Below are 230,686 nucleotides of genomic sequence, written 5' to 3' on the forward strand. Positions count from 1 at the left end.
CACCGCGGCCTGGCGGCACTGCCTGGGCTCCACCTCCGCCTCCCCGTACGCGGCACCGGCGCGGGCCGACGACCTGTCGGGCCTGCCAGCCGCATCCATCGCCACCGCGGAGTTCTGTCCGAACCGCGACGAAGACATCGTCTACGCACTGCGCCTGCTCCAGGCGGGCGTGTCGGTCGAACTGCACCAGTGGCCAGGCACTTTCCACGGATAGCAGGCGATCCTGTCCGCCGAGGTGTCACAGCGGCAGATCGCCGAACTCGGCGCAGTGCTGCGCCGCGCCCTCGCCGAGTGAGCCGTCGATGCCGAAGTGCACATGGCCTTCAACGTGGAGGCCGACGCCAACGTCCACGCCGGCTACGGACCGGGCCGGGGCTCCTGAGCAGGCCGCTGTCGTGCGGCGGAATCTACTGAGGTCACGGCGGTGCCGGTGACACCCCGGGGTACGAGATCCGGGGCGAGGTCACCGACGACGGCCGCGCCGCCGGCATCGCGGTGACCAGCATCCCGCCCGACGGGGCAGCGACGAAGCATCTCCAGCCTGTCGTGGGCCGGACCTTCCGTCGCTGAACCGCACCGCTCGGCGGCCGTCCGACGGGGGCTGGAGCGGAGCCAGAAGCGTACGACAGCGACGGCCACGGCGCGCCGGGGCGAAGCGGGCGGGCCTGCCACCGTTGCTGCTACGGCGTTGGCGGTGAGTCTCCTGGTGACGGGGTTCGCCTCTTGCAGAAGTTCCCCGGAGCGAGTGCTTCTGGGGTGCTCCTGTCAGTACCTTCCTGCTCGGGCCAGGCCGCTCTCCGCCTGGGCGGCCAGTGCGACAACGAGATCGGCTGCGGGTGGCAGATCGTTGACGAGGTCGACGCCCTCACCGGCCCATACCGGCAGCGGCGGCACATTGGCCCGATAGGCATGTCGGACCTGTGGGTCCTCGGCGAGTTTCGCCTCCCTTCCCCGCCAGCGGTCGAGGTAGGGATGGCCGAGGGTGCGAGCCGTGTACTTCGACGTCGACCAACGGGCTCCCCTGGCGATGTCGAGGACGCTGCTGCGTTCCGCGTCCTGCCCGCGGACGATCGCCTCGGCGGTCGCGGGAATCGACCAGGGACTCGGCCGTGGCCTGGAAACGGGTACCGATGAGCGCGCCGGCGGCCCCCCAGCACCAGGGCAGCGGCCGCGCCGCGGCCATCGGCGATCCCCTCGGCCGCCGGCACCGGCACCGGTGCCGCCAGGTCCGCCACCACCGACACGAACGGCAAGGTGGCCCTGCCGCGCCGGGCCCCGTGTCCGCCGCTCTCCGTCCCTTGCGCAACGATGACGTCGGCACCCAGATCCACTGCCATCCGGGCCTCCTCCAGATTGGTGACCTGAACGATCAACGCCGCACCGGCTGCGCGGATTCGCTCGGCGAACGGGCTCGAATCCCCGAAGGGGAGCATCACGGCCCGCGGGCCGTAGTCCAGCGCCTGCTCGATCGCGCCGATACTGGCCGCCCAGCTCAGGAACCCAACACCCCACGGTCTTCCGCTCCCAGCCACGATGGGCAACTCACGGGCCGGCCAGTCCCGTTCCCCGTTCCCGCCACCCAGCAATCCCAGTCCGCCCCGCAGGAGACGACCGCGGCCAGCGCTCCGCCCGCCGACCCTCCCATGGGCGCCCATGCGATCGGGTGCTCCACACCGAACAACTCCGTGAACGCTGTCGACCATGCCATGCCCGCCGTCATCGCCCCTCCCTGCGTTCTGGAGCACCGGCCAGGACACTGGCCCGTGCCGGAGAACTTTCGTGTCCCGAAGGGGCTCGTCCCATGTCTCGGATCAACCTCTCCGAACCGGCAGTGGTCTCAGCCGGCCTGATCCGCCGACCTGGTCGAATTGCGGATTGCCGGCAGGACGACATCTCGTTCCACTGTGGCCTGCTGCGTCAGTCGGATCAGGCCGCGGTTCGACCGGCCGCCGAAGCGAAGCCGAGCCACGTGTGCCGGTTGCCCGCCCAACACCAGCCCACCTTCGGCGCATCACGGTTGTCTCGGCCGTCTCGCCCGGTCCCGTTGCTGATCCACAACGCTGGGGTTCGCGCGTCGAGCGTGCCGTTGGCCTTCCGCAAGCGGGAGCCGATGGTCATGAAGCAGCGGCCCCGTTCAAGTGCCGCCGGCTGCTGGATCACCCAGTGGATGCCCTCGATCAGGAGCAATGGAGTGCGGCCCCCTTCGACGATGGCGGGCAGTGCCTCGTGAGGGCTCCAGTTCGCCATGTGATCGCCTCGGTCGAGGCCCTCCACCACATAGATTGGCTCGTCGGGTACGTTCACGGTCTCGATGCGCGAGAACTGATCGATATCGGGCATGTCCACCACGACGAACCCCTGCTTCCCCTGGTGCCGGAGCAGAGGCGCGAGGGCCGACGCCGGAACCCGGTCCGGGCGGACCACAAGAAGGCCGGCACGGGCCCCGGTCTCTGCGGCCATGGAGCGCAGCTCGGCAGGCCGGAAGCCACCAAGTTCATGCACTCCGAGCTCGATCAATCGCTCCGCCTGGTCGGTGATTGAGGGAAGAGTGTGCAATTCGGCTGGCATGCGACTCCACGGAACGTCTGAACAGAACAAGTTGAACGTGCCCGCCTACAACGCGGCGGACGCCGGAATCGTTCCTCATCCCCATAGCCAATGCCCGACAGCGGACGACGGACGTCGCCGCGACCCGCAGACCCGCAGACCCGCAGACCCGTCGGCCCGCGTGAAAGTAGTGGAAGTATGAGCCCATGTGGTCGCGACCGCCGTTCGGGGACGAGTTACGGGCAGAGCTGGGCTCCCCCAGGCACTCTCGGCGGCTGAGCAGTAGCCCGCGCTCACGTGTGTGGCGCGTGGACCTGGCCGGGGCGCCGGCAGTGGTGAAGCAGATCGTCGACGGTCCCGATGCCGAGGAGCGGTTTGCCCGCGAGGTGACCGCACTGCGCCTCGCCGCACGGGCTGAGCCGCCCGTGGTGCCCGCTCTGCTGGGCACCGATCCCGGCGAGCTGGTGCTGGTCCTGGAGCATCTGGACCACCAACGCCTGTCCAGCGACTGGATCGTCGGCTACGCGGCGGCACTGGCCCGGCTGCATGCCGCTGCCCGCCCGCAGGACATCGGAATGCTTCCCCGCTGGCTGGGTCCGGACAGCGCCGACGTCGAATCCTTCCTCCGGCTGGCCGAGGCTCTTGAGGTAGCCGTCGCTCCTGGCGTGTCCGGCGAGCACGACGGCCTCGTGCACCGGCTCGGCCAGGCATCGGGGCACGCCCTTCTCCACGGGGATCCGTGTCCCGGCAATGACCTGCCCACCTCCAGCGGGATCAGGTTCATCGACTTCGAACAGGCATCTCTGGGCAGCGGACTGGTGGAGCTCGCCTACCTGCGCATCGGCTTCCCGACGTGCTGGTGCGTCACTGCGGCATCCGCTCGGCTGCTGGACCGGGCGGAGACCGCCTACCGCACGGCATGGCGCACCGCAACCAGTACCGAACTCCACGGCGACCTCGCCGACGCGTGCGCAGGCCGGCTGCTACGAGGCGACGCGCTGGTCGAGAGGGCTCACCGCGGAACCACTGACCACCTGGCCCGGATCCCGGACCGGGACTGGACATGGGGCACCGCGACCGCCCGGCAACGGCTCGTCCACCGGCTCGGTGTCGTCGGCCGGATGACTGCCGACCGCCCCGACCTGAACGGCCTGAGCAGGCTCAGCACGGACATGCGCCGACGAATGCTCGATCGCTGGCCCACGCTCCCACCAGTCCCGGCAAAGCGTCCATAGACACCTGCTGATGTCTCGGGTCGCGCGTACGCTCGGACCACAACTCCTGGCCATTCCCGCTGCCTTCGCCCGGTCGACCGGTTCACGGCGCGCGGTCACGGCGGCCCAGGTCGGTTGGGTACTGGGACCTAGGACATTGGTCCAGTTCCTTGCCCGATGTACTTCAGTGGGAGTGCTGGTCGAATGGGCGCATGGGTGCTCTTGCGAATCTGCCGGGACCGGACGTCCGCATGCGACTGGCCACGGAGAAGAATGTCTGGCTGTGCACCGTGCGGCCGGATGGCTCGACTCATGTGACGCCCGTCTGGTTCGTCTACGAGGCCGCCAAGTGGTGGATCGGTGTGGATCACAGCTCGGTCAAGGTCAGGAATATCCAGGCCGATCCGCGCGTCTCCCTGGCCTTGGAGGACGGTCGGCTCCCGGTCGTCGCCGAAGGAAACGCGTCACTGATCCTCGACCGGTTCCCCACTGAGATCGTGACTGCGTTCGAGGAGAAATACGGGTGGGACGTATCTGCCCCTGCTCGCCCAGGAGGCATGCGCGTGCTGCTGGAAGTGCGCGTACGTCGCTGGTTGCTGGCCGGCGCAGCTCAGTGACCGCGATAGAGACTGCCTCAAATCCCCTGCGTTCATAGCAGCGCTGCTGACATCACAACCCGCTGGGCAGGTACGGGACCGGCCGGGAGCCTGGCCGGCTGAGCAGGTGAAGCGCGGTTCTGTTCCTGTCCGGATCATGCGGCCTTGGCGGGGTTGGTGTCTTCCCTACTGGCCGGCATCGGCCCATGCCGGGCGAACGGCGATGCTCCGGGGGAAACGGCTTCGCGTTGAAGCAACGGCTCGATCCGTGCCCGTTGGGCATCAGTCAACGACACACCCAGACCAACGATCAGATCTTTCGCGAGAAGCGGCCTCGGCAATGTTCGTTCGATCATGCGCTTGTGATGGGACGTTCATGATGTCGCCCAGGTCGTGGCATCTGCGGCGCCACCACGGCCAGGCACACGGCGCGTGAGGGTCAGGCAGGGTGCGTGCCAGGAATTCGGCATCGGCCTCTCTGACGACCGACGCGATCTCCCGGGCTGCTCGTCTGTCGAGAGCGCCTATTGCTCGCTCTATCAGGAGGCGGTCGTCCCAGATGTCATAGCCAGGCAGGTGCGGCTTGGGCAGGTAGAGCGGCCATCCGGGACGGCGCACGAACGCTCGCCAGCACTGGACGGCGTCTTCGAGCTCCCGGACGGGAAGGCCCCGTTCGGCTTCGAAACGAGACGCCTGACGACGCGTGTGGGCTGAAAGCCGTGAAGGCCGACGCCGGTAGTCCCGAAGATGGGACCGGCAGATGGCATCCAGACGTAGAGCAGCCGCCGTCTTTCGGGGCATGACTCTTCTTTCGCAAATAGTGACCTCGATGAGGAACTCTACTGTGCGAGCTCGCGGCAGGGCTGGGACGGGCCGCGGGCCCGTTGCCGGATCCCCGACGGTGAGCGTCACCGGCCGAAGTGGCAGCTTGCGCTGGAGATGCTCGACGAACCGGCAGCGGTCGGGCTCCGGCCCGCAGTGCTGGTCGCGGACGCCGGTTACGGCGCGAACGCCGGCTTCCGGCACGAAGACCCACCCTGGGACTGGGCCTCCTCCAACACCTGTGAGCCACCTGGACCGGCACCTGCCCCACCTGCCGACAACCCACCCCATGGCAGCCCTACGACACCCTCTGACAGAGCCCTACTGGTTGAGTTGATCCGCGCGGGCCCCGTATCGGACCCTAGCGTCGGGCCAGCGCCAGCACGCTCAGACCGAACATCAGGACACCAAGAGGGAGATGGACCGACGGAACGTGAGCGATGCCGAGCACGACTTGAACCGAGGCGAGTACGAGGAAACCTGACGCGTGCCAGACAGGCCGGGGCGAGCCGCCGCCCGGCTTCCATGCCAGCACCGCCGCGAGCACATACAGCATCGACGCCCCGTACATCACACGGGCTCCGACACTGTGCAGCGTCTCTCCGAAGGACGAGGTCAGCAGCAGTCCGGCGGAGACCGCCTGAAGGAAGATCGTCAGGGTCTGCAGGGCAATCGCGACCTGCAAGAACGAAGAGCCGCGCTGTACGCTCGCCGTCGCCGTCTCCTGAGTGGCCATGTCGCAGTCCCCTTTTCCGCCCTCGGGCAGTAGATCGATAAGGTCTCACCAGCCCGACGAAGCGGGCGTGCGAAAGGTAAGGCGAGGGGGCGACCGGAAGCATGGGGACTGTCGGGACCAGCACGGATGAGATATTCGGTGAGCGACGCCAACTGATCAATGTCGCTTACCGGTTGCTCGGTTCGGTGACCGAGGCCGAGGACGCCGTGCAGGATGCCTACGCACGCTGGTACGGGCTGCCGCGAGGCCGGCAGGAGGAGATCCTGTCCCCCGGCGCCTGGCTGACGACAGTGACCAGCCGCATCTGCCTGGACCTGCTCGGCTCGGCGCGGACCCGCCGTGAACGCTATGTCGGCGCGTGGTTGCCCGAGCCGCTGCCCGACCGCGCCGAGTGGGACCACGCGGGCGGCGCCGACCCCACCGGCCCTGCAGACCCCGCCGACCAGATCGTCCTGGACGAGTCGGTGGCCATGGCCTTCCTCGTCGTCCTGGAGTCGATGACGCCCGCCGAGCGGGTGGCGTTCATCCTGCACGACGTCTTCCGGTACCCGTTCGTCGAGATCGCCGACGTTCTCGGCCGGACGCCTGCGGCCTGCAAGCAGTTGGCGGCCTCCGCCCGGCGGCGGGTGAGCGTCGCGCCCGCTCCAGTGGCGGCGACCGGCCAGACCGACGTGGTGAGGCACGTCAAAGAGGCATGGGAGACCAAGGACATCGAAACTCTCATCGGTCTCCTCAACCCGGCCGCAGTGATGACCGCCGACGGCGGCGGCATGGTCGGCACCGTTCTGCGCCCGGTCGAGGGCGGCACGCGTATCGCCCAGTACATGGTCGCCATTGCCGACAAGGCTCCCGGGCTCGAACTCCTGGAGCGGTCGGTCAACGGTATGCCGGGCCTGGTGGCCCGGCATACCGGCGTCGTCATGACCGTGGCCTCGTTCGATGTCTCCGACGGGCGCGTCACCCGGATCTGGGTGGTCCGCAATCCGGAGAAACTACGGCCGTGGGCGCGGGAGGGTTAGCCGTCCCTCGCTCGGTAGAGCGTGCAGCCGCCGCCAGCAGATGAGAGCGTATCCGGGCGGTGACGGGGTCTGCCGCGCTTGCCCTGCACCGGCGGTACGGCGCGCGGCAGTGGGATCAACTGGGCGGTGTGGCGGCGAGCGGGATGCCGGTGGCGTGAGTGATCAGGGTGGAGGCGGTTGCAGTGACGCTGGGCACGGGCCGGGCCGTCACGAACTTGGTGACGGCCTCGACGACGATCTGCCCGTTCGCGGAGAAGCAGGGTTCCGTGAGGAGGCGCCGGCCTTCCTGTCGGAGTGCCCGGTTCGGCCGGCCGCGCGGGGACGGTACCGGCCCCGGCCGGTGGGAACCAGGTGCCGATGCTCGCAGAGCCCGTCGCGAGGGCTACGGTGCCTGCGCGGCAACCGGCCCACCGTCGGCACGTGTGGGGACAGTTCGCCGTCACAGGCGGCGTGCCGCAACAACCGCTGAACTGGTGGGAGTTGTAAGTACTTCGGTGGCTTCCAGGGCTGGATGAGTGAGGTAGAACAAGCGGAGCTCATCCACTTCGCCGCCGAATCGAGGCGGCCAATGAGGCGAAGGAGTGAAGTCGTCCAGGATGAGAAGGCCACCGGGAGCGAGCTGATCGACGACTCCCTGGGGGTCGTCACGCTTGCCTCCGCCGTCGCAGAAGAAGACGTCGAACGGGGCATGCTGCTCAAGCAGCCGCCAGTCCCCAGTGAGAACGCTGACGCGCTTGTCGTCCGCGAAGACACCGGCCGCTCGACGGGCCAGCTCCTCGTCACGCTCCACAGTGACCAGGCGTGCACCGGCGCCAAGGCCGCTGTGCAGCCACGCGGTGCCCACTCCCGAGCCGGTGCCGCTCTCCGCGATGGTTCCCTGGGGTTTCGCAGCGGCGGCCAGTCCGAGCAGTCTGCCCACCTCAGGGATACAACTCTTCTTGAATCCCGCCTCGGAGGCGACACGCTCCGCGGCCACCACACGAGGCGGAACAGCACGTTCTACCATGATCACACCCCTCCTTCATCGTGGACATGAAGCTACCCGCCAACAGAGGCGTCCGTACGGAGTTTCGCCCGTCCGGACCCGGCAGAGTTGCCCGGTCAGAGTGTTGGGCCGTATCCGCGAGGTCCCGTCCGAGGTGTTGGCTTGGGAAGCTCTCCGGGTTGCCGCGGCGATTGGTTGCGTGACCCGAGGCCCTCAAGTGTACGGACCGCCGAAGGCATGGATGATCACTGAGGTCAGCGGGGCAGCCCCAGCTCACCCGCACGTAGCCCGGCCTGGAAGCGGGAGCCCGCCTCGAGCTTGGTCATCAGCTCGGCCACGCGTCGTCGGTAGGTACGCAGCGAGACACCCAGCCGTTTGGCCGCCGACTGGTCGGTGAGTCCCGAACCGAGGGCTTTGAGGATCACGCGGCCGTCGGCATCGAGATGGGGGACGTCGCTGCGCAGATAGGTATCAAGATCGGATGACTCGTCCCAGATTGCTCCGAACAGCGAATGGACCCCGTCGATCAGGATCTGCGACGTCGTCACGGTGTACTCACGCCCGGTGGGAGTCTCCCGGCCGGCGAGGATCATCACCCGCCGGTCGATGAGGATGGTCTCGTGCGGCAGCGGTGAGCTGCTGATCCGTACGAGAGCCCCCTCCTTCTGTACCAGCCGCAGGTGCGCGCGGGCCTCCTCCTCGGCGAGCGCCACCGGGCTGAGCAGCTTTCGAGCAGCGAAGCCCGGGGATTCCGTGGCACGCATCCGGCTCTGGACGGCCGCTCTGGCCTCCGGTTGTGACCAGGTCTTGAGGTCCCTGGCGGCACACAGGAACTCGCTGTGCGCGGACTCGAAGAGATGACCGGCACGCGCGATCAGTTCTGCGTCCCCTTGGACTGAAAACACGGGTTCGTTCCGCATCCCTCCAGTCTGGCAGCAAGCTGCCGCGAGCTCGCCGACCTCTATGGCGGCGGGCACCATGAGCCTCATGACGATCAAGACCTTCTCCCTCGGCGGAGACCTGACCATCAACCGGCTCGGCTTCGGCGCAATGCGCCTGGCGATGGGGACCTTCGACGGTCCGCCGCGAGCCCCGGAGAGCGGCATCGCGGTACTCCGGCGCACCGTGGAGCTGGGTGTGAACCACATCGACACCGCCGGCTTCTACGGCAGAGGAGAGGTGCGGGCCAATGAGCTGATCCGTACGGCGTTGACCCCCTACCGTGACGACCTGGTCGTCGCGACGAAGGTCGGGCCGCTGCTCGGGCCCGATGGTGTGCCGAGCGAGCAGGCGACGCCTGATCAGCTGCGCGGCCTGGTCGAGTCGGATCTTCGCTCCCTCGGGCTGGACCGACTCGACCTGGTCTATCTGCGAGTGGGCGGGATGACCGGGCCGGGTGGCGAGTCGATCGCCGAACGGTTCGCGGTATTGGCCGAGCTCCGGGAGGAGGGGCTGATCCGGCACCTGGGTGTCAGTAATGTCGACGCCGTCCAGTTTGCCGAGGCCCGGACGATCGCACCCGTCGCGGCGGTGCAGAACCAGCACGCCGGTGACATGGGGCTGCTCGCGGAATGCGCGGAAGCGGGCATCGCGTACGTGCCGTACTTCCCGCTCGGCGGTGGCGGAAACCCACTCGACACCGAACGGCTCGGCAAGGTCGCAGTACGCCTGGGCGCGACCACGGCGCAGGTGCAGATCGCCTCGCTGCTGGCGATGTCTCCGTCGGTGCTGGCTATTCCGGGCACCGGTTCACTCGACCACTTGGAGGAGAACCTCGGAGCCGGCGATCTGACTCTCAGTGACGAGGACCTGTTCGAGCTCCGAGGCTGACCGCTCGACTCCGGAAGTCGGCTCGGCAGCCGCCTCACCGATCGCCGACTGGCCGATCGTCCTCGACACGTCCGACTCGCGCCGTCTTCCCCGGTGTCCGGGCAAGTAGACGTACGGCCGTGATCCGGACGTGATCAGCGCCTCGTAATCTCCATGGCCAGGGGATTCACGGGATGAGCGGTCAAGGCGGGGGCAGCACATGACATACCGGCGCGCGGCGATTCCGGCACTGGTGGGAGGGCTGCTCCTCACGGCGCTCCTGTGGTGGGCGGGGGCGAGTACGCAGGCACTTCACCTGCCGGGTACCACCGGTGTGATCGGCGGCCGGGCCGCCGCCGAGCTCGAACATTGGCTCACCCCTTGGTCGTACGACCCTCCGGCCTCGGTTGGGTTCGGGGCCGAGGTGCCCAGCGGGATCGGGGACACGGCCGGTAACGGCAGCACCCGCTACCTCGCGCTGTACACAACCGCGCTGCAGATCCGGTTCGCCGCGGTCTTCGCCTTCTTCGTGCCCGTGGCGCTGCTCCTGATCCGCAGGCTGCCACCGGTGCACGGCAGGATGCCGGCCGCGTTGCTCGCGGTGTGGGCCTGGGGTCTGGTGGCCGGGACCCTGGCGGTGACCGTCTCCGCGCCGTGGCTCATCGCCTCGCAGGGACACGGCAGTTACCGCTTCCTGCCCCAGCTGGCGAGCGTGATCTCCTCCGGACGACAGGCCCTGGTGGCTACCGCACTGGTCGCGGCAGTGGGGACGGTACTCGTCGCGCGGGTCACCGCCAAGGGATCCGGCCCACTGCCGCAGGAGGCCGTCCCGGCGCGCGCCGCCCGCCTGGCCGCAACCGCCGGGACCGCGGTGATCGCACTGTCCCTGGTGGTCCTCTCGTACCAGGAGGTCGCCGCCGCCCTCCAGACGGTCTCCCCCGGCAACGGGCTGTTCGCCGAACCGGGTGATCTCCTGCGCCAGTGGCTGCTGCTCGGCGCCTGGTCGAGCCCGGCGGGCACGCCGCTCGGCGACTGGCTCCTGTACCGGGCCGCCGACGTGCTGCTGCTCGCCGTGGTGTGGTGGGCACTACGGTGGCTGCCCGGACTGCTCACCCGGACCACCGTCCCGGCGATGGCGGCGGGCGCGGTCTGCGCCACCGTCCTCGGGCTGCTGGCGAGCCAGGTGCTGCGGGTGGCTACGGACGGTGTGGGCCTGCGCTGGGGGCTGCTGCAACTGTCCGCCGGCATCGGTGGCGGCGTCCCGGCCGCCCTGACCTGTGGGTTGGTGGCGGGAGTCGTGGCTGCCGTGACACTGCGGGTGGCCATGGACCATACCGAAACGGTCGACGCCACGGCCGCCGACCCGAGTTCCGCCCGACCCTAGGCAGCGTCTTCAGACGATCTCGGATGGTGGATCACGGGGTCGTGATACGTCGACATGAACTGTCCGATACCGAGTGGGAGTTCGTCCGGCCGCTGCTGCCTGAGTCGTTGCGGGGACGAAAGCGGCTGGACGACCGCAGGGTTTCGATCGGGATCGTGTGGAAGTTCCGGACCGGGACGTCCTGGCGGGACGTGCCCGAGCGTCACGGTCGGTGGGCCACGCTCCACACCGACAACTCCTAGTGGCTCCTCAGCGGCGGGCCGAGGGCTTGTGCACGGAGCATGGTTGGCAAGAGGTCTGCTCGGTACGGACGGCGGACGGCGGCAGGTCGCGTCTTCCGAGGATTCGGGCCGAACGCATCGCGGGCGTCCACGCGCTGGTCGAGGACCGGACGGATCGGCGGCTCTCCCTCACACCGGCCCCTGTCCAGCATGTGTCGCACCGACGCCTGGACTGTGGCACTGCCGGGCTGTGCTTCGTCGAGCCCGCGTACGTGGGTGCCCCCGATCGTCCCCCTCCTCTCTGGGGACGGCATCAGCGCCTGGAGCAACTCCGTCGGACACACCACCTTCATGAGTGTGTCGCGCCCGAAAGGGTCGGCCGCTCCTCCTGCCGTGGCGCTCATTGTCTTGGACAGTGCAACTGGCGGTCAGCAGACCGGTTGCTCCCATGCCGTCGGCAGTTCGTCGTGGTCTGCTGTGGGGGATCGGCTTTCCGGTCCTGCCGGGCCGGACTCTCGTTCCATGCAGAGTGGTCAGACCTGGCCTGGTCGCCCGTCTCACCAACCTCAACCGCTTTGGCCTCCACGGACGGACAAGCCAGTGCCCTGCTCCTACCCTCTGACGGCACTCGTCGGGGCCCGCTCGGGGCCCGGCGGATCAGGACGTCGGTTGGGTAGAGGGGATGGGCGGAAGCCATACGGGGGTGCCGTCGCGGAAGCTGTGCCCGATGGGGACGATCTCGGCACCGTCGTCGAGGGCCGAAACGCAGACGCCGAGGTAGTCCTCCCCTTCACCCGCCGCCCCCAGGTGCGTCGCGCACGCGGGACAGGACCACCGCTCCAGCGTGGGCCAGGGCCGAAACGAGGCGGGGGTGCCGGGACCGGTCCAGGTGAAGGCGGTCCGGCGGAAGCCGACCCAGGTCATGAACGCGCCGCCGGACAGGCGGGTGCAGTGGGGGCAGGAGCACAGGTGGGGGTCGTAGGGCTCTCCCGTCGCTTCGAAACGGAGTTGTCCGCACAGGCAGCCGCCGGTGAACACCTCTGATGTGGAGTCGTGGGTCATGGGAGGTTTCCTCGCTGTCGGGGTGGTGGCCGCGCGTCGCCGGGTCGCAAGAGGGCGGGTGGGGCTGCGCAGTGGGTGGCAGCCTGGCACGCCGGCCGGGCGGCGGGGCTGTGGCCGTGTGGAATCGGGCCATTGCCGCCACCGTGACTCCGCGCGGCGTGCGCCGTCGCCGCGCAGTTGCCGCACGGGGCGGCCAGGGTTTCAGGTTGGCCGGAATCCCTCGGAAGGGACGGCCGAACGAGCGACCATCCCTCGAACGAGGGCGTTTCAAGGGCCCCGCCCCGCAACGCATGGGATCGGCCCCGAAATTCGCACAGGCGTCCCGCGTTGCCCCCACTGTCACCCGTTACGGCGAGCCAGAAGTGCCGTTTCTAGAGCATCCGTGCCATTCGATGACCTGCTGGAGGACTCGATGAATCCTGTACCCACCCCCGCACATCAGCTCCTCGGAATCGAACGACGGCGGGCCGTCCCGGCTTTTCCAGCCCCTGGGGCACGGCAGGTCGGTGCCTTCTCCCGCCGTTCAGCTGGGTCGGACACGAGGTGGAGGGCATGAGCGAGGAGTCCGTCGACCAGACACCGGCCGACATCGGGGTCTCGGAATCCGAACGTCTCCTGTTCGGCGGAGAGCTGGCCTACGACATCGGCTGGAGCCGGCATCAGGGGGCGTGGCTCGCCCTCGATCTGTGGGCGATGGCCCGTACGCTGCCGAAGCTGGTCGCCATCGCCGTCCGGGCGCACCAGGCTGACGCGCGGGCGCTGCGCACGGTGTGGTTGGCCGAGTTGGGCCGGGGTATCGCTCAGGCTGTTGGTCTGGTTGCTGTCAACGCGGTCCTGGGGCACCTGCTGGCCGGCGGTCCGACGGTGGAGCGGCTGGAGCGGGCCGTGCCGGCCCTGACCGCTGTTGCCCTCACGGGGGTGATCGGTTCGTTGCTGCGGTCGGCATCGACGTCGGCGACCGGTGGCCTGGAGCCGAGGGTGCAGCGGGTGGCGACCGAACGGTATCTGTCGCTCGTGGCCCGGGTGGAGCTGTCCGCGATCGAGGACGACGAGTTCCACCGGTTGCTGGACTCTGCCGGTTACGGGGCTGACTCGGCGCGGCGGATGGTGAAGTACTGCACGGCGGTCCTCAGTTCGTTGATCTCCTTGGTCGCTGCGGCGGGTGTGCTGACGGTTCTGCACCCGGTGCTATTGCCGTTGCTGGTAGCAATGACGCTGCCGAGCGCGTGGAGTTCGCTGACGATCGCGAAGATGCGGTACGTCTCCTTTCATCAGTTCGTTCAGCATGCCCGAGCCGGGCAGTTACTGGGGCGGCTGCTGATCGATCAGCAGGCGGCCGCCGAGGTGCGGGTCCACGATGTCGGCCCGTTCCTGCTGACCCACTTCCGGGGCATGGCGCAGACCAGTGAGCGTGAGCAGACTCGTCTGGCCCGCGAGTCCGCACGCAAGGGGCTGATCGCCGACGGCGCCACAGGTCTGGCGACGGTCTTCACCTATGGGGCGCTGGGTGTCCTGCTGTGGACCGGGAGGATGGACCTCTCGGTGGCCGGTACTGCGGTCCTCGCGATCCGTACCGGCTCGGCAAGTCTCGACCAGTTGGTGCTGCAGGTCACGGACCTGCACCAAGAAGCCCTGTTCGTCGCCGACTTCGAGAAGCTGTGTGTGGAGGCCACCGACCGGGCCATCCCCACAACCGGGCTCGACCTGCCGGAGCGGGTGCAGGACATCCGCTTCGAGAAGGTCACCTTCACCTACCCCGGCAGTACCGCCCCGGAGCCGTCTCTGCGCGACGTCGACATCACCATTCCGGCAGGGAAGACGGTCGCACTGGTGGGGAGCAACGGCAGCGGCAAGTCGACGCTCGTGAAGCTGCTGTGCGGCCTCTACCAGCCGGAGCCGGGAAGCGGACGCGTCGTATGGGGCGACGTCGACACTGCCGATGCCAACCGGTCCCAGATCTTCGGGCGGGTCGCCATGGTGGCCCAGGACTTCTACAGGTGGCCGTTCACCGCGCGGGTGAATATCGGCATCGGCCGCTCCTCCGGCCCGATGGACGACACCGCTATCGAATCTGCTGCCGCCTATGCGGGCGCCGATGAGGTCCTGGCCAAGCTGCCGCGAGGTCTGTCCACGCTCCTGGCCCGCGGCTACCGGGGCGGGCACCAGATCTCCGGCGGACAGTGGCAGCGTATGGGGATCGCGCGGGCGCGGCTGCGCGCCGCCGAGGTACTGATCGTCGACGAGCCCACCAGTGCGCTGGACGCGGTCGCTGAGCAGCGAGTCTTCGACCAGATCCGCAATCTGGCCGGTCAGGGCCAGACGGTCATTCTGATCACACACCGGCTGCACTCGGTACGCCACGCCGACCTGATCTACGTACTTCACCAGGGCCGAGTCGCCGAATCCGGGACGTTCGACGAGCTCATGGACCCGGAGACCGGCACGGGAGCGTTCCGGGACGCGTATCTGCTGCAGTCCCGCGCCTACCACCCCACTGTCCCCGCACAGCGCAGCGGGGCGAAGGACAACAAGGCTGCCGGGGAGGGTGTGTGAGACCGCATCGCCCTGACGCTCAGCGTCCCGGCCCCGGCTCCGCCCACGCCGGTCCCGTCGTTCCTCGCCGTCCCAGGACGCGGTCGGCATCCCACGATCGGTGCCACTCCGCTTCCGCGGTGTTCCCGCCCGCGCTCACCGCCGGGAGCGCTTGCCGGTACGGCCGCCTGTCGCCCTGTACCGCTCCCGTTCCGCGGGCTGCGGAGCCTGTCCGAAGCTCCACCCAACTCCCTGCGCCTGGGCGGTAATACCTTGAGCACGTCCCTGTCCTCTCAGCACACGAGCACTGCCGTCCTGATCGACAACGGCCGGGGCGAATACCTCCTGCACCTGAGGGACGCACACAAACCGATCTGCGACCCGGGCACCTGGTCCCTGGTCGGCGGCGGGACCGAACCCGGCGAGACCCCGGACGAAGCGATCGCCCGCGAGATCCTCGAAGAGACGGGGCTCCTCCTCTGCGACATCACCCCCTACACGTCTGCGAAGGCCCACGGCCCGAACGTCACCGAGGGGAACATCCAGGTCTACACGGCCCGCTGGGACGGCGTCGCCCACGATCTTCCCGTCACCGAAGGGATCACGCTCGCCTGGTTCGACGTCGCCACCATGGAGCAGCTGTCGATGTGCCCGTGGGCTCACGAGGTGATCAGGACCCACCACGCCGAGCACCCCGCTCCGCCACTGTCCGGGCCACGGGACGACGCCGGTCAGGACGGGGCGGGAGCGGTGAAGAACGTGATCGGCGCGCACCTGTTACTGGAGCGCGACGGCCGTACTCTCCTCGGTCTGCGTCACCCGAGTGTGAAATTCGCTGGCGGGGAGTGGCATGCCCTGGCCGGTCAGGTGGAAAGGGAGAGCGTTCGCGCGTGCCTGGTCAGGGAGGCGTATGAGGAAGCCGGGATCGTCATCAAGCCCGCAGCCCTCACCCTGGTGCACACCGTGCACCTGCTCGACGGTCACGAGAACGCCGAACCCCGGATTCAGCTGTTCTTCCGGGCAAGCCGGTGGTCCGGAGAGCCGGAGGTCCGCGAGCCCGATACGTGCACGGCCTGGCAGTGGTGGCCGCTGGACGGCCTGCCGGACCCGATGGTCCGCTGCACCCGTGCCGCGATCGACGGCATCCGCGCCGGCACCGCGTACACCGAGCTCGGCTGGGCGCCCGCAGTGCCTGCCACCGACGGCAGCTGAACCGCGGTGAAAGCCGAATCCGGCATGGCCGGCTCAGTGGCCGAAGGCCAGCTCGCCAACGCAACATCGGCGCGTCTGGCGCTGGTCGAACACCTGCAAGCCGATGGGGTGTTGACCGAACCACGCCTGCGGGACGCACTGTCGCGCCTGGACCGCGGCGTGCTGATGCCACGGGCGTACGTACGGCGTAGCGAGCAGGGCAGCGAGCCGGTGGTGTGGGAGCTGCTGGACGGAGCACACCCCAAGGACCGGTCCGAGTGGCAGGAGCTGGTGCACTCGGGCGAGTCGGTCCTGATCCAGCGTGACGGCGAGCTGCCGGAGGGGCAGGTCCGCGGCGGCGTGAGCGGGGGGCCGGATGACGGCGATGTCGACGTTCACCCCGTACACCGTGGAAGTCCTGCAGAGGATGCGGATCGCGGCCGGACACAAGTACCTGGACCTCGGAACCGGGCCGGGTGTCTCGCTCGCGCTCGCCGCTGGACTCACCGGGCCCGGCCGGGCGGTCGGTGTCGAACGGGACGAGCACATGGCCGCGTTCGTACAGAAGAATCTCGACCTGGTCGGCGTCGGCGCGAAGGTGGTGGCCGGCGACGCGCTCGACGGGCACGCGCCGCGGGCGCCGTACGACCGGATCCATTCCGGGATCGGTGTGCCGTGCCTGCCGTCGGCGTGGGTGGACCGGCTCGCTCCCGGCGGGCGGCTGGTGACCACGTTGGCGACGCGAACGCCGAGCTGGCCGGGCAGTGCCCGGTGACGCGCACGACGGGAGGGCGCGTCGAGGCTGTCCTGGAAGGCGGGCCTCACGGCCACCGGCCCCGGCGCCCTGAACTGGGTACTGCCGCCGCTCACCGCTGTACCCGGGCAGGCCGCCCCTTCCCCTACCGAACAAGGAGAGTCGTGAACCTGTTCGACTCGGCGGCGCCCGACTACGCCCGCTACCGACCCGGGATCCCGGACGAGGCCATTCAGCTCCTCGCCCGGACCCTGGAGGGCATCGACCGGCCGACGCTGCTCGATCCGGGCTCGGGCACCGGCCAGGTATCCGTCGGTCTGCTTCCCGCCCTTGCGCAGATCGGCCGCGTGGACCTCGTCGACCGGGACGAGGACATGCTCCGCACAGCTTCCGAGCTGCTCCGGCCACTGCTCGGACAGTCAGCTGCCGCCTACCATGCCTTCGCCTCCGAGGAGTTCACCGCCCCGTTCGCCGGCTACAGGGCTGATCTGGTCACCTGCTCCCGGGCTTTCCACTGGATGGACCGTCAAGCTGCCCTGGCGATGGCCGACCGCGTCACCACCCCCGGGGCGACGGTCGCGGTCATGGGTGACGGAAGCCTCTGGACATACGAGGCGAAATGGACCTTGGCCCTGAAAGGGCTCATCCAGTCCTACCTCGGCACTGTGCGGAGGGCAGGTACGACCGGCGTGTACGCGAACTCCTCGAACGAGGCCGCCGCACCCGGGCCCGGCTCCGTGCCACGGGCCGCCTGTGAACACCACACCCAGCGCACTCGACCAGTTGAGGAGCAGCACCATGGGGTACGTCGTCCGCGAGGAATGGCACAAGCACTACGCCGACGGGAAGAACTTCCGGCAGCTGGGTGAGGCCGAGCGGGCGCTGCTCGCCGAACACACCCCTGTGCCGGACGGCGGCGGGCGCGCGCTCGACGTGGGCTGCGGGACCGGCGGGCTGGCTGTCCACCTCTCCTGCCTCGGATATCTCGTGGATGCCGTCGACTTCGCCGACAGTGCGATCGAGCGGGCCCGGACCGAGCACGCCGACGTGGAGGGAGTGCGCTGGTTGCGGCTGGACATCGAGCGCGAGGACCTGGTGGAGCTGCACCAGGACGGCTACGACCTGATCACCCTGCGCCTGGCGTACCCGTTCCTGCGTGATCGCAGCCGTGCCCTGCACTCGCTCGGTGGGCGGCTGCGCCCCGGCGGCGCGCTCGTCGTCATCACGCCCACCGCCGAGCACACCCCGAAGGAGCGGCGGGACATCGCTCTCGACGAAGGCGAGGTCTCTCTGCTCACCGCGGGCTGGAGGCAGGCCGAGCTGCTGGAAGCGGACGGGCTCGCCGTCCTCGTCCTGCGCGGACCCAGGAACGTCGGCACAACTGCGGTCGAAAAGCGGCCGCCCACGGCCAGGCCCTGACCGGTGCCCTCGCGGTCGTCACCGATGAGGCCGGCCGGGTCCTGCTCGGCCGGTCCACCCGGGGGCACCCTGAGTCGCCGGTCTGGCCATCGGAACGCCTGGCCCGGGATCCTGGGGGCGGCCCGAGTCCAGTGGGCCCGTCGGTGACGACCTCGACGCTGCGGAAGGCGCTGGCGCGGGCCTCAGCGGCTCACCTGTCCGGTCCGGTCGAGCGGATCTTTCCGCATTTGCTTCGGCACGCCTGTGCCACACACCGCTACGAGGCAGGGATGTCACTGTGGGAGGTGCAGAAGTTGCTTGGCCATGACTGGACGACGACCACGGTTCGGTACATTTTGTCTGCTCAGAGCGATCCGGAGATGGCGAGCCAGCGTTCGTCGGCTCGGGCAGCACAGCGGTTGCGCGTGGATGCGGGGGGTCTGTCGTGAAGTGGAACCTGCGGTGGGCGGCGGCCAACCGAGGCATCTGGAGGCCCAGCGAGCTGATGCCCGTGTTCGAGGAAGTGGGGTTCACTCCGTCGCTGTCGAAGGTCTCCGCGCTCTGGTCGGGCACACCGGTGACGGTGCGGCTGGAGGATCTCGACCTGATCTGCGCCGCGCTGCAGTGCACGGTCGCGGATCTGCTGGTCGCCGAGCCCGTGTCCCGGAAGACTCCGGCAGCCCAAGACGAGGAACTGGCGAAGGCCGCAGGAGAGCTGCCGCGGCCGGTGCCACGCCGGCCGAGTGGAGGGGGGCGGCCGAGGTCGCTCCCGCCGAACTGAGGTGGCCCGACCACGCATACGCGTTCCCTCGCTGGGGCAGTGCGCGGGGTGTCTCGGCTGGGGACCGCGAGCGCAATCGCCGTTCTGTTCGCCGTGCCACCAGTGGCGCTCCAAGCGTTACCACCCGGCGGCCGAGTGCAGCCGCTGCAAGCGGCTGTGGCGGGTCAACAAGGAAGGCTTCTGCCGCGCATGCGTCGTGGTGATCACCGAGTACGACGTGGCCTGGTACTACGAGCCCGCCCAGGCCGCACGCCACCCGGTGTGGACCCAGCTCGCGTTCTGCCTGCCGGCATCCATCCGGCGGCCCGCGGCGCCCACCGACTACACTCCGACGGCCGCTACCAGACACCTGGCTGGGCACGCGCCCAGCGTCCTGCCGCCATCATGGACGACGGCCGGATCTGCCCGCCGGCAGTACGCGGACAGATGGCCATGTTTCCCGCGCCCTACCGACTGCTGGAGCACCACGCCGTCTTGCTCCGCAGTCGGTTCCAGGGCGATCTGGAACGACTGAGACCGCTGGTCAACGAAGTACAGACCGAGCACCGCCTGAGCCGCACCTGGCGCGTCAGTGCCATGGACGCCTTGATCCTTGCGCTGGCGGCCCGCGACGCCGCAGGCCAAGACCTGGTCGACGCGGCCATCCTTGACGCCCTGCCTCGCCAGCCCTCCGGAGTCTCTGCGGTCCTGAACAAGGCCGGGTTTGCTGGCCCCTGATCTCGACCATGGGGTGGCCGTGCTGCCGCACGCCCAGCGGGCCCGCTCCCAACCTCAGCCACGAAGCTGCGATCACTGTCTTTCGTGGGGCCGAAATCAAGTGTGTGACGCCTGTAGGTCATGGCGTCACACATACGCTGACCAGCTGGGATGTTGCGGACGGTGTGGCGCCGGGCCGCTTCCTCTGCAGAATGGTCGATGCCGCGACTGCACGAGCCTTCGCTTGCCGCTGGGACCCGACACCGAGGCCAGCACCTGGCGACAACTGCGGTTCGCCGGGCCGTCCCTCCCGGCGGGCGTCAGCGCACGTCGCCCCGAAGGCCACCGAGCAGATCGACCGGTACTCGGCCCACCGGTCGTGCAACACGCGGGCCAGCTGACGGTCTTCGAGACGGAGCGGGACTGGCGCCCGCTGGTCAGCGCACTGCTGCCATCCTCGCCGCCTTCGGCGATGGCCCTCCTGGCGGACTTCGCCCGACACGCCACCGAGCACCGTTGGAGCCAGCCGTCCCACGAGTCCACAGCTCGGGTTCTGCGGATGGCCGCCATCTGGTTGGGCGCCGACACCACCTTCCGTGAGGATGACCTGCGGGCGCTGAACCGCGCGTGCCACAGCGCTGGTCGCATCAACGGGCTGGTTGCCTTCCTGAGCCAACGCGGACAGCTCCTGCCCGCGACTCCGCGCCGAAACCGCAACGAGGCATTCGTCCAGCGCACCATCGCCGCCTTTCCACCCCGGATCGGCGACGAACTCGGGACCTGGGTAAGGGCCTTGCGCGGATCCACCCGCTCCCACCACCTCGCCACCGACTACGGCTCCATACGCCGCTACCTCGTCTACCTGGCCACGCCGCTGGCCGGCTGGACCAGCAGCTACACCACCTTGCGCCAAGTGACCGCCGCCGACGTCACCAGCGCTGTCGCCGCGGTCAAAGGCTCGCGCGCCCACGAACGCGCAGTGGCCCTCCGGTCCCTCTTCCGCGCCCTGAAGCACGCCAAGCTCGTCTTCGTCGACCCCACCCGCGGCCTGCATGTCACCCGTCGCGAACTGCTGCCCTCCACCCTGGTCCGCGACCGGCTCGCCGGGCTCCTGGATGTCAGCACCGGTCCCGCCAACCGCCTGGTCCTGGCCCTGGCTGCCCTCCACGCAACCAACGGCACCGACCTGCGTAACCTCACCCTCTCCGACGTTCTGCTCACCCGCCGGCAACTCCTGATCCGTCGCCCCCACGGCCGCCATATCGTCCACCTCGACGACACCACAGCCGCTCTACTGCACGCATGGCTCCGCTGCCGACACCGGCGCTGGCCACGCACTGTCGACCCCCACCTCCTCATCACCCAGCAGACTGCCAGTACCACCGATCCTGTCTGCACCGACTACATCTACAAGCGCTTCACCCCCGCCGGTGTGACTCTGCGTGCTGTTCGCGCCGACAGAATCCTGGACGAAGCCCGCGAGACCGAAGACCCCGTCCACCTCGTCCGTGTCTTCGGAATCTCCGTCACCACGGCCATGAAATACATCCACACGGCCCACCCCCACCGTGGCGGCCCCATCCCTCGATGATGGGCACCGAGGAAAGTGGTGCTGACGCACCGACGGAACGGGCGGCATCGTGATCCACGATGCCGCCCGTTCCGTGTTGTCAATCGTCGTGGCGGCCGGGCGGCTCCGGGCGGCGGTCCGCGGGCAGAAGACAGCCCAGGCACAAACGGCCCGAACCTCTACATCCGCTTCGGCCCCGAGCCCCGCAGCGGCGAGCCATCCGCCCTGGCATGGGGAGAACCGGTACTGTCCATCTGACTCCAGGCCGGGAAGATCGCTGGACACAGCGTGGCGAGCAGATACACACCGCCAACCGCCAGCAGCGTGGAGGGCAGGCCGACCGAATCCACGAGGAAACCCGCAGCCAGTCCGCCAAGCGGAGTGACCAGCTGGACCGAGGCCGTTGTCGCGCTCAGCACGCGGCTGCGCAGGTCCTCCGGGACCGTCTCATACCTCACGGTGGCCATGATCGGGTTGAGTACACCGAAAGCGAGACCCTCAACTGCCATGATCACGGCCAGCGGGGTGAAAGTGTCGGTGAAAGCGGCCACCACGAAGCGCGGCAGGCCCCCGATGAGAAAGGCGATCGTGAACACGGGCCACCGCCGAAAGCGGCTGCCCACCGCCCCATAGACCAGCGCCCCCGTGAGAGCGCAAACCCCGAACGCCGCGTTCAGCAGACCGAGATCGGCGGCACCGTCAAGCTCCTCACGGGCATGCACGGGCAGGAGCACGGCGCTCCATCCCTGGTCGAGCCCCCTGGTGACCAGAGTCATCAGGCACAGGCCCAGCAGCAACGGAGTGGCCGCCACGAAGCGATACCCTTCCGCGAGTTCACGACAGTAGGCACGCAGCGTCGCCGGCTCGGCCCGCCGTTGGGCCCGCGCCTCTGGCAGGCCGCGCACCCCGAACGCGAACAGTGGCGCGGCCACGGCGAAGGTCGCGGCATCCACCAACAGGACGTTCTCGGCTCCGAGTACGGCGATCAGCACGCCTCCGAGAGCGGATGCCGTCAGTGCCGCACAACGTGCCGCACCGTCGTACAACCCGGCGGCCCTGGTCAGCGGCATTCCGGCGCGTCCGGCGAGCGTGGGCAACAGCACGCCGCGAGCGGTTTCACCCGGGGCACGGAACAGCCCTGTCATCGCCATCAGCACGCACAGCATCCAGAACTGCAGGATGCCGGCGAACCGCAGAAGCGGGATCGCCGCAACGGCGACCCCGCAGGCAAGATCCGAGGCGACACTCACCCGCCGTCGCCCCATCCGGTCGATGACCGGACCGGCGACGAGCGCAGCGAGCACGGCGGGCAGCAGTGTGCAGAACGTCACGATCCCGGCCGTGGCGGCACTGCCCGTGCTCTGCAGCACGAACCACGGCACGCCCATGTACGTGAGGCAATTCCCCGCGATCGAAACCAGGTTGGCAGCAAGAACCGTTGCCAGAGGACGGCGATCAACCGTCAAGAAGTCTTCGGACACTACGGTGGTCTCCCATAAGGGGAAGCGCCCACCGCGAACGAAGCAGGTCAGCCGGTGGGCGAAGCGAAGTGGTCAACGTCTGGCGCGCACAGCGAGGCGCACCGCGATGCGGTGTTCACAAGCAGCGCCTCCAACACTTCGCCGGGATGACCACCCGGCACCTCCCCGCATTGTGACCTCGGGCACCGGCCCTCCGCAACGACGATCCGTTCGACGGGCGGCTCGCACAGGGCGTCGTCCGAGATGCGCAGATGAAGGCAGAACCTGCTGACCACCTGGATCCGGGACGACGCCGGCCTTGAGCGTTCCCGGTCTCGGGGAACATCCACCGATGGGTCACACCATGCAGGCGGGGAACGATCAGCGCGCGCGTGGGAACTGCCACGGAAACCGTCGGAGCCCCGATGACGGGCGGGTCGGCCATAAACTCGTCCGTCCAGAGCGTCTTGTCGCCCACCAAGGCGCAGGTTCCCGCGACTCAGCGGTCAGAAATCAGCGAACCGGCCTACTTCGCCGGGCGGCAAGACTTCCGGTTCGGAGGACTTCGCCTCGGCAGTGATACGGGAGCTCGCGGAGGAAACCGGCCTGACCGCCTCTGTCTGCGACGCGTATGTGGTGGCGATGCTCGCCGACGACAGCCACGGCATGCCCCGCCTGACGGCAGCTTTTCGGATCACCGCCTGGTCCGGCACCCTCACCAATCGTGAGACGTCGCTTTTCGAGCGGTGAGAGTGGCACGACCCCCACGGCCTCGCCCACGCCGGGAACATCTTCACACCATCCGCGCAGACGCTCGACGCCATCTGGCCGGGAGTCATCCCCGGCCTGCCGCCCGCCCATACCTATCCCCTCGCCGTTGCGCAGCCGCCCGTACTCGGCGAGCCCGCCGAAGCTGTCCGGCGGCGGCAGGCGATGGCCGCGGCTGTCGTCGCCGACGGCTGGGCACCCTCCGAGAAGGTTCAGGATGCGCTGCGCACGGTGCCCCGGCACCGATACGCGTCGGAGAGGGACCTCAAGACGGCGTACGACGACCTGGCCGTCGTCACCCGCCTCGACGGCACGGGCAAGCCGACGAGTTCGGTGAGTGCGGCCTGGCTCCAGACCGGCGTGATCGAAAACCTCCAGCTGGAGGTCGGCGCGGTCGTGCACGAGGCCGGGTCCGGCGGCTACAACGCCGCGCTCGCCCACGTCGTCGGCCCCAACGGACGGGTCGTCACCGGAGACATCGACCCGTACATCGTGCACCGCACCCACAGGCTCACCACGGAGGCCGGCAGCGGAGACGTGACCGCCTTCCACGGCGACGCCGTTTTGGGTGTGCCAGCCCGCCTCGTCCCCCGGGGCGGGTTCGACGCAACCATGATCACCTATAACGCATGGGACGTCGCGCCGGCCTGGCGCGAGCAGCTCGCCGAGGGCGGACCCCTGGTCCTGCCGCTCGAGATCGGCGGCTATACCCGGGCCATCACGTTCCGGCGCGCCGGGGATGTCCTGCACGCGGAGAGGTTCACGCATTGCGGGTGCATCCGCGCTCAGGGCGAGCACGCACGGACCATCCCGGTCGTCGACCTCCTCGGCAGTGAGCTGCGGCTCCGGTTCGAGGACGGCGACCCCGCCCCCACAGAGGGGTTGGAGGAGGCCCTGCGCGGACCGCGTCACGAAATCGCCACCGGGGTGAAGATGGGCAGCGGCTTCTACTTCGGCTCGCTCCAGCTCTACGCGGCCACGCCCCTGCCCGGCTTCTGCCGCCTGTCCGCCCACCGGGAGAAGGGCACCGGCGTCACCCTGATCGCGAACGGCGACGCCCCGGCGATCCTCGGCAACGCCGCACTGGCCTACCTCGTCCACGTCCAGACCCGGCACGGCGACAGCCCTGCCGACAGGGAATGGGAGTGGGCTGTCCATGCCTTCGGAGAGCAACGGCCGTGGCTTGCCCAGCAGTTGGCGGCCACGGTGCGGGCCTGGGACCGTGACGTACGCGACAGCAACAACCCGGACCTGACCGTGTAACCGGCCGGGACGCCCGATCGCCTGCTGCCCGCCGGGGACATAGTGGACAGACCGTTGCCACGCATGGTGTTCCAGTGGCCAGGCCGAGACGTGCTTCTCCGGGCGCCCGTTGAGCACGGCGGGACACCCGCCACGACCGTGGAGGGCATGTGATCATCTGGCTCAACGGCCTCTTCGGCGGCGGCAAGAGGACCCTCGCCGCCAACCTGCGCGAGGCGATACCCGGCATGGTCATCGCCGACCCGGAGGCCGTCGGCGATGTTCCGCGGACCGCACTCGCCGGTCACGCTCTTCGCCCGCGGGACTACCAGGAACTGCCGCTCAGGCGGACCCTGACCACCGGGCCGGTCACCGCCCTGGCCCGGCATACCGGTGTGCCCGTCACCGCGCCCATGACCGCCCTCAACCCCGCGTCCGCGACCGAGATGTTCACCCCGCTGCGCCAGAACGGCACCCTTCTCCACCACCTCGTCCTGCACACCGCCCCGCCGGTCCTGCGGGAGCGCATCGAGTCCGGCTGGGAGTACCCCGGGGATGTCAGGCGCAGCGAGGCGGTGCGTGCTCACCGCCGTCGGCATGCTGCCGGCCACCACGAAGCTGCCGCCGCCTGGCTCCATGCGGACGGGCACGTGATCGACACCACCCTGTACACCCCTGACCAGACCCTGCAGGCGGCCCTTGTCTTCCTGCACACCACCGGCTGACCCCACCCCCCATCCCCCTGAAAGCCGACGACCACCATGACCAGCACCGTCACCACCCGGCCCGTACAGCTGGGTACCCGGTCCAGCCGCATGGCCATGGAGCAGACCGGGCGTTCCGCCGAGCTCTTCCGCAGCCGCTGTCCCGAGACCGATCTGGACATCGTCACGATGCACATCCGAGGGCGACCGGCACCGCGGCCCGCTCAGCCAGATCGGCGGGAAGGGCGCCTTCACCCGGTCCGCCGACGCCCGCCTTCTCGACGGCCGGGTCGAGGCGACCATCTCCTGTGCCAAGGACCTGCCCGGCCCGCACGACCGGGCCCCGGGCATCACCGTTGGTGCGGTCCTGCCCCGCGAGAAAGCCCGCGATGTCCTCGTCCTCCCCGCCGGGCACCCGCCGGCCACGCTCGCCGATCTGCCGCGTCATGCTGGCCGCGCTGCGCGCCCGTCCGGCCGGCCCGACCGCCCACCTCGAAGGCGGCAGGCATGTCGGGGCGGTGCCACCACTGGACCTGTACGAGGTACACACACGGCCCCGGGACGGACGCGAGTGGCCCTGGCATCCTGACCGCGTCCCCGACCAGCTCTCGGTCCCCCAAGCCTGGGGCAGTTCTTCGCGCTCCGTATGTCTCATGAGACATCGGGTTCCTTGCCGTCCTCAAGCGTGAGGCGGGCTCTCCGGTACTGAGTACTTCGTCGACCGATGCGTGCACTCAGACGTCAGTATTGCCCGTCACACGGGAACGCGGAAGATCACCGATGGCGACCACGAGCACACGCTCGCCCTGCCGCTGGCCGAGCGCCGCAGGGCGGCGCTCGCCCCCCGGCGAGGAGCTGAAGAGGCCAAGGGGCTCCGACAGAACCATGCCGGGCACGGCAGCTCGTTGCGGTGCTACAAAACAGCGATGGTGAAATTGCCGTTCACGGGGTGACCATCCTTCAGCGTGACGACGGTGATGGCGTCCCGGCGGTTATCGCACGCCAGGGTGGGCTTCCCAATGGTTGAGACGCTGGTGGTACTGGGCCCGCCGTTGGCGAGGATCAGCGCGTTGGAGAGGTTGATGTCGGCGCTCGGGTTGACGATGACGCAGTACAAGCCCTGAGAGACCTGGTGGCTGTCGGTTACGTTCTTCTGCCTCTCCAGAGCACCGTTGAAGTTGACCTCGGCGGCGGCCCTGGCGTTCGGGGCGATGATCTCGGCCGGCGCGGCGACGGCCTGTGGGATGAACACGGCAGACAGAGCAGCAGTTCCTGCAAGAACAGCGGCGGTTCGACGCATGAGCTCACTCCTGGGATTGTTCTACAGCGCTGACGCGCTCTACGAAGATGATTATTCGTCAGCGCACTAACCAGCACATTGGCACAGGAAATCGTTTACATATTCGCGAGATCACTCGATCGATCTTGTGCCTACGGGGGTTCCGGCTGTGGGCGCCCGTCGGGGCACAGGAAGCTCTAGGAAACAGCGACTTCCTCGATGCCAAGAGGCCTCCCTCTTTCGCCCTGCTGGAGGGCACCGCGCCCTCCAGCCGGGATCACCCCATCACCGAGCCCGGGACTGCGGCTCCGGCCCTGCGAGATAGAGGTCGCGGAACTCATCGAACTGAGCGTCAGTGACGCTGCCGAGGGCCTCTGAGCCGGATGGGCGTGACAGTGGTTGAGACGTCCTTGTTGAGCTGCTGCCGGAGGAATTCGTTGTCGTGGTAGAGGGCGGCGATTGCGGTGTGGGCGGCCTTGAGTTTGTTCTCCAGGAGCGTGCATTCCTGGGTCTTCTTGGTCAGGCGCTTTTGAGGTCGGCGATGGTCGCGTCGCGCTTGGCCTCGCCGGGAGTGGCTTTGCCGTGGGCGGCGATGTATGCGTCCCATTCGGCCAGGATGGCGTGTGCGCGGTTCATGGTCGCGCGGCTGACCTGGGCTTCTTTGTAGAGGTTCTCTTTCGTGAGGCGTCCGTCGGTCCGTTGCGGGCTGCCTTCGAAGAGGCGGGTCATCGCTGCCCGCAGGGCGGCGGCGGTTTTGGGGCTGACCTGGTCTTCTGCGCTGCCGGTGGGGCGGGTCACTGAGGCTCGGTGCCGTCGGGTCTGTCAAAGGAACGGTGTAACTCAGGTTGTTGGAGTTACTGACGGGCTGCGGAGAGGCGGCCGTCGAAGGTGATGTCGAAGGCGTTGAGTGCGGTCTTCCAGCGCATGGTCCAGCGGGCCTGGCCCTTGCCGGTGGGGTCCAGGGACATGATCGCCATGTAGACGCACTTCAACGCGGCCTGCTCGTTGGGGAAGTGGCCGCGGGCCTTGACCGCCCGGCGGATCCTGGCGTTCACGGACTCGATCGCGTTCGTCGTGCACACGATGCGGCGGATCTCGGTGTCGAAGCGGAGGAACGGGGTGAACTCTTCCCACGCGTTCTCCCAGAGCCGCACGATCGCCGGATACTTCCGGCCCCAGGCGTCGGCGAACTCGGCGAACCGCTCGAGGGCGGCCTCCTCAGTCGCCGCGGTGTAGACGGGCTTGAGGAGTTTGGCGATCTTGTCCCAGTCCTGGCGGGCGGCATAGCGGAAGGAGTTCCGCAGCAGGTGGACCACACAGGTCTGCACGACCGTGCGGGGCCAGACGTTCTCAACGGCGTCGGGCAGGCCCTTGAGCCCGTCGCAGACGAGCATGAGGACGTCGTTCACGCCGCGGTTCTTGATCTCGGTGAGGATGTGCATCCAGTGTTTGGCGCCCTCGCCGCCGTCGCCGGCCCACAGGCCGAGGATGTCCCGCCGGCCTTCGGTCGTGACCGCCAGGGCCACGTAAATGGGCCGGTTGGCGACCGCGCCGTCGCGGATCTTCACGTGGATGGCGTCGATGAAGATCACGGGATAGACGGCGTCGAGGGGCCGGTTCTGCCACTCTGCCATGCTCTCGAGGACCTTGTCGGTGATCGTGGAGATCGTCTGGCGCGATACGTCGGCGCCATAGACCTCGGCCAGGTGGGCCTGAACCTCACCGGTCGTCAGGCCCTTGGCCGCGAGCGAGATGACCATCTCGTCCACGCCGGACAGACGCTTCTGCCGCTTCTTGACAATCTTCGGCTCGAAGCTGCCTTCCCGGTCTCGGGGCACGACTATCTCGACCGGGCCGACATCGGTCAGCACGGTCTTGGCCCGGGTGCCGTTGCGTGAGTTACCGCCGTTCTTCCCGGCCGGATCATGCTTGTCATAGCCGAGGTGGTCGGTGATCTCGCCCTCGAGAGCGGACTCCAGGAGCCGCTTGGTCAGCTGCTGGAGCAGCCCGCCCTCGCCGGTCAGCTGAAGGCCCTCGGCCTGAGCCCGTCCCACCAATTCATCGATCAGCCGGTCGTCCACAGACTTCGCCGGCACCGTCTCAGACGGCTCGACGGACTCGGCCTCGGTCACGTTATTGCTGGTCATCGATGCATCTTCCATGATCGGGAGTTACACCGAACGTTTTACAGTCCCACGGTAGGGGCGAGCACAGGATGTCCTCCCGGGGCGGTGCGACAACGAGATCGGCCGACGTCTGCACCTGCAGCCAGTCGCCGGTGAATCCGCGGAACGCTACCGCTCCCCGGGATACGAGTGCTGCCAGTGCGCGAGTATGACTGATCGACTCCGAACCTGCCCCCATCAGGGACTGGACCTGAGAGGCGATCAGGTGGGAATCGACGACTTCTTGGCTTGGCTTCCTGCTTCGTCGTGCTGTGCCAGGACGTGTCCTGGTCGGATTTGCGCTCCACAGGCTGCGACCACCGTGCCATCGTCGTTCCCACGTTCGTCGCGGCATCGTGGTCCCGGTCCGGTAGCTGTCAAGTCAAATGAGACGTTCGTGGTGCTATGAACCTTGTGGTTCGGGTTCCATGCGTTTGGCGGGGTCGTTGATCCAGACCTGGCCGGGTATCTCGGGTGGCCTCGGTCGTCGGGCGAAGCGTTCGGGGTGGCGTTCGTATGCCTCGGCGAGAGCGGCGGCCCGCTGGTCACGGACCTCCTTGGCGGTGCCGAAGTGGACGGAGGCGGGGGTGTGCAGGCCGATCCCGGAGTGCCTGTGGTCGTGGTTGTAGTAGGTGATGAATGCGTCCATCCACTCCCGGGCATGGGCCAGCGAATCGAACCGTTCCGGGTAGTCGGCGGTGTACTTCGTGGTCCTGAACTGGCTTTCCGAGTACGGATTGTCGTTGCTGACCCTGGGGCGCGAGTGACTCCTGGTGATGCCGAGGTCGATCAGCAGTTGGGAGACCTTCTTGCTGGTCATCGAGGTGCCGCGGTCCGCGTGCACCGTCTCGGGGACAACGCCGTTGCGCTCGATCGTCTCGCGGATCAACTCCTCGGCCCGCTCGGCCGTTTCGGCCCGTTCGACGGTGTGGCCGACGATATAGCGGCTGAAGATGTCGATGATGACGTAGGCGTGGTACCAGATGCCTTTGTCCGGGCCCGGCAGCTTGGTGATGTCCCAGGTGAAAACCTGCGACGGGCCGGTCGCCACCAGCTCGGGGATGGTCCTGGCGGGATGGGTGGCCTGGCGGCGGCGTTCGCCGTTCTGCCCGGCGGCGGACAGGATCCGGTACATCGTCCGCTCCGAGCACCAGTAGTTTCCGGCGTCGAGTTCGCGCGCCCAGACCTGCGCGGGCGGCAGGTCGGCGTACTCCGGCCGGTTCAACAGCCCCAGGATTTCGGCCCGCTCGGCCCGCGAGAGGGCCGAGGCGGGCGCGGGTCTCGGGGACGGCGCGGGCTTCGGCTTGGGGTTGATGCGGCGGTAGTGGGTGGCGCGCGAGCGTCCGGTCAGCCGACAGGCCGCCGTGGTCCCCAACTGCCCCTGGACGCCGGCGAACGCCTCATCCACCACCGGTGCGACGGCATGCTTCAGTCCGCGCTCTCGGAGAGCAGTTCCAAGAGCGCGTTGGCTTTTCCCATGACCTCCAGCGCGGCGTCCCGGCGGGCCACGTCCTTCTCCAGCCGTGCGACCTTCTTGCGCAGCCTTTCCAGTTCGGCCTGCTCAGCGGCCTTCTTTGGTCGCACCGCCGAGGTCCGCCGGTCAGCCAGGGCGTCCAGCGCGCCGGCTTCCCGAGCCTGGCGCCACTCGACTACGTGCGAGTGGTACAGCCGCTCACGCCGCAAGATGGCGCCCTTCTCGCCGGAAGGGGCGGCGTCGTACTCGGCAACGATCCGCAGTTTGTACTCCGCGGAAAACGTCCGCCGCTTCGGCTTCGGCGCCGGATCGTCACCGGAGGCGGGTATCGGGGTAGTGCTGGCCATGCTGAGGGGTCTCCTGTCTCGCCCATCCAGACTAACCCGATATACCGGGCGTCTCAGTCGAGACTGTCAGAGAGGGGTCGTGCACCGCGCTTGCAGGCGGCACACAACCTTTCCCGGATGCGCCGAGGGCTTGGGGACGGTCCTGGGCCCGCACTCCGAGCAGACCTGGCTGGTCGGTTCGAACCGGCCCGACGCACTGCTGGCCGTCCCGTGCGGCAAGGCACCGGGGCCCGGATGTGACATCTTGGGATTCTCCTCACGCGTTCCCGCGATGAAGGCGGAACTACCGGTGTACCGTCAGGGTTAGCTGTCATGGTTCCGAAGTACTGGTCGCCCGTGAACGTTCCCACGGGCGTTTCTGCTGTTCAACGTCTCTGAGGACCAAGGCGATCACCTCCGGTCCCCGCACGGTGCGGGAGCCGACTACCAGTCCCCTTGGAGGGCAAAATGGCCAGCGGAACCGTCAAGTGGTTCAACTCGGAAAAGGGCTTCGGCTTCATCGAGCAGGACGGCGGCGGCCCCGACGTCTTCGCTCACTACTCCAACATTGCCAGCTCCGGCTTCCGTGAGCTCCAGGAAGGCCAGAAGGTGAACTTCGACGTCACCCAGGGCCAGAAGGGCCCGCAGGCGGAGAACATCACCCCGGCCTGAGCAGCTTGCACCTGCACGGCACCCGCCCCGCGACGATCGCTGGGCGGGTTTCGTGCGTTCTGGAGCCTGCCCCTGCCAGAGCACCTGCCGCCGGCAGCGGCGCCCATGCTCGCGCGAGCAAGAGAGGCTCGCTGATCCAGCAGTTGGCGGGCCGCCCGCCGCCGCAGGCGACCGCTGGCTTCCCGGGGCTTGCGAAGCCGCCCGCCCCAGACAGCTGTCCCCCGAAGAGGAAGTGGGCGGCAGCAGATCCCCGCCGAGTGCGGTGACGATGCGGATGTTGTCGGTGAGGATGTCACCGGGGGCGACGAGTCCTCCCTCAAGGAGTTGCATGAGCTGGGCGGCGAGGCTGTCACCAAAATCCGCGGGCCGGTCCGAGGCACTGGCCGGCTGGAACATGTGCGGTGCGATGACCTGCGGAGGGCGGCTCAGGCGGTCGGGCCGAGCAAGGAACGGCAGGTCGTGTCCGGCATTCAGTAAAGGCAGAGGACTCAGTGCCTACCGCAGCCGATCACTGACCTCTGCTGCCGCAGCGGCCGTCGCTGCTCAAGGAGCACTGCCCGCTCCTTGGGGTGGAGATCCTTCTCAGCATGCGGAGGGTACAGGATCGCATCACCGTATAGGGGCTCAGGGCTTGCTTGCAGGGTGGGCGTTCGAGCCGATCGTCCCCGACGGACCTCCAGCGACACACACGAGAGACACACCCATTGAGGGAGAGGCTCTGGCTTCTCCGCACCTCGTGGCGGCTGTGGTCGGCGAAGCTCCTATATGACGACGACGGCCTTGCGCCCTCGGCCGTTCTTGCAGCGGGCATGGTGTGACGAGCGGCTTTGGGCGCCGCACCATACAGACGGACAAGGCTGCCGCGTCGCCTGCGTGATGGCCTCGGAAAACACCCGGGCGTGCCGTACGCGGTCGCGTACTCGCCCGTCACCGGTTCCGGTCCCGAGGGCCTGTAGCCCGCTCACACGCTCTGTGCGAGGCCGGGAGCACCGGTTCTGTCACGCCGGCGTCGCGTACTGCGGTGGCGGTGACCTCGGCTGCCCAGATGGTCGCTTCGACGGACAGGACCTGGTGCGGACGGGCCGCGACCCCGGCGCCCGACCCGTCGAAGGTGCCCCTGCGAAGGTGTCCCGTCGTCAGCAGGCAACCAGCTACCGGCTGCCGGCTACCGAAGGCGGTTCGCTCGGACAATGCGCTTGCACGGACTTCGGACAGACGCCTAGCCTCACGTTCATCGGCGTGTAGCTCAGTAGCAGAGCACCGGGCTCTGGACCCGGAGGGCGCAGGGGCGGAACCTGCCACGTCGGCTTATGAGCGAAGACGCTGAGCAGCAGCATTCCGCAGGGTCCAGAGACTCGACAACGTACCCCCAGGCCATGCAGGCCCAGGCCTTCCTGACCCGGCTGACCCATGGTGTAGCCGACACCCGGGGCCGCGCCGCGAGCCGCGTCGACCGTTGGCAGGCCGTGCTCGCCGGTATGGCCGACGGCCGCCTGACCATCGGCTCACGCACCCCGGTGGCTGGGCTGCCCGCCTGGGTGACCCCGGAAGTCGTACGAGGCGGGTTCGCCACCTCCGCGGCGAGCGCCGAGGGCCCGCTCCAACCGTATGAGCTCGAGGCCGCGTCCCTGGCAGGAGTGCCCGTCGAGCGTCGGGCACTGTTCGCGTACTGCCTCACCGAACCCGGCCTGGCACGGCTGTACGCGCTGCTCGACAGTGGACGTTACGAGATCGTCGTGCCCGAGGAAGCCGCGCTGCTGATCGTGGCGTGGCTGGTGCGGTCCGGGGACGTGACCGGTGCGCTGGAGCTTGTCGAGATCCTGGAACCGTGGGCCGATCGGCTGCGTTTCATGCCTCGGCCGTCCGTCCTGCCGGCGCCGGACGTTCAGGCGGTCCACCGACGCACGGTCGGCGACGTCGGCGCGTCCCTGTCCGCCCGACGGCCGCACTCCGCGGTGGAGACCCAGCGCGAGGCGCTCACCGTCTGGCAGCCCTTCGGCGACGAACTGCTGGCCCACTGGCTGGAAACAGCCGGGACCGGCCGCGTGCTGGACCGCGTGCTGGACGAGACCTGGCGGGAGCGCGGCGAGATGCTCCTGCGGCGCTACCGGGAGCTCGCGGCGACCCACCCGCGCTGCACCAAGCACCGCGACCCGAAGGAGAACCTGGGCATCCTGCGCGGCGCCCTGGAGGAAGCCGTCGCAGGTCGGCCGCTGGACGCGCGCCGGCTCGGGCTGCTGCGCCACGCGGTGGAGTCCATGGTTCGACGGCGTGGCCGTCCCGGCTCCGGACAGCACCGCGAGTTGCGCGCCCGCCAGGCGGCACAGGCGGCTCAGCCCTCGCACCACGCGCTCGCCCAACTCGTTCTGCGCCGACTGTCCGGACTCCCGCAGCAGACCGGCGCGGCCGATGTGTCACCACTGATCGCGGACGTCTCGGTCCGCGAGGCCACGGAGACCGGGCTGCCCGCGGGGGCGGTGATCCCAGTAGCGGTGCGACGCGTCGTGGAAGCCGCGCTGAGCGCTCCGATCGGTACGCTCGTGGAACGCGGTGTGGTGCCCTCGGCCGAGGTCCTGGCCGAACTGGTGCCGCAGCTGGTCGCGTCAACCGGTTCGCAGGCGTATCAGGACCTGGCGCTGCGCACCCTGATGGCCGCGAACTACCGGGCGTTCCGCAACCGCCGTTCGCTGCTCCTGCTCAACCTCGCCCGGCAGGTACGGATCGAGGAGCTGCCCTGGGTACGTGCAGTGGCCCAGTACCGCGTCGACGATCAGGGGCAGGAGGCTGCGCGCACCGCGCTGCGTCAACTCGGCGAACTGGCCGTGCAGGCCTTCCCCGGCACACTCCTGCCCAACCCTCTGGTGCGCGAACTCAGCGTGCTCGCTCGGCAGGCCGAGGCAGGCGCACCGTTCGTCGAGGAGCTGGCCTCGGACATCTTCATGGGCACCTTCACACCGAAGTTTCTTGCTGCGGCGAGGGTCGCCGCCGAATTGCTGGGTGGCACGCTGTACGAGCGCTACTACGGCATCGACTACGCGGCGGTCCGCAACCTCGCGATCACCGAGGCGAGCGACTCGCTGCGCCGTACCCATCGGGCGCGCACCTCGCCCGGATTCGCGAAGCTGTGCGCAGCGCGGGCCGGCGATTCGGGCCCCCGGAGCTGGTCCGTGGCAGCCAACGGCAAGGTCATCGAGCAGGCCCAGATCCTCACCACACACAACCTGGCCACCCTGGCCGGCCGAATCGGCATCAGTCCCGAGCCCGGTTGGGGAGACCTGGCTCGGCGCTGCTTCACCACCGTGTGCCTGCTGACTGCCCGGATACACGGCAACCCGCGACCGCTGTCCACGATCAAGGACGGGGCATACGCATGGCGCCAGATGGTGTTCCACCTGTCGCTCTGCGGTCCTGCGGAACAGTCCCTGGTGATCGCCCGACTGGACGAGGAGATGGCCCGCTATCCAGGTCATGTGGCGGCTCGGCTCGCGCCTGCACTGACCGGCCTGCGCCAGGCCGCAGCCGGGGGCTCGCCGGACTCGGGCGGGGGGCGCTGTTTCCTGGGCTGGACCACTGGGGCCCACTGGCTTCGCCCGGATCCCCGTGCCTGACCTTGTCGTCTCTACCGGGGCCGAGGAGATCGCCCCGGCCGATGTCTCCATGAGGTGCCCCTGCGGGGACGCAGCTCCTCGGGCTCGAACCGGCCGGGGAGGACGAGCAGCCGGTGCGGCATACACAGGACGGTGACGGGGCCGCCGTCCCCCACGGTGTCGTGGCAGGTCTCCCTCAGTCGTTGAGCAGGCGCCATGCGGTAGGGGCGATTCTGGCGCGTAACAGTCCGGCGGGATCGGCGAGTTCGATGCCAAGGGTCTTGCCGATCTGTTCGAGTCGGCGGGCGACGCTGCTGTGCTGCAGATGGAGAAGGCCGGCGGCTCGGCGCTGGGAGCCGGTCGTGCAGTAGGCGTCCAGGGTCTCCAGATCGTCATGGTTGCCGGTCACGCGGGTGATCGCGGCCACATCGGTGTTGTCGCGCGAGGTGTCCGGAGGTATCTCGGCGAGAAGCGCCAGCGCGCCCTGGTCGTCGTAGCGGATGACGGGTTCGCGTGGGGTGGTGAAGCGGAGGGCGGTGCGGGCTTGGCGCCATGATCGGCCGGGGCTTTCGGCGGCGCCGATGCCCGCACGTACGTCTGCGGGAAACCCGGCCGGGTCGATGGCGGCGGCCAGGATGACGCCCAAGTCGGCGAGCGGTGCCGCCTTCACCGGGCGGGCCGGGCAGACCAGGCCGCCGATCCGGTCGAGCGGGAGCTGCGAGCGTACGGCGATGACGTGGACCGGCAGGTCGGCGGCGAAGCCCAGGAGCCGTAGCACCCGCGCTCTGGCCGCCTCGTCGCTGTCGGAGCTGACCACCAGTTCGACGAGGGCGGGGGCGGCCATGGTGGTGTGGGCCGGGCCGTACCGCTCGACGGCCGCCGCGGCGGCGATGGCGAGCCGGTCCAGCAGCACGTCGTCGAGCGGGTTCGGCGAGCCGGGGCGTTCGAGCCAAACCCGCGCCTGGCTCCACCAGTTCAAACGACTCCATATCCGCTTCGAGATACGCACCACGAATGACCAGAGGCTTGGCCGGGCTGATCGCCGCACCGGCCGACGGCCCGGCGGGCGCGGGTTGAAGGTCGCCACCCGCCAGGGCGAGCCATGGATCACCGTGCCGACGCCTCCCCCGGTACGGGGCGAGGACGGTTCACTTGCCGCTGTCTTCGGCGAGGGTGTGTGCGACGAGGGCATTTGCGTGGCCGTGACCGAGGCCGTGCTCGGTCTTGAGCCACGAGACGAGCTCCATGTGTTTGGTCAGGGAAGAGGACCTGATGAGGTCCTTCCACTCCGTGATCGGACGGCCGTACTTCTTCTCGATCGAAGGGAAATAGCTGGCAGGGCCCTTTGCCGGTTCAGTCATGTCGCAGTGTCCCATCTCTCCATGCTCAGTGATCTTGGATTGTCGCTTCGTTCTCGCCCGTCCTGCAAGCCACAGGGGCTCTGCCTACTGCTGAGCCGTCGGCGCGGCGGCGAGAAGCCTGGCCGACACTGCGGTGAGCCAGAGGAGTCCGAGTCCCGCTCCGGCCGTAAAGGCCAGGACGGCGACAGAGGAGCTTGCGAAGCCCACGAGAACTCCCACCGGCACGAGGCGGCAGGCGATGGCCCAGCCGCGCTGACGCTGGGCGGCGAAGAGCCTGGCCAGCACGAAGGACGCGGCACACAGCGCAAGGAAACCCACCATCCCGCTGAGCATGTGGACGGCGCCGTGCGCACTCATCGAGGCGCCCGATCTCTCCGGGGTACCGGCCGGAAACCCGGCGCCGGCGTCGGCGGTGAAAACCCCCGCAAGAAGGAACGAGGCACCGAACACGCCTACCAACCGCGAGGCCCAGACCCCACCGGGGACATCGCGCAGTGCCTGCCGTATCCCGATCGCACCGGCGATGGCCAGCACCCCGGTGAGCAGGAAGCTGGTCACCTGGATCCAGCCAAGGCCACCGAGGCTGAGCTGGCTGATGGCGTTGCGGGTGAAGTCGAAGCCCTCACGGGCGAAGCCCTGAATCAGGCCCGCACCCAGGAACAGCGGGCCCGCCGCGATACCGCCGGCCAGCAGGACCCGCGTCGCCCGCCAGGTCGAGATCGTGGAGCTGGCAGTGATCGGGGCGTTGTTCGTCTGGGCCATGGAAGTCCTCCTCGGTCGCGAATACCACACAGAACTAGACGGTTCAGTACTGTTGGGAACTGGACGGTACAGTACTCATGGATGAACTGGACTGTCCAGTACTGTCATGTCAGGGAGACGGCATGGAAGCGAACGAGCAGGGCCGATCGGCACGCAAGCGCCAGGCGATCATGGAGGCCGCGACCACGGTTTTCATGGAGAAGGGCTACTCCGGCACGAGCATGGACGACATCGCGAAGCTGGCGGCCGTGTCCAAGCAGACCGTCTACAAGCACTTCTCCGACAAGGAGAAGCTGTTCGCAGAGATCGTCCTGGCCACCACCGACCGCATCGACGGCGTGATCGACCTGGTGGCCGACATCCCGTCCGACGCCGATACGCTCGACGAGAACCTGACCCGCCTCGCCCGGCAGTTCCTCACCACCCTCACGCAGGCTCAGGTGCTTCAGCTGCGGCGCCTGGTCATCGCCAACGCGGATGCCTTCCCCGAGCTCGGCGCGGCCTGGTACGAGCAGGGCTTCGAGCGAGTACTGGTCACCCTGGCAGCCACGTTCCAGCGCCTCACCGAGGACGGACTGCTCCGGATCGACGAACCGCTCCTGGCCGCCAATCACTTCTCCGGTCTACTGCTGTGGATCCCGGTGAACAAGGCAATGTTCCACGGCGGCCCCCAGCACACCCAAGCCGAACTCGACCGCTACGCCACCGCCGGCGTCCGCGCCTTCCTCGCCGCCTACCGCTGACCGCCTGCGCTCCCGATGCACGCTTCGCCCGGACGCCTCCTGAAGAGGCAACGCATGCCATGGCCCGAGCGCATAGCTCTGCGCGACGGCGTACGGCCTTCCTGCCGCGCGGCCGGGTCGGCGAGGGCTGGGCGCGTGGCCAGGGCCGCGCGCCCGCCGCGTCGGCCGTGAAAATCCCTGTCCGATTGTCGGAGCACGGTGATAGACAGTCAGCGTGCAAAAGACTATGGAATTTCCCGTTCTGCTGCGGCTGATCGACGAACGGTCGGTCGCGTTCCGGGCCGCGGTCGCCTCCGCGCCCAGCCTCGACGTGCAGGTGCCGACCTGCCCCGAGTGGAAGCTGTTGGATCTGGTGCGGCACCTGGGCGGGGTGCACCGTTTCTGGGCCGCCACCGTCGCCGCAGGGCCTGCCGACGCTCCCCCGGCCGAGAGGTCCGGGCAGGTAGCCCTCGCTGCGCCCCGGGAGCGCGAGGCCCTGCTGGCCTGGTCGGCCGAGTCCACGGAGCTGCTGCTGAGCGCACTGCGCGAGTCCGGCCCGGATCGGGGCTGCTGGACGTGGTGGGGTGGGTCGCAGTCGCCGCAGACCAGCGGTGCCGTCGCCCGGCACCAGGTCCAGGAGGCCACGGTGCACACCTACGACGCCCAGATCACCGTGGGCGACCCGCAGCCGCTGCCGGAAGAGGCGGCACTCGACGGTGTCGACGAGTTCCTGTCCACCTGCTGCGCGGGGCCGTACGCCTGGCCGCACGAGCCCGCTGTCGTCGACTACCACGCCACCGAGGGCCATTCCTGGCGCCTCGCGCTCGCCGCCGACGGCGTGCGGGCCACTCGTCTTCCCATGACCGGAGCGATGCCCGCCACCGCTGCCGGCGAGGCCCCGGACGCGGCCGACGCCTCCGCCCGGGGCACGGCCGGTGAGCTGGTCCTGGCCCTGTACAGCCGCATTCCGGTGGACTCCCTGAAGCTCGACGGCGGCCGACGTCTCTTCGACCTGCTCCTGGCCTGGGACCCGGATGAGTAGGACCTGACGGCGCGCCACCTCATGCTTCCGAGGGCCCGATCCGCGGGACGCGGATCTTCTCCGGCACTGGCGTGAACTGGGTGCAGTCCGCCCGCTGTTCTGGTGCGGCGACGTGGGAGGGCGGGCGCCCCTGTCAGTCCCCGCTCAGGTGGAGCTTGGTGGTGAACGCTCCGTGCGATCGGCCAAGGCCCTCGCCTCCTGCACCGCCTCCATCAAGCGGGCGACGCGGCACTGCGCAGCGTTTCGCCCTGGTGATCCGCCGCACGATCGATCCGGACGCCGGGCTGAACGCCGTTCCGGGGCCTGTCGGCCATCTGTCGGGGGCTGTGAGTTCGATGTCGGCGGCTTGTCGGCTGGGGCTGGCACCTTTCCGGAAGCGGCCGCCGGAGATCACTGGGCGGTCCCGACCTCGAGGAGCCCCCATGCGCACCCCCGTCACGATCATCGGCGCCGGACTCGGCGGACTTACCCTGGCCCGCGTCCTGCACGTCCATGGAATCCCGATCACGGTCTACGAGGCCGAGTCCTCCCCGACGGCGCGCACGCAGGGCGGGATGCTAGACATCCACGACTACAACGGGCAGCTCGCCCTCAAGGCGACCGGCCTGATGGACGAGTTCCACGCCATCGTCATCGAAGGCCGCCAGGCGATGCGGCTCGTCGAGCAAGACGGGACCGTCCTGCACGAGATGGCCGACGACGGCACGGGCGGACGCCCCGAGGTACAGCGCGGGGAGCTGCGACGGATCCTGCTCGACTCTCTCCCGGCCGACACCGTCCGGTGGGGGCACAAGGTCAGCGGCGCCCGTGCCCTCGGCGAGGGCCGTCATGAGGTGACGTTCGCCGACGGCGGCACCGTCGTCACGCGGCTGCTGGTCGGCGCGGACGGTGCGTGGTCGCGGGTCCGGCCACTGCTCTCCGACGCCACACCCGAGTACGTCGGCACGTCGTTCGTCGAGACCTACCTATTCGACGCCGACACCCGGCACACCGGCACCGCGAAGACGGTTGGCGGTGGGTCGATGATCGCGCCCTCGCCGGGCAAGGAGATCTTCGCTCACCGGGAAAGCGGTGACACCCTGCACGCCTACGTGGCATTGTCCAGGCCGCGGGACTGGTTTGCCGCCATCGATTTCACCGATGCCTCCGCCACGGCCGCGCGGATCGCGAGGGAGTTCGACGGCTGGGCGCCGGAGCTCACCGCGCTGATCACGGACGCCGATACCGCGCCTGTTCTGCGCCCTCACTACGCTTTGCCGGCCGAGCACCGGTGGGCCCGGGTGCCGGGGGTGACCCTGCTCGGCGACGCCGCTCACCTCGCAGCGCCGAACGGCGAAGGCGCCAACCTGGCCATGCTCGACGGCGCCGAACTCGGCCGTGCCCTCGCCGCGTCCCCCGAAGACATCGAAGCCGCGCTCGCCGAACACGAGCAGGCGATGTTCGCCCGGAGTACCGAGGCCGTCACTTTTGAAGGCACCGAGGTGGTCCAGGGAATCGACTCCGAAGACAACACACCCCGGGCCATGCTCAAGATGATCACCGAGCAGGCTCAATAAGCCGCTTGAGCCGAGATTCACCGAGCAGCCCGGCCTGATCGCCCGGACAATTCCTACGTCCACGGTGTGCGGATGACAGTGCCGTTGCTTCGATGCCCACCGGCACTTCGGCCAGCTCGTACGGCTCCGGCTCGGGGCCGTCGATGTTGAACGCGGCCCGTCCCGGCCACGGCTGCCCGACGACGTGCTTCCAACCTGCCGCTGCATCAAGCGAGTTTGAGTGATGTACGGAGCGATAGAGGTGCAAACAGACGCGTTCCCGACCACCATCATCACTGCACGGCTGCACGAAGATGGCCGTCGGTACCGAATTCACTCGCGCTCGCATGACTCTTCTGATGTGGTGATCGGCACGGGTACTTCGGAGCGTGAGGATGCGGCTGTGGTGGGTAACGAATGCATCTTCTGCACGATAGGGCGCGGTGCGGCGGATGCCAGCATTGTCCATGAGGACGATTCGGTGATCGCGTTCATGGATCTCCGGCCCGTCAACCCGGGCCACTTGCTGGTCGTTCCCAAGACTCACGCGGTGGGGTTGGAGGACCTTCAGGAGGACGACGGCGTCCAGGTCTGGAAAGTGGCACACCGACTCGGGCGGGCACTGCGCCGATCAGGCCTGCGGTGCGAGGGCGTCAACCTGCTCCTCGCGGATGGTGAAGCGGCATTCCAGGAAGTTTTCCATGTGCACCTCCATGTCATCCCTCGCTTCGCAGGCGATCCATTTCGTATAGGTGCCGACTGGCGCGTTCATGAACGGGAGCAGCTCGACGAGACGTCTGCTGCTGTCCGCAGCGGTCTCGCCGCCCTGGACGCCTCGCAACGTTGACGCCCGATCGGCGGCGGAACTCAGCGATCGTCGGTTGTCAGTCGCAGGAGTGGCTTCGAAGTCGGACGGCCCACAATTGCCCTGGCCGGGTCCGCAATCGAAGGAGACCCGGCCCGGGGTAGCGCCCCGCCGTGGATCGACAAGGCCGACCGCCTCGGTCTTCCAGTCGTCGCTCACCAATCCCTGGCGGCGATCAGCTCCTCCGTATCGGCGTGCGAGAATCCGTAGACCGACGCCACAAACCAGAAGTCCTCGGCTATCTCCTCCCGTGCAACCGTCTCGATCTCGCTCCCTGCCGCCTCGAACTCGGCCTCCAGCAGGTTGAACTCCTCCGTCGCCGCCTCCGTGAGTACGTACAGGGCCGGCAGATCCGCAGGCCGCACTGCCTCGATCCGCTCGCACAGCCTCAGCAGGATCGCCCTGCCCTTGTCGACGACGTGATCCGGAAAGTATTCGTCCGCGTAGAGCTGTTGCAGAAAAGCGTACTCAGTCACCTGCTGGTTCGTGATCGGCATGGCGCCTCCATCTCCCTCGAAGAACCGACGTGCCGATCATGCACCACGCCACTGACAAGCCCGGCTCAAGACTCGAGACCGGCAGGGCCTGGCGGGACTGTTCCAGCAGAGCGACAGCTGTGTGCCGATCCGGCTCGGAAGTGGGCTTCTCCCCCTCCTCGTACGGGGCCACGCGCACCGCCACTGTCGCGATGCCCGGATCCGGGATCCCGGATCCCATGCGAATTTCGGCCAGAAGGGCGGCCGGAGCAGCCTCCGCAGTCCCGCCCCCGGTGTGCACATACAGGTCCTCGCCCGGCAGCGCGCCGGTCTCCTTGAAACCTGCCGCCTGTCGGCGAAATGCATCTCGCCCTCGGCGCAGTCGGCGGCCCGTCACATCAGGCGAGGGTGGCGAAGGCAGGGGGATGCAGAGTGCCCTCGGCGGTCTCGACCACCTGTGCGGCGCCGAGCAACAGGTCCTCGCGGTGGTGTCGGGCGACGAGTTGTACCGCGCAGGGCAGGCCGTCCGGGCCCACGCCGGCGGGGACACTGATTGCGGGGTGCCCGGTGTCGTTGAAGACGGAGGTGTAGGAAATCGGCAGCGTCCGCTCACGCACAGCTGTTGCCACGTCCGGCCCCTCCGCGAGCCATGCCGTTGTGGGCACGGTGGGCATGAGCAGCAGGTCGAACCGGTCGAAGAGTTCGGCCGTCCAGCGGTCGAGCAGGGAACGGTGCGCCCAGTAGGCGGCGAATTCGGCCGGTGCGATGTTGCGGCCGCCGTCGAGAAGGTCGGCGAACCATGGTTCGAAATCGGCGCGTCGGGTGGTGAAGTCGTCGAGGACACCGAGGAGCCGGTTGTGGGCCAGGACTTTCTGGCGCAGTTGAAACGGCGCGGGAAAGTCCGCGGCTCCGGGCAGAGCCGCGTCGTCATCCCGTACATCGTGGCCCTGGGCGCGCAGGATGTCCGCTGTCCGTTCGAGGGCACGCAGCATCTCTGGCCGGGGTGCGGCCACGCCGAGTGTGCGCAGGACTGCCACGCGCAGGGCGGATGCTGCCCGGGGTCTTCGACAGCCGGGGCAGGGGTGCGACCATGGGGAGTTCGCCGAAGTCCGGGTCTTCGACGGTGACGAGTGTGCCCCGCTCCCGGTAGTGCGGATCGGCGGCGATGCTCATCAGCGGCGAGGCAGGAACGTCCGCCTCGCTGAGCAGCTTGGTCAGATCGTCCGCAGTGCGGGTGGCGGCCCAGTCGGCAATCATCGTGTACAGGACATGGGCGTTCTCGGCCCGGACCGCGCGGGTGGCGTACTCGGGGGCGTCGGCCAGCTCCGGTGTTCCCATGAGGATGGCCAGGCGGCGGAAGAGTGCGTCGGTGCCCGCGTGAATCGAGACCCGGCGCCCGTCGGACGTGGTGAAGTCGCTGGCGGGAACGATCTGCGGGTTGTGGTTGCCCATTCGCTCACGAATTCGGCCGGTTGTCGCGTACGAGGTGAGCGCGTCCTCCGAGGCGCGGAAGCCCGCCTCGTACAGCGCGAGGTCGATGACCTGACCGCCGCCCCCCGCCGTGTCGCGGTGGTACAGCGCCGTGACCACGGAGAAGGCGCCGAGATAGGCGGCCATGTAGTCGATCGTGGAATAGCCGCTGCGGACCGGGGACCGGTCGGCGTCACCGGTCACGTACGTCAGGCCGGCGAAGGCACTCGCGATCCGGTCGAAGGAGCCCCGGTCGCGGTAGGGGCCGGTCAGCCCGTATCCCGTCACGTACGCCAGCACGGTGTCTGGGGCGAGTGCGCGCAGCGCGTCCGGGTCCAGTCCCCATGAACGCAGGGTGGGCGGGCGGTAGTTGGTGATCACGACGTCGAAGTGCGGGACCAGTCTGCGGTCCTGTCCACGTCCGGTGCGCAGGTCCAGGGTCACCGACTTCTTGTTGCGCGCCTCCTGGGCCCAGTACGGGGATCGCGCTCCGGCCTTCGCACCGCGGGTGAAGTCGCCGCGCCCGGGTTCTTCGCCCTTGACCACCTCGGCGCCGAAGTCGCCCAGGAAAGTGGCCGTGACCGGCGCGGCGAGGACGGTGGACAGGTCGAGGACGCGTATGCCCGCCAGAGGAAGTGCCTGAGGGAGTGTCGCCATGGATGCCCCTTCACATCTAATTCACGTTCCGTTATTAACGAAACGTTGTTAGCGGGACCATGAGCTGGTCACTGGAGCGTGGCAAGGGGCTGCGACGAGAAAAGCCATCCAGGGACGGACGAGGAGCAGGGCATGAGCGAGACCGGCAGGACGCGGCGGCGACGGCGCACCCGCGAGGAGACCGAGGCGGACTTGCTGGCGGCCGCGCGCCGACTCCTCCAGCGCGACGGCGTGCTCGCCGGGGTCAACCTCCGGGAGATCGCCACCGAGGCCGGGGTCAACCACGGGCAGATCTATCAGTACTTCGGCACCCGGCAGGCCCTTCTGCGCGCCGCCGCCGCCGACCTGGTACAATGTCAGGCCGCTGACCAGGACAGTCATTGGGAGCTGCCGTTCGCCGAGCGACGGCAGGCCATGTTCCGTCATCGTTTGGGGGAACCCGAACTGGTAAAGCTCGAAGCGCTGTTGGCGCTCGACGGCGATGGCGACTTCTCCCCGCTGCCACGGTTCACGCAGACGCGCCAGAGTCTGGAACGGGACAGGGACGAGGGCTCACTGCCCGAGGACGCCGACGCGGTGGCCGACCATGTGATGACGGCCGCCGCGCAGATGGGTTACATCATCTTCCGCGAGGCGTACGCCCGCGACACCGGAGTCCCCTTGGAAGAACTCGACGAGCGGGCAGCCCGCGCGTTTGCGCGCATGGTGGCCGGGCTCACCACCCCGCCACCGAGGCAGGGGCCGCCGGAATGACACCTTCATGCCGTACACAGGGCTCCACGTTGCCCGCGTCATCACACCCACGGGCCCCGGCAGCCCCTCCCCTTCCAGCACCCTGGTGACCGGCGTGCCCAGCTGGTTGCAGCACGTTTGGATGACCCGCACACCTCCCCTGGTTGCGGGCCCCGCCGACCGGCATACACAGCAGGTCGTACGGCGGGGCGGCACGAGATCCATGCACTGCGGGCGCGTGATGCGCATGCCGACCCCGGTCGGCGGGAACCGCACACCGGTGATCGCCCAGCCCGTGCAGGCGACAAGGACACCCTCAGGAGGATGGCGTCGCGGTGACGGCCACCACTCGACCCACCAGGGCTGGTGAGCCCTTCACCCACTGGTCGTTCGGGCTGCGGAGCAGGCAATGACGGCCGGCTCTGGGTCGCGAGCGACGAGGCGCGAGGACGACATCCCTCGGGCGAGAACGTACGGCTCAGCCACCCCAGTCCCGATGACAGCCGTGCGGCATCGTTCTTGACGCTCACCCATCGGATCGAGAGCAGGTCATCGCGCAACCCCGGGGGCCGGCCTGGCAGCCGTCCCCGGCCGGCTGCGGCGCCGGCCCTAACGCTGTTCGGCGACGTGCTCGCTCAAAAAGACACCTGCGTGGGCGGCAGCCTCTTCCTTCGTTGCGTAGTACGCGGTGCTGTCGGCCTCATCGCATGTTCCATCAGCTCCCCGTCCGGCCCATCGCCAGCCACCCGATGACGGATCCCGGAACAATTCGGCGCTGCCGCCGCACAGTTCGATCCGACTCGGCTCCGCTTCCGCAGGGGCTGACCTGTCGATGGCATCGGGCCATTTCTTGCGAGCACCCTGTCGAGTGATGCCCCAGGCAGCACCCAACTGCTCATAGCTCGCGCCATAGGACCCGGCAGTCTTTGCTGCGATTGCCGTCAACCGCTTGACCTCCGCGTCCACCACCTTCCAGGTGCCGAGGATCGACAGAGTCACGTCGATGGGTTCGGCATCCCACATGCGTTCTTCGGGAAGTCCGGTCACCCGGGCACGCATGGCCGAGGCGAGTGGGTTGAGGGCATCGAGGAGAGCCTTGTCGAGAACTGTCTGTTCCGCGGTAGTGATCTCAGGCAGCGTCATGCGACAACCATAGTTACCACGCGCGGGATACGCAACTAAAGTTACCGACGTGACGGGGGGTCCGCTTCGCCGCCAGGCCCTGGGCCCCTCACCGTGCCCACAACACCGGCAGTGCCCCACGGATCCGCGATGGTCTCCGTGGAGCGGATGGTCCGCTACGTTCGCCGGAGCGCCAGAGCACCGGAGCGCCATCGCCAGAGGCTTGAGCACTGCCCCCTCCTCCGCACTGGCCCACCGGGCCCCGCCCGATTTCCCCCGAACACGGGCGCGGAACAGCGGCTCCTTCAACGATGGTCAGGATCATCAGCGGGGCCGCGCCCGCAACGACGTCAGGACCGGAGTGGCTCCGGCTTGTGGGCCAAGAGGCCGGCGATCGCTCTCTTACCCTCTTCGGCGGGCTCCTGCACCAGCCGCGTGGTCACCACGAGCCCGGCCCGGTCCAGTAGTTCGGCGATCCGGTCAGCCGGCAGCAGGTAGGAGTCGAAGAACGCGGGATGGTCGCCGTAGGCATTCTTCACATGCCGATGCTCGCCGTGTCCCACCCGCCCGACGATCATCAGATGCCCACCGGGCGCCAAGGTGCGCTGGAATTCGGCGAACACGACCGGGAGCAGCTCCGGCGGCGTGTGGTGGATGGAGTAATAGGCCAGGATGCCGCCGAGCTCGTTGTCATCGATGTCCAGCGCGGTCATCGAGCCCACCGTGAATCGCAGGTCCGGGTGTGCTTCGCGTGCCAGGCCGATCATCTTCGGCGACACGTCGATCCCGAATGCCGACACCCCCAGTCCGGCGAGATACGCCGTCACTTTGCCGGGGCCGCAGCCCAGGTCCGCGACGCCCCCTCGGTCGGCGGTCCGCACGAGTTCGGCGAACGCGGCCAGCATCGCACGCGATATCGGATCGAGATCATCGGGAGCAGGCACATACTCCGCGTAGTCGGCGGCGACGGTGTCGTACGACTCCCGGACCGCGGCAAGGTAGGAGGGTTCAGTCACGCAGTCAATCTAAACCCGAGCACTGACAGTGCCCGAGAGGCGACTGCCCGGACTCCCGGTCCGGTTCCGGTCGCGGGAAGACGGGGTGCGATGTCCACTACGGAACGGCCGTTGCCACCTCGTAGAACCCTTCGGCCAGCCAACGATCGATCTTCTCGCTCGTCTCGGATTGTGCGCCTGCTGCTCGCATGGCCCGTACCAGACGAGCGAAGGCGGTCCGGTCCCACTGTCGGCCACGCAGTTGGAGGAGGAAGCTGCCCTCCTCGGCGTTGAACTCTCGCCGCAGCGTTTCGATCGTCTCGTCCATGAGATCAGATCACGACATTCGAAACCAGTCTTCGGGGACAATGGTGCCTCCGACTGTGAACGCGGCGAGGACGATTGTCACGGAGAGCCAGGGCCGCGACCGGCTTCCCGTTCCTGTCCGTCACCCGCGCTGGTGCTTGCTCTCCGGGGGCTCGATGGACTATCCAGCCCGTCTTGGGTGTGGGCATCGCGTACGGCCATGTAGGCACGGGGCCGCACGCCGGTGATCACGACGTCGAGCAGGTGATCGGCTTGCCTCTCCCCGTCCCGCACCCGCTCGGTGGCAACCGCGATCCCGTTGGCCAGGTTGAGGAGGTCCGAGATCGTGATGTCGTGCCGGGCCGCACCCGCCTGCTGCGCCCGGTACAAGAGCTCGCCTCCCGCCGCGCGCACTTCGTCGTGCCGCGACTCCACGTGATGTCCGGGCTCGGCGAGATCCTCGGACAGCAGCGTGGCAAGGCCACGAAACGTGCTGTTGTGCTCCACGACTGCCCGTACCCACGCTTCGAGGGCCTGCCCCGGTTCACACTCGGTCGAGAGCCGACGCGCTCGTGCGCACAGGGCCTGGACCCGCTCGTCCATCACCGCAACGGCCAGTGCGCGTCGCCCCTGGAAGTGGCGGTGCAGCGTCGCCGAACCCACCCCGGCGTGCTGGGCAATCCGCTCCAGGGAGACCGACACGCCCTCCTCGGCGAACAGTTGGCCGGCGGAGGCCACGATCCGCTCGCGGCTGATCCGGGCATCAGCACGTACGGGTCGGCCGTCGCCCGCGCGTTCCTCGTTCGCCGACTGCATTGTTTCCCGCCTTTCTCGTCAAGTGGGGTCCAACCCCACTTAGTGTGGCAGAGTGTCGGATCCAGGCTCCTGCCGACCGAAAGGTTCGATGCCCCGTGCCCGATGCGCTGGATGATCGCGACAGGCTTCTCGGTGGCTTCGTGGAACGCCCGCCCCTGCAACGGTACGCCGCCGCGTACGCCGAACACTTCGCCATCCACCGGGACTCGGGAGTCGTCGAGATCCGCATGCACTCCAAGGGGGGACCGGCGGTCTTCTCGCGCGGGCTGCTCAACGCCTGGGGACGAGTGCTCGCGGAAGCCGGCGCGGACCCCGACAACGAGGTCCTGATCATCACGGGGACCGGCCGACAGTGGATGGCCGGGATCGATCCGCGGTCGTTCGCGGAACCGTTGTCGCACTGGCCCGGCGACCTGCTGTACGAGCAGTATTCCGACGGCGCACGACTCCTTGAGAGTCTGGTCCTCGGTATCGACGTCCCGACCATCGGAGTGCTGAACGGACCCGGTCCACGCCAGGAGTTGGCCCTGATCTGCGATATCACTCTGTGCGCCGACGACGTGGTGATCGCCGACGGCAATTTCGCCGCCGGGTCGGTGCCCGGCGACGGCATGTACCTCGCCCTGGAGGAACTCCTCGGCACCAAACGGGCCGCCCATCTCGCCTACACCGGTGAGGGAATCGATGCCGCGACCGCACTGCGGTGGGGGGTGGTCAACGAGGTGCTGCCGAGCGACCGACTGACGCACCGGGCCCACCGACTCGCAGAGACAATCATGGCCACTCCCCGCACCTCCCGCCGGCTCACCCACGCGGTCGTCAGCCGCCCATGGCGACGCCGGATCACCGAGGAACTGCGCAGCGGATATGCACGGCAACTCCTCGCGAGCAGTGGCACGTAGAACCTGTCCGGTGGACGCGGGTCGGACAGGCCCTGGCGCTGCCGCGAACACCTCGACACAAACAGAGAACCAAGCCCTACGAGGAGCCGAGGCACCGACGATGAAGATCGACTCAGTGATTGCAAGGCAACGTGTCGACGACCTGGACGCGGCCATCACCTTCTACGAGAAAGTGACCGGCGAGACAGCCGCCCAATTCGCTTTCGCCGGTGTGAGTCTGGCGAGCATCGGTCCCTTCCTCCTGTTCAGCGGGCCGGACGAAGCGGTGCAGCGGGTAGCCGGTGTCGGGGCCACTCTCGTGGTCGCCGACCTGGACGCGGCGGTCGAGGAAGCGGTGGCGGCAGGGGCCACCGTGGTGATGCCCGCTCAACCCACCCCCAACGGTCACCGTGCGGTACTGCGTCACCCTCACGGAGGCGTGTACGAGTACGTCGGCCCCTGAGTGGCCCGCCGCGTCCGAGACCGTTGCGCGGTGCCGCTGCGCGTGCGAAATCGCCGTTCCCGCCGAATCAACTCCTACTTCCGGGCGCGCTAGGCACGCTCGGCGAGCAACTCCGCGAGGGAGTCCACAAGTTGTGTGAACCAATCCAATTGTGGACCTCCGCGTGCCTTGCGAAATCCGTGACGGCGACCCCAGAAAGCGCTTTGGACCGCATGGAACTGAGCCCAACGCCGGGCGCGTTCGGGATCGACTTCGGCCGCCTCGGCGAAGACATGCAGGGTCCGGAACAGCGCCCTTCTCAGGTCGCCCGCTTCGAGGAGCGCCGGCGACCGCGCCTTGAGCAGAGTGCCGCCGTCGTATGCGGGATCTCCTGCGTACCCCTTGGGGTCGACGGCCAGCCACGGCTCACGGTCGGCACGCAGGATGTTGCGAGCATGCAGGTCGCCGTGGATGAGGGTATCCGGCTGATCCCGGCCCAATTCCTGGGCCGTCGCCACGGCGGCGTCGACCACGCGTCGGGGCAACGCGTGTGTCAGCTCTGCGGCGTCCTGCCGGAGTTGGGCTGCCCAGGCATCGGCCTGGTCCCGGAGCCGGGGCAGTTCAGGCGGCGCGGGGATGGCCAGCCGATGACTGATCCGCCCTGCGATCCTCATCACCTCATCGCTGTCCTCGACCTCCGCCAGGGTCGACGACCGGACTCGCTCCAGGAGCATCGCGAAGTGCTCGTCGTAGCGCTCGTGCAGCAGCACCGCTCCTCGTCCGCCCCAGGCCGCAAACGCGTCCGGTTCATGCACGTTGCCTGGATGGGGAAAGGACACCTTCACCACGGCCGCCCCCTCGGCCGGCCGCAGCACCGGAACGATGACCCCGACTCCCCCATACATGACCTCACCGTCCCGCACGCAGTCCCAGCGCCCCAGCAGCTCCTCCACGATTCCGGGCAGCTCGGCGAGCCAAGCCGCACCGGGCTCGCCCTCGCGCTCCAGCGTGCTCCGCACGAACGCCTCTGGCACTTCCATCATCCCCGCACCCTACGCACCGGCCCACTGTGAAGGCGGGCCGGGAGGCACCTCCCATGTCCCGGCACAAGGCGACGGTGCAATTGGCTCAGCTCGCGGGAGACTTGCGCAATGCGGTACGCCCCGGCGGTGGCTGCCACCCTGTTGCCGCCGCCCAGCGTTCGGCCGCAATCATCAGAATCTCGGTGGCCGGGGCCTTGATCTGCCCGTAGTCCAGCAGGTCCGGCACACTGCGGGCCAGACGTCGTTTGAACGCCCCCCACTCCCGACGGGCGGCCTCATCGGCACGCAGATAGTCACGGAACAAGCGATGCAACTGACATGCTCCGCCCGTGAACGACGTCGTGGCTTTCCAGATCTCCAAGATCACCGGCTCGGCCGAGCTGGCAGGCATCACCGCCGGGCTGATCGGCGCGCTCCCGTCATGGTTCGGTATCCCGGAGGTCAACGCGGAGTACGTGGAGTCGGCCAACCGCCTCTCCGGACTCATCGCCCGCACGGACACGGAGTCGATAGGCGTCCTGTTGTACCAGCGGCACTTCACCGAAGCAGCCGAGATCCACCTGATGGCGGTTGCCCCGTCATGGCATCGGCGAGGTGTCGGTAGAGCACTCGTCGATGAACTCGTTTCGGAACTTGCCGTGGACGGCTGCCGGTTGCTCCAGGTGAAGACGTTGGGAGCCGCGCACCCCGATCGCGGCTACGCCCGGACCAGAGCCTTCTATCGGTCTGTCGAGTTCCTTCCGCTGGAGGAGACGAATGACCTGTGGCCCGGAACCCCCTGCCTGATCATGGTGAAGCGGCTGGCGCGCCCGACCTGAGCCCACCTTCGCACCATCCGGCCCGCAGCCCATCTTCCGCCCGTCGCCGATCAGTCCGCTCTTCACACCGTCCGTCCGGAACCACCGGACCTGGTCTCATCCACCGCGGTCTCGTCCCGCACGCATCCTCCCGCTCCAGGCGCCCCCACCCGCAGGCCGTCCATCACCAGGTCCAGAAGTCGCTTCGCCCGCGGCTGCCAGTCGCTGTGCGGGTCGATCTGCCAGAGCCCGGCGATGAAGAGCACGAAGTCGTCGGGGGTCACCCCCGGACGGATGGTGCCGGCCTGTTCGTTAGCGGTCAGCAGCAGTGTGACCGCCCGAGTCACCGGGCCGTGGCCCAACTGGGCCAAACTGCCGTACTTGCCGGTGGACTTGCGCAACGCGTCCGCCAGGCCGGCCTTGGCCATGGCGTACTGGGCAAGACGGTCCATCCACTCCCTCAGCGCCCGGTCGGGTGCGCGGCTCCGGAGCAGTTGGTCCGCGGTGTCGGCCACCTGCTGCATCTCGTAGCGGTAGACCTCCAGGACCAGGGCCTCACGGCTGGGAAAGTTGCGGTAGAACGTCCCCTGCCCGACGCCCGCCTTCTTCGCGATCGTGCTCAATGGCGCGTCCGCCGCCCGGGTCAGCTCGGCCAGCGCGACTTCCAGGATGCGTTCACGATTACGTTGCGCGTCCGGGCGCAGAGGCGTGCTCTTCTCGTCCCGCACTCGTCCTCCTCCCGGAAGCACGGCCGAGTCCGTCCTTGCTGAGCGGACAGCTGTCCGCTAGGTTCGACGATAAGCGGACAGCTGTCCGCTTGGATTCACCATAGCGGCAGATCCGGCCGGTGTGGCCGACCTGCGCCCACCGTCAATGGTTCCTTCACCGTCATCGCCCTCTCCCTCCCGGAACGTCCACCGGGATCGTCTCGTTCGACGCGCATCAGCAATGCGAAAGAAGGCTGATCATGACCCCATCGACGTCCAGTGCCATCACCCTGAACATCAATGGCGAGAAGTACACACTGCCCGTCGACCATCGCACCACCCTGCTCGACGCCTTGCGCGAGCGTCTCGACCTGACCGGTTCCAAGAAGGGCTGCGACCAGGGTCAATGCGGCGCCTGCACGGTGATGATCGATGGGCGCCGGGCCGTTTCCTGCCTCCAGCTCGCCGTCGCGGCCGAGGGGCGGGTGATCACCACCATCGAAGGCGTGGCCGATGGCGAGCAGCTCCATCCAGTGCAGCAGGCCTTTCTCGACCTGGACGGCTTTCAGTGCGGATACTGCACACCCGGGCAGATCTGCTCGGCCATCGCGGTGATCGAGGAACACGCGGCGGGCTGGCCGAGCGCGGTGACCCATGACGTCCGGCCCGAGGCGGGGGTGCCCGCGCTCAGCGCCGAGGAGATCCGCGAACGCATGAGCGGCAATCTGTGCCGTTGCGGCGCGTACGTGTCGATCGTCCAGGCAGTCGCGCAAGCGGCGGAGTCAGCCGGGTCCCAGGACAAGGAGGCAGTGGCGTGAGGGAATTCGGCTACGAACGTGCCTTCGATGTTTCCGGAGCGGTCGCTCTGCTCGGTTCCGACCCCGACGCCCGCTTCCTCGGCGGCGGCACCAACCTCGTCGACCTGATGAAGGCCGGCGTGGAGAGGCCCGCGCTGCTCGTCGACGTACGCGAACTTCCGCTCGACGGAGTCGAGTTCATCCACGGTGGCGGACTGCGCATCGGAGCGACCGTCACCAACAGCGGTCTCGCGGCTCACCCCGAAGTACGGCGTCACTATCCGGCTTTGGCCCAGGCCGTCCTGGCCGGCGCATCGGGGCAGCTGCGCAACATGGCCACGGTCGGCGGGAATCTGCTCCAGCGCACCCGTTGCGGCTACTTCACAGACATCAGCAAACCGTGCAACAAGCGCTCCCCCGGCAGTGGTTGTCCCGCCGTCGACGGCGAGCACCACAACCACGCGATCCTCGGCGCCTCCGAGCACTGCATCGCCACGCATGCCTCGGACATGGCGGTCGCGCTCGCCGCCTTCGACGCCGTCATCTCGTACGAAACGGCCGACGGTCCGGGCGAGTTGCCGATCACCGAGCTCTACCCGCCCGTGGGCGACACGCCGCACATCGAGACCGCTCTGCCGCCCGGCGCGCTGATCACCGGCGTCACACTGCCGCCCGCCCCGGTCGCCGCCCACTCGCGATACCGGAAGGTACGTGAGCGCGCCTCGTACGCGTTCGCGATCGGCTCGATCGCCGCAGCGCTCGACGTCCAGGACGGTGTCGTGCGCGAAGTGCGTCTGGCGTTCGGGGCTGTCGCGTCGAGGCCGTGGCGGGCCCGGACGGCCGAGCGGGAGCTGATCGGCGGACCGGCGAGCGCGGAGGCGTTCGCCGCCGCGGCTGATGCCGAACTGGCCGCCGCCAAGGCCCTTCCCGAGAACGGCTACAAGGTGACGCTGCTGCGCAACCTCGTCGGGGCCGTGCTGACCGAGCTCACCGAGGAGGTCTCCCGATGACCACGACGACCGGGGTCGCCGCCGTGACAGGAGCCGTCGGCTCCGCCCACACCCGCGTGGAGGGCCGCGACAAGGTCACCGGGGCAGCCCGCTACGCCGGAGAGGTTCCCTTCACCGAACTGGCCCACGGCTGGCTGGTGTTGTCGACCATTGCCCGTGGCCGGATCCGCTCAGTGGAGGACGGCCCCGTCCTGGCCATGCCCGGCGTCCTGACCGTGCTGCACCACGGAAACGCGCCTCGCGTCGACACCGATTACATGGGCATGCTGGGGCGACCGAACCCGATCCTCGGGATCTTCCAGCACGACCGCGTACCCTTCGCCGGCTGGCCCGTGGCGTTGGTGGTGGCCGATACGTCCGAGCAGGCCAGGGAGGCCGCCGAGGCGCTGGTGGTCCGGTACGACAAGGAGCCGCACGACGTCGCCTTCCACGCCGGCCGTTCGGACGCGTACACGCCGGAGAACACCCCAATGGTCCAGGCCGAGACGGAGAAGGGGGACATGGAGGCGCAACTCGGCGCTTCCGCCGTCGTCGTGGACGCGGAATACACCACTCCGGAGGAGCACCACAACCCGATGGAGCCGCATGCGGCGACGGCCCGCTGGGACGGCGGCCGACTCGACGTCATCGACTCCAACCAGGGAAGCACCTGGGTGGCGAGCGAACTGGCTCAGCTCTTCTCCCTCGATCCGGCCTCCGTGCGGGTGCGGTCCGAACACGTCGGGGGCGCCTTCGGGTCGAAAGGGCTGAGCCCGCATCAGGTGGCGGCCGTGATGGCCACGACCGTCCTTCATCGTCCGGTCCGTGTCGTACTGACCCGCCGCCAGATGTTCTCGCTCATCGGCTACCGCAGCCCCACGGCGCAGCGGATCAGGCTCGGTGCCGATGCCGATGGCCGGCTGCGTGCCTTCGACCACCAGGCCCAGAACCTCACGTCGACCGTGCATGAATTCGTCGAGACGAGCGCCGTGCTGGGGCGCGTGATGTACGACGCCGAGGCGCATCACACCCTGCACCGGCTCGTCCGGCTCGACGTGCCGACCCCGACGTGGATGCGCGCGCCGGGCGAGGCACCGGGATCCTTCGCCCTCGAATCCGCCCTCGACGAGCTGGCCGAGAAGTGCGGCATCGACCCGATCGCGCTGCGCGCACGCAACGAACCCGAGACGGGTCCCGTGTCCGGGCTGCCGTTCAGCAGCCGCAATGTGCTCGCCTGCTTCGAGGAGGGCGCCCGCAGGTTCGGCTGGGCGGACCGGGACCCCCGGCCCGGCGTGCGTCGTGAGGGGCGATGGCTGCTCGGGACCGGAACGGCGGCGGCCACCTACCCGTCGGGGGTCGGGCCGTCCACCGCGGCCGTGACCGCGGAGGCGGGCGGAAGCTTCACCGTACGGATCAACGCGGCGGACATCGGTACCGGGGCGCGGACCGCGATGACCCTGGTCGCCGCGGACGCGCTGCAGGTGGCCCCGGACCGCGTCCGGGTGCGCATCGCGGACAGCGACCTCGGCCCGGCGATGATCGCCGGAGGCTCGATGGGAACGCGCTCCTGGGCGTGGGCGGTGACGATCGCGGCGGACGAACTGCGGGAGCGTCTGGCCCTGGGTGGCGGCATTCCGCCGGAGGGAATCACCGCCCGGTCGGACACGGCCGAGGCCATCGGCGCTCTCGCGCAGCAGGAACGTCACTCCTTCGGAGCACAGTTCGCCGAGGTCGCGGTGGATGTGGACACCGGTGAGGTGCGCGTACGACGGCTGCTCGGCATCTATGCCGCGGGCACCATCGTCAACCCGCTCACCGCCCGCAGCCAGCTCATCGGCGGAATGACCTGGGGGCTGTCCATGGCGCTCCACGAGGAGGCGATCAGGGACCAGGCCTCGGGCGGCCACGTCGGCGCCGACCTCGCCGGCTATCACTTCGCCGCGCACGCCGACGTGCCGCTCATCGAAGCCGACTGGGTGGACGACCCCGTCCCGGGCGATCCGGTCGGGATCAAGGGCATCGGCGAGATCGGCATCGTGGGCGTGGCCGCCGCGATCACCAACGCGGTGTGGCACGCGACCGGCGTACGCCACCGGGACCTGCCGATCCGTCCGGACCGCGTCCTGCGCCCGGCGGACGAGGCCCGGCGCCGGGCGGCGGGAGGAGCCCGGAGTGCTTGACGTCGCCGAGGAGCTGAGCCGGTGGTTCGAGGAGGGCCGGGACTTCGCCGTCGCCACCGTCGTTGCCGTCAGCGGCAGCGCGCCGCGCGGTCCCGGCGCCGCCCTGGCCGTCGCCGGTGACGGCACCGCCATCGGTTCCGTCTCCGGCGGTTGTGTGGAAGGCGCGGTGTACGACCTGTGTGTCCAGGCGCTCGGGGACGGGCGGACGGTGCGCGAACGGTTCGGATACGACGACGAGGACGCCTTCGCGGTGGGGCTCACCTGCGGCGGCGTCGTCGAGGTCCTGGTCACGCCGGTGCGTGCGGACGCACCGGTGTTCCGGGCCGGGGTGTCGGCCGCGGTCCGCGGGGAACCGGCGGCCCTCGCCCGGGTGGCCCGGGGCCCGGTGGGCCTGCTCGGCCGGGTACTGCTCGTCCACCCAGACGGATCGTACGAGGGCAGCCTGGATGGAGATCCGGACCTGGACCGGACCGCGGCGGCGGAGGCCCGCGCGATGCTGGACACCGGCCGCACCGGCACCGTCGAGATCGCGGAGGACGGATCGCGCTGTCCGGGCGGTGTGACGCTGTTCGTGGAATCGAGGGTGCCGCCGCCCCGGATGATCGTCTTCGGTGCAGTGGACTTCGCGACGGCACTCGTACGGGCGGGCAAGTTCCTCGGCTACCACGTGACCGTGTGCGACGCCCGGCCGGTCTTCGCCACTCACGAACGCTTCCCCGAGGCCGACGACCTCGTGGTCGACTGGCCGCACCGCTATCTCCGGCGCACCGCGACCGACGAACGCACCGTCCTGTGCGTGCTCACCCATGACGCCAAGTTCGACGTTCCCCTCCTGGAGACGGCCCTGCGGCTGCCGGTCGCGTTCGTCGGCGCGATGGGCTCGCGCCGCACCCACGAGGACCGCAATCGCCGTCTTCGCGAAGTCGGCGTCACCGGACCCGAGTTGGCCCGCCTGCACTCTCCGATCGGCCTCGACCTCGGCGCCCGTACGCCCGAGGAGACCGCCCTGTCCATCGCGGCTGAGATCGTCGCGGCGCGTCGGGGCGGCACAGGTGTTCCACTGACCGCCTCGGGCACACCCATCCACCATGACGTGGACGGGAGGGAGACGGGCGAGGCCCGTTCCCGAACGGCAGCGTGACCTGACGGAGGCCGGGCGGCCGATGGCTGGGCGCGGCCGATGGCTGGGCGGACGCGAGGCCGAGAGAGACTCTCAGTGGTCGGGTCCGCTCAGCCCGACGCCGAGTTCCACCAGGCCGTCGAGGACCAGGTCGATGCTGACTGCGGCGAGCAGCAGTCCCGGAAGCCGGCCGAGCAGTTCGAGCCGCAGGACAGCAGGGCGATGGTACGAAGTTTGCGCGTCGGGTGCAGTTTCGCCAGGTGAGCGAAGGAGAGCAGAACCTTGGGCGGCCCGACGACCGAGACGAAGGTGATCAGATCGGCGGAGAAAGTGAGCGCGTTCACCCGCGAAATCCAAGGGCTGTCCCGTAATCCCTGGTGGACCAGCGTGCGGCGTCGGATGCGGTGCATCGCAAGGCGGAGGGACGCCCGAATACTGGATGTATTCGGGCGTTCCGACAACGCGGCGAGGTGCCGTAGCTGTCGTCGCACGCCCGCCGGGGATTACGGGACAGCCCCTGGGCCGCCGGGACCGACTCCGCGCAGTAGGCGAGGCTGGTGTCCCTCGCATCCGGCGAACAAGATCACGGCGCCGGGCTCACGCTGCGCGATGCCCGATCCGGTAGACAGGTCTTCGACGCGCCCCTGTTTGCGGCGGCGCGTCTCCGAGTCGTGCCTTCTTCTGACGACATTCGATTCGGCCGGCATGGATCTCCCGAACACCCGTCAGTCGAAGGGGGTCAGCTCGAACCGTGGGGCATCCGGCACAGGCTTCTCCGCATGGCACGATGACTTTCGGTCGGCGCGAACACGGTTGACGCTCCGGGGTGTGCTCGGATTTCCTTCTGCGATGCCTGACATTCGCATCGAACGGCCAGACAGAGAAACCGCATTCAAGGACTGGCAGTACGTCCACAATGCGATCATCCCTACGCACGTCCTGTCGCTGGACGACGTACGGGAACGCGCACAGCGGCACCACCTGGGAGTCGCCTATCTCGGTGACGTTCTCGTGGGTAGCAGCACTCTGCGGCCGCCGCCGGGTGATACGTCGGCGGCCACGGTGATCGCCCGTGTGCTGGCCGATCACCGTGGGCAGGGATTCGGTGAGGAGCTCTATGCGCGCGGGCTGAAAAAGGGCCCGGGAGCTGGGTGCCCGGGTGGTCGAGACCGTAGTCCTGGCCTCCAACGAGGACGGTCTGCGGTTCGCGCGGAAACGCGGTTTCATCGAGACCGAGCGCTACCTGCTGCCGGGAGAAACCATCCCCTGGATCGACTTGCGGCTCTCATGACCCGCCTCGCCTTTTGATCTCATGGGCCGGAAACGCCTGTCTGTCGATGGTGGGCTTCCCTCCTCGCAAGGTGCGGGTGAACAGCCTCAGCCCCGAGAACCTTCTCCGGCATGGCGATGCGTTTGGGCTGCCTGCTGGGTGATCGACCATTCCACGGCGGCGAGCATGCTGCCGGCACAACGACCGGTTGCGCTTCGGGGCTGATCGCTTGTTTGCTCCGGTCGCCGTCTACTCGCTCTGATGCCGGTGGTCAGCGTGTGGTTGCGCTCACCGGATACGTGATTCCTCCGGTCCGGCAGGCGCTCTCGCCCCGCTGTACCGGCACTTCGACGATGTCACCCACAACGGCGTCACCGTCAGCGGATACTGCCGCCATGTACTCGGAGGATGACAACGCCGCACTGTACGACCTGCTCAACCCCTGGGATCCCGACCGCTGGCCCGGCGACGCCTTCTACGACGAGTTGGTCGTGGTTGCCGACTCCGTCCTGGACGTCGGTTGCGGCACCGGTTCGATGCTGCACTGGTCACGCGCGCACGGCCACACCGGGCGTCTGGTCGGCCTCGATCCGGACCCGGCCGTCCTCGCCCGTGCCCGGCTTCGCGCCGATGTCGAGTGGGTCGAGGGCACCGCGGCGGACGCGCGGTGGCAGGGTGAATTCGACCTTGCGGTCATGACCGGCCACGCCTTCCAGTTCCTGGTCACCGACGACGACATCCGTGCGTCACTCATGGCAGTACGTGCCGCGTTGCGCATGGGCGGCCGGTTCGCCTTCGAGACGCGTCACCCGCAGGCCCGCGCGTGGGAGGCCTGGAATCCGTCCAACGCGTCCGACATCACCGACGCAGCCGGCCGCGCCCTACGCGTCTGGCACGAGGTCGAGACCGCCGCCGACGACGTCGTCACCTTCACCGGAACGACGGCCGAGCCCGACGGCACTGTGCTGCGCATCGATCGCGCGAGCCTGCGCTTCCTGGATGTGGTGACGCTCGATCGGTTCCTCGCCGAGGCGGGGTTCGAGATCGAGGCCCGGTACGGCGACTGGCACCGCAGACCCGTCACTCCGACGAGCCAGGAGATCGTCACTGTCGCTCGCCGCAGACAGGAAGGCCGGGTGAGGCATGCGCTCTGAGGAAGAATCGTTGCCGGCGCGCCCGCACGCCACTGCGCGGCGCGTAGCTGGGCCGCGACCCGTCCAAACCGTTGCGACGCGATGGGGAGCGGGTCAAGGACGAGGTGTTGCGTCGCGTGACAGCGGCCAAGTTCCGTACACACACCGACATCCATGATGTTCTGGTGTCCACCGGCGATGCAGAGATCGTCGAGGACACGACCACCGATCACTCCTGAGGTCGCGGTAGAACCGGGAACGGCAAGAACATGCTCGGACGGACCCTCGTCCGTGCCCGTACCCGTACCCGTGGCCGGCTCCGGGACGAATTCGCCGAAACCCACGGGAGCCACGGCCGTCCCGGACGGTGACCGGAGGAGGTGTTCGTGCCCGCTCGCGGTCGAGCAGACGGCCCGTGCCACCCGCCGACGGGCGGGGACACGGGCCGACCGCGCCGTCATCCCGGCCCGGCGTTTCGCTCAGCGTTCAGAGGCCGGCTCAGAACACGAACGGTCCCGGCGACTGAGCGGAGGTCGCGTTGCAGGTCGCGGTGATGCCGAACACCACAACCTTGAGGGACTTGGCCTCCAGGCTGTCCCCCGAGGCGACGGTTCCCTTGAGCGGCCCCGTCGACACAGGGCTTCCGGCGGGGATGGCGGGGTTGGAGTTCCCGGTGAACGTCACCGTTGACGCGCCCTTGGTGAGCGTGAGCGTGGAACTGACCGAGTTCGCCCCGATGCTGATCGGTGCCGTGATGGCGGACGTCGAGACATTGATGGTCGCGCTCGTGCCGTCCTGCGTGGCGGTGAGGGTCGCGCTGCCCGAGCCGTAGGATCCGCAGTCGAAGGAAATGGTGGCGGTGGTGGGGGCGACCGCCTCGGCCGTGGGTGCCAGCGCGAGCGTGCCCGCGGCGAGGGCGGAACAGATGGCGAGTCGCCGTATGCCATACCTCATGGTGGTTGCCCTTCATGTGGGGGGACTGCCGACGCGCTGAATCGACGTGCCGCGCCGGAACACAGCACTCTCTGACGAACCGTCAGGGGAGCTGCCTTCCCCATTGAGGCACGACCCCCTTGAAGCAACAAGGCACATCACCATGATTCTTGACATGCTACGGCCAATTCAGGTCACCCCTGGGGCTCCCCCGTCAGGAGGGCAGCTTCAGATCCGTGCATCCATGGCGCTGCGCGGCACGTTCGGCGAAGGCGCGCAGCGCGGTGCGTAGGTAGCCGCGCGGCGGGGCCGCGTACTCGGTGTCATTGACGGTGAAGAGGGCACGCGGGCCCGTGCCGCACACGGCACTCGCCCAGGCGCTGTGACGGTCGGCGCCCGCGTCGCCGCGGTAGCCGCCGGGGCCGTCCTCGGCGGTGCGCAGGCGTTGCGCGTACGGGCCGAACGCGGCGTCGAACCAGTAGAGTTCCTCGTCCCTCGCCTTGGTCTCGCCGAGTGCGCAGGTCTCCAGGAGGGCGGTGCCGGGGGCGGTGGTCTCACGGTGCCAGTCGACGGAGTCGTCACCGGGGACGGGAACCCCGGCACAGGTGCCCGTGGCATTGCCGGGCGCCGGGCGGTCGTCCTGCACGGGGATCGGCGGCACGCCGGTGCCGTGGGGGGCGTCGCACGACCATTGCTCGGCGGCGCGTTCGGCGGTGGCCGTGGCCAGCCGGGCGATCTGCCGGGTCTCCGCGGCGTTCTCGTGCGACTCGTCGGCACGCACGGCCACCACGAGGGAGGCAGGTCTGTTGGTGCAGTTGAGCACGATGCCGGTCTCGCGGAAATCTGTGTAGCCCCGCCAGCCACCGCCGACGGCGACGGGCAGATGGCCGGAGTCCCCGTCGCGCAGCATCGAGAGCGGGTCGCCGGAGAGGTTGCGGTTGCGGACGGCGTCGTGCGGAATCAGAGCGGCCAGCAGCCGGGTGTCCGCCACCCCGCACTCGTCCCAACGCTCGTCGTCCGCACCACCCGTGCGGTCCCCCGGCAGTCCGGGGTCGGTGGAGTACGCGGTCAGGGCGGCGGACTCGGCGACCGGCAGCAGGCCCTCGCAGTACGTCGCGAGCCGGTCCCCGTACCGCCACCGTTTGCCGGTGTCGCTCGTCCGGTACCAGCCGTAGCCGGCCGCGAGCACCAGGACCAGTGGCACCACGGCGTACAGCCCAATCCGGCGCATCGTCTTCATGGAGCGTCGGCCTCCCCCGTATCGATCACAGGCCCCTGCCTATCATCCGGGGCCCGGGACCCGACAACCGCCCTGCCCGAAATGGGCACTGCTGCGGGCTTCGAGCAGCACGGATCACACCGCGTCCCGCGCGGCCCGTCCCGGGCAGCGCCACAGTCGGCCAAGGCTGGTCGCCGTAGGGGCGGGGCGCGGTCGGCCCCGGCCCGCTCCGCTCGACAGCTAGGGCGTGTTTGAGAAGTCCCGTCCGTCTCGCGGGGTCTGACACGCACGCCTTAGGCCGGCCAGGCGATCTGCCCGTTCGCGACCTCGATCACATCCGGCGTCAGGGCTTCGAGATGCCTCAAACCGCCGATCGGAACGACATCGCCCACGAGCCGGTCGGTGTCGTGAACTCGCGCCGCCAGCCAGCAGAGCAGCTCGCCGACCTGCTCGAATTCGTCCGGGTGGATCTCCTGCCGGGAGGTCAGCGACCAGCCTTTCCGCGGCAGGTCCGAGCGGTCGGCCAGTGCCGAGCCGAGCACACCGCCCACCCGCCAGGCAGCGCCGCTGCCGGCAAGCAGTGGACGAGGTTCGTCCTCGATCACCGGGTCCCCCGTCTCGTCCACCACCACGATCGGGAACGCGGTCACGATGGACAGGCGCTCCGGCTGCGGCCCGATTCCCAGATGCCAGCGCAGCTCGGCGAGCTCCTGCTCGGAGAGTTCGTCCCGCAGATCGACCGATATCGCCAACTCGTACACATCACTCACGCCAGGCACCCTACAGAGAGGGTCCGACATACCGATCAGGACCCGGGACAGGGCGTACACCCACCACGGTCCGCCTCCCGTGATGCGAGGAGTCGCCGCACCCACCGGCCGTGTGACGCGCCCGGTGATTCAACAATCTCGATCCCGGTGCAATGTTTCCGTTCAGGCCCGTTTGTGCCCGAATCTGTTTACATCCCCGAACCGCGGGCGTAATCTGACCGCCAAACCACACACTCAGGCATGGAACGGAACCAAAACAACATGTATGCACCGGAGCGGCAGCAAGCCATCCTCCGCCTCGCCCGCGAGAGCGGCCGGGTCGACGTGCTGTCCCTGGCCGAGGAGTTCCAGGTCACCGCCGAGACCGTGCGGCGTGATCTGAAGAGTCTCGACCGGGCCGGGCTGCTTCGGCGCGTCCATGGCGGCGCGATCCCGGCCGGGCGGCTCGACTTCGAGCCCGACCTCGCCGAGCGCGATGCAGTGGCCATCGACGAGAAGGAACGCATCGCGACAGCCGCGATCGGCGAGCTCCCCACCGACGGCAGCGTGATCATCGACGCGGGCAGTACGGCCGCCCGGCTGGCCGCGGCCGTCCCGCTGGACGCCCACCTCACCGTGGTGACCCATGCGCTGCCGGTGGCCGCCCGGCTCGCCGACCACCCCGGCATCGCGCTGCACCTCGTCGGCGGCCGGGTCCGGCACCGTACCCGCGCCGCCGTCGATGCCTGGGCGTTGAACGCCTACAGCGAGATCAACGCCGACGTCGTCTTCCTCGCCACCAACGGCTTCTCACCGAAGGGCGGCCTGACCACGCCGGACCTGGCCGAGGCCGCCGTCAAACGCGCCATGATCGCTGCCGCCCGGCGGGTCGTGCTCCTGGCCGACTCCGCCAAGTTCGGCCAGGAGCACTTCGCCCGCTTCGGCGATCTCACCCAGGTCGATCTGCTCATCACCGACACCGGACTCGGCTCCGACGACGCCCTCGCCATCGAGAGCCTGGGCCCGGAAGTAGTACGCGCATGATCCTCACCGTCACCCCCAATCCGAGCCTCGACCGTACGTACGAGCTGCCCGAGCTGACCCGCGGAGCCGTGCTGCGGGCCACGGACGACCGGGTCGACCCCGGCGGCAAAGGCATCAACGTCTCGCGCGCTGTCGCGGCGGCCGGCCACCGTACGATCGCTGTCGCACCGCTCGGCGGACCCGAGGGCGCGCTGCTCGCCCGGCTGCTGGGTGAGCACGGCATCGATGCGGCCGGAGTGCCGATCGTCGGCAGCACCCGTATCAATGTGACGCTCGTCGAGCCCGACGGAACACTCACCAAGGTCAACGCGGTGGGCCCGGAGATCACCGCGGCCGAGGCCGAGGCCCTGCTCGATGCCGTACAGACCAGGTCGACGGCCACGGACTGGATCGCCTGCTGCGGCAGCCTGCCACGTGGACTGCCGCCGCAGTGGTACGCCGAGCTGGTGGCGCGGAGCCACCGTGCCGGGGCCCGGATCGCCCTCGACACCTCCGGCGCGGCGCTGACCGCGGCGCTGCGGGAGCGCCCCGATGTGATCAAGCCGAACGCGGAGGAGCTCGCCCAGGCCGTCGGTCGCCCGCTGGCGACGGTGGGCGATGCCGTGAAGGCGGCGGAGGAACTCCGCGAGCGCGGTGCCCGCTCGGTTCTGGCCAGCCTCGGGGCCGACGGCCAGTTGCTGGTCGACGGTGCGGATACGTACTTCGGCAGCGCCCGGGTGCAGACGGTCCGCAGCAACGTCGGAGCGGGCGACGCCTCCCTCGCGGGCTTCCTCGCCGCGGGCGGAAGAGGACCGGCCGCGCTCGCCGCGGCGGTCGCCCACGGCGCGGCGGCCGTACAGCTGCCGGGGAGCGTCATGCCGACCCCGGCCGATCTCGATCTGTCGGCGGTCACCACGACCACCGAAATCCCTCTGGACCGACCCCTGACGGAGCCGACTTCATGACTGCCGCGCATCCGCGCCCCAGCCCGCCACCCCGAGTGTCCCCCGCCGCCCGCAGGACGGTCCACGAGCAAGGAGCCCCGCGATGAATGAACTGATCACCGCGGAACTGGTCGATCTCGATCTGTCCGCCGAGACGAAGCACGACGCCGCCCGGTCGCTCGCCGAGCGGATGGTCGCCGAGGGCCGGGTGACGGACCTCGACGGTTTCCTCGCCGATGTCGCAGCTCGTGAGGCACAGATGCCGACCGGTCTGGACGGCGGCATCGGCATCCCGCACTGCCGCAGCGAGCATGTCACCGCGCCCACGCTCGCGTTCGGCCGCAGCGGTCCGGGCATCGACTTCGGTGCGGTGGACGGCCCCGCCGATCTGGTCTTCCTGATCGCCGCACCGGCCGGAGCCGACGACGACCACCTCACCATCCTCTCCACGCTGGCGCGGCGGCTGATGGACCCGGACTTCACCGACGCGCTGCGCGCGGAGCGTGACGCCAGTGCGGCCGCGGCCCTCATCCGCGGCAAGGAGGCCCTCCCGGCCGATTCGGCTCCGGAGGCCTCGCCCCCGGACGACGCACCGGTGGACAACCCCGGCGCGGACAGCGTCGCACCGGCCGCCGCCGCACCGTTGCGGATCGTCGCCGTCACGTCCTGTCCGACCGGTATCGCCCACACCTACATGGCGGCCGAATCGCTGGCAGCCGCGGCCCGTGCCGAGGGCGTGGTGCTCGATGTCGAGACGCAGGGCTCGGCCGGGTTCGAGCGGCTCGATCCCGGGCTGATCGCCTCCGCCGACGCGGTCATCTGGGCGCATGACGTCGAGGTGCGCGAGAAGGCCCGGTTCGACGGCAAGCCCATCGTCGACACCGGGGTCAAGGCGGGGATCAACCGCCCTGCCGAACTGATCGCCGAAGCGAAGCGGAAGGCTGAGCGCGGCGAGACCTGCACCATCGCGGCCGACGCCGCTCAGCAGGACAGTGGAGCCGCGACCGGCGGTGACCACGCCCACTTCGGGATCCGGCTGCGGACCTATCTGATGTCCGGCGTCAGTTACATGGTGCCGTTCGTCGCCGCGGGCGGGCTTCTCATCGCCCTGTCCTTCGCCATCGGCGGCTACGAGATAGCCGGTGCGAAATCCGTCGCGGACCACTTCGTCTGGGGCGAGGCCGACAGTTGGGCGGCTCTGCTCAACCAGATCGGCACCGCCGCATTCGCCTTCCTGGTGCCGGTGCTGGCCGGGTACATCGCGTACGGCATGGCCGACCGGCCCGCGCTCGTTCCCGGCTTCGTCGGCGGCGCCATCGCACTCACCATCAACGCGGGCTTCCTCGGCGGCCTCGCGGCCGGTCTCCTGGCCGGTGCGGTGGTGATGGCGATCCAACGGGTGAAGGTCCATCCCACCCTGCGGGGCATCATGCCGGTGCTGGTGATTCCACTGATCGCATCGGCGGTCGTCGGCTTCCTGATGTTCATCGTCGTCGGCAAGCCGATCGCGTCCCTCCAACGCGCCCTGACCGACGGGCTCAACGGGCTCTCCGGCTCGAACGCGATCATTCTCGGCATCGTCCTCGGGCTGATGATGTGCTTCGACATGGGCGGGCCGCTCAACAAGGTGGCGTACGCCTTCGCGGTCGGCGGTCTGGCCGACCCGACGCCCGGCAGCCTCAAGGTGATGGCCGCGGTGATGGCCGCCGGTATGGTGCCGCCGCTGGCCATGGCACTCGCGACCACCGTGCGCGGCAGGCTGTTCAGCAAGACCGAACGGGAGAACGGCCGGGCGGCCTGGGTCCTGGGCGCATCCTTCATCAGCGAGGGTGCGATCCCGTTCGCGGCGGCCGACCCGCTCCGGGTGATCCCGTCGGTGATGGCCGGCGGCGCGGTGACCGGTGCCCTTTCGATGGCCTTCGGCTGCACATTGCGGGCCCCGCACGGTGGCATCTTCGTGGTGCCGCTCATCGGGGATCCGTTCCTCTACCTGCTGGCCATCGCCGCCGGTACGACAGTCGCCACCGCCCTGGTCGTCCTGCTCAAGGGCATGCGCCGGAACACGGAGGCATCCGCACAGGCGACCGCAGAGCCCAAGATCTCCGTCGCCGCCTGACGGATTTCCCAGCAACCCCGCAGCCCCACCCTTCCACCACCACAGGAGAGTTCACCATGCATCAGCGCACCGTCGTCATCGGTTCCCGCAGTGGTCTGCACGCCCGCCCGGCCTCCTTGTTCGTCAAGGCCGCTGCCCAGCATTCGGTCAAGGTGACGATCGGCCGGGACGGTCAGAGCGCGGTCGACGCCCGGAGCCTGCTCTCCGTACTCGCCCTCGGGGCCCAGCACGGCGATTCGGTGGTGCTGGCCGCGGAGGGCGAAGGCGCGGAGACTGCGGTCGAGGAGCTGGCCGCGCTCCTCGCTCGCGACCTGGATGCGACGCCGTAGTTTCAACTGCCCCCTGCCGTCCCCCGAGCACCCAGCGGCTCCGGGGACGGTGGGCGTTCCCGGAGCCGTTGGGTCGAACCGGCTGCAATGGCGGGCAGGGCCGTGTTACCACGCTCGGCATCACCGTGTCCGTGGGGCGCGGCTGCCCGGCGAAAGGCGGCAACTTCACACTGCCCGGCCTGCTCACCGGTGTTCGTCGGGGCTGCACAGCAGGCCACCACGGGTACCGGGAGCGTCACCGGTTCACAGCGTTCGGGCGAGCCGGAACCCCAGGTCGTCGATGCGGAACGTGGGGTGGCTCTTGCGGCGGCACGATGCACGACAGCCTCGGGGCCGGTCGAATCCGCCCCCGCCACGGAATACGCGGTACGGGCCGTAGACCTCGGGGTCGTAGAGGTCCCAGCACCACTCCCACACGTTGCCGATCATGTCGTGGAGGCCCCAGGCGTTGGGCATCCTGGTCGCGACGTCGTGCACTTCGTCGCCGGAGTTCCCGCCGTGCCAGGCGATCTCGTCCAGGTCCCCGTAGCGGTCGCCGGAGGTTCCGGCTCTGCATGCGTACTCCCACTCCGCCTCGGACGGGAGCCGATAGCCGTCGGCCTGCCAGTCGCAGACCACGTCCAGCCCGTCAGGGTCGTCGCCCGTCGAGTAGCAGGGCCGGAGGCCCGTCGCCTGCGAGAGCAGGTTGCAGAACCGGACAGCCTCGTTCCAGGAGATCTCGGTCACCGGTGTACGTGGACCGGCCGAACTCGCGGGTATCTCGCCTCGAACCGCCTGGTACAGCTCGCGGGTCACGGGGTACGGCGCCAGTCGGAAGGCGGCGACCTCCACCTTCCAGTCCGTCCTCGTCCCCTCGTCCCGCAGCACGATCTCCCCGCCGGGGATGCTCCTCATGCTCTCCGCATTCGCCTGGCGAGGTATGGATTCCGCGCTCATCGCAGCTCCTCATGTGCTCCAGCCCGTCGACCCGGTGCGCCGGACCGGCAGCATCGCGGGGTGGGTGCCCCGTCCTGCTGTCTCCTGAGCGAGTGAGAATACAGACGAGAGTGACGCAGCGGCGCGGCGCGGTGTTCCCGATGCCCCGTCGTATCGCCCCGAACCGGCACCAGTCGCGACGCTGGACCACGACTCCCCATCCGTTGGGATCAGTACGTGGACGTGGACGTGGGCGTGGATGTGGACGGCGACGGGGCCGCGTCCGCCGCCGGGTCAGTCGCGGTAGCCGGGCATGGTGGTCCAGAGCGGATCGATGTGGCCCAGCCAGGCATCTTGTTCGTCCGCCAACGGTCGCTTCAGGGGAAGCGGGAGGAAGCGGCAGGCGAAGGTGAGGCCGGCGTCATCGCCGTCTCCTCGGACCTGGTGCTCCCACGTGTCAGGGGTGTCGGCCGATGCTCGGAGGAAGAAGAAGGTGGTCCTGCGCGGCTGTCCCGTATCGGGGTGCGGCTTGTCCGCCACGGCGATCTTCCGGACCACGGTGGCTGCCGAAAGCCCGGTTTCCTCCGCGACCTCTCGCAGGACGGCGTGTTCCATTTCTTCGTCCGGTCCCACTCCGCCGGCGGGCACCTGGGTACCGGCTGCCGGCATTCCGATGTGGTCGAACACCAGCAATTCGGGTACGGCACGATTCCGGATCACGTATGCGGCAACACGGATTCTGGGTGGGGTCATACACACATTCTCTGCCACCGGCAGCGCTCGCCGAACGGAACCGCCCGGGACCGGGCTTGAAGGCTGGAGAGCAAAAGGCATCCGCATGCCCATGGGCGCGAGGGACTTTCGCCGGAATACGGGGTTCTCGCCCTGTGGAAGACTGGTTGTGTGACGGTGACAGAGGAGCTCTTGCGACAACAGGACACACTGCGATCCGCGGCGGACGGGGTCAGCGCCGATCTACGGCTGGAGGAATTGCTGCCCAAGGTCGGCCGGCCGGTGCGGGTGGGAAGTTACGCCCTTGGTCTGATGGTCCGTCGCGACCTGGACGTAACGGTGATCTGCCCGCAGCTCGACCCACCGACCCTGGAGGCCGTTGTCGGCATCGGCGCACAACTGGCACAGCACCAGCGGGTGCGGCAGGTCCGGTTCCGCGACGACACCGGTGAGTGGAACACCGACCCGGACTACCCCGACGGACTCTATCTCGGTGTGGACTGTCGCTCAGTGCAAGGTCAGGACTGGACCCTGGACATCTGGTTCGTCGACGAACCCGACCGACAGCCCGACCTCGCCCACCTCAAGGCGATGCCTCCGCGCCTCACTTCCGAGACCCGCTCGGCGATTCTCGAAGTCAAGCGGGCCTGGGCAGACCGTGCCGAGTACGGCAAGTCCGTGAAGAGCGTCGATATCTACCGGTCGGTCCTGGACGACCACGTCCGCACACCCGAACAGTTCGACGAGTGGCGTGCCCGCGCGGAGTCCTGAGGGCGGTCAGCGTCGATTTCGTGGGCATCGTCCGCCGTCCGCCTATCAGGCCCGGACCGGTGCGCGGCATCATGTGATCGTTGACGACTTCGCAGCCTCAGCTGCCTCCGTCACCTGCTCAGCGCGCTCAGGGCGGCGGATAGTCTTGACCGATGACCGACGACCCCTTGCTGCTGAACGTCCAGTTCGACGAAGCCGGCCTCGTCGTGGCCAAAGAGCCTGGTGAGGACGGGGCTTACTGCTTCCCTCTCCATGGCCAGGTGCCGGACGGTTCGCGGTGCTCGCTGCCCCTGGCCGAGGCATTGCACGCGCGGATCCGGCCCGTCGGCACTGCGGAGACCGTGCTGCGGAACTGGGTGACGGGAAGTCCGGCGCGGGAAATGGCTTCCTGGGATGATCCGGCGGCTGCCGATCCGGTGCGGGTCCGGGCCGGCGCGGTGGTGATTCGTGAGCGGCGGATACTGCTCATCGGCTTCGAGGAGGACGGGCAGCCGTTCTACGAGATTCCGGGCGGCGGCGTCGAGGACGGTGAGACTCTGCACGCTGCGGTGATCCGCGAACTGCGGGAGGAGTCCGGCCTGCGCGGCGAAGTGGTCAGGGAAGTGGCCCGTGTCTGGAAGGACAATCGCCGTGAGCACTATTTCCTTCTGCATGCCGAAGGCAAGATCGGTGCGCGTGCGGAACTCGACAACCACGACGGAACGCCCACGTGGATTCCGGTCGACCAGCTGCCCACCACTCCGGTGTGGCCCCGGCGACTGGCCTGGCGCGTCGCTCACTGGCACACGACAGGCTGGCCGACTCGACCGGCCGAACTCGCCGACAGCATCAACGACCTGCAGGCCGCCTGCACTTGGTGAGTGTGTTTCGCGGTTCCCGTCACGGTTGCACACGGGGCACCCGGGCGTCGAACTGACGAAGGCCACAGCCTCCTGAGCACGCGCGCCACGGGAAGGGCCTGCCGCGACCGGGCAATGGAGCTTCTGTCGCGACAGACCCCTCGCAGTGGGCGCCGGGCGGACCGGGTCCGGCCGGCTCCCGGATACCGTCAGGCCGTGTGCAGGGTCAGCCCGTACCGGTTCAGGATCTCATTGATCGGCTGGTGCCAGGCCTCCCCACCGCCGGTGCAGTCGCCCCAGCCACCCGAGGTGACTCCCTGGGCCTGGTCCCCGCTGATGAACGAACCTCCCGAATCTCCCGGCTCGGCGCAGACACTCGTCTTGGTCATCTGATAGACCGCACCCTGGCTGTAGTTCACTGTCTCGTTCGTGGCCAGCACATTGCCGCAGTGCCAGTGGCTGGTGGAGCCGGAACGGCAGATCGAGGCGCCGATGGGCGCCTCCGCGGAGCCCCGCACCAGTTGGTCCGAAACGGTGCCCCAGCCGAGGACCACGGGGACGGTCCACCAGCCGTTGCCGACGCTGACCCAGGCGTAGTCGTCACCGGGGAAGGACGACCCCTGGAAGTTGCCGATGGCCGAACGGTCCCATCCGCTGACCGCGGCGCCCGTCTGTCCGCAATGTCCTGCCGTGACGAAACCGCCGTACACGGAGAAGCCGATGGAGCATCGGACATTGCCCGTGTAGTAGGGATCGCCGCCCACGGTTCCGGCAGCGAAGGTCCTGGGTGCCTCGGGTGTCTGATTCACCCGTACGGGGCCGGTCTCGCGGGCCCGTTCGACGAACTTCCGGACATCGTTGTCACCCGCTGCCGAAGCGACGACGTCGACGACGACCCGGTTGGCCTTGGGGTCGACGTGCCAGCCGCTGACACCGTCCGGCGCGGTCAGCCTGTCGATCCGTGCCTTGGTCGCGTCGAGCTGCCGTGCGTTGTGGCGTACCAGCTCGACGGACGCGCCGGCCGCTCGGACGACGCCCGACTTCCGGCCGTCGGTGACGGCCACGGTGAGCCTGCCCGCGGCCGGATCGAACCAGGAGCCGGCATAGGACGATCCGGCGGCCCGTCGCGCCTTGCCCTGTACGGCGGTTGCCGTCTTCTCCGCGGCCAGCCTGGCCCTGGCCTGACTTTCCGTCAGGCCCAGATCCCTTTGCATGGCGGAGAGCAGTCCTGCGGACGCCGGTGCTTCATCGGTCGCGGAACGGGGTGTCACGGAAGGCGAGTCCGCCGCGGCGGCGGACGCCGGACCCGAGGCAAGACCCACGGTCGCCCAGGCTCCGACAACCAGCGCGGCAGCCAGGCTCGTACGCAGCGCGTTCACACATCTCAAGGCAATGGCCCTTCTGTTGTTCCGGCATCGTGGGGGAGGAACAGCAGGCGTCCGGGAGCTCTCACCTGAGAGCGCTCTCAGAGTGTGCTTGCCGCAACGGACTGTAACGCAGCTCGCCTATCAGGTCCATGCCAATGAACGATTCCGGTCCCGGTCGAGGGGTGCGTCCTTCGCACCACGGCGCCCCCACCGCCCCCGCCTCCCTCCGCTCGGTGCGGACACCTATGCTCGCGTCAGATGATCGCGCGTGCCCGATGCTTCAACTTCCGCCACGGGTCTCGCGCACGGCAGCGCACTCTCCCGCAGGAGCCTCACGATGACTTCCTCCGCCGACGAATCCGCTTCCTGGACCAGGTTGTGGGCGGGCTCCCCGCGGGTTCCCCATACGCCCCTCGACGAGGAGACACGGCGCAGCTCGGAGATTCCGGGCACATTGCTGCCTGCACCGGACGGGATGAATCACCCCCTGGTCTTCGAACCCGCTCTCAAGCAGTTCGCCAATGCCTACCGGGCAGGAGAACCGGACTTCGGCGATGGTGGGGAAGAGGCGGGGCGCACCTGGCATCGGGCGCGGCGTACCGTACTCGACACGGTGCTCGCGTCCATCGCGGACGGCCCGTGGAGCGACCATCTGGTGTTGCGTGGCAGCGTGTTGATGGCCACGTGGTTCGGTAAGGCCGCCCGCGACCCGGGTGATCTGGACTTCCTGTTCGTACCCCGGGACTGGGCCATGGACGACTCTCGGGCCTCGGGTCTCTTCGCCACCATCGCCCGTGACGCGGCAGCGGCCTCCGTCGGTGGCCCCGTCCGGATCGACGCGGCAGGCATGGTGACGGAGGACATCTGGACGTACGACCGGGTTCCGGGCCGACGCATGCTGCTGCCGTGGACGGCGGACGGGGTGCCCGGCGGCACCGTGCAGCTCGACGTGGTGTTCAACGAGACCCTTCCCTCGCCCGCCGTGCTCACCGAACTCCGGCCACTGGGAGACGGCCCGGGTTGCCGGGTGCGGGCCGTCTCCCCCGAGCTGTCGCTGGCCTGGAAGTTGCTGTGGCTGGTCACCGACATGTATCCGCAGGGCAAGGATCTGTACGATGCCGTGCTGCTCGCGGAACACTCCCCACCTGTTTACGAACTGTTGCGGGAGGCCTTCGTTCTCGGCGGGACCGAGGGCCTGCGGCCCGTCCGCGCCCAGTTGTTCGACGATTTGGGAGTACAGACCGGTTGGGAGCACTTCACCGCGGAACACCCGTGGGTCACGGAAAGTGCGGCGAGCTATCGCGGACGTCTCGCGCGAGCGCTGGCACCGCTCCTGGAGACGGAGGTGCCGGCTGACGGGACGGGCCGGCACCGACAGTGGGCCCGGTGGCTTCAGCCACTGGTGGAGGCCACGCGCGCGTCGGCCGCAGGGGACCCTGCCGCCGCGCTCGGGTATCTGGCCGAAGGCGGGCGGGACGGGCTGCTGGCGGCCGTCGTGGTCGTGCGGGAGATCGCCGGGCCCCGGTGTCCGGATCTGGCGGACGCACTCGCCGACGTCCTTTCCCATGAGGGAAGTTGGCAGTACTGGCGGGACCATCCCGAGGCGTGCGCCCGGCTCCTCGACGAGCTGCGCTGATCAACTTCCCCGGGCCCTGGCCCGGTTCAGCCGGCCCGGCCGATCGCGCTGCGCAGCATGGCGACCGTCGTCGCGGCGGCCGCTCGCTCCGCGCCGTCGTCCGTCGCGCGTACTCGCTCCTCCAGGAGGACCACGGCCGCCTGGAGGACACCCACACGCACCGGAACGCTCTGCATCGCCGTCAGTACGGCCGCCGCCTGTTCGGCCGGGGTGGCCGTGGCGGCCTGTGGAATGAGGGTGGTGATTCCGCGCCCGAGCGCGCGGTCGCGAGGCGGCTGAGCCGCGGCTGTGGTCACCCGAGAAGTGTGCCGCACCGGACCCGGGGAATCGGTCAGCGACCTGGCTGTGCCCCTGCGGGACCTTCATGGACATGGGCGTGCACACGCCTCAACAGTGTTGCCAGCTGGGCCTGTTCCGACCCGGTCAGAGGTGCGAGCAGCGCCTCCTGCACAGCCAATGCCTCGGCCTGGAGCTCCCTGAGCGCCGCACGGCCGGCCGGGGTGGGCGTGACGGTCACCCGGCGACGGTCGCCGGTGTCGCGGGCCCGGTCGACGAGACCGGCCACCGAGAGATCGTCCACGATCTTGACGATGTCGCTCCGGTCGATGCCGAGCCGCGATGCCAGTTCCCGTTGTACGTGAGGGCCGAAGTCGACGAGCGCCGACAGCACGGCCATGTGCCAGAGCCGCAGATTTCGCTCGGCCAGTCGTGCCGCCAGCATGCCGCGCGCCGCCTTGCCGGTCTTGGACATCAGATAGGTCGTGAGTCCCAGGAGGCTGGGCGGGGTCTCGCTCATCGGCACTATCTTAGGCCCACACCAATCATAGGTTCTCACCTACCAATCGGAACGCATCATGGATGCCCGCATCCGTGCCTGCCGGAGCACGACGCGCGGCGCCCCGCTCCGGGTGCACCCGCGCCACGCGTCCTGCGCCCCGTCGTCTTGATCCGGTCATGGCCGCGTCCGTGCTCCGGCGTCCGGTCCTCGGTCTCACCGCCCTGGCGCGGCGTCTACCCCCGGGCCCAGTCGCGCATGGCCGTCCGCGACGAGAAGGCGGCGACGTCCTTGTCGAGCGGTTGGTCGGTGTACTGATGAATACGCCAGGACGCCTTGATCCTGGGCTTCCCCGCGGTCACATAGTCGGCGATCCACAGACCGTCCCCGGCATACGACGTGGTGTCGTGGTTCAACCAGAAGTAGCGGTTGCAGTACAGCAGAACCTTGTGGTGGGGCCGCAGGCGCTTGACCTCACGGATGAAGCGGTCCTTTTCGGCATTGCCGGCCCTCGTGCCTTCGCCGTTCTGCTCCCAGTCCACGGCGAGCAGATCACCCGCCTTCTCCGGAGCCTTGCTCACGAAGTACTCGGCCTGGGCCGTGATGTTTCCCGGCCAGAGGAAATGATAAAAGCCGACCACGCACTCCGCGTCCCTCGCACGCTTCACCTGGGCCGCCAGATGCGGATTGGTGTACGAACGTCCCTCGGTGGCCTTGATGAAGACGAAGTCCAGTCCGTCCGTGTCGAAGGACGACTGATGGGAGCTGACATCGACGCCATGCAGCATGGGCACCGCCTTCAAGTGGGCTCAGTGATTCCGTTCTCCTCCTGTAGGTGCCCGCAGTGACTCGTTCCCATCCTTCGGGTGAACGGGCGAATCGCTTTTCCAACGCCAGGAATACGGGCCGGCGACGGGTAGTTGATGATGCGCGAGACCACATCACGTACCGCAGGCGCCATGGGAAGGTCGGATCCATGAAGATCGGCATCATCGGAGCGGGCAACATCGGCGGAAACCTCACCCGGCGCCTCACCGCGCTGGGCCACGACGTCTCCGTCGCCAATTCGCGCGGCCCCCAGACGCTCTCCGCGCTCGCCGACGAAACCGGAGCCACCGCGGTCACCGCCGCTGAAGCGGCTCGGGGAGCCCAGGTCGTCGTCGTCACCGTCCCCCTCAAGGCCGTCCCCGATCTGCCCGCCGGGCTGATCGACGGTGCCGCGGACGCGGTCGCGGTCATCGACACGGGCAACTACTATCCGCAACAGCGCGACGGCCGTATCGCCGCGATCGAGGACGGCAAGCCCGAGAGCCGGTGGACCGAGGAGCAGATCGGTCATCCGGTGATCAAGGCGTTCAACGGGACGTATGCGCAGGACATCCTCTCCAACGGCCTTCCCCAGGGCAGCCCCGGCCGTCAGGCGTTGCCGGTGGCCGGCGACGACGCGGCGGCCAAGCAGGTCGTGCGCGAGCTCATCGACGAGCTGGGTTTCGACACCGTGGACGCGGGAGGCCTCGACGAGTCCTGGCGTCAGCAGCCCGGCACGCCTGTTTACGGTCATCAGGGCGACGCGGAGGCAATCGTCAAGGCGCTCGCCGAAGCGTCCCCCGAGCGCACGGCCGAGTGGCGCGCCTGACGTCCCCGATGCCGGGGACGGTCGGGTTCGTACCCGTCGCCCCCGGCGCGCCCCACACCGACGAGCGCCGCGCAGCGGCTGTACGTCAGCCAGCCGGCCCTGTCCTATGCGTTGAAGAGTCTTGAGTCCGAACTGGGTGTGCGGCTCTTCGACCGGCACGCCGGGGGTGTCTCCGCGACCGCCGCCGGGCGCGACATCATTGCGAGGCTCTGCTCACGGTCCGTCAGTCCGAGCGGGTGGCCGCCGCCGCGGAACGGCACCGGCGCGGGGAGACGGGCGTGCTGCGGGTGGGCTTCGAGGCGAACGGTGCGGGTGAACCCACCACCCGCGCACGGGCCGAGTTCGCACGACGCCACCCAGGCGTGCGAGTGGTGCATACGGAACCACGCGTCGTGGGGCTGCCGTCCGGGCACGCGCTCGCGGGCCGCGACGAGATTTCCGTACTCGACGTGGGCGACGAGCCGCTGATGTTGACCGAGCGTGCGCCTCGTGCATGGGTGGACTGGCGGGCGGTCAACCCTCGCCCGGACGGATCGAGTCCCCGATGGGGGCCGACCAACGACAATGCCGAGGAGATGCTGGAGCAGGTGGCCGAGGGCTCCGCCATCTGTTTCGCACCGATGACCATGGCCAGGTACTACGCCCGTCCGGATCTCTCCTGGGTGCCGCTGACCGACGTCGAGCCCCTGCGGACCGTGCTCGCCTGGGTAGACGGCACGGACAACAACCTGGTGCGGGGGTTCGCGCGCGTGGTACGTGAACTGGCGGCCGGGGCCCGGACCGGGTCCGGGCCCGACGACCGGACCGGTACTACCGGTCGTCTTCCGGACGGGCCGGAAGGCTGTCCATGAACGAGCTGACGGAGAAGACGGCGCGTCCGGGTCCGGGCGGCCCGTAGCCGGGGGGCGAGCTGAGGCCGTACTCCTCCATGGTCGCGCGATAGGCGTCCAGCAGGCGAATGTGGTATTCGAGCGGCGCCCCGTCCGGGTTGGTCTTCCCGAGCGGGGTGGTGGGCTCCGGGCACCAGGTGGTGAACCGCGGGGTGATGCCGTGCGACATGAAGAACCGCAGGCCCTCGGTGGTCGAGGCGATGGCTTCGTCCACCGTGGTGAAGCCGAAGGGCTCGGCCATCTCCACGCCCGCCACGAAGTTGGGGATGACGTTGCGGGCGCCGAAGACCTCGGCGGAGTCCAGGATGCGGCGGTGCCATTCGTCGCGGCCCACGTAGCGCTCCTTACCCGGGCAGTAGAGCTCGAACAGCCGGCGGTCCCACACCTCGTAGTTGGGGTGGTAGATCTGCACGCCGTAGTCGTGGAACCGCTGTACGTCGGCCTTGGGCAGGGCCTGGGCGACGACCTTGCCGATCCAGCGGCCGGGGAACCGCTCCTCGATGGCCTTGGCGTACTGCCCGTAGAAATCGGCCTCGTCGCGGCCTCCGATGTGGGAGGTGATGGCCCCGCCGGTGAGGGTGTAGGCGGTGGATGTCTTCGCCGTGTCGTACTTGTCGATGATGGCGAGCGCCTCCAGGACCTCCTCGACCGGCTTCACCCCGGTGTACGGGCGTCCCGCCGCCTTGTGCTGGCGCCAGTTGTGGTTGATGTCGCAGTACTGGCACTCCTCCTTCGCCCCGAAGTACTGGCAGACCCGGAAGACCGTCAGGTAGACGAGGTATCCCCACTGGATGGTGGGCGCCACCTCCATCACGGACTTGCCGTTCTCCAGCGTGTGCCGGTAGTAGTCCGGCATGGGCGGCAGACCCACGTCGGAGATCCGCCGGCCGTCGAGATACAACCCGAGCACACCGTCGGCGTCGGCCGCGACACGGTACGGGGACGCGGGGTTGACCCGCACCGACACGACGGTCCTGCGCAGGTCGTACGGACCGCCGGTGAGGACGATCTCCTCCGGCGGACGGCGGAGTGCGGCCGCGCCCAGCTCGGGAAGGGTGCCGTGGTCGAACGAGAAGATGAAGTAGGACTTCGGCTTGACGTCACCGTCCTCGTTGTCGCTGAGCGCGGACTCGTCGAACGCCACGCCGCCGCGCAGCAGATCCTCCTTGATGACGGCTTCCCGGGGCACGTGCGGGAACTGCTCCATGAGGCGCTCGACCAGACGGGTGCGGTTCCCGTGGGTGCGACTCGGTTCGGTGCGGCTGCGGTCGGTACTGCTGGGCATGTGCGGGACTCCTCGGTCCGGTCGTCTGCGGCGTTCCGGGTACGCCACACTGTGCAACGAACCGGACACATCCGCAGTGCCCCGACCCACCGGCCGATTCGTCCCGGTGCGGCGCGGTTGGTCCGTGGCCGCCAGTGGTGCGGTCCGGGCCGTGGGTCGGTGGCCGCCTCGGGGCCGGGATTCACCGGTTCCAGTGCGTGGGGCGGCCGAGTGATGGCGGGAGCTTCGTCGCCGCGTCGCCGCGGGCCGCGTTGAGCTGGGCCTGCGTGAGGAAGAGGCTTCCGGTGAGGTCGGCGCCGGACAGGTCCGCGTCCCGGAAGTCTGCGCCGATCAGGTCGGCCAGGCGCAGATCGGCACCGGTGAGGTCCGCTGCGATCAGATAGGCGCCGCGCAGATCGGCGCCCCGCAGATCGGCACCCTTGAGCCTGGCTCCGATGAGGTCGGCGCCGCGGTGGTCACGCTTCTTCCTGCGCGGCGCCGTCGCCCGTACCAGTTCGCTGGTACGGAGCAGCAGTTCGGCCACGACGTCGCGGTGCCCGGCCACGTCCAGTTCCGAGAACGCATCCGCCGGGAGGTGGGTGAGGCGCTCCGTCTCGTCGAGGGTGCGCCGGATCTCCGCGCGGAGGGGCCGCGCCGGTTCCAGGGACAGCGCTTCCGTGAGGTACCAGAGGAGTTCATGGAGCTGCCGCACGACCGGGAACACCTGGAACATCTGCCGGGCCGTCTGCGGGGCCCTGCGCCAGTCCTGTCCGTCGAAGATCTCGCCGGAAACCTTCTGGCCCGCTCCGAAGCAGTCGTACACGGTGCAGCCGGGGAAGCCCTGTGTCCGCAGTTCGGTGTGGATGCCGCAGCGGAAGTCCTCCTGGAGGTTCCGGCAGGGCTTCCCGGCGTCCTTGTCGATCGCGAAGTCCGCGGACCGTGTCAGGGTCAGCGCCACGCAGCAAAGACCGAAACAGTTCGCGCAGTCGGCGCGCAGCGCGGCACGATCGGTGCGGTCGTGGCCGGGGCCTTGGACATTGTCGGGCACGGTGCGTAGGTCCTCTGGGTACGGAGCTGTCGGACGGTCGACCTTATCGGGATCCGTCACCTGTTCGCGTCAATTTCATGACCGCCGGATCAGAGGGGGCCGATCCGGCCCGAGCCCTGCGCGCGATGATGGTGGGTAGTACATCTTTGTAGGAGGTGGCCACAGCCGTGGCGAACGCAGCAGTCGACGACATCCCTGCCCGCCGGGTACTCACCGATCCGACCGGCCTCGCGCGGTATCAGCACGACGAGGCCGAGTGGGCCCCGTACGGAACGCCGCTGGCCGTGGTGCGTCCGCAGAACACCGAAGAGGTCCGGGATGTGGTCCGGCACTGCCTGGCCCACCGCATCCCGCTGGTTCCGCGCGGCGCGGGCACCGGCCTGTCGGGAGGTGCGAACGCCGTGAACGGGGCGATCGTCCTGTCCTTCGAGGACATGAACCGCATCGTCCGCATCGACAGGGCGGAGCGGCTGGCCGTCGTCCAGCCGGGAGTGGTCAACGACGATCTCCGGGCGGCGGGCGCGGAGCACGGGCTCTGGTACCCACCGGATCCGGCGAGTTCGCCCTGGTCGACGATCGGCGGGAACGTCGCGACCAACGCCGGGGGCATGTGCTGCGTCAAGTACGGCGTGACGCGCGACTACGTCCTCGGCCTCGAAGTGGTCAACGGGCTCGGTGAGGTCGTCTCGCTCGGCCGGCGAACCGCGAAGGGCGTTGCGGGGTACGACCTGGCCGGCCTGATGGTCGGGTCCGAGGGCACCCTCGGCGTGATCACGGAGATCACGGTGCGGCTGCGTCCGGCACGGCCGCAGGAACGGACCGTGGCCGGGTACTTCTCCTCGGTGGTCGCCGCGGGTGAGGCGGTGAGCGCCGTGACCGCTTCGGGGGTGATCCCCTCGGCGCTCGAACTGGTCGACCGTCACTGCCTGGCCGCTGTCGACGCCTGGAAGAAGATGGGGCTCACCGCCGACGCGGACGTGGTGCTGCTCGGCCGGGTCGACACGCCGGGCGCGGAGGGCGACGCCGAGGCCGAACTGGTGCGGGAGTGCTTCGAGCGGGCGGGAGCCACCTGGGCCGCGGTCTCCACGGACCAGCAGGAGGCCGATGCACTGTTCCAGGCGCGTCGGCTTGCCTACCCGGCGCTGGAGCGCCTCGGTCCGGTCCTGACCGAGGACGTGTGCGTGCCGCGGACCGCGGTGCCCGAGATGCTGGCCCGGATCGAGAAAACCGCGGCCCGGCACGACATTCTGGTGGCCAGCATCGCTCATGCCGGGGACGGGAACCTGCACCCGCTCATCATCACCACGCCCGGCGACGAAGCCGCGCGCGCCCGCGCCCAGTTGGCCTTCGAGGACATCCTCGACGATGCCATCGCCCTGGGTGGCACGGTGACGGGCGAGCACGGGGTGGGACTGCTGAAGATGCGCGGGATGAACAAGGAGCTGGGTTCCGCGGTGCTGGGCATGCATCACGCGGTGAAGGCGGCGCTGGACCCGCACGGCATCCTCAACCCGGGCAAGGTGCTCGGCGGGGGCGGTCCGACGCTCACCGGTGGAGGGGTCGCTCCGCAGATGTGACCCGGGGGACCGGGCGCAGCGGCATCGGCCAGGAGTACGGTCGGCGCCCCGCGCCCGAGCCGCTGTCAGTGGCACGGCGCACACTGGCAGCAGTACGGCAGGGGCGAAGGGGGACACTGATGGACACCGAGCACGAGACCGGGTTCGAACCGGCCACCGGGGACGGCCCGTCGGCTCCGGTGCCGGACGGAAAGCGCTCCGCTTCCGTGCGGACGACGTTCGAGGGGATGCTGCAGATCCGCCGGCTGACGAACACCGGACACGCCGACCCGCAGGGCCTACCCGCCCCGTGGGAGACACACCGGCCGGTTCGGGCGGTCGCCATCGCGTTGGAGGCATCGGGCCTGACCGCCTCGGCCGTCGACGGAGCGGGCCTGCGCACGGCGACCGGATACCGCTTGCAGCAGGGTGAGACACCGGGCGGTGTACGTGTCGAGTGGCTCGGGCCGCCCGGCAGCGGAGCCGCCCGTGCGGAGGAGGCCGAGCTGGCCCGGTGCGCGGCCGTGCTGCGGGAGTTGGGCTGGACGGTGTTGCAGTACCGCGGAGCGCGTCGTCGAAGATTCCTGGAGGTCGAACCACCGGCCGGCGCGCGAGGGCCGAACGACGGGTAGCGGGCGCCCACCCGCCGCCGTCGGCGGGCGTTGTCAGACCCATGGGGGATGCTGGTGGGTCCGACACCTCTGACCGGGAGATGCTGAGATGCGCAATGACGAACTCGCCGCGGCCCAGGCGTACGTCCGACTGCTGGAGGCCACTCGTGCCGCGCTCACGGAGCCGGAGGACGGCCCCTTGTACGTGCCGTTGCTCGCCTCGCCGATCGCCGAGGCCGATGGTGCCCTGCGACGCGCCGGCCTCTGCGGCAACGAGTCCCGGTTCTTCGACCTCGTGAGCTCGCTGCAGCCGAGCATGTCCGGCGGCGGTCGCTGAGCGCACCTGCTGAACGGCACCGCGGGCGCAGGGTGCTCCACCGCCGGACGGGCGGGCCGAATCGGCTCGGCCGGCCCCGTCCGGCGTCCGGGAGTCGGCGTCCGGCGTCGCGCAATCGGCTTCGGGGCTCGGCGGTCTGCGATCTGAGGCGTGTGCCCCTCAGGCATCGCGGTCGTCGTCGCGGCCTCACGCCGTCTCTCTTCACCTCGGCGCCCCGATGCGCCACCATGCTCCGAACGGGTGGGCGGACCTGGCGACCGCTCGATGAATTGATTCAAGACAGCAAGAGAACCCGACCAGCTCCTTGACGAGAAGCTTGTGGCAAATCTAGCGTACGGTCCAGATGAAACGATTCACACATCCGAACGGTCACCGGTCACTGGATGACTCTGCTTGCGAGGTGTTCATGTCTGATGTGTCGGCCGTCAAGGCAGCTCTGAAGTCCCAGGTCATCGAGACGCCGTCATGGGGGTACGGGAACTCCGGGACACGATTCAAGGTGTTCGCGCAGCCGGGTGTGCCGCGCGATCCGTTCGAGAAACTGGAGGACGCGGCGCAGGTGCACGCGTTCACGGGCGTGGCACCGAAGGTGTCCTTGCACATTCCGTGGGACAAGGTCGAGGACTACGCCGCGCTCACCCGGCACGCCGAGAATCTCGGGCTGCGGATCGGTGCGATCAACTCCAACGTCTTCCAGGACGACGACTACAGGCTCGGCTCGGTCACCCATCCCGATCCGAAGGTGCGCCGCAAGGCCACCGACCATCTGCTGGAGTGCGTCGACATCATGGACGAGACCGGGTCTCCCGATCTCAAGCTCTGGTTCTCCGACGGCACGAACTACCCCGGGCAGGACGACATCACGGGCCGCCAGGACCGGCTGGCCGAGGCGCTGGCAGAGGTGTACGAGCGGCTGGGTGACGATCAGCGGATGCTGCTGGAGTACAAACTCTTCGAGCCCGCGTTCTACGCGACCGACGTGCCCGACTGGGGTACAGCGTACGCGCATTGCCAGGGTCTCGGTCCGAAGGCACAGGTGGTCGTGGACACCGGGCACCACGCGCCGGGCACCAACATCGAGTTCATCGTGGCCTTTCTGCTGCGCGCGGGAAAGCTCGGCGCGTTCGACTTCAACTCCCGGTTCTACGCGGACGACGATCTGATGGCCGGGGCGGCCGACCCGTTCCAGTTGTTCAGGATCATGCACGAGGTGGTCAGGAACGGCGGCCTGAAACCCGAGACGAACGTCAATTTCATGCTCGACCAGTGCCACAACATCGAAGCGAAGATCCCCGCCGTGATCCGGTCGGTCGCCAATGTGCAGGAAGCTACCGCCAAGGCGCTGCTGGTCGACATGGACGCACTGAGCGCCGCGCAGCAGTCCGGCGATGTGCTGGCCGCGAACGGCGCCCTGATGGATGCGTACAACACCGATGTGCGTCCGCTGCTGGCCGAGGTGCGTGAGGAACACGGCCTGGCCAGGGACCCGTTCGCCGCATATCTGGCCTCGGGCAACCAGGAGCGGATCGCCGCCGCCCGGGTGGGTGGCAAGCAGGCCGGCTGGGGCGCCTGAGCTCCGTCTCCTCCCCCGCACCTTCACCGACCGGTTCAGACGGACCCCCGACCACGAAGGAATCCCATGACCTCCGCGACGCACGCCGAAGTCGCCGCACTCCTGGAACGCGCCCACCGGATCGGCGCCGACGCCCGGAACACCAACTACGCCGGTGGCAACACATCGGTCAAGGCCACCGGCACCGACCCGGTCACCGGCGGCGACACCGAACTGCTGTGGGTCAAGGGTTCCGGTGGTGATCTCGGCACGCTCACCGAGGCCGGGCTCGCCGTGCTGCGCCTGGACCGGGTGCGCGCTCTCAAGGACGTGTACCCGGGGGTGGAGCGCGAGGACGAGATGGTCCAGGCGTTCGGCTACTGCCTGCACGGCAAGGGTGGTGCGGCGCCGTCCATCGACACGGCGATGCACGCCCTGGTCGAGGCCGCTCATGTCGACCATCTGCATCCGGACTCGGGAATCGCGCTGGCGTGCGCCGCCGACGGTGAGAAGCTGACCGCGGAGTGTTTCGGCGACAAGGTGGCCTGGGTGGGCTGGCGCAGGCCGGGGTTCCAGCTCGGTCTGGACATCGCCGCGGTCAAGGAGGCCAACCCGCGGGCCGTAGGGGTGATCCTCGGCGGCCATGGCATCACGGCCTGGGGCGAGACGTCCGAGGAGTGCGAGCACAACGCCCTCTGGATGATCCGTACCGCCGAGACCTTCCTCCAGGAGCGGGGCAGGGCTGAACCCTTCGGCCCCGCGTGGACGGACCGGGAACCCCTTCCCGAGAAGCGGCGCCGGGAGCGTGCGGCCGCGCTCGCCCCGCTGATCCGCGGTCTTGCCTCCACCGACCGCGCTCAGGTGGGCCACTTCACCGACACGGAGCCGGTGCTGGACTTCCTCGCCCGTACCGAACACCCGCGGCTCGCCGCTCTGGGCACCTCGTGCCCGGACCACTTCCTTCGTACGAAGGTCAGCCCGCTGGTGCTCGACCTGCCCGCGGATGCCCCGCTGGACGAGGCAGCGACACGACTGAAGGAGCTGCACGGGGAGTACCGGGAGGCGTATCGCGCGTACTACGAGCGTCATGCCTGCCCCGACTCCCCCGCGATGCGCGGCGCGGACCCGGCAATCGTGCTGGTGCCCGGGGTCGGCATGTTCTCCTTCGGCAAGGACAAGCAGACGGCCCGGGTCGCCGGGGAGTTCTATCTCAATGCCATCAATGTGATGCGTGGCGCCGAGGCCGTCTCCTCGTACGCACCGATCGAGGAGTCCGAGAAGTTCCGGATCGAGTACTGGGAGCTGGAGGAGGCCAAGCTGCGCCGGATGCCGCAGGCGAAGCCGCTGGCCACCCGGGTGGCGCTGGTCACGGGCGCGGGGTCCGGCATCGGCAAGGCCATCGCGCACCGGCTGGTCGCGGAGGGGGCGTGTGTCGTCGTCTCGGACATCGACGCGGAGAACGCCGCCTCGGTGGCACGGGAACTCGGCGGGTCCGACAAGGCTGTCGCCGTGACGGTCGACGTGACCCGTGAGGAGCAGATCGTCGACGCGTTCAGGGCCGGCGTGCTGGCGTTCGGCGGCGTGGATCTCGTCGTGAACAATGCCGGGATCTCCGTCTCGAAACCGCTGCTGGAGACGACGGCCCGGGACTGGGATCTTCAGCACGACATCATGGCGCGCGGCTCGTTCCTGGTCTCGCGCGAGGCCGCCCGGGTGATGAGGACGCAAAACCTCGGCGGCGACATCGTCTACATCACGTCGAAGAACGCGGTGTTCGCGGGTCCGAACAACATCGCCTACTCGGCCACCAAGGCCGATCAGGCCCACCAGGTGCGGCTGCTGGCTGCCGAGCTGGGCGAGCACGGTATCCGGGTCAACGGCATCAACCCCGATGGCGTGGTGCGTGGCTCGGGCATCTTCGCGGCCGGCTGGGGCGCCCAGCGTGCGGCGACGTACGGCATCGAGGAGGAGAAGCTCGGCGAGTTCTACGCCCAGCGGACCCTTCTCAAGCGCGAGGTGCTCCCGGAGCATGTGGCCAACGCCGTGTTCGCGCTGACCGGCGGGGACCTCACGCACACGACCGGACTTCACGTTCCCGTCGACGCCGGTGTGGCCGCGGCCTTCCTTCGATGACCGGATGAGATCTCCATGTCTGTGACGTCACGAAGCGAGGCGGCCTTCGCCGCCGTGGACCTCGGTGCCACCAGCGGCCGGGTGATCACCGGCCTGGCCGGGCCCGGCAGGCTCGAACTGAACGAGGTGCACCGATTCGCCAATACGCCGGTGCGGTTGCCGGACGGGCTGCGGTGGGACGTGCTCGCTCTGTACCAGGGGATGCTGGACGGTCTACGTATGGCTGCGCGCAGCGGTCCGATCGCCTCGATCGGTATCGATACGTGGGCGGTCGACTACGGTCTTCTCGATGCGGACGGGGCACTGCTCGGGCTGCCGTTCCACTACCGGGACAGCCGGAACGCAAAGGCCACCGAGCAGGTGCTGGCCGTGTGCGGGGCGCAGGAGCTGTATGCCGTCAGCGGGTTGCAGCATCTGCCCTTCAACACGGTGTTCCAGCTTGCCGCTCACCGTACGAGTGGCCAGTGGGGTGCGGCACGGACGATGCTGCTGATCCCCGATCTGCTGACGTACTGGCTGACCGGCACGGTGGGGGCGGAGATCACCAATGCGTCGACGACCGGTCTGTTCGACGCGTCGGCCGGCGGCTGGTCCGATGCGCTGATCGGCCGACTGGGTCTGGCGCGTTCCTGGTTCCCCCCGTTGCGTGAGCCGGGTGATCCGGCGGGGACGCTGCTGCCGCATGTCGCGGAGTACACGGGTCTGCCGGCCAGGACACCGGTGACGGCCGTCGCCTCGCACGACACGGCGTCGGCGGTCGCGGCGGTGCCCGCGACCGAGCCCGGGTTCGCTTATGTGTCCTGCGGTACGTGGTCGTTGGCCGGACTTGAGCTGCCGGATCCGGTACTGACGGAGGAGTCCCGCGCGGCGAACTTCACCAATGAGCGCGGGGTGGACGGCACGGTCCGCCATCTCCGCAACATCATGGGGATGTGGCTGCTGGAGGAGTGCCGGCGGACCTGGGACCGGCGGGGCGAGGATCCGGGCCTGGCCGCACTGCTCGCAGAGGCGGCCCGCGCCCAGCCGTTCGCGGCGGTGATCGATCCCGACGACGAGGCGTTCCTCGCGCCGGGCGACATGCCGTCGCGCATCGACGCCCATCTCCTGGGGACCGGGCAGGTACCGCCCGACAGTGCCGGCGGCTATGTCCGGTGTGTACTGGAGAGCCTGGCGCTGGCCCACCGCAGGACGTTGCGGGAGGCAGCCGGCCTTGCGGGGCGGGAGCTGACCCGGATCCATCTCGTCGGCGGAGGCGCGCGCAACGAGCTCTTGTGCCAGTGGACCGCGGATGCCACGGGGCTGCCCGTCACGGCCGGACCGGCCGAGGCGACCGCGCTCGGCAACATCCTGTTGCAGGCACGCGCCCAGGGACTGGTGGGCGACCTCGCGAACATGCGACAACTGGTGGCACGGACACAGGAATTGCGCCACTACACCCCGCAGGGGGACGGGCGGGCCTGGGACCTGGCCGCCGCGCGGCTGAAACGGGCGTGAGCCCATTCGGCCCCGCCCTCGGCCGGGAGCCGGGGCGCCCTCCAGGGAGGTCCGGGCCCTCGACGGAACCGAAGGAAGGAATCTCATGACTGATGTCTCGCCCAGCGTGCTCGACGGATTGCTCGCCCGCACCCCGCGCCGTCGTACCCGTGTCGGTCTGGTGTCCGGCGGACTCGGTGCGTACTGGCCGCAGTTCCCCGGTCTGCTCGACCGACTGCGGGAGTCGGCCCGCTTCGTGACCGGGCGGTTCGAGGAGATGGGCTGCGAGGTCGTCGACGCGGGTTTCATCTCCGATCCGCAGGAGGCGGCAAGGGCCGCGGAACGGCTGCGGGCGGCCGACTGCGACATCGTCGTGACGTTTCTGACGACGTATCTGACAGCCTCGATGGTGCTGCCGATCGCCCAGCGCGCACATGCTCCGGTGCTGGTCATCGACCTCCAGCCGACCGAAGCGATGGACCATCCGGACACCGACACGGGAAAGTGGCTGGCGTACTGCGGGCAGTGCCCGCTGCCGGAGGTCGCCAATGTGTTCCGGCGCGGGGGGATCCCGTTCCGTTCCGTCTCGGGCCATCTGCGCGACGAGAACGCCTGGAAGCGGATCCGCCGCTGGATCCGTGCCGCGCAGGTGCGTGGCGCGATGCGCCACGGCCGGCACGGTCTGATGGGCCACCTCTACCCCGGCATGCTCGACGTCTCCACCGACATGACGCTGGTCTCCACCCAGTTCGGCGGGCATGTCGAAGTCCTTGAATTCGACGACCTGCGGGTCCGGGTCGCCGCCGTGACGGACGAGGCGGCCGCCGAACGCGTCGCGCTCGCACGTACGGTCTTCACCCTCGACGAATCCGTCGACGAGGACGATCTCGCCTGGGCGGCACGGGTTTCGGTCGGACTGGACCGGCTCGTCGAGGACTTCGGACTCAACAGTCTCGCCTACTACCACCGCGGCCTGGAGGGCGAGATCCACGAGCGGCTCGGCGCCGGCATGATCCTCGGCGCGTCGCTGCTGACCGCACGTGGCATCCCGATGGCCGGTGAATACGAACTGCGCACCAGCCTCGCCATGCTGATCGCCGACACCATCGGCGCCGGTGGCTCCTTCACCGAACTCCAGGCCCTCAATTTCCGCGACCGGGTTGTCGAGATGGGCCACGACGGCCCCGCCCACCTGGCCATCAGCGCCAAAGACCCGCTGCTGCGCGGGCTGGGCGTCTACCACGGCAAGCGCGGCTGGGGCGTGAGTGTGGAGTTCGACGTCAGACACGGCCCGGTCACCACGTTCGGCATCGGTCAGGAGGCCGACGGCACCTTCACCTTCATCGCCTCCGAGGGCGAGGTCGTACCGGGGCCGCTGCTGGAGATCGGCAACACCACCTCCCGGGTCGACTTCGGCTTCGACCCCGGTGAGTGGACCGATGCCTGGGCCGCGACCGGCATCGGTCACCACTGGACGCTGTGCACCGGCCATCGTGCCAAGGACCTCAAGGCCGCCGCCGACCTGCTCGGCATCCCGTTCCGTACCGTCGACGGGCCGAACGACCTCTGATTTCCCGTAGGCGGTCTCCCCTCGCTCCGCCACGGTCCGGTTCGGCCCGTCGCAATCTGTCCTGGTTCGTCGCGGTCCGTCCCGTTCCTCTCAGGCCGTCACGCTGGGAGCGGCGGCCAGGCCGAGTTCGCGGTCGCCCAGCGAGGCGAAGTGGAGTGCCACGTCGGCCTCGGTGACCTCGGCGAGAGCCGCCGGGCTCCACTGCGGATCGCGGTCCTTGTCAATGATCTGGGCGCGCACACCTTCCACCAGGTCGGGCCGGGTGAAGGCGGTGCACGAAGTCCGGTACTCCTGGTCGAGCACCGCCTCCAGGCTGTCGAGCCCGCGTGCTCTGCGCAGAGCGGAGAGGGTCACCTTGAGCGCGGTCGGCGACTTGGTGAGGATGGTTTCGGCGGCCTGCTTGGCGGCCGGGACGCCGCTGCTGTCGAGCCGGTCGACGATCTCCTCGACCGAGTCCGCCCCGTAGCAGGAATCGATCCACTCACGGTGCGCGGCCAGTTCACCGTCCGGCGCGGGTGAGGCGTACCGCCGCACCGTCTGCTCGATCTCGGCAGCCGTACCGCAGCCGGCGAGGTCCGCGGTGAGTTCGGCGAGACGCTGCGAGGGTACGAAATGGTCGGCGAGACCGCACAGCAGCGCGTCACCCGCGCCGACCGCCTCCGCAGTGAGCGCCAGATGGGTGCCGAGCTCACCGGGCGCCGCACCGAGCAGATACGTGCCGCCGACGTCGGGGACGAATCCGATACCGGTCTCGGGCATGGCGACGCGCGAGCGTTCGGTGACGACACGGACGTCGCCGTGGGCCGAGACACCGACACCGCCGCCCATCACGATGCCGTCCATGATCGCGACGTAGGGCTTGGGGAATCGGGCGATGCGGGCATTGAGCCGGTATTCGTCGCGCCAGAAGTCCATCGATGTGCCGCCGCCGGCGCGGGCGTCCTCGTAGATGGACCGGATGTCGCCGCCCGCGCAGAGGCCGCGCTCGCCCGCCCCGGTGATCAGGACCGCGGCGACGGAGTCGTCGAGCTCGGCGTCGGCGAGCGCTGCGTCGATACGCACCGCCATGGTGTGGTTCAGAGCGTTCAGGGCGCCCGGACGGTTGAGGGTGATGTGCCGGACACGCCCCTCGGTGTGCAGCAGAACGGGATCTTCGCGATCTTCGTGGGTCATGAATGCGCTCCGGTCAGCCCCTGTGCCGTATCGACCGCCGATCGCGGACGATCTTCCGCTGCCATTCTCCGGGGCGGGGTCCGTGCCTGGGCTGCAGGGGTCCGGAGTCCGCCCGGTCCGGCTTCCCGGCCGGATTCTTCCGGGTGTCCGCTGTGGCAACGTGCCGGAACCGGTTCGACAATTGAGTGACCCGGTTCGGGCCGCGCCGTCCGGCGGCCCCGCCCGGCGACCCCGGAGCAGGAATGACCGATCACGACCAGCAACCGAGCACCTCCGTCCCGCCACGCCTGCTGATCGAGGATACGCACAACGGCGACAACGCGACGGCTCAGCGGCTTGCCATGAATCGGACGGGCAGCTTCGAGTGGGACGTGGACGCCGGGACGCTCGACATGGACGACGCCGGGCTACTGGTGTTCGGTCTGGACCCGCAGACCTTCGACTCACGGCCCGAGACCGTGCTGAACCCGCTCGAGCAGTCGGAGCGGACCCGTCTGGATGTGGCGATCCAGGAGGCGATCGAAATCGGACGCAGTTCGTACAGCGTTCATTTCCGGGTGCCGATGGACGACGGCAGGGACCAGTGGACCCACATCCAGGCGCGCATACTGCGCAGCGACGAAGGACATGCGCACCGGATCATCGGGGTGGTGCAGGACGCCACTGCGGAGGTCACCTATTCGGCCTTCGTGCTCGATCTGGAAAAACGGCGACAGCGGCAGACCAGCATCGTTGAACGAACAACCAGCGCGCTGTCACGCGCGGTGACCGTCGATGACGTGACTGCCGCGCTCACCGGCCCGGGTGGGCTTGCCCGGCTCGGGGCGGACGGTCTCTCGCTCGGTCTGGTCGAGAACACCACGCTGAGCGCCATCGCTCTGAGCGGCGACTCGGTGGAGGCGATCGACGCTCTCGGGGAGGCGGGGCTGGACCGGCGGTTCCCGCTGGCGGACACCGCGCTCAGCGGCCGGCCCCGGTTTCTGACCTCGGTCACGGCTCTCACCCGCCGCTATCCCGTGCTGGCCCCCTATGCCAACCGGCTGAAATTCCGGGCCGTCGCCTATCTGCCCCTCGTCGCCCAGGCGCGTTCCCTCGGCACCCTGGCGCTCTTCTACCGCGAGAACACGACCTTCAACGCGGATGAGCGCAATCTGTGTCTGGGGCTGGCCGCCATCGTGGCGCAGTCCCTGCAGCGCGCGAAGCTCTTCGACGAGGAGCGCGAATTCGCCACCGGCCTTCAGTCGGCGATGCTGCCGCGGCGGATCCAGGAGATCGAAGGCGGCGAGATCGCCGTGCGCTACCACGCCGCCTGGAGCGGCCGCCAGGTCGGCGGCGACTGGTACGACGTGATCGGCCTGCCCAAGAACCGGTTCGGGATCGTGGTCGGCGACGTGCAGGGCCATGACACGCACGCCGCCGCCATCATGGGGCAGTTGCGCATCGCCCTGCGCGCGTACGCCGCCGAGGGACATCCCCCTTCGACGGTGCTGGCGCGGGCTTCGCGCTTCCTCGCCGAATTGGACACGGACCGCTTCGCGACCTGTACGTACGCCCAGGTCGAACTCGCTTCGGGGACCGTGCGCGTGGTTCGGGCCGGACATTTCGGCCCACTGATCCGGCATATGGACGGCCGGGTCGGCAGCCCCCAGGTGCGGGGCGGACTGCCGCTGGGCATCTCGACCGACTTCGAGGACGAGGAATTCCCGGAGACCCGCCTGGACCTGGTGCCGGGCGAGACTCTTGTCCTGTACACCGATGGCCTGGTGGAAGAGCCGGGGGCCGACATCGATGCGGGCGTGCAGGCACTGATCAACGAGGTGGGCGCGGGGCCGGCGAGCGCCCAGGCACTGGCCGACCATCTGTCGGACCAGCTCTGGGAGCGTTGGGGTTCGGGGGACGACGTGGCGCTTCTGGTTCTCCGGCGCAGCCCGGACCCGGGGTCGCCACGGGCCCCGCGGTTGCACCAGTACATCCACCAGGCGGACCCGGAGGGGCTGTCCGACGCGCGGACCATCGTGCGCCAGGCCCTGACTGACTGGGACATGGCCGAACTCGCGGATGATGCCGAGCTGGTGGCCGGCGAGCTGCTGGTGAATGTCCTGCTGCACACGGAAGGCGGCGCGGTACTCACCCTGGAGGTGCTGCCGGAACCCGTGCGGCGGGTCCGCCTGTCCGTGCAGGACCGCTCCAGCGCCCGGCCCAGGCGTCGCAGCCCGGGTGAGACCGCGACATCGGGGCGGGGCCTGCTGCTCCTGGATGCCGTCGCCGCCCGCTGGGGCATCGAGCCTCGTGGCGAGGGCAAGGCGGTCTGGTGCGAGATCGGCCCCTCGGCGCCGCCCACCGACACTCCCCGGCCGGCCACGAAGCAGGTGTGACGACGGCCCCGAAGGACGGGCCGCCCCGCGGGTAGCGGCAGTCCGGGGGATGTGCCGCCCCACGCACCAGGCGTGGGGCGGCACCGCCTCGACCGGTGGTCCTGGCCTAGCCCTGCGTCAGGACCACCGGCTCATTCGTCAGTGCTGTGCGGTACGGCGCTTGCGCACGGACCACATGATGCCGCCGCCCGCCAGCAGCACGGCCACGGCCGCTCCGGCGATGATCGGAGTGGCGGACGAGGAGCCCGTCTCGGCCAGGTCCGGCGAGCTGGGGCTCGAGGGGACCACGGCGGGAGCGGAATTCGAAGGCACCTCGCTGGGCGTGGCGCTCGCGGCGGGCGCCTCCTTGGAAGGAGCCGGGGACGGCGTGCCCTCGGACGGCGCGGGCGGCGGGGTGGCACCCTCGCACACGGGTGCCGTCTTGGTCTCGTCGCGCGAGAAGTTGTCGCCGTCGCCGGCCTTGACGACGAGGTGGACCGTCAGCTCCTTGTCGTGCTCGGGCAGCTCGAGCTTCTTGTGGAACTCCTTGCCGAAGGTCTCGGTGGGCAGGAGGTCCTTGCCGTCGACAGTGACGGTCACCTGGTTGGTGACGTTGCTGTTGTAGGCGGTCAGGTCAAGGTTCACCTCGGAACAGGTCACGGCCCAGGTGGGGGTGTGAGCTGCGGCCGGGCCGGCGGTGAGCACCGCGCCGGTCAGGCCGACAACCGCAGCGGCCGCGAGTGTTCCCGCAGCACGCAACGATCTCCTGGGTATGGTCATGGATTCTTCCTCCGCATGTGTTTCATCGCCCGAATGGCGGTGGGGCGCAGAGTACTGCCCCTGCCTGCACCGTGCGCACCCGCCCCACGAAGCACCTGTTGCATCAACTGCCCATACATCACCATTGGTTCGGACATGACGGACACGGCGTGGAGGATGGGACCACGTGGGCAGCGGCGTGGGAAGGCGAGCGGAGGACGCGGACGGCGCGGACGGCGAAGGAGAGACCGGCGAGAGCGTCGTCAGAGACGGCGGTGCATGATGTGCAGCCCGACAAAGCCCTGTTCCGGGTGGTTGAAACCCTCCGGCAACGTTCCCAGGATCTCGAAACCGAGCGAGCGGTAGAGCCCTACGGCGTGGATGTTCGTCTCCACCACCGCGTTGAACTGCATCGCCCTGAACCCCGAGGCGCGAGCCCACTCCAGGGTGTACTCGCACAGGGCCCGCCCGACCCCCTGCCCTGAATACTTGGGGTCGACCATGTAACTGGCACTGGCGATGTGCGAGCCATTGCCCATGTGGTTGTTGTTCATCTTGGCCGTGCCGAGGATCGTCCCGCCGTCGTCGACCGCGACGACCGTACGGTTGGGCGACTTGAGGAGCCACCAGGAGCGGGCATCCTGCTCGCCGAGATCGAGTGGGTATGTGAAGGTCTCGCCCGCGGCAACGATTTCGTGGAAGAACGGCCAGATGGCGGGCCAGTCCTCAGTGGTTGCTTCCCTGATCAGCATGGGAGCCAGGATGCCGGTGCCGTTCTTCCTTCGCGAGTTCTTTATTCGGCCGCGAGAGCTTCCTCCCTCCACGAGAACTCCATCCCTCCGCGAGTCCTTTATCCGTCCGTCAGTTGCGCATCGGTCGCGGCAGACGGCATCCTCCGTGTCATGCGCCGGACGGCGCGCGCCCCGGCCCGGAGTGCCCCCGCCCCTCAGCCCTGGATGCGCGCCTGCGCAGACCGATCCGGGCAAGCAGCCCGAGTGGGGGTTCCGCCACGCCTGTCGGCGCGTGGTCAGGGCCGGGCGCCGCACCGGGACATGGTGGGACAGCGGGAACGGACGCCGGGGCCGGAGCGGGAGCAGGCGCCGGAACGGGGGCGGATGACGGGGTGGGAGCGGGCGCCGGAACGGGTCCGGTATCAGCTCGGGAGTCCGGCCCGGGTGCGTGCCCGTTCTCGGCGTGCGGTGCGTGCCTGTTCCCCGGGCGCGGGAAATCGCGCCATTCGCCGCGCGGGCTCGGAGCCGGTCGGGTCTCCCGGGCGTTGTCCAACTCCATGATCAGGGTCACCCGCCGCCACAGCATCTCGTCCGGCTCGTCGGCCTGCATCAGGTGAGCCATGGTGTCTCGCGCCAGTGCCGGACCAGTCGGCCCGAAGGCCGGTTCGGGCCGGAGCCTGGCGAGATACGCACGTTCGTACGGGTCGTCGACCACCTCCGCCAACTGCACCGAGTCCAGCGTGTCCGCGAGCACGGCCGCGCGGGCCCAGGGTTCCTCCGTCAGGCTCAGTAGCCGTTCGACCCGGCGCGAGCGCCAGTTGCGCGCCCGGCAGTCGGCGCCTCCCTCCAACCGGCCAAGCAGCCAGGCCGGACTCCTGCCCGCCAGAAGCCGGGATTCGCGGGCGGCGAACCCTGCGAGCTCGTCGGCGAGATAGAGCCAGACAATCGCCCGGTACCGATTGAGGTAGAACGTGATCGGCGTGAAGCATCCCGCACGGGCGAGCTTGGTGAAGCGGTCCGGACTGATCCCGAGCTGCTGAGCCCCCTCTGCCGTCCCGACCGTGCGCACCTTCTCCCGCAGCACCTCCGGGAACCCGCCCTGCGACCGGAGCCGGTCGATCTCTCCGCAGCCTACCCTCGGCCTTCCGCCGTCCGGTCGCGCCGTCAGGCGGATCAGCCCCAGATGCACGGCGATCGCGAACTCGCCCCGCTTCATCCGGAGTTCCTGGGCCGCTGTACTCACTGCCAGCGTGCCTTCGGTGGCCATGCTCGCCACCTTCGCGCCGGCGGGCTCCGTGCGCACGTCTTCAGCAACAGCCATGACGTTCTCCCCCGTGAGACTCGGTTACTCTCTGTGAGCATCGTAACCCGGAAGAGAATCCCTCCGCCCGCCCTGTGGAAAACTTCTGCGGTCGAACCAGATGCGGACGGACCATGCGCAGACGGATCAGAAGTGCACGGATCAGAAGTGCACGGATCAGACACCACCTGGATCAGACAACGCCTGATCAGACGGGGTCGGCCCCTTCGCCCGCTGCCTGCCGCGCGGCGACGCCCAGATGCTCACCGACCCTGTTGACGAGCAGGGTCATCTCGTAGGCGACCTGGCCGACATCGGCCTCGGCCTCGCTCAACACGCACAGACAGCTGCCGTCCCCGGCCGCCGTCACGAAGAGCAGTGCCTCGTCGAACTCCACCATGGTCTGCCGGGCCTTCCCGGCCCGGAAGTGGCGTCCCGACCCACGGGCCAGGCTGTGCAACCCGGACGAGACCGCGGCGAGATGCTCGGCGTCCTCGCGGGCCAGCCCCGTACTCGCCCCCGTCACCAGTCCGTCGTTCGACAGCACCAACGCGTGCCGTATGTGCTCGACCCTGCTCGTGAGGTCGTCAAGGAGCCAGTCGAGTCCCCTGTCCAGCGCCATTTCCCCGCTCCTCCCCGCTCATACGTTCCCCGTGCCCCGTCGCCGTAAGCCTTGCGCACCGGTCACGTGGGGGCAAGCACTACTCCGTCATGCGGCTTGGTCCGGACCCGCGGGAAGAAGACGGCGGAGCGCCCGGGAGGGTCAGCTCACCGCGTCGAGGAGCCGAGCGGTGTACATCCGGCCGGCGTACTCGACCATGCCGATCAGGACCTCCTCGCCGGAGTCCCGGTCGCGCGCGCCGCACAGGAATTCGTCCCACAGGAACCAGAAGCGGTCCTGCCCCGGCGTGCCGAACAGATGGAGCGAGAGGCCGGAGCGGATGGTGATCCGTCCGAAGTCCATGGCGACGGTGGTCCGTGGTCTTCTGATCGACCCCGTCCGTGTCGTCGACCGACCACCCCGCCTCGGTGAGAAATTCCTCCGTCCGCAGCGGCCAAATCTCGCTGACGGCACCGACCAGCGTCGTTTTCCGGCCCCGAAGCCTCCGGCGGCCAATACCTTCAGTGCGAGAGCATCGGTCCCCGCGGCCTCTCCGGCCGTCTCTCCGTATGCGTCGTCAGTGTGCTGGGAATGCATCGGCCACTTCTCTCACCAGTGAGTCCCTGAACATCGAATGCGCAGGTCAGAGCCGCCTTGACAGCGATGATCCCGTGAACGGTCGGCAAGCACACACCACCTTCCGCCTGCGCACGCCGGCAGCGTGGCAAACAGGAACCGGCGCCGCGGGGCGAGACCGATTCTTTGGCGTTGTGACCGTTCCGGCCCATTTGTTGCCCGGATCGGTCCATAATCCGACACACCTTCCGGAACATATCTGCCGCTCCCGGTCATGTGCACAAGGGCCGGTCCGCTGCCGCGGCTGCCCGAGCAGCCTGCGGACAGCGGACGTCCGGCGCCTACACTGAATACTTCGGGTGCGAGGAATCGGGCCACGCGGACAGGGAGAGCAAGAGTGTCGACAGCTGCCGACGGCGGTTTCGAGGATCCGCCCGCGGAGGTACTGGTGGAGGCCGCAGCGGCCTTCGGCCTACTGGCGACACCTGCACGGCTGCACATCGTGTGGGCCCTGTCCCAGGGCGAGAGCGATGTGACCGGACTCGCGGACCGGGTGGGCGGCACCCTTCCGTCGGTGAGCCAGCATCTGACGAAACTCAAACTGGCAGGTCTCGTACGGTCCCGGCGCGAAGGACGCCGACAGGTGTACCTGGTCGACGACCCCGATGTGGTGACCGTCGTCCGGCTGATGGTCGGCCAGCTCGCGGAGCGCGCCGGTCACGCGCCCGCGCAAGCCTCACGTCTCCGTGGGCTCGGTGCCTGAGAGCAGTGCCGCCGCAGGTCCCGGCAGCACCCATCCCGATGGCCCGTCCGCCGTCGTCGTGCCGATGGCGGGCGCGAAGACCGGCCGGGGCGCCGCCGAGGATGTCGCATCTGTTGCCTCCTCGGTCGCCGCACCGACCTCTCTTCAGGTCCTCCGCTCGCTGGACAGCGGACCGCGGGGGCTGCTGGAGGAACAGGCCGGGGAACGGCTGACGCGATTCGGCGAGAACACGCTGCCGGCCTGGCGTCCGGTCTCCTGGCCCCGTCGCTTCCTGCGCAGTCTGCGTGATCCCTTCACCTCGGTGCTCCTGTGTCTGGGCCTGGTCTCGGCGGCGGTGGCCTCCTGGGGCACGGCGTGCGTGACGCTGGTGCTCGTGGTCGTCAGCTGTCTGTTGCGCTCCGCGGAGGAGCACCGGGCGGACCGGTCCACGGCCGCACTGCGGGAGCTGGTGGCGACCACCGCGACCGTACTGCGCCGGGCAGGACCGGACGCCGCGCCGCGGGCCCGTGAACTGCCGGTCGGGGAACTGGTGCCGGGCGATGTGATCCGGCTCGGCCCGGGGGATCTCGTGCCCGCCGATGTGCGGCTGTTGCGTGCGAGTGGCCTGACCGTTCATCAGTCGGCGCTCACCGGGGAGTCGGCGCCGGTCGCCAAGCACCCCGTCGACACGCTGTCACGGCCCCGCGCCGCCGACACCGGGGGCCGCGACCAGGAAGGACTGTTCGCCCGGCCGGAGCTGTGTTTCCAGGGCAGCAGCGTGGCGTCCGGCAGCGGTACGGCGGTGGTGACGGCGACGGGTGCGGAAACCCGGTTCGCCGCCGCGTACGACGGTTCGGCGCGCCGCCGCGGCGCGAGCGCCTTCGACCGTTCGGTGCACGGGATCTCCTGGACGCTGATCCGTTTCATGCTGATCACCCCGCCACTGGTGCTCATGGCCAACGCGGCGCTCCGCGGCCGAGGCCTCGAAACGCTGCCGTTCGCCGTCGCGGTGGCGGTCGGGCTGACTCCGGAAATGCTGCCGGTGATCGTCACGACGGCGCTGGCCAGGGGCGCTTCACTGCTCGCCAAGGACCATGGGGTCATCGTCAAGCGACTGCCCGCGCTGCACGACCTCGGTGCGATCGATGTGCTGTGCGTGGACAAGACCGGAACCCTCACTCAGGACCGGCCTGTCGTCGAACGTTCACTGAACGCGTCGGGCCACTCCGGTCCCGAGGCGCTCCACTGGGCCGCCGTCAACGCTCTGTGGACGCTGCAGCTCGCCGATCTACCGGCCCCCGACGCACTCGACGAGGCGGTGCTGGACGCGGCCGAGGAGAGGGAGGAGACGCTGTCCGCGTACGACGGCGTCGCGGCGCTGCCGTTCGATCCGGTACGCCGTCTCGCCACCGCGGTCGTCCGCCGGCCCGGACGGCTCGGCGTGCACACGCTCGTGACCAAGGGAGCGGTCGAGGCGGTGCTCGAACGGTGCGCGCTGGACGAGACCGAACGGAACCGGCTGAGCGAACTCGCCGCCTGGGAGACCGCGAATGGCCTGCGACTGCTCGCCGTGGCCCGTACCGATCGGCCGGCCCGGCCGCGTGCGTACACCGCGGCCGACGAAAGGGGACTGACGTTCCTCGGCTTCGTCGCTCTGCGGGACGCGCTCACACCGAGCGCGGCCGATGCGCTGGACGCGCTGAAGGACCGGGGCATCGCCGTGAAGGTCCTCACGGGTGACGATCCGGGCACCGTCGCCCGTGCCTGCCGGGATCTCGGCCTCGATCCGGGCGAGGTCATGCCGGCGGAGCGGATCGACTCGCTGTCGGAAGGGGCACTCGCGGAGGCCGCCGACCGGATCACGGTCTTCGCCCGCTGCACACCGGAGCACAAGGCACGGATCGTTTCCGCGCTGCGCACCACCGGGCGGAACACCGGGTTCCTCGGTGACGGCGTCAATGATCTGCCCGCGATGCACGCGGCGGACGTCGGCATCTGCCCGCGCAACGCGGTCGACGTGGCGCGGGAGACCGCGGACGTGGTACTGGCCGAGAAGGACCTGGCGGCCATCGATGACGCGATCACCACGGGCCGGCGCAGCAGCGGAAACATCGCCACATATCTGCGCATCACGCTCTCGTCGAACCTCGGCAACGTCATCGCGATGCTCGCGGCGGGTCTCATGCTGCCGTTCCTGCCGATGCTTCCGGCGCAGGTTCTGGTGCAGAACCTGTGCTTCGACGTGGCGCAGCTCGCCTTCGCCTTCGACCGGCCCGCGTCAGAGGTGCTGCGGTGGCCAACGGTGCTGCGTCCGCGCGACTTCCTCCGCTTCATCACGGGGTTCGGCCTGCTGAACGCCACCGCCGACCTGGCGACGTTCGCCGTGCTGGCCTTCGCGCTGCACGGTTCCGCGACATCGGGCGGGCAGGAGGCCTTCCACTCGGGATGGTTCACCGAGAATCTGCTCACCCAGGCCCTGGTGATGCTGCTGCTCCGTACGGGTGGACGCGTTGCCGGCGGTCGCAGCGGCGGCCCGTTGCGGCTGGCCACGTGCGGTCTCGCGGTGGTCGGCCTGTTGCTGCCACTCACCCCGCTCGGTGGGTTGCTGGGCATGAGCGCGCTGCCACCGCTCTATTACCTGTTGCTGGCAACGGTGCTGGCCCTGTACGCCTACGGGTTGCGGGCGGCCCGTACCCGCTACGAGCGGAAGTGGAGCCACTCGTGATCGCGTCGCGCATCGACCGCCCCGAGTCCGACCCGAATCCCGGCCCCGGTGGCGGGCAGGTGGTGCGTGCCCGCCGTGCCACGCTCGACGAAGTGCCCGCCCTGGTAAGGCTGCGCGGGCTGATACCGGCCGAGGTGGGGGTGGAGACGGGCGTCCCCGACGCGCCGTGGCGGACGGCCTCCGCCGAGTGGTTCGCCGAGCGCCTGCGCCATCCGGGCGTGTTCGCCGCGTTCCTGGTCGATGATCCCGCGCTCGGCGTCGTCTCCAGTGCGGCCGGGACGTGCGACAGGCATGCCCCCGGCCCGGCGATCCTGAGCGGTCTGCAGGGGCACGTCTCCAATGTGAGCACCGGTCCCCGCCGGCGCCGCCTCGGCCATGCCCGGATCTGCCTCGACGCCCTGCTCGGCTGGTTCCGCGAGGAGGCCGGGTCACGGTGATCGGTCTGAACGCCACCGAGGACGGGGCCGCGCTGTACGAGTCGTACGGCTTCGCGGCGCCCCGCCACCCGGCGCTGCAGCTCCGGACTGCCGGGACACCGTGCTGAGGGTTGTGTCCCCGCTCCTGGTGGCCGGTCAGCCGTAGGAAAGGTCCGCGCACGGGTCGTCGTCGGCCGACCGGGCCTCGTCGGCGACGGTGGACGGAACGGTGGACGGCGACGGTGATCCGGGGGCGGCCGATGGGTTCTGGGCGTAGGAACTGCCCAGGATCACCTGGATTCCGGCCGTGCCGGACGCGGTCGTCCGTGCTCCGGCGAAGAGCCGTGCGGTGATCTCCGCCTCCTCCCGCAGCCCCGGCCCGTACTCGATGACGGTCGAGGTGTGGTCCTGGCTGCTCGCCGTGGCCGTGGTCGTGACGGTGAAGTCCCGGGAACGCAGGAGTTCGGCTGCCTGGGCGGCAAGCCCCCTGACCGTGGTTCCGTTGTAGACGGCGACGGTGATTCCCTTGCCGGAGACCGGGACGTCCGCCGCGGGCGACGCGGGGCCACTGTCCTTCCCGTCGCCCTTGTCCGACGACTTGCCCGACCCCTTGCCGCTGGCGTCCTCGCCGTCGACCGTACGGTCGGCCTTCAGCGCGGCCCAGAGCGCGTCGGCGTCCGGTTCGACGATCGCGACGCGTGCGCCTTCGTATCGCCAGGGGACGGTGACGAACTTGGTGTTGTGCAGGTCGATCTTCTTCATCGACATGGCGAACGACAACAGACGGTCGGCCGATCCGAGTCCGGGGTCGACGGTCATCGCGTCGGTGGCCGCATTGGCCAGGGGCAGCAGAGTGGTGGGGTTCAATCCCTGGGACTTGACCTTCTTGATGAGCGCGGCGACGAATGCCTGCTGTCGCTTGATTCGCCCTATGTCCGAGCCGTCACCGATGCCGTGCCGCAGCCGGACGTAGTCGAGTGCCCGCTGCCCAGAGACGGTCTGCGGGCCCTTCGCGAAGATCCTGGCCCCTCGGGTGGGCCGCTTCGGGCTGAGGTCGCGCTGGTAGACGTCCTGGGGCAGGCACACCGGTACGCCGCCGACGGCCGAGGTCAGCGCGGAGAATCCGGCGAAGTCGATGACGACGGTGTGGTCCACGCGCAGGCCGGTGAGATGCTCCACGGTGTTCTGGGTGCAGGCCGGGTTTCCCTCGGCGGTCTCCCCCACCGAGAACGCCCCGTTGAACATCACGTTGTGCTGCGGCGCGGTCCACCGGCCGTCGGGCCCTTTGCACGCCGGGATGTCGACCAGCGCGTCACGTGGAATGGATACGGCGACCGCATGCTTCTGGTCGCCGTACACATGGAGGAGGAACGCGGTGTCGGAGCGCCCCACCGCGCCCGTGCCGCCGCCGAGTTTGCTGTTGTCGCCCGAGCGCGAGTCCGATCCGATGACCAGGACGTTCTGTCCCTGCGAGGAACCGGGCGGCCGGTCGCCGGAGATCCCGTCCGCGCTGAAGGTGTCGATGCTGCCGCCGAGTTTGAGGTAGCCCCACCCGACGCCGGCGACCAGCAGCACGAGGAACGACAGCCCGAACATGGCTGTCCGCCGCAGGCGGACTCCCCTTCCCCTGCCCGCTCCCGCTTTGCGACTTCCCGTCATCGGCCACCCCGTCCGTCCGCTGTCCATGAGGTAAGACGTGCTCCGTCACCCCATGGTTGTACAGTTGCGCAATGTAGCAAGCATTGATGTTCGAGTGGATCATCCGACCTGCTCATAGTCAGCTTGAAGCACTGTCGGCGGACGCCGAGCGGAGACACCGGCCAAAGCACCGAAAGGAAGGGCGGGACGCACATGTTGCGCAACGGCCTCGAACCCTGGCACCTATTGATCGTGGCAATCGTGGTGATCGCACTGTTCGGCTCGAAGAAACTGCCGGACACAGCCCGAGCCCTGGGCAAATCCATGCGGATCCTGAAGAGTGAGGCCAAGGCCATGAAGGAGACCGACGCACAGGAGCCCCGCACCGACCCACACGCTTAGCGCCCCGGCCCACCAACGTACGGCACGCCTCGCAGGCGTTCACTTCAGGGCTTGCGCAAGCATGGGAACCATGGTCACGACGCCGTCGTTGACCTGGTGACGGCCGAAACAGCGCCGTTCACCACATCGCTGGACCACTGGATCAATGGAGGATGTTTCATGGGTGTGACCCTGGCCAAGGGCGGCAACGTCTCCTTGTCGAAGGAGGCACCCGGCCTGACCGCAGTGACGGTCGGCCTGGGCTGGGACGTACGGACGACGACGGGCGCGGACCACGACCTGGACGCGAGTGCACTGCTGTGCTCGGACGCGGGCAAGGTCCTCTCCGACCTGCACTTCGTCTTCTACAACAACCTCACGAGCCCGGATGGTTCGGTCCAGCACACCGGCGACAACCTGACCGGTGAGGGCGAGGGCGACGACGAGTCCATCAATGTGGACCTGTCGACGGTCCCCGCGGATGTGGCCAAGATCGTCTTTCCGGTCTCCATCCACGACGCGCAGAGCCGCGGGCAGAGCTTCGGCCAGGTCCGCAACGCGTTCATCCGCGTGGTGAACCGGGCGAACGGCGTCGAGCTGGCCCGTTACGACCTCAGCGAGGACGCCTCGACGGAGACCGCCATGGTCTTCGGCGAGCTGTACCGGCACGGCGCGGAGTGGAAGTTCCGTGCCGTCGGCCAGGGTTACGCCTCGGGTCTGGCGGGAATCGCGTCCGACTACGGCGTCAACGTCTGACCGGGAAACCTCACGCACAACGGGCGCGGGCCCTTTCGCCCCCTCCATTCCGCCGGAGCGGGGAGGCGGGGCCCGCCCGGCCCCAGAGGGCTCGTAAGCCGTTGATCACCTCGCACAGTAGGCGCTCGTCCCGTCCGGCAACCGCACGGGCGGGCCGGGGCGGTCCGACCAACGATCACCCAGCGCTCGAACACCTGCCGCGCTTCCCGACGTTTCATCCCGTTTCGCTCCGTCGGCAACTACGCGATCATGTCCGTATGGCCGACGACCACACACACGTGCAGGATTTCTTCACAGCGCGCGCGGCGGACTGGGACACCCGCTTCCCCGACGACGGGCCCGCCTACGCTGCCGCCACCGACTCCCTCTCGCTGCGCCCGGGGGACGCGGTGCTCGACGCCGGCTGCGGTACGGGACGGGCACTTCCCGCCCTGCGAACGGCCGTCGGGCCGCAGGGCACGGTCCTCGGCGTGGACCTGACACCGGCGATGCTGGAGTCGGCGGTACGGGCGGGCCGCGACCGCGAAGGGACGCTGCTCCTCGCCGACGTCGCCACCCTCCCCCTGAAATCGCGGGCGCTCGACGCGGTGTTCGCGGCCGGACTGATCTCCCATCTGTCGCACCCCGGTCCCGACCTGACGGAGCTGGCACGGGTGGTACGACCGGGCGGACGGCTGGCACTCTTCCACCCCATCGGGCGAGCCGCCCTCGCGGCACGCCACGGCCGCCCGATCACGGACGACGATCTGCGGGCCGAGCCCAACCTGCGTCCGTTGCTGGCACGTTCGGGCTGGCGGCTCGACGCGTACACCGATGAGGACGCCCGATTCCTCGCCCTTGCCGTGCGGACGTCCTGACCTGCCCGCCCTGCACCCTCGTGCTCACTCCACGGGCGTCTCGGGGCGCCGGTTGTGCGGGACCGGACAGCCGCCGACGCCCGGGAGCGGGAACGTCCCCAGCCCGGAGACCTCGTAGCCGTCCGGATATCCCTTGATCTCCGGGTTCTGCCGGGCGTAGTGCGGAGCGGAACGCGGCGGCAGGAGTCGTACCGCCCGCGCCCTCAGCCGCAGAGCCCCATGCGTGAGATTTCGGGCCGCGGAACCGGGGCATTCGTACCGGAATGCCTGCAGCAAGGAATCGTCGAGCAGCGCGAGGGCGGCCTTGCGCGCGACAGGGGCCAGGGGGCGCGGATACCAGGAACCCATCAGGTCCAGGGTGGCGTCGGAGACTCGGCGCCCCCCTTCGTCCCATCCGAAGTGTTCGGCCTCATAGGTATCGAGGGTGCGCTCGAAGTCCTCGTACGTCCGCGGCAGTTCCTTGATTCCCATGTGCCCGCCCAGGTTCCGGTAGTAGGCGGCGCACGCCTGAAGTTCGTGGCCGGAGAGCCGGCGCCAGCCGTAGCTGTCGAGCCAACGCTTCGGGGTGACGACGAAGGTGCACAGCACATAGCGCATGTCGTCATTGCTGATGTCGTAGCTGCGGTGCATCTGGTTGATCCGGCGGAGGGCCGTACGCCCCGAGTCACTGTCGAAACCGTGCTCCAGGACCGCGTCGAGGAGCAGTGCGGTGTCGTCGTAGCGCTTCTGTGATCGGTCCGTCAGTTCGGCGGTCTGCGCGAGGAGTCGGCCGATGCTCGGCACGGCATAGGTGCGGTAGAGGGCCAGTTCCAGAGCGCGTGCGATGTCCCAGGGGAACTCATAGGTGGCCATGATCCGGTAGATTCGAAGGAAGTCCCCCTCCGGATCGAGACGCTGAATCTCCTTCAGCCGGTCGTACCGCTTCACCGCTCTACCCCCTTGTATCGGCAGAAGGTCCAACTCTACGTCGGCGGGGAACACCGCATGTAGTCATGTAGTTACGAGCAAGCCACAGATACGCAGTTCCTCGGGAAGGCGGTCCCCATGATCGACATAATCGGAAGCCTGCGGAAGGTTGTCACCCCCGACCGCAAGGGGGATCAGTCCGCGGCACCTTCCAAAGAGGACCGGCGCAAACAGCACAATCTCTTCGAGGCGGCCGCCACCTTCGTCTCCGCATCCGTGGAGGAGGATCAGGCACGGATCGACGAGGCGAGCGGCTGGGTGTCGCCCGAGGCACTCTCCTTCGGTGTCAGCGAACTGGCCTGCCGGGCCGTCATCGCTCTGGCGCGCGAGCGCGGCGAGTCGCCGCAGACAGTGGCCCGTACGCTGCTCGGTCTACCCGCCGAATGAGGAGTGCCGTCCGCCGTACCACGCAGCTGACGTCTTCGCTTGTCAGGGCCTCGACGAGTGGGTTACTCACTCGTTAGGGTGCGCCGACGGACAACGACGACGGACGAGGAGGGTGCCGTGGCCCCGCCGAACGACACGGTCGCCGACGACGACGCACTGTATGTGCTGACCGCGGTGCTGCTGACACCGGCACAGTTCCCGAGCGTCCTCGGTGACGACTACCCGGCCGCCTGTGCGGCGCTCGCCGTCGAGCCGTACGCCGAGGGATACGGGTTGGTCCTCGGCCAGGACGGCAGCGGTGCGCGGTGGACCGTCGTCGTCGAGGACGTGTCGCTGGTCGCCGTCGCGATCGCGGCCTGGGACTGCGGCATGGAGTACGACCTCTCGCCCGACGACCGTTCAGTGGTCTGCGCGCTGCCCGGCTGGCCCCTCCCGGTGGCGGTCGCCGCTCCGGGCGTGGCCGCGCCGCACGACCCGCTGCCGGACCTGGAGGCCGAGGGCACCGCCCCGGAGGCGCTGGCTCCGCCCGACACGGAGTCGTGGGGACCCGCCCAGCGACGCATGGGAGCGGACGAGATAGCCCACCAGTGGACCACTTGGCGCGAGCAGATCGATGATGAGACGGCCTTCAGCACTCCGGCCGGCACGGACAATACCGGGGCCGAGCCCGTGACCGAGCCGGAGGCCGAGCCCGTCGCCGAGCCCGGGTCTGAACCTGAGGTAGAGGGTGAGGGTGAGGTCGAGGTGGACGTCGAGACCGGGCCTGAAGCCGTCGACAGGTCCGAAGCCGCCGCCGAGAAGAGGTCCGAGAAGCAATCCGGGAGGGCGGCCACGGACGCACCTTCCGGAGCGCACCCCGGTGTACGGCGGGCGCTCGCACAGGCTCAGGACTACGTCGAGTCCCCGCCGCCGCCCGGCCGTGTCCGGTCCTCCTTCGCCACGGGCGACGCCCGGATGCTGCGCGCCGACGGCCCCGGCTGGTCACTGGTCGCCCGGACCGACGACATCGCATTCATCCTGTTGGACGAGGAGCCGGGCGAGGTGCTGCCGGTCGGGCGCGGCACCGATCTACCCGGCCTCCTGAAGGCTCTGGACGCACTCGCGGTACGGCCGGCCTGAGCCCGGTTCCGGGGACTCGGCAGACGCACTCTCCGTCGGGCCCCCGATGCCGTCCGCCCCTGCGGGCCTCCGCGCGCTCCAGTGCGTGAGCGGGTTCGGCTCGGTGGACGAATACGTCTCGTTCCCGATCACCACGGTCACTGCCGCGCGAGCCCCGCGCGACGCGGAGCCGTCCCTCTCAGCGGCCTATCTCCTTGCGGGTGATCCTGCGGAGCCTGCGCCGCTGGCCGGGGTCCAGCAGCAGATACGCGATCGCCGGAACTCCGACCAGAACCAGCAACGACAGCCAGAAACCGATGAACGGCATCAGGATGACCGCTACGACCACTCCCCCGATGGCGATCTTCGCGCTGTTCGACATCGTCCATGCCTCCTTCGCGGCCCGAAGCCGCATCTGCTGTGAGAACGCGTGTGCGCGCCCATCGGTTCCAGCAGGCCGAGGACTCACCTCAGGGGCTCGCCGACGTCGTGCATGTGCTGCAGTGCCTGCCGGTAGGACTCGATCAGTCCGGTCTCCGCGTACGGCATGCCCAGTGCCTCGCAGTGGGCGCGCACCATGGGCTGGGCCAGGCGCAGGTGCGGGCGGGGCATGCTCGGGAAGAGGTGATGCTCGATCTGGTAGTTGAGCCCGCCGAGGAACCAGTCGGTGAGGATGCCGCCGCGTACGTTGCGCGAGGTGAGGACCTGACGCTGGAGGTGGCCCCAGCGTTCGCCGTCGGGGTCGGGCATCTCCATGCCCTTGTGGTTCGGCGCGAAGGCCATGCCCAGGTGGAGCCCGAACAGCGCATGGTGGACGAGCGCGAAGACGATGGCCTTGCCCGGGGACAGCACGGTGAGCAGCAGCGTGGCGTAGAGGCCCAGGTGGGCGACCAGGAGCAGTGCCGAGAGCGCTCGTTCCCGGGCGGGCTGCTGTCGCAGATACTGGAAGCCGGAGATCTTCAGCGCGATGCCTTCGAGGAGCAGCATCGGGAAGAAGAGGCGGGCCTGGTTGCGGGTGAGCCAGCGGGCGAAGCCCTCGCGCTGGGCTGCTTGCTTCTGCGTCCAGACGAGGGCGCCCACGCCGACGTCCGGGTCCTTGTCGATGTGGTTGGGATTGGCGTGGTGGCGGACGTGTTTGTCGTTCCACCATGCCTCGTTCATGCCGAGCAGCAGGTTGGCGTGCACGAGGCCGATGGCCCGGCCCGTCCTGCGTTCGCCGGTTATCTGGGCGTGTCCGGCGTCGTGCCCGACGAACGCGGTGCGCGACCAGAAGATCGCCAGCGGCAGCGCGAGCAGCAGGGTCCACCAGGTGTTGCCGAGGAGGAACATGCCGGTGATCACCGCGCCCAGTGCGACCAGGTTGGCGGTGATGCCGACCGCGTACCACCCGGTCCGCCGCTCCAGGAGGCCCTGTCCCTTCACGGCCCGCAGCAGGGGCGCGAAGTCGCTTCCCTGAGCCTGAGCGGCTCCTGCGGCACCTGTCGCACTTTCCGGTGCAGCACTTCCCGCACCGTCGCGGGTGCCTTCCGCTGCGGTGGCTATGGCCTGGGGCATGACGTCTCCGGTCTCTGAAAAGCTGCGCCGACCTGTAGAAACATACGGTGACCGGATGTGCTGCAACCATGGCGCCACCACCCGGGATCCCCGGGGGTAAACCCCCTCCCCCGAGGGGGGTGCTGTCTCCACCCCCGGGGCACGGAACGCCGTCCCGGCCGACGAGCGGTCCGGCGCCCCGACGGTTCAGCATGTGGCCCGGATCACGGCAATTCCGCTCACGGGCGAGGCCGTCCGTGGGGTACCCTCGGCGACCCGACCCCCACTAGTCAAATTTGAGGAATTCGGCATCACTGTGCACAGACTCCCTGCGGCAACGCTCTCCGAGATCTCCGCACTCTCCGCCTGCTCCGTGGTCTTCCTGCCCGGGGATCCCTCCCGCACCGGCCGAGTCGCCTTCTGGCACCCGGACGGCAGCAGCCCGCCCGATGGTCCCGGATCCGTGGCGGAGCTGGTCGTCGTCGGCGCCGACGCGCGGGCGTACGCCGTACCGGCACGGTTGCTTCCGGTCCGCGACGCGCTGCCGGTGCTGACGCGTGCGCGGACCTCGGCGCAGGCCTCCGACGCGACCGCGTTCTGGGGTGCGGCCGCTCTCCTCGCTCTCCAACTCGCCGCCCGCGGCCTGCTGCTGCCGGGGCTGAGCGCCACGGATCGCGATGCCTGGCGGGCCGGTCCGCTGACCGCCGACGACCAGTCGCGGATCCGGACGCTGGCGGCCTCGATGCCGCCCCTGGCCCACGCGGTGCCGCTCGACGAGGCCGCGCAGCCCGTTCTGCTGCCCGAGCCCGAGCGGCTGCTGCGCGCGTTCCTCGACGCCGTGGCGGACGGTCTGCCCCGCACCCCCGCCGCGGCGTTCGCCGGCGGCGGCCCGGCCTTCACCGCGGACGAACCACAGCAGCTCCCCGGCCAACGGGCCTGGGCCACCGATGTCGCGGCCGGGCACGACGCGGGCGTCCGGCTCTCGCTCCGGGTGGAGGTGTCCGGGCTCACCGCGCCGGACGAGGACGACGCGCGGTCCGCCGGCCCTGCCTTCCGGGCCGTCCTGCAGATCCACAGTGTCAGCGATCCGACACTGGTCGCCGATGCCGCCGAGGTCTGGGCGGGCGGCGCCCGCACCGCTGCGGCTTTCGGACCGCGCGCCCGGATGGACGCCCTGCCGGCTCTGCGCCGGGCCGCCCGTGCCTGGCCTCCGCTGTCTCCGCTGCTGTCCGCCGCGGTGCCCGACTCCGTGGAGCCGGCCGACGACGAGCTCGCCGAACTCCTCGGCCCCGCCGGACGGGCGCTGGCCGCGACCGGGGTCCAGGTGCACTGGCCCAAGGAGCTGGTCCGCAAGCTCACGGCACGCGCCGTGATCGGGCCGCCCGACGACGAGGCGAGCGAGGAACGCGACGGGGCGGCGGGCATCGGCTCCGAGGCGCCGCCGCTGCTGCCCGCCGACGCCCTGCTGGCGTTCAACTGGTGGTTCGCGCTGGGTGATCAGAAGCTCAGCCGCGCCGAGCTGGACCGCCTCGCCGAGGCCAACCGGCCGGTCGTGCGGCTGCGGGACCAGTGGGTGCTGATCGACCCCGAGGAGGCCCGGCGAGCCCGCGAGACCCAGGACCGCAAGGTCACGCCGATCGATGCGCTGGGTGCGGTCCTGACCGGTTCCACCGAGGTCGACGGCCACCGGGTCGAGGTCGGGGCCACCGGCTGGCTGGAGCGGTTGCGCCGCCGGGTGGCCGACCCGGAGGCGGCCGGGCAGCAGCCGGTCGGCCCGCCCGAGGCCCTCGCCGCCACCTTGCGCGACTATCAGCTGCGCGGTCTGAACTGGCTGCACACCATGACCTCGCTCGGCCTCGGGGGCTGTCTCGCCGACGACATGGGTCTCGGCAAGACCATCACGCTGATCGCTCTGCATCTGCACCGCCAAAGCATCGAATCGGCCGCCGGTCCGACGCTGGTGGTCTGCCCGACGTCGCTCATGGGGAACTGGCAGCGGGAGATCGAGAAGTTCGCGCCGGGTACGCCGGTACGCCGCTTCCACGGCGGATCGCGCAGCCTTGCCGACCTCTCGGACGGTGAGTTCGCCCTCACCACGTACGGCACCATGCGGCTCGACGCGGCCAAGCTCGCGGAGATCCGGTGGGGCATGGTGGTCGCCGACGAGGCACAGCACGTGAAGAACCCGTACTCGGCGACGGCCAAGCAGCTGCGGACGATCGGCGCGCAGGCCCGGGTGGCGCTCACCGGAACTCCCGTGGAGAACAACCTCTCCGAGCTGTGGGCGATCCTCGACTGGACGACGCCCGGTCTGCTGGGACGGCTCGGGACCTTCCGTACCCGCTACGCACGGACGGCGGAGGGCGGTGACCCGGCGGCTGCCGAGCGGCTCGCCGCGCTGGTGCGGCCGTTCCTGCTGCGGCGGCGCAAGTCCGACCCGGGCATCGCGCCGGAGCTGCCGCCGAAGACCGAGACGGACCGCACGGTGTCGCTGACGCCGGAACAGACGGGTCTGTACGAAGCGGTGGTACGCGAGACGCTGGCCGCAATCGCCGACGCCGACGGCTTCGCCCGGCGGGGCCTCGTCGTCAAGCTGCTGACGGCGCTGAAACAGATCTGCAACCACCCGGCGCAGTACCTGAAGGAGAACGAGCCGCGGATCGCGGACCGTTCGGGAAAGGTGGAGCTGCTGGACGAACTGCTCGACACGATCCTGGCGGAGGAGGCCGGCGTGCTGGTGTTCACCCAGTACGTGCAGATGGCCAGGCTGCTCGAACAGCATCTGGCGGCGCGCGGGGTGCGTACGCAGTTCCTGCACGGCGGTACGCCCGTCGCGGAGCGCGAGGCGATGGTCAACCGCTTCCAGGCGGGCGAGGCCCCGGTCTTCCTGTTGTCGTTGAAGGCGGCCGGCACCGGTCTCAACCTCACCCGGGCCGGTCATGTCGTGCACTTCGACCGCTGGTGGAACCCGGCGGTCGAAGCACAGGCCACCGACCGCGCGTACCGGATCGGGCAGACCCAGCCGGTACAGGTCCACCGGCTGATCGCCGAGGGCACCATCGAGGACCGGATCGCCGACATGCTGGCCCGCAAGCAGGGCCTCGCGGACGCGGTGCTCGGCTCGGGCGAGGCGGCGCTGACCGAACTGACCGATGCGGAACTGGCCGATCTGGTGGAGCTGCGAGGGGGCACGCGATGACTGACGGACACGAGGGCGACCGCTACGACGGTGGCGAGTACGAGGGCGAGGACAGCGACAACGCCGCCCCGGGGCAGGAACGTACCTTCGCCGCGCTGCCGCCCGCACGGGGCCGCGACTTCGCCCAGTCCTGGTGGGGCCGGGCATGGCTGAAGGCCCTGGAGGACACCGCGCTGGACGGCCAGCAGCTCAAGAAGGGGCGCAGGTTCGCCCGCGAGGGCCGGGTCGGCGCGGTCTCCGTGCGGCCCGGCCGGATCACCGCGGTGGTCCGGGACGGGGACTCGTCCGCGTACCGCAGCGATGTGCTGCTCCAGGAGCTGAGCGAGGCGGACTGGGAACGCCTCCTCGGCATGGCCGTCGAACGGGCCGGGCACATCGCGGCGCTGCTGGACCGGGAGATGCCGCCGCACCTGGTGGAGGACGCGGCGGCGGCCGGGGTGGAACTGCTGCCCGGGATCGGCGATCTGGAGCCGGAGTGCACCTGTGACGCGTGGGACCACTGCCCGCACACCGCCGCCCTGTGCTACCAGGTGGCGCGGCTGCTGGACCAGGACCCGTTCGTACTGCTGCTGATGCGGGGGCGCGGTGAGCGGCGGCTCCTGGACGAACTGCAGGTCCGCATCGCGGCCCGAGCCGAGGGGCACGGGGCCTGCGCACCGGCCGATCCCGCCGACGGGCCCGCGGCTGCGCAGACGAAGGCCGATGATCCGGGCGTACGGGCGGACGAGGTGTTCGCGGCGCGGGACATCCTGCCCCCATTGCCCGCTCCTCCGCCGCTGCCCGCGGAGCCCGGCTCGGCGCCGTCGCTGGACACGGAGACGGAACCGCAGGCGGGCGTCGATCCGGCGGCTCTGGAGATGCTGGCCACGGACAGTGCGGCGCGTGCCCACCGGATGCTGGCCGAGGCGCTCTCCCCCGGCCACGAGCAGCAGCCGCTGCCGGCCGGCCTGACGCCGCAGGAGGATGCCGTGCGGCTGGTCGCGGAGGCCCGCCCCGAGCCGTGGATCGCGAAGCGGTTGATCACCGGTTCGGGGCGGCGCCGGGCCGATCTCGATGCGGCGGTGCGGGCGTGGCGGTACGGCGGGGTGGCGGCACTCGCCGTGCTCGAAGAGGAGTGGGTACCCGATCCGGAGGCCCTGGCCAGGGCGCGGGCCCGGCTCGCCGAGGCGTGGGAGGAGGGCGAGCGGCCCCGGCTTCGGTCGGTGGGCAACCGCTGGACCGCCGTGGACGGTGGCGTGCAGCTCCGCTACGGACGGGACGGGCGCTGGTGGCCGTACCGCAAGGAGGGCGGGCGCTGGGTCCCGGCGGGTCCGGCGGACGACGATCCGGCGGCTGCGCTGGGTGGCTCGGGCATGCCGGACGACTGAGGGCCCGTTCGTACGGCCTCCGGGCGATCGGGGACGGGCGGTGGGGCCGGAGGGGTGCCTCCACCCCCGCCCGTCGTCGCGTTCTGTCCGTGCGTTCAACTGGGTGTCACCGCGCGTTGATGCCGAGGACGGAACCTGACGGCTGTCCGAGCTGTTCGTGCCCCAGGAGGCCCCATGTCCGCGCGTGTTGTCCGTCGTTCCCTTGCAGCCGGCCTGCCGCTCGCCCTGCTCGGCACGGTGTGCGTGGCCGGAACGGCAAGCGGCGCACAGGACCGGCACGAGCGTCCGGAGCGCACCGCGCGGGTCACCGGTACGGCCGTGCTCGGCGACGTTCCGCTGGCCGGCTTCAGCAACGGGCTGCTGCCGGGGACGGTCGCGGACGACCGCGGGGTGAGACTCGGCGGCATCGGCAGCGACATCTATCCCGCGGGCCGCAGGGGCGAGTTCTGGACCGTCACCGACCGCGGACCCAACGGGCAGATCAAGATCGACGGGAAGAAGCGGCGCACCTTCCCCGTCCCCGGGTTCGACCCGGCGATCGTCAAGATACGGGTCAGCGGGAAGCACATCCGGGTCCTGAAGGCCATTCCGATCACCACCCGGTCCGGCGCCGCGGTCACCGGCCTGCCGAACCAGCGGGACCGCGACGAGGCCCCGTACACCTACGACGCGAAGACGCCGCTGGGGTACGACCCGAACGGTCTGGACACCGAGGGCATCGTCCGCGCCGCCGACGGCAGCTTCTGGCTCGTCGACGAGTACGGCCCCTCCCTGGTGCATGTCTCCGCCCGTGGCCGGGTGCTGACCCGCTATGTGCCGCAGGGTCTCGGGCTGGCGGGCGCCGACTACCCGGTGGTGGAGGCGCTGCCGGGCGTGCTCCTGCACCGCAAGATCAACCGCGGTTTCGAGGGCCTGGCCCTTCTTCCGGGCGGCGATCTGGTGCTTGCGGTGCAGAGTCCGCTCTCACTGCCCGACCAGGACGCGGGCGAGTCCTCGCGCAATGTGCGGCTGCTGCGCTTCTCGACGAAGAAGCGCGTGGTCACCGCGGAGTACGCCTACCGGTTCGACGCGGTGGACGTCGTGGACCCGGGCGAGGACGACACCTCCGAGCTGAAGATCTCCTCGGTCGTCGCGATCGGCCGGAACGATCTGCTGGTCGAGGAGCGCACGGACAAGGCGGCCAGGCTGCACCGGGTGACGCTCCCGCACGGCTCCGGCATCCTGGGCTCCGCCTGGGACGACCCGGCGACGTCTCCCTCGTACGAGGAACTCACCGCCCCCTCGGCGTCGGGCGTGCCGGTGCTCCGCAAGAGCCTGGTCGTCGACCTGGGCAAGGTCGCGGGAGTGCCCGGGAAGATCGAAGGGGTGGCGGTGACGGGCCGGGACACGCTCGCTCTCATCAACGACAACGACTTCGGGATGACCGACGGTGCCGAGGCCTTCGACGCGAACGGCCGTCTGGTCGACAGCGGCATCGAGACGTCGGTGACGCAGCTGCGGCTGCCGCGCCCGCTGCGCGGCTGACCTGGGGCGTGTTCTAGAAGTAGCGTCGTCCGCCCGGAGGGCGGGGCTCGCCGGGTCTGGCGCGTGCGATCGCAAGGCGCCGGGGTGCCCTCGTAACGGAGCTACCAGGGCATTTCGGTCGGCGAGCGTGCGTGTCAGACCCCGCGAGACAGACGGGACTTCTCAAACACGCCGTGCGGGCGTTGTGCCGTATCCCGGTCCTCGGCAACGAGTGTCCGCCGAGGGCCGGGATCGCCGAATCGCCTGATTCGTCCGGGTCTTCACCGACCGCACACGGCCCACGGGCGCCCATGGGCCCGACTGCCCGCTCCCGTGCCGACATCGCCGCACATTCCGGCGTGCTCCCCTCTCCACGAAGTCGCTTCCGCTTCCTGCCGTCTTCCGCCACCCGCGCGGCGCCCGTACGGTAGGGCGCGCGAGACACTGGGCCGCACATCGGACAACGCCTTCCGGTCATCGGACACAGAGGGAGCCGCGGGATGTCGGGGGATTCCAGCAGCGGACTGTTACGTGATGCCATCGGGCTGCGTGAAGTCCTCTTCCAGAGCATCACGGCGATGGCCCCCGCCGCGGCCATCGCCGCGTCGATTCCGGCCGGAGCCGCGTTCGCGGGCGGCAGTCTGCCGCTGTCCGTGGTGGTGGCCCTGGTCGCCTGCCTGTTCACCGCCTCGTGCGTCGCCGAACTGGCCCGCCATCTGCCGGCCGCCGGTTCCGTCGCCACCTACTCCGCGCAGGGGCTGCATCCGGCCATCGGGTTCCTCGTCGGCTGGGGCTATGTCTTCGTCGAGGCGCTGGTACCCGCGCTGCTGCTGCTCCAGCTCGGCTTCACGACAGCGGGCACGCTGCATCAGGAGTGGCCGTCCTACCCGGCGGACCTGTGGTGGCCGTGGTCGTTGCTGGGCGCGGTCATCATCGCGCTCGCCGGGTATTTCGGGGTACGGGCCTCCGCCCGGTTCGGCACGGTGCTCGGCATCTTCGAGGTGCTCGTCTTCGTCGTCTTCGCCGTACTGCTCATCGGGCAGGCCGGTGCAGACAACACCCTTTCGGTATTCGGTACTTCGCACACCGCCGACGGATTCGACGGCATCAGCGGGATCTTCGCCGGCTCGGTCTACACCGTGCTCGCCTTCGCGGGCTTCGAGGCCGCGGCACCGCTCGCCGAGGAGGCGAAGAACCCGCGACGCACCATGCGGCGCGCGGTACTCGGCGCGGCGCTCTCCATCGGCCTGGTCTATGTCCTGACCACCTACGCGATGTCGGTGTACTTCGGGCCCGACAGATTCGCCGGATTCGGCGGCTCGGGGGCCGCTTCCTGGGAGGGCGTGGCCCGCGCCTCATTCGGGCTGTTCTGGGTGCTCCTCTTCCTCGCCGTGGTCAACTCGACCGTCGCCAACGCCAACGCATGTGCCAATGTGTCGACCCGTACGGCGTTCGCGCTCGGCCGTATCGGCGTGTTCCCGCAGGCCTTCGCGAGGCTCCACCCGCGGCGCCGCTCCCCCGTCACCGGGGTGGCCGTGCAGTTCGTGATCGCGGTCGGCGCGGCGCTCGGGCTGGGTTTCGCCTATGACCCGGTGACCGCGTTCGTGCTGCTGGCCACCGTGATCGTCACGGTGATCATCGGTGTGTACATCATCGTGAATCTGTCCTGCGCCGGTTACTTCCTGCGAAGGCGTCGCGACGCCTTCAACCCCGTACTCCACCTCCTGTTCCCGGCACTGGGCATCACGGCGTTCGTCCCCGCGCTGCTGACGGCAGCCGGAATCCCGGCATTCGACTTCGTCTCCGGGCTCAGCGCTCCCGTCTCTTACGCCGGTCCAATCGTCGGTGTCTGGATGCTGATCGGGGTCGTTGTACTGGCGGTGCTGCTGCGCAGACATCCGGATCGGGTGGCGCAGACCGGACGGATCCATCGTGACGACACCCCGGCGCCGGCCGGGACAGCAGAGACAGGAGCAGTGCAGCCATGAACGACCCCCGCATCCTGACCGTCCGCCCCGAGGAGGGCGAGTACGCCTGGACCTTCGGCGGAGCGGCTCCGGTCGCCCGGATCGAGCCGGGGACGTTCCTCGACGTGTACACGGAGGACTGCTTCGCCGGGCGGGTCCGCTCCGGGAAGGACCTGGTCTCCGAGGTCTGCGAGTTCCCCTTCCTCAACCCGCAGACCGGTCCGTTCCATGTGGTGGGAGCGGAGCCCGGCGACACCGTCGCGGTGCATTTCGTGTCCATCGAACCGGCCAGGGACTGGGCCGCCTCGACGACCGTGCCGCTCTTCGGGGCGCTCACCTCCACCCACGCCACCGCGTCGTTGCAGGCTCCGCTGCCCGAGGTGGTGTGGATGTGGCAGCTCGACCGGGCACGCCGCACCTGCCTGTTCAGCGCCCGGGACAGCGACATCCAGGTGGAACTGCCGATGGATCCGATGCACGGCACGGTCGGGGTGGCTCCGGCGAATCTGGAGGTACGGTCCGCGCTGGTGCCCGACGCGCACGGCGGGAACATGGACACGCCCGAGATGCGGGCGGGCGTCACCTGCTATCTGGGCGTCAACGTCGAGGGCGCGCTACTGAGTCTGGGGGACGGCCATGCCCGCCAGGGCGAGGGCGAGACCTGCGGAGTCGCCGTGGAGTGCGCGATGAACACGGTGGTGCTCGTCGAGCTGCTGAAGGGCGTCACCACTCCGTGGCCGCGCATCGAGTCCGACACCCATCTGATGTCGACCGGCTCCGCGCGCCCGCTCGAAGACGCCTTCCGGATCTCCCAGTTGGACCTGGTGCAGTGGCTGGCGCGCGACTACGGCCTGTCCGAACTCGACGCCTACCAGCTGGTCAGCCAGGCCGGTGAGGCTCCGCTGGCCAATGTGTGCGACACCAACTACACCTGTGTGGCCAAGATCCGCAAGGAGTGGCTGCCCGCGGGCGACCCCCACCGCGGTCTCCACCGCCATCTGCGGGAGACTGCGACACTGCTGTCCAGCCCCTGACCCGACAGACCTCAACCCCTCTCCCCCCACAGGAGTGTTCATGCACCGCAGAAGGCTTCTCCAGGGCGCCGCCGCCACGGCGGCCGCCGCCCTGATCCCGGCCTCCACCCGCGCCATGGCCGCCACGACCGCGGGCGACACGGACTATCCGCTCGCCCACTGGACGCCCGCGTCCGCCTCCAACTACACGGCGTCGAGCCGCCCCTCGGCCTATCCGGTCCAGTACGTGATCATCCATGTCACCCAGGAGACGTATCCGAACACGATCGGGATCTTCCAGAATCCGGCGAAGCAGGTCTCCGCGCACTATGTGGTGCGCTCGGCGGACGGCTACGTCGCCCAGTGCGTCCGGGAGAAGAACATCGCCTGGCACGCGGGCAATTGGGACTACAACACGCGCAGCATCGGCATCGAGCACGAGGGCTGGGTGGACCAGCCCTCGTACTTCACCGACGCCATGTACGAGAAGTCGGCGCTGCTGACCGCTTCGGTGTGCGACCGCTACGAAATCCCCAAGGACCGCGCGCACATCCTCGCCCACGCCCAGGTGCCCGGGACCGACCACACCGATCCCGGCCCGCAGTGGGACTGGGTGCGATACATCCGCCTCGTCAATCTGTACTCGGCGGGCTGACACCCCTTCGCCACCCGGGCCGATCCGCCCTGTGCGCCGCGGTTGTCGCAGCGGCCGGCTGCGACGACGATGGGTGGTCATGACGCCCCTGGACGGGAGGGTGAGTTGAAGGATCCCTGGGTGGCGCTGGCGGCCGATGCGGACCCCGGCGAGCGGATCGGCCAACTCCGGCACGCACACGAGGTGTTCACCACGGCGGGACGGCTGGAGCGGCCGGTCCGGCCGGTCGTCGGTGAGTCGTGGCGGCGCTCGGCGCGGGCCAGGGTCAGCCCGGACGGTGCGGCCCTGGTCGAGCTGGGTCCGGACGATCTCGGACCGTACCGGGACGGGCATCCCCTGGCCCCCGCCATGCCGATGATCCGTGAGCTGATGGGCGCCTACGCGACGGACGGGGAGCATCTGCTCGCGGTGTGCGACGCGCACGGCAGACTGCTCTGGGTCGAAGGACCCGCGGTGACCCGACGAGCCGCCGGCCGGATGAACTTCGTGGAGGGCGCCCGCTGGGCCGAGTCGGTAGCCGGGACGAACGCGCCGGGGACGGCCATCGCCGTGGACCGTCCGGTGCAGGTCTTCGCCGCCGAGCACTTCCTGCGGCCGGTCCAGCAGTGGACCTGCGCGGCGGCGCCGCTGCACGACCCGCACACGGGACGGGTCCTGGGCGCGGTGGACATCACCGGCGGGGACCGGCTCGCGCATCCGCACAGTCTCGCGTTCGTGCAGGCGGTGGCGCGCGCCGCCGAGACGCAGCTCGCACTGCTCGCGCCCGCACCGGCCGTTGGGACCGTGCGGCTCAGCGCACTCGGCCGGGACGAGGCGCTGCTCGTGGCGGGAGGCCGCAGGATCCGGCTCAGCAGGCGGCACAGCGAGATCCTGGCGACGCTGGCCCGCCACCCCAAGGGTCTGGGCGGCGACGAACTCCTCGTCGAGCTGTACGAGGGCGAGTCGGTGACCCCGGTGACCCTGCGGGCCGAACTCTCCAGGCTGCGACGGCTGCTCGGCCCGGAACTCCTCCTCTCCCGCCCCTACCGTCTCTCCGCTCCGGTCGACGCGGATTTCGACACGGTGGCGCGGAGGCTGGCCTCAGGCGCGGTGGCTGCGGCGCTGGGCGCCTACTCGGGGCCGCTGCTGCCGGCCTCGCAGGCGCCGTCAGTCATCCGTCTTCGGCGCCGGCTCGAGGAGCAGCTGCGGGCGGCACTCATCGCGCGCGGTGACCCGGGGCTGCTGGCCGACTGGGCGTACAGCCCCTGGGGCGAGGACGACCTGCCGGTCTGGCAGGCACTCGCCGCGGCCGTTCCCGCCGGGCAGCGCCCGGCACTGCTCGCCAGGGCACGGGCGCTGGACGTCGAGCAGCGGTAGCCGCTCCCCCGTGCAACGGGGTTGCAACGTACCGCTGCCTACCCTCGCGGCGAGGGCCGTCCAATGGTGGGCGGCACCGGATCCGGGAGGCCAAAGAGATGACCCGTTACGCCGCGCCGGGAGCCGAGGGCGCCATCGTCTCGTACGAGTCCCGCTACGACCACTGGATCGGCGGCGCGTACGTCCCGCCCACCCGCGGTCGGTACTTCGAGAACCCCAGCCCCGTCAACGGCCGCCCCTTCACCGAGATCGCCCGCGGCACGGCCGAGGACGTCGAACTCGCCCTGGACGCGGCCCATGCCGCGGCGCCCGCCTGGGGAGCCACGGCGGCAGGCGAGCGCGCGGGGGTCCTCAACCGGATCGCCGACCGGATGGAGGCCCATCTGGAGGAGCTGGCGGTCGCCGAGAGCTGGGACAACGGCAAGCCGGTGCGGGAGACCCTGGCTGCCGACATTCCGCTGGCCATCGACCACTTCCGTTACTTCGCCGGTGCGTTGCGCGCCCAGGAGGGCTCGCTCAGCGAGATCGACGACGACACGGTCGCGTACCACTTCCATGAACCGCTCGGCGTGGTCGCGCAGATCATCCCGTGGAACTTCCCGATCCTGATGGCGACGTGGAAACTGGCCCCGGCGCTCGCGGCGGGCAACGCGGTGGTCCTCAAGCCGGCCGAACAGACCCCGGCCTCCATCCACGTGTGGCTGAAGCTGGTCGCCGATCTGCTGCCGCCGGGCGTCGTCAACATCGTGAACGGCTTCGGGGCGGAGGCCGGCAAGCCCCTCGCCTCCAGCCCGCGCGTCGCGAAGATCGCCTTCACCGGTGAGACGACGACGGGGCGGCTGATCATGCAGTACGCCTCCGAGAACATCAAGCCGGTGACCCTGGAACTCGGCGGCAAGTCGCCCAACATCTTCTTCGACGACGTGTGGAACGCGGACGACGACTTCCGCGACAAGGCCCTCGAAGGCTTCACCATGTTCGCCCTCAACCAGGGCGAGGTCTGCACCTGTCCGTCGCGCGCACTGATCCAGCGCGGGCTGTACGGCGAATTCCTGGAAGCCGGAATCGCCCGCACCGAGCGGATCGTCCCCGGGCACCCGCTGGACACGGACACGATGATCGGCGCGCAGGCCTCCAACGACCAGTTGCAGAAGATCCTTTCGTACCTGGACGTCGGTCAGCAGGAGGGCGCGAAGGTCCTCACGGGCGGTCAGCGGATCGAGTACGACGGAGAGCTGGCGGGCGGTTACTACGTCCAGCCCACCATCTTCGAGGGCGACAACCGGATGCGGGTCTTCCAGGAGGAGATCTTCGGCCCGGTCGTGGCGGTCACGTCCTTCTCCGACTTCGACGACGCGATCAGGACCGCGAACGACACGCTGTACGGCCTCGGGGCCGGCGTATGGACGCGCGACATCAACACCGCGTACCGGGCGGGCCGCGCCATCCAGGCAGGCCGGGTCTGGACGAACTGCTACCACGCGTACCCGGCGCACGCGGCCTTCGGTGGGTACAAGCAGTCCGGGATCGGCCGCGAGAACCACAAGATGATGCTGGAGCACTACCAGCAGACGAAGAATCTTCTGGTGTCGTACTCGCCGAAGAAGCTGGGCTTCTTCTAGGCGCACGAGAAAAGGCGCCTGACCTGGACTTTCACCCGTCAGGCGCCTTTCACTCAGCCCGCTCTCGACCGAGCCCGGCTTGCGCGCCAACTCCCATTTTCTCCCACTGCTGTACCCCTCCCGACCAGTGCTTCCGGACCAGTCACGGACCAAACCCCCGGTTCAACCCTCGGGTGCGTCACCTTGGCTGACGCGCTGCCACTCGTTCATGGACTGCTCGATGAGGCGGTTCGCCTGCTCTCTAAGGCCGTCGAGGGGCGTTGTCACGTTGTTGGGCGTGCGGGTGTCTGACGGTGTGTCGAGGTGTGGTGGGGCCGGGTGCCGGCCCTGGGCTCAGGCGGCGGCAGGCCGGCCGGCGACGCCGGTGATCTGCTCCCAGATGGTGAAGCGGACGGTCATTTCGGCGCGGTAGTCGGGTGCGGCCATGAGGTGGCGGCGGGGCCGGAAGTGGGGTGAGATGCCACTGAACGCGGACAGGAAACGCTGCGCGGCGCCCACGCTGCGGAAGCCTTTCATCGCCCGTTCGCGTTGCCGGGTGGGCTGATGACCGTTCTCGGCCCGGTTGTTCAGGCCCTTGTGGGAACGGTGCTCGACGGAGGGCATGACCTCGCGGTGGGCCGCGCCGTAGGAGCGGAGCCTGTCCGTGACGATCACCCGCGGCACCCCGCCCGTCTTGGTCAGCAGCGTACGGAAGAAGCGCCTGGCCGCAGCCGTGTCCCGGCGGCTCTGCACCAGGATGTCCAGCACGTTGCCGTCCTGGTCGACAGCCCGCCACAGGTACTTCTGCTCACCGTTGATCTTGATGAAGACCTCGTCCAGATGCCACTTGTCGCCGGGCCGGGGCCGCCGGCTGCGCAGTCCGTTGGCGTACTGCTGACCGAACTTCAGGCACCAGCGGCGGACCGTCTCGTACGAGACGATCACGCCGCGTTCCAGCATCAGCTCCGCGACCTCACGGAAACTGAGCGGGAACCGGAAGTACAGCCACACGCAGTGCGAGATCACCTCGACCGGATACCGGTGCCCCTTGTACGACGGCGACATGCCCTCCACGGACGACCCCCTCCACCGTGATCAGCCCGAGGATCCTCCCACCCTGTCAGCCAACGTGACAGCGCCGGGAGAGCTACCCGTTGTACCAGTACGGCCTGATCAACTCCCAGACCCGGGGCATCAGCGAGAACCAGTTCTTCGCCCCCACCGCTAAGCAGTTGACCGAAGTCCGGGTGCAGAACACCGTCCCCGGCACAGCCGCGGTGGCCGGTGCAGTCGAGGCGTGGGCCGGAACCGACATGGCGCCCTCATCCCCGGATCGCCCGACGCTGGTTCGCCGCCGGTACAGGCATCACCCGCACCGGTGACGGAACCCAGCCTGGACATCGGCACGGCAGACCGTCGCTGCTGCAGCCCGGCGGCCGAGGCGCCGGAACGAGGGCCGGCCAGAAAGTCCAAGCGCCCGCGCACGGAAGTCCATGGACCCGGCCACGCTCAACTCCTAGGTTCCATCGGTGAATTGATCCGATGTATCTCCCGCCCGAGCTGCGGAGATGCCCACAGGAATACCCATGCCTCATCAATTCATCGGAGGTACCCGCACGTGCGCAACACACTCCGCCCCGCTGTCATCGCCCCAGCCGCCGTGCTGGCGGTACTCGCCGTCGGCGCGCTCGCCTTCGCCCCTCAGGGCACGACCCAGGCCCACGCCGGCCATGCCCGCGACAGCAAACCCGGACATGTCGCCGGTTCCACCGATTGGCAGCACAAACTGAAGGCCGCCCTGCCCTCCCTCGGTCACCGAAACTGGATCGTCGTCGCCGACTCCGCGTACCCTCAGCAGACCAGCCCCGGCGTGAAGACGATCGTCACTGGCGCGCACCAGGTCGACGTCGTCAAGGACGTCGTCGACCTGCTCGGCAAGCAACCGCATGTCAAAGCGCACGTACAGCTCGACAAGGAGCTGAACTACGTACCGGAGAACTCTGCGCCCGGCATCGGCCGGTACCGCAAGGACCTCGACACGGCGCTGGCGGGACAGAGCACCGAGAGGCTGCTGCACGAAGACTTGATCGGCAAACTCGACGACGCGGGCAAGGAGTTCAGCGTCATCGTCCTCAAAACCGACCTCACCCTCCCGTACACCTCGGTCTTCTTCGAGCTGGACGCCAAGTACTGGGACGCAGACCGCGAGGCCGACCTGCGCAAGCGGATGGGCCGCTGATGGCCTTGCGCAGTCGTACTCTCACCGCTGCACTGACCGCTCTGTCCGGACTACTGGTAACGGGGCTCGCCGCTGGCTCCGCCCCCGCCGGGGCCAGCGAGTCGCCCGCCTTCACGGAAGGCTTCGAGGGCGGCTCCCTGCCCTCCGGTTGGCAGGTCACGAGTGGCTCCTTCGGCCAACTCATCACGGACAGAGCCCAGTTGCACAACGCAGACCGGCCCTACCTCAAGGAGGGCAAGTGGTTCCTGTCAACTCTGGAGACGCCTGCGCAGAAGCCGAATGACGGCTACACCGGCACGGTCGTCTCCGCCAAGTTCACGCTCACTCGCCCCACAGTCTCGATGCTCGTCGGCGGCGGCTCGGGCGCGAACACATACGTGGCGCTGTGCGCATACGACGTCTCAGCCCCGGACGGCTGCGGTGCCGAGGTCGCCCGGACGAGCGGCAACAACGCCGAGGTCATGGCCTACCGCACCCTCGACGGCTCGTCGCTCGTCGGCAAGGACGTCGTCCTGAAGGTCGTAGACAAGTCCACAGGCGGCTGGGGCCACATCACGGTCGACGACGTGCGCGCCAATGTACCGCCCGCCCCCACCGTGCCCCGTGCCACGCGCAACGCGGCAGGTGGGGCGGTCTCGCTGAGCTGGAAGGCGGCGCCCGATCCGGACGTCAGCGGCTACGCGGTCTATCGGGCCGCTGCGCAAGACGGCCCGTACGCAAGGATTGCGACTGCCAGCCAAGTTACGTACAAAGACGCTTCAACCGACGCCTCCCACACCAACTTCTACCGAATAGCGGCTCTTGACCGGACTGGGGCCGAGTCCGAGCCGGTCACCACCCTCGCCCGCCCGTACGCAAACCTGTACGCACCTGGTGAGAAGGCCACCTACAGCGGCGACCACCTCACCGATACCCGGTTCGCGGTCGGTCCGCTCGGCTCCGCCGGAATCGTCCACGACGGCACCGGTGCCCGCCCCACCTGGTGGATCTTCAACAACCTCGGGCAGCTGAACTCCAACGGCTGGCACAACACCGACGACACGTATACGCAGGGTAAGGTCCCCAACAGTTTTTTCGGCGTACGTGCTGAGGCCGAGGGCGCCAAGCCCGTCGTACGGAGCCTGCAGACCACACCAGTCGGCGACTCGGCCTTCCCCGCTATGAAGTCACTCACCCAGCAAGGCGAATACCCTGAGCTCGGCTACGACTTCAAGGACGACGAGTTGCCGGTGCAGGTGTCGGAGGACGTCGTCAACCCGATGACGCCCGGCGACACCAAAAACTCGGCGATCCCGACCGCGATCTACCGCTTCACCCTGAAGAACCCGACCGACAAGACGGTCAGAGTCTCACTGATCGCCTCGCAGCAGAACGCCGTCGGCTACGACGGGTACAAGTCCATCGGCGGAGAAGACAACCGTGTCGTCGACGGCTACGGCGCCAACCGCACCCGCGTCATCGCCGGCGACGGCACCACCTCGCTCAGCATGTCCGGCAAGGACGGCTCGGGCACCATGAACCTCACCGCGTTCGGCAAGGACGTGTCCGCCACCGCCGCTTGGAATTCACTGAGTTCGCTCGCGGATGACGTATCGGACGACGGTAGACTCAGAGGTTCGCAGGACGCCGCGAGCCCCGCCGACCACACGACCGTCGACGGCGCACTCGCCGTCCCTGTCACTCTGAAACCGGGCGAGAAGAGGACCGTCCCCGTCACCCTCAGCTGGCACTTCCCAAGCGCCAAGAACTACAACGGCGGTGACGGCCGTCAGTACGAGAACTGGTGGAACTCCGCCGACGACGTAGCGGCGTACGTGACGAAGAACTACGACCGTCTGCTCGGCGAAACCACCGCCTACCACGACGCCCTCTACGACTCGAACCTGCCGCGCTACCTCATCGACCGCGTCTCGGCGGCCACTGCCGTCCTCCACTCGCCGTCCGTGTGGTGGGCGAAGAACGGCTTCTTCGGAGGCCGCGAAGGCTGGGGATGCTGCCCCGGCATGCCCACGCACGTCTTCCACTACGCCCAGACACAGGCCTGGCTGTGGCCGGAGGTCGGGCAGCGCTGGACGCAGCAGTGGCTCGACAACGCCGACAGCACCGGCAAGATCCCGATGCGCTTCAACGGCGACAGCACCTTCACCATGGACGGCCAGACAGGCGTGATCCTGTCCGCGTATCGCACGTACCAGACCACGAACAAGGCCTGGCTGGACGCCAGTTGGCCAAAGGTGAAGAAGGCGATGGACTACGTCGTCGCGCACGGCGACGCCGACCACGACGGCGTCCTGACCGGAACCTTCAACACCACCCTCGACGGCGGCGAAACCGGCAACGGCTCCTGGCTCGGCTCGATGTACCTCGCATCGGTGCACGCCGCGCAAAAGATGGCCGAGGCCGAGGGCGACACCGCCACGGCCGAACTGTACGGCTCCCTCTACGAGAAGGGGCGCATAGCGGGCGAGAATGCCTATTTCAACGGCGACTACTACACCGAGATCAACTCCGACACCGGCGCCTCGTACGGCAACGGCTCCGAGATCGACATGCTGCTCGGCCAGTGGTGGTCCACGCAGCTCGGCCTCGGCGACATCTACGACAGCGCCCACATGGACAAGGCGGCCGGTGAACTGTTCAATAACAACTACCGGGACAATCTGCTGGGCGACGCCCCGTACTCCGGCTACAACTACAGCCACCAGTTCAGGCAGTACGCCCTCGAAACCGACGGCGGCCTGCAGATGATCACCTGGCCGCACAACGACCAGCCCTCCAACACCCCTCTCTACTACGACGAGTTGATGTCAGGCTTCGAGTACTCGGCGGCCGGACTCATGCTACAGCGCGGGCAGACAGAGGCGGGCCTGAAGGTCGTCAAGGCGATCTCCGACCGCTACGACGGGCGCGCCCGCAAGGGCCCGTACGTCTCGATGAGCACCTGCTCCACCGGCGACGGCACGGGCAGCCCCTTCGGCGACGACGAGTGCGGCAAGTACTACGCCCGCACCCTCTCTTCATGGTCGCTACTCACCGCAATGCAGGGCTTCTCCTACAACGGGCCGCACGACACGATCACCTTCGCGCCCACCTGGAAGCCATCCGACCACCGGTCCTTCTTCAGCACGGGTGAGGCCTGGGGAACCTTCACGCAGAAGCGCGCGAAGGGGGCAGGTCAGACCGACACCCTGCGCGTCCACCACGGCTCGCTGACCGTGCACACACTGAGGCTCGAAATCCCCAAGGGGGCGGGCACGGTCCACGTGGACGGCGCCGAAGTCCGCGTCTCCGGCACCACGGCGACCGTCGAGTTCCCGGCGCCGATCAAGGTGCGGAAGGGAGACAAGCTGACAGTGCGGCTCACGTACTGAGCCAGGAGTGGGTGCCCGCCTGATCCGGCTGGGCACCCACTCGACTGTCTCGTCCCGGTCGCGCCCTACCCTCAGCTTCCGCAAGGTCTGGGGCGACGGCGGATACCGCCAGCACCTCGTCGAGCCAGCGAAGCGAACGGCTGGGGGCCGCCGCAAGGCGCGCGAGGAGAAGGAACTCGACCAGCTCCCTGTACGAGTCCGGGCGGTGCTGACGGCACCGCGTCCGAAAAGTGAACCATCTGCGGCGTGTCACACGGTGGCTGCGGCCCGATACCCGCACCCCGTCCCCGGAAGAGACCGCCCGGGGCCCGGGGCCGCAGCGAATCCCACGTCGGCCTCGTACCTACATTTTCAGCCACTTCCCCGCACCGGCGGACGAACAGCAGACGACGCCGAGCACGCCGCTTACCAGCGAAATTCACTTTTCCGTTTTTATTTGATCAAGATGAACTCCATTCGTTCGAATCCACTTGCTATGTTTGCAGCCCTGGGAGATGTGATCGCGCACAGGGGGCAGGATGGAAGCTCAGCAGATGACTCAACTCATCGACAGAGACGGCGAGTTGAGCACGCTGAACGCCCTACTCGCCAATGCGGGAGCGGGGCGGGGCAGCATCGCACTGGTCAGCGGGCCGACCGGCAGCGGGAAAACGCAATTGCTACAAACATTCTGTAAACAAGCGGAAAACTCTAACGCCATCTTGTTGAACGCCGTAGCGTCCCGCGCCGAATGCGAGCTGCCGCTGGGCGTGATGGATCAGCTCTTCAGAAGTGAGGCGCTCCCCCCTGAGCTCCGCGACCGGGTGAACGAACTGCTGCCGGAAGGGCTCGCCACCAGCCGTAGAACGGGCACCGACCCCGTCCTGATGAACCAGCCGAGCATCGCAGTGGCCCATGGCCTCCGGTCGTTGCTGCTGGAGCTGGGCGAGCGCGGACCCGTGGTGGTGAGCATCGACGATCTGCAGTACGCCGACGCGCCCTCCCTCCAGATGCTGTTGTTCCTGCAACGCCGCATGAAGGCCTCGCGGACGCTGCTGCTGCTCGCCGAACAGTCGACGGTCCGTTCGCCCCACCCGGTCTTCCACGCCGAGCTGTTCCGGCAGCCGAACTGCCGCAAGATACGGCTGGAGATGCTATCCCGCTCCGGTGCGCACACCATGATTGGAACCAGACTCGGCCAGACCAAGGCGCTGGAGCTCACCGAGGCCTACCAGGAGGCCTCGGGCGGAAGCCCGCTGTTCCTGTCCGCACTGCTGGACGACTACGAGGCGGTCCACCGGCCCAACGCCGGCAGCCACGAGAGCGAACCCGCCGTCCCCCAGGAGGCTTTCCGCAATGCGCTGATGGGCTGCCTGTACCTGGCGGAGCCGGCGGTCCTCGAAGTCGCGCGGGCGGTGGCCGCGGTGGGCAAGATCATATCGTCCGTGTCGATCGGCCACATCCTCGGCCTGGACACGGCCACGGTGGAGCATGCGATCGCCTCACTCACCGCCACCGGCCTGCTGAACTCGGAGAACTTCCGGCATCCCGCCGCGCATACGGCCATCCTGGAACAGGTGGCGCCCGAAGGCCGGCACGAATTGCACCTGCGGGTCGCGGCCGCCCTCCAGAACGAAGGCGTGCCACCGGTTGTGGTGGCAGAACAGCTCGTCGCGGCGGGCAAGGCTCCCGAAGAGTGGATGATCAATGTTCTGAGGGACGCGGCGCATTCCGAACTCGCCGCGGCCAGAACCGGCATGGCCTGCGAATACCTCGAACTGGCCCTGGCCTACTGCGCCGACAGCCGGCAGCTGACGGCGCTCACCGCGGACCGCATGCGCATCGACTGGCAGAAGTGCCCAGTGAAGGCCATGCGCCACGCGATGCGATTAAAAGAGGCCCTGCGTGACGGGCACTTAACCAGCCAGGACACGGGCCTGCTGGTGCGCAACCTCCTGTGGCACGGCCGGTACAGCGAGGCACGCGAGACCCTCACCCTCTGGGAGGCACGCGACTCCGGGACCCGTCGCGCCCCGTCGGAGGAGCTCGCCGCCTTCAACGGCTGGATGACGTACTCGCATCCTTCGCTGGTGGCCGTTCCCTCAGGCTCGCCCGGTTCGCCCGGCTCTGCTGTGTCCTCCGCTGCGTTCAACTCCCCGGATTCCGCCGCTTCCTACACTTCCTACGGCGCCTTCGGGTCGCCGACCGGGGCCGAACCGGAGACAGGTCTGGGTCCGGTACGCTCCTTCGGACGCCAGGCGATCACCGTGCTGTGCCGTCTGCTCACCCAGGGCGCGGATGACGAGGCCGTGACCAGCGCAGAGGGGGTCCTCCACAGCGTCGGCCTGGGTGTCGCCACGCTTGAGTCGTTGCACGCCGCTTTGCTCACGCTGATCTGCGCCGACCGCCCGGAAAAGGCCGCTTCCTGGTGCGAAGAACTACTGAAGGAGGCGGCGGACCAGGGCTCGCCAACCTGGCAGGCAGTGTTCGCGGCGGTACGCGCTGACGCGGCCTTCCGCCAGGGCGACATGGCCACCGCCGTGCAGCACGGCGAGGCCGCGCTCGCCCAACTCCCCATCGCCGCCTGGGGCGTCGCCATAGGCGGCCCGCTGGCGACCCTGATCCTCGCCACGACCATGATGGGGCAGTACGACAAGGCGGTGAAGTACGTCGGACTGCCGGTGCCGGACACCCTCTTCGACGCCCGGTACGGACTCCATTACCTCAACGCGCGCGGGCACTTCCACCTCTCGACGAACCGGCCCGTGGCGGCGCTCGCCGACTTTGAGAGCTGTGGTCGTCTGATGCAGGCCTGGGGACTCGACCTGCCGTCCTTGATCTCCTGGCGCACCGGCGCCGCCGAAACCGCGCTGGCCCTCGGACAGAAGAGCCGGGCCAAAATGCTCATGGAGGAGCAGCTGACCCGTCCTGGAATGCACCAGCCGCGCACCCGGGGGGCATCGCTCCGGCTGCTGGCCGCGGCCAGCGATCTGGAGGACCGGCCGGCACTCCTCCAGCAGGCCGTACGGCTGCTGCAACCGGACACCGGACGCTTCGAACTCGCCCGCGCACTGGCCGATCTCAGCGACACGTACCGGCAGTTGGGCGATCCGGACCGGGCCAGGGGGATGGCGGAAAGGGCGGCCGGGATGATGAAGTCGTGCCAGGTGCGGACGGAGTGGGAGCAGCCGCTGCCGGTAGCGCGGCCCTCGCACCCGCCGACCGTAGCGGCGGAGCGACACGCTGACGGGCGTCACAACGATGGACGGCACGCAGAGCAGAAGCCGACCGGCGTCGAAGCACTGACCGACGCGGAGCGACGCGTCGCCGAGATGGCCGCGATGGGGGCGACCAACCGGGCGATCGGGCGGAAGTTCTACATCACGATCAGTACCGTCGAGCAACACCTCACCAGGGTCTACCGCAAGCTGGACGTCAGCCGGAGAAGCGATCTGGCCGCGAGGCTCAATATCGTTTCGACAGAGGCCGAGTCCGCCTGAGCGGCCTCTCGGGGGCAGGGAGCGGTGCTCCTGCAGCCTCTGGGTCCGGACTTCGCGGGTCACCGTTTCAGGTCTGCGGCCAGTGGGTTTGTCCGATGTCGGTGTCGAGGAGGTCGAGGAGGTGGAGTTGGACGCCGCGGGTGATCTGGACGGCCGGCGGGTTGGCGATATGGCCGATCCGGAGCGTGAGTTCGCCGGGGTGGTAGAGGATCACGCGGCCGGTCGGGCGCACCCGACGGTTGTCGGGGTAGAGGTCGGTCATGGTCTGCTCGGGGCCCAGACCCGTTTGACCTGCCGCTCGATCAGGCAGAACACAAGCAGGGCCAGGCAGATGACCTGTATGAGAGCGGCTACGCGACGGTTGTGCTGCACGAAGACCGGGGCGATGGCGAGCGGTCCCTTGAAGTCGTGGTAGCGGCGCTCGACCGCTCCCTGGCCCTTGCAGTGGACCGGGATCCGGCCCGGATCTGCTTCCTCGGCGGGCAGCGAGGTCAGCAGCGCGTACCAGCCGTCGCCCGCGGCCTCGGCATTGAGGACATCCTCGTCAAAGTGCCGGTCCAGAGCGGGGACGCCGTGCTCGTCCTCGCTGACGTGAAAGCGCAGGCAGGACGCGGAACGGCGCTTCGCCGCGATCACACCGAGGCGCCCGACGATCTTCTCGGCACTCCTGTAATGCCGTCCGCCGGCCGCCCCGGCGAGCTTGCCGAGGTCCTCAGCCGCCTTGGTCAGGCGCTTGCCCCGAGGGGCCTACTGGCCGGCGGCGTTCGCGGTGGAGTGGACCAGGATCCGCCGCACGGTGAGCTCGGGATCGCTCTTCCTCGCCCCCTTCAGGGTATGGGTGTCCTCCAGCACCCGGTAGCTCTCACGCCGCACGGCTGCCTTGCCCGCGTCACTGCCCGGTACCCAGTCCACGGTCGTGGCCCGGGTGAGGTCGAGGGCGGCATAGACCTCGTCCTTGACCTGTGCGGCCGGGGACGGAGCGATAAACTGAACCCCGGCCCTCAGCAGGGCGGCGACGTAGGAGTACGACACCGGTTTGGAGTCGGCGACCATCATCCCGGCTCGATCCCGAAGACTTGCTCCACCGCCCACGTGCGAGCCCAGTCCCCGGCCCGCACCAACGGTGCAGGCCCGGTCGGCCGGTTGGCCACCAGCGCCTCGATGACCTGCCCGTGCGTCACAAGCGCGCTGACGCCACCAGGGCACACCTCATCGGTGATCCCGGCCAGATCCAGCCGACGAGTGAACTCGGAAACGACAGGCAGAGCGCCCAGACGTTTCTCCACCACGGACGTCACCGCTACTTCAAAACGCTGACGCTGAGACCGTGGCCGCGGGGACCGGGAAGTCTTCGGCACACCCCACCCAACGCCACACCCCGGCCCGAGGACACCCCGATCGTTCAGACCATACGAATCAACGACCCGCGAAGTCCGGGTCTAGGGTTCGTAGATCCATTCCAGGTAACGCTCGATCTCGTCCGCCGCGCGCCGCGCGCCTCCCGCACGGCGTGCCTGGCGTTGGAGTGCACGTACTTGGCGGCCCGTCTCCAAGTCGCCGACGAGCACGACGACCGCGTCCACGAGCGATTGCGGACCGGCGGCCTCCGGCGGCATCTGCACCCCGAGTCCAAGTTCCACCACCCGGTCGGCCACCGCACGTTCGCTGGCGCACGTGGGCACTGTGACCAGTGGCGTATTAAAATAGAGAGACTCCATGACGCTGTTCAGGTCCGAGTGGCAGACGAACGCCGACGCGCAGCGCAGCACCACCGAACGCGGAACCCATTCATGCACTTCGACGTTGGGCAACTGCTCGGCTGCCTGAAGCACACCTTCCGAATTGCTGTTCGTCATGATCACCACGTGCAGCGGCTGTCCGGCGAGGGCATCCACGCAGCTCGGGAGGAAATCCGCGTCCGCACCGAGGAGTTCGGGGTCGAGTGCGAGGCACACCACGGGCAGGCCGGTCGCGGGCAGCTGCCAGCGCTCATTCATCCGGCGTTCCGGTATGCAGGGACCGACGAACGCCACGCGACTGTCGAAGAGGTGCCCGTCTGCCTGAAACTCCCTGGGCAGCAGAGCAATCGACAGGGGCTCGGGTCTCGTACAGAAGTCGCTTGGCGACAAACCTGCTTGCTCCGCCGGGGAGAGAAAGCGGAACAGCCGCTCCCGGATGTCCGCGGGAAGGCCACTGACGCACTCGTCGATACCGGAATCGGATACGGCGGCGTCGTCACGAACCAGAACGTCGCCGTTGGCGAAGGACGGGTAGATCTGCACCGCCGGCCGGTTCCAGCGAAAGGTCAGCAATCGAGCGGTAATCCGGGTCGAAGCCTCGTACAGCACCAGGTCAGGCACGTCGTCGGCGAAGTCGGCATAGATCGCCTCCGCCCAGTCGAGCGTGGCTTCGACACACACGGGGTCCGCCGGCCCGCTGCATCCCCAGAGGTCAGTCTGCAGTCCGTAGGTGGGGCAGGACTCGTGGACCAGGACGTCGACGCCGGTGATGACGGCACGCTCGGCGAACTCCTGAGTGGTGACGTAGGTGATCCGGTGATCCCTGCGGTTCAGTTCCTGGGCTATCGGCAGCATCGACCGGCTCTGGGTCTCGGCAGGAGCGCTGAGAACGACAATGCTGTAGCGCGACGGGGAGGGATCTTCGGTCATGAATACGACCTCCCCCGCTCCCTGTGCCCGAGGCGCGGTTCGTCGCCTCCCGCAAGGCCCGGGTGGATTTCCACCGGGAACTTGATTTGTTAACAACTCGCTCAAATTGAGATCGCGTCCTGTGGTGAGGCGCCGGAGCGTACCACGCACGAGGCGCCATGCGAATACAGTCGACCGACTTCATCTGGCCGAATCAGTAATGTCCGGTCTGCACGGGAACCATCCGAACGCACTACAAATATCCTTACTTCTGGGAAAATAACCGGTCCGCACATGAATCTTTCACAACACGGGGAAATATCTTGATCCAGGAGAGGGGGCGCACGCTTACATCGAGATAAATTCACTGTAAACTATTTCACTGGACACAACAAAGCCCCTAACCAACCCCCTAAGGGGTGATTATTGCTGAATTCAAGCCACCCAATTCCACGATTGGCTGACTCGCACCGGGTGGGGAGCACGAAGCCCCGGTGCGCTGTGGGCGTCACCGGGGCCGCTTGCGGAATATTCCGTTCCCGCGAGCGGATGCGGGAACGTCAGATCTCCGGAAGGTTCAGTTTCCAGAAGGTTCAATTCTGATGGTTTCCGGGAGGGATCCAAGCCATTTCTCGACGGAATCGGCCGTGGTGGGGGCCGAATTCTCCAGCAGGGTAAAATGGTTCCCCGGAATCTCACGCAGTGTGTGCGGGGCCGGCCAGGAGGAGCGCCAGCTCTCGTCGCCATCGGCGCTCACGGCCGCCCCGGACTCCCCGGCTCGACCCATGAATGATTCCGTCGGTCGTACGAACAGGACGGGTGCCGCGACTGACTGCGGACCGCACTGGGTGATGAGTGAGCTGTACCGGCCCATGGCCGAGAGCCTGGCCGCGGTGAAGATGCCGAAGGCATCCTCGCGCTCCAGCATCCCGTCCAGCATCTGTGCCCAGAGGCCGTCGGACGAGTCGTCCGCGTTCGCCGAGCCGTCAGCGGCAACCCGCTCATCGCTCTCGTCGGTGGGGAGATAGGTGTCCAGCAGCACGATCGCGGCAGGCATCACCCCTTCGCTCTCCAGGCGGCTGGCCGTGGCATGCGCGAGCTGGCCGCCGGAGGAGTAGCCGACCAGTGCGAACGGTTCGTCACCAGCCAGCCGCCGTACGCTCTCGGCGAAGTGGTCGACGACTGCGTCCACCGAGTCCGGCAGCTGCTCCCCGTCCACGAATCCGGGCGGCGTCACCACATGCACATCGCGCACACCCCTGAAGTTCGCGGCGAGCCGCGCGTACTGTTGGGCTCCGGCGAGCGCCATCGGCGATGGAAAGCAGATCAGCGACGGACCGCGGGGACCGCGGGCCAGCCTCACCGGCGGGCTCACGGTATGCAGTTGGGAGGCAGTCCGGAAGGAAGGACGCAGCTCGGCCACTGCGTTCAGCAGTGCGGTGCCTTCTGCCATTTTTCCCTCCTTCACCGCGGCCCGGAACAGCTCGCTGAGGGTCTCCGGCATGCGCGACGGGCCAGCGGCGGCAACGGCGACACGGGGGGCAGCGGCAGCGGATGCCTGCGCTGACGGGGCGGAGCCCAGTTCGGTACGCAAGTACGAGGCGAGCCGGGCCGGGTTGCCGAGATCGAACACCGCTGCGGCCGGGACTTCCAGCCCGGTGGCGCGTTGCAGACTCATCCGCAGTTCTGTCGCGGAGAGCGAGTCGACTCCGGACTCCAGGAAGCCGCGCTCCGGATCGACCTCACCGGCAGAGTCATGGCCCAGGACCGCAGCCATGTGTCCCACCACCACTTCAATCAGCAGCTTCTCTTGTTCAGGTGCGGGGAGTTCGGCCAGGCGTGCGAGCAGCCGGACCGCCGCCAGGCCGTCGGAGGGCTCCTGGCCGGCCGCAGAATCAAGCCCGTCGGTGACAGCTCCACCAAAGAGCGCGGGCGAGTCGATCCAGTAGCGGCGATGCTGAAAGGCGTAGGTGGGCAGGTCCACTGCCCGTGCGCCACTGCCCTTGTACAGCGCCTGCCAGTCCACTGCGGCTCCGCCGGCGTGCAGCAGTCCCAGTCCTGCCAGAACCTCCCGGGCCTCGTCACGCCGCTTGCGCATCATGGGCACCACGGTCACCCGCTCGGCCTCGCCTGCCTCCAGGCACGGCTGTACCAGCCCTGACAGCACCGCGTCCGGTCCCAGCTCCACGAATCGCGTTACGCCACGTGCCACTGCGGCGCGTATGGCGTCGTTGAAGCGGACGGCTTCGCGGACGTGGGTCACCCAGTAGTCGGGGGAGGTGAGCTCACCCGGCGTGGCGGTGCGTCCGGTGACGTTCGAGACGACCGGGGTACGGGGCTCGCTGTAGGCGAGGCCCGACACCACCGTGCGGAACTTGTCCAGCATCGGGTCCATCAGCGGGGAGTGGAAAGCGTGCGAGACCTTCAGGTACGAGGTCTTGCCGCCCTGGGCGCGTACCGCTTCCACGACCTTGTCGACGGAGGCCGCCGTGCCGGAGACCACCACTGCGCGAGGGCCGTTCACCGCCGCGATCGCCGCGTTGCCGACGCCGTTGAGGTGGGTGCGGACATCGTCTTCGGTGGCCTGGAGGGCGGCCATGGTGCCGCCGTCGGGCAGGGCCTGCATGAGGCGGCCGCGCGCGGCGACCAGGGTGCAGGCGTCGGCGAGGGAGAACACGCCGGCGGCGTGCGCCGCGCTGATCTCGCCGATGGAGTGCCCGGCCAGCAGATCGGGGCGTACACCCAGCGACTCCACCAGGCGGAACAGGGCCGTCTCGATGGCGAACAGGGCGGGCTGGGCGTACTCCGTCCGGTCCAGCAGCACCGCCAGGTCCGAACCCTCCTGAGCGAAGAGCACATCCTTCAGGGGGTGGTCCAGCAGGGGGTCCAGGTGTCCGCACACCTCGTCCAGGGCTGCCGCGAACACCGGAAAGGCTGCGGCGAGTTCACGGCCCATACCGGGGCGTTGGGCACCTTGTCCGGTGAACAGGAAGGCGGTCCTGCCGCTGGTGCGGGCGACTGCGCGGACGAGTTCGGTGGCGGGGGTGTCCTGGCTCAGGGCGCGCAGTCCGGTGCTGAGTTCTGCCGGGTCGGTGCCGGTGATGACGGCGCGGTGTTCCAGGTGTGCGCGGGTGGCGGCCAGGGCGTAGCCGATGTCGGCCGGGGCGGGGGCGTCGGTGCGTTCCAGGAGGTTGAGCAGGCCGGCTGCCTGGGCGCGCAGGGCGTCCGGGCTGGCGCCGGACACCGGCCAGAGCACCGGCCCGGTGGTGTCACCGCGCTTCGGCCCGGCCGTCTCGGCCGAGGCCGGTGCCGGTGCCGGTGCCTGTTCCAGGATCACGTGCGCGTTCGTACCACTGATCCCGAACGACGACACCGCCGCGCGTTTGGGCCTGCCCGCTGCCCACGGCCGGGACTCCGTCAGCAGTTCCACGCCGCCGGCCGTCCAGTCCACCTTCGATGACGGCTCGTCCACGTGCAGGGTCTTGGGCAGTATGCCGTGGCGCATCGCCATGACCATCTTGATGATCCCGGCCACACCTGCCGCAGCCTGCGTGTGCCCCAGGTTCGACTTCACCGACCCCAGCCACAGCGGGCTCTCGGCCGGCCGGCCCTTGCCGTAGGTGGCCAGCAGTGCCTGCGCCTCGATCGGGTCACCCAGCACCGTGCCCGTTCCGTGTGCCTCCACCACATCGACCTGGTCCGCCGACAGCCTGGCATTCGCCAACGCCGCCCGGATCACCCGCTGTTGGGCCGGGCCGTTGGGCGCGGTGAGACCGTTGCTGGCGCCGTCCTGGTTGACCGCACTGCCCCGCACCACCGCGAGTACCCGATGCCCGTTGCGCCGCGCGTCGGAGAGTCGCTCCACCACGAGCACGCCGACGCCCTCGGAGAACCCCGTGCCGTCGGCCGCCTCGGCGAAGGACTTGCAACGGCCATCGGCCGCAAGCCCGCGCTGCCGGCTGAAGTCGACGAAGGTCCCAGGTGTCGACATCACCGTTACGCCTGCCGCCAGCGCGAGTGAACATTCGCCGTTGCGCAGCGCCTGGCCAGCCAGGTGCAGGGCCACCAGCGACGACGAGCACGCCGTGTCCACCGTCATCGCCGGCCCCTCAAGACCGAGGGTGTAGGAGACACGGCCCGAGACAACGCTGCCGCTTCCGTAGCTGTTGATGTAGTCGTGGTACATCACACCGGCGAACACACCCGTGCGGCTGCCGCGGAGAGTGCCCGGATCCAGCCGCGCGTTCTCCAGCGCCTCCCAGGAAGCCTCCAGCAGCAGCCGCTGCTGCGGGTCGATGGCACGCGCCTCACGCGGTGCCACGCCGAAGAAGGCCGGGTCGAAGTCGGCGGCGTCGTAGAGGAACCCGCCGTGACGGGAGTACGAGGTGCCGTCGTGCTCCGGGTCGGGGTCGTACAGGGCATCGAGGTCCCAGCCCCGGTCCTCGGGAAACCCGGATATGGCATCAGCCTCTTCGGAGACCAGCCGCCACAGATCCTCCGGCGACCGGACACCGCCCGGGTAGCGGCAGGACATGCCCACGATGGCGAGCGGCTCCTGCGCCATGCCGGTCAGCTTGCGGTTCTGCTCGCGCAGACGCTCGGTCTCCTTGACGGATGTCCGCAGGGCGTCGACGAGCCTCGCGTCGGGCCGATCGGGTTGCGGAGTCTGAGTGGGCCGGCTGGGACGACTGGGCTCAGTCATTGCGGTGTCACTTCTCCCGCGTCATGTCGTTGACGTCGAATTCGTCGTACACGTGGTCGGATTCGTAGGCCGCGTCGTGGGCCGGGTCTTCGGACAGGTCGTCGGACAGGTCGTCGTGGGCGGAACCAGAGTCCGCGAGAGCCATGCTGATCAAGGCCTCGGTGTCCATGGCATCGATGGAGTCAGCGGCTTCGTCCGCCTCTTCCGCCGCGAGTCCGGCTTCGATTCCGGCGAGTTCCAGCAGGCTGTCCATCAGGCCGGCCTCCCGCAGCCGGGACAGCGGGATCGCGGCGAGCGCGGTACGGATACGGTTCTCCGCCGACCCGGTATCCGTTGCGCTCGGGTCGTCCTCTGTCTGCGGAGCGAGCTCCTCCCACAGGTGACCCGCGACCGCCCGAGTACTGGGGTAGTCGAAGATCAGCGCAGCCGGCAGACGCAGGCCGGTGGCCGCGTTGAGGCGGTTGCGGAACTCCACGGCGGAGAGCGAGTCGAACCCCAGGTCGCTGAACGACCGGTCGGAGTCCACGGCTTCGGTATCGGCATGGCCGAGTACCGCCATGGCTTGCGCGCGCACCACCTCGATCAGCAGATCCTTCCGCTCGTGTGCCGGCGTGTCCGCGAGCCGGGCACGCAAGCTCTGCGAGTCGGCGGGCGACTGCGAAAGGGAGTGCGCGATCCGCCGTGCGGGCGCGCGCACCAAGCCGCGGAAGAGCGGCGGAAGTTCCCCGTCACCGCTCTGCGCCATGGCGCGAACGTCCAACACAGCCGGTACGAGGAGCGCGTCAGCCGGGTTGCCGATCTGGTCCTGGTCGAGCACAGCCGTATCGAACAGGGCCAGGCCCTGCTGGGCGGAGAGTGCCCCGGCACCCGCGCGTGCCATGCGGTGCGCATCGGTGCCGCTCAGCGTGCCGGCCATGCCGCCGTCGTCCGCCCACATGCCCCAGGCCAGCGAGCTGGCCACCAGGCCATGGGCCCGGCGGTGCTGGGCCAGCGCATCCAGGAAGGCATTGGCTGCCGCGTAGTTGCCCTGCCCCGGTACGCCCAGCGCCCCGGCGATGGAGGAGAAGAGCACAAACGCGGACAGGCCGAGGTCGCGGGTCAGCTCGTGCAGGTTCCAGGCCGCGTCGGTCTTGGGCCGGAGCACGGTGTCCATGCGTTCCGGAGTCAGCGAGCCGATGACTCCGTCGTCGAGCGTGCCGGCGACGTGCACGACACCGGTCAGCGGGTGGTCGGCCGGAACTGCCGCCAGCAGGAGGGCCAGTTGGGTGCGGTCGGCGACGTCACAGGCAGCAAGTGTCACGCCGGCGCCCAGCGCGGCCAGCTCGGCACTCAGCTCGGCGGCACCGGGTGCGTCCGGCCCCCGGCGGCTGGCCAGTAGTACATGGCCGGCCCCGTGTTCGGCCACCAGGTGGCGTACGACCAAGGCCCCCAGCGCGCCAGTGGCACCAGTCACCAGAACCGTGCCGTCGGCATCCCAGACCTTCCGCTCGGACGGGACATCGGCATCGGCGGGCCGGGCCGCGGCAGACACCCGCGCCAATCGCGGGACGTACACGTCGCCCTCACGCAGCGCGAGTTGCGGCTCATCTGTATGCACGGCCCGAGGCAGTGCGGCGAGAGAGGCATCGTGGCCGTCCACGTCGATCAGTACGATCCGGCCCGGATTCTCCATCTGCGCCGACCGTACGAGACCGCCCACTGCGGCACCCGCGAGATCACTCACGTCGCCGGCCGCCGTCGGGACCGCGCCCTGTGTCACCACCACCAGGGTCGACGCGGCGAACCGCTCGTCCGCCAGCCATGTCTGAAGGTCGGCGAGGGTCCGATGCGTACGCTCGCGCACCGCGGCCGCGACATCCACTCCAGCCTCGGCCGTACGGGTGTCTCCGACGACCGGCAGGACGACTACGCTCGCGTCGCCGGCATCGCGCAGCTCCGGTACCACCGCGCTGCTCGCCACCACGGTGGCGAGAGATTCCGACCACTCGACGGCATTCGAACCGACCACTACCCACTTGCCGTTGTCGGCCAAAGCGGGAGCCGAGGGTGACGGAGCCCAGTCGACCCGGTACAGGGAGTCGTGGAACTCGGTGCGTGCCTGGGCCAGTTGCTCCTCGGAGATCGGCCGGACATCCAGCCGCTCCACCGAGACCACCGCACGACCCGCGGCATCCGCCACCTCAAGCGACACCGCACCGGAGCTCAGCGGGCGCACCCGCACCCGCAGCGCCGACGCACCCGTCGCGAACAACTCCACACCCGACCACGCGAACGGCAGACCAGCCCGCTCCCCCGCACCCGTCAGACCCACCGCATGCAACGCCGCATCCAACACCGCCGGATGCACACCAAACCCCTCAACCCCCACACCCTCCGGCAACACCACCTCAGCAAACACATCCTCGCCCAGCCGCCACGCAGCCCTCAGACCCTGGAACACCGGGCCGTACACCAACCCCCCTTCCGCATAACGCTCGTACACACCCTCAACCGAAACCGGCACCGCACCCACCGGAGGCCACACGGCGAATTCGGACTCGTCCGCGCGACCGCCCGTCCCCGTGCCGAGCACACCCGCGGCGTGCCGCGTCCACGACGCGTCACCCATCACGTCCTCCTCGCCACGCGAGTGGATGCTGAACGTGCGGCTGCCCGAGTCGTCAGGCGCGTTGACCACGAGCTGGGTGTGGATCACTCCGTGCTCCGGGAGCACCAGCGGAGTCTCCAGGGTCATCTCCGACAGCAGCGCGCAGCCCACCTGGTCACCGGCCCCGATCGCCATCTCGACAAAGCCTGTGCCGGGAAAGAGCACGGTGTCACCGATGGCGTGGTCGGCCAGCCATGGCTGGGTCCGGGTGGAGAGCCGGCCGCTGAAGAGCAGACCGTCCGACTCGGCGAGCACGGCGGCTGCTCCCAGCAGCGGGTGATCGCCTGCGCCGGATGCCGCACCGAACGGGGAGTAACCGTCGATCCAGTAGCGCCGGCGCTGGAAGGGATAGGTGGGAAGGTCGACCTGCTGAGCTGTTCCTGAGGCGTGCAGGCCCGCCCACCGGACGGTGTGGCCACTGGTCCAGAGGTGGGCCAGCGCGGAGAGGGTTTCGGCCTGTTCGGGGCGGTTGCGGCGTAGGAGGGGGATGAATGCAACTGTGGTGTCGTCGGGCAGGGCGTCGGGGGCCATGGCGGTCAGGACCGCGTCCGGGCCGATCTCCAGGAAGGTGGTGACGCCCTCGGCCGCCAGAGCCTGGATGCCATCGGCGAAGCGGACGGCATCGCGGACGTGGGACACCCAGTAGTCGGCGGAAGTGAGTTCACCGGGTGCGGCGGTACGGCCGGTGACGTTCGAGACGACGGGGATACGGGGCTCGCTGTAGGTGAGTCCCGTCACCACTGCCTTGAACTCCTCCAGCATCGGGGCCATCAGCGGGGAGTGGAAGGCGTGCGACACCTTCAGCCGGGACGTCTTTCGGCCCTGTGCCCGCAGTTCTTCCACCACCGAGTCGACGGTGTCCTTGCTGCCGGAAATAACCACCGCACGGGGGCCGTTGACCGCCGCGAGCGCAGCGTCCTCGGCGCGGTCCAGGAGCGTGAGGATCTCGTCCTCGGTGGCCTGGACGGCGGCCATGATGCCGCCGTCGGGCAGGGCCTGCATGAGCCGGCCGCGCGCGGCGACCAGGGAGCAGGCGTCGGCGAGGGAGAACACGCCGGCGGCATGCGCCGCGCTGATCTCGCCGATGGAGTGCCCGGCCAGCAGATCGGGGCGTACACCCAGCGACTCCACCAGGCGGAACAGGGCCGTCTCGATGGCGAACAGGGCGGGCTGGGCGTACTCCGTCCGGTCCAGCAGCACCGCCGGGTCCGAACCCTCCTGAGCGAAGAGCACATCCTTCAGGGGGTGGTCCAGCAGGGGGTCCAGGTGCCCGCACACCTCGTCCAGGGCTGCCGCGAACACCGGGAACGCCGCAGCGAGTTCACGGCCCATACCGGTCCGCTGCGCGCCCTGGCCCGTGAACAGGAACGCCAGCAGACCCTCGGTCACCGCCCCTTCGACCACACCCGGCGCACCCTCGCCAGCAGCCAATGCCCGTAGACCTGCGATCAGTTCATCACGTCCGGTACCCGCAATCACCGCACGGTGGTCCAGCTGCGCCCGCGTCGTCGCCAGTGCGACGCCCACATCCACCGGCTCGGGAGCGTCCTCGCGCCCCACCAGGCCCAGCAGCCCCGCCGCCTGCGCGCGCAACGCCGCCGCGTTCGTGGCGGACACCGGCCACGCCAAGATCCCGGGACGGCCGGCCAGCTCGTTCGCCGGCCGCAGCCCGGAGGCGGACCCGGAGCCGACGGGCTCGGGGGCCTGCTCGATGATCACGTGCGCGTTCGTGCCGCTGATCCCGAAGGACGAGACGGCCGCGCGCCTCACTTCCCCGGCCTCCCAGGGCCGGGACTCCGTCAGCAGTTCCACACGGCCGGCCGTCCAGTCCACCTTTGACGACGGCTCGTCCACGTGCAGGGTCTTGGGCAGTACGCCGTTGCGCATCGCCATGACCATCTTGATGATCCCGGCCACACCCGCGGCGGCTTGGGTGTGTCCCAGGTTCGACTTGATGGAGCCGAGCCACAGCGGGTGCTCGGCGGCGCGGTCACGTCCGTACGTCGCCAGCAGCGCCTGGGCCTCGATCGGGTCGCCCAGGACCGTGCCCGTACCGTGTGCCTCCACCGCGTCGATCTGGTCCGCCGACAGCCTGGCATTCGCCAAGGCCGCCCGGATCACGCGCTGTTGGGACGGGCCGTTCGGCGCCGTCAAGCCGTTGCTCGCGCCGTCCTGGTTCACTGCGCTGCCGCGTACCACCGCAAGCACCTGGTGGCCGTTGCGTCGCGCGTCCGAAAGCCGCTCCACCACCAGCACGCCGACGCCCTCGGACCAGCCGGTGCCGTCTGCCGCCTCGGCGAAAGACTTGCAACGACCGTCGCCCGCCAGGCCGCGCTGCCTGCTGAATTCGATGAAAGTGGCGGGTGTGGACATCACCGTCACGCCGCCGACCAGGGCGAGGGAGCATTCGCCGGTGCGTAGAGCCTGGCCCGCCAGGTGCAGGGCCACCAGGGACGACGAGCACGCCGTGTCCACAGTCACGGCCGGCCCTTCCAGGCCGAAGGTGTAAGCGATACGGCCGGAGACGATGCTGCCCGCGCTGTGACTGGTCGGGTAGTCGTGGTACATCAGGCCTGCGAAGACGCCGGTCGAGCTGCCCTTCACGGTCGCGGGGTCGATGCCTGCCCGCTCGAACGCCTCCCAGGAGGCCTCCAGCAGCAGTCGCTGCTGCGGGTCCGTGCTCAGTGCTTCGTTCGGGCTGATCCGGAAGAAGGCGGCGTCGAAGTCGGCCGCGTCGTGCAGGAAGCCGCCCTTGTTCACGTACGTGGTGTCCGGCCGCTCGCCGTTCGGGTCGAAGATCGCGCTGGTCTCCCAGCCGCGGTCCTGCGGGAACTCGGAGACGGTGTCATTGCCCTCGGAGACCAGTTTCCACAGGTCTTCGGGCGACTCGATGCCGCCGGGATAGCGGCAGGACATGCCCACGATGACGATCGGGTCGTCGGTTACGAGCCCCTCGTGGCTCACCGGTGCAACAGGGGGGGTGTCGAGCGTGCCGAGGAGTTCGTCGTGGAGATGGTCCGCGAGGTCGCCGGCAGTCGGGTAGTCGAAGACGAGAGTGGCCGGCAGGCGCAGGCCGGTCGCCGCGTTCAGCCCGTTGCGCAGTTCCACCGAGGTCAGCGAGTCGAAGCCCAGGTCACTGAAGGCGCGGTCCGGCGCGATGGCCGCGGGCGTCGCATGACCCAATACGTCGGCGACCTGTCCCCGCACCACATTGAGCAGCGCGCGTTCCCGCTCGGCCGGGGTGAGTGCGGACAGCTGATGGTGCAGCGTGTCAGCGGTGGTGCCGTCGCTGATGGCAGCGGTACGTCGCACCGTGGGGACCAGGTGGTGGTAGAGGAACGGGAGTGCGGTGCCCTGTGCTCGCAGCGCCTCCACATCAAGACGTACCGGCACCAACGCCGCGTCCGCCCGCGCACCCGCATCAAACAACCGCAAGCCGTCCACCACCGACAACGGCAACACACCACCCCGCGCCATCCGCGAACGATCACCCTCCGACAACCCACCACCCATACCCCCCACACCCGTGTCACCCCAGAGACCCCACGCCAACGAAGCACCCGGCAACCCCTCCGCCACCCGAAACTCCACCAAACCATCCAAAAACGCATTCGCCGCCGCATAATTCCCCTGCCCCGGCACCCCCAACACACCAGCAGCAGACGAAAACACCACAAACGCATCCAACGCCAAACCCCGCGTCAACTCATGCAAATTCCACCCACCCAACACCTTCGGCCGCAACACCGCACCCAGCCGCTCCGCAGTCAGCGAACCCACCAAACCGTCATCCAGCACACCCGCCGCATGCACCACCCCACACAACGGAAACTCCTCAGGAATCCCCGCCAACACCCCCTCCAACGCACCACGATCCGCCACATCACACGCCACCAACTCCACCGACACCGCACCCAACCCCAACAACGACGCCACCAACTCACCCGCACCCTCAGCACCACCACCACGACGACTCGTCAACACCAACCGCCGCACCCCACACACCGACACCAAATGCCGCGCCAACACCACACCCAAACCACCCATCCCACCCGTCACCAACACCGTCCCACCCGACGACCAACCACCAGCAACACCATCAACACCCCCAGCCAAACCCCCAGCCAAACTCGCAGTTACACCCGCACGCACCAGACGCGGAACAAACAACACCCCGCCCCGCAAAGCCACCTGCGGCTCGCCCACACCCATCACCGCATCCAGCGACAGCCCCGCATCGTCCACATCCACCAGCACAAACCGCCCCGGATGCTCCGCCTGCGCCGACCGCACCAAACCACCCACCGCAGCACCCGCCAGGTCACACACCTCACTACCGCCGGCCGACACCGCGCCCCGCGTCACCACCACCAACGTCGACCCACCAAAACGCTCCTCCCCCAACCACACCTGAAGAGCACCCAACACACCCTCCAACACACCACTCACACCATCCGCACCCCCACCAACATCACCGAACGCCCGCAACACCACAACACCCGGAACCGGCACATCGGCAGCAGCACCCACCACATCGGCAAAATCCACCACACCAGACCCAGCACCCACAGCCACCGAAACCGGCCCAGCCGGCACCCAATCCACCCGATACAAGGAGTCGTGGAACTCGGCGCGTGCCTGGGCCAGTTGCTCCTCGGAGATCGGCCGGACATCCAGCCGCTCCACCGAGACCACCGCACGACCCGCGGCATCCGCCACCTCAAGCGACACCGCACCGGAGCTCAGCGGGCGCACCCGCACCCGCAGCGCCGACGCACCCGTCGCGAACAACTCCACACCCGACCACGCGAACGGCAGACCAGCCCGCTCCCCCGCACCCGTCAGACCCACCGCATGCAACGCCGCATCCAACACCGCCGGATGCACACCAAACCCCTCAACCCCCACACCCTCCGGCAACACCACCTCAGCAAACACATCCTCGCCCAGCCGCCACGCAGCCCTCAGACCCTGGAACACCGGGCCGTACACCAACCCCCCTTCCGCATAACGCTCGTACACACCCTCAACCGAAACCGGCACCGCACCCACCGGAGGCCACACGGTCAGATCAACCTCGCCCACACCGCCCCGCACCCCAGCACCCAACACACCCGTCGCATGCCGGGTCCAGGACGTGTCGTCCACCGCACCCTCACCACGGGAGAACACCCGCACCGCACGCCCACCAGAGCCACCCTCAGGCGCACCCACCACCACCTGCACCTGCACACCACCACGCACCGGCAACACCAACGGCGCCTCCAGCGTCAACTCCTCCAACACCCCACACCCGACCTGATCCCCCGCCCGAATCGCCAACTCCACAAACCCGGTGCCGGGGAAGAAGATCGAGCCACCCACGACATGGTCGGCCAGCCAGGGCTGGGTCTGCGCAGAGAGCCGACCGGTGAAGAGGACCCCCTCCGAGTCGGCGAGCACGACGGCCGCGCCCAGCAGTGGGTGGTCGGTGGCACCGAGGCCGATGGCCGCCGGGTCACCGTGATCGGTCGGCGTCTGCGACCAGAAACGGCGACGCTGGAAGGCGTACGTGGGCAGATCGATCTCGCGGGCTCCGCTGCCCTCGAAGACGGCGGGCCAGCCGACTTCGCCACCGGCGGCGTACAGGTGCCCCAGTCCGGCCAGGAGGGACCGCGCCTCCGGACGTCCCTTGCGCAGCAGCGGCACGCACACCGTCTGCTCCGTCTGCCCCGCCCGCTCCGACTCCTCGGTCTCCGCGCTCTCCGCGAGGCACGTCTGCGCGAGGCCCGTCAGTACACCGTCGGGGCCCACCTCCACGAACCGTGTCACTCCACGGTCCGCGGCGCTGCGCACGCCGTCGCTGAAGCGCACCGCTTCGCTCACATGCCGCAGCCAGTAGTCCACCGAGCACAGCTCCTGCTCGGCGGCCACGTCGCCCGTCACGTTGGACACCACTGCCAGCTTCGGCTCAGCGAACGACAGGCCCTCCAGGACCTGCCGGAAGTCGGCCAGCATCGGCTCCATCAGCGTGGAGTGGAAGGCGTGCGACACCTTCAGCCGGGACGTCTTTCGGCCCTGTGCCCGCAGCCACTCCGCGACCTCCTCCACCGCCGCTTCGGGGCCGGAAAGGACCACGGACCGCGGGCCGTTGACCGCGGCCAGGCCGGCTCCCGCCGACTCGGCGAGCAGCGGCAGCGTCTCCTCCTCCGTCGCCTCGACCGCGACCATCGCGCCGCCGGCCGGGAGCGCCTGCATCAGCCGGCCGCGCGCGGTGACCAGCGTGCAGGCGTCCGCCAGGGTCAGCACCCCGGCGATGTGCGCGGCGGCGATCTCGCCGATCGAGTGCCCCATCACGAAGTCGGGACGTACACCCCAGGAGTTGACCAGGCAGTACAGGCTCACTTCGACCGTGAACAGGGCGGGCTGGGCGTATTCGGTACGGTCCAGCAATGCCGCGTCAGCCGTGCCCTCGTCCGCGAACAGCACGTCCTTCACGGGCCGTTCCAGCAGAGCGTCGAACTGCTCGCAGATCTCGTCCCAAGCCTGCCGGAAGACGGGGTACGTGTCGTACAGTTCGCGGCCCATGCCGGTGCGCTGCGCACCCTGCCCGGTGAACAGGAACGCGGTCTTGCCGCTGGTACGCACCGCGTCCCGCGCGGCCGTATCCTCGGCGAGGGACCGCAGGCCGGCCACCAGCTCGGCCGTGTCCGCGCCGAGAACGGTCGCGCGCTGCTCCAGCGCTCCGCGCATCGTCGTCAGGGACCAGCCCACATCCGCCGGACGGAGTTCGCTGTGCTCCTCCACGTACGACGCGAGTCGCGCCGCCTGGGCGCGCAGCCCTTCCTCGCCGCGGGCGGAGATGACCCACGGCACCACGGTGTCGCTCGACGGCCCGGCCTCCGAGGAGTCGGCTGCCGGCTCGTCGTCACGGTCGTGCGCAGCCTGCTCGATGATCACGTGGGCGTTCGTCCCGCTGATGCCGAAGGACGAGATGCCCGCTCGGCGCGGCCGGTCGACGTCCCACGCGACTTCCTCGGTCAGCAGCCGCATCGCGCCCGCCGTCCAGTCGACGTGGGTGGACGGCTCGTCCACGTGCAGGGTCCTGGGCAGTACGCCGTTGCGCATCGCCATGACCATCTTGATGATTCCGGCGACGCCGGCAGCGCCCTGGGTGTGGCCGATGTTGGACTTGACCGAGCCCAGCCACAGCGGCCGGTCGGCGGCGCGCTCCTGTCCGTACGTCGCCATCAGGGCCTGGGCCTCGATCGGGTCACCCAGGACCGTGCCGGTGCCGTGCGCCTCGACCGCGTCGACGTCTGCGGCGGTGAGCTGGGCGTTGGCCAGGGCCTGGCGGATGACGCGCTGCTGGGCGGGGCCGTTCGGCGCGGTGAGGCCGTTGCTGGCGCCGTCCTGGTTGACCGCGGAGCCGCGTACGTGCGCGAGCACCCGGTGACCGTTGCGCGTCGCGTCCGACAGCCGCTCGACCACCAGGAGGCCCACGCCCTCGCCCCAGGCGGTACCGTCCGCTCCGGCGGCGAACGCCTTGCACAGACCGTCGCGGGACAGACCGCGCTGGCGGCTGAACTCCACGAAGGCGGCGGGCGAGGCCATGATTGTCACACCGCCTGCCAGGGCGAGATCGCACTCGCCGTTGCGCAGGGCCTGGATCGCGAGGTGCAGGGCCACCAGCGATGACGAACACGCCGTGTCCACGGTCACGGCCGGCCCTTCCAGACCGTACGTATAGGCGATGCGCCCGGAGACGATGCTGCCGGAGCTGTTGCTGCCGGTGTAGTCGTGGTAGACGAGACCGGCGAAGACACCGGTGGCGCTGCCCTTGAGCGTCGCGGGGTCGATGCCCGCCCGCTCGAACGCCTCCCAGGACGTCTGCAGCAGCAGTCGCTGCTGCGGATCGGTGATGAGGGCCTCGTTCGGGCTGATGCCGAAGAAGTCCGCGTCGAAGTCGGCCGCGTCGTGCAGGAACCCGCCCCTGCGTACGTACGTGGTGTCCGGGCGGGACTCGGTGGGGTCGTAGAGGCGGTCGACGTTCCAGCCCCGGTTCTCGGGGAAGTCGGTGATGGCGTCGTCGCCTTCCAAGACCAGTTTCCACAGGTCTTCGGGCGACTCGATGCCGCCGGGGAAGCGGCAGGACATGCCCACGATGACGATCGGGTCGTCGGCGAGCGCGCCGGTCGTCGGCAGGACGGTGGCGGCGGCCACGTCTCCGGAGACCTCGGACAGCAAGTGGTCCGCGAGGTCGCCGGCGGTCGGGTAGTCGAAGACGAGAGTGGCCGGCAGGTGCAGGCCGGTTGTGTTGTTGAGGCTGTTGCGCAGTTCCACCGAGGTCAGCGAGTCGAAACCCAGGTCGCTGAAGGCGCGGTCCGGCGCGATGGCCGCGGGCGTCGCATGACCCAGTACTGCGGCGACTTGTCCCCGCACCAGGTCGAGGACCGCTTCGTGGCGTTCGGACTCGGCGAGTACGGCGAGGCGTTCACCGAGCGAGCTGGCAGCAGCGATCGCGGTCCGCGAGGTGGCCTGTCGGCGTGCCGGGCGTCCGGTGAGGTGGTGGTAGAGGGGGGGCAGGGCGGTGCCCTGTGCTCGCAGCGCCTCCACATCAAGACGTACCGGCACCAACGCCGCGTCCGCCCGCGCACCCGCATCAAACAACCGCAAGCCGTCCACCACCGACAACGGCAACACACCACCCCGCGCCATCCGCGAACGATCACCCTCCGACAACCCACCACCCATACCCCCCACACCCGTGTCACCCCAGAGACCCCACGCCAACGAAGCACCCGGCAACCCCTCCGCCACCCGAAACTCCACCAAACCATCCAAAAACGCATTCGCCGCCGCATAATTCCCCTGCCCCGGCACCCCCAACACACCAGCAGCAGACGAAAACACCACAAACGCATCCAACGCCAAACCCCGCGTCAACTCATGCAAATTCCACCCACCCAACACCTTCGGCCGCAACACCGCACCCAACCGCTCCGCAGTCAGCGAACCCACCAAACCGTCATCCAGCACACCCGCCGCATGCACCACCCCACACAACGGAAACTCCTCAGGAATCCCCGCCAACACCCCCTCCAACGCACCACGATCCGCCACATCACACGCCACCAACTCCACCGACACCGCACCCAACCCCAACAACGACGCCACCAACTCACCCGCACCCTCAGCACCACCACCACGACGACTCGTCAACACCAACCGCCGCACCCCACACACCGACACCAAATGCCGCGCCAACACCACACCCAAACCACCCATCCCACCCGTCACCAACACCGTCCCACCCGACGACCAACCACCAGCAACACCATCAACACCCCCAGCCAAACCCGCAGTTACACCCGCAGTTACACCCGCACGCACCAGACGCGGAACAAACAACACCCCGCCCCGCAAAGCCACCTGCGGCTCACCCACACCCATCACCGCATCCAGCGACAACCCCGCATCGTCCACATCCACCAGCACAAACCGCCCCGGATGCTCCGCCTGCGCCGACCGCACCAAACCACCCACCGCAGCACCCGCCAGATCACACACCTCACTACCGCCGGCCGACACCGCGCCCCGCGTCACCACCACCAACGTCGACCCACCAAAACGCTCCTCCCCCAACCACACCTGAAGAGCACCCAACACCCCCTCCAACACACCACTCACACCATCCGCACCCCCACCAACATCACCGAACGCCCGCAACACCACAACACCCGGAACCGGCACATCGGCAGCAGCACCCACCACATCGGCAAAATCCACCACACCAGACCCAGCACCCACAGCCACCGAACCCGACCCAGCCGACACCCAATCCACCCGATACAAGGAGTCGTGGAACTCGGCCCCGCCACCACTGGCCAACTCCGAGGCCTGGGTGGGCCGTACGGTCAGCGACTCGATGGAGGCGACCGCTTCGCCCGCCGTGTCGGCGATGTCCACCGCGAAGCTGTCCGCGCCCAACGGCGAGAGCCGTACCCGCAACGCGGACGCACCGGTGGCGTGCAGCGTCACTCCGCGCCACTCCGCGTTCAGTCGCAGGTTCACTGCCGCCTCGGCGACCGGCGCGGAGCTCAGGAGTGCCAGGCTCTGCACTGCGGCGTCCAGGGCCGCAGGGTGCAGGCCAAATCGCTCGGCATCCTTTGCCGCCTGCTCAGGCAGGACGACCTCGGCGTACAGTTCCTCGTCATGGCGCCAGGCGGCCTTCAGGCCCTGGAATACCGGCCCGTACGTCAGCCCCGCATCCGCGTACCGCTCGTACACGTCCTCAACCGAAACCGGCGCCGCCCCCGCCGGAGGCCATACACCGAAAGCGGGCTCGTCCGCGACAGCGCGCACACCGGCATCGAGCACGCCTGTGGCGTGCCGCGTCCACGACGCGTCACCCGCCACATGCTCACCGCGCGAGAACACTCGCACCGCACGCCCACCAGAGCCACCCTCAGGCGCACCCACCACCACCTGCACCTGCACACCACCACGCACCGGCAACACCAACGGCGCCTCCAGCGTCAACTCCTCCAACACCCCACACCCGACCTGATCCCCCGCCCGAATCGCCAACTCCACAAACCCGGTCTCCGGGAACACGACGGAGCCCGCGGCGGCACGGTCGGCCAGCCAGGTGTGCGTAGCCACGGAGAGTCGCCCGGTGAACAGCGCACCGTCGGAGTCCGCCAGCATCATCGCCGCACCCAGCAGCGGGTGATCGGCGGCGTCGAGCCCGATCGAGGCGATGTTTCCGACGGTCGCCACGTTCTTGATCCAGTAGTGCCGGCGCTGGAAGGGGTAGGTGGGCAGGTCGACGGGCCGGGTCGGGCCGCCGGGGTGCAGGGCGGGCCAGTTGACGGTGTGGCCGGTGGTCCAGAGGCGGGCCAGCGCGGTGCGGGTCTCCGTCTGTTCGGGGCGGTCGCGGCGCAGTAGGGAGACGAAGACGGCCGTGGTGTCGTCGGGGAGTGCACCGGGGGCCATGGCGGTGAGGACGGCGTCCGGGCCGACCTCCAGGAACGTCGTCACGCCCTGGTCGGCGAGGGTCTGCACGCCGTCGGCGAAGCGGACCGCCTCGCGGACGTGGGACACCCAGTACTCGGCAGAGGTGATCTCCCCCGCCGTGGCCATGCGGCCGGTCACATTCGAGACCACGGGGATGCGAGGCTCGCTGTAGGCGAGACCCGACACCACCGCCTTGAACTCGTCGAGCATCGGGTCCATCAGGGGTGAGTGGAAGGCGTGCGAGACCTTCAGCCGGGACGTCTTGCCGCCCTGCGCCCGTACCGCCTCCACCACCCTCTCCACGGAGGCCGCAGCCCCGGAAACCACCACCGCGCGCGGCCCGTTGACCGCCGCGACCGTGGCGTCCCCGACCCCGTCGAGCAGCGCGCGGACCTCCTCCTCGGTGGCCTGCACGGCCGCCATCACCCCGCCCTCGGGCAGCGCCTGCATCAGCCGGCCGCGCGCCGCGACCAGCGCACACGCGTCCGCCAACGAGAACACTCCGGCCGCGTGCGCCGCACCGATCTCACCGATCGAATGCCCGGCCAGCACATCGGGCCGCACACCCCACGACTCCACCAGCCGGAACAGCGCCGTCTCCACCGCGAACAGCGCCGGCTGCGCGTACTCCGTACGATCCAGCAGCGCAGCCTCCGCCGACCCCACCTCAGCGAACAGCACATCCTTCAAAGGCCGTTCCAGCTGAAGGTCGAGATGACCGCACGCCTCGTCCAGCGCGGTCGCGAACACCGGGAAAACGGCGGCCAGTTCACGACCCATACCGACCCGCTGCGCACCCTGCCCCGTAAAGAGGAACGCCAGCCGGCCTTCAGCCGCGGCCCCGCTGACCACACCCGGCGCAGGCTCGCCGGCAGCCAGTGCCCGCAGCCCTGCGACCAGTTCATCGCGCCCGGCGCCCGCGACCACCGCACGGTGCTCCAGCTGCGCGCGCGTCGTCGCCAGCGCGACACCCACATCCACCGGATCCGGAGCAGCCACACGCTCCATCAGGCCCAACAGCCCCGCCGCCTGCGCACGCAACGCCTCCGCGCTCGCCCCGGAGACCGGCCACAGCACCGGTCCCGTGGAGCCTGTGGAGTCCGAGTCGGGGCGCTCCACGGGCTCCGCCCCAATGGGCTCCGCCGCCGGCGCCTCCTCAAGGATGACGTGCGCGTTCGTACCGCTGATCCCGAACGACGAGACACCCGCCCGGCGCGGCGTCGTGCCGTCCCACTCCACTTCCTCGGTCAGCAGCCGGACATGGCCGGCCGTCCAGTCCACCTTCGTCGACGGCTCGTCCGCGTGCAGCGTCTTCGGCAGGACGCCGGCCCGCATCGCCATGACCATCTTGATGATCCCGGCGACACCCGCAGCGGCCTGCGTGTGACCCATGTTCGACTTCACCGACCCCAGCCACAGAGGGTTCTCCGCCGCGCGGTCGCGCCCGTACGTCGCCAGCAGTGCCTGCGCCTCGATCGGGTCGCCCAGGACCGTGCCCGTACCGTGTGCCTCGACCACGTCCACCTGGTCCGCAGACAGCTGCGCGCTCGCCAGCGCGTCCCAGATGACGCGCTGCTGAGACGGGCCGTTCGGCGCGGTGAGGCCGTTGCTCGCGCCGTCCTGGTTCACGGCGGAGCCGCGTACGACAGCCAGTACGGAATGTCCGTTGCGCCGCGCGTCGGACAGCCGCTCCACCAGCAGTACGCCCGCGCCCTCGGACCAGCCGGTGCCGTCCGCCGCCTCGGAGAACGCCTTGCAGCGGCCGTCGGCCGCGAGACCGCGCTGCTTGCTGAACGCGACGTAGGGGCCGGGGGTCGCCATCACGGTCGCGCCGCCTGCGAGCGCGAGGGTGCACTCACCCTTGTGCAGTGCCTGGATCGCGAGGTGCAGTGCGACCAGCGACGACGAGCACGCCGTGTCCACCGTGACGGCCGGCCCCTCCAGCCCGAGTACGTAGGAGATACGGCCGGACAGCACGGCCGCGTTGCTGCCGGTGGCCATGTATGCCTCGGCCTCTTCCGGCAGTTCCAGGTCGAAGTAGGTCTGGCCGTTGGTGCCCATGAAGACGCCCACGCGGCCGCCGTGCACCGAGTCCGGCGCGATGCCACCGCGCTCGAAGGCCTCCCAGGAGGCCTCCAGCAGCAGCCGCTGCTGCGGGTCCATCGCCAGTGCCTCGCGCGGCGATATGCCGAAGAAGGCCGGGTCGAACTCCGCGGCGTCGTAAAGGAAGCCGCCCTTGCGCGGGTAGTCCGCGCCGTCATCCGCGCCCGAGCCCGTTCCGGCGTCGGACCCGGTGTCCCAGCCGCGGTCCTCGGGGAAGTCCCCGATCGCGTCGACCCCTCCGGCGATCAGCTGCCACAGCTCCTCGGGCGAACGCACGCCGCCGGGGAGGCGGCAGCTCATCGCGACGATGGCGATGGGCTCCTGTCCGGCGTTCTCGATCTCCCGCAGCTGCTGCTTCGTGGCATGCAGGTCCGCGGTCGTCCGCTTGAGGTAGTCGAGGAGCTTAGCTTCGTTCACGTTCGCCATCAGGGCCTCGCCGTGTGTCGTTTCCCGGAAACTGCGCATGCGGGAGGTTCGGGAAGTGGGGTGAATGAGCAGAAGGGGGCTGGGGCGGATCAGCGGGTCAGGAGAGCCCGAGTTCCTTGTCGAGGAAGTCGAAGACGTCCTCGGCCGACGCGGCGCCGAGGCGGTCGGCGACGGTGGGACCCTCTGCCGGCTCGGTGTTCCCCGCGTCGTTGTGGTCATTGATTCGCGCGTTGAGCCGGGTGACGAGTTCCTGGAGCCGGTGGCTGATCCGGCTGCGTTCGATCTCCTCCACGGAGAGGGCCGCCGCCACGGATTCGATGCGCTCCAGCTCCGCCAGTACGGGTACGGCGGGGGCTGCTCCGCTCGGGCACAGTTCGCCGTGCAGATGCCCGGCCAGCACGTCGGGGTTCGCGTAGTCGAAGAGCAGCGTGGCCGGGAGCTTAAGACCCGTGACGGTACTCAGCCTGTTGCGGAATTCGACGGCGGTGAGCGAGTCGAATCCGAGCTCGTTGAAGGCGCGGCTGGACTGCACCGCGCTGGTGCTGTCGTAGGCGAGGACGAGCGCCACCTGTCCGCGTACCAGGTCCAGTACTTCGCGCCGCTGCTCGCTCTCGGGCAGGGCGGACAGCCGGACAACCAGGTCCGAAGCCGCTTCGGACGGGCCCGCGGGCCCGCCGGTGCCGCCGGCCGCGGTGGCACCGGTGCGTACCTCGGGGAGGCCTGCGATCAGCGGGCTGGACCGGGTCGCTGTGAAACCGGCCGCGAGCTGCGGCCAGTCGGCGTCCAGTACGCCGACGCAGGTCGCCGCCCGGTCCAGGGCCCGCTGAAGGGCCGTCAGGCAGAGTTCGGCGTCCATCGGGGCCAGGCCGCGCCACCAGGAGCGGTCCTGCGAGGCGTCCTCGCCCGCCATGCCGCCACCGTCCCAGGGTCCCCAGGCCACCGAGGTGGCCGCGAGGCCCAGGGCCCGGCGGTGCTGGGCGAGTGCGTCCAGGTAGGCGTTCGCGGCGGCGTAGCTGCCCTGTCCCGCGCTGCCGAGCAGTCCGGCGATCGAGGAGAAGGTGACGAACGCCGTCAGTCCGTGGTGCCTGGTGAGCTCGTGCAGGTGCCGGGCCGCCTCCACCTTCGGGCGCAGTACGCCGGCGAGCCGCTCGGGGGTGATGGACTCCAGCACGCCGTCGTCCAGCACGCCGGCGGTGTGCATGACGGCGGTGAGCGGCTGGTCGTCGGGCAGGCCTTCGAGCAGCGCGGCGAGGGCCGCGCGGTCGGCGACGTCGCAGGCCGCCACGGTGACCCGGGCTCCGAGCGCGGTCAGTTCGGCCTTCAGTTCCTCGGCGCCCGGTGCCTGCGGGCCACGGCGGCTGGTCAGTACGAGATGGGCGGCGCCGCGTCTGGCGAGCCAGCGGGCGACGTGCGCGCCGAGTGCGCCGGTGCCGCCGGTGACCAGGACGGTGCCGTGCGGCGTCCAGTTCCCTGCGGCGGCGGTGTCGCCCTCGGTCGCGGTCTCGTCGTCGCCGTGCGTGTCCGTGTCGCCGCTGCCACGGCTCCCGGTGCCCGCGATGGTCGTGTCGGCGGGGACGTGCACGAGCCGACGGCCGAAGGTTCCCGAGGCGCGCACCGCGATCTGGTCCTCCGCTCCGGCCCCCTGGTCGGCGGCGCCTCCTGCCAGTACGGACACCAGCCGGGCGGCCGTACGCTCGTCGGCCGTCGGCGGCAGGTCGATCAGGCCGCCCCAGCGCTGCGGCTGTTCCAGGGCGACGACCCTGCCGAGTCCCCACACCTGGGCCTGCTCCGGGTTCGGCAGTTCCTCCGCCCCGCCCACCGCGACCGCGCCGCTGGTCAGGCACCACAGCGGCGCATCGATCGCGGCGTCGCCCAGCGCCTGGGCGAGCGCGACGGTGGCGGTCAGGCCATACGGGTCGGCGAGAGCGAGCAGGGAGAGCACCGCGCGTACCGGTGAGCCCGCTTCGGACGCGGTACGCAGCCGGTCCGTGAGCGCGGTCCGTGCCGCGGCGGTGCCGGTGGGGTCCCCTTCGCCGGCGAGGGAGGCCAGTTCGGCGGCGTCCACCGTGATGAGGTGTGGCTGCGCGCCCCGGGCGTGCAGTGCCTCGCCGAGCCGCTCTGCCCAGCGGCCGGCGGCTGCTCCCTGCGGTGCCAGGACGAGCCAGGTGCCTGCCGCGGCCGCGGTGTCCCGGGCGGGTTCAGCGAGGGGCAGCCAGTCGATCCGGTAGCTCCAGGCGTCGGCGGTCGCCTCCTTCACCCGGTGCGAGCGCCAGGACGCGAGCAGGGGCAGCACGGCGTCCAGCGATTCCCGCTGGGCGTCGCTGTCCGCGTGCAGTGCCTCGGCGAGCGCGCCGGTGTCGGTGCGTTCCACGGCGTCCCAGAAGGCCTGGGCGCCCGCGCTGCCGGGCGTGGACCGGATCGTTGTACCGGAGGCGTCGGAGGCGTCGTTCTCCCACCAGTAACGCTGCCGCTGGAACGGGTAGGTGGGCAGCTGCACCCTGCGCCCGCCCCAGCCCGCGGCGGTCGCGGGCCAGTCGACCGCCGTACCGCGTACGTGCAGTTCGGCGAGCGCGGTGGTCAGCGACTGCGACTCGGGGCGGTCGGCGCGCAGCACCGGCACGAAGGCGGTGCTCCGGGAGTCGGCGTCGTCCGTCACGCACTGCTGGGCGAGGGCGGTGAGGGTGGCGCTGGGACCCAGCTCGACGAAGGTGCTGACGCCGTGTTCGCGCAGGGTGGCGATGCCGTCGCTGAAGCGGACCGTCTCGCGTACGTGCCGCACCCAGTAGTCGGCAGAGGCCAACTCGCCCTCGGTGCAAAGCTTTCCGGTGAGATTGGAGACGACAGGGATCTGCGGCGCGTGCATCGGGAGGTCCGCGACGATCTCACGGAAGTCCGCGAGCATCGGGTCCATGCGGGGCGAGTGGAAAGCGTGGCTGACGCGCAGTCGTGACGTCTTGCGGCCCTGTTCCCGGAGCTGTTCCGCGACGCGCAGGACGGCATCCTCGTCGCCGGAGAGCACCACGGCCGACGGGCCGTTCACGACGGCCACGGCGATCCGTTCGCCTTCGCCGAGCAGTGGGAGTACGTCCTCCTCGGACGCCTCGACGGCGACCATCGCGCCGCCTGCGGGCAGTTCCTGCATCAGCCGGCCCCTGGCCGCCACCAGCGCGCAGGCGTTCGCCAGGGTGAACACACCTGCGGCGTGCGCCGCTGCGATCTCCCCGATCGAGTGGCCGATCAGCAGGTCGGGGCGTATCCCCCAGCTCTCCAGCAGGCGGAATAGTGCCACCTCGACGGCGAAGAGTGCGGCCTGCGCGTAGCCCGTACGGTCCAGTTCTTCCGCGCCCCGCTCGTCCTTGGACCGCCACATCACGTCACGGACGGGTGTCTCCAGCCTCGGGTCCAGTTCTGCGCAGACCGCGTCGAGCGCCGCCGCGAAAGCGGGCTGGGAGGCGTACAACTCCTTTGCCATGCCACAGCGTTGGGCACCCTGGCCGGTGAACATGAAGGCGGTGCGCCCGCCCGGTCCCTGCGGAGTACCGAATACCAGTCCCGCGCTGTCGTCGCCAGCGGCCAGTGCGTCCAGCCGGCGCAGCAGGTTGTCGTGGTCGTCCGCGACGACGACAGCCCGCTGATCGAAGACGGCCCGGGTGGTGGCCAGCGAGAACGCGACGTCCGCGGCCGTGTCGCGGCCGTCGGCGGTGAGGTGGGCACGCAGCCGGCCTGCCGACTCGCGCAGCGCCCGTTCGTCGCGCGCCGACAGCAGGTACGGAAGCACCTGCGGCTCAGCGGGGGCCGTGGGCGCTCCGGACGGTTCAGCTGCTTCGGATGCCTCGGACGCGGCTTCGGCGGGCGCTTCCTCGATGATGATGTGCGCGTTCGTACCGCTGAGTCCGAACGAGGAGACGCCCGCCCGGCGCGGCGCGTCGCTGTGCCAGGCGACCGGCTCGGTCAGCAGCCGTACGTTCCCGGTGGTCCAGTCGACCTGCGGTGTGGGCTCGTCCACGTGCAGTGTGCGGGGCAGCACCTGGTGCTGAATCGCCTGCACCATTTTGATGATGCCGCTGACGCCTGCGGCAGCCTGCGCGTGCCCCATGTTCGACTTCACCGAGCCGAGCCACAGGGGTCTTTCGGCGGGGCGGTCCTGGCCGTAGGTGGCGAGGAGCGCCTGCGCCTCGATGGGGTCGCCGAGTACGGTGCCCGTGCCGTGTGCCTCGACCGCGTCGACGTCCTTGGTGGTGAGTCCCGCGTTGTTGAGGGCCTGACGGATGACGCGCTGCTGGGCGGGGCCGTTGGGGGCGGTGAGGCCGTTGCTTGCGCCGTCCTGGTTCACGGCGGAGCCGCGTACGACTGCCAGTACGGGGTGCCCGTTGCGCCGCGCGTCCGAGAGACGCTCCACCAGCAGCACGCCCACGCCCTCGGACCAGCCCGCGCCGTCCGCCGCGCCGGCGAAGGACTTGCATCGCCCGTCCGAGGCGAGCCCGCGCTGCCGGCTGAACTCGATGAACATCTCCGGTCCGGCCATCACGGTCACGCCGCCGGCCAGCGCCAGCGAGCACTCGCCGTTGCGCAGCGCCTGCGCGGCCAGATGCAGCGCCACCAGCGAGGACGAGCACGCCGTGTCGACCGTCACCGCGGGGCCCTCGAAGCCGAAGGTGTAGGCGACCCGGCCGGACACGAGGCTGCCGGCCGCGCTGCCGCCGGCGTAGTCGTGGTACATCAGGCCGGCGAACACCCCGGTCCTGCTGCCCTTGAGCGTGGCCGGGTCGATGCCCGCGCGCTCGAACGCCTCCCAGCTGGTCTCCAGCAGCAGCCGCTGCTGGGGGTCCGTCTCCGGCGTCTCCCTGGGGCTGAGACCGAAGAACACCGGGTCGAACTCCGCGGCGTCGTACAGGAATCCGCCCTCGCGCACATAGCTGCGGCCGGGGCGACCCGGCGCGGGGTCGTACAGCGAGTCCATGTCCCAGCCGCGGTCGGTGGGGAACTGACCGACCACATCGGTGCCTTCGTCCACCACCCGCCACAGGTCCTCGGGAGATGTGACGCCGCCCGGGTAGCGGCAGCCCATGGCGACGATCGCGATCGGCTCGTGCTTGCCGTCCTCCACCTCGCGCAGACGGCGGCGGGTCTCCTGGAGGTCAGCCGTCGCACGCCGCAGGTACTCACGCAGTTTCTGGTCGTTCGCCATCGGTGTCTGAGCCAATCTGAGGTCTGTCGAGCGATTCGGGGCGGGCGGAGCGGAAATACGGGGAGGGCATCCGGGCCGTCGGTGCCGTCGGCCCGGCTCCTGCTACGGGATTCCGATTTCGCCGTCCAGAGCGGCGAACAGCTCGTCGTCGGTGGCCGACTCGTAATCCGCACGGACTACGGCGTCCTGCCCCGCACCGCGCCGGTCCCGCCATTTGCGTACCAGTGTCTCCAGTAGCGCGGCGACTGCCGCATGCTCCCCGTCGCGCTCGCCCTCGTCCAGGGGCGAGGCGAGCAGAGCCGATTCCAGGCGGTCGATCTCGGCGAACAGCGACTGCCCCGAGGAAAGGGCCGGCACGAGCTCGGCCGCCAGGTGCGCGGCCAGCACGGCCGGCGCGGGGAAGTCGAAGACGAGGGTCGCCGGCAGCCGCAGGCCGGTGGCCGCGCCCAACAGGTTGCGCAGATCGACGGCCGCCAGTGAATCGAAGCCGATGTCCTTGAACGCCCGCTCAGGGTCGATGTGTTGGCCGCTTCCGTGACCGAGCACGGCTGCCGCGCTGTCCCGGACCAGATCGAGGAGGAGGAGGTCGCGGTCGGCCTCCGACAGGCCGGACAGCCGCAGCGAGAGCGCTTCGGGGGCCGCCGCAGGAGCCGCTGTCGCCGCGGCCGGGACGGCGCGGCGCATCGGATTGCGTACGAGCGTACGAAGCAGCGCGGGCACCGGTCCGCCCGGCGAGCGCAGCACCGCCGCCTCCAGCCCGACCGGTACGAGCACCGGGGCATCGACAGCCATGGCCGAATCCAGCAGGGCAAGCGCCCGGCCGGTGGGCAGCGGGCGCATGCCCATCCGCCGTATCCGTTCCAGATCGGCCTCGGTCAGCCGGCCCGCCATGCCCTGGGCCTCGGCCCACAGGCCCCAGGCGAGGGAGAGAGCAGGCAGGCCCTGGGCCCTGCGGTGGCGGGCGAGGGCATCGAGGAAGACGTTCGAGGCGGCGTAGTTGGCCTGTCCGGCGCCGACGAAGAGGCCTGCGGTGGAGGAGAACAGCACGAAGGCGACAAGTGGTTGATGCTGCGTCAGCTCGTGCAGATGCCAGGCTGCGTCCGCCTTGGGACGCAGTACCGAGTCCACGCTTCGCGCGGTCTGCGTCTCGATCAGGCTGTTGTCGGCCACACCTGCTGTATGGATCACAGCCGTGAGGGGGTGACAGGACGGGATCTCGGCGAGCAGCTTCTCCAGTGCGGCGCGGTCCGCGACATCACATGCCACCGGTACCGCTTCGGTCCCGAACTCGGCCAGTTCTTGAGCAAGTTCAAGAGCACCGGGCGCCCTCTCACCGCGACGGCTGACCAGCAGCAGCCGACGGGCGCCGTGCCGCGCGGCCAGGTGGCGGGCGACAGCGGCACCGAGACCGCCGGTTCCGCCCGTGATCAGTACGGTGCCTTCCGGATCCCCCCGGGGCGCGCCGATGGCCTCGACTGCGCTCTGCTGCTCTCTCACGAGCCGCGGTTCCAACAACTTGCCGTCACGCAGAACGAGTTCGGTTCCGTCAGTGGCTGCAGCAGATCGCAGAAGCTGTGCGGAGGCCGGGGTGCCGTCCCAGTCGAGGAGCAGCAACCTCCCGCCGGGTTGTTCGGCCTGTGCGGAACGCACCAGGCCCCACAACGGAGCGTGAACCAGGTCCACGGCCGTGCCGGGCTCGGCGTCGGGGCCGGCCGCGCCGCTGGTGAGGATCACCAGCCGGGAGTCGACGAACCTCGGGTCGGCCAGCCACTCCTGCACGGCCTCCAGCACACGGACCGTCGCGGTGCGCATACGGTCCAGCAGACCGGTTCCATGATCCTCGCTTCCTGTGCGCGCGAGGGCTCCTGTGCACGCGAGGGCCACGAAGTCCGGTACGGGGCCGGGCGTCGCCCTGAGTGCCGCGAGATCGGAGAACACCGGAGCGTCGGCGCCGAAAGCCGCCACGAGCCGGTCGCCCTCGCTGCTGCCGATGACCGCCCAACTGCCGGCCGGTTCCTCGGACGGAGACCATCCGGCCCGCTCGGCCCAGCTCGGCCGCAGCAGTGCGTCGTCGTCGCTACCGGCCGCCGCCAGCTGTTCGGCGCTGACGGCACGCGCGGCCAGCGACCGTATCGATATCACCGGAGCACCGGTCGGGTCCGTGGCCAGTACTGACGCCTCATCAGGGCCATGGGACGTCACGCGTACACGCAGCGAGGTGGCACCTGCCGCATGCACCGAAACGCCGCTCCACGCGAAGGGCAGCCGCGGCCCTTCGGCACTGTCCTGGCTGTCGCCCTCATCAAAGAGATTGGCGTGGAGGGCGGCGTCGAGCAGGGCCGGATGGACGCCGAAGGCGCCGGCGTCCTGGTGAGCTTCCGGAGGGAGGGCGACTTCGGCGTAGATGTCGTTGCCGGCGCGCCAGGCGGCCTTGAGCCCCTGGAAGACGGGGCCGTAGTGGTAGCCCTGGGTGGCGAGGTCTTCGTAGGTGTCGTGCAACGTGATGGGCTGGGCGCCGGTGGGCGGCCAGTTGCTGAGATCGGAGCTGGAGTCGGCCTCGGCCGAGGGGAGTTGGGGCGTGAGAGTGCCTTGGGCGTGCTGAGTCCAGGGCGCATCCCTGGGTACGTCGCCCGAGTCCGGGCGTGAGTGGATGGTGAGGGTGCGGCGGTCGGATGCGTCAGGGGGCCCGACCGTGATCTGGAGCTGGAGAGCCTGCTCCGGGGGGAGAACGAACGGCGCCTGGAGGGTGAGCTCTTCGAGGTGGGGGGTGCCGGTGTGGTCACCGGCGTGGATGGCGAGTTCGACGAGCGCGGTGCCGGGCAGGAGCACGGCGCCCATGATGCTGTGGTCGGCGAGCCAGGGGTGGGTGCGGGTACTGATGCGGCCGGTGAGGATGGATTCGTCGGTGCCGGCGCGGTGGAGTACGGCGCCGAGCAGGGGGTGACGGGCGGAGTCCTGGCCGAGGGTGGTGACGTCGCCGGTGTCGGGGGTGGACTCCAGCCAGTAGCGCCGGTGTTGGAAGGGGTAGGTGGGGAGGTCGACCGGGCGGGCGGGGCGGCCGGTGTGCAGGGCGGGCCAGTTGATGGTGTGCCCGCTGGTCCAGAGGCGGGCCAGGGCGGTGAGGGTCTCGGCCTTCTCGGGGCGGTTGCGGCGCAGGAGCGGGACGAACACGGCTGTGGTGTCGTCGGGGAGGGCGTCGGGGGCCATGGCGGTGAGGACCGCGTCGGGGCCGATTTCGAGGTAGGTGGTGATGCCTTCGGTGGCCAGGGCGCGTATGGCGTCGTTGAAGCGGACGGCTTCGCGGACGTGGGTCACCCAGTAGTCGGGGGAGGTGAGCTCACCCGGCGTGGCGGTGCGTCCGGTGACGTTCGAGACGACTGGGGTACGGGGCTCGCTGTAGGCGAGGCCCGACACCACCGTGCGGAACTTGTCCAGCATCGGGTCCATCAGCGGGGAGTGGAAGGCGTGCGAGACCTTCAGGTACGAGGTCTTGCCGCCCTGGGCGCGTACTGCCTCCACGACCTTGTCGACGGAGGCCGCCGTGCCGGAGACCACCACTGCGCGAGGGCCGTTCACCGCCGCGATCGCCGCGTTGCCGACGCCGTTGAGGTGGGTGCGGACATCGTCTTCGGTGGCCTGGAGGGCGGCCATGGTGCCGCCGTCGGGCAGGGCCTGCATGAGGCGGCCGCGCGCGGCGACCAGGGTGCAGGCGTCGGCGAGGGAGAACACGCCGGCGGCGTGCGCCGCGCTGATCTCGCCGATGGAGTGCCCGGCCAGCAGATCGGGGCGTACACCCAGCGACTCCACCAGGCGGAACAGGGCCGTCTCGATGGCGAACAGGGCGGGCTGGGCGTACTCCGTCCGGTCCAGCAGCACCGCCAGGTCCGAACCCTCCTGAGCGAAGAGCACGTCCTTCAGGGGGTGGTCCAGCAGGGGGTCCAGGTGTCCGCACACCTCGTCCAGGGCTGCCGCGAACACCGGAAAGGCTGCGGCGAGTTCGCGTCCCATACCGGGGCGTTGGGCACCTTGTCCGGTGAACAGGAAGGCCAGCCGCCCCTCTCCCTCCGTACCCCGCACGACACCCGCTTCCTCGCCGGCCTCCAGTGCCCGTAGCCCGGACAGCAACTGCCCACGCTCCGCACCGGTGACCACCGCACGACGCTCCAGCTGCGCACGGGACGTGGCCAGGGCCAGGGCCACATCCACCGGATGAGGGGCCTCCGCCCCTTCCAGCAGGCCCACCAGACCGGCCGCCTGTGCCCGCAGCGCACCATCGGTCCGCGCGCTGAGCAACAGTGGCAGCGTCGGCTGCGCGGCATCCTGACGCTCCGGGGCCGCCTCCTCCTGGGGCGCCTCTTCGATGATCACGTGCGCGTTCGTCCCGCTGATCCCGAACGACGAGACTCCCGCCCGGCGCGGCCGCTCACTGTCCCAGGCCACCGCCTCGGTCAGCAGCTCCACCCGCCCCACCGTCCAGTCCACCTTCGACGACGGCTCATCCACATGCAACGTCTTGGGCAGCACACCATGACGCATCGCCATGACCATCTTGATGATCCCGGCCACACCCGCCGCAGCCTGTGTATGACCCAGATTCGACTTCACCGATCCGAGCCACAGTGGGCCGTGGTCCGAACGGTTCTGACCGTACGTCGCCAGCAGCGCCTGCGCCTCGATCGGGTCGCCGAGCTTCGTACCCGTACCGTGCGCCTCCACCGCGTCCACGTCAGCCGGACGCAGCCGCGCGTTTGCCAGTGCCTGCAGGATGACCCGCTGCTGCGACGGGCCGTTCGGCGCCGTCAGACTGCTGCTTGCCCCGTCCTGGTTGACCGCGCTGCCCCGTACCACTCCCAGCACGCGGTGGCCGTTGCGCTGGGCGTCGGAGAGCCGCTCCACCAACAGCACACCCACACCCTCGCCCCACCCGGTGCCGTCCGCGGCTTCGGCGAAGGCCTTGCAGCGGCCGTCGGCCGCGAGCCCGCGCTGCCGGCTGAACTCGGTGAAGGTGTCGGGCGTCGACATCACCGTCACACCGCCGGCCAGGGCCAGCGAGCATTCGCCGTTGCGCAGCGCCTGTACCGCCCAGTGCAGCGCCACCAGCGACGACGAGCACGCCGTGTCCACCGTCACCGCCGGGCCTTCCAGCCCCAGGGCGTAGGAGACGCGGCCCGACACGACGCTGCCTGAATTGCCGTTGCCGATGTACCCGTCCACCTCGTCCGGAATGCTGGACAGGCGCGAGGCGTAGTCGTGGTACATCACTCCGGCGAAGACACCGGTCCGACTGCCGCGCAGTGAGTGCGGGTCGAGCCCGGCGCGCTCCAGTGCTTCCCAGCAGGCCTCCAGGAGCAGCCGCTGCTGCGGGTCCATCGCCAGCGCCTCACGCGGGCCGATGCCGAAGAACTCGGCGTCGAAGTCGGCCGCGTCGTGCAGGAATCCGCCCTCACGGGCATAGGTCTTGCCGGGCTGGTCAGGGTCGGGGTCGTACAGTCCCTCGATGTCCCAGCCACGCCCGGCAGGGAATCCGGAGATTCCGTCCCGGCCGGTTTCCAGTAGTTGCCACAGCTCCTCGGGAGATGTGACGCCACCCGGATAGCGGCAGCTCATGCCGACGATCGCGATGGGCTCGTGTTCCCTGCGCTCGGCTTCGCGCAACTGGCGGCGTGCCTCCCGAAGATCGGCCGTCGCTCGCTTGAGGTAGTCGAGAAGCTTCTTCTCGCTTTCCACCCAAGAACCCCCTGAACCCGGTCGGATTGTCCATCCGAACGCTACGGGCGGCCCTCATCCGCCGACCACCCATAGCCCCCCCTAGCCACCCCTACTAGCGGTCGCCGACAGGGGCCCCTACGCAAATGCCGAAGCTATGGGCACTCTTAAGAATCACTTGGTGAACCACCATATCCAGGGGTCGGCGAAGAAGCCCTTCAACTAAGGGCTCATAGGGGTTGCTAGGGGTCTGCCTGACTACTTCGCTGCTATAGCGTTCTTCCCGTTGAAGGCTGCGAAACATTGACCCGGGGTGGGAATATGCCCGCGACACCGACCGCCAGAGGAACCGCCCCCTTCGGCGATTACAAGACCTGGTACCGCGTCACCGGGGATCTCCGCTGCGGACTGCCGCCCGTCGTCGTACTGCACGGTGGTCCCGGCAGCACGCACGACTACCTGCTGAGCATGACGGCCCTGGCGGAGGCCGGCCGGCCGGTAGTCCACTACGACCAGCTGGGGAACGGCGGGTCGACGCGGCTGCCGGACAACGGAACGGACTTCTGGACCGTCCAGCTCTTCCGGGACGAACTCGACAACCTGTTGCGGCACCTCGGGGTGGCCGACAACTACATTCTGTTCGGTCAGTCCTGGGGCGGGATGCTGGCCGCGGCTCATGCCTCCGACCGGCCGGCCGGACTACGCGGCCTGGTGATCGCCAACTCACCGGCGTCGATGCCGCTGTGGCTCCAGGAGATGAAGGTGCTCAGGGAGCAGCTTCCGCCAGAGGTGCAGGAGACGCTGCTCCAGCACGAGGCCGCGGGCACCACGGACACAGACGAATACTTCGCGGCCATGCGGGTCTTCTACGACCGTCATGTGTGCCGCGTCCTTCCGTGGCCCCGGGACTATCTGGCCACCTTCATGGAGATCAATGACGATCCGACCGTCTACCACGCCATGAACGGGCCCAATGAATTCCATGTCATCGGGACGCTCAAGGACTGGTCGGTCGAAGACCGGCTGCCGCACATCGAAGTACCGACCCTATTGATCAGCGGGCGTTACGACGAGGCCACGCCGGCCACCGTCCGACCCTATTTCGAGCGCATACCGAAAGTGCGCTGGGAAATCTTCGAGGAATCCAGTCACATGCCGCACATCGAAGAGCCCGAGCGTTTCACCTCGGTCATGGTCGGTTTTCTCAAGGAAATCCAAGAACACCAAGAACTCAACAACTTGAAGGATGAGGCACGCGGGTGACCACTGCTCAGGAGGTTCGCGCATATCCGTTCAGCGAGCCGGACCGGCTCATACTCGACCCCATGTACGCGAAGCTGCGTACGGAGGAACCGCTGAGCCGGGTGCAGTTCCCGATCGGCGAACCCGCCTGGCTGGCCACGCGCTACCAGGACGTACGCACCGTCCTGGCCGACCCCCGCTTCAGCCGGGCGATGGCCAGGACGCGCAACCAGCCGCGCACCCACCCCGGCGAGCACTTGGACGACGGCCTGGTCGGCATGGACGCACCGGACCACGCCCGACTTCGCAAGCTGGTCGCCAAGGCGTTCACCGGGCGCCGCGTGGAGCTGATGCGCGCGGACACCCAGCGGATCGTGAACGGCCTGGCCGACACCATGGTCGAGCAGGGCGGCCCCTTCGAGATGGTGGAGAACTTCGCCGTCCCCGTGCCGGTGACGGTGATCTCCGAGATGCTGGGTGTGCCGGCGGCGGACCGCCCCAAGCTGCGCGTCTGGTCCGAGGCGATGGTCTCCACGACGGCGCTGCCGTGGGAAGAGATGGAGCGCAACGCCAAGGAGCTGTTCGCCTACATCGGCGAGCTGGTCGCGGAGCGGCGTCGCAATCCCACCGAGGACCTGCTCGGCGCGCTGGTCAAGACGCGTGACGAGGACGGCGACCGGCTGAGCGAGGAGGAGCTGGTCATGCATGTGACCGGTGGCCTGCTCATCACCGGCACCGAGACGACCGCCTCGCAGATCCCCAACTTCCTCTACGCACTGCTCAGCCAGCGCGACCAGTGGGAACTGCTCTGCTCGAAACCGGAGTTGGTGCCGCAGGCGGTCGAGGAACTGGTGCGCTGGATCCCGCTGAACTACTCCGCGATGTTCGCCAGGTACGCCCTGGAGGACGTCCAGTTCGGCGATGTCACGGTGAAGGCCGGTGAACCGGTGCTCGGTTCGGTGGCCTCGGCCAACCGCGACCCCGAGATCTTCGAGGACCCCGAGCGGCTCGACGTGACCCGCGAGAACAATCCGCACATCGGCTTCGGCCACGGGCCGCACCACTGTCTGGGCGCCCAGCTCGCGCGGATGGAGCTCCAGAGCGTGCTGAGCACCCTCATCGAGCGCTTCCCCACCCTGGACATCGCCGATGTCGAGGACAGTGTCGTCTGGAAGCAGGGAATGCTGGTGCGCGGTCCGAAGCGGCTGCGAGTGACTTGGTGAGCAGTTGGGCCATCGCCGTCGACCGGACGGCCTGCATCGGCGCGTCGGTGTGCGCCAATTACGCGCCCGGACACTTCGAGTTGCGGTCCGGCAAGTCCTACCCGCGGGTCGGGACGACGGAACCCGACGAGGCGGCGCTGGACGCCGCGGAGACCTGCCCGGTGTCCGCGATCACGGTGCACGACACCAGCACCGGCGTGCTGCTCGCTCCCGAGGAGTAGCGGTACGGGTACGGGCACCGCTCCCCGTACCCGTCCGCCCCGCCCGCTCCATCACCCCGCCACTCAACATCTGCGCCTCCGTATGCCTGTACATCTCGAAGGGACCATGCACATGACCACCGCATCCCCGACCGGAACCGCGATGATCTTCCCCGGCATGGGGCCCACCCCCTTCGCGGAGGTCGGGAAGTTCATGGTCATCAACCCCTACGCCCGGAAGCTGATCGCCACCGCCGACCAGGTCCTCGGGTACTCGCTGCTCGACCGCTACCGGCAGACCGAGGGCGACTACAGCGAATACGCCCAGGTCGCGTTCATGGTCAACTCGCTGGCGCTGGCCCAGTGGGCCGGGCACACGCTGGGTGTCGAGGCCGAGCTGTGCACGGGCCCGAGCTTCGGCGAGAAGCCGGCCGCCGCGTTCAGCGGCGCGCTGGACTTCCCCGACGCCGTCCGCGCCACCGCCGGATTCGCGCGCCTGCTGGAGGACTACTTCAGTACGGAGTTCAAGGACCTGGTCACCCACTCCTTCGTGCGTGTGCCCGAGGACAAGCTGCGAGAAGTACTGGCGGAGCTGGACGAACGCGGCGAGACGTACGAGATCTCCTGCTACATCGACGACGACTTCTACATGCTCACGCTGCGCGAGCACAACCTCGAATGGCTGAAGCCGAGGCTGCGTTCACTGGGCGGCATGTCGCTGTACTCGATGCGGCCGCCGATGCACTGCTCGGCATTCGGAGGACTGCGCGCCCGCGCCCAGGAAGAGGTCTTCGGGCCCCTGGACTTCGCCGACCCGCGGATCCCGGTCGTCGCGGATCAGGACGGCTCGCTGATCACCACGGGTGAGGGGGTGCGCACCATGCTGCTGGACAGCTGCGTACGCCCGATGCGCTGGCCCGCGGTCGTCGACGCGCTGCGCGAAGCCGGCGTCGGCACCGTGTGCGTGGCCGGTAAGGACAGTCTCTTCGGCCGGGTGCGGCGCACGACGTCCAACTTCGAGGTGGTACCGGTCACGCCGCGGGTCGCTCTCCAGCCGAGGCCGCAGCCCGCCCGTACCTGAACCGTTCCTTTCTCACCTCCCCCGAAAGGCAATTCACCATGTGGGACCAGAAGTTCGAGGATCTGCTACGCAGGTTCCTGCCGTTCCTCGGCGCCGACGAGAAGCTCGCCGAGGACACCACGCTGCGCGACCTGGGCCTGGACTCGCTCGGCATCGTCGAGCTGCTCGCGGCGCTGGAACAGACGTACGACGTGCGGTTCCAGGACGAGGCACTCGGCCAGGAGACGTTCCAGACCCCCGGTGTGCTGTGGAAGGTGCTGTCCGGTCTGGTCGAGGAGCAGGCCGCCTGAATCCGCGGCACCCGGGACCCGCAGGGTCGAGCATCGAAGGAGGAGCAGTGGACGCAGCCATGGGAGAGGCGCTGCACGGGCGTTTTCTGCGCGGAGTCGACCTGGCGCCGCGCAACGACGCGGTACGGGTCGGGGCCGACTCGGTCACGTACGAGCAGGCGCACGAGCGGGCGCTCGTCTGGGCAGGTGCGCTGCTGCGCGCGGTGCGCAAACCGCCGGGCACCGTGGCGGTGCTGGCGGCGAAGGGAGTCGACGCGTACGTCGGCATCCTCGCCGCGCTGTACGCGGGAGCCACCGTCGTGCCGCTGCAACCGGGCTTCCCCCCGGCGCGCACCCGCCGCATGATGCGGGCCGCTCAGGTGTCCGCCGTCATCGCCGACGAGGCCGGCTGGGCGCAGTTGCCGGAGCTGATGGCGCCGGGGCCGGACGGCGAGGAGCCGCTCGACACTGGTGGCCCCGACGTCGTACTGCCCGTCCTCGCGCCCGGTTGCGGACCCGGTACGCATCCGAGTGTCGACCGGATCGTCCCGGAAGCGGCCGGCGCGCTGAGCGAGCCGCGCCCGGTGCGGCCGGCCGACGCGGCGTACGTGTTGTTCACCTCCGGGTCGACGGGCCGCCCCAAGGGCGTGCCGATCAGCCACGGAAGTGCCTCGCACTACTTCCGGCTCCAGGACGAGCGTTACGACTTCACGCCGCAGGACGTCTTCTCCCAGACCTTCGACCTCAACTTCGACTGCGCGATGTTCGACCTGTTCTGCGCCTGGGGTGCGGGGGCGACCGCACTGTGGGCGCCGCCCGGTGCGTACCGCGCGATGCCGGCCTTCCTGGCCGAGAGCCGGACGACGGTGTGGTTCTCCACGCCCAGCGCGATCCCGCTGGTGCGCCGGCTCGGCGGGCTGGTTCCCGGCGCGCTGTCCGGACTGCGCTGGAGCTTCTTCGCCGGTGAGGCACTGACCTGTCAGGACGCCACCGACTGGCAGACGGCCGCACCGCATTCGACGCTGGAGAACCTGTACGGACCGACCGAGCTGACGATCACGATCGCCGCGCACCGGTGGGAGCCGGAGCGTTCCCCGGGGATCGCGGTGAACGGTGTGGTGCCGATCGGCCGGGTCAACGACGGACACGACCACCTCCTGCTCGACGAAGACGGTCAACCTGCCCCCAATGAGGGTGAGTTGTGTGTGACGGGACCTCAGATGGCTCGCGGCTACCTGGATCCGGCCGACAATGAAGGCCGCTTCCTGGAGCACGACGAGCGCACCTGGTACCGCACCGGAGACCGGGTCCGGCGAATCGGCGAGGAAGGCGAACTCGCCTACCTGGGACGGCTGGACTCGCAGGTGCAGATCGCGGGATGGCGCGTGGAGCTCCCCGAGATCGACCACGCGCTGCGCGGCTGCGAGGGCGTCACCGAGGCGGTCACGGTCGATGTGGTCGGCGCTTCGGGCACCGAACTCGCGGTCTTCTACACCGGTTCGGCCGTGCCCGCCGCCACGTTCGCCCGGCAGCTGCGGGCAGTCCTGCCGCAAGGCATGACGCCCAGGCACTACTGGCGGCTGGACGAGTTCCCGCTCAATTCCAACCGGAAGACCGACCGGGGTGTACTGCGAGGCCGTGCCGAGGCGTGGCTGGGAGCGCCCGGTACGCACAGCGCCCCCGGCGCCACCACTGAGACCACCAGCACGTCCAGCAAGCCCAGCACGCCGACGACCTGACAGGAGAAGAGCGTTGGACAGCACTTCCGGCGCGGTGCACGGGGTCCCCGTGCCCGGCCACAGTCATGGCAGCCTTGTCCACACCCTGCTGGACGAGGCCGTCTCCTCCACGCCCTCGTCGGCGGCGGTCAGCGACGCCGACGGGCAGTGGAGCTACGCCCGTCTCGACAAGTACAGCCGCGCCTTCGCCGACTGGCTGGAGGCGCAGGGTCTCGGACCGGGCGATCGCCTGGTCGTACAACTGCCGACCAACCGGGAACTGGTCGCCCTGTTCTACGGCGCGTCCCGGCGCGGAGTCGTCTTCGTACCGCTCAACCCGAACATGAAGGCATTCCACCTGCGTACGGTGCTGGAGAACGCCGAGCCCGCCCTGGTCATCGGCGCCGAGGGACAGCACGAGACGCTCGGCACGGTCACCACGGCCCCCGTCCACCCGTTCGGCGGTGTGTGGAGCGAGGTGGAGAAGATCGCCGACCGGGGCCCGCGGCCGCAGACGGCGGTCGACGTCGCGCCGGACCAGCCCGCGGTCCTCGTCTACACCTCGGGCAGCACCGCCGCCCCGAAGGCGGTGATCTGCCCGCACGCGCAGATCACCTTCGCCACCCGGTCGATGGTCCAGGTGCTCGGCTACCGCCCCGACGACGTGGTGTTCTGCCGCTTCCCGATGTCCTGGGACTACGGCCTGTACAAGGTCCTGATGTGCGCGGTCGGGCGCAGCGAAATCGTGCTGGCCGACGGCGAGTCGGACCTCCGGCTGCTGTCCGCCATCAGGGACAGCGGGGCCACCGTCGTCCCGATCGTGCCGTCGCTGGCCACCATGATCGCCACGCTGGCGCGCCGCTCCGAGAATCCCGCGCCCCTGGTGCGGATGTTCACCAACACCGGTGCCGCGCTGCCCCAGCCGACCATCGAGACGCTGCGCGACGCGTTCCCCGGTGTGCGTGTGGTCCGCCAGTTCGGGCAGACCGAATGCAAGCGCGTCTCCATCATGCCGCCGGGGCAGGACCGCGAGCGGCCCGACTCGGTCGGTCTGCCGCTGCCCGGCACCCGGGTCCTCATCCTGGGCGAGGACGGCGAGCCCGTGCCCGCCGGGGAGTCCGGCGAGATCGTCGCCGCGGGCCCGCACGTGATGCCCGGGTACTGGCGCAATCCGGAGGTGAGCGCGCGCAACTTCCGCCGCCACGAGCCCTCCGGAGAGCTGCGGCTGCACACCGGGGACTACGGCTCTCTCGACGAGGACGGCTATCTGTACTTCCAGGGCCGCCGCGACGACATGTTCAAGCGCAAGGGCATCCGGATGAGCACCATCGAGATCGAGGCCGCCGCCATGGACATTCCCGGCGTGCGGCAGGCGGCGGTGCTGCCGCCCTCGGACCGGCACGACCTGGCGCTGTTCGTGGAGTGCGATCTCGCGCCACACGCGGTCCTGCGCGAGCTGGCAGGCCGGCTGGAGCGGCAGAAGGTTCCCGCGACCTGTCGGGTACTCAGCGACTTCCCCCTCACCCTGCACGGCAAGAACGAGAAGAAGCAGCTCGCCGAGCTGCTCGACGGGAGCGACCAGTGACTCGGTACACCGAGCTGGCCGAGCGGTACGGCACTCCGCTGTACGTGTACGACCTGGACCGGATCGCCGCGGCGCGGCAGGACCTGTTCGACGCTCTGCCTGAACCGTTCAGTCTGTTCAGCGCGGTCAAGGCCAATCCGCACCCGGAGGTGCTGCGTGCCCTTGGCGCGGGCGACGGGCGCGTCTGCCGGGCCGAGATCAGCTCGCTGGGCGAGTTGGCCGCCGCACTGGAGGCCGGGTTCGATCCGGCGGAGATCCTTTACACCGGTCCTGGCAAGACGGACGGCGAGCTGGTCGACGCCATCGGCGCCGGGGTGCGGCTGTTCTCGGTGGAGTCCCTCACCGACATGGAGCACGTGGGCGCCGCCGCCGGTGTCCAGGGGGTGGTGGCCGACTGTCTGCTGCGCATCAACAGCGCCTCGGCCAGCGCCACCACCAGCATCCGCATGACCGGCACGCCCTCGCAGTTCGGCATCGACACCGAGACGCTGGGCGAGATACTGCCCAAACTGCGCGCGGTGCCCGGCACCCGGGTCGCGGGTGCGCACTTCTTCCCGCTCAGCAATGCCAGGGACGAGGACAGCCTGGTCGGGGAGTTCCGGCACACGTTGTCGGTCGCCGCCGATCTCGAGAGCGAACACGGGCTGCCGCTGCGATTCCTGGACATCGGCGGCGGGTTCGCCGCACCGTACGCCGTGCCCGGTGAGCGCCCGGTGTACGAGAAGCTGCGCGAGCGGCTGGAGACCACGCTGGACGAGCTGTTCCCCGACTGGCGCCGGGGCACACCGCACCTCGCCTGCGAGTCCGGCCGCTATCTGGTGGGCGACAGCGGTGTGCTGCTGACCCGGGTGGTCAACATCAAGGAGAGCCGCGGCCGTACGTTCGTCATCCTGGACGCCGGCATCAACACCTTCGGTGGGATGTCGGGCCTGGGCCGGCTGCTGCCTGTGGCGGTCCAGCCGGAGGGCCCTGAGCAGGCCGCGGAGATCGAGGACGGCAGGGGGCTGAGCGCCAGTCTGGTCGGTCCGCTGTGCACGCCGGGCGATGTGCTCGGCCGCCAGGTGGACCTGCCGAATCTGCGCGTCGGCGACATCCTCACCATCCCTAACGCAGGGGCGTACGGCCCCACCGCGAGCCTCCTGATGTTTCTGGGCCGGCCCGCTCCCGCCGAGGTGCTGGTGCGCGGTGGTGAGGTGGTGTCCGCGTCCCGGCTGGAGCACAGCCGGGTCCCGCTGGCCCCGTCGGCCCCGTTGGAAGGCCCGTCACCGGTCGGTGGAGGGCGGGCATGACCCTCCTCGCGCGGCAGCTGACGGGACCGGGACCGGCGAGCACCGAGGCGAACACGGCAGCGGTGGCCACGGCGCGACGCCGGCAGACGGTCCTGGTCAGCGGGCTGGCTTCCGACTCGCACACCTGGAACCTGGTGTTCATGCAGCTGCTGATCGAGGAGCAGGGGTACGACGTGGTGAATCTGGGCCCGTGTGTCCCGGACGAGCTGCTCGTACAGGAGTGCCTGGAGCGCGCGCCGGCCATGCTCGTACTGAGCAGCGTCAACGGTCACGGCGCCCAGGACGGTCTGCGCGTCATCAGGAAGCTCCGCGACGAGCGCGGACTGGCGGAGCTTCCCGCGGTGATCGGTGGGAAGCTCGGCATCTCCGGCGGCGAGGGCGCTGGGCGCGTGGCGGAACTGGTCGCCGCGGGCTTCGACAGTGTCTTCGAGGACGGCGCGCAGGAGATCGCCGCCTTCCAGCGTTTCATCGGTGGCATACCGCAGAGAGCGCTGTCGTGAACGACCGCTTCGCTGCGGCGCCGGAGAACGGTCCGGCCCGGCGAGGCGCCGGCAGGGCCGGTGCCGAGCCGGGAGTTGCCGCGACGGCCGGTGCGGAGCCGGGCCTGGCACCGGACGGCACGCCCGGCGGTGCCACGCTGGACGGCGCCGCGTCCGGGAACGTCCCGTTGGACGGAGACCCAACGAGCGTTGTCCCGCAGGGTGGCTCCCCGGCAAGCGGTTCCGTGTCCGGTGGGGGCCCGGCAGTCCGTGCTGTCGCCGGCAGTACGGGGGGTACGTCCGTGCCCGGCGTCATCCCGGCGCGCACCCGGCCCGTGGACCCGCCCGGTTCGGCCGTGCGGGCGGCCGGCGCTCCGGATTCCCCGGTCGGCGACTTCGGCGCGTTCGTACGCCGCTCGCACCGGGCCGGCCGACTCGTCGTGCAGCCCCGCATGGGGTTCGGCGACCCAGCGACCATGCGCGAAGGGCTGCTCGCCACCCGGCGTGCCGACGCCACCACCGTCGGCACCCTCACCCTGGACAGCTACACCCGGGTCGGGGACCTCGCCGCGATCGAGACGGCGCTGCGGGAAGGCATCGGCCTCAACGGCTTCCCCATTGTCAGTTACGACGTCGAGACCACCCGTTCGGTACTGCGCGACGTGCTCTCCGACGACTTCCCGGTGCAGGTCAGGCACGGCTCCGCGGTGCCGTTCGACATCTTCGTCGCCCTGATGCGGGCCGGGCTCAGCGCCACCGAGGGCGGCCCGGTCTCATACTGCCTGCCGTACGGCCGTACCCCGCTCGACGAGTCGATGCGCAACTGGCAGCGCAGCGGCACCCTGTTCGCACAGCTTCGCGAGTGGGGCGCCAATCCCCACATGGAGACCTTCGGCGGCTGCATGCTGGGCCAGCTGTGCCCGCCGAGCATGCTCGTCGCCGTCAGCGTCCTGGAGGCGCTGTTCTTCCACCGTCTCGGGATCGGCGACCTGTCCGTCAGCTACGCCCAGCAGACCAATGGCGCGCAGGACCGCGAAGCGGTGCTCGCGCTCCGCAGGCTGTGCGCGGAGCTGCTGCCTGACGCCGACTGGCACGTAGTGATCTACGCCTACATGGGTGTGTATCCCACGACGCCCGAGGGCTGCTACCGGCTGCTCGGCCAGGCCGCCGAACTCGCGGTCAGCACCGGCTCGGAACGGCTGATCGTCAAGACCGTCGCCGAGGCCCGGCGCATCCCCACCATCGCGGAGAACGTGGCCGCGCTGGAGCACGCCGACCGGGTGGCCCGCACGACCGTAGCCACCGGAGGCCCAGGGGTGCCGGCTGCCACGGCCACCGCGGCCGCGGAAGCCGCGACGCAGGATTCGCAGACGTACGCCGAGGCGCGCTCGCTCGTCGACGCGGTGCTGAACAGCCACCCGGACCTGGGCCACGCCCTGCTGCTCGCGTTCAAGCGCGGTTACCTGGACATTCCCTACTGCCTGCATCCGGACAACGCCGGCCGCAGTCGTAGCCACATCGACGGCGACGGCTGGCTGCGCTGGGCCGACACCGGATCGCTGCCCCTTGCCGGCCTGGTGGGCGGCGGCCGGGCCCGTCCCGTCACCTCCTCAGACCTGCTCGAAGCGCTGTCCTTCGTGCAGCGCAGCTACGACCAGCCGTTCCTGTACGGGGACCGGCCGCTGTCCTGACCGCCCACCGGTCCGGCCCACGTGCCCCGTCCCTCCCCGTCCGTCCCTCCCCGCCTTGTTCCTCGCCCGCGGAATTCTTTTTGGAGTGCACCGAATGACCGAGTCTGAGAACGTTCTTTCCGAGTCCGGTGGCAAGCCGAGGAGCAAGCCGGAGGCGCCACAGTCCGCTCTGGTGCGGCGGCTCACGGGGCTGACCGCGGCCGAGCAGGAACGCGCCGTACTGGAGATCGTGCACGAGCAGACCGTCGCCGCGCTGCGCCGGGCCCGTCCGGAAACGAAGGACGCGGTGGACACCGCACGCCCGTTCCTGGAGCTGGGTTTCGACTCGCTGGCGGCAGTGGACCTGCACACCCGGCTGTCCGCGGCCACCGGCCTGGAACTGCCCATCACAGCGGTCTACGACCACCCCACCCCGGTCGAACTGAGCCGCTTCGTACGCACCAAGGCCCTCGGCCTGACCCCCGAGCCCGTCGCCGCGGCCGTCCGGCAGACATCGGAGGACGACGACGACCCCATCGCGATCATCGGCATCGGCTGCCACTACCCCGGCGGTGTCAACTCCCCCGAGGACTTCTGGGCGTTGATGGCCGAGGGCCGTGAGGTGCTCTCGGACTTCCCCACTGACCGCGGCTGGGACGTTCCCGGCATGTTCGACCCGGACCCGGACCAGCCTGGCAAGTCGTACGTCGACAAGGGCGGCTTCCTGGCGAACGCGGCCGATTTCGACGCAGACTTCTTCAAAATCAGCCCCCGCGAGGCGCTGGCGATGGACCCGCAGCAACGCCTGATCCTGGAAACCTCCTGGGAAGCGCTGGAGCGCGCCGGGATCAACCCGGCCTCGCTCCGGGGCAGCCGGACCGGTGTCTTCTTCGGCGCCGAGGTGCATGAGTACGGCACCCGGGTGCACCAGGCCCCGCTGGGCCTCGACGGCTACCTGATGACCGGCAACGCGCCCAGCGTCGCGTCCGGCCGCGTCTCGTACACCCTGGGTCTGGAAGGCCCGGCCGTGACGGTGGACACGGCGTGCTCAGGCTCGCTGGTCTCCATGCACCTGGCGGCCCAGTCGCTGCGCAACGGCGAGTGCTCACTCGCCCTGGTCGGCGGCGTCGCCGTCATGGGCAGCCCCGGCATGTTCACCGCGTTCAGCCGGCAGCGCGGTCTCGCGGCCGACGGCCGCTGCAAGGCCTTCGCCGAAGCCGCGGACGGCACCGGATTCGCCGAGGGCGCCGGCGTGTTCGTGGTGGAGCGCCTGTCGGACGCACGGCGCAACGGTCACCGGGTGATGGCGGTACTGCGCGGCAGCGCGGTCAACCAGGACGGCGCCAGCAACGGCCTCACCGCGCCGAACGGCCCGTCGCAGCAGCGGCTGATCCTGCAGGCCCTGGCCAACGCGGGACTGAGCCCGGCCGATGTGGACGCGGTCGACGCGCACGGCACGGGAACGAAGCTCGGCGACCCGATCGAGGCCCAGGCGATCTTGGCGACGTACGGTCAGGAACGGCCCGCCGACCGGCCGTTGCGACTCGGGTCGGCCAAGTCCAATCTCGGGCACACGCAGGCCGCCGGTGGTGCGGCCAGCGTGATCAAAATGGTGCTGGCCATGCAGTACGGCATGCTACCCAAGACGCTGCACGTGGATGCTCCGAGCCATCACGTCGACTGGTCGGCAGGTGAGGTGGAACTGCTCACCGAGGCCATGCCGTGGGACGCCCCGGACGGACGGCCGCGCCGGGCGGGCATCTCCGCGTTCGGCATCAGCGGTACGAACGCGCACGTGATCATCGAAGAGGCACCGCAGGAGCAGGCGGCAAAGACCCCGGAGCGGCAGGACTCCACGGACCCGGCAGCGCTGCCGCTGGTTCTCAGCGCCCGTACGAGCGACGCGCTCAGCGCGCAGGCGGCGGGGCTGTTGGGCCTGATGGGGCGTGTGGATGCTCCGGATCCGGTGGACGTGGGTGTCGCGCTGGCGACGACGCGGGCGGAACTGGACCACCGCGCGGTGGTGACGGGCGCCGGGCGCGACGAGCTGATCGCAGGGCTGCGAGCACTGGCCGAAGTTGGTGAGAGCACGTCAGAGGTCGTGCAGGGACAAGTGGTTGCCGGCCGGCTGGCGTTCCTGTTCACGGGGCAGGGTGCGCAGCGGGTCGGTATGGGTCGTGAACTGGCCGCCGTTTTCCCGGTGTTCGCGACCGCGCTGGACGAGGCGTGCGGTCATCTCGACCTTCAGCTGGAACGGCCTTTGAAGGATGTGCTGTTCGCTGAGGTGGGGTCGGCGGAGGCTGCGCTGCTGGATCGTACGGAGTACGCGCAGCCGGCGCTGTTCGCGGTGGAGACGGCGCTGTTCCGGCTGGTGGAGTCGTGGGGTGTGCGGCCCGATGTGCTGGCCGGGCATTCGATCGGTGAGATCGGTGCGGCGCACGCGGCCGGAGTGTTCTCGTTGGCGGACGCGTGTGCGCTGGTCGCGGCGCGCGGCCGGCTGATGCAGGCGCTGCCCGAGGGCGGGGTGATGGCGGCCGTGCAGGCCACCGAGGAGGAGGTCCGCGCGCTGCTCGACGGGGTCGGGGACGCCACGGTCGCGGCGGTCAACGGGCCGCGCGCGGTGGTGGTTTCCGGGGCTGCGGCCTCCGTGGAGAGGGTGGTGGAGGCGGTACGGGCGCAGGGCGGCAAGACGTCCCGGCTGAAGGTCTCGCACGCCTTCCACTCACCCCTGATGGACCCGATGCTCGACGAGTTCCGGCAGATCGCCCAGGTGCTGGACTACACCGAGCCCCGTATCCCGGTCGTCTCCAACGTGACCGGACGTACCGCCAAGTCGGGAGAGCTCACGTCCCCCGAGTACTGGGTGTCGCATGTTCGCGAAGCGGTCCGGTTCGCGGACGGGATACGGGCCCTGGCCGACGAGGGCGTGACGACGTTCCTTGAGGTCGGCCCGGACGCCGTCCTCACCGCCATGGCCCCCGGCGCGCTGCCCGACGACTCCACTGCGGTGTTCGTCCCGCTGCTGCGCCGCAACCGCCCCGAACAGCCAGAAACCCTCACTGCCCTGGCCCGGCTGTGGACCGGCGGCCACCCCGTCCACTGGACCGCCCTCCACACCGGCAACCCGACCCGCCCCGTCAACCTCCCCACTTACCCCTTCCAACGCCGGCGTTACTGGCTGGACGCCGTACCTGACACCGGCGACGTCACCACCCTGGGCCAGGCCCCCGCGGACCACCCGCTGCTCGGCGCCCTCATCACCGCCCCTGGCACCAACACCACCGTCCTCACCGGACGCATCAGCACGCAGAGTCACGCCTGGCTGGCCGACCACGCCATCATGGGCACCACCCTCCTGCCCGGCACCGCCTTCGTCGAGCTCGCCCTCCACGCCGGCCACCACACCCACACTCCCCACCTCGAAGAACTCACCCTCCACGCGCCCCTCGCACTCCACCCCGACCAGCACACCGATCTGCGCATCCAGACCAACGCCCCCGACCACACCCTCACCATCCACTCCCGCCCCCACGGCGCCGCGGACGCGACACCCTGGACCCTCCACGCCACGGGCAGCCTCAATTCTGAACTCCCCGTACCCGGCGCCGAATTCGATCTGGCCAGCTGGCCGCCGCCGGGCGCCAGGCCCATCCCCCTCCACGACACGTACGAACAGCTCGCCGCCCAGGGCTACCACTACGGCCCCTACTTCCAGGGGCTCAAGGCCGCTTGGCAGCAGGGCAGCGAAATCTTCGCCGAAGTAGCTCTCCCCGAAGAGGCGCACGGCGACGCCGGTGCGTTCGGTCTCCACCCGGCCCTACTCGACGCCGCACTCCACGCCACGGACCTCGGCCAGAGCGACGATCCTGAGGGCGCTCGGCAGACGGCTCTGCCTTTCGCGTGGAGCGGCGTCTGCGTCTACGCGACGGGCGCGACCTCCCTGCGCGTACGCATCACCCCGGCGGGCAACGACGGCGTACGTCTCCACCTCGCCGACCCGACGGGTCAACCCGTCGCCGTGGTCGAGCAGTTGGCAATGCGTCCCGTGTCGGCCGACCAGATCGCGACGGCCCGCGACGGCGCCGACACGCCGCTCTACGTCGTGGAATGGAACACGCTGCCTGTCGCCGCGGACCAGGCGGACCCCGGTGTTACGAGCTGGGCGGCGCTCGGCGAGCGGGCGACACAGTGGGAGTGGACCGGCGCCACGACGCACACCGACCTGGCGGCCCTCGCCGCGGAGGCCGACGCGGTGCCCGATGTCGTCGTACTGACCTGCCCGGAAGGGCCGGGCGCCGCCGACATGCCGGAGCGGCTGCGCGAAGCCACCGGCGGTGTGCTGACAGCCCTTCAGAAGTGGCTGGCCGACGAGCGGTTTTCGTCCTCCCAGTTGGTGGTGGTGACCCGGGGCGCGGTCGGCCCCCGTGACGGGCTCGATGAGCCGGTGGACCTCGCGGGTGCGGCCGTGTGGGGTTTGGTGCGTTCCGCGCAGGCCGAACACCCGGACCGTTTCGCCCTGTTGGACTGGGACGGCACACAGCCTCCGCTCCCCCGGCTCGCCGCAATTCTGTCGGGTGGTGAGCCGGAACTGGCCCTGCGCAACGGCGAAACCTACGTACCCCGCCTCGTACGAGCCACCACACCCCACCCCGACACCTCAACCACCCCCGCCCTCACCGGTTTCGAGGACTGGGGCCCCGAAGACACCCTCCTCATCACCGGCGGCACCGGCGGACTCGCCACCCTCATCGCCGCACACCTCATCACCCACCACCACATCAAAAACCTCACCCTCGCCAGCCGACAAGGACCCCACGCACCAAACGCCACCCAACTCACCCAACACCTCACCCAACTCGGCGCCCACATCACCCTCACCACCTGCGACGTCAGCAACCCCACCCAACTCACCCAACTCATCAACAACACCCCCCACCTCAAAGGCATCATCCACACCGCAGGAACCCTCAACGACGCCACCCTCACCAACCAAACCCCCCACCACCTCAACACCACCCTCACCCCCAAAGCAGACGCCGCCTGGCACCTCCACCACACCACCCAACACCTCAACCTCACCCACTTCATCCTCTACTCCAGCGCAGCCGCCACCCTCGACGGCGCAGGACAAGCCAACTACGCCGCCGCCAACGCCTTCCTCGACGCCCTCGCCACCCACCGCCACACCCAAAACCAACCCGCACACTCCCTCGCCTGGGGACTCTGGAACACCAACCACGGCATGGCCACACACCTCACCCAGACCAACCTCAACCGCATGAACAACGGCCCCCTCCTCCCCCTCACCACCACCCAAAACCTCACCCACTTCGACACCGCCCTCACCACCACCAACCACCCCACCCTCCTCCCCATCAAACTCAACCCCCACCACCCCACCCAACACCTCCTCCACACCCTCCACCCCACCACACCCACCCGCCCCACCGCACACACCACCACCCACACCACCACCGGCTCCGAACTCGCCACCCGGCTGCACCGCCTGGACGCGACGGAGCGCGAGCGCGCCCTGCTGGACCTCGTACGCACGCACGTCGCCGGAGTGCTGCACCACGACAGCGCGAGCGCCGTCGACGCCCGGCGCGCGTTCACCGAGATCGGTTTCGACTCGCTCTCCGCCGTGGAACTGCGCAACAGGCTGAACAAGGCGACCGCCTTGCGGCTGCCCGCGACTCTCGTCTTCGACTACCCGACACCGCAGGCACTCGCCGAGTACCTGGGCGACAAGCTCCTCGGCGCGGCCCCGGCCTCGACCGCGCCCCCGGTCGTCCCGTCCGGTGCGGCCCCCGACGAGCCCATCGCCATCGTCGGCATGAGCTGCCGCTTCCCCGGTGGCGTCAACTCCCCTGAAGATCTCTGGCAGTTGCTCGCTGAAGGACGCGACGGCATCTCACCCTTCCCCGAAGACCGCGGCTGGAACGTCGACGACATCTATGACCCGGAGCCCGGCAAGTCCGGCAAGACCTACTCGCGTGAGGGCGGTTTCCTGCACGACGCGGCGGACTTCGACGCCGAGTTCTTCGGCATCTCCCCCCGCGAAGCACTGGCCACCGACCCCCAGCAACGCCTGCTCCTGGAAGCATCCTGGGAAGCACTCGAACGCGCCGGACTCGACCCCCACGCCCTGCGCGGCAGCCGCACCGGCGTCTTCGCCGGCATCATGTACCACGACTACGCCTCCCGCCTCGGCAACTCCCCACTCCCCGAAGGCGTCGACACCTACCTCGGCAACGGCAGCCTCGGCAGCGTCGCCTCCGGCCGCATCTCCTACACCCTCGGCCTCGAAGGCCCCGCGGTGACGGTGGACACCGCGTGCTCGTCGTCGCTGGTGGCACTGCACTGGGCAATCCAGGCGCTGCGCAACGGCGAATGCTCGCTGGCCCTGGCCGGCGGCGCGACCGTGATGTCCACGCCTGACACCTTCATCGACTTCAGCAGGCAGCGCGGTCTGGCGCACGACGGCCGCATCCGTTCTTTCTCCGACTCGGCCGACGGCACCGGCTGGGGCGAGGGTGTCGGCATGCTGCTGGTGGAGCGGCTCTCCGACGCCCAGCGCAACGGACACCACGTACTGGCAGTCGTTCGAGGCAGCGCCGTCAACCAGGACGGCGCAAGCAACGGCCTCACCGCACCCAACGGTCCCTCACAACAACGCGTCATCCACCAAGCCCTCCACAACGCCCGCCTCAACCCCACCGACATCCACGCCGTCGAAGCACACGGCACCGGCACCGTCCTCGGCGACCCCATCGAGGCACAAGCACTCCTCGCCACCTACGGCCAGAACCGCCCCGCCGAAAGCCCCCTGCGGCTCGGCTCCATCAAGTCGAACCTGGGACACACCCAAGCCGCCGCGGGCGTGGCCGGAATCATCAAGATGGTCATGGCGATGCGCCACGGCATACTGCCCAAGACCCTGCACGTGGACGAGCCGTCATCGAAGGTGGACTGGACGTCCGGACAGGTGGAACTACTCACCGAGGCGATGGCCTGGGAGAGCGAGGGGCCGCGAAGGGCGGGCGTCTCGTCGTTCGGGATCAGCGGCACCAACACCCACGTGATCATCGAAGAGGCACCGCAGGAGGAGACGGCGGCGGAACCTCGGGATGCTGAGGTGCCGGTGCTGCCGCTGGTGTTCAGTGCCCGGACCGATGGCGCACTGCGGGCGCAGGCAGCCGGCCTGCTGGACCTGCTGGAGGGGACGGACGCCCCCGAGCCAGTGGATGTCGGGCTCGCACTGGCCACGACCCGCGCGCAGCTGGAACGCCGCGCGGTCATCACCGGTGCAGGGCGCGATGAGCTGCTCGCCGGACTGCGGACACTCGCGGCCGGCGAGGAAGCGGCAGGGACCGTACTGGGCACGCAGGTTGAGGGGCGGATGGCGTTCCTGTTCACCGGACAGGGCGCGCAGCGCACCGGGATGGGCCGTGAACTCGCCGAGGTCTTCCCGGTGTTCGCGGCCGCACTCGACGAGGTGTGCGCACACCTCGACCCGCTGCTGGAACGGCCGCTGAAGGACGTGCTGTTCGCGGCGGAGGGCTCGGCGGAGGCTGCACTGCTGGACCGTACGGAGTACGCCCAGCCGGCCCTGTTCGCCATCGAGACGGCGCTGTTCCGGCTGGTGGAGTCGCTGGGGGTACGCCCCGATCTGCTGGCCGGGCACTCCATCGGCGAGATCAGCGCGGTGCACGCCGCCGGCGTGTTCTCCCTCGCCGACGCCTGCACCCTGGTCGCCGCGCGCGGCCGCCTCATGCAGGCCCTGCCCGACGGCGGCACCATGGCCGCCCTCCAGGCCACCGAGGACGAGATCCTCACCATTCTCGACGGAGTCGAGGACGCGGCCATCGCCGCCGTCAACGGACCCCGCGCGATCGTGGTCTCCGGCGCTGCGGCCTCCGTGGAGAAGGTGGTGGAGGCAGTACGGGCGCAGGGCGGCAAGACGTCGCGTCTGAAGGTCTCGCACGCCTTCCACTCCCCGCTGATGGACCCGATGCTGGACAAGTTCCGCACGGTGGTGTCGAGCCTCAGCTACAGCGAGCCCCGTACCCCGGTCGTCTCGACCGTCACCGGACGCACCGCCATGGCAGGGGAACTCACCTCACCCGACTACTGGGTGTCCCATGTCCGCGAGGCGGTCCGCTTCGCCGACGGCGTGCAGACTCTGGCCGGCGAAGGCGTCACGACGTTCCTGGAGGTCGGCCCGGACACGGTCCTGACCACCATGGCCCCCGACGCCCTGCCCGACGACACCACGGCCGCATTCATCCCGCTCCTGCGTCGCAACCGCCCCGAGGAGGCCGAGACCCTCACAGCGCTGGCCCGCCTCTGGACCGTCGGCCACACCGTCCACTGGCCGGCCCTGCACACCACAGGAACCGCCCGGCACGTCGACCTCCCCACCTACCCCTTCCAGCGTCGGCACTACTGGATCAACGCGGCGGCCGAGCAGGCCGACGTGTCCGCCTCCGGCCTCGCTCCCGCGCAGCACCCGCTGCTCGGCGCCGCCATCACGCTGCCGGAGTCGAGTGCGGTGGTCCTGACGGGACGCATCGGTCTCCAGACCCACCCGTGGCTCGCCGACCACGCCGTCATGGGCACCACCCTCCTGCCCGGCACCGCCTGCGTCGAACTCGCCCTGCGGGCGGGCGACCAGGTGGGTTGCGGCCTGCTGGAAGAGCTCACCCTCGAAGTGCCGCTCGTCCTTCCGCCGCAGGGCGCCTGCGACCTCCGGGTGTCCGTGGGTGAGCCCGACGAGTCCGCACGGCGGCCGGTCAACGTGTACTCGCGAGTCCAGGACGCGGCCTCTGCCGACGCCTGGACCCGGCACGCCAGCGGTCTGCTCGCCGTCGGCGCGAGCGCGTCCCGCTCCGGGGCCGATCTGAGCGTATGGCCGCCCGAGGGCGCCGCCCCCGTCGATGTGAGTGAGCTCTACTCGACGCTGGCCGCCGACGGCCTGGAGTACGGCCCGGTGTTCCGGGGCCTGCGCGCCGCCTGGCGCCGCGACGGTGACGTCTTCGCCGAAGTTGCCCTGCCCGAAGAGGCGCACGGCGACGCCGGTGCGTTCGGTCTCCACCCGGCCCTCCTCGACGCCGCACTCCACGCCACCGAGCTGGTGGGCGGCGACAGCCGGCAGCTCGGACGCGGCGCGGCCCTGCCGTTCGCGTGGAGCGACGTGTCGCTGCACGCCTCGGGGGCGACCGCGCTGCGGATCCGGGTCGCGGCGGTCGACGGCAGTGCGGACACGACGTCGCTGGACCTGGCCGACGCGGCCGGAGCACCGGTGGCAACCGTCCGCTCAATGGTCGCCCGGCCGGTGTCTGCCGAGCAGATCGCGACGGCGCGCGGCGGTTCGCTGCCGCTGTACCACGTGGAGTGGACCCCGATCCCGACGGAGGGCGCGAGCGAGGGTGCCGGCACCAGTTGGGCGGTGCTCGGTCCGGATGCTGACAAGTGGGCCTGGGCAGGCCTGACTTCGTACCCGGACCTGGCTTCGCTCGGCGATGCGGTGCCACCGGTGGTGCTGCTGCCGTGCCCGGTCGTCGAGTTCGACGCCACGGACCCGGACGGCAGGACGACGATGCCGGAGCGGCTTCGTGAGGTCCTCGGCGATGTGCTGGGCACTCTGCAGCAGTGGCTGGCGGAGGAGCGGCTGTCGTCCTCGCGGCTGGTCGTCGTGACTCAGGACACGGATGGCCCGGGAAGCATGATCAATGCGGCGGTGGGGGGGCTGGTCAGGTCGGCCCAGGAGGAGAATCCGGGCTGCTTCGTACTGGCCCGCTGGGACGGCTACGAGGCCTCGGCCCGTCACTTCCCGGCCGCGGTCGCCAGTGGTGAGCCGCAGGTTTCGGTCCAGTCGGACGGTGTGTACGCGGCCCGGCTGGGACGCGTCGCACCCGATGTGACGGCCGCCGGCTCACCCGCCCTCACCGGTTTCGAGGACTGGGGCCCCGAAGACACCCTCCTCATCACCGGCGGCACCGGCGGACTCGCCACCCTCATCGCCGCACACCTCATCACCCACCACCACATCAAAAACCTCACCCTCGCCAGCCGACAAGGACCCCACGCACCAAACGCCACCCAACTCACCCAACACCTCACCCAACTCGGCGCCCACATCACCCTCACCACCTGCGACGTCAGCAACCCCACCCAACTCACCCAACTCATCAACAACACCCCCCACCTCAAAGGCATCATCCACACCGCAGGAACCCTCAACGACGCCACCCTCACCAACCAAACCCCCCACCACCTCAACACCACCCTCACCCCCAAAGCAGACGCCGCCTGGCACCTCCACCACACCACCCAACACCTCAACCTCACCCACTTCATCCTCTACTCCAGCGCAGCCGCCACCCTCGACGGCGCAGGACAAGCCAACTACGCCGCCGCCAACGCCTTCCTCGACGCCCTCGCCACCCACCGCCACACCCAAAACCAACCCGCACACTCCCTCGCCTGGGGACTCTGGAACACCAACCACGGCATGGCCACACACCTCACCCAGACCAACCTCAACCGCATGAACAACGGCCCCCTCCTCCCCCTCACCACCACCCAAAACCTCACCCACTTCGACACCGCCCTCACCACCACCAACCACCCCACCCTCCTCCCCATCAAACTCAACCCCCACCACCCCACCCAACACCTCCTCCACACCCTCCACCCCACCACACCCACCCGCCCCACCGCACACACCACCACCCACACCACCACCGTTGATCCCTCCTCGCTGGAGCAGCGGCTGGCACCGCTCGCCGACGACGAGCGCCGCCTCCTGCTGGAGGACATGATCTGCGTCGAGGTGGCCGCGGTGCTCGGGTACGCCGACGCCTCGTCGCTCGACCCGGCGCGGTCGTTCCAGGAGTCCGGATTCGACTCGCTCACCGCGGTGGAGCTGCGCAACAGGCTCAAGAAGACCACCGGTCAGCGCCTGTCCGCCACGCTGGTCTTCGACTACCCGACGCCCCAGACCCTGGCGAGCTACCTGCTGGAGGAGCTGCTGCCGGAGATCGAGGAGATCCGGGCGCAGCAGCAGGTGCCGGCGGCGGACGGGAGCGAGGACAACGAGGACGAGGACACGCTGCGCCGGGTGCTCGGCTCGGTGCCGCTGGCCCGTATCAGGGAAGCCGGCCTGCTGGACGCACTGCTGGCGCTGGCCCCGTCCGGGCTCCCGGCACAGAGTGCGGAAGCGGCGCACCGGAGTGCCGAGGCCGAAGGCGACCAGAGCGACGCGATCCTGGCGATGGACATCGAGGACCTCGTACGCGAGGCGTTCGAGCGCAGCGACTCCGAACAGCCTGAGTGACCGTGCGGGCTCCGGCCCCGCCAGTTCCGCCGTCCCTGCCGTCCCCGTCGTCTCCGGTTCCACCGGGGTCGACGGGGACGGGGCACTGTCCGGACGAGGGGACGCAGCACCGTCCGGGCGAAGCGACTCAAGTGACACGAGCGACCGAGGAGTGCGAGTGACGACCGTGGATACACCTGTCCAGAAGATCGCAGAGGCGCTGCGCAAATCGCTGCTGGAGAACGAGCGGCTGCGCCGGCGCTATGACGAGGCCACGGCCGCCGCTGCGGAGCCGGTGGCGATCGTGGGCATGAGCTGCCGCTTCCCGGGAGGGGTGGAGTCTCCGGAGGACCTGTGGTCGCTCGTCGACTCGGGCACCGACGCGATCACCGGGTTCCCGGACAACCGGGGCTGGGACCTCGACGGGGTGTACGACCCGGACGGCGTACGGCCGCACACCAGCTACACCGGGCAGGGCGGATTCCTGCACCGGGCGCCGGAGTTCGACCCGGCGTTCTTCGGGATGAGCCCGCACGAGGCGACCGCCACAGACCCCCAGCAACGACTGCTGCTAGAAGTCGCCTGGGAGGCGTTCGAGCGGGCCGGAGTCGATCCACACAGCCTGACGGGCAGCCGGACCGGGGTGTACGCAGGCGTCATGGCCACCGACTACCCGGTGCGGGTGGGCACGGTGCCCGAGGGTGCCGAAGGATTCATGGTCACCGGCACCGACGGCAGCATCGTGTCAGGACGGATCTCCTACACCCTCGGTCTGGAGGGGCCCGCCGTATCGATCGACACGGCGTGCTCGTCCTCGCTGGTGGCGCTCCACCTGGCCGTGCAGGCGCTGCGCCAGGGCACCTGCTCGCTGGCCCTGGCCGGCGGCGTCACCGTGATGTCCACGGCCCGTACGTTCGTGGAGTTCAGCCGGCAGCGCGGGCTGGCCCTCGACGGCCGCTGCCGGTCCTTCGCCGACGCCGCCGCCGGTACGGGCTGGGGCGAGGGCGCCGGCATGCTCGTACTGGAGAAGCTGTCCGACGCGCGCCGCAACGGCCGCCGCATCCTCGCGGTGGTACGCGGCTCCGCGCTGAACCAGGACGGTGCCAGCAACGGCCTCACCGCCCCGAACGGCCCCTCGCAGCAGCGGGTGATCCGCCAGGCCCTGGCCGACGCCGGTCTGTCCACCGGGGACGTCGACGTCGTGGAGGCGCACGGCACCGGCACCGTGCTCGGCGATCCCATCGAGGCACAGGCCCTGATGGCGACGTACGGCAAGGGGCGTCCGGCCGACAACCCGCTGTGGCTGGGCTCGGTCAAGTCGAACATCGGGCACACCCAGGCCGCCGCAGGCGTGGCCGGGGTGATCAAGTCGGTGATGGCGCTGCGGCACGGCATACTGCCCAGGACCCTGCATGTGGATGCTCCGTCCACCAAGGTGGACTGGGAGGACGGCGCGGTGAAGCTGCTCACCGAGCCGGTGCCGTGGCAGCGCGACCGCCCCCGCCGCGCGGGGGTTTCCTCCTTCGGCCTCAGCGGCACCAACGCGCACGTCATCATTGAGCAGGCGCCCGAAGCCGAAGCGCCCGCGGTGGCCGCGCCGGACACCTCGGCCGCGCTGCCCTACCTCATCACCGCGAAGAGCGCAGCGGCGCTGCGCGCCCAGGCCGACCGGCTCGCCGAGCGGGTCGCGGCCGACCTCGGACTGCGCCCCGCGGACCTCGGGTACTCCCTGGCGACCACCCGTGCCGCGCTGGAGCACCGGGCCGTGCTGGTCGCCGACGGCCGGCACAGCCTGCTGGCGGGGCTGCGGTGCACCGCCGACGGCGACACCCCGGACAACCTGGCGAGCGGCATAGCCGCCGGCCGGGCCAAGGTCGCGTTCGTCTTCCCCGGGCAGGGTTCGCAGTGGGCCGGCATGGCCCTGGAACTGCTGGACCGGGCACCGGTGTTCGCCGAGCGGATACGTGCCTGCGCGGACACCTTCAGCCCCTACGTCGACTGGGACCTGCTCGCCGTACTGCGGGGCGAACCTGACGCGCCCATCCTCGAACGCGTCGACGTGGTCCAGCCGGTGCTGTTCTCCGTGATGGTCTCGCTGGCCGAACTGTGGCTCGCCAACGGTGTGAAGCCCGCCGCGGTGGTGGGCCATTCGCAGGGCGAGATCGCCGCGGCCTGCGTCGCGGGCGCCCTCTCCCTCGAAGACGCCGCCCGCGTGGTGACGCTGCGCAGCCAGGCCATCGCCCGCCGGCTGACCGGCCCCGGCGGCATGATGTCGGTGTCCTCCCCCGCCGAGCAGGTCGCCGAGCGGCTGCGCCGCTGGGACGGCCGGCTGTCCGTCGCCGCGATCAACGGCGCCGGTTCGGTCGCCGTCTCCGGTGACTCCGACGCACTGGACGAGCTCCTCGCCGAGCTCCGGGCCGAGGACATCTGGGCGCGCAGGATCCCGGTCGACTACGCCTCGCACTCCGCCCATGTGGAGTCCATCGAGCAGGAGTTGCTGGAAGTACTGGCGGACATCACGCCCCGCCCCTCGCGCATCCCGTTCTACTCGACGGTGACCGCGTCGCTGATCGACACCGGCGAGCTCGACGCCTCGTACTGGTACCGCAATCTGCGGCAGACGGTGCGCTTCGAGGAGACCACCCGGGCCCTGCTCGCCGACGGCCACGGCGTCTTCGTCGAGGCCAGCCCGCACCCGGTGCTGTCCATGGGCATCCAGGAGACCGGCGAGGCGGCCGGGCGGCCCACCGCTGCCATCGGTTCGCTGCGCAGGCATGAGGGCGGCATGGACCGCTTCCTGCTCTCGCTCGGCGAGGCCTGGGTGCAGGGCGTGGCCGTGGACTGGGAGTCGTTGTTCACGCCGTACGCCCCGGCGTGGGTCGACCTGCCCACCTACCCGTTTCAGCGCCGGCCGTACTGGCCGCGACCGGACGCGGGCGGTGCGGATGTGACCTCGGCCGGGCTCGACGCCGCCGACCATCCGCTGCTGGGCGCGGTGGTGGGGCTGGCCGACGCGGACGGTGCGCTCCTGACCGGCCGGATCGGCCTCGACTCCCACCCGTGGCTGGCCGACCACGCGGCCGGCGGCACGGTACTGCTGCCCGGCACCGCGCTGGTGGAGCTCGCCGTACGCGCCGGTGACCAGGTCGGCTGCGGCCGGGTCGACGAACTCACCCTGACCGCACCGCTTTTGCTGTCCGAAAAGGGCGGCGTCCAGCTCCAGGTGTTCGTGGGCGTACCGGACGCGACCGGACGGCGACCGGTCGCCGTGCACTCGCGCCCGCTGACCGCCCCCGGAGCGGAGAACACCGACGGCGCCGAGACGGCATGGACGGGGCACGCCAGCGGCTTCCTCGTGTCCGAGACTGCGCCGGATGCGAGCGCGGCTGCCGACACGTCGGCCGTCTGGCCGCCCGAAGGCGCCACCGCGCTGGACGTGACGGACCTGTACGAGCGGCTCGCTGACCAGGGCTACGGCTACGGTCCTGCCTTCCAGGGGTTGCGCGCCGCCTGGCAGCACGGCGACGAGGTGTTCGCGGAAATCGCCCTGCCCGAGGACGCCCGCGCCGAGGCCGCCAGGTTCGGACTGCACCCGGCGCTGCTGGACGCGGCCCTGCACGCCGCGGGCCTCGGCCCGTTCGACACTTCTTCCGACACCTCCGACGGACAGATCCGGCTGCCCTTCAGCTGGAGCGGCGTGAGCCTGCGAGCCGTGGGCGCGGCCGCACTGCGGGTACGGGTCTCCCCGGCCGGCGACGACGCGGTGAGTCTGCGTCTGGCGGACGCGACGGGAGCGCCGGTCGCATCCGTCGACGCGCTGATGCTGCGTCCGGTCGCGCTCGGCGGACTGTCGGCCACCCCGGCACCGCACCGCGACTCCCTGTTCCAGGTGGAGTGGCAGGCGGCGGCGAAGGCGGGCGAAGCGGTATCGGCACGCGCGGTGCCCTGGGCTCTCCTGTCCGAGGACGAAACCGCAGACTCTGCCGTGTCCGCCGCACTGCTGCCGGCCGGCGACGCAACGCGCACCGACGGGCCGGCACCGGAGGTGCTGGTTCTCCCCTGCCCGCCGGTCGACATCACGGACGCGGAGCAGGTGCCGCAGCGACTGCGCGAAGTGCTCGGCACCGTGCTGGCCGCACTGCAGCAGTGGTCGGCCGAGGACCGGCCGGTCTCTTCCCGGCTGGCCGTGGTCACCCAGGGCGCCGCAGGCCCCGAGGGGCTGCCGGTGGACGTCGTCGGCGCGTCGGTGTGGGGTCTGGTGCGCGCCGCACAGGCCGAGACGCCGGACTGCTTCGTCCTGGTCGATTCGGACGGCACGCCGGAGTCCGCGCGGCAGCTCGCCGCCGCGGTGGTGTCGGGTGGTGAGCCGGAACTGGCCCTGCGCAACGGCGAAACCTACGTACCCCGCCTCGTACGAGCCACCACACCCCACCCCGACACCTCAACCACCCCCGCCCTCACCGGTTTCGAGGACTGGGGCCCCGAAGACACCCTCCTCATCACCGGCGGCACCGGCGGACTCGCCACCCTCATCGCCGCACACCTCATCACCCACCACCACATCAAAAACCTCACCCTCGCCAGCCGACAAGGACCCCACGCACCAAACGCCACCCAACTCACCCAACACCTCACCCAACTCGGCGCCCACATCACCCTCACCACCTGCGACGTCAGCAACCCCACCCAACTCACCCAACTCATCAACAACACCCCCCACCTCAAAGGCATCATCCACACCGCAGGAACCCTCAACGACGCCACCCTCACCAACCAAACCCCCCACCACCTCAACACCACCCTCACCCCCAAAGCAGACGCCGCCTGGCACCTCCACCACACCACCCAACACCTCAACCTCACCCACTTCATCCTCTACTCCAGCGCAGCCGCCACCCTCGACGGCGCAGGACAAGCCAACTACGCCGCCGCCAACGCCTTCCTCGACGCCCTCGCCACCCACCGCCACACCCAAAACCAACCCGCACACTCCCTCGCCTGGGGACTCTGGACCCAGAACACCAACATGACCACCCATCTGACGACGGCAGACGTCGAGCAGATGGCAAAGTCCGGCGTGCGCGGCCTGTCCGGAGACGAAGGCCTCGCTCTCTTCGACACCGCCGTGTCCAGCGGGACGCCTGTCCTGCTGCCGATCCGGCTGGACCTCAAGGCGCTGCGCGAACGCCCCGGCGACCTGCCACCGCTGCTGAGCTCTCTGGTACGCCCCGTGACCCGGCGCTCCGTAGCGTCCGCGGCTGCGGACGGCGGCGACACGCTGGCCCACCAGCTCCTGCGGATGTCCGTGCCCGAACGCGATCGCCTGCTGCTGGATCTGGTACGTACTCAGGTCGCCGGCATTCTCGGTCATGAGAGCGGCGACGCCGTCGACCCGGACCGCGCGTTCAAGGACCTGGGATTCGACTCGCTCGCCGCTGTGGCACTGCGCAACCGTCTCGGCACGGCGGCCGGAATCCGGCTGCCGGTCACTCTTGTCTTCGACCACCCCACACCGGTCGCCCTGGCGGAGTACCTCCGCACCGAACTGATCGGCACCGACGAGCCCCAGAACACCGGCCCGGTCGTCACCCCGGGCGCGGCCCCCGACGAGCCCATCGCCATCGTCGGCATGAGCTGCCGCTTCCCCGGCGACGTCAACTCTCCCGAAGACCTTTGGGTGTTGCTCGCCGAGGGACGCGACGGCGTCTCACCCTTCCCCGAAGACCGAGGCTGGAACATCGAGGAGATCTGCGACACCAGCGGGCTGCGGGCGAACACCAGTCACTCGCGCGAAGGCGGTTTCCTCTACGACGCGGCGGACTTCGACGCCGAGTTCTTCGGCATCTCCCCCCGCGAAGCACTGGCCACCGACCCCCAGCAACGCCTGCTCCTGGAAGCATCCTGGGAAGCACTCGAACGCGCCGGACTCGACCCCCACGCCCTGCGCGGCAGCCGCACCGGCGTCTTCGCCGGCATCATGTACCACGACTACGCCTCCCGCCTCGGCAACTCCCCACTCCCCGAAGGCGTCGACACCTACCTCGGCAACGGCAGCCTCGGCAGCGTCGCCTCCGGCCGCATCTCCTACACCCTCGGCCTCGAAGGCCCCGCGATGAGCGTCGACACGGCGTGCTCGTCGTCGCTGGTCGCACTGCACCTCGCGGTGCAGGCGCTGCGCAACGGCGAATGCTCGCTGGCCCTCGCCGGCGGGGTCTCGGTGATGTTCACGCCGGAAACGTTCATCGACTTCAGCAGGGCGCGAAATCTGGCACCGGACGGCAGGACGAAGGCGTTCGCCGGAGCGGCGGACGGCACGAGCCTCTCCGAGGGTGTCGGCATGCTGCTGGTGGAGCGGCTCTCCGACGCCCAGCGCAACGGACACCACGTACTGGCAGTCGTACGAGGCAGCGCCGTCAACCAGGACGGCGCAAGCAACGGCCTCACCGCACCCAACGGCCCCTCACAACAACGCGTCATCCACCAAGCCCTCCACAACGCCCGCCTCAACCCCACCGACATCCACGCCGTCGAAGCACACGGCACCGGCACCGTCCTCGGCGATCCCATCGAGGCACAAGCACTCCTCGCCACCTACGGCCAGAACCGCCCCGCCGAAAGCCCCCTGCGGCTCGGCTCCATCAAGTCGAACCTGGGACACACCCAAGCCGCCGCGGGCGTGGCCGGAATCATCAAGATGGTCATGGCGATGCGCCACGGCATACTGCCCAAGACCCTGCACGTGGACGAGCCGTCATCGAAGGTGGACTGGACGTCCGGACAGGTGGAACTACTCACCGAGGCGATGGCCTGGGAGAGCGAGGGGCCGCGAAGGGCGGGCGTCTCGTCGTTCGGGATCAGTGGTACGAACGCGCACGTGATCCTGGAACAGGCACCGGCACCGGCACCGGCACCGGCACCGGCACCGGCCTCGGCCGAGACGGCCGGGCCGAAGCGCGGTGACACCACCGGGCCGGTGCTCTGGCCGGTGTCCGGCGCCAGCCCGGACGCGCTGCGCGCCCAGGCAGCCGGCCTGCTCAACCTCCTGGAACGCGCCGACGCCCCCGCCCCGGCCGACATCGGCTACGCCCTGGCCGCCACCCGCGCACACCTGGAACACCGCGCCGTCATCACCGGCACCGACCCGGCAGAACTCAGCACCGGACTGCGCGCCCTGAGCCAGGACACCCCCGCCACCGAACTCGTCCGCGCAGTCGCCCGCACCAGCGGCAGGACCGCCTTCCTGTTCACCGGACAAGGTGCCCAACGCCCCGGTATGGGACGCGAACTCGCCGCAGCCTTTCCGGTGTTCGCGGCAGCCCTGGACGAGGTGTGCGGACACCTGGACCCCCTGCTGGACCACCCCCTGAAGGACGTGCTCTTCGCTCAGGAGGGTTCGGACCTGGCGGTGCTGCTGGACCGGACGGAGTACGCCCAGCCCGCCCTGTTCGCCATCGAGACGGCCCTGTTCCGCCTGGTGGAGTCGCTGGGTGTACGCCCCGATCTGCTGGCCGGGCACTCCATCGGCGAGATCAGCGCGGCGCACGCCGCCGGCGTGTTCTCCCTCGCCGACGCCTGCACCCTGGTCGCCGCGCGCGGCCGCCTCATGCAGGCCCTGCCCGACGGCGGCACCATGGCCGCCCTCCAGGCCACCGAAGACGATGTCCGCACCCACCTCAACGGCGTCGGCAACGCGGCGATCGCGGCGGTGAACGGCCCTCGCGCAGTGGTGGTCTCCGGCACGGCGGCCTCCGTCGACAAGGTCGTGGAGGCAGTACGCGCCCAGGGCGGCAAGACCTCGTACCTGAAGGTCTCGCACGCCTTCCACTCCCCGCTGATGGACCCGATGCTGGACAAGTTCCGCACGGTGGTGTCGGGCCTCGCCTACAGCGAGCCCCGTACCCCAGTCGTCTCGAACGTCACCGGACGCACCGCCACGCCGGGTGAGCTCACCTCCCCCGACTACTGGGTGACCCACGTCCGCGAAGCCGTCCGCTTCAACGACGCCATACGCGCCCTGGCCACCGAAGGCATCACCACCTACCTCGAAATCGGCCCCGACGCGGTCCTCACCGCCATGGCCCCCGACGCCCTCCCCGACGACACCACAGCCGTGTTCGTCCCGCTCCTGCGCCGCAACCGCCCCGAGAAGGCCGAGACCCTCACCGCCCTGGCCCGCCTCTGGACCAGCGGGCACACCATCAACTGGCCCGCCCTGCACACCGGCCGCCCCGCCCGCCCGGTCGACCTCCCCACCTACCCCTTCCAACACCGGCGCTACTGGCTGGAGTCCACCCCCGACACCGGCGACGTCACCACCCTCGGCCAGGACTCCGCCCGTCACCCCCTGCTCGGCGCCGTACTCCACCGCGCCGGCACCGACGAATCCATCCTCACCGGCCGCATCAGTACCCGCACCCACCCCTGGCTCGCCGACCACAGCATCATGGGCGCCGTGCTCCTGCCCGGCACCGCGCTCGTCGAACTCGCCATCCACGCCGGTGACCACACCGGCACCCCCCACCTCGAAGAGCTCACCCTCCAGGCGCCGTTCGTTCTCCCCCCGGAGCAGGCTCTCCAGCTCCAGATCACGGTCGGGCCCCCTGACGCATCCGACCGCCGCACCCTCACCATCCACTCACGCCCCCAGTCCGCGGACGCGGCCTGGACCCAGCACGCGGAAGGCACTCTTACCGCCCAGTCCCCCACGCCCGACGCCGACTCCGCCCTCACCACGTGGCCGCCGGTCGGCGCCCTGCCCATCCCCCTGCACCACACCTACGAAGACCTCGCCACCCAGGGCTACCACTACGGCCCCGCCTTCCGGGGCCTCAAGGCCGCCTGGCACCATGACAACGCCGTCTACGCCGAAGTCGCCCTCCCCGAAGAGGCCCACGGCGATGTGGGCGCGTTCGGGCTGCACCCCGCCCTCCTCGACGCCGCACTCCATGCCGCCGACCTGGGCAGCGCCGACGTCCACGACGACGAACCCGAGCAGTCGGGCATGCTGCTCCCCTTCGCCTGGCAGGGCGTGACTCTCCACGCGTCCGGCGCGACGCGGCTGCGGGTGCGGATCAGCCGTACCGCCGCCAACGCGCTGTCCGTCGTCGCAGCCGACCCGCAGGGCGAGCCGGTCGCCTCCGTACGGTCCCTTGTGCTGCGTGCCCTCAGCACGGAACAGCTGCTCATCTCCAGCAGCGGCCCGCACGGTGGCCATCAGCCGCTGTACGGCGTGGACTGGCTGCCGGCTCCGCTGCCCGCACCGGCCGTCGGGAGCGCGGACGTCCTCACGATCCGTCCGGCCGGCGCGTACCCCGGAGCGGCCGAGTGGCTGGCGGGTGCCGAGGCACTCCTGCCGGCCGAAATACCGGCCGACGTACTGGTCCACTGCGACGACGAGCCCGATGCCGGCGCCGCGTCGCCCGCAGCGGTACGCACCGCCACCGGCCGGGCGCTGATTCTGCTCCAGCGGTGGCTTACGGACGAACGGTTCGCCTCGTCCCGGATCGTCGTCGTCACCCGGCGCGCCGTCGCCGCGTCCCGTCCCGGCGAGGAGGCCGAGGACGTGCTCGACCTGGCAGGCTCGGCGGTCTGGGGCCTGGTGCGCGCGGTGCGCGAGGAGCACCCGGGCCGGGTGGCGCTGGTGGATGTGGACGGTACGCCGGAGTCACGGAAGGCGCTGTCGGCAGCCGTGTCGATCGGGGAGCCGGAGGTCGCCCTGCGTGGCGCTGCCGCGCTCGTCCCCCGGCTCGTACGGGTTGCCACCGGTGCGGACCGTACCGACCGCGCGAGCAGCCAACTCGACGCCGACGGAACCGTATTGGTCACCGGAGGAACGGGCGGCCTGGGCAGTGCCCTCGCCCGTCATCTCGTGACGGCACACGGCGTACGCCACCTGTTGCTGCTCAGCCGCCGCGGTCCGGCGGCCGAAGGGGCCGACAAGCTCGCCGCCCAACTGGCCGACCTCGGCGCGAGCGTCGACATCGTGGCCTGTGACGCGGCGGACGAGGACGAACTCTCCGCGGTCCTCGCGCGCATTCCGGCCACACGTCCGCTGACCGGCGTCGTGCATGCCGCCGGTGTACTGGACGACGCGACGCTGGCCTCGGTGACACCCGAGCAGTTCGAGACGGTACTGCGCCCCAAGGTGGACGCGGCGCTCAATCTTCACCGGCTGACGGCGGACGCGGAGCTGGCGGCGTTCGTGCTCTTCTCCTCCGCGGCGGGCACGCTCGGCGCGGCCGGGCAGGTCAACTACGCCGCCGCGAACGCCTTCCTGGACGCGCTGGTCCAGCATCGGCGGGCGCAGGGGCTCACCGGGCTCTCGCTGGCCTGGGGTCTGTGGAACGCGGAGACGGGGATGGGCGACCAGCTCGCCGACGCCGATCTGCGCCGGATGGCGCGCTCCGGCATGCGGGCGCTCGGGGCGGACGAGGGCCTGGCCCAGTTCGACGCCGCGCTCGCTCGGGGCACGTCCGGGCGGCCGGTAGTGCTGCCGATGGCTCTGGATATCGCCCGCGCCCGTACCGGCAGCGGCACCGACGGCGTACCGGCGATGCTGCGCGCACTGGTACGGGCCCCGTCCCGCCGGGCCGTGGACAACGGCGGCGGAGCGGCGGCCGAGTCACAAGGCGCCCTACTGGTGAGCCAGTTGGCGTCGCTGTCGGCCGAGGAGCAGGAGCGGACGCTGCTGCACCTGGTGCGCAGTCACACGGCCGAGGTGCTCGGTCACGCACGGGGCCAGGCAGTTGATCCGCTGCGAGGGTTCGTGGAGCTGGGCTTCGACTCGCTGACGGCTCTGGAGCTGCGCAACCGGCTCGGCAGTGCCAGTGGGCTCCGGCTGCCGTCCACGCTGATCTACGACCACCCGACTCCGCTGGCCGCGGCCCGGCATTTGCGGGCCGAACTGGTCGACGACGGTGCCGCCCAGGGTTCGTCGCTGGAGGCGGAACTCGCCGGCCTGGAAGCCGCCATGAGCGGCGCCGCACCGGACGAGGCCGAGCACGCCAGGGTCGCGGCGCGGCTGCGGGCGCTGACGGCGCAGTGGGGCAAGGTCTCCGAGCCGGAAAGCCGGCAGACGCCGGCCGACGACCGGGCGGCGTTGGAGTCGGTCTCCGCCGATGAGCTGTTCGACATGCTCGACAGTGAGCTGGAAACCGACTGACCACGCGTCAAACACATGGTGAGGGCCGGCCCCCGGTCGTCGGCTGGGGGCCGGCCCTCACTGTTGTTCAGCCGCGGCCGGGCACCCTCGAAGACGCGCCACCTTCACGCGCACCGTCCTCGCCCACCCTCGCTTCGGGAACCTCCCCCGTCTCGGGAGCCCCCGCCGCCCCGGGGACCTCCGCCCCCGTCTCGGGAGCCCCCGCCCGCGTGTGTCGCAGCAGGATCAGTGAGGTCACAGCCATCGCGAGGAGCAGGCCGACCGCGGTCCAGGAGGCGACGCGCAGCCCGTGCGCGAAGGCCTCCCGTGCGACGTCGAGCAGCTCCTCACCGGTACGGGACGGCAGGTGCTGCGCAGTCTCCACCGCGCCGCCCAGGGTGTCCTTCGCGGAACCGACCGCGTCGCGCGGCAGACCGGCCGGAGCCTCCCGGGCCACGTCGTGCCGGTACACGGCGGTCCCGATGCTGCCCAGGATGGCGACGCCGAAGGCGCCACCGAACTCAGTGGCGGTCTGGGACAGTCCGGAGACCGATCCGGCGCGGTCGGCCGGCGCCGTGGCGATGACCAGGTCGGACGTGGTCGTCATGACCAGCGTGATGCCGGCCGCCATGATCACCGTGCCGAGGGCGAGCACTCCGACACCGGAGCTCGCGTGGAGCTGGGAGAGCACGCCGTACCCGGCGGCGGCGACCACCAGGCCGCCGGTCACGACCACTCCGGGTCGTACGAACCGCACCAGCAGCGGGGCCGTCGCGGAGCTGACCAGGGCGGCGCCCGCGGCGGGCAGCGCCCAGAGCCCCGCCTGCAACGGCCCGAACCCGAGCACCATTTGCAGGTACTGGGAGGTGAAGAGGCCGGACCCGACGAGGGAGAAGATCGCGAGCACGCTGGTCGCGACGGACGCGCTGAACGCCCGGTCGCGGAACAGCCTTACATCCAGCAGGGGTTCGGCCAGGACGCGCTGGCGCCTCAGGAAGTACCAGCCGATGCCGAGACCCACGAGGAAGACGACGACGGGTACCGCGCTCACTCCGTCCTCGGCCATCTTCTGGATACCGTAGACGGCGGGCAGTACCGCGGCCAGTGACAGCGCGGCGCTGAACAGATCGAATCTGCCGGGCTTCTCTGCTTTGGACTCCGGGAGCAGGGGCGGCGCGAGGATGAGCAGCAGCGCCATGACGGGCAGGTTGACCAGGAAGACCGATCCCCACCAGAAGTGTTCGAGGAGTACGCCGCCCAGGAGCGGGCCGAGGATGGCGCCGGCGGCGAACGCGCCGGTCCACACGGCGATGGCGATGCGACGCTGCCCGTCGTCGCTGAACATGTTGCGGATGAGGGACAGGGTGGACGGCATCAGGGTGGCGCCGCCGAGCCCCATCAGGGCGCGGGTCGCGATGAGCATGGCCGGTCCACTCGCGAGGCAGGCCACCACCGAGGCCAGTCCGAAGACGACCGCGCCGATCATCAGGAGCCGTCTGCGGCCGATCCGGTCGCCGAACGAGCCCATCGTCAGGAGCAGCCCGGCGAGGACGAACGGGTAGATGTTGACGATCCAGAGGAGTTCCGCGCTGCTCGGGCCCAGCTCGGCGCTGATGAACGGCAGTGCATAGGACAGCACTTGCATGTCGAGGGAGACCAGCAGGACGGGGAGGATGAGGACGGCGAGTCCTGTCCACTGCTTCCGCCCGGCCCTCCTGGTCGGCTGTATCGCCGCTGTGTCTGCGTTGCTCATGGCGTGTTCCGCTCCTGCTTCGCTGCCCGGTTCTGCGCCTACGCGTTGAGGTAGGCGAGTACTGCCAATACACGCCGGTTGTCGTCTCCCGACGCGGTGAGGCCCAGCTTCGTGAAGATGCTGTTGGTGTGTTTGCTGACCGCTTTCTCGGAGACGAACATCTTGGCGGCGACCGCCGCGTTGGACCGTCCTTCGGCCATCAGTCCGAGCACTTCGCGTTCCCGCTCGGTCAGGGCGTGCACCGGGCTGGTCTCGGTGTCGTGCTTGATCAGCAGCTCGGAGACCACTTTGGGATCCATGACGGTTCCGCCCGCGGCCACCTGACGGACCATGTCGACGAAGCGGCGCACGTCGAAGACGCGGTCCTTGAGCAGATAGCCCACGCCCCCGTTCTGGTCGGACAGCAGCTCGCGCGCGTACATCTGCTCGACGTGCTGGGAGAGCACCAGGATGGGCAGCCCCGGCACCTGCGTGCGGGCCTGCACGGCGGCGTGCAGTCCTTCGTCGGTGAAGGTCGGTGGCAGTCGTACGTCGACGATGGCCACGTCGGGCCGGTGCTGGAGCAGGGCCCGCAGCACGGCGGGGCCGTTGTCCACCGCTTCGACCACTTCGAAGTCGTGGACTGTGAGCAGTTGTACCAGTCCCTCCCTCAGCAGGGCCAGGTCCTCGGCGATCACAACGCGCACGGTAGCTCCATCGTCACTAGGGTCGGTCCGCCGGTCGGGCTGCTGATGCCGAGTTCTCCGTCGAAGGCCGCGAGTCGGCGTTGCAGGCCGCGCAGGCCGCTGCCGCCCTCGGCGTCCGCTCCGCCGCGTCCGTCGTCGCCGACCTGGGCCCGGAGTTTCCCGCCGGCGTACCAGAGGCGCACGCTCGCGCGGCCCGCGCCGCTGTGCTTGGTGATGTTGGTGAGTGCCTCGGCGATCACGAAGTACACGGCCGACTCGACCGGCAACTGGGGCCGGGAGGGGAGGTCGATCTGCACTTCGACGGGTACGGCCAGGCTCACCGCCAACGCCCTCACGGCGCCGTCTAGTCCGCGCTCGGCCAGTACGGGCGGGTGGATGCCGCGTACCAGGTCCCGCAGTTCGGTCAGTGCCTGGCTGCTGGATTCCACGGCGTCGGCCAGGAGTTTGCGCACCATGGCGGGGTTGCTCTCCAGCAGGGTGTCGGCGAGTCCCAGGCTCATGCCGAGGGACACCAGTCGGGCCTGCGCGCCGTCGTGCAGGTCCCTCTCGATCCTGCGGAGTTCGGCCGCCTGGGACTCCACAGTCTCCGAGCGCGTCTCGGTCAGCCGCTCCACCCGCAGGGTGAGCCTGGCGTTGCGGGTGGGGGACAGCAGCAGTCGGTTGAAGCGGATGTGCAGCCGTGCCAGTGATGGTGAGATCAGCAGGCCGAGGACCACGAACAGCATGCCCTGCGGGATGGCGAGGTTGGCCTCGGTCTGGTCGGTGATGAACCAGATCGCTCCGAAGCCCCAGTGCGGTCCCATGCTCTCCCAGAGGAGGGGGGTGACGAACATGCCGTTGAGGCCGTAGGCGACGAACGAGGCGGGCAGCAGTCCCAGGATCAGCCCGACGGGTGTGTCGAGCAGCGTCCACAGGAAGTCCCGCCAGGTGGCGGGGTCGGACAGCAACTGACGGCAGTGCGTGACCGACCCGGCGGTGTCGTAGGGATCGTTCGAGTCGGTGGGGCGGTAGGGCGTTTCGATGGGCACGCCGGACCATTCTTCGGCCGTCCGCCGGTGGAAGTTGGCCAGACCGCGTACCGCGATCATGACGACCGGAAGGACGAGGAAGCCCACTCCGACGACCAGTGAGGCGAGAGTGACAGCCATGGCGGTGAACAGGACGAGGCTGCCGATCTGGGAGAGCACGGCGACCGTCAGGCCCCGTGCGCACCAGTGCAGCCGTTGCGCCAGGCCGCGGGACGATGCCGGTAATCGTGCGGCCCAAATCTTGTTCAACTGCTCCAACCTCCTGTGCCCCGGAAGCGTTCAGGTCCTGTCCGGGCGATCGAGTTCCCCACGGGCCCATGATGCAACACGTGCGGGCGGTGACCGGGCGGTCTCACTCGACCGTGCCCAGTGTCACGGCGTTTCAAGGATCGCGCGTGAACCCTGGTGGAGTAGTGGGGAAAGGCCCAGGTCAGGGGTGGACTTTCCTCTACCCCCCTTGTGGACACAGACCCATCGGTCGTCGCTCTTCCTATCCGTAGCGTGGTTGTCGTGATCGCGTCCCCCTCGCGACAGGCACTGGGAGCTTTGAATGGACACCACCGCAGTCGACGACACAGTACGGCTCGACGCCGTTCGCAAGGTCTATGGCGAGGGCGCCAATGCCGTGACCGCGCTCGACGGCGTCAGCCTGAGTTTCCAGCGAGGTAGCTTCACCGCCGTGATGGGCCCGTCGGGTTCGGGCAAGAGCACCTTCCTGCACTGCGCGGCGGGGCTGGACCGGCCGACTTCCGGCACCGTCCTGCTGGACGGCGAAGATCTCGGTGGCTACGACGAGACGACGCTGACCAAGATGCGGCGCGAGCGCATCGGCTTCATTTTCCAGTCCTTCAATCTGCTGCCCGCCCTTTCGGTGGTGCAGAACGTCACGCTTCCGCTGGAACTCGCCGGCCGGCGCCCCGACCGGGCCCAAGTGACCAAGGTGATCAATCGTGTGGGGCTCGGCGATCGTACCCGAAGCCGTCCCGCCGAACTGTCCGGCGGCCAGCAGCAGCGCGTGGCGATCGCCCGCGCGCTGGTCACCAGGCCCGCGGTGGTCTTCGCCGACGAGCCGACCGGTGCGCTGGACACCCGCACCGCCCGTGAGGTGCTGCGGCTGATGCAGGAGTCCGTACGGTCGCTGGGGCAGACCATCGTGATGGTCACCCACGACCCCGTGGCCGCCTCGTACGCGGACCGGGTGGTGTTCCTCGCCGACGGCCGGTTCGTGGGCGACATCTACAACCCGACGGCCGAGGCGGTCGCCGAGCGGATGACTCGCCTGGGCGCCTGGGCCGACGAAGAGCCCGTGGCCTACGGCCAGCATGTGCCGAACGCGGCCGGAGGCACGTACTGATGTTGTCCCTGGCTCTGCGCACGCTGCGGTTCCGCAAGGGCGGATTCGTGGCCACCTTCATCGCCATGTTCTTCGGCGCGGCCCTCATCACGGCCTGCGGCGGCCTCATGGAGAGCGGCGTCCGCGACGCGGTGCCGCCCCAGCGGCTGGCCGCGGCTCCCCTCGTGGTGGCCGGCGACCAGAAGTACGACGATGCCCAGCTGTCCGAGCGGGTCCGGCTCGACGCGGCGCAGGTACACGCCGTCGCCGCGGTGCCCGGTGTCGGCAAGGCCGTCGCCGACGTGTCCTTCCCGGTGGCGGTCGTACGTGACGGCCGCCCGGTGACCGACCTGTCCGACACTGCCACCGGCACTGAGCACCGCCCGCTCGGCCACGGCTGGGACTCGGCTCAACTGGCCCCTTACACCCTCATTTCGGGAGCCCGGCCCGGTGCGGCCGGTGATGTGGTGCTGGACGCCGGGCTGGCCGGGCAGGCGGGCGCCTCCGTCGGCGACCGGGTCCGGATCGTGGCCGACGGACGGCCGCAGGAGTTCCGGCTGGCCGGAATCGTCAAGCAGGCAGGCGGCCGTACGGCTTCGCAGCCCGCGGTGTTCTTCACCGACGAGCAGGCCGGCGCGCTGAGCGGCCGGGCCGGCACGGCGGACGCGATCGGTGTGCTGCCCAAGGCGGGCACCGACACCGCCGAGCTCGGCAGCAGGATCGAGCACGCCCTGAACGGCAAGGCGGCCGTCATGCTGACCGGCGAGAACCGGGGGCTCGCCGAGTTCCCGCAGGCCGCGAGCAGCCAGAAGAGCCTCGTCACGCTGTCCGCGATCTTCGGCGGCTGGGCGATCCTGGTCGCCATGTTCGGGGCGTCCTCCACGCTGGGGCTGACCATTCAGCAGCGGCACCGCGAGATGGCCCTGATGAAAGCGATCGGCACCACCCCGCGGCAGCTGCGCCGCATGATCCTGGGCGAGACGCTGGTCGTCGCGACCGTCGCCTCGGTGCTGGGCTGCCTGCCCGGCGCGCTGCTCAGCGAGCTCATCTTCGACAAGCTGGTCTCCGCCGGAATGGTCTCCGGGGCCGTCGAGTTCCACCTCGGCGTGGTGCCGGCCCTGGTGGCTGTGGGCGCCTCGCTGCTGGCCGGCGTCGGTGCCGCGTACATCACCGCCCGGAAGATCGCCAAGACCCGGGCCACCGAGGCGCTGGCGGAGAGCTCGATCGAGGGGCGCTGGCTGACCCGTACCCGGGTCGTCCTGTCCGTGCTCTTCCTCGTCGGCGGCGCCGGCATGGCCGTGATGACCATGACCATGATGAAGGGCGACCTGACAGCCAGTACCGCGGGACCGGCCTGCATCATGTGGGCGATCGGCCTGGCGCTGCTCGCCCCCGGCTTCACGAAGGCCATCGTGGCGCTGCTCCAGGGCCCGCTGCGTGCCCTCACGGGACTGCCGGGACAGCTCGCGGTGCTCAACTCCCGGGCCCATACGATCCGGATGGCCGCCACCATCACGCCGATCATCCTGCTGACCGGCATCGCCACCGGCACGCTGTACATGCAGCAGATCGAGGACGCCTCCAACCGCTCCGCGCACACCGGGGTCCTGCGGGCGGACGACGTGCTGACGTCCGAGACCGGTGGCCTGGCCCCCGGCACCCTGGACCGGGTGCGGCAGGTACAGGGAGTCGGCGCCGCCTCCGACTACGTGACCAGTACTGGGTTCGTGCAGAGCCCCGAGGACGCCGAGCAGACCAGCGACGGCTGGCCGCTCCAGGGTGTCAGCGACGCCAAGAACCTCTCGGTGCAAGCCGTGGCCGGTTCGTTCGGCCGCCTGCGCGGGAACAGCGTCGCGCTGCCCGTCGAGCACGCCGCTTCCCTCGGGCGCGGTGTCGGTGATTCCCTCACCCTGCGGCTCGGGGACGGCACTCCGGTCAAGGTGAAGGTGGCTGCCACCTACCGGGCCGAGGGCGACGCGGCAGCACTGCTGCTGCCCGCCCAACTGCTGGCCGCCCACACCACCGACGGGGCGGCGCGCCAGATCCTGGTGCGCCACGCCAACGGAAGCGACTCCACCGAGGTGACCGCGGCACTGTCCGCGCTGGTCAAGGACCAGCCGGGGGTCAAGGTGACCGACAGCGCCGCGCTGGTCGCCGGGCGCACCGAGGGCCAGCAGCAACTGGCCACCATCAACTACCTGGTGGTCGGCATGATCGTCGGATACACCGCGATCTCGGTGGTGAACACGCTGATCGCGGCCACCGGCCGGCGTCGCCGGGAGTTCGGCCTCCAGCAGCTGACCGGCTTCACGCGGCGGCAGATCATGACGATGATGAGTGTGGAGAGCGTGCTGACCGCCGTCGTCGGTGTGCTGCTCGGCACGGTCGCCGCCGCGGTCACGCTCTTCCCCTACAGCGTCGCCAAGCTGGACCGGGTGGTCCCGTCCGTACCGGTGTGGATCTACCTCGCGGTCGTGACCGGCGCGGTGGTGATCACCTTCACGGCGACCCTGCTGCCCACCTGGCGGGCCACCAGGATCCGACCGGTGGAAGCGGCGACCGCCGCGTAGGGAAGCCCCTGAAAACCAAAGTGAAGGGCCGGAAGTCCATCCCCCGTAAGACTCTCCGGCCGGGCCCCACCGCCTTGCAGGCGGTGGGGCCTCACCTTCTTCCCACCCCTAGGTGGGGGTGGTTAGGGGTTGGCCGGACACGTGCCCGGTGAGAGCCTTCACCGGTGGACGACACACGTATGAGGGGCAAGTGAGTTGACGAGCAGCGTGCAGGAAAAGAGCGATTGGATCCAACGCTTCCACCCGGCTCCGGACGCCAAGAACCGGCTCGTCTGCTTTCCGTACGCGGGCGGCGCGGCAAGTTATTTTCACCCTGTCTCGGCCGCGCTGTCCCCAGGAATCGACGTGCTGGCAGTCCAGTACCCGGGCCGGCAGAACCGCAGGACCGAGCCTCTGCTGCGCTCCGTCGACGAGCTGGCGCGGCACGCCACGACGGCGCTGCGCCCCTGGGCGGACCGGCCGTTGACGCTGCTCGGCCACAGCATGGGCGCACTGGTCGCCTTCGAGGTGGCGCGGCGGCTCGCGGGTGACGGCGCCGCCCCGCTCTCCGTCGTCGTTTCCGGCCGCCGTTCGCCGACCAGCGTGCGGCACGAAGACGTGCACAAGCGGGACGACCAGGGGATCGTGGCCGAGATGGAGCGGCTGGGCGGCAGCGACGTGCGGATGTTCCAGGACCCCGAGCTGCGGGCCCTGTTCCTGCCGGTGATCCGTGCGGACTACGAGGCCGTGGAGACGTACCGCTACCAGCCGGGTCCGTCCCTGCCGTGCCCGGTTCTCGCGCTGCTCGGGGACAACGACCCCATGGCGACGCTCGACGAGACCCGTGGCTGGGCCGAGCGCACGACCGCGCCGTTCGAACTGCGGACCTTCTCCGGCGGGCACTTCTACCTCAACTCCCATGCGGCGGCCGTGACTGAGGCGGTACGGGAGAACATCGCGTCGCTGAGCACCTGATACCGGCGAAACTCCGCCGCGTTGGGATCTGCTGGACTGGTCGGTGCCTGCCGACGGATTAGAGCTCGCGCGCTTGCTCCACAGCGGGGACAGCGTGTCGATCAGCATGACACCGAGCCCATTCCGGGACGCGTCCCCCGGCCCCGGTCCGGGGGCTCTATGACCGCGATGTCGAGCACGATGGGCATGACCGCCGGGCTGCTGCAGCAGCTGGACCTGCGTTCCGGGGAGACTCGGGCGCCAACGGCGGCATGGTCATGCTGTCCAACGCCCTCGACCAGTTCGTGAAGCTGCCACCGCTCGCCTCGATCCCGCTGCTGCCCCGTACCTTCGCAGGCCGAGAAGTACGCGTCGAAGCAGCACATCCGGGGCACGGCCAGGCTCCACACCACACTGACCAGCAACAAGGAGAGCGGCACCTTCGTCGCGTATCTCTACGACGAAGAGCCGCTCGGCCTCGGCAAGCTGATCAGCAACGCCCCCTATACCTTCCATGGGCGGACGCGGGTCTGTCAAAGGAACGGTGTAACTCAGGTTGTTGGAGTTACTGACGGGCTGCGGAGAGGCGGCCGTCGAAGGTGATGTCGAAGGCGTTGAGTGCGGTCTTCCAGCGCATGGTCCAGCGGGCCTGGCCCTTGCCGGTGGGGTCCAGGGACATGATCGCCATGTAGACGCACTTCAACGCGGCCTGCTCGTTGGGGAAGTGGCCGCGGGCCTTGACCGCCCGGCGGATCCTGGCGTTCACGGACTCGATCGCGTTCGTCGTGCACACGATGCGGCGGATCTCGGTGTCGAAGCGGAGGAACGGGGTGAACTCTTCCCACGCGTTCTCCCAGAGCCGCACGATCGCCGGATACTTCCGGCCCCAGGCGTCGGCGAACTCGGCGAACCGCTCGAGGGCGGCCTCCTCAGTCGCCGCGGTGTAGACGGGCTTGAGGAGTTTGGCGATCTTGTCCCAGTCCTGGCGGGCGGCATAGCGGAAGGAGTTCCGCAGCAGGTGGACCACACAGGTCTGCACGACCGTGCGGGGCCAGACGTTCTCAACGGCGTCGGGCAGGCCCTTGAGCCCGTCGCAGACGAGCATGAGGACGTCGTTCACGCCGCGGTTCTTGATCTCGGTGAGGATGTGCATCCAGTGTTTGGCGCCCTCGCCGCCGTCGCCGGCCCACAGGCCGAGGATGTCCCGCCGGCCTTCGGTCGTGACCGCCAGGGCCACGTAAATGGGCCGGTTGGCGACCGCGCCGTCGCGGATCTTCACGTGGATGGCGTCGATGAAGATCACGGGATAGACGGCGTCGAGGGGCCGGTTCTGCCACTCTGCCATGCTCTCGAGGACCTTGTCGGTGATCGTGGAGATCGTCTGGCGCGATACGTCGGCGCCATAGACCTCGGCCAGGTGGGCCTGAACCTCACCGGTCGTCAGGCCCTTGGCCGCGAGCGAGATGACCATCTCGTCCACGCCGGACAGACGCTTCTGCCGCTTCTTGACAATCTTCGGCTCGAAGCTGCCTTCCCGGTCTCGGGGCACGACTATCTCGACCGGGCCGACATCGGTCAGCACGGTCTTGGCCCGGGTGCCGTTGCGTGAGTTACCGCCGTTCTTCCCGGCCGGATCATGCTTGTCATAGCCGAGGTGGTCGGTGATCTCGCCCTCGAGAGCGGACTCCAGGAGCCGCTTGGTCAGCTGCTGGAGCAGCCCGCCCTCGCCGGTCAGCTGAAGGCCCTCGGCCTGAGCCCGTCCCACCAATTCATCGATCAGCCGGTCGTCCACAGACTTCGCCGGCACCGTCTCAGACGGCTCGACGGACTCGGCCTCGGTCACGTTATTGCTGGTCATCGATGCATCTTCCATGATCGGGAGTTACACCGAACGTTTTACAGTCCCGCGGACGCCGGGCCGGCCGTTCCCCGTAGACCTGGAGCGGCGTTGTCAGCCGTATGAGAGGTCGGAGCAGATGCTGCGGTTGGCTGGGCGTGCCTGGGCGGTGACGGTTGAGGGCAATTCGGCTGGGGCGACGGGGGCTGGGGAGGTGGTGGTGGGGGTATTGGCGTAGTCCTGGCCGGTGATGAGGTTGATCTGGTTGCCGGGGATGGGCTGGAGCTGGGCGTGGGGGAAGAGCGCGAAGAGGGTCTGTGCCTGTGCTTTGAGTCCGGTGCCGTACTCGATGACCGTGGTGGTGTGGTTCTGGGCGCTGGCTGTTGCGGTGCCGGAGACGGTGAATTGCCGGGTGCGCAGGAGGTCGGCGGCGCGGGCGGCGAGTTTGCGGGTGGTGGTGCCGTTGTAGACGGCGACGGTGATGCCGGCGCCGCTGACCGTGCTGACGGTGGGGGCCGGACCGGCCTTCTTCTTGGTGTGCTGTCCGGTGGGTTTGCCGTCGAGGGTGCGGTCTTCTTTGAGGGTGGTCCAGAGGTTGTCGGCGTCGGGGTGGACGAGGGCGATGCGGGCCCCGCTGTACTGCCAGGGGACGGTGAGGAACTGGATGTTGGCGAGGTCGATGTTCTTCAGCGACATGACGAAGGACAGGAGTTTGCCGGCGGAGCCGAGGCCGGGGTCGACGGTGAGGGACTTGGTCGCCGCGTTGGCGAGCGGGAGCAGGGTGGTGGGGCTGAATCCTTCCTTCTTGACCTGGCCGATGAGGCTGGAGATGAATGCCTGCTGGCGTTTGGTGCGCCCGATGTCGGAGCCGTCGCCGATGCCGTGGCGCAGCCGGACGTAGTCCAGGGCGGCCTTTCCTGAGACTTTTTGTTCGCCCTTGCGGTAGACGAGGTTGCCCTGGGTTGGGCGGTTGGGGTTGAGGTCTTTCTGGTGGATGTCCTTGGGCAGGCAGACGGGGACGCCGCCGACTGCTTCGGTCATGGCGGCGAAGCCGGTGAAGTTGACGACGACGGTGTGGTCGACGCGCAGGCCGGTGAGTGCTTCGACGGTGTTCTGGGTGCAGGCGGGGTTGCCGGCCGCGGTGCTGCCGAGGGTGAAGGCGGAGTTGAACATGGCGTTGGTGCGTGTCTGGGACCAGGTGCCGTCGGGGAGCAGGCAGGGCGGTATGTCGACCAGGGAGTCGCGGGGGATGGACACGCCGACCGCGTGTCGATGGTCGGCGTAGACGTGCAGCAGGATCGTGGTGTCGGAGCGGCCCACCGGGTCCTTGCCCCCGCCGAGATTCGCGTTGTCGCCTGACCTGCTGTCGGACCCGATGAGCAGGATGTTCTGCGCGTCACCCGGGGTTTCCTGCGGGCGGTGGTGGCTGAGCCCCTTGCCGTCGAAGGTGTTGATGTTGCCGGACAACCGCAGATACACGGCGCCACCCGCTGCGACGGCCAGCACGATGACCGCTGCCGTGGCGGCCAGGAACAGCTTCTTGCGGCTGCGCGGCCTGCGCCGACGGCGTGCGCCGGTCGGCTCGGCCGGGCGCTTGCGACGCCCGCCCCGGCCCTGCGGTGCTGTGCGGTCTGGAGCAGGTGGTCGCTGGGCGGTGTCGTGTATCGGGTGCTCGGCGGTCATGATCACGCATTCGTCCGGGCGCCCAGAGGTGTGAGCGCGGGGGAAGCCCCCGCCGTGTGCGGGGGCACGGGTAACGCATGTGGACGCGAAGTCCTGGAACGCCGTGACCGCCCTCCCGGGCTGCCACGGCAGAAATAGGGGCGGGCCGTCAGGCCAGGATCGGGATGAGCCCCAGGCCGAAGACGACGTAGAAGAGGGCCGCCACGGCCAGCCGGCCGGGGGTGAGCCTCTGGGCGCGCATCGTTACCAGGAGGTAGACGATCGCGGCCATGGTGATCAGCCCGGCCCAGAGCAGGGCACCGTCGAACTTCCAGCTGGTGAACAGCAGCCCCAGTCCACTGGGAACGGTCGCCTGGATCATCATGGCGCCGGAGATGTTCGCCAGGGCGAGCTTGGTCTTGCCCTGGCGGACCCAGATGATCGCGTTCATGATCTCGGGCAGCTCCGTCGCGATCGGCGAAAGGAGCAGCGCGGTAACCGCGGCCGAGAGGCCGAGCATCGGGCCGATCGCGTCGAGCTGCTTCACGAACAGCTGGGACGCGAAGAAGATCACGGCCAACGTGGCCAGGGTCTGGACCACGACCGCCCAGGTGGCCGGGGCGGCGGCCTTGGGCTGCAGCTTCAGCGGCTCCAGCTCCTCGTCCTCCTCGCCGTCGTCACCGCTGCGGATCTCACGCCAGAAGTAGACGGCGTAGGCGCCGAAGAACAGCAGGCCGAGGGCGGGCTTGAAGGCGAAGGCGACCAGGCCGAGAGCGACCTTGACGATGAAGATCGGCAGGAACCACTTCTGGTCCTTGGCCAGCCGCTTCATGTCCTTCTCATCACCCAGCGCCTCCGCCCCGTCGGGGCCGCTGGCCGGCATGCCGGTGGTGGCCAGGACCAGGGCGCGCTCCTTGCGGCGCTTGAGGAGCAGCATCGCGCCGGTCACGCCGTAGGCGACCGTGGCCAGGGCCAGCGGGCCGCCCATCGCCGCGCCGACGCCGATGTTCTTGGCCTCCTCGGTGGCGCCCGTGGTGACCGCGACCAGTGTCACTACCGACTCGGGCAGTGCCGTGCCGAACGCGGCCAGGATCGTGCCGACCGCCATCTTCCCGACATTGAGGCGCTGGCCCAGCCACTCGACCGCGTTGACGAACCACTCGCACGAGAGATAGATCGCCACCGCACACACGATGAGCAAAACGAAATGGATCACACTGACCGCCCGGCTTTCCCGCACCGCGGGATCGGGGGTACGCGGTAGGAGTCCCGGCGTACGACCTCGGCCCCGCGACGTACGTACATCGTCGACAAAGAGCCGAAGGTCTCGCCCACCCGGCAGACTCTGCACGGGCCCGGCCACCGGGAGCCTCAAGGACTCCAGCATGTCGACGACCGGTTTGCGGGGCTACTCCCCTTCGCAGCCGCCTACTTTACACAGACTCGGCACGCACAGGACAGGCCCAGCCCCCACGCATGCATGGCCGACCATGGACCAGCCGCGCCCCCGGCCCTGGTCCAGCGAGCAATGCGTCGCCCGCCGCCCCGCACCAGAAACGGTCACTCCTCCTGGCACCCGCTGATACCGCGCACACTCCCCCCGCTCCGGGGTCGATACCGGCTGGGGAAGGGGGAACGCTTGGAATGACATGCCGACGTCACGCAATTCAATGTGAAAACGGCCGACGGCCTGACCGGGGGCAGCCCAGTTGGTTTTCTGGGATTCGAGTGCCTCCCGGCAGTGCCTCGGTACTCCGCGTCCGGCGTGCGCTCATAGGCGCCGCCGTGCGGCCGCCCCTGCCGTGTCCCGGGCGGTCAGTCGGCGCCGCCCCGGGGGCATCGGAGCAGAAAGGGAGCCCCCGATGAAGTTCATCAATGAGAAGCTGCATGCCCCGCCCCAGGGGCGGCCCGTGGACCGGCACAGTCTTCGGTCTCCGCCGGTGACTGCGGTCTGCTCCTTGTCAGGATCACCTTCGGCCTCCTCATGGCAGGACACGGATGCCAAAAACTCTTCGCAATATTCGGCGGTGAGGGTCTCGCCGCAACGGGCAAGGGTTTCGCCGGTCTCGGCTTCCACCCCGGAGAGGTCTATGCCGCCATCGGTGGTGGCTCCGAGCTCCTCGGGGGCCTCGGCCTGGCTCTGGGACTGTTCACCCCACTGGCATCGGCCGTCCTGATCGGCGTGATGATCAATGCCATGGCGACCGTCACCGCGGCACATGGCCTGTGGGAGACAGAAGGCGGCGTCGAGTACAACGTGTGCATCGCGGTCGTGGCGCTGGCCATCGCTGCCATCGGTCCCGGCCAACTCGCCCTCGACAGACCGTTCCGCTGGGGAAAGGGCGGCTGGCCGGAAGCCGCCTTCGCCCTGTGCCTCGGCGGCATCAGCGCCGCCATCGTACTGAGCCTTTGAACCCGGGCAGAAGTTGCTGATGCCAGTGTTGAGCAGCCGCTGCGCGGCGGGTCTACAGCCACGACTACCCCGACCCGGGGCCGGGGGCGCACTGGATGCAGACCATGGCGGCGTCGTCGCCCAAGCGCCCGCCCACATGGGCCAGAAGGTCGGCGCGCAGGTGGTGGATCAGGGCCTGGGGGCTGTCGTGTGTCTGGGAGGCGGCACGTTCGGCGAGCGGGTAGAAGAATCTGCCGGGGTCCCGGGCTTCTGCCACGCCGTCGGTGTGGAGCAGCAGCAGGTCTGCGGGCTCCAGGGCGAAGGTGTCCACCTGGTACTGGGGTGCGGTCAGCTCGCCCAGGCCCAGTGGCGGCGCGCGGACCGTGCCCCGTACGAAGCGCTCGTCACCGCCGTGCTCGCCTGGACGGACTCGCACCTCGAACCCTGCGACCACGAGCAGATCGCCCTCCAGCTAACCGGACACGCCCGCGCGATCGCCGCCGACGTACAGCGCCACGCCACCACCCTGCCGAAGAACGACGGCCGCGGCGCCCTCGCCGAAATCGTCTTCCGCGAAGCCACCGGACGCCTGTCCGCACCGCTGAATCCGCCCGGTGTAGGAACCGCGTAGACCGGCGCGAACGCGGAGGTGCCGGCCACAGCGCTGCCGGCGCGGCGAGGGAGGGGAGAGAGGACGAGGGCATCGCCGGGGGTGCGGACCACGGCGCGGCCATCAGGGATACGCGGGGGATACGGCCCGACGAGCTCACGGGGGTACGGCCCGACGAGATACGGCAGGGGATTCCGTTACCCGGGAAACTGCGGCCATTCGTGTGACAGACCGGTATTTGTGTGACCACGCCGTGCGGCACGGGAAGACATGGCTACCGGACACCAACTCGCGTGCCCGTTCAGCGACCGGTCTGATGCCGCCCCTTGTGCCCCCCAGACCGGGCGAAGGGAGCAACGCAGATGATTGCTGTGCGACGCATGGCCGCTGCCACGATGCTGGCATCGCTGGCCGGTATATCCGCGCCTTCCGCGTTCGCGGTGGCCGCGGCCACCGATGACGCGCCTTTCCTGAGGGCGATTCATCAGGGAAACCTGGCCGAGATCGCAGCCGGACAGGACACGGGCAAGAACGCCACAACGGCATGTGTGAAGACGGTCGGCGCCACGCTGGTGCGCGACCACAGGAAGCTGGACGCCGACGTCAAGGCGCTGGCGGGCAAACTGCACGTCACTCTGCCGGCCGGGCCCTCTCCGGCGCAGGAGCAGGCATTGGCCGCCGTGCGGGCCAAGGCGGGTACGGGCGCGTACGACGTCGCGTGGCTGAGCACCGAGGCCACCGGGCACGTGGAGGCACTGGCCCTGATCGACCAGGAAATGGGAACGGGGAGCAACGCCGAGGTCAAGGCGGCCGCCCGGGCGGCCCGCCCCGTGGTGGCGAGACACCTGGAACTGCTCCGGGACTGCAAGGCGGACATCGACAGGTCGTGATCCCCGCGGGCACCGGCAGCGGCCTCGGCGGGATGACCGCCGCACCGGCCGGACCCGCGCACAGGCGCTGGGCGCCGGAGAAACCGCGGCCTCCGGTGGCGGTCGCAGAGGAGACAGCCCCGAGCGCCGCTGACGAATCACCAGGACAGGCCCCCGGTTTCGCGGGGTCTTCACCAGGGATGCGGGACGTGCGCGTCGGCCGTGGGCCGGATGGCGGTCACCGGCCGGCGCGCATCGGGGATCCAATCTGTACGGCCCACTCCAGCCCAAGGCCGGCCATCTGTTGGAGTTTGTCGCCCCTGACCTTGGCCCGCCGGGTCTTGGTGTTCGACAGGAATACCCCGAGCTTGACCTCGGCCAGGAGCGCGTGAGGCCCGTCTCGCAGTGTTCCGGTGGGTCACCCGCTACAACACGAGATGGCGGCTACGAAAAGCAATGGGTTGCGCTGGCCGCTGCCGCGTAGCAAACGGTGTCCACGCTTCGGGGGAAAGCCCCTGATTCGTCCGGCGCCCACTGATCGGCATTCTTGGCGGACGCCTTGACTCGTTGGCCGCATGAGGTGTCTTTGTCACGCAATAGCCGAGGTCATGAGGTGTTCTTCCTACGCCATGGAGTGTGCTGCCGTCGACGCGCAGCCCCCTTGTCGGCGCTCCCACACACCTCCGCGGTCCCGAGCTGGATGTTCCGAGAAGGGATATCCTCGGACCGAAGGCTGGACGGGAATCCCGGCCCGATTACGGCGGGCCGGGATTCTCCAGCATGCGCATCAAGCGGTCGCTGGTTTTAGTAATCGCCGAATTCGCCGCCCTCGCCCCTCTCGCCGTGGTGGCGCTTGATGACGCGGAAGCTGGCGACGACTCCGTTCTTGACCTTCACGCCGCCATTCATCTCCTCGTGGTGCTTCTTCTTGTGGTGCTCGCCGTTCTCGCAGTTCTCGTCCTCGCCCCTGCCCTTGCCCGGGCAGACGCCGTCGGCAGAGCTGTGCGGGCCGACGGTGGCGATGGGAGCGCCGTTGTCGCACACGGCTCCGCGGAAGACCTCGACCTCGTTGCGGCTGTCGTTGCGGATGTTGAAGCTCTTGGCGCCCAGGCCGCTGACGACGGTGATGCAGCCGTCGGGGCGGCCGGAGTAATCGCGCTCGTTGATGTGGATCCGGCCCTCCTCGTGATGGCGCTTGCCCCCGCGCTCGTTGCCCCGGCGCTCATTGCCTTCGTTGCCCTTGCCCGTGTTGCCGCCCTCCCCGCCCATGAGGGCCTGAGCAGGGACGGCGGCCGGGGCCACCTGGGCCTGGGCCTGGGGGGCGGGGACGGCGGTGGCGTAGGTGATGCCGGTCGCGGTCAGTACCGCGGCGGCCGCGACGCCCGTGGCGATCGCATGGGAACGGGTCATGATCATGTCGCTTGTTCTCCTTCTCAGACTCAGAGACAGTCCCGCTGTAACAGCCGGTGCGTGATTGAACGTACTAACACCCCCTATTGCTGTCATATCGAGCAACTCGGGACCCCCGGCTTCGTGGGGCCGATCGGGTATGCAGAGCCCCTTCACGCCCCTCCGACAAGAAGCTGAGTAACCGTCAATATCAGGTGAAGAATGGGACGTTGATTGGCCATTAGCCCTTGTAGGTGATCTTCTGACATCTACTCACCCGCTGTGGCGGTGGGTCGCCGGGAAGTGTCGGCAAGTCGCTGCTTGACATGTGGCCTGTCGCATGCCCCAAGGAGGCCGCATCAACGGTGGCTTTCCGACGAACGCGACCGCGCATAGCAGGGTTCGTCCAGGCCGCGAGACACGCAGACCCGATCTCTACAGGAATTCACTTCATTCGTGAGCAGCCTCGCGTGCGAGTCCATTGGCTCTCGTGTGTCCGAGGGCAGACTCAACTCGGCTTTGAGGGAGGCCGGAGGGCGCCTGCCTGAGAAGCCGTATCCCAACCGATCTTGGATCGTGCAAGTCGACCAGGCGCCCTGGGAACCCTCAGGGTCACCCACGGAAGATGCGGGGCCAGCCTGGTACTGACTTCGGTCGTCAGGGTGATCTTTGTCGATGTGCCTGATGAGCCTGGGGTGCGGGCTGCATCTCGTGCTGTGTGAGATATGCGGATAGGGGCGGGCCGTGGGCGGAATCAAGCCTTCCGGTGAATACGCGGGGGCGAAGCGCGTAGGCGAGCTGGAGCCACCACCGCTTCGCAGGTCAGAACCTTGCACTGGCCAAAGTGTTTCGCTCCGACAACAGCCGAGGGCGTTCTACGCGGCAACTCCCAGTTCCTCCTGCCGCTGCCCCACTCCCGACCAGCTCTTCCGGACCAGACACCAGGTCACCCCCGTCCCTCAGGCGCCCCGTCGGCTGACCCGGTCCCACTACCTGTCCCTCGCTCCGCGGCTGGGCGTGGGCCGGAGCGTCGAGGAGGCCCTGCGCCTCTACGGCCGAGATCCTCGACGCGACTCACCACCCCTGCACACGCCTACTGCTCAGCACCGTCCCCCCGACACCGCTGGAACCCCACCGACGCCACGGCCGCCCGACGCTCCTTCGGTTGACCAACCCACTCCGAGCCCCGGACATCGCGGCATATCTCAACTTCCTGCCGAAGGGCCTGGACGCCCTCGGCCTGGGCTCTGCCGACCAACTCGTCGATTCAGCTCGTCAGGCTCTGCCAGTGACGCGGAGACCCCTGCCCCGGGCGGGATGATGGCAGCATAGACATCGGTCCCGGGACTCCACAGTGATCGCCTTGTGCACCACGCCTGCGAACGTGGCCTACCCCCCTGCCACCTCGCCTTGTAACCTCTGATCATATTGTTCACGGAAGACGACGGCTCGGGCACGCCGTCGCCTGTCTCCCACGGTGGGGCGAATGTCTACCAGCGATTCCGACACACGCGACCTACCAGCGATCGCATCCCCCGGCTTGGTCGGACGCGAGCGCGACCTCGCCGCTTTGAGAGCGGCGTTGTCCGCCCCGCCGGTGGTCGTGCTGGTCGAGGGCGAGGCCGGGATCGGTAAGAGCCGACTGATTCAGGGGCTACTCGCGGCGCATGCCCCGGCCCGGCAGCGGGTGCTGCTGGCGGCCTGCCCAACTGTTCGCCAGCCCTTCACACTCGGGCCGGTGGTGGACGCGATCCGACCGGCGACCGAGGATGTCGCCGGGCTCGGCCTGAGCGGACTGGCGGGGGCACTCCGGCCGTTGTTCCCCGAGTGGGCAACGTCGCTGCCGCCCACACCCGACCCGGCCGAAGACGCAGCGGCGGCACGACACCGACTGTTCCGGGCCATCGAGGAGATCCTCGAACGGCTCGGCATCGGGTTACTCGCGGTTGAGGACGTGCACTGGGCAGACGAGGCCACCCTGGAGTTTCTGCTGTTCCTGGCATCACGTCCGCGACAACAGGTCAGTCTGCTCGTGAGCTACCGCCCGGAGGAAATCACGCCGGACTCTCTGCTGCTGCGGTTGTCGTCGCGGCAGCCGACGGGCGCGGCGCGGCTGCGGCTTTCGTTGGAGCCGTTGGACGTCCCAGGGACTGCCGCCATGGTGTCCTCGATGCTGGGTGGGGAACGGGTTTCCGACGAGTTCGCGACCATCCTGCACGACCGGACCGACGGGCTTCCGCTCGCGATCGAGGAATCCGTCCGGCTGATGTGGAACCACGGCGACCCGACCCGGCGGGGTGACTCCTGGGCGCGGCAGCGGCTGCGTGAGATCGGGGTACCGCCGACGGTGCGGGACGTCGTACTGGAACGCAGCGTACGGCTCGGCCCGTCGGCACAGGCGGCGTTGCGCGCGGCCGCCGTACTCACCGACCCCGCCTCCGAGGACGCCGTCGTCGAGGTGATGGCTCCCGAAGGCGATCCGGCGAGCAGGGGCTGCCAGGCCTGGCGGAAGCGGTGGGTTCGGGGCTGCTGAGGGAGGACCCGCGCGGGCTCGTCTCGTTCCGGCATATGCTGGCGTGCCGCGCGGTGTACGAGGCGATTCCTGTGCCGCAGCGGCGGGCGATACACCTGCGTGCCGCGCACGTCCTCGAGGGCGCCACCCCGTCCCCGGTCGCCCAGCTCGCGCGCCACTTTCGGGAGGTCGGCGACACGACGGCATGGTGCCGGTACGCGGAACAGTCTGCCGACCTTGCCCTCGCCTCGGGTGACGATGCGACGGCGGTCATCCTGGTACCACCGCCCCGGGCGTGGGCATCGTCGCCGCGCGCGCCGCCGACACCTCGATGGGTACCCCCGTCGACGCCGACTACACCTCGGCCAACGGCACCTCGATGGCCACCCCGCATGTGTCCGGCGCTGCGGCGATCCTCGCGCAGCGCCATCCGGACTGGACCGCCGACCGGCTCAAGCAGGTGCTGGTCGGCACGGCCAAGCAAGGCTCGTACACCGCCTACCAGCAGGGCGGTGGCCGGGTCGACGTGCCCAAGGCGCTCGACGCCACGGTCTACTCCAGCCCCGCCGTCGTCAGCATGGGCAAGTCGTCGGCCGAGAGCGCGCCGGTTACCAAGACAGTCAATTACGTGAACACCTCCGCGGTGGACACCACGCTGTCGCTTCGCCTGTTCACCGTCGGGGAGACCGCGCCCCCGATGGATGGCACGTTCACTCTCAGCGACGCCAACGTGACGGTTCCGGCGAACTCCACCAAGAGCGTGACGGTGACCTACCACCCCGAGCTCGGCGCCATGGGCGACTGCACCGCCGTCATCACCGCCACCGCGACCGATGGCACCGCCGTTCACACCACCGTCGGCGCGACGAAGGACGTACCCACCGTCGACCTCACCGTCAACACGATCGACCGCCACGGTGAGCCGGCGAGCCGGCGAGCGGCGAACTCGCGGTGTTCAACCTGGACACTGGTGCTTTCAACCAGGTCTACCCCGACAACGGGACCAAGACCGTCGCGGTGCCGCAGGGACGCTACTCCGTCATGGGCCTCGTACACACGAGGGACAAGGCTTCGTCGCAGGTCACGGACTACACCCTCGCCGGCGAGCCCGTCGTGGAGCTGAAAGCGGATCGGACGATCACGCTGGATGCCCGGCTGGGCAAGGAGGTCAAGGTCGCCACACCCGAGAAATCCGAGCAGAACAGCTTCAAACTCGGTACCGCCAGCAGCTCCCCGGCAAGATCGGGATGGACTTCTTGAAGGCCGTGTCGAGCCCGCTCTGGGACCACGCCTACGTGGTGCCCACCAAGCCGGTGGAGCTCGGTATGTTCGAGTTCCACTTCCAGCAGCGCAGGTACTCGCCGATGATCCAGGCGTCCTACGCCGAAAAGGGAGGAGCGCTCCCGCTTGAGCAAGTGATGTACGCGGCCCGGCTGTACGGCACCAGCGCGCTCCAGGCGGTAGACGCCGGCATGGCACGGCCGGAGGACCTGACCGGCAAGGACCTCGGTGGCAGGCTCGCGGTCGTCACCCGCGATGCCACCCGGAAGCCCATTGACCTGATCACCGCGGTCGCCGACGCCGGCGCGAAGGCAGTGGTCATCGTCAACGACCGGCCCGGCCCCTTCGCCACGGTGGTGAAGGGGCGGGTGCCGGTCAGCTCGTCATAGACCGACAAAGGCCGGCGGCCGACCTCGACCTGGGTGACCGCGGCCCGGTTCAGCAGGACCGAAAGTGGCCCGGCCTGAGAGCCAGCGACGTCGTGACGGCGGGGCCTCGGCAGGCCGCCGTCGCCGGTTGTGACGCGGCAGCCGGCTCCCGTTGGCAGGCCGTCCCAGTGCTTCTCATCCACGATGCGGGCGCCTCGGCCGATCGCCCACAGATGGGCGGCCAGCAGGGTTTCGCCAGTGCGATCGGGGGCGGTGGCATGGAGCATGACGTGGGACTTCGTGGCCCTGACTTCGACCACGAACCGTCGCAACTCCCCACTGCTTGCCGCGACCCTGGACCGCCTGGACGACCTGGGACCGCTGCCCGACGGCACGACCGTGCACCTGTACGCCGGCTACGACTCGGACAAGACCCGCGCCCTGCCCGACAAGCGCGGAGCTCCTCGCCCGGACTCATCTGTACGGTGACGGCAACAAGTTCGCCCACGATGTGCGTGGCCGCACTCACACCCGGGGCACGGCCTCCTCGGAGTGCGGCTCCGCGCGGCACGCCCCCACTGGCGGGTCAGCTCTGACCCAGACGGTCAGCCGACGGAACGGCGCCACGAACGCCACAAAGGCTCGCCCAGGTCGAACGCGAGGGCGGCGGCCCGAAGGCGAGGGCCCAGCCCGCCGGGTACCGACCTGGATCACCTCGAACACCCGACATGGCGCACACCACGGGCGTAACCCTCACCACATCCAGTAAACCTAGCGCCCACTCGGTTTTCGTGCTTTCCTGTGCTTGGCCCGCAGGTCGAAGGCCTCGCCCGGCCCGCGGCTCAGGCGCACCCCGCCCCCTCTCGCCCCGCAGGGGCACGGCCACCAAGGAAGTTGGTCATGAGCACATCCGAGACACGGCACACGTCTGCCTCCCCGCGGAACGTCGTCACGGACACAGCGCAGGACGCGCCGCCGGCCGGACGCGGCGCCAACCTGGGCGGGCTGCTCTCGCTGCTCGCCGTCGGCAACATCGCGATGTACATGGTCTACATGGGGGTCGGGCAGGTTCTGCTGCCGCTCCAGGTGGAGGCCATCGACCCGGCGGACAAGGTCGCCAACTTCGGTCTGGTCTCCGGCATCTCCGCGATCTTCGCGACGCTCTTCAACCCACTCGCCGGTGTCCTCTCGGACCGATCCCGGCGGCGAAATCCCTGGATCCTCGGCGGCGGCATCGCGGCCCTGGGCGCGCTCGCGCTGCTCGGTGCGATGAAGTCGATCCTCCTGGTCACCATCGGCTGGTGTCTGGTGCAGGCGACGATGAACGTCTACCAGGCGGCCATCACCGCGGTCGTGCCCGACCGGGTGCCGGTCGAGCGCCGCGGGCTCGCCTCGGCGACGGTGGGCATCGGCATCCCGGTCGGCTCGATGGTCGGTGTCGCGCTGGCCACCATGTTCGTGCCGCACGACGTGCCCACCGGGTATCTGGTGCTCGGCGCGGTCATCGCGGGCGCGGCGGTGCTGTTCACCTCGCTGGCGCGGGAACGGAAGCTGCCCGAGCAGGACACCGTGCCGCTGGGCAAGCAGCTGGCCGCGTTCGCGGCGGCGCTGCGGGTGGCGGACTTCCGGTGGGCGTTCGTCGGCCGGTTCCTGCTGACGCTCGGCTACTTCGTGATCGTGGTGTACCAGCTGTACATCCTCCAGGACCACATCGAGCTGCCGAAGGGCCTGAGCCCGACCGACGCGATCACGATCATGACGCCCGTGAACTCGATCGCGATGCTGGTCGCGACGGTCGCCGGCGGTGTCCTCTCCGACCGGATCGGCCGCCGCAAGCCGTTCATCGCGGCCTCCTGCGTACTCACCGCGGCCGGCATGGTGGTGCCGCTGGTCAGCCCGGACTGGACCGGCATGCTGGTCTTCTCCGTCATCAACGGGCTCGGCTTCGGCTGTTTCATGGCGGTGGACACCGCCCTGGTCACCCTGGTGCTGCCGAGCGCGGAGGACGCCGCCCGCGACATGGGCGTGCTGAACATCGCCAACGCCGGCCCACAGATCATCGCCCCGTTCGTCGCCTCCCTGGTGGTCGGCGCGTTCGGCGGCTACGACGCCCTGTTCGTGGTCGCCGCCGTGGTCACCGCCCTCGGCGCCCTGTCCGTCGTCCCGATCCGCAGCGTGCGCTGACCGTCCCAGCCGGGCCGGTCCCCCTCTTGGAGAACCACATGAGCACCACCCCCATCCCCCGTAACGACGGCCACCCCTACCGGGACCCGTCCCTCCCCAGCTCCGAGCGCGTCGCCGACCTCATCTCCCGGATGACCCTGGAGGAGAAGGCCGGTCTGCTCTTCCAGACCATGCTGACCATGCACCCCGACGGCCGCCCGGTCGAGGCCGGCGAGGATTCCATGGTCTCCACGGACACCACCGGCATGGTGCGCTCCAAGCTCATGAGCCACTTCAACCTCTTCGGCACCGCGGGCCCACGCCAGATGGCCGAGTGGCACAACACCCTCCAGGAGATGGCCGCGAGCACCCGTCTCGGCATCCCGGTCACCGTCTCCACCGACCCCCGCCACTCCTTCACCGCGAACATCGGCGCCTCCATCGAGGCCGGTGCCTTCTCGGCGTGGCCCGAGCCGACCGGCCTGGCCGCCACTCGCGACCCGGAACTGGTCCGCCGCTTCGCCGATGTCGCCCGCCGCGAATATCTCGCGGTCGGCCTCCGCGTCGCCCTGCACCCGCAGATCGACCTGGCCACCGAGCCCCGCTGGTCCCGCCAGATGGGCACCTTCGGCGCGGACGCCGCACTCACCGCCGAGCTGGTCCAGGCGTACGTCCTCGGCTTCCAGGGCGAGCGTCTCGGCCCGGACGGCGTGGCCACCATGGTCAAGCACTTTCCCGGCGGCGGCCCGCAGAAGGACGGCGAGGACCCGCACTTCCCGCACGGCAAGGAGCAGATCTACCCGGGCGGAATGCGCGAGCACCACCTGGCCCCGTTCAAGGCGGCCATCGCGGCCGGCGCCTCGCAGATGATGCCGTACTACGGCCAGCCGGTCGGCACCGACTGGGAAGAGGTCGGCTTCGGCTTCAACAAGGGCGTGATCACGGGGCTGTTGCGCGATCAGCTCGGCTTCGACGGCATCGTCTGCACCGACTGGGGCCTGCTCAACGACGAGGCGATCTTCGGCGAGATGCACCAGGCCCGCGCCTGGGGCGTCGAGCACCTGACCGTCGCCGAACGCGCCGCGAAGGCGATCGACGCGGGCGCCGACCAGTTCGGCGGCGAGTCCTGCCCCGAGGTGATCGTCGACCTGGTCCGCTCCGGCCGCCTCTCCGAGGACCGCATCGACCGCTCCGTACGACGTCTGCTGCGCGAGAAGTTCGTCCTCGGCCTCTTCGACAGCCCGTACGTCGACCCCGACGCGGCCGAGGAGATCGTCGGCAACAGCGAGTTCCGCGCGGCCGGCCAGTCGGCCCAGCGCCGCTCACTCACCGTCCTGGTCAACCACGAGCGGACACTGCCGGTTGCCGACAAGCGTCCGAAGCTGTACGTCGAAGGGCTCGACGTGCGGGTCGCGGCCCGGTTCGGCAAGCTGGTGGACGACCCTGCGGACGCGGACCTCGCGGTGCTGCGCCTGTTCACCCCGTACGAGTTCCGGGAGAACAAGTTCGAACAGCTCTTCCACTCGGGGCGCCTGGACTTCACCGAGGAGGAGCTGAAGCCGGTCCTGGACCTCCTCGACGCCGTACCGACCGTCGTCTGTCTGAACCTGGAGCGGCCCGCCGTCATCCCGGAGATCGCCGAGCGGGCGGCGGCACTGATCGTCGACTTCGGCGCGAGCGACGAGGCGCTGCTCGACGTGGCTTTCGGGCGGGCCAGGGCGGAGGGCCGGCTGCCGTACGAGCTGCCGCGCTCGATGGCCGCTGTCGAGGCGTCCCGGTCCGATGTGCCCCACGACACGGCCGATCCGGTCTTCCCCTTCGGGGCCGGACTGGACCTCTGAGACGCTCGGACACCCGGATCCCCGCCCCCACCCCACAGAGCAGGAGTCACCCCTGATGACCACCAGCCCCACCGTCCTGACCAGCAGCGGCCCCGTGCGCGGCGAGCGCCGCGAGAGCGGGATGCGGTTCCTCGGCATCCCGTACGCCGCGCCGCCGGTCGGTGAGTTGCGGTTCGCGGCTCCGGTTCCGCCCGAGCCGTGGACCGAGGTGATGGACGCGACGGCGTACGGGCCGACCGCTCAGCGCCGTCCGTTCGGCGAGGTCACGACCATTCCCGAGCCGACCGTTCCGGGCGAGTCGATCCTCAACCTGAATGTGTTCACCCCGGACGTCGCCTCCCCTGCCGGGAGCGGTCTCCCGGTCCTGGTGTGGATCCACGGCGGCGGCTACGTGGCCGGTTCGGCAGCCAGCCCCTGGTACGACGGGGCGGCCTTCAACCGGGACAGCGTGATCGTGGTCTCGTTCGGATACCGGCTGGGCATCGAGGGCTTCCTGCACCTGGCGGACGCGCCCGACAACCGTGGGGTGCTCGACTGGATCGCGGCCCTGCAGTGGGTGCGTGACAACATCGCGGCCTTCGGCGGCGATCCGTCCAAGGTGACCGTCGCGGGTCAGTCGGCGGGCGGCGGCGCGGTCCAGACACTGCTCGCGACGCCTGCCGCGCAGGGCCTGTTCCGCGGCGCGATCTCGGTGTCCGGAGCGGTGATGCAGCCGCAGGGGCGTGACATGGCGCTGACCATCTCCCGCCTGTTCACCGAGCGGACCGGAGTCCCGGCGACCGCCGCCGCGCTCCGCGACAAGTCCGACGACGAGCACCTCGCCCTCATGGATGCGTTGAACGCGCCCGGCCCCGAGCGCCAGTCACTGCCGCTGGTCGTCCTCGCCCCCTTCGCCGACGGCGAGCTGATCCCCGCCCCGGTGATGGACGCTCTCACCACCGGCGACGCGGGCACCGGTACCTCGCTGATGCTCGGCTTCACCTCCCACGAGTTCAACCTCATGCCCGCTCCGGACGGCGGCGAGGAGATGCTGCGCGCCGCACTGGCCGCCATGGGCCTGGACCCGGACCGCACCCAGCGTTTCCTCGACCTCAACAAGGACACCCCGGGCGCCCTCCTCGGCCAGGCGGCCACCGACACCACCTTCCGCGCCCCCTCCCTCGCCATCACCGAGGCCCGCGCCGCCCGACAACTCCCCACCTGGCTCTACCAGTTCGAGTACACGTCCACCGCCGCGACCTACGCGGGCCTGGCGAGCCACTGCCTCGACCTGCCCTTCGCGTTCGGCTTGCCCGCCGACGCCGAAGGTGTCACCGCCGCTCTGGGCGAGAACCCGCCGCAGCGCTTGACCGACGCCATGCACTCCGCCTGGGTCGCCTTCGTGACCGATCTCGACCCGGGTGCCGGCTGGCCCCGCTACACCACCTCACAGCGCTCCACGATGATCTGGGACGCCGAGCCGCACACCGAGTCCGACCCCCTGGGCCCGGTCCGCGGGATCTGGCTGGGCTGACCCGGACGGCGAGGCGGGCCGGTCAGCTCTCCGACCGGTCCTCCTCGCCACCGGACCGTTCCGGCAGCCCCGCCCCGTCCACCGTCACCGACCGCAGCAACCGGTCGAAGTAGGCCCGCAGCCGCCCCACCATGTCGTACGTCTCCGGGGCGAGCGCCCACTGCAGCTGCAGCCCGTCCATCACCGCCGCGATCTCCGCGGCCAGCGCCTCCGGGTCGGTGTCGGGCTTGACCTCACCACGCTCGACGGCGTCCCGGAGCTCCCTGCCGATCTCCTCGATGACCGTGCGGTAGCGGCCGACGAAGAAGTCGTGCGCGGGGTGGCCCCGCTCGCCCGCCTCCCCTACCAGTGCGTTGAACATCTTGGTGCGGCCCGGCCGGTCGGCGTTGTACGCCGCGAGGCCGAGCAGCGTCTGAAAGGTCTCGACGGCGGACTGCGGCTCGCGCGCGAAGAGCCGCTCCCCGCCCTGCTCGTCGGTCCGCTGCAGCACCGAGATCAGCAGATCCTCCTTGCTGCGGAAGTGGTGCAGCAGCCCACCCTGCGTGATCCCCACGTCCTTTGCGATCCGCGCGAGCGACGAGGCATGGAACCCCCACTGCGCGAAGTGCTCGACAGCGGCGTCCAGAATCCGGGCACGGCGCTCGTCACCCACGGCGTAGCTGCCACGAGCCGCGGTTCTACGGGGCTTTCCATCCTGCGTGCGGTCCATGCGGACCACCTTAGCTTGGCGTTTAACGTCCACCCGGGGTCAGCTCGTTGAGCTGACCCCGGGCTTCGCCGTTCCGAGCCGCACCCAAGTTACTTGTGCGGCGCGGGCCCCGTTGTGGAGCGGATCACCAGTTCGGGGTCGAAGAAGAGTTCTCCCGTCGGTACTTCGCGGTTGCTGACGAGCGACAGGACGCTGCGGCCGACTTCGAGGGCGAGCCGGTCGGCCGGCTGTCTCACGGTGGTCAGGGGCGGATCGACAAACTCTGTGATCATGGAGCCGTCGTAGCCCACGACGGAGACATCCCCAGGGACCGAGAATCCCTGCCGGCGGATGCCGCGGATCGCGCCGAGGGCCATGTAGTCGCTGGCTGCGACGATGGCGGTGGCACCGAGCTGTAGCAGGGTATGCGCGGCTGACTGACCGCCTTCGACGGTGTAGGACTGCCTGATCACCCAGCGTTCGGCGTCCTGGCTGCCCCGTTTGGCCATGGCGTCGAGGAAGCCCTGCACACGCCGGTCGGCCGGGTGGTTGCCGGCTGGCCCGGATGCCATGCCGATGGCGCGGTGACCGAGACGGTGCAGATGGTCCACGGCCAGTTCGGCTGCCAGCGCGTCGTCGGTGGAGAAGACGGGCGCGGGAACGTTGTCGGCGAACCCCCCGTTGACACCGATGTACGGGATGCGTCGGGAGCGGAGCATCTCGTACGTTTCGGTGTCGGCGCCCTCCACGGTGTTGGACGAGGACAGGAACACGACGGCCGCGATGCCCTTGTCGATGATCGAGGCGATGAACTCCCGTTCCTGGACCCCTCCGGGAAACGCCGGGCACAACACGGCCTTGAGTCCGTGTGGTGCCAGTGCCGCCTCGATGCGTTCGGCGACGTCGGCGAAGAAGGGGTTGGAGACGTGCTCGGTGATCACCGCGACCAGTTGGCCCTCCACGGGCCTCTCGTAGCCGAGTTCTGTCATGGCCCTTTCGACGGCGTCCCTGGTCTTCGTCGCCACTCCTTGACGCCGGTTGATGACCCGACTGACGGTGGCCTCGCTCACACCCGCCCGGGCAGCGATCTCAACGATGCCGACCTTCATTCGTCCCCTTTTCACTGGCAGGGTCATGCGGTTTTCCGGATCAGGGCCAGCCCCATGTTCGGCACTGGCAGGTTGTGCAGGCCGGAGGTGAGCGTGATCCGGGTCCGCTCGATGATACGGCCGGAGGGATCACGGATCTCGACCTCCACCTGCGCTCCCTCGTCCTGGACCTCCAGCACCAGCCGGTTCTCGGCAGTCGCGTTGATCAGGACCGTCTCGCGATGGACCGCAGGCTGCACCGGTACGGTCCGGTCGCTGAACACGGACACCACGTTCACCCCGTCCGCTCCGGCCTGCACCAGAGTGTAGAGATCGTCAGGGCGGCCGGGCTCGACCATTCCGTCGAGCAGTTGGGGGCGCAGGCGGCGCCACTGGGCCAGCCAGAAGCGGACCGCTTCGGCGTGGTCCTCAGGGAGTGCGTCGAGGCGCACGGAGACCTGTGGAACGGAGTGAAGTGCCCCGATGAGCTGCCGTGCGGCGGTCGTCGCGGGGGCCGTGGTGTCCCACAGCAAGGGGTCGGAGTGGACGACACCGCCAACGGCGAGCAGTGCGGTGTCGATCGTGCGGACGCGGTTGGCCGTGGAGTCGGCCGGGCAGTCGAAGGATCTGAGCATGTTGCCGAACGCGGCCATGCCCGGACCGACGTAGGGTTGACGCAGTTCCAGTAGCAGATCGGATCGCTCGGCGAGCAACGCGGTGCGCAGTTCGGTGAGCAGGAGTGTGAGTGCCTGCCCGACATCGCCCCTGCCGTCGCCTGCGTAGGCCATGGCTTCGTCGAGGAAGTCGACCTTGAGTCCGTCGAGACCGTAGTCGCGCACCAGGCGTACGCACAGGCGGACGACGTGGGAGCGGACTTCGGGGCTGCGGGGGTCGAGGACGTGAGCACCGGGAACCTTGGCGAGGGCCGGGGCGTAGGAAGCCCATTGCTCGTAGCAGTCGGTCCGGGGGCCCAGGAGCAGAGGCGCGACCCAGGCCATGTAGCGCAGTCCGAGTCGGCGTACGCGGGTGACGTGAGTGGCGAAGTCGGGGAATTTGTCGGGGTCGGGGAGCCAGTCGCCCACGCCCGCGTATCCGCGGCCGCTGCCGAAACGCTGCCAGCCGTCGTCCAGGATGAGTGTGCCGAAGCCCATGTCCGCGGCGAGTGCGGCCTGCTGCTCGACGGCTGTCGCATCGACCTGCTGGTTGAAGGCGTACCAGGTGCTGTACAGAGGCAGTCGGGCCGCTTCGGGAACTGGCATGGCGGCCGGAGTCTGCTTTTCGTACCAGCCGCGCAGCAGGCGCATGGCCGAGGCGACTGAGGGGCTGCGTGGTACGAAGAGGATGCGGTGCGGTGTGGTGGAAGGCGGCAGTTCGAGGTGGACGACGTGGGTGTCGTTCTCCTCGGAGACTCCGAAGCGCAGGGCGACCTCGGGGACGGGGTCGGCTGCGGCGAATGCGAGCAGCGTGGCGCCCGAGTAGTCGTAGAGGCAGCCGGCGGCGAGGCCGTCGATGAGGCTGACCCTGGACCTGCCTTCCCAGTCGGCGACCAGGGTCCGGCTCCAGCCTGCCTTCGGGTGCCAGTAGCCGGCTGTGTCGCCAAGCGGGGCGGAGAGCCGGATCTCCACCGGTGAGCCGGGAGCTTCGACTTGCAGCATTCTCAGGCCGCCGGGCACTTCGGACAGTGTCCAGGCGGGGTCGGTGCCCGGGGCCAGGACGGCGATCTCCACGGTGTCGAGCAGTGGCTCGAAGGTGGCGGGCGCCAGTTCCGCGGTGGTGACGGCCTCGGTGGGCTGGGTGCTCACGATCACTCCTTGACAGCGCCGGCGAGCAGGCCGGAGACGAAGTGGCGTTGAAGGGCCAGGAAGACGATGATCATGGGAATGGCGGCGACGGCCGTTCCGGTGAGGATGGCCCCGTAGTCGGTGTCGTCGACGCCCTGGAGTGAGGCGAGTGCGACGGGAATGGTGAGGGAGGCATTGTCGCGCAGGACGATCAGGGGCCAGATGAAGTCGTTCCACTGGTAGAGGAACAGGAAGATGCCCAGTGCTGCCAGGGCGGGCCTCATTGGCGGCAGGACGACCCGCAGGAACAGACGCAGTTCGCCGCAGCCGTCCATGCGGCCGGAGTCGAGCAGTTCGTCGGGCAGCGCAGCCATTGACTGGCGCATGAGGAAGATGCCGAACGGGAGCGCCAGGTTGGGCATGATCACTGCCTGATACGTGTTGAGCCAGTGCAGCTCGGCCATCATCTTGAACAGCGGAACCAGTGTGACCTGGGTCGGGATGACCAGCCCCAGCATCAGCATGCCGAAGAGTGCGTCACGGCCCTTGAAGCGGTACTTGGTGAAGGCGTAGCCGGCCAGGGTGCAGACGGCTCCTGCGCAGACTGTGTAGATGACCGCGATGAGCAGTGAGTTGAGCACGACCTGCCCGAAGGATGCGGTCTCCTGCAGGCTGGAGATGTTCTTGCCTAGGTCCCCGCCGGGAAGAAGTGGCGGCGTGGAGTCGAAGATCTCGTCGGTGCTGTGGGTGCTGGCGATGACGAGCCAGTAGAAGGGCAGGAGCACGCCGGCGAGCACGATGGCCAGCCCCGAGGTCAGCAGGATGCCGCGGCCTGGGCGGTGCGGGCCGGTGCGTGGTGCGCGGGCGGCGCCACGTGTGGGGGTCGTCATGATTTGTCTCCCAGGACCCGGAACTGGATCAGGCCGAGGACTCCGATCAGCACCGCAAGGACGTAGGCGATGGCCGACGCGTAGCCGAAGTCGAAGTACGTGAAGGCGTTCTGGTACAGGTACACGCCGATGGTCAGCGTGGCGTTGTCGGGGCCGCCGCGGGTGAGGATGTACGGCTCGTCGAAGATCTGCAGGGTGCCGATGGTGGAGAGCACCGTGGCAAGGAGGATCGCCGGACGCAGTCCCGGAAGCGTCACGTGACGGAAGGACTGCCAGGCTCCGGCTCCGTCGACCGAGGCGGCGTCGTACAGCTCCTTGGGAATGGTCTGCAGGCGGGCCAGCAGAATCACCGCGTTGTAGCCGGTGTAGTGCCAGGTCAGTGCCAGACCGAGGGAGATCTTTGCCCACAGCGGATCAGTCAGCCACGGTACTTCGCCGATTCCGACGAGCGAGAGCAGCCAGTTGACCAGTCCGTACTTCTCGTTGAGCAGGACGGAGAAGATGACACCGTACGCCACGAGGCCGGTGACCATCGGCATGAAGAATCCGAGCCGGAACACCGAGCGCGCCCGCAGGAGGACCGAGTTGAACGCGACGGCCAGGCCAGTGGCAAGCGCCAGCATGATCGGCACCTGGACGGCCAGGATGACTGCCGTGTTCTTCAGTGCCGTCCAGAACAGCGGGTCGTCCAGCAGCCGCTTGTAGTTGTCCGCTCCGACGAAGATGTCGACGCCGTCGACCGTCTTGTGGAGGCTGAGAACGAACGACCAGCCGATCGGGTAGAGCTTGAAGGCGGCGAACAGCAGCACGGCGGGCAGGACGAAGGCGTACGGCGCGAGACGGCGCGCGCTCAAGCGCGGTGGTCGGGAGTCGCGCACACCCGCCGTTCGCACCGTACGGTTCGGGGAAGTGACAACACTCATCGGGCGACCTGGCGTCCGGTCTGGGAAGCGAGCTGGTCCGCCGCCGCATGCAGCACCTTGGCCGGGTCGGCGCCCTTGAGCAGCACCTTCGTCTGGGCGTCGGTGACCACCTTGAGCGCTCGGGCATAGTCGGAGGTGTAGTTGAACGCCGGCGAGGGCGCCTTGAGGGCACCGAAGAAAATCTCACCCTTCTTCTGACCGCCGAAGAACTTCGACGGCTCGTGGAAGACCGGATCGTCGTACGCCTTCAACAGGGCCGGGGCGATCCCCTTGCCCCGGTAGATCTGGACCTGCGACTCGGGCCGCGTCAGCGCGAACTCCACGAAGTTCCAGGCCGCGGCCTGGTGCTTGCTGGTGCCGGCGACGGCCAGGTGTGTGGAATTCACGGTGGCGGCGGTGGCCCCGCCGCGGCGTACGGACGGGGGCAGACGCACACCCCACTTACCCGCCTGGTCGGGGACCGTCTCCTCGATGATGCCGCCGAACCAGGTCGGCCACGGCAGGACCGCCGCCGTTCCCTTCTTGATCGAGCTGATCAGCGCGTTCCAGCCGCCGGAGATGTCGCTGACAAGTCCGGCGTCGTTCATCTTCTTGATGAGCGACATGGCACGCACGGCCTCGGCGGAATCGAGGGTGATGTCGCCGTCGGTGTTGAAATAGAAGCCGCCCTGCAGCTGGAGCAGCAGCTGGAAGAAGTTCGCCGAGTCCTGCTGCGAGGCGGGCTTGTCGATCCCCAGAAGGTACTTGCCCGTCTTCTTCTTGATCTTCTTGCCGGCCTCGATCGCGTCGTCCCAGGTGTCGAGCGCTCCGACATCGACACCGGCTTCCTCGAAGACATCGGCACGGTAGTAGAACCCGGCCGAGTTCGCCTCCCACGGCAGCGCGTTCACCTGTTCGCCCTTGGGCGAGACCGTCTCCCACAGGCCCTTCGCGAAGGAGTCCCGGTACTTGTGGGCTCCCAGCTTGCCGAGATCGGCAAGCTGGCCCGGGAAGCGGTCCACGTATCCGGGCAGGTAGTCGACGCCTATGTGCAGTACGTCCGCGAGGCCCGCCCCTCCGGCTGCCATGCCCGTGGTGATCTTGTCCCAGATCGCCGGGTTCCCGATGTCCTGCACGGTCACCTTGATGTCCGGGTACTTCTTGTTGAACGCCGGAACCAGCGCCCGCAACTCCGCCGCCGGGCCCTGCCAGCTCCACACCGTGATGGAGCCCTTGGTGGCGTCACCGACATCGCCGCCCTGAGCACCCGTGCTGCCGGTGCCTGAGCAGGCGGTCAGGCCGCCGAGGCCCGCTCCTGCGGCAAGTGCGCCGCCCACTCCTAGAACTCTGCGACGACTCATGTCCATGAGATGACCACCTCTGCATGCGGCTCGGGCATCGACCGAACGTCGGGCGATTGCAGGGAAGTTAGCAACCAGCAACACTCACTTGCAATGGTTGATTGAAAACTTTCTGATCGATTCCGCATCGCAGGCTTGCAGGACTATTGCAACCCGTCGAGCGCCGCTGCTAGCTTTCGGCCACTCACTCGAGCCCCGCACTGGAGTACGCCATGAGGCATCGCCGTCCTGCCCGCCTGGCAGTCGTAGCCACACTCGCCACACTCGCCCCGCTCACACCACTGACCCTGGGCAGTCCGGCCATCGCAGCCACCTCAGCGCTGACCCTCAGCAATCCCGGCTTCGAGGACGGCACCACGGGCTGGACGTTCACTTCCGGCACCGGAGTCGCCACCAACGCACCGCACGGTGGCGCAAGGCTCGCGTACCTGGATGCCGGAAGCGGCAAAAAGGTGGCGCAGACCATCACGGCGTCCGGCGACGGTACGTACGACTTCTCCGCCTGGATCGCCACCGGCGGCCCGGGGGGAAGGTTCGTCGCCCGGGTGAACGGCGCGCAGGCCGGTGCGGTGGATCTGCCCAGCCGGTCCGGCTACGCCCGCTACACGATCAGCCGGGTGTCCCTGAAAAGCGGCGACCAGCTGGAGCTCGCCTTCGAGTCCGGCAGCAGCTGGGTCAACGCCGACGACATCATGGTCTCCCCCGCGGCCCCGGTCGACCCGGTGATCTCGTCCTCCGACCCCAAGATCGTCGAGATGTTCGACTGGTCGAAGCGCAAGGCCAACAGCTGGGTCCAGATGCCCGGCACGACCGGTCCGCTGAACGTCGACGAGGGCAACCGGTCCGGAACCGGCACCGGCACGTACGGCCCGTCCTACTGGGCCGGGTATGCGCATCGCAGCGGCTACTACTCACGCGACATGGCTCACCAGCTCGCCGGCGCCTCCGTCCTCGGACTGAACGACGCGAACAAGGCCATGCTGCGTGCCTTTGCCGGCTCCGCGACGTCCGAGCACAAGTACTACCCCGTATGGGCCATCAACTTCGACAACAAGACATACCTCTCGATCGACTACCGGAGCCCAACCTCCTTCGTCCGAGAGGTCCCGGCCACGTTCGAGCTGGTGGAGAAAGCCCATCACGCCTACCGCTGGAGCGGCGACAGCGCCTACGTCAACGACAGCACGCTCTGGGACTTCTACAAGCACGCGACCAAGGACTTCGTAG

Annotated in this window: 165 protein-coding genes, 1 tRNA gene and 8 pseudogenes (2 of these 174 only partly in view); 101 read left to right on the plus strand and 73 right to left on the minus strand. The window is 69.4% G+C overall.

What is annotated here, in order from left to right:
• A protein-coding gene (locus tag OG520_RS01625; RefSeq protein ID WP_406011885.1) for an alpha/beta hydrolase crosses the window boundary here: on the plus strand, nt 1-214 show its final stretch. It extends 638 nt beyond the left edge of the window; only the last 214 of its 852 coding nucleotides appear in the window; its start codon lies off the left edge, out of view; it ends in the stop codon at nt 212-214.
• Between the two features lie 466 nt (nt 215-680).
• Here the strand turns inward: OG520_RS01625 and OG520_RS01630 are convergent, their stop codons facing one another.
• Both OG520_RS01630 and OG520_RS01635 read right to left on the minus strand, forming a co-directional pair.
• Nucleotides 681-1,703, minus strand: coding sequence for a nitronate monooxygenase (locus OG520_RS01630; RefSeq protein ID WP_406011886.1), 1,023 nt, complete (start codon nt 1,701-1,703; stop codon nt 681-683).
• A 223-nt stretch (nt 1,704-1,926) separates the two neighbouring features.
• Nucleotides 1,927-2,568 (minus strand): DUF5701 family protein, encoded by a 642-nt coding sequence (locus tag OG520_RS01635; RefSeq protein ID WP_406011887.1) that lies wholly within the window; start codon nt 2,566-2,568, stop codon nt 1,927-1,929.
• A 185-nt stretch (nt 2,569-2,753) separates the two neighbouring features.
• Here OG520_RS01635 and OG520_RS01640 point away from each other — a divergent pair, with 185 nt between their 5' ends.
• Complete coding sequence (locus OG520_RS01640; RefSeq protein WP_406011888.1) at nt 2,754-3,782, plus strand: aminoglycoside phosphotransferase family protein; 1,029 nt, start codon at nt 2,754-2,756, stop codon at nt 3,780-3,782.
• 191 nt (nt 3,783-3,973) lie between these two features.
• Entirely contained in the window at nt 3,974-4,378 is a 405-nt protein-coding gene (locus tag OG520_RS01645; protein ID WP_406011889.1) for a pyridoxamine 5'-phosphate oxidase family protein, read from the plus strand.
• Nucleotides 4,379-4,512: 134 nt separating this feature from the next.
• Here OG520_RS01645 and OG520_RS01650 read toward each other — a convergent pair whose 3' ends face one another.
• Entirely contained in the window at nt 4,513-4,713 is a 201-nt protein-coding gene (locus OG520_RS01650) for a hypothetical protein (protein ID WP_406011890.1), read from the minus strand.
• Between the two features lie 523 nt (nt 4,714-5,236).
• Between OG520_RS01650 and OG520_RS01655 the strand changes: the two are divergent.
• Nucleotides 5,237-5,470, plus strand: a pseudogene (locus OG520_RS01655) (transposase); the annotation flags it as partial.
• 70 nt (nt 5,471-5,540) lie between these two features.
• Here OG520_RS01655 and OG520_RS01660 read toward each other — a convergent pair.
• Nucleotides 5,541-5,915, minus strand: a complete 375-nt coding sequence (locus OG520_RS01660) for a hypothetical protein (protein ID WP_389981403.1) — start codon at nt 5,913-5,915, stop codon at nt 5,541-5,543.
• A gap of 101 nt (nt 5,916-6,016) precedes the next feature.
• Here OG520_RS01660 and sigJ point away from each other — a divergent pair, with 101 nt between their 5' ends.
• Entirely contained in the window at nt 6,017-6,934 is a 918-nt protein-coding gene (gene sigJ, locus OG520_RS01665; RefSeq protein ID WP_406011891.1) for an RNA polymerase sigma factor SigJ, read from the plus strand.
• 439 nt (nt 6,935-7,373) lie between these two features.
• On the opposite strand, the gene OG520_RS01670 is transcribed toward sigJ, so the two are convergent.
• Together OG520_RS01670 and OG520_RS01675 are read right to left on the minus strand one after the other, a co-directional pair.
• A complete protein-coding gene (locus OG520_RS01670; RefSeq protein WP_399330827.1) occupies nt 7,374-7,946 on the minus strand; it encodes an O-methyltransferase in 573 nt (190 codons plus the stop codon).
• Nucleotides 7,947-8,173: 227 nt separating this feature from the next.
• On the minus strand, nt 8,174-8,839 hold the full coding sequence (locus tag OG520_RS01675) for a DNA-binding response regulator (protein WP_399330829.1): 666 nt from the start codon (nt 8,837-8,839) through the stop codon (nt 8,174-8,176).
• A gap of 67 nt (nt 8,840-8,906) precedes the next feature.
• Between OG520_RS01675 and OG520_RS01680 the strand changes: the two genes are divergently transcribed.
• From OG520_RS01680 to OG520_RS01690, 3 genes are all read left to right on the plus strand, one after another.
• Nucleotides 8,907-9,749, plus strand: coding sequence for an oxidoreductase (locus OG520_RS01680; RefSeq protein ID WP_406011892.1), 843 nt, complete (start codon nt 8,907-8,909; stop codon nt 9,747-9,749).
• Between the two features lie 199 nt (nt 9,750-9,948).
• Complete coding sequence (locus tag OG520_RS01685) at nt 9,949-11,112, plus strand: hypothetical protein (RefSeq protein WP_399330833.1); 1,164 nt, start codon at nt 9,949-9,951, stop codon at nt 11,110-11,112.
• 41 nt (nt 11,113-11,153) lie between these two features.
• Entirely contained in the window at nt 11,154-11,354 is a 201-nt protein-coding gene (locus tag OG520_RS01690; protein WP_406011893.1) for a transposase, read from the plus strand.
• 636 nt (nt 11,355-11,990) lie between these two features.
• Here OG520_RS01690 and OG520_RS01695 read toward each other — a convergent pair.
• Nucleotides 11,991-12,395: a GFA family protein gene (locus tag OG520_RS01695; RefSeq protein ID WP_406011894.1), complete on the minus strand. Its 405-nt coding sequence runs from the start codon at nt 12,393-12,395 to the stop codon at nt 11,991-11,993.
• A 552-nt stretch (nt 12,396-12,947) separates the two neighbouring features.
• On the opposite strand from OG520_RS01695, the gene OG520_RS01700 reads away from it, so the two are divergent.
• From OG520_RS01700 to OG520_RS01740, 9 genes are all read left to right on the plus strand, one after another.
• The gene (locus tag OG520_RS01700; protein WP_406011895.1) at nt 12,948-14,948 is read left to right on the plus strand and encodes an ABC transporter ATP-binding protein; all 2,001 of its coding nucleotides are present in this window, start codon (nt 12,948-12,950) and stop codon (nt 14,946-14,948) included.
• Between the two features lie 252 nt (nt 14,949-15,200).
• Nucleotides 15,201-16,139, plus strand: coding sequence for an NUDIX domain-containing protein (locus tag OG520_RS01705; RefSeq protein WP_406011896.1), 939 nt, complete (start codon nt 15,201-15,203; stop codon nt 16,137-16,139).
• Between the two features lie 364 nt (nt 16,140-16,503).
• On the plus strand, nt 16,504-16,893 hold the full coding sequence (locus tag OG520_RS01710; protein WP_406011897.1) for a protein-L-isoaspartate O-methyltransferase family protein: 390 nt from the start codon (nt 16,504-16,506) through the stop codon (nt 16,891-16,893).
• 143 nt (nt 16,894-17,036) lie between these two features.
• Entirely contained in the window at nt 17,037-17,741 is a 705-nt protein-coding gene (locus tag OG520_RS01715; protein ID WP_406011898.1) for a class I SAM-dependent methyltransferase, read from the plus strand.
• Nucleotides 17,671-18,291 (plus strand): class I SAM-dependent methyltransferase, encoded by a 621-nt coding sequence (locus tag OG520_RS01720; RefSeq protein WP_406011899.1) that lies wholly within the window; start codon nt 17,671-17,673, stop codon nt 18,289-18,291. Before OG520_RS01715 ends, OG520_RS01720 begins: the two co-directional genes overlap by 71 nt.
• A gap of 143 nt (nt 18,292-18,434) precedes the next feature.
• On the plus strand, nt 18,435-18,719 hold the full coding sequence (locus OG520_RS01725; RefSeq protein WP_406011900.1) for a tyrosine-type recombinase/integrase: 285 nt from the start codon (nt 18,435-18,437) through the stop codon (nt 18,717-18,719).
• Nucleotides 18,716-19,051, plus strand: coding sequence for a helix-turn-helix domain-containing protein (locus OG520_RS01730; protein ID WP_406011901.1), 336 nt, complete (start codon nt 18,716-18,718; stop codon nt 19,049-19,051). Before OG520_RS01725 ends, OG520_RS01730 begins: the two co-directional genes overlap by 4 nt.
• 384 nt (nt 19,052-19,435) lie before the next feature.
• On the plus strand, nt 19,436-19,768 hold the full coding sequence (locus OG520_RS01735; protein ID WP_406011902.1) for a hypothetical protein: 333 nt from the start codon (nt 19,436-19,438) through the stop codon (nt 19,766-19,768).
• Nucleotides 19,769-20,126: 358 nt separating this feature from the next.
• Nucleotides 20,127-21,338, plus strand: a complete 1,212-nt coding sequence (locus OG520_RS01740) for a hypothetical protein (protein ID WP_406011903.1) — start codon at nt 20,127-20,129, stop codon at nt 21,336-21,338.
• Nucleotides 21,339-21,496: 158 nt separating this feature from the next.
• Here the strand turns inward: OG520_RS01740 and OG520_RS01745 are convergent, their stop codons facing one another.
• Nucleotides 21,497-22,798 carry an MFS transporter gene (locus OG520_RS01745; protein ID WP_406011904.1) on the minus strand — a complete coding sequence of 434 codons (1,302 nt, stop codon included), beginning with the start codon at nt 22,796-22,798 and terminating at the stop codon, nt 21,497-21,499.
• A 516-nt stretch (nt 22,799-23,314) separates the two neighbouring features.
• Here OG520_RS01745 and OG520_RS01750 point away from each other — a divergent pair.
• The 4 genes and pseudogenes from OG520_RS01750 to OG520_RS01765 all read left to right on the plus strand — a co-directional run.
• Nucleotides 23,315-23,527 (plus strand): annotated as a pseudogene (locus tag OG520_RS01750) (NUDIX domain-containing protein); the annotation flags it as partial.
• Nucleotides 23,528-23,710: 183 nt separating this feature from the next.
• Entirely contained in the window at nt 23,711-24,808 is a 1,098-nt protein-coding gene (locus tag OG520_RS01755) for a hypothetical protein (protein ID WP_406011905.1), read from the plus strand.
• A 149-nt stretch (nt 24,809-24,957) separates the two neighbouring features.
• Nucleotides 24,958-25,512 carry an ATP/GTP-binding protein gene (locus OG520_RS01760; RefSeq protein ID WP_406011906.1) on the plus strand — a complete coding sequence of 185 codons (555 nt, stop codon included), beginning with the start codon at nt 24,958-24,960 and terminating at the stop codon, nt 25,510-25,512.
• Between the two features lie 211 nt (nt 25,513-25,723).
• On the plus strand, nt 25,724-26,080 hold the full coding sequence (locus OG520_RS01765) for a hypothetical protein (RefSeq protein WP_406016397.1): 357 nt from the start codon (nt 25,724-25,726) through the stop codon (nt 26,078-26,080).
• A 324-nt stretch (nt 26,081-26,404) separates the two neighbouring features.
• Here the strand turns inward: OG520_RS01765 and OG520_RS01770 are convergent, their stop codons facing one another.
• From OG520_RS01770 to OG520_RS01790, 5 genes are all read right to left on the minus strand, one after another.
• Complete coding sequence (locus OG520_RS01770) at nt 26,405-26,791, minus strand: hypothetical protein (protein WP_399330864.1); 387 nt, start codon at nt 26,789-26,791, stop codon at nt 26,405-26,407.
• A gap of 498 nt (nt 26,792-27,289) precedes the next feature.
• Nucleotides 27,290-27,568: a hypothetical protein gene (locus OG520_RS01775; RefSeq protein WP_406011907.1), complete on the minus strand. Its 279-nt coding sequence runs from the start codon at nt 27,566-27,568 to the stop codon at nt 27,290-27,292.
• 56 nt (nt 27,569-27,624) lie between these two features.
• Nucleotides 27,625-28,917, minus strand: coding sequence for an IS256 family transposase (locus OG520_RS01780; protein ID WP_331747558.1), 1,293 nt, complete (start codon nt 28,915-28,917; stop codon nt 27,625-27,627).
• A 421-nt stretch (nt 28,918-29,338) separates the two neighbouring features.
• The gene (locus tag OG520_RS01785) at nt 29,339-30,346 is read right to left on the minus strand and encodes an IS3 family transposase (protein WP_406011908.1); all 1,008 of its coding nucleotides are present in this window, start codon (nt 30,344-30,346) and stop codon (nt 29,339-29,341) included.
• Between the two features lie 17 nt (nt 30,347-30,363).
• Entirely contained in the window at nt 30,364-30,756 is a 393-nt protein-coding gene (locus OG520_RS01790; RefSeq protein ID WP_331737243.1) for a transposase, read from the minus strand.
• Nucleotides 30,757-31,203: 447 nt separating this feature from the next.
• Between OG520_RS01790 and OG520_RS01795 the strand changes: the two genes are divergently transcribed.
• The 3 genes from OG520_RS01795 (at nt 31,204) to OG520_RS01805 (ending at nt 35,015) form a co-directional block, all read left to right on the plus strand.
• On the plus strand, nt 31,204-31,407 hold the full coding sequence (locus OG520_RS01795; protein WP_010982331.1) for a cold-shock protein: 204 nt from the start codon (nt 31,204-31,206) through the stop codon (nt 31,405-31,407).
• A gap of 1,235 nt (nt 31,408-32,642) precedes the next feature.
• A tRNA-Gln gene (locus OG520_RS01800) sits at nt 32,643-32,714 on the plus strand.
• A gap of 3 nt (nt 32,715-32,717) precedes the next feature.
• Complete coding sequence (locus OG520_RS01805; protein WP_406011909.1) at nt 32,718-35,015, plus strand: hypothetical protein; 2,298 nt, start codon at nt 32,718-32,720, stop codon at nt 35,013-35,015.
• Between the two features lie 175 nt (nt 35,016-35,190).
• On the opposite strand, the gene OG520_RS01810 is transcribed toward OG520_RS01805, so the two are convergent.
• The 3 genes from OG520_RS01810 to OG520_RS01820 form a co-directional block, all read right to left on the minus strand.
• On the minus strand, nt 35,191-35,973 hold the full coding sequence (locus OG520_RS01810) for a helix-turn-helix domain-containing protein (protein WP_406011910.1): 783 nt from the start codon (nt 35,971-35,973) through the stop codon (nt 35,191-35,193).
• A 169-nt stretch (nt 35,974-36,142) separates the two neighbouring features.
• Entirely contained in the window at nt 36,143-36,355 is a 213-nt protein-coding gene (locus OG520_RS01815) for a DUF4287 domain-containing protein (protein ID WP_266431120.1), read from the minus strand.
• 84 nt (nt 36,356-36,439) lie between these two features.
• Nucleotides 36,440-37,117: a DUF998 domain-containing protein gene (locus OG520_RS01820; protein ID WP_399333544.1), complete on the minus strand. Its 678-nt coding sequence runs from the start codon at nt 37,115-37,117 to the stop codon at nt 36,440-36,442.
• 122 nt (nt 37,118-37,239) lie between these two features.
• On the opposite strand from OG520_RS01820, the gene OG520_RS01825 reads away from it, so the two are divergent.
• The 4 genes from OG520_RS01825 to OG520_RS01840 all read left to right on the plus strand — a co-directional run bounded on the left by OG520_RS01825 (nt 37,240) and on the right by OG520_RS01840 (nt 41,263).
• Nucleotides 37,240-37,860, plus strand: a complete 621-nt coding sequence (locus OG520_RS01825) for a TetR/AcrR family transcriptional regulator C-terminal domain-containing protein (RefSeq protein ID WP_406011911.1) — start codon at nt 37,240-37,242, stop codon at nt 37,858-37,860.
• Between the two features lie 226 nt (nt 37,861-38,086).
• On the plus strand, nt 38,087-38,881 hold the full coding sequence (locus tag OG520_RS01830; protein WP_406011912.1) for a maleylpyruvate isomerase family mycothiol-dependent enzyme: 795 nt from the start codon (nt 38,087-38,089) through the stop codon (nt 38,879-38,881).
• 422 nt (nt 38,882-39,303) lie between these two features.
• Nucleotides 39,304-40,437: an FAD-dependent oxidoreductase gene (locus OG520_RS01835; RefSeq protein ID WP_406011913.1), complete on the plus strand. Its 1,134-nt coding sequence runs from the start codon at nt 39,304-39,306 to the stop codon at nt 40,435-40,437.
• A gap of 241 nt (nt 40,438-40,678) precedes the next feature.
• A complete protein-coding gene (locus tag OG520_RS01840; protein ID WP_406011914.1) occupies nt 40,679-41,263 on the plus strand; it encodes an HIT family protein in 585 nt (194 codons plus the stop codon).
• 173 nt (nt 41,264-41,436) lie between these two features.
• On the opposite strand, the gene OG520_RS01845 is transcribed toward OG520_RS01840, so the two are convergent.
• The 3 genes from OG520_RS01845 to OG520_RS01855 all read right to left on the minus strand — a co-directional run bounded on the left by OG520_RS01845 (nt 41,437) and on the right by OG520_RS01855 (nt 43,884).
• Nucleotides 41,437-41,778: a DUF5713 family protein gene (locus OG520_RS01845; protein ID WP_406011915.1), complete on the minus strand. Its 342-nt coding sequence runs from the start codon at nt 41,776-41,778 to the stop codon at nt 41,437-41,439.
• A 377-nt stretch (nt 41,779-42,155) separates the two neighbouring features.
• On the minus strand, nt 42,156-42,794 hold the full coding sequence (locus tag OG520_RS01850; protein WP_406011916.1) for an amidase family protein: 639 nt from the start codon (nt 42,792-42,794) through the stop codon (nt 42,156-42,158).
• Nucleotides 42,685-43,884 (minus strand): CaiB/BaiF CoA transferase family protein, encoded by a 1,200-nt coding sequence (locus OG520_RS01855; protein ID WP_406011917.1) that lies wholly within the window; start codon nt 43,882-43,884, stop codon nt 42,685-42,687. Before OG520_RS01855 ends, OG520_RS01850 begins: the two co-directional genes overlap by 110 nt.
• A gap of 132 nt (nt 43,885-44,016) precedes the next feature.
• Between OG520_RS01855 and OG520_RS01860 the strand changes: the two genes are divergently transcribed.
• Entirely contained in the window at nt 44,017-44,637 is a 621-nt protein-coding gene (locus tag OG520_RS01860) for a helix-turn-helix domain-containing protein (RefSeq protein ID WP_406011918.1), read from the plus strand.
• 588 nt (nt 44,638-45,225) lie between these two features.
• Here OG520_RS01860 and OG520_RS01865 read toward each other — a convergent pair.
• From OG520_RS01865 to OG520_RS01880, 4 genes are all read right to left on the minus strand, one after another.
• The gene (locus OG520_RS01865; RefSeq protein ID WP_406011919.1) at nt 45,226-45,759 is read right to left on the minus strand and encodes a hypothetical protein; all 534 of its coding nucleotides are present in this window, start codon (nt 45,757-45,759) and stop codon (nt 45,226-45,228) included.
• A gap of 329 nt (nt 45,760-46,088) precedes the next feature.
• Nucleotides 46,089-46,754 carry a class I SAM-dependent methyltransferase gene (locus OG520_RS01870; RefSeq protein WP_406011920.1) on the minus strand — a complete coding sequence of 222 codons (666 nt, stop codon included), beginning with the start codon at nt 46,752-46,754 and terminating at the stop codon, nt 46,089-46,091.
• 97 nt (nt 46,755-46,851) lie between these two features.
• Nucleotides 46,852-47,061, minus strand: coding sequence for a hypothetical protein (locus OG520_RS01875; protein WP_406011921.1), 210 nt, complete (start codon nt 47,059-47,061; stop codon nt 46,852-46,854).
• Between the two features lie 77 nt (nt 47,062-47,138).
• Complete coding sequence (locus OG520_RS01880) at nt 47,139-47,855, minus strand: TetR/AcrR family transcriptional regulator (RefSeq protein ID WP_406011922.1); 717 nt, start codon at nt 47,853-47,855, stop codon at nt 47,139-47,141.
• A gap of 95 nt (nt 47,856-47,950) precedes the next feature.
• Between OG520_RS01880 and OG520_RS01885 the strand changes: the two genes are divergently transcribed.
• Together OG520_RS01885 and OG520_RS01890 are read left to right on the plus strand one after the other, a co-directional pair.
• Nucleotides 47,951-48,757, plus strand: a complete 807-nt coding sequence (locus OG520_RS01885) for an enoyl-CoA hydratase/isomerase family protein (protein WP_406011923.1) — start codon at nt 47,951-47,953, stop codon at nt 48,755-48,757.
• Between the two features lie 100 nt (nt 48,758-48,857).
• Nucleotides 48,858-49,199, plus strand: a complete 342-nt coding sequence (locus tag OG520_RS01890) for a VOC family protein (protein WP_406011924.1) — start codon at nt 48,858-48,860, stop codon at nt 49,197-49,199.
• An 89-nt stretch (nt 49,200-49,288) separates the two neighbouring features.
• On the opposite strand, the gene OG520_RS01895 is transcribed toward OG520_RS01890, so the two are convergent.
• Together OG520_RS01895 and OG520_RS01900 are read right to left on the minus strand one after the other, a co-directional pair.
• Entirely contained in the window at nt 49,289-50,221 is a 933-nt protein-coding gene (locus tag OG520_RS01895; RefSeq protein WP_406011925.1) for an aminoglycoside phosphotransferase family protein, read from the minus strand.
• A gap of 85 nt (nt 50,222-50,306) precedes the next feature.
• Nucleotides 50,307-50,534 carry a GrpB family protein gene (locus tag OG520_RS01900; protein ID WP_406011926.1) on the minus strand — a complete coding sequence of 76 codons (228 nt, stop codon included), beginning with the start codon at nt 50,532-50,534 and terminating at the stop codon, nt 50,307-50,309.
• A 16-nt stretch (nt 50,535-50,550) separates the two neighbouring features.
• Between OG520_RS01900 and OG520_RS01905 the strand changes: the two genes are divergently transcribed.
• Nucleotides 50,551-51,039: an N-acetyltransferase gene (locus tag OG520_RS01905; protein WP_266431097.1), complete on the plus strand. Its 489-nt coding sequence runs from the start codon at nt 50,551-50,553 to the stop codon at nt 51,037-51,039.
• Nucleotides 51,040-51,101: 62 nt separating this feature from the next.
• On the opposite strand, the gene OG520_RS01910 is transcribed toward OG520_RS01905, so the two are convergent.
• Nucleotides 51,102-51,746, minus strand: coding sequence for a TetR/AcrR family transcriptional regulator (locus OG520_RS01910; RefSeq protein WP_406011927.1), 645 nt, complete (start codon nt 51,744-51,746; stop codon nt 51,102-51,104).
• Nucleotides 51,747-51,985: 239 nt separating this feature from the next.
• Here OG520_RS01910 and OG520_RS01915 point away from each other — a divergent pair, with 239 nt between their 5' ends.
• From OG520_RS01915 to OG520_RS01930, 4 genes are read left to right on the plus strand one after another with little or no spacing between them, the layout of a single operon-like run.
• Complete coding sequence (locus tag OG520_RS01915) at nt 51,986-52,543, plus strand: (2Fe-2S)-binding protein (RefSeq protein WP_399333564.1); 558 nt, start codon at nt 51,986-51,988, stop codon at nt 52,541-52,543.
• Nucleotides 52,540-53,532 carry an FAD binding domain-containing protein gene (locus tag OG520_RS01920; protein WP_406011928.1) on the plus strand — a complete coding sequence of 331 codons (993 nt, stop codon included), beginning with the start codon at nt 52,540-52,542 and terminating at the stop codon, nt 53,530-53,532. The genes OG520_RS01915 and OG520_RS01920 overlap by 4 nt, the downstream gene beginning before the upstream one ends.
• Complete coding sequence (locus tag OG520_RS01925; RefSeq protein WP_406011929.1) at nt 53,529-55,691, plus strand: xanthine dehydrogenase family protein molybdopterin-binding subunit; 2,163 nt, start codon at nt 53,529-53,531, stop codon at nt 55,689-55,691. The genes OG520_RS01920 and OG520_RS01925 overlap by 4 nt, the downstream gene beginning before the upstream one ends.
• Entirely contained in the window at nt 55,684-56,832 is a 1,149-nt protein-coding gene (locus tag OG520_RS01930; RefSeq protein ID WP_406011930.1) for an XdhC family protein, read from the plus strand. The genes OG520_RS01925 and OG520_RS01930 overlap by 8 nt, the downstream gene beginning before the upstream one ends.
• Nucleotides 56,833-56,921: 89 nt before the next feature.
• On the opposite strand, the gene OG520_RS01935 is transcribed toward OG520_RS01930, so the two are convergent.
• Nucleotides 56,922-57,155, minus strand: coding sequence for a hypothetical protein (locus tag OG520_RS01935; RefSeq protein WP_399333499.1), 234 nt, complete (start codon nt 57,153-57,155; stop codon nt 56,922-56,924).
• Nucleotides 57,156-57,660: 505 nt separating this feature from the next.
• Between OG520_RS01935 and OG520_RS01940 the strand changes: the two are divergent.
• Together OG520_RS01940 and OG520_RS01945 are read left to right on the plus strand one after the other, a co-directional pair.
• A pseudogene (locus tag OG520_RS01940) lies at nt 57,661-58,102 on the plus strand (GNAT family N-acetyltransferase).
• Between the two features lie 374 nt (nt 58,103-58,476).
• A complete protein-coding gene (locus OG520_RS01945; RefSeq protein ID WP_406011931.1) occupies nt 58,477-59,235 on the plus strand; it encodes a class I SAM-dependent methyltransferase in 759 nt (252 codons plus the stop codon).
• 477 nt (nt 59,236-59,712) lie between these two features.
• Here OG520_RS01945 and OG520_RS01950 read toward each other — a convergent pair whose 3' ends face one another.
• The 3 genes from OG520_RS01950 to OG520_RS01960 all read right to left on the minus strand — a co-directional run bounded on the left by OG520_RS01950 (nt 59,713) and on the right by OG520_RS01960 (nt 62,136).
• Nucleotides 59,713-60,168 carry a hypothetical protein gene (locus OG520_RS01950; protein ID WP_399333493.1) on the minus strand — a complete coding sequence of 152 codons (456 nt, stop codon included), beginning with the start codon at nt 60,166-60,168 and terminating at the stop codon, nt 59,713-59,715.
• A gap of 193 nt (nt 60,169-60,361) precedes the next feature.
• Entirely contained in the window at nt 60,362-61,387 is a 1,026-nt protein-coding gene (locus tag OG520_RS01955) for a hypothetical protein (RefSeq protein ID WP_406011932.1), read from the minus strand.
• A gap of 272 nt (nt 61,388-61,659) precedes the next feature.
• Nucleotides 61,660-62,136 carry a hypothetical protein gene (locus OG520_RS01960; RefSeq protein WP_406011933.1) on the minus strand — a complete coding sequence of 159 codons (477 nt, stop codon included), beginning with the start codon at nt 62,134-62,136 and terminating at the stop codon, nt 61,660-61,662.
• A 261-nt stretch (nt 62,137-62,397) separates the two neighbouring features.
• Between OG520_RS01960 and OG520_RS01965 the strand changes: the two genes are divergently transcribed.
• The 4 genes from OG520_RS01965 to OG520_RS01980 all read left to right on the plus strand — a co-directional run bounded on the left by OG520_RS01965 (nt 62,398) and on the right by OG520_RS01980 (nt 66,527).
• Nucleotides 62,398-63,159, plus strand: coding sequence for a DeoR/GlpR family DNA-binding transcription regulator (locus tag OG520_RS01965; RefSeq protein WP_399333562.1), 762 nt, complete (start codon nt 62,398-62,400; stop codon nt 63,157-63,159).
• Nucleotides 63,156-64,103 (plus strand): 1-phosphofructokinase, encoded by a 948-nt coding sequence (pfkB, locus tag OG520_RS01970; protein ID WP_406011934.1) that lies wholly within the window; start codon nt 63,156-63,158, stop codon nt 64,101-64,103. The genes OG520_RS01965 and pfkB overlap by 4 nt, the downstream gene beginning before the upstream one ends.
• Nucleotides 64,104-64,185: 82 nt before the next feature.
• Nucleotides 64,186-66,198, plus strand: coding sequence for a fructose-specific PTS transporter subunit EIIC (locus OG520_RS01975; RefSeq protein ID WP_406011935.1), 2,013 nt, complete (start codon nt 64,186-64,188; stop codon nt 66,196-66,198).
• Nucleotides 66,199-66,254: 56 nt separating this feature from the next.
• Nucleotides 66,255-66,527 (plus strand): HPr family phosphocarrier protein, encoded by a 273-nt coding sequence (locus tag OG520_RS01980; protein ID WP_406011936.1) that lies wholly within the window; start codon nt 66,255-66,257, stop codon nt 66,525-66,527.
• Nucleotides 66,528-66,770: 243 nt separating this feature from the next.
• Here the strand turns inward: OG520_RS01980 and OG520_RS01985 are convergent, their stop codons facing one another.
• A complete protein-coding gene (locus tag OG520_RS01985) occupies nt 66,771-67,463 on the minus strand; it encodes a formylglycine-generating enzyme family protein (protein WP_406011937.1) in 693 nt (230 codons plus the stop codon).
• A 273-nt stretch (nt 67,464-67,736) separates the two neighbouring features.
• Entirely contained in the window at nt 67,737-68,195 is a 459-nt protein-coding gene (locus OG520_RS01990; protein WP_406011938.1) for an NUDIX domain-containing protein, read from the minus strand.
• Nucleotides 68,196-68,366: 171 nt separating this feature from the next.
• On the opposite strand from OG520_RS01990, the gene OG520_RS01995 reads away from it, so the two are divergent.
• Complete coding sequence (locus tag OG520_RS01995) at nt 68,367-68,945, plus strand: hypothetical protein (RefSeq protein WP_406011939.1); 579 nt, start codon at nt 68,367-68,369, stop codon at nt 68,943-68,945.
• Nucleotides 68,946-69,097: 152 nt separating this feature from the next.
• Entirely contained in the window at nt 69,098-69,805 is a 708-nt protein-coding gene (locus tag OG520_RS02000; protein ID WP_406011940.1) for an NUDIX domain-containing protein, read from the plus strand.
• Nucleotides 69,806-69,993: 188 nt separating this feature from the next.
• On the opposite strand, the gene OG520_RS02005 is transcribed toward OG520_RS02000, so the two are convergent.
• Nucleotides 69,994-71,154, minus strand: coding sequence for a S1 family peptidase (locus OG520_RS02005; RefSeq protein WP_406016398.1), 1,161 nt, complete (start codon nt 71,152-71,154; stop codon nt 69,994-69,996).
• Nucleotides 71,155-71,488: 334 nt separating this feature from the next.
• On the opposite strand from OG520_RS02005, the gene OG520_RS02010 reads away from it, so the two are divergent.
• A complete protein-coding gene (locus tag OG520_RS02010; protein WP_406011941.1) occupies nt 71,489-72,787 on the plus strand; it encodes a nucleotidyl transferase AbiEii/AbiGii toxin family protein in 1,299 nt (432 codons plus the stop codon).
• 26 nt (nt 72,788-72,813) lie between these two features.
• On the opposite strand, the gene OG520_RS02015 is transcribed toward OG520_RS02010, so the two are convergent.
• From OG520_RS02015 to OG520_RS02025, 3 genes are all read right to left on the minus strand, one after another.
• Complete coding sequence (locus OG520_RS02015; RefSeq protein WP_266431065.1) at nt 72,814-73,083, minus strand: hypothetical protein; 270 nt, start codon at nt 73,081-73,083, stop codon at nt 72,814-72,816.
• 35 nt (nt 73,084-73,118) lie between these two features.
• The gene (locus OG520_RS02020; protein WP_406011942.1) at nt 73,119-73,583 is read right to left on the minus strand and encodes a MarR family winged helix-turn-helix transcriptional regulator; all 465 of its coding nucleotides are present in this window, start codon (nt 73,581-73,583) and stop codon (nt 73,119-73,121) included.
• 215 nt (nt 73,584-73,798) lie between these two features.
• Entirely contained in the window at nt 73,799-74,350 is a 552-nt protein-coding gene (locus OG520_RS02025; protein ID WP_399333470.1) for a glycoside hydrolase family 25 protein, read from the minus strand.
• A 152-nt stretch (nt 74,351-74,502) separates the two neighbouring features.
• On the opposite strand from OG520_RS02025, the gene OG520_RS02030 reads away from it, so the two are divergent.
• Both OG520_RS02030 and OG520_RS02035 read left to right on the plus strand, forming a co-directional pair.
• Nucleotides 74,503-75,198, plus strand: coding sequence for an NADPH-dependent F420 reductase (locus tag OG520_RS02030; RefSeq protein WP_385551873.1), 696 nt, complete (start codon nt 74,503-74,505; stop codon nt 75,196-75,198).
• Between the two features lie 236 nt (nt 75,199-75,434).
• Nucleotides 75,435-76,049 (plus strand): LysR substrate-binding domain-containing protein, encoded by a 615-nt coding sequence (locus OG520_RS02035; RefSeq protein ID WP_406011943.1) that lies wholly within the window; start codon nt 75,435-75,437, stop codon nt 76,047-76,049.
• Here the strand turns inward: OG520_RS02035 and OG520_RS02040 are convergent.
• Both OG520_RS02040 and OG520_RS02045 read right to left on the minus strand, forming a co-directional pair.
• On the minus strand, nt 76,009-77,373 hold the full coding sequence (locus OG520_RS02040) for a radical SAM protein (RefSeq protein ID WP_406011944.1): 1,365 nt from the start codon (nt 77,371-77,373) through the stop codon (nt 76,009-76,011). The genes OG520_RS02035 and OG520_RS02040 overlap by 41 nt on opposite strands.
• A 181-nt stretch (nt 77,374-77,554) precedes the next feature.
• Nucleotides 77,555-78,400 (minus strand): pentapeptide repeat-containing protein, encoded by an 846-nt coding sequence (locus OG520_RS02045; protein WP_406011945.1) that lies wholly within the window; start codon nt 78,398-78,400, stop codon nt 77,555-77,557.
• Between the two features lie 167 nt (nt 78,401-78,567).
• Here OG520_RS02045 and OG520_RS02050 point away from each other — a divergent pair, with 167 nt between their 5' ends.
• The 7 genes from OG520_RS02050 (at nt 78,568) to OG520_RS02080 (ending at nt 87,632) form a co-directional block, all read left to right on the plus strand.
• Entirely contained in the window at nt 78,568-79,977 is a 1,410-nt protein-coding gene (locus tag OG520_RS02050) for an FAD-binding oxidoreductase (RefSeq protein WP_406011946.1), read from the plus strand.
• A gap of 119 nt (nt 79,978-80,096) precedes the next feature.
• Nucleotides 80,097-80,588, plus strand: coding sequence for a hypothetical protein (locus OG520_RS02055; protein WP_406011947.1), 492 nt, complete (start codon nt 80,097-80,099; stop codon nt 80,586-80,588).
• A gap of 88 nt (nt 80,589-80,676) precedes the next feature.
• Nucleotides 80,677-80,904 carry a hypothetical protein gene (locus OG520_RS02060; protein WP_266431056.1) on the plus strand — a complete coding sequence of 76 codons (228 nt, stop codon included), beginning with the start codon at nt 80,677-80,679 and terminating at the stop codon, nt 80,902-80,904.
• 406 nt (nt 80,905-81,310) lie between these two features.
• Complete coding sequence (gene rhaI, locus OG520_RS02065) at nt 81,311-82,477, plus strand: L-rhamnose isomerase (protein WP_406011948.1); 1,167 nt, start codon at nt 81,311-81,313, stop codon at nt 82,475-82,477.
• Nucleotides 82,478-82,543: 66 nt separating this feature from the next.
• Nucleotides 82,544-84,589, plus strand: coding sequence for a bifunctional aldolase/short-chain dehydrogenase (locus OG520_RS02070; protein ID WP_406011949.1), 2,046 nt, complete (start codon nt 82,544-82,546; stop codon nt 84,587-84,589).
• Nucleotides 84,590-84,604: 15 nt separating this feature from the next.
• Nucleotides 84,605-86,083: a rhamnulokinase family protein gene (locus OG520_RS02075; protein WP_406011950.1), complete on the plus strand. Its 1,479-nt coding sequence runs from the start codon at nt 84,605-84,607 to the stop codon at nt 86,081-86,083.
• 85 nt (nt 86,084-86,168) lie between these two features.
• A complete protein-coding gene (locus OG520_RS02080) occupies nt 86,169-87,632 on the plus strand; it encodes an arabinose isomerase (protein ID WP_406011951.1) in 1,464 nt (487 codons plus the stop codon).
• 90 nt (nt 87,633-87,722) lie between these two features.
• Here the strand turns inward: OG520_RS02080 and OG520_RS02085 are convergent, their stop codons facing one another.
• Nucleotides 87,723-88,805 (minus strand): enoyl-CoA hydratase/isomerase family protein, encoded by a 1,083-nt coding sequence (locus tag OG520_RS02085; protein WP_406011952.1) that lies wholly within the window; start codon nt 88,803-88,805, stop codon nt 87,723-87,725.
• 242 nt (nt 88,806-89,047) lie between these two features.
• Between OG520_RS02085 and OG520_RS02090 the strand changes: the two genes are divergently transcribed.
• Entirely contained in the window at nt 89,048-91,180 is a 2,133-nt protein-coding gene (locus OG520_RS02090) for a SpoIIE family protein phosphatase (protein ID WP_406011953.1), read from the plus strand.
• Nucleotides 91,181-91,318: 138 nt separating this feature from the next.
• On the opposite strand, the gene OG520_RS02095 is transcribed toward OG520_RS02090, so the two are convergent.
• The 5 genes and pseudogenes from OG520_RS02095 to OG520_RS02115 all read right to left on the minus strand — a co-directional run bounded on the left by OG520_RS02095 (nt 91,319) and on the right by OG520_RS02115 (nt 95,147).
• A complete protein-coding gene (locus OG520_RS02095; RefSeq protein WP_406011954.1) occupies nt 91,319-91,939 on the minus strand; it encodes an LAETG motif-containing sortase-dependent surface protein in 621 nt (206 codons plus the stop codon).
• Nucleotides 91,940-92,181: 242 nt separating this feature from the next.
• Nucleotides 92,182-92,670, minus strand: a complete 489-nt coding sequence (locus OG520_RS02100; RefSeq protein WP_399333444.1) for a GNAT family N-acetyltransferase — start codon at nt 92,668-92,670, stop codon at nt 92,182-92,184.
• A 148-nt stretch (nt 92,671-92,818) separates the two neighbouring features.
• On the minus strand, nt 92,819-93,970 hold the full coding sequence (locus OG520_RS02105) for a DUF6397 family protein (RefSeq protein ID WP_406011955.1): 1,152 nt from the start codon (nt 93,968-93,970) through the stop codon (nt 92,819-92,821).
• Between the two features lie 187 nt (nt 93,971-94,157).
• Nucleotides 94,158-94,571 carry a roadblock/LC7 domain-containing protein gene (locus tag OG520_RS02110; RefSeq protein ID WP_385335307.1) on the minus strand — a complete coding sequence of 138 codons (414 nt, stop codon included), beginning with the start codon at nt 94,569-94,571 and terminating at the stop codon, nt 94,158-94,160.
• A 141-nt stretch (nt 94,572-94,712) separates the two neighbouring features.
• A pseudogene (locus OG520_RS02115) lies at nt 94,713-95,147 on the minus strand (ATP/GTP-binding protein).
• Nucleotides 95,148-95,523: 376 nt separating this feature from the next.
• Here OG520_RS02115 and OG520_RS02120 point away from each other — a divergent pair.
• From OG520_RS02120 to OG520_RS02130, 3 genes are read left to right on the plus strand one after another with little or no spacing between them, the layout of a single operon-like run.
• Complete coding sequence (locus tag OG520_RS02120) at nt 95,524-95,889, plus strand: ArsR/SmtB family transcription factor (protein WP_389985902.1); 366 nt, start codon at nt 95,524-95,526, stop codon at nt 95,887-95,889.
• Complete coding sequence (mgtA, locus tag OG520_RS02125; protein ID WP_406011956.1) at nt 95,882-98,593, plus strand: magnesium-translocating P-type ATPase; 2,712 nt, start codon at nt 95,882-95,884, stop codon at nt 98,591-98,593. Before OG520_RS02120 ends, mgtA begins: the two co-directional genes overlap by 8 nt.
• The gene (locus OG520_RS02130; protein WP_406011957.1) at nt 98,590-99,030 is read left to right on the plus strand and encodes a hypothetical protein; all 441 of its coding nucleotides are present in this window, start codon (nt 98,590-98,592) and stop codon (nt 99,028-99,030) included. Before mgtA ends, OG520_RS02130 begins: the two co-directional genes overlap by 4 nt.
• A gap of 135 nt (nt 99,031-99,165) precedes the next feature.
• On the opposite strand, the gene OG520_RS02135 is transcribed toward OG520_RS02130, so the two are convergent.
• Entirely contained in the window at nt 99,166-100,605 is a 1,440-nt protein-coding gene (locus tag OG520_RS02135; RefSeq protein ID WP_406011958.1) for an LCP family protein, read from the minus strand.
• Between the two features lie 255 nt (nt 100,606-100,860).
• Between OG520_RS02135 and tatA the strand changes: the two genes are divergently transcribed.
• The 3 genes from tatA (at nt 100,861) to OG520_RS02150 (ending at nt 102,641) form a co-directional block, all read left to right on the plus strand.
• Nucleotides 100,861-101,049, plus strand: a complete 189-nt coding sequence (tatA, locus tag OG520_RS02140) for a Sec-independent protein translocase subunit TatA (protein WP_399333433.1) — start codon at nt 100,861-100,863, stop codon at nt 101,047-101,049.
• Between the two features lie 159 nt (nt 101,050-101,208).
• Entirely contained in the window at nt 101,209-101,784 is a 576-nt protein-coding gene (locus tag OG520_RS02145) for a TerD family protein (RefSeq protein WP_360550959.1), read from the plus strand.
• Between the two features lie 257 nt (nt 101,785-102,041).
• Nucleotides 102,042-102,641: a class I SAM-dependent methyltransferase gene (locus OG520_RS02150; RefSeq protein ID WP_406011959.1), complete on the plus strand. Its 600-nt coding sequence runs from the start codon at nt 102,042-102,044 to the stop codon at nt 102,639-102,641.
• A 24-nt stretch (nt 102,642-102,665) separates the two neighbouring features.
• Here the strand turns inward: OG520_RS02150 and OG520_RS02155 are convergent, their stop codons facing one another.
• On the minus strand, nt 102,666-103,568 hold the full coding sequence (locus OG520_RS02155) for an oxygenase MpaB family protein (protein ID WP_399333429.1): 903 nt from the start codon (nt 103,566-103,568) through the stop codon (nt 102,666-102,668).
• Between the two features lie 117 nt (nt 103,569-103,685).
• On the opposite strand from OG520_RS02155, the gene OG520_RS02160 reads away from it, so the two are divergent.
• Both OG520_RS02160 and OG520_RS02165 read left to right on the plus strand, forming a co-directional pair.
• Nucleotides 103,686-103,994, plus strand: a complete 309-nt coding sequence (locus OG520_RS02160; protein ID WP_385335291.1) for a hypothetical protein — start codon at nt 103,686-103,688, stop codon at nt 103,992-103,994.
• Between the two features lie 117 nt (nt 103,995-104,111).
• Nucleotides 104,112-105,113, plus strand: a complete 1,002-nt coding sequence (locus OG520_RS02165; protein ID WP_406011960.1) for a hypothetical protein — start codon at nt 104,112-104,114, stop codon at nt 105,111-105,113.
• A gap of 178 nt (nt 105,114-105,291) precedes the next feature.
• Here the strand turns inward: OG520_RS02165 and OG520_RS02170 are convergent, their stop codons facing one another.
• Nucleotides 105,292-105,474 carry a hypothetical protein gene (locus OG520_RS02170; RefSeq protein ID WP_266431015.1) on the minus strand — a complete coding sequence of 61 codons (183 nt, stop codon included), beginning with the start codon at nt 105,472-105,474 and terminating at the stop codon, nt 105,292-105,294.
• Between the two features lie 83 nt (nt 105,475-105,557).
• Nucleotides 105,558-106,646 (minus strand): fatty acid desaturase family protein, encoded by a 1,089-nt coding sequence (locus OG520_RS02175; protein WP_406011961.1) that lies wholly within the window; start codon nt 106,644-106,646, stop codon nt 105,558-105,560.
• Nucleotides 106,647-106,941: 295 nt separating this feature from the next.
• On the opposite strand from OG520_RS02175, the gene OG520_RS02180 reads away from it, so the two are divergent.
• From OG520_RS02180 to OG520_RS02215, 8 genes are all read left to right on the plus strand, one after another.
• On the plus strand, nt 106,942-109,824 hold the full coding sequence (locus OG520_RS02180) for an SNF2-related protein (protein WP_406011962.1): 2,883 nt from the start codon (nt 106,942-106,944) through the stop codon (nt 109,822-109,824).
• A complete protein-coding gene (locus OG520_RS02185) occupies nt 109,821-111,191 on the plus strand; it encodes an SWF or SNF family helicase (protein WP_406011963.1) in 1,371 nt (456 codons plus the stop codon). The genes OG520_RS02180 and OG520_RS02185 overlap by 4 nt, the downstream gene beginning before the upstream one ends.
• Before the next feature lie 174 nt (nt 111,192-111,365).
• On the plus strand, nt 111,366-112,715 hold the full coding sequence (locus tag OG520_RS02190; protein ID WP_406011964.1) for an esterase-like activity of phytase family protein: 1,350 nt from the start codon (nt 111,366-111,368) through the stop codon (nt 112,713-112,715).
• 479 nt (nt 112,716-113,194) lie between these two features.
• Complete coding sequence (locus OG520_RS02195; RefSeq protein WP_406011965.1) at nt 113,195-114,682, plus strand: APC family permease; 1,488 nt, start codon at nt 113,195-113,197, stop codon at nt 114,680-114,682.
• Nucleotides 114,679-115,695 (plus strand): acetamidase/formamidase family protein, encoded by a 1,017-nt coding sequence (locus OG520_RS02200; protein ID WP_399333416.1) that lies wholly within the window; start codon nt 114,679-114,681, stop codon nt 115,693-115,695. The genes OG520_RS02195 and OG520_RS02200 overlap by 4 nt, the downstream gene beginning before the upstream one ends.
• A 40-nt stretch (nt 115,696-115,735) precedes the next feature.
• A complete protein-coding gene (locus OG520_RS02205; protein WP_406011966.1) occupies nt 115,736-116,329 on the plus strand; it encodes an N-acetylmuramoyl-L-alanine amidase in 594 nt (197 codons plus the stop codon).
• Between the two features lie 105 nt (nt 116,330-116,434).
• Entirely contained in the window at nt 116,435-117,685 is a 1,251-nt protein-coding gene (locus tag OG520_RS02210; protein ID WP_406011967.1) for a GAF domain-containing protein, read from the plus strand.
• A gap of 98 nt (nt 117,686-117,783) precedes the next feature.
• Nucleotides 117,784-119,307, plus strand: coding sequence for an aldehyde dehydrogenase family protein (locus OG520_RS02215; RefSeq protein ID WP_406011968.1), 1,524 nt, complete (start codon nt 117,784-117,786; stop codon nt 119,305-119,307).
• Nucleotides 119,308-119,640: 333 nt separating this feature from the next.
• On the opposite strand, the gene OG520_RS02220 is transcribed toward OG520_RS02215, so the two are convergent.
• Both OG520_RS02220 and OG520_RS02225 read right to left on the minus strand, forming a co-directional pair.
• Nucleotides 119,641-120,351, minus strand: coding sequence for an IS6 family transposase (locus tag OG520_RS02220; RefSeq protein WP_406016399.1), 711 nt, complete (start codon nt 120,349-120,351; stop codon nt 119,641-119,643).
• Between the two features lie 82 nt (nt 120,352-120,433).
• Nucleotides 120,434-120,601, minus strand: a complete 168-nt coding sequence (locus OG520_RS02225) for a hypothetical protein (protein WP_406011969.1) — start codon at nt 120,599-120,601, stop codon at nt 120,434-120,436.
• Between the two features lie 303 nt (nt 120,602-120,904).
• Here OG520_RS02225 and OG520_RS02230 point away from each other — a divergent pair, with 303 nt between their 5' ends.
• The 3 genes from OG520_RS02230 (at nt 120,905) to OG520_RS02240 (ending at nt 128,375) form a co-directional block, all read left to right on the plus strand.
• Nucleotides 120,905-121,525 (plus strand): hypothetical protein, encoded by a 621-nt coding sequence (locus OG520_RS02230; protein WP_406011970.1) that lies wholly within the window; start codon nt 120,905-120,907, stop codon nt 121,523-121,525.
• Nucleotides 121,526-121,530: 5 nt separating this feature from the next.
• Entirely contained in the window at nt 121,531-124,896 is a 3,366-nt protein-coding gene (locus tag OG520_RS02235) for a GH116 family glycosyl-hydrolase (protein ID WP_406011971.1), read from the plus strand.
• Between the two features lie 533 nt (nt 124,897-125,429).
• Nucleotides 125,430-128,375, plus strand: coding sequence for an AAA family ATPase (locus tag OG520_RS02240; protein ID WP_406011972.1), 2,946 nt, complete (start codon nt 125,430-125,432; stop codon nt 128,373-128,375).
• A gap of 67 nt (nt 128,376-128,442) precedes the next feature.
• Here the strand turns inward: OG520_RS02240 and OG520_RS02245 are convergent, their stop codons facing one another.
• The 9 genes and pseudogenes from OG520_RS02245 to OG520_RS02285 form a co-directional block, all read right to left on the minus strand.
• Nucleotides 128,443-128,637 carry a hypothetical protein gene (locus tag OG520_RS02245; RefSeq protein WP_406011973.1) on the minus strand — a complete coding sequence of 65 codons (195 nt, stop codon included), beginning with the start codon at nt 128,635-128,637 and terminating at the stop codon, nt 128,443-128,445.
• Entirely contained in the window at nt 128,634-129,011 is a 378-nt protein-coding gene (locus tag OG520_RS02250; RefSeq protein WP_406011974.1) for a hypothetical protein, read from the minus strand. Before OG520_RS02250 ends, OG520_RS02245 begins: the two co-directional genes overlap by 4 nt.
• 111 nt (nt 129,012-129,122) lie before the next feature.
• The gene (locus OG520_RS02255; protein ID WP_406011975.1) at nt 129,123-129,431 is read right to left on the minus strand and encodes a hypothetical protein; all 309 of its coding nucleotides are present in this window, start codon (nt 129,429-129,431) and stop codon (nt 129,123-129,125) included.
• Nucleotides 129,428-129,664, minus strand: a complete 237-nt coding sequence (locus tag OG520_RS02260; RefSeq protein ID WP_406011976.1) for a DUF4277 domain-containing protein — start codon at nt 129,662-129,664, stop codon at nt 129,428-129,430. Before OG520_RS02260 ends, OG520_RS02255 begins: the two co-directional genes overlap by 4 nt.
• A gap of 150 nt (nt 129,665-129,814) precedes the next feature.
• Nucleotides 129,815-131,044: a nucleotide disphospho-sugar-binding domain-containing protein gene (locus OG520_RS02265; protein WP_406011977.1), complete on the minus strand. Its 1,230-nt coding sequence runs from the start codon at nt 131,042-131,044 to the stop codon at nt 129,815-129,817.
• 556 nt (nt 131,045-131,600) lie between these two features.
• Nucleotides 131,601-135,647, minus strand: a pseudogene (locus OG520_RS02270) (type I polyketide synthase); the annotation flags it as partial.
• A gap of 85 nt (nt 135,648-135,732) precedes the next feature.
• Entirely contained in the window at nt 135,733-151,890 is a 16,158-nt protein-coding gene (locus OG520_RS02275; RefSeq protein WP_406011978.1) for a type I polyketide synthase, read from the minus strand.
• A 106-nt stretch (nt 151,891-151,996) separates the two neighbouring features.
• Nucleotides 151,997-157,102 carry a type I polyketide synthase gene (locus tag OG520_RS02280; RefSeq protein WP_406011979.1) on the minus strand — a complete coding sequence of 1,702 codons (5,106 nt, stop codon included), beginning with the start codon at nt 157,100-157,102 and terminating at the stop codon, nt 151,997-151,999.
• Between the two features lie 87 nt (nt 157,103-157,189).
• Nucleotides 157,190-162,790 (minus strand): annotated as a pseudogene (locus OG520_RS02285) (SDR family NAD(P)-dependent oxidoreductase); the annotation flags it as partial.
• 324 nt (nt 162,791-163,114) lie between these two features.
• Between OG520_RS02285 and OG520_RS02290 the strand changes: the two are divergent.
• From OG520_RS02290 to OG520_RS02345, 12 genes are all read left to right on the plus strand, one after another.
• Nucleotides 163,115-164,056: a proline iminopeptidase-family hydrolase gene (locus tag OG520_RS02290; protein ID WP_266430976.1), complete on the plus strand. Its 942-nt coding sequence runs from the start codon at nt 163,115-163,117 to the stop codon at nt 164,054-164,056.
• On the plus strand, nt 164,053-165,258 hold the full coding sequence (locus OG520_RS02295; protein ID WP_266430974.1) for a cytochrome P450: 1,206 nt from the start codon (nt 164,053-164,055) through the stop codon (nt 165,256-165,258). Before OG520_RS02290 ends, OG520_RS02295 begins: the two co-directional genes overlap by 4 nt.
• On the plus strand, nt 165,255-165,479 hold the full coding sequence (locus OG520_RS02300; protein WP_266430973.1) for a ferredoxin: 225 nt from the start codon (nt 165,255-165,257) through the stop codon (nt 165,477-165,479). The genes OG520_RS02295 and OG520_RS02300 overlap by 4 nt, the downstream gene beginning before the upstream one ends.
• A 112-nt stretch (nt 165,480-165,591) precedes the next feature.
• Entirely contained in the window at nt 165,592-166,539 is a 948-nt protein-coding gene (locus OG520_RS02305) for an ACP S-malonyltransferase (RefSeq protein WP_266430971.1), read from the plus strand.
• Nucleotides 166,540-166,577: 38 nt separating this feature from the next.
• Nucleotides 166,578-166,829: a phosphopantetheine-binding protein gene (locus OG520_RS02310; protein WP_389986390.1), complete on the plus strand. Its 252-nt coding sequence runs from the start codon at nt 166,578-166,580 to the stop codon at nt 166,827-166,829.
• Nucleotides 166,830-166,888: 59 nt separating this feature from the next.
• On the plus strand, nt 166,889-168,547 hold the full coding sequence (locus OG520_RS02315; protein WP_406016400.1) for an AMP-binding protein: 1,659 nt from the start codon (nt 166,889-166,891) through the stop codon (nt 168,545-168,547).
• A gap of 34 nt (nt 168,548-168,581) precedes the next feature.
• A complete protein-coding gene (locus tag OG520_RS02320; RefSeq protein ID WP_406016401.1) occupies nt 168,582-170,111 on the plus strand; it encodes an AMP-binding protein in 1,530 nt (509 codons plus the stop codon).
• A complete protein-coding gene (locus tag OG520_RS02325; protein ID WP_406011980.1) occupies nt 170,108-171,400 on the plus strand; it encodes a type III PLP-dependent enzyme in 1,293 nt (430 codons plus the stop codon). The genes OG520_RS02320 and OG520_RS02325 overlap by 4 nt, the downstream gene beginning before the upstream one ends.
• Nucleotides 171,397-171,900, plus strand: coding sequence for a cobalamin B12-binding domain-containing protein (locus OG520_RS02330; protein WP_266430965.1), 504 nt, complete (start codon nt 171,397-171,399; stop codon nt 171,898-171,900). The genes OG520_RS02325 and OG520_RS02330 overlap by 4 nt, the downstream gene beginning before the upstream one ends.
• Before the next feature lie 314 nt (nt 171,901-172,214).
• Nucleotides 172,215-173,570, plus strand: coding sequence for a methylaspartate mutase (locus OG520_RS02335; protein WP_406016402.1), 1,356 nt, complete (start codon nt 172,215-172,217; stop codon nt 173,568-173,570).
• A 94-nt stretch (nt 173,571-173,664) separates the two neighbouring features.
• Nucleotides 173,665-184,890, plus strand: coding sequence for a type I polyketide synthase (locus OG520_RS02340; protein ID WP_406011981.1), 11,226 nt, complete (start codon nt 173,665-173,667; stop codon nt 184,888-184,890).
• 166 nt (nt 184,891-185,056) lie between these two features.
• Nucleotides 185,057-196,030, plus strand: a complete 10,974-nt coding sequence (locus tag OG520_RS02345) for an SDR family NAD(P)-dependent oxidoreductase (protein ID WP_406016403.1) — start codon at nt 185,057-185,059, stop codon at nt 196,028-196,030.
• Nucleotides 196,031-196,097: 67 nt separating this feature from the next.
• Here OG520_RS02345 and OG520_RS02350 read toward each other — a convergent pair whose 3' ends face one another.
• From OG520_RS02350 to OG520_RS02360, 3 genes are read right to left on the minus strand one after another with little or no spacing between them, the layout of a single operon-like run.
• Nucleotides 196,098-197,762, minus strand: coding sequence for an MFS transporter (locus OG520_RS02350; RefSeq protein WP_389983035.1), 1,665 nt, complete (start codon nt 197,760-197,762; stop codon nt 196,098-196,100).
• A 38-nt stretch (nt 197,763-197,800) separates the two neighbouring features.
• A complete protein-coding gene (locus tag OG520_RS02355; protein WP_266430959.1) occupies nt 197,801-198,448 on the minus strand; it encodes a response regulator transcription factor in 648 nt (215 codons plus the stop codon).
• The gene (locus tag OG520_RS02360) at nt 198,436-199,725 is read right to left on the minus strand and encodes a sensor histidine kinase (RefSeq protein ID WP_399331110.1); all 1,290 of its coding nucleotides are present in this window, start codon (nt 199,723-199,725) and stop codon (nt 198,436-198,438) included. The genes OG520_RS02355 and OG520_RS02360 overlap by 13 nt, the downstream gene beginning before the upstream one ends.
• Before the next feature lie 301 nt (nt 199,726-200,026).
• Here OG520_RS02360 and OG520_RS02365 point away from each other — a divergent pair, with 301 nt between their 5' ends.
• The 4 genes and pseudogenes from OG520_RS02365 to OG520_RS02380 form a co-directional block, all read left to right on the plus strand.
• A complete protein-coding gene (locus OG520_RS02365; RefSeq protein WP_406011982.1) occupies nt 200,027-200,830 on the plus strand; it encodes an ABC transporter ATP-binding protein in 804 nt (267 codons plus the stop codon).
• Nucleotides 200,830-203,379: an FtsX-like permease family protein gene (locus tag OG520_RS02370; protein WP_406011983.1), complete on the plus strand. Its 2,550-nt coding sequence runs from the start codon at nt 200,830-200,832 to the stop codon at nt 203,377-203,379. Before OG520_RS02365 ends, OG520_RS02370 begins: the two co-directional genes overlap by 1 nt.
• Nucleotides 203,380-203,586: 207 nt before the next feature.
• Nucleotides 203,587-204,333, plus strand: a complete 747-nt coding sequence (locus OG520_RS02375; protein WP_406016404.1) for a thioesterase II family protein — start codon at nt 203,587-203,589, stop codon at nt 204,331-204,333.
• Nucleotides 204,334-204,563: 230 nt separating this feature from the next.
• A pseudogene (locus tag OG520_RS02380) lies at nt 204,564-204,837 on the plus strand (acyl esterase); the annotation flags it as partial.
• 40 nt (nt 204,838-204,877) lie between these two features.
• Here OG520_RS02380 and OG520_RS02385 read toward each other — a convergent pair.
• The 3 genes from OG520_RS02385 to OG520_RS02395 form a co-directional block, all read right to left on the minus strand.
• Nucleotides 204,878-206,170, minus strand: coding sequence for an IS256 family transposase (locus OG520_RS02385; protein WP_331747558.1), 1,293 nt, complete (start codon nt 206,168-206,170; stop codon nt 204,878-204,880).
• A 93-nt stretch (nt 206,171-206,263) separates the two neighbouring features.
• A complete protein-coding gene (locus tag OG520_RS02390; RefSeq protein ID WP_406011984.1) occupies nt 206,264-207,832 on the minus strand; it encodes an LCP family protein in 1,569 nt (522 codons plus the stop codon).
• 148 nt (nt 207,833-207,980) lie between these two features.
• Nucleotides 207,981-209,051 carry a sodium:calcium antiporter gene (locus OG520_RS02395; RefSeq protein WP_406011985.1) on the minus strand — a complete coding sequence of 357 codons (1,071 nt, stop codon included), beginning with the start codon at nt 209,049-209,051 and terminating at the stop codon, nt 207,981-207,983.
• A 744-nt stretch (nt 209,052-209,795) separates the two neighbouring features.
• Here OG520_RS02395 and OG520_RS02400 point away from each other — a divergent pair.
• Nucleotides 209,796-210,224: a DoxX family membrane protein gene (locus OG520_RS02400; protein ID WP_406011986.1), complete on the plus strand. Its 429-nt coding sequence runs from the start codon at nt 209,796-209,798 to the stop codon at nt 210,222-210,224.
• 64 nt (nt 210,225-210,288) lie between these two features.
• On the opposite strand, the gene OG520_RS02405 is transcribed toward OG520_RS02400, so the two are convergent.
• On the minus strand, nt 210,289-210,639 hold the full coding sequence (locus OG520_RS02405; protein WP_406011987.1) for a SpoIIE family protein phosphatase: 351 nt from the start codon (nt 210,637-210,639) through the stop codon (nt 210,289-210,291).
• Here OG520_RS02405 and OG520_RS02410 point away from each other — a divergent pair.
• The gene (locus OG520_RS02410; protein WP_406016405.1) at nt 210,535-210,834 is read left to right on the plus strand and encodes a DUF6415 family natural product biosynthesis protein; all 300 of its coding nucleotides are present in this window, start codon (nt 210,535-210,537) and stop codon (nt 210,832-210,834) included. The two genes, OG520_RS02405 and OG520_RS02410, sit on opposite strands and share 105 nt — an antisense overlap.
• Nucleotides 210,835-211,175: 341 nt before the next feature.
• Nucleotides 211,176-211,703, plus strand: a complete 528-nt coding sequence (locus tag OG520_RS02415) for a DUF4142 domain-containing protein (protein WP_406011988.1) — start codon at nt 211,176-211,178, stop codon at nt 211,701-211,703.
• A 783-nt stretch (nt 211,704-212,486) separates the two neighbouring features.
• Here OG520_RS02415 and OG520_RS02420 read toward each other — a convergent pair.
• A complete protein-coding gene (locus OG520_RS02420; RefSeq protein ID WP_406011989.1) occupies nt 212,487-213,098 on the minus strand; it encodes a hypothetical protein in 612 nt (203 codons plus the stop codon).
• Nucleotides 213,099-214,611: 1,513 nt separating this feature from the next.
• On the opposite strand from OG520_RS02420, the gene OG520_RS02425 reads away from it, so the two are divergent.
• From OG520_RS02425 to OG520_RS02455, 7 genes and pseudogenes are all read left to right on the plus strand, one after another.
• Nucleotides 214,612-215,604, plus strand: a complete 993-nt coding sequence (locus tag OG520_RS02425; RefSeq protein ID WP_406011990.1) for an ATP-binding protein — start codon at nt 214,612-214,614, stop codon at nt 215,602-215,604.
• A gap of 274 nt (nt 215,605-215,878) precedes the next feature.
• Nucleotides 215,879-216,706 (plus strand): S8 family serine peptidase, encoded by an 828-nt coding sequence (locus OG520_RS02430; RefSeq protein ID WP_406011991.1) that lies wholly within the window; start codon nt 215,879-215,881, stop codon nt 216,704-216,706.
• Nucleotides 216,707-216,830: 124 nt separating this feature from the next.
• On the plus strand, nt 216,831-217,253 hold the full coding sequence (locus tag OG520_RS02435) for a hypothetical protein (protein ID WP_406011992.1): 423 nt from the start codon (nt 216,831-216,833) through the stop codon (nt 217,251-217,253).
• Nucleotides 217,254-217,553: 300 nt separating this feature from the next.
• Nucleotides 217,554-217,691, plus strand: a pseudogene (locus OG520_RS02440) (IS5/IS1182 family transposase); the annotation flags it as partial.
• A 441-nt stretch (nt 217,692-218,132) separates the two neighbouring features.
• Nucleotides 218,133-219,416 carry an MFS transporter gene (locus OG520_RS02445; RefSeq protein WP_323180327.1) on the plus strand — a complete coding sequence of 428 codons (1,284 nt, stop codon included), beginning with the start codon at nt 218,133-218,135 and terminating at the stop codon, nt 219,414-219,416.
• 38 nt (nt 219,417-219,454) lie between these two features.
• On the plus strand, nt 219,455-221,236 hold the full coding sequence (locus OG520_RS02450) for a glycoside hydrolase family 3 protein (RefSeq protein ID WP_406011993.1): 1,782 nt from the start codon (nt 219,455-219,457) through the stop codon (nt 221,234-221,236).
• 55 nt (nt 221,237-221,291) lie between these two features.
• Nucleotides 221,292-222,749, plus strand: coding sequence for a carboxylesterase/lipase family protein (locus tag OG520_RS02455; RefSeq protein WP_399331086.1), 1,458 nt, complete (start codon nt 221,292-221,294; stop codon nt 222,747-222,749).
• A 22-nt stretch (nt 222,750-222,771) separates the two neighbouring features.
• Here OG520_RS02455 and OG520_RS02460 read toward each other — a convergent pair whose 3' ends face one another.
• From OG520_RS02460 to OG520_RS02485, 6 genes are all read right to left on the minus strand, one after another.
• Entirely contained in the window at nt 222,772-223,458 is a 687-nt protein-coding gene (locus OG520_RS02460) for a TetR/AcrR family transcriptional regulator (protein ID WP_399331084.1), read from the minus strand.
• 89 nt (nt 223,459-223,547) lie between these two features.
• A complete protein-coding gene (locus OG520_RS02465) occupies nt 223,548-224,546 on the minus strand; it encodes a LacI family DNA-binding transcriptional regulator (RefSeq protein ID WP_406011994.1) in 999 nt (332 codons plus the stop codon).
• 23 nt (nt 224,547-224,569) lie between these two features.
• A complete protein-coding gene (locus OG520_RS02470; RefSeq protein ID WP_406011995.1) occupies nt 224,570-226,327 on the minus strand; it encodes a glycoside hydrolase family 36 protein in 1,758 nt (585 codons plus the stop codon).
• Nucleotides 226,328-226,329: 2 nt separating this feature from the next.
• Nucleotides 226,330-227,196 (minus strand): carbohydrate ABC transporter permease, encoded by an 867-nt coding sequence (locus OG520_RS02475; protein ID WP_399331078.1) that lies wholly within the window; start codon nt 227,194-227,196, stop codon nt 226,330-226,332.
• On the minus strand, nt 227,193-228,119 hold the full coding sequence (locus OG520_RS02480) for a carbohydrate ABC transporter permease (RefSeq protein WP_406011996.1): 927 nt from the start codon (nt 228,117-228,119) through the stop codon (nt 227,193-227,195). Before OG520_RS02480 ends, OG520_RS02475 begins: the two co-directional genes overlap by 4 nt.
• On the minus strand, nt 228,116-229,465 hold the full coding sequence (locus tag OG520_RS02485; protein ID WP_406011997.1) for an ABC transporter substrate-binding protein: 1,350 nt from the start codon (nt 229,463-229,465) through the stop codon (nt 228,116-228,118). The genes OG520_RS02480 and OG520_RS02485 overlap by 4 nt, the downstream gene beginning before the upstream one ends.
• A gap of 206 nt (nt 229,466-229,671) precedes the next feature.
• Here OG520_RS02485 and OG520_RS02490 point away from each other — a divergent pair, with 206 nt between their 5' ends.
• Nucleotides 229,672-230,686 carry the 5' portion of a hypothetical protein gene (locus OG520_RS02490; protein ID WP_406011998.1) on the plus strand. The gene runs 941 nt beyond the window's last position, so 1,015 of the gene's 1,956 nt are visible here — the first part of the coding sequence; it begins with the start codon at nt 229,672-229,674; its stop codon lies off the right edge, out of view.

Origin of the sequence: Streptomyces sp. NBC_00984, from assembly GCF_045162475.1 — a bacterium.
Classification (GTDB): Bacteria; Actinomycetota; Actinomycetes; order Streptomycetales; family Streptomycetaceae; genus Streptomyces.

Coding starts and splice junctions, on each gene's coding strand:
- OG520_RS01640 (WP_406011888.1), top strand. CDS start 2,754: ATGTGGTCGCGACCGCCGTTCGGGGACGAGTTACGGGCAGAGCTGGGC.
- OG520_RS01660 (WP_389981403.1), bottom strand. CDS start 5,915: ATGGCCACTCAGGAGACGGCGACGGCGAGCGTACAGCGCGGCTCTTCG.
- OG520_RS02330 (WP_266430965.1), top strand. CDS start 171,397: ATGACCCTCCTCGCGCGGCAGCTGACGGGACCGGGACCGGCGAGCACC.
- OG520_RS02220 (WP_406016399.1), bottom strand. CDS start 120,351: ATGTCGCCGTCGTACAAGGGGCACCGGTATCCGGTCGAGGTGATCTCG.
- OG520_RS02090 (WP_406011953.1), top strand. CDS start 89,048: ATGACCGATCACGACCAGCAACCGAGCACCTCCGTCCCGCCACGCCTG.
- OG520_RS01855 (WP_406011917.1), bottom strand. CDS start 43,884: ATGGCGACACTCCCTCAGGCACTTCCTCTGGCGGGCATACGCGTCCTC.
- OG520_RS02265 (WP_406011977.1), bottom strand. CDS start 131,044: ATGACCGAAGATCCCTCCCCGTCGCGCTACAGCATTGTCGTTCTCAGC.
- OG520_RS02415 (WP_406011988.1), top strand. CDS start 211,176: ATGATTGCTGTGCGACGCATGGCCGCTGCCACGATGCTGGCATCGCTG.
- OG520_RS02485 (WP_406011997.1), bottom strand. CDS start 229,465: ATGGACATGAGTCGTCGCAGAGTTCTAGGAGTGGGCGGCGCACTTGCC.
- OG520_RS02435 (WP_406011992.1), top strand. CDS start 216,831: ATGGACTTCTTGAAGGCCGTGTCGAGCCCGCTCTGGGACCACGCCTAC.
- OG520_RS02110 (WP_385335307.1), bottom strand. CDS start 94,571: ATGGCGCTGGACAGGGGACTCGACTGGCTCCTTGACGACCTCACGAGC.
- OG520_RS02135 (WP_406011958.1), bottom strand. CDS start 100,605: ATGTTCGGGCTGTCGTTCCTCGTGCTGCTGGTCGCCGGCGTCGGGTGG.
- OG520_RS01710 (WP_406011897.1), top strand. CDS start 16,504: ATGTCGACGTTCACCCCGTACACCGTGGAAGTCCTGCAGAGGATGCGG.
- OG520_RS01985 (WP_406011937.1), bottom strand. CDS start 67,463: ATGAGCGCGGAATCCATACCTCGCCAGGCGAATGCGGAGAGCATGAGG.
- OG520_RS02185 (WP_406011963.1), top strand. CDS start 109,821: ATGACTGACGGACACGAGGGCGACCGCTACGACGGTGGCGAGTACGAG.
- OG520_RS02040 (WP_406011944.1), bottom strand. CDS start 77,373: ATGCCCAGCAGTACCGACCGCAGCCGCACCGAACCGAGTCGCACCCAC.
- OG520_RS01980 (WP_406011936.1), top strand. CDS start 66,255: ATGCATCAGCGCACCGTCGTCATCGGTTCCCGCAGTGGTCTGCACGCC.
- OG520_RS02020 (WP_406011942.1), bottom strand. CDS start 73,583: ATGAGCGAGACCCCGCCCAGCCTCCTGGGACTCACGACCTATCTGATG.
- OG520_RS02390 (WP_406011984.1), bottom strand. CDS start 207,832: ATGACCGCCGAGCACCCGATACACGACACCGCCCAGCGACCACCTGCT.
- OG520_RS02245 (WP_406011973.1), bottom strand. CDS start 128,637: ATGACCGACCTCTACCCCGACAACCGTCGGGTGCGCCCGACCGGCCGC.
- OG520_RS01895 (WP_406011925.1), bottom strand. CDS start 50,221: ATGATGGAAGTGCCAGAGGCGTTCGTGCGGAGCACGCTGGAGCGCGAG.
- OG520_RS02385 (WP_331747558.1), bottom strand. CDS start 206,170: ATGACCAGCAATAACGTGACCGAGGCCGAGTCCGTCGAGCCGTCTGAG.
- OG520_RS01890 (WP_406011924.1), top strand. CDS start 48,858: ATGAAGATCGACTCAGTGATTGCAAGGCAACGTGTCGACGACCTGGAC.
- OG520_RS02240 (WP_406011972.1), top strand. CDS start 125,430: ATGACTCAACTCATCGACAGAGACGGCGAGTTGAGCACGCTGAACGCC.
- rhaI (WP_406011948.1), top strand. CDS start 81,311: ATGTCTGATGTGTCGGCCGTCAAGGCAGCTCTGAAGTCCCAGGTCATC.
- OG520_RS01880 (WP_406011922.1), bottom strand. CDS start 47,855: ATGCAGTCGGCGAACGAGGAACGCGCGGGCGACGGCCGACCCGTACGT.
- OG520_RS01720 (WP_406011899.1), top strand. CDS start 17,671: ATGGGGTACGTCGTCCGCGAGGAATGGCACAAGCACTACGCCGACGGG.
- OG520_RS01630 (WP_406011886.1), bottom strand. CDS start 1,703: ATGGTCGACAGCGTTCACGGAGTTGTTCGGTGTGGAGCACCCGATCGC.
- OG520_RS01925 (WP_406011929.1), top strand. CDS start 53,529: ATGACCACGACGACCGGGGTCGCCGCCGTGACAGGAGCCGTCGGCTCC.
- OG520_RS01675 (WP_399330829.1), bottom strand. CDS start 8,839: ATGCGGAACGAACCCGTGTTTTCAGTCCAAGGGGACGCAGAACTGATC.
- OG520_RS01955 (WP_406011932.1), bottom strand. CDS start 61,387: ATGAAGACGATGCGCCGGATTGGGCTGTACGCCGTGGTGCCACTGGTC.
- OG520_RS02465 (WP_406011994.1), bottom strand. CDS start 224,546: ATGAAGGTCGGCATCGTTGAGATCGCTGCCCGGGCGGGTGTGAGCGAG.
- OG520_RS02100 (WP_399333444.1), bottom strand. CDS start 92,670: ATGCTGATCAGGGAAGCAACCACTGAGGACTGGCCCGCCATCTGGCCG.
- OG520_RS02025 (WP_399333470.1), bottom strand. CDS start 74,350: ATGCTGCATGGCGTCGATGTCAGCTCCCATCAGTCGTCCTTCGACACG.
- OG520_RS02010 (WP_406011941.1), top strand. CDS start 71,489: ATGACTTCCTCCGCCGACGAATCCGCTTCCTGGACCAGGTTGTGGGCG.
- OG520_RS01695 (WP_406011894.1), bottom strand. CDS start 12,395: ATGACCCACGACTCCACATCAGAGGTGTTCACCGGCGGCTGCCTGTGC.
- OG520_RS01965 (WP_399333562.1), top strand. CDS start 62,398: ATGTATGCACCGGAGCGGCAGCAAGCCATCCTCCGCCTCGCCCGCGAG.
- OG520_RS02445 (WP_323180327.1), top strand. CDS start 218,133: ATGAGCACATCCGAGACACGGCACACGTCTGCCTCCCCGCGGAACGTC.
- OG520_RS01820 (WP_399333544.1), bottom strand. CDS start 37,117: ATGGCCCAGACGAACAACGCCCCGATCACTGCCAGCTCCACGATCTCG.
- OG520_RS02420 (WP_406011989.1), bottom strand. CDS start 213,098: ATGATCATGACCCGTTCCCATGCGATCGCCACGGGCGTCGCGGCCGCC.
- OG520_RS01685 (WP_399330833.1), top strand. CDS start 9,949: ATGACATACCGGCGCGCGGCGATTCCGGCACTGGTGGGAGGGCTGCTC.
- OG520_RS02215 (WP_406011968.1), top strand. CDS start 117,784: ATGACCCGTTACGCCGCGCCGGGAGCCGAGGGCGCCATCGTCTCGTAC.
- OG520_RS01990 (WP_406011938.1), bottom strand. CDS start 68,195: ATGACCCCACCCAGAATCCGTGTTGCCGCATACGTGATCCGGAATCGT.
- OG520_RS02105 (WP_406011955.1), bottom strand. CDS start 93,970: ATGGCTGTTGCTGAAGACGTGCGCACGGAGCCCGCCGGCGCGAAGGTG.
- OG520_RS02340 (WP_406011981.1), top strand. CDS start 173,665: ATGACCGAGTCTGAGAACGTTCTTTCCGAGTCCGGTGGCAAGCCGAGG.
- OG520_RS01975 (WP_406011935.1), top strand. CDS start 64,186: ATGAATGAACTGATCACCGCGGAACTGGTCGATCTCGATCTGTCCGCC.
- OG520_RS01790 (WP_331737243.1), bottom strand. CDS start 30,756: ATGGCCAGCACTACCCCGATACCCGCCTCCGGTGACGATCCGGCGCCG.
- OG520_RS02460 (WP_399331084.1), bottom strand. CDS start 223,458: ATGGACCGCACGCAGGATGGAAAGCCCCGTAGAACCGCGGCTCGTGGC.
- OG520_RS02160 (WP_385335291.1), top strand. CDS start 103,686: ATGATCGACATAATCGGAAGCCTGCGGAAGGTTGTCACCCCCGACCGC.
- OG520_RS01915 (WP_399333564.1), top strand. CDS start 51,986: ATGACCCCATCGACGTCCAGTGCCATCACCCTGAACATCAATGGCGAG.
- OG520_RS02070 (WP_406011949.1), top strand. CDS start 82,544: ATGACCTCCGCGACGCACGCCGAAGTCGCCGCACTCCTGGAACGCGCC.
- OG520_RS02195 (WP_406011965.1), top strand. CDS start 113,195: ATGTCGGGGGATTCCAGCAGCGGACTGTTACGTGATGCCATCGGGCTG.
- OG520_RS01845 (WP_406011915.1), bottom strand. CDS start 41,778: ATGCCGATCACGAACCAGCAGGTGACTGAGTACGCTTTTCTGCAACAG.
- OG520_RS01805 (WP_406011909.1), top strand. CDS start 32,718: ATGAGCGAAGACGCTGAGCAGCAGCATTCCGCAGGGTCCAGAGACTCG.
- OG520_RS01780 (WP_331747558.1), bottom strand. CDS start 28,917: ATGACCAGCAATAACGTGACCGAGGCCGAGTCCGTCGAGCCGTCTGAG.
- OG520_RS02455 (WP_399331086.1), top strand. CDS start 221,292: ATGACCACCAGCCCCACCGTCCTGACCAGCAGCGGCCCCGTGCGCGGC.
- OG520_RS01825 (WP_406011911.1), top strand. CDS start 37,240: ATGGAAGCGAACGAGCAGGGCCGATCGGCACGCAAGCGCCAGGCGATC.
- OG520_RS01770 (WP_399330864.1), bottom strand. CDS start 26,791: ATGCGTCGAACCGCCGCTGTTCTTGCAGGAACTGCTGCTCTGTCTGCC.
- sigJ (WP_406011891.1), top strand. CDS start 6,017: ATGGGGACTGTCGGGACCAGCACGGATGAGATATTCGGTGAGCGACGC.
- OG520_RS02175 (WP_406011961.1), bottom strand. CDS start 106,646: ATGCCCCAGGCCATAGCCACCGCAGCGGAAGGCACCCGCGACGGTGCG.
- OG520_RS02190 (WP_406011964.1), top strand. CDS start 111,366: ATGTCCGCGCGTGTTGTCCGTCGTTCCCTTGCAGCCGGCCTGCCGCTC.
- OG520_RS02060 (WP_266431056.1), top strand. CDS start 80,677: ATGCGCAATGACGAACTCGCCGCGGCCCAGGCGTACGTCCGACTGCTG.
- OG520_RS02480 (WP_406011996.1), bottom strand. CDS start 228,119: ATGAGTGTTGTCACTTCCCCGAACCGTACGGTGCGAACGGCGGGTGTG.
- OG520_RS02450 (WP_406011993.1), top strand. CDS start 219,455: ATGAGCACCACCCCCATCCCCCGTAACGACGGCCACCCCTACCGGGAC.
- OG520_RS02200 (WP_399333416.1), top strand. CDS start 114,679: ATGAACGACCCCCGCATCCTGACCGTCCGCCCCGAGGAGGGCGAGTAC.
- OG520_RS02080 (WP_406011951.1), top strand. CDS start 86,169: ATGACTGATGTCTCGCCCAGCGTGCTCGACGGATTGCTCGCCCGCACC.
- tatA (WP_399333433.1), top strand. CDS start 100,861: ATGTTGCGCAACGGCCTCGAACCCTGGCACCTATTGATCGTGGCAATC.
- OG520_RS01680 (WP_406011892.1), top strand. CDS start 8,907: ATGACGATCAAGACCTTCTCCCTCGGCGGAGACCTGACCATCAACCGG.
- OG520_RS02000 (WP_406011940.1), top strand. CDS start 69,098: ATGACCGACGACCCCTTGCTGCTGAACGTCCAGTTCGACGAAGCCGGC.
- OG520_RS01755 (WP_406011905.1), top strand. CDS start 23,711: ATGGCCGCGGCTGTCGTCGCCGACGGCTGGGCACCCTCCGAGAAGGTT.
- OG520_RS02075 (WP_406011950.1), top strand. CDS start 84,605: ATGTCTGTGACGTCACGAAGCGAGGCGGCCTTCGCCGCCGTGGACCTC.
- OG520_RS02095 (WP_406011954.1), bottom strand. CDS start 91,939: ATGACCATACCCAGGAGATCGTTGCGTGCTGCGGGAACACTCGCGGCC.
- OG520_RS01875 (WP_406011921.1), bottom strand. CDS start 47,061: ATGGACGAGACGATCGAAACGCTGCGGCGAGAGTTCAACGCCGAGGAG.
- OG520_RS01700 (WP_406011895.1), top strand. CDS start 12,948: ATGAGCGAGGAGTCCGTCGACCAGACACCGGCCGACATCGGGGTCTCG.
- OG520_RS02290 (WP_266430976.1), top strand. CDS start 163,115: ATGCCCGCGACACCGACCGCCAGAGGAACCGCCCCCTTCGGCGATTAC.
- OG520_RS02350 (WP_389983035.1), bottom strand. CDS start 197,762: ATGAGCAACGCAGACACAGCGGCGATACAGCCGACCAGGAGGGCCGGG.
- OG520_RS01650 (WP_406011890.1), bottom strand. CDS start 4,713: ATGATCGAACGAACATTGCCGAGGCCGCTTCTCGCGAAAGATCTGATC.
- OG520_RS02205 (WP_406011966.1), top strand. CDS start 115,736: ATGCACCGCAGAAGGCTTCTCCAGGGCGCCGCCGCCACGGCGGCCGCC.
- OG520_RS02305 (WP_266430971.1), top strand. CDS start 165,592: ATGACCACCGCATCCCCGACCGGAACCGCGATGATCTTCCCCGGCATG.
- OG520_RS01815 (WP_266431120.1), bottom strand. CDS start 36,355: ATGACTGAACCGGCAAAGGGCCCTGCCAGCTATTTCCCTTCGATCGAG.
- OG520_RS01645 (WP_406011889.1), top strand. CDS start 3,974: ATGGGTGCTCTTGCGAATCTGCCGGGACCGGACGTCCGCATGCGACTG.
- OG520_RS02170 (WP_266431015.1), bottom strand. CDS start 105,474: ATGTCGAACAGCGCGAAGATCGCCATCGGGGGAGTGGTCGTAGCGGTC.
- OG520_RS01830 (WP_406011912.1), top strand. CDS start 38,087: ATGGAATTTCCCGTTCTGCTGCGGCTGATCGACGAACGGTCGGTCGCG.
- OG520_RS01865 (WP_406011919.1), bottom strand. CDS start 45,759: ATGACGCTGCCTGAGATCACTACCGCGGAACAGACAGTTCTCGACAAG.
- OG520_RS02145 (WP_360550959.1), top strand. CDS start 101,209: ATGGGTGTGACCCTGGCCAAGGGCGGCAACGTCTCCTTGTCGAAGGAG.
- OG520_RS02085 (WP_406011952.1), bottom strand. CDS start 88,805: ATGACCCACGAAGATCGCGAAGATCCCGTTCTGCTGCACACCGAGGGG.
- OG520_RS02370 (WP_406011983.1), top strand. CDS start 200,830: ATGTTGTCCCTGGCTCTGCGCACGCTGCGGTTCCGCAAGGGCGGATTC.
- OG520_RS02400 (WP_406011986.1), top strand. CDS start 209,796: ATGGCAGGACACGGATGCCAAAAACTCTTCGCAATATTCGGCGGTGAG.
- OG520_RS01635 (WP_406011887.1), bottom strand. CDS start 2,568: ATGCCAGCCGAATTGCACACTCTTCCCTCAATCACCGACCAGGCGGAG.
- OG520_RS02055 (WP_406011947.1), top strand. CDS start 80,097: ATGGACACCGAGCACGAGACCGGGTTCGAACCGGCCACCGGGGACGGC.
- OG520_RS02475 (WP_399331078.1), bottom strand. CDS start 227,196: ATGACGACCCCCACACGTGGCGCCGCCCGCGCACCACGCACCGGCCCG.
- OG520_RS02255 (WP_406011975.1), bottom strand. CDS start 129,431: ATGATGGTCGCCGACTCCAAACCGGTGTCGTACTCCTACGTCGCCGCC.
- OG520_RS01950 (WP_399333493.1), bottom strand. CDS start 60,168: ATGAGGTATGGCATACGGCGACTCGCCATCTGTTCCGCCCTCGCCGCG.
- OG520_RS02150 (WP_406011959.1), top strand. CDS start 102,042: ATGGCCGACGACCACACACACGTGCAGGATTTCTTCACAGCGCGCGCG.
- OG520_RS01735 (WP_406011902.1), top strand. CDS start 19,436: ATGGACGACGGCCGGATCTGCCCGCCGGCAGTACGCGGACAGATGGCC.
- OG520_RS02315 (WP_406016400.1), top strand. CDS start 166,889: ATGGGAGAGGCGCTGCACGGGCGTTTTCTGCGCGGAGTCGACCTGGCG.
- OG520_RS01795 (WP_010982331.1), top strand. CDS start 31,204: ATGGCCAGCGGAACCGTCAAGTGGTTCAACTCGGAAAAGGGCTTCGGC.
- OG520_RS01835 (WP_406011913.1), top strand. CDS start 39,304: ATGCGCACCCCCGTCACGATCATCGGCGCCGGACTCGGCGGACTTACC.
- OG520_RS02310 (WP_389986390.1), top strand. CDS start 166,578: ATGTGGGACCAGAAGTTCGAGGATCTGCTACGCAGGTTCCTGCCGTTC.
- pfkB (WP_406011934.1), top strand. CDS start 63,156: ATGATCCTCACCGTCACCCCCAATCCGAGCCTCGACCGTACGTACGAG.
- OG520_RS02365 (WP_406011982.1), top strand. CDS start 200,027: ATGGACACCACCGCAGTCGACGACACAGTACGGCTCGACGCCGTTCGC.
- OG520_RS01860 (WP_406011918.1), top strand. CDS start 44,017: ATGAGCGAGACCGGCAGGACGCGGCGGCGACGGCGCACCCGCGAGGAG.
- OG520_RS01945 (WP_406011931.1), top strand. CDS start 58,477: ATGTACTCGGAGGATGACAACGCCGCACTGTACGACCTGCTCAACCCC.
- OG520_RS02225 (WP_406011969.1), bottom strand. CDS start 120,601: ATGTCGGTTCCGGCCCACGCCTCGACTGCACCGGCCACCGCGGCTGTG.